The 207,629-nt window shown below is 66.8% G+C and carries 185 protein-coding genes, 1 tRNA gene, 1 pseudogene and 4 riboswitches (1 of these 191 running past the window's edge); of the genes and pseudogenes, 113 read left to right on the plus strand and 74 right to left on the minus strand.

Annotated features, from left to right (window positions below; all coding sequences use genetic code 11):
• The 5 genes in view from AC1DH3_RS08890 to AC1DH3_RS08910 are tightly spaced (at most 49 nt apart) and all read left to right on the plus strand, a layout consistent with a single transcriptional unit that may run on beyond the window.
• On the plus strand, positions 1-670 hold the 3' portion of the coding sequence (locus AC1DH3_RS08890; RefSeq protein ID WP_476909091.1) for a flagellar biosynthetic protein FliR. It extends 89 nt beyond the left edge of the window; 670 of the gene's 759 nt are visible here — the last part of the coding sequence; its start codon lies beyond the left edge, outside the window; the stop codon is at positions 668-670.
• Entirely contained in the window at positions 670-1,752 is a 1,083-nt protein-coding gene (locus tag AC1DH3_RS08895; RefSeq protein ID WP_476909092.1) for an EscU/YscU/HrcU family type III secretion system export apparatus switch protein, read from the plus strand. Before AC1DH3_RS08890 ends, AC1DH3_RS08895 begins: the two co-directional genes overlap by 1 nt.
• 49 nt (positions 1,753-1,801) lie before the next feature.
• Positions 1,802-3,850: a flagellar biosynthesis protein FlhA gene (locus AC1DH3_RS08900; RefSeq protein ID WP_476909093.1), complete on the plus strand. Its 2,049-nt coding sequence runs from the start codon at positions 1,802-1,804 to the stop codon at positions 3,848-3,850.
• A complete protein-coding gene (locus AC1DH3_RS08905) occupies positions 3,828-4,970 on the plus strand; it encodes a hypothetical protein (RefSeq protein WP_476909094.1) in 1,143 nt (380 codons plus the stop codon). Before AC1DH3_RS08900 ends, AC1DH3_RS08905 begins: the two co-directional genes overlap by 23 nt.
• A gap of 9 nt (positions 4,971-4,979) precedes the next feature.
• Positions 4,980-5,234 (plus strand): carbon storage regulator, encoded by a 255-nt coding sequence (locus AC1DH3_RS08910; protein ID WP_441418238.1) that lies wholly within the window; start codon positions 4,980-4,982, stop codon positions 5,232-5,234.
• A 6-nt stretch (positions 5,235-5,240) separates the two neighbouring features.
• On the opposite strand, the gene flgN is transcribed toward AC1DH3_RS08910, so the two are convergent.
• Positions 5,241-5,777, minus strand: coding sequence for a flagellar export chaperone FlgN (flgN, locus tag AC1DH3_RS08915; protein ID WP_476909095.1), 537 nt, complete (start codon positions 5,775-5,777; stop codon positions 5,241-5,243).
• Positions 5,778-5,981: 204 nt separating this feature from the next.
• Here flgN and AC1DH3_RS08920 point away from each other — a divergent pair, with 204 nt between their 5' ends.
• On the plus strand, positions 5,982-6,800 hold the full coding sequence (locus AC1DH3_RS08920; RefSeq protein ID WP_441418240.1) for a sigma-70 family RNA polymerase sigma factor: 819 nt from the start codon (positions 5,982-5,984) through the stop codon (positions 6,798-6,800).
• Positions 6,801-6,933: 133 nt separating this feature from the next.
• A complete protein-coding gene (locus AC1DH3_RS08925) occupies positions 6,934-7,416 on the plus strand; it encodes a Dps family protein (RefSeq protein ID WP_441418241.1) in 483 nt (160 codons plus the stop codon).
• Positions 7,417-7,540: 124 nt separating this feature from the next.
• On the opposite strand, the gene AC1DH3_RS08930 is transcribed toward AC1DH3_RS08925, so the two are convergent.
• Positions 7,541-9,109, minus strand: coding sequence for an MFS transporter (locus AC1DH3_RS08930; protein ID WP_476909096.1), 1,569 nt, complete (start codon positions 9,107-9,109; stop codon positions 7,541-7,543).
• Between the two features lie 68 nt (positions 9,110-9,177).
• On the opposite strand from AC1DH3_RS08930, the gene AC1DH3_RS08935 reads away from it, so the two are divergent.
• Positions 9,178-9,717 carry a TetR/AcrR family transcriptional regulator gene (locus tag AC1DH3_RS08935; protein ID WP_441418243.1) on the plus strand — a complete coding sequence of 180 codons (540 nt, stop codon included), beginning with the start codon at positions 9,178-9,180 and terminating at the stop codon, positions 9,715-9,717.
• A 25-nt stretch (positions 9,718-9,742) separates the two neighbouring features.
• Here the strand turns inward: AC1DH3_RS08935 and AC1DH3_RS08940 are convergent, their stop codons facing one another.
• Positions 9,743-10,621: an aldo/keto reductase gene (locus AC1DH3_RS08940; RefSeq protein ID WP_476909097.1), complete on the minus strand. Its 879-nt coding sequence runs from the start codon at positions 10,619-10,621 to the stop codon at positions 9,743-9,745.
• A gap of 169 nt (positions 10,622-10,790) precedes the next feature.
• Positions 10,791-10,889, plus strand: a riboswitch (glycine riboswitch).
• Position 10,890: 1 nt separating this feature from the next.
• Positions 10,891-11,006, plus strand: a riboswitch (glycine riboswitch).
• Positions 11,007-11,045: 39 nt separating this feature from the next.
• Here AC1DH3_RS08940 and gcvP point away from each other — a divergent pair.
• The 5 genes from gcvP to AC1DH3_RS08965 all read left to right on the plus strand — a co-directional run bounded on the left by gcvP (position 11,046) and on the right by AC1DH3_RS08965 (position 19,008).
• Positions 11,046-13,967 (plus strand): aminomethyl-transferring glycine dehydrogenase, encoded by a 2,922-nt coding sequence (gcvP, locus tag AC1DH3_RS08945; RefSeq protein ID WP_476909098.1) that lies wholly within the window; start codon positions 11,046-11,048, stop codon positions 13,965-13,967.
• Positions 13,968-13,979: 12 nt separating this feature from the next.
• Positions 13,980-15,113 (plus strand): glycine cleavage system aminomethyltransferase GcvT, encoded by a 1,134-nt coding sequence (gene gcvT, locus AC1DH3_RS08950; protein WP_476909099.1) that lies wholly within the window; start codon positions 13,980-13,982, stop codon positions 15,111-15,113.
• Positions 15,114-15,562: 449 nt separating this feature from the next.
• On the plus strand, positions 15,563-15,958 hold the full coding sequence (gcvH, locus tag AC1DH3_RS08955) for a glycine cleavage system protein GcvH (protein WP_476909100.1): 396 nt from the start codon (positions 15,563-15,565) through the stop codon (positions 15,956-15,958).
• Positions 15,955-17,289: a serine hydroxymethyltransferase gene (gene glyA / locus AC1DH3_RS08960; protein WP_476909101.1), complete on the plus strand. Its 1,335-nt coding sequence runs from the start codon at positions 15,955-15,957 to the stop codon at positions 17,287-17,289. The genes gcvH and glyA overlap by 4 nt, the downstream gene beginning before the upstream one ends.
• 306 nt (positions 17,290-17,595) lie before the next feature.
• Positions 17,596-19,008: an L-serine ammonia-lyase gene (locus AC1DH3_RS08965; protein ID WP_476909102.1), complete on the plus strand. Its 1,413-nt coding sequence runs from the start codon at positions 17,596-17,598 to the stop codon at positions 19,006-19,008.
• Positions 19,009-19,032: 24 nt separating this feature from the next.
• Here the strand turns inward: AC1DH3_RS08965 and AC1DH3_RS08970 are convergent, their stop codons facing one another.
• Positions 19,033-19,587, minus strand: coding sequence for a TspO/MBR family protein (locus AC1DH3_RS08970; protein ID WP_441418250.1), 555 nt, complete (start codon positions 19,585-19,587; stop codon positions 19,033-19,035).
• A 136-nt stretch (positions 19,588-19,723) separates the two neighbouring features.
• Between AC1DH3_RS08970 and AC1DH3_RS08975 the strand changes: the two genes are divergently transcribed.
• Together AC1DH3_RS08975 and AC1DH3_RS08980 are read left to right on the plus strand one after the other, a co-directional pair.
• Positions 19,724-20,797, plus strand: coding sequence for a lipid II:glycine glycyltransferase FemX (locus AC1DH3_RS08975; RefSeq protein ID WP_441418251.1), 1,074 nt, complete (start codon positions 19,724-19,726; stop codon positions 20,795-20,797).
• Between the two features lie 31 nt (positions 20,798-20,828).
• Positions 20,829-22,325: a threonine/serine exporter family protein gene (locus AC1DH3_RS08980; RefSeq protein ID WP_441418252.1), complete on the plus strand. Its 1,497-nt coding sequence runs from the start codon at positions 20,829-20,831 to the stop codon at positions 22,323-22,325.
• A gap of 166 nt (positions 22,326-22,491) precedes the next feature.
• Here AC1DH3_RS08980 and AC1DH3_RS08985 read toward each other — a convergent pair whose 3' ends face one another.
• Together AC1DH3_RS08985 and AC1DH3_RS08990 are read right to left on the minus strand one after the other, a co-directional pair.
• On the minus strand, positions 22,492-23,331 hold the full coding sequence (locus AC1DH3_RS08985; RefSeq protein ID WP_476909103.1) for a siderophore-interacting protein: 840 nt from the start codon (positions 23,329-23,331) through the stop codon (positions 22,492-22,494).
• A gap of 26 nt (positions 23,332-23,357) precedes the next feature.
• Complete coding sequence (locus AC1DH3_RS08990; protein WP_476909198.1) at positions 23,358-24,062, minus strand: uracil-DNA glycosylase; 705 nt, start codon at positions 24,060-24,062, stop codon at positions 23,358-23,360.
• 184 nt (positions 24,063-24,246) lie between these two features.
• Here AC1DH3_RS08990 and AC1DH3_RS08995 point away from each other — a divergent pair, with 184 nt between their 5' ends.
• From AC1DH3_RS08995 to AC1DH3_RS09020, 6 genes are all read left to right on the plus strand, one after another.
• On the plus strand, positions 24,247-24,570 hold the full coding sequence (locus AC1DH3_RS08995; protein ID WP_441418254.1) for a DUF3263 domain-containing protein: 324 nt from the start codon (positions 24,247-24,249) through the stop codon (positions 24,568-24,570).
• 91 nt (positions 24,571-24,661) lie between these two features.
• The gene (locus tag AC1DH3_RS09000; protein WP_441418255.1) at positions 24,662-25,309 is read left to right on the plus strand and encodes a LytR C-terminal domain-containing protein; all 648 of its coding nucleotides are present in this window, start codon (positions 24,662-24,664) and stop codon (positions 25,307-25,309) included.
• Positions 25,310-25,482: 173 nt separating this feature from the next.
• On the plus strand, positions 25,483-25,686 hold the full coding sequence (locus AC1DH3_RS09005) for a cold-shock protein (protein ID WP_175322015.1): 204 nt from the start codon (positions 25,483-25,485) through the stop codon (positions 25,684-25,686).
• An 86-nt stretch (positions 25,687-25,772) separates the two neighbouring features.
• Complete coding sequence (locus AC1DH3_RS09010; protein ID WP_476909199.1) at positions 25,773-26,999, plus strand: ABC transporter substrate-binding protein; 1,227 nt, start codon at positions 25,773-25,775, stop codon at positions 26,997-26,999.
• A 297-nt stretch (positions 27,000-27,296) separates the two neighbouring features.
• Complete coding sequence (groL, locus tag AC1DH3_RS09015; protein WP_175322016.1) at positions 27,297-28,934, plus strand: chaperonin GroEL; 1,638 nt, start codon at positions 27,297-27,299, stop codon at positions 28,932-28,934.
• Between the two features lie 256 nt (positions 28,935-29,190).
• Positions 29,191-30,231 (plus strand): RNase H family protein, encoded by a 1,041-nt coding sequence (locus tag AC1DH3_RS09020; protein WP_441418256.1) that lies wholly within the window; start codon positions 29,191-29,193, stop codon positions 30,229-30,231.
• Positions 30,232-30,264: 33 nt separating this feature from the next.
• Here AC1DH3_RS09020 and AC1DH3_RS09025 read toward each other — a convergent pair whose 3' ends face one another.
• The 6 genes from AC1DH3_RS09025 to AC1DH3_RS09050 all read right to left on the minus strand — a co-directional run bounded on the left by AC1DH3_RS09025 (position 30,265) and on the right by AC1DH3_RS09050 (position 37,429).
• Entirely contained in the window at positions 30,265-30,552 is a 288-nt protein-coding gene (locus AC1DH3_RS09025; RefSeq protein ID WP_441418257.1) for a WXG100 family type VII secretion target, read from the minus strand.
• Between the two features lie 130 nt (positions 30,553-30,682).
• Positions 30,683-32,257, minus strand: coding sequence for a sensor histidine kinase (locus AC1DH3_RS09030; RefSeq protein ID WP_476909104.1), 1,575 nt, complete (start codon positions 32,255-32,257; stop codon positions 30,683-30,685).
• Positions 32,258-32,259: 2 nt separating this feature from the next.
• Positions 32,260-32,970 carry a response regulator transcription factor gene (locus tag AC1DH3_RS09035; RefSeq protein WP_175322020.1) on the minus strand — a complete coding sequence of 237 codons (711 nt, stop codon included), beginning with the start codon at positions 32,968-32,970 and terminating at the stop codon, positions 32,260-32,262.
• A gap of 67 nt (positions 32,971-33,037) precedes the next feature.
• Positions 33,038-34,684, minus strand: coding sequence for a DNA repair helicase XPB (locus tag AC1DH3_RS09040; RefSeq protein ID WP_175322021.1), 1,647 nt, complete (start codon positions 34,682-34,684; stop codon positions 33,038-33,040).
• Positions 34,681-37,185, minus strand: coding sequence for a helicase-associated domain-containing protein (locus tag AC1DH3_RS09045; protein ID WP_476909105.1), 2,505 nt, complete (start codon positions 37,183-37,185; stop codon positions 34,681-34,683). The genes AC1DH3_RS09040 and AC1DH3_RS09045 overlap by 4 nt, the downstream gene beginning before the upstream one ends.
• A 10-nt stretch (positions 37,186-37,195) precedes the next feature.
• Positions 37,196-37,429, minus strand: a complete 234-nt coding sequence (locus AC1DH3_RS09050; RefSeq protein ID WP_441418260.1) for a hypothetical protein — start codon at positions 37,427-37,429, stop codon at positions 37,196-37,198.
• A 177-nt stretch (positions 37,430-37,606) separates the two neighbouring features.
• Here AC1DH3_RS09050 and AC1DH3_RS09055 point away from each other — a divergent pair, with 177 nt between their 5' ends.
• Genes AC1DH3_RS09055 through AC1DH3_RS09065 form a run of 3 tightly spaced genes read left to right on the plus strand, consistent with a single transcriptional unit; the run spans position 37,607 to position 39,970 of the window.
• A complete protein-coding gene (locus tag AC1DH3_RS09055; RefSeq protein ID WP_175322024.1) occupies positions 37,607-37,990 on the plus strand; it encodes a cold shock domain-containing protein in 384 nt (127 codons plus the stop codon).
• A 9-nt stretch (positions 37,991-37,999) separates the two neighbouring features.
• Entirely contained in the window at positions 38,000-38,563 is a 564-nt protein-coding gene (locus AC1DH3_RS09060) for a DUF3027 domain-containing protein (protein WP_476893149.1), read from the plus strand.
• A gap of 42 nt (positions 38,564-38,605) precedes the next feature.
• On the plus strand, positions 38,606-39,970 hold the full coding sequence (locus AC1DH3_RS09065) for an MFS transporter (RefSeq protein WP_476909106.1): 1,365 nt from the start codon (positions 38,606-38,608) through the stop codon (positions 39,968-39,970).
• Positions 39,971-39,997: 27 nt separating this feature from the next.
• On the opposite strand, the gene serC is transcribed toward AC1DH3_RS09065, so the two are convergent.
• Positions 39,998-41,128 carry a phosphoserine transaminase gene (gene serC, locus AC1DH3_RS09070; RefSeq protein ID WP_476909107.1) on the minus strand — a complete coding sequence of 377 codons (1,131 nt, stop codon included), beginning with the start codon at positions 41,126-41,128 and terminating at the stop codon, positions 39,998-40,000.
• A gap of 315 nt (positions 41,129-41,443) precedes the next feature.
• Here serC and AC1DH3_RS09075 point away from each other — a divergent pair, with 315 nt between their 5' ends.
• The 9 genes from AC1DH3_RS09075 to AC1DH3_RS09115 all read left to right on the plus strand — a co-directional run bounded on the left by AC1DH3_RS09075 (position 41,444) and on the right by AC1DH3_RS09115 (position 52,073).
• Complete coding sequence (locus tag AC1DH3_RS09075) at positions 41,444-42,136, plus strand: iron-dependent transcriptional repressor DtxR (protein WP_476909108.1); 693 nt, start codon at positions 41,444-41,446, stop codon at positions 42,134-42,136.
• A 142-nt stretch (positions 42,137-42,278) separates the two neighbouring features.
• Positions 42,279-42,498: riboswitch (cyclic di-AMP (ydaO/yuaA leader) on the plus strand.
• Between the two features lie 4 nt (positions 42,499-42,502).
• Positions 42,503-43,321, plus strand: coding sequence for a M23 family metallopeptidase (locus tag AC1DH3_RS09080; RefSeq protein WP_441418264.1), 819 nt, complete (start codon positions 42,503-42,505; stop codon positions 43,319-43,321).
• A 146-nt stretch (positions 43,322-43,467) separates the two neighbouring features.
• Positions 43,468-43,626, plus strand: a riboswitch (cyclic di-AMP (ydaO/yuaA leader).
• 263 nt (positions 43,627-43,889) lie between these two features.
• Complete coding sequence (locus tag AC1DH3_RS09085; RefSeq protein ID WP_441418265.1) at positions 43,890-44,654, plus strand: NlpC/P60 family protein; 765 nt, start codon at positions 43,890-43,892, stop codon at positions 44,652-44,654.
• A gap of 243 nt (positions 44,655-44,897) precedes the next feature.
• Positions 44,898-45,398, plus strand: coding sequence for an HNH endonuclease (locus tag AC1DH3_RS09090; protein WP_441418266.1), 501 nt, complete (start codon positions 44,898-44,900; stop codon positions 45,396-45,398).
• A 90-nt stretch (positions 45,399-45,488) separates the two neighbouring features.
• On the plus strand, positions 45,489-46,199 hold the full coding sequence (mobA, locus tag AC1DH3_RS09095; protein ID WP_476909109.1) for a molybdenum cofactor guanylyltransferase: 711 nt from the start codon (positions 45,489-45,491) through the stop codon (positions 46,197-46,199).
• Complete coding sequence (locus AC1DH3_RS09100) at positions 46,183-46,470, plus strand: DUF6457 domain-containing protein (protein WP_349627252.1); 288 nt, start codon at positions 46,183-46,185, stop codon at positions 46,468-46,470. Before mobA ends, AC1DH3_RS09100 begins: the two co-directional genes overlap by 17 nt.
• The gene (locus tag AC1DH3_RS09105) at positions 46,467-47,972 is read left to right on the plus strand and encodes a molybdopterin-binding protein (protein ID WP_476909110.1); all 1,506 of its coding nucleotides are present in this window, start codon (positions 46,467-46,469) and stop codon (positions 47,970-47,972) included. Before AC1DH3_RS09100 ends, AC1DH3_RS09105 begins: the two co-directional genes overlap by 4 nt.
• Before the next feature lie 87 nt (positions 47,973-48,059).
• Entirely contained in the window at positions 48,060-48,944 is an 885-nt protein-coding gene (gene fdhD, locus AC1DH3_RS09110) for a formate dehydrogenase accessory sulfurtransferase FdhD (protein ID WP_476909111.1), read from the plus strand.
• A gap of 105 nt (positions 48,945-49,049) precedes the next feature.
• The gene (locus AC1DH3_RS09115; protein WP_476909112.1) at positions 49,050-52,073 is read left to right on the plus strand and encodes an alpha-mannosidase; all 3,024 of its coding nucleotides are present in this window, start codon (positions 49,050-49,052) and stop codon (positions 52,071-52,073) included.
• Positions 52,074-52,291: 218 nt separating this feature from the next.
• Here AC1DH3_RS09115 and AC1DH3_RS09120 read toward each other — a convergent pair whose 3' ends face one another.
• The 5 genes from AC1DH3_RS09120 to AC1DH3_RS09140 form a co-directional block, all read right to left on the minus strand.
• On the minus strand, positions 52,292-53,017 hold the full coding sequence (locus AC1DH3_RS09120; RefSeq protein ID WP_476893144.1) for a hypothetical protein: 726 nt from the start codon (positions 53,015-53,017) through the stop codon (positions 52,292-52,294).
• Between the two features lie 61 nt (positions 53,018-53,078).
• On the minus strand, positions 53,079-53,864 hold the full coding sequence (locus AC1DH3_RS09125; RefSeq protein WP_476909113.1) for a hypothetical protein: 786 nt from the start codon (positions 53,862-53,864) through the stop codon (positions 53,079-53,081).
• On the minus strand, positions 53,861-54,601 hold the full coding sequence (locus AC1DH3_RS09130) for a hypothetical protein (RefSeq protein ID WP_476909114.1): 741 nt from the start codon (positions 54,599-54,601) through the stop codon (positions 53,861-53,863). The genes AC1DH3_RS09125 and AC1DH3_RS09130 overlap by 4 nt, the downstream gene beginning before the upstream one ends.
• Positions 54,598-55,332, minus strand: coding sequence for a hypothetical protein (locus AC1DH3_RS09135; RefSeq protein WP_476893141.1), 735 nt, complete (start codon positions 55,330-55,332; stop codon positions 54,598-54,600). Before AC1DH3_RS09135 ends, AC1DH3_RS09130 begins: the two co-directional genes overlap by 4 nt.
• A gap of 86 nt (positions 55,333-55,418) precedes the next feature.
• Positions 55,419-56,198 (minus strand): hypothetical protein, encoded by a 780-nt coding sequence (locus tag AC1DH3_RS09140; protein ID WP_476909115.1) that lies wholly within the window; start codon positions 56,196-56,198, stop codon positions 55,419-55,421.
• Positions 56,199-56,458: 260 nt separating this feature from the next.
• Between AC1DH3_RS09140 and AC1DH3_RS09145 the strand changes: the two genes are divergently transcribed.
• Both AC1DH3_RS09145 and AC1DH3_RS09150 read left to right on the plus strand, forming a co-directional pair.
• Complete coding sequence (locus tag AC1DH3_RS09145; protein ID WP_476909116.1) at positions 56,459-58,129, plus strand: ABC-F family ATP-binding cassette domain-containing protein; 1,671 nt, start codon at positions 56,459-56,461, stop codon at positions 58,127-58,129.
• Entirely contained in the window at positions 58,126-60,039 is a 1,914-nt protein-coding gene (locus AC1DH3_RS09150) for an ABC transporter ATP-binding protein (protein ID WP_441418277.1), read from the plus strand. The genes AC1DH3_RS09145 and AC1DH3_RS09150 overlap by 4 nt, the downstream gene beginning before the upstream one ends.
• Here the strand turns inward: AC1DH3_RS09150 and AC1DH3_RS09155 are convergent.
• From AC1DH3_RS09155 to AC1DH3_RS09165, 3 genes and pseudogenes are all read right to left on the minus strand, one after another.
• On the minus strand, positions 60,036-60,467 hold the full coding sequence (locus AC1DH3_RS09155) for an NUDIX hydrolase (protein WP_476909200.1): 432 nt from the start codon (positions 60,465-60,467) through the stop codon (positions 60,036-60,038). The two genes, AC1DH3_RS09150 and AC1DH3_RS09155, sit on opposite strands and share 4 nt — an antisense overlap.
• 18 nt (positions 60,468-60,485) lie before the next feature.
• Positions 60,486-60,959: pseudogene (locus AC1DH3_RS09160) on the minus strand (DUF6314 family protein); the annotation flags it as partial.
• Between the two features lies 1 nt (position 60,960).
• Positions 60,961-61,033 (minus strand) — tRNA-Arg (locus AC1DH3_RS09165).
• A gap of 85 nt (positions 61,034-61,118) precedes the next feature.
• On the opposite strand from AC1DH3_RS09165, the gene AC1DH3_RS09170 reads away from it, so the two are divergent.
• The 6 genes from AC1DH3_RS09170 to AC1DH3_RS09195 all read left to right on the plus strand — a co-directional run bounded on the left by AC1DH3_RS09170 (position 61,119) and on the right by AC1DH3_RS09195 (position 67,172).
• Positions 61,119-61,913 (plus strand): DUF998 domain-containing protein, encoded by a 795-nt coding sequence (locus tag AC1DH3_RS09170; protein ID WP_476909117.1) that lies wholly within the window; start codon positions 61,119-61,121, stop codon positions 61,911-61,913.
• 41 nt (positions 61,914-61,954) lie between these two features.
• Positions 61,955-62,839, plus strand: coding sequence for a hypothetical protein (locus AC1DH3_RS09175; RefSeq protein ID WP_476909118.1), 885 nt, complete (start codon positions 61,955-61,957; stop codon positions 62,837-62,839).
• A gap of 151 nt (positions 62,840-62,990) precedes the next feature.
• A complete protein-coding gene (locus AC1DH3_RS09180) occupies positions 62,991-64,370 on the plus strand; it encodes a PGAP1-like alpha/beta domain-containing protein (protein ID WP_476909119.1) in 1,380 nt (459 codons plus the stop codon).
• A gap of 40 nt (positions 64,371-64,410) precedes the next feature.
• Positions 64,411-64,824 carry a hypothetical protein gene (locus tag AC1DH3_RS09185; protein ID WP_476909120.1) on the plus strand — a complete coding sequence of 138 codons (414 nt, stop codon included), beginning with the start codon at positions 64,411-64,413 and terminating at the stop codon, positions 64,822-64,824.
• A gap of 289 nt (positions 64,825-65,113) precedes the next feature.
• Positions 65,114-65,647 carry a DUF7793 family protein gene (locus AC1DH3_RS09190; RefSeq protein ID WP_476909121.1) on the plus strand — a complete coding sequence of 178 codons (534 nt, stop codon included), beginning with the start codon at positions 65,114-65,116 and terminating at the stop codon, positions 65,645-65,647.
• Complete coding sequence (locus AC1DH3_RS09195) at positions 65,637-67,172, plus strand: putative bifunctional diguanylate cyclase/phosphodiesterase (protein ID WP_476909122.1); 1,536 nt, start codon at positions 65,637-65,639, stop codon at positions 67,170-67,172. The genes AC1DH3_RS09190 and AC1DH3_RS09195 overlap by 11 nt, the downstream gene beginning before the upstream one ends.
• 149 nt (positions 67,173-67,321) lie before the next feature.
• On the opposite strand, the gene AC1DH3_RS09200 is transcribed toward AC1DH3_RS09195, so the two are convergent.
• On the minus strand, positions 67,322-67,471 hold the full coding sequence (locus AC1DH3_RS09200) for a hypothetical protein (RefSeq protein WP_476909123.1): 150 nt from the start codon (positions 67,469-67,471) through the stop codon (positions 67,322-67,324).
• 201 nt (positions 67,472-67,672) lie between these two features.
• On the opposite strand from AC1DH3_RS09200, the gene AC1DH3_RS09205 reads away from it, so the two are divergent.
• Positions 67,673-68,746: a hypothetical protein gene (locus tag AC1DH3_RS09205; RefSeq protein ID WP_476909124.1), complete on the plus strand. Its 1,074-nt coding sequence runs from the start codon at positions 67,673-67,675 to the stop codon at positions 68,744-68,746.
• A gap of 258 nt (positions 68,747-69,004) precedes the next feature.
• Here the strand turns inward: AC1DH3_RS09205 and AC1DH3_RS09210 are convergent, their stop codons facing one another.
• Positions 69,005-69,658 (minus strand): hypothetical protein, encoded by a 654-nt coding sequence (locus tag AC1DH3_RS09210; RefSeq protein WP_476909125.1) that lies wholly within the window; start codon positions 69,656-69,658, stop codon positions 69,005-69,007.
• Positions 69,659-69,766: 108 nt separating this feature from the next.
• Between AC1DH3_RS09210 and AC1DH3_RS09215 the strand changes: the two genes are divergently transcribed.
• The 10 genes from AC1DH3_RS09215 (at position 69,767) to AC1DH3_RS09260 (ending at position 82,476) form a co-directional block, all read left to right on the plus strand.
• Positions 69,767-70,639 (plus strand): inositol monophosphatase family protein, encoded by an 873-nt coding sequence (locus AC1DH3_RS09215; RefSeq protein WP_476893129.1) that lies wholly within the window; start codon positions 69,767-69,769, stop codon positions 70,637-70,639.
• A gap of 506 nt (positions 70,640-71,145) precedes the next feature.
• Positions 71,146-73,668, plus strand: coding sequence for a DNA helicase PcrA (gene pcrA / locus AC1DH3_RS09220; protein ID WP_476909126.1), 2,523 nt, complete (start codon positions 71,146-71,148; stop codon positions 73,666-73,668).
• A 55-nt stretch (positions 73,669-73,723) separates the two neighbouring features.
• Entirely contained in the window at positions 73,724-74,431 is a 708-nt protein-coding gene (locus AC1DH3_RS09225; RefSeq protein ID WP_476909127.1) for a hypothetical protein, read from the plus strand.
• Between the two features lie 225 nt (positions 74,432-74,656).
• On the plus strand, positions 74,657-75,826 hold the full coding sequence (sucC, locus tag AC1DH3_RS09230; RefSeq protein ID WP_175322051.1) for an ADP-forming succinate--CoA ligase subunit beta: 1,170 nt from the start codon (positions 74,657-74,659) through the stop codon (positions 75,824-75,826).
• A gap of 12 nt (positions 75,827-75,838) precedes the next feature.
• A complete protein-coding gene (gene sucD / locus AC1DH3_RS09235) occupies positions 75,839-76,741 on the plus strand; it encodes a succinate--CoA ligase subunit alpha (RefSeq protein WP_441418289.1) in 903 nt (300 codons plus the stop codon).
• A gap of 179 nt (positions 76,742-76,920) precedes the next feature.
• On the plus strand, positions 76,921-77,649 hold the full coding sequence (locus AC1DH3_RS09240) for a FadR/GntR family transcriptional regulator (RefSeq protein WP_441418290.1): 729 nt from the start codon (positions 76,921-76,923) through the stop codon (positions 77,647-77,649).
• Between the two features lie 259 nt (positions 77,650-77,908).
• Positions 77,909-79,258: an MFS transporter gene (locus AC1DH3_RS09245; protein WP_476909128.1), complete on the plus strand. Its 1,350-nt coding sequence runs from the start codon at positions 77,909-77,911 to the stop codon at positions 79,256-79,258.
• Positions 79,259-79,267: 9 nt separating this feature from the next.
• Complete coding sequence (locus AC1DH3_RS09250; protein WP_441418292.1) at positions 79,268-80,041, plus strand: SDR family NAD(P)-dependent oxidoreductase; 774 nt, start codon at positions 79,268-79,270, stop codon at positions 80,039-80,041.
• A 63-nt stretch (positions 80,042-80,104) separates the two neighbouring features.
• Positions 80,105-81,607, plus strand: coding sequence for a four-carbon acid sugar kinase family protein (locus AC1DH3_RS09255; RefSeq protein WP_476909129.1), 1,503 nt, complete (start codon positions 80,105-80,107; stop codon positions 81,605-81,607).
• Positions 81,604-82,476, plus strand: coding sequence for an NAD(P)-dependent oxidoreductase (locus AC1DH3_RS09260; protein WP_476909130.1), 873 nt, complete (start codon positions 81,604-81,606; stop codon positions 82,474-82,476). Before AC1DH3_RS09255 ends, AC1DH3_RS09260 begins: the two co-directional genes overlap by 4 nt.
• Before the next feature lie 29 nt (positions 82,477-82,505).
• Here AC1DH3_RS09260 and AC1DH3_RS09265 read toward each other — a convergent pair whose 3' ends face one another.
• Positions 82,506-83,261 (minus strand): ZIP family metal transporter, encoded by a 756-nt coding sequence (locus AC1DH3_RS09265; protein ID WP_441418295.1) that lies wholly within the window; start codon positions 83,259-83,261, stop codon positions 82,506-82,508.
• Positions 83,262-83,501: 240 nt separating this feature from the next.
• Here AC1DH3_RS09265 and AC1DH3_RS09270 point away from each other — a divergent pair, with 240 nt between their 5' ends.
• From AC1DH3_RS09270 to AC1DH3_RS09305, 8 genes are all read left to right on the plus strand, one after another.
• Positions 83,502-84,206 (plus strand): GntR family transcriptional regulator, encoded by a 705-nt coding sequence (locus AC1DH3_RS09270; protein ID WP_441418296.1) that lies wholly within the window; start codon positions 83,502-83,504, stop codon positions 84,204-84,206.
• A gap of 158 nt (positions 84,207-84,364) precedes the next feature.
• Positions 84,365-85,363 (plus strand): sugar phosphate isomerase/epimerase family protein, encoded by a 999-nt coding sequence (locus AC1DH3_RS09275; protein WP_441418297.1) that lies wholly within the window; start codon positions 84,365-84,367, stop codon positions 85,361-85,363.
• A 62-nt stretch (positions 85,364-85,425) separates the two neighbouring features.
• Entirely contained in the window at positions 85,426-87,147 is a 1,722-nt protein-coding gene (gene dhaL, locus AC1DH3_RS09280; protein ID WP_441418298.1) for a dihydroxyacetone kinase subunit DhaL, read from the plus strand.
• 12 nt (positions 87,148-87,159) lie between these two features.
• Positions 87,160-87,678, plus strand: a complete 519-nt coding sequence (locus AC1DH3_RS09285) for a ribose-5-phosphate isomerase (RefSeq protein WP_476893120.1) — start codon at positions 87,160-87,162, stop codon at positions 87,676-87,678.
• Entirely contained in the window at positions 87,675-88,628 is a 954-nt protein-coding gene (locus tag AC1DH3_RS09290; RefSeq protein ID WP_441418299.1) for a 3-hydroxyacyl-CoA dehydrogenase family protein, read from the plus strand. The genes AC1DH3_RS09285 and AC1DH3_RS09290 overlap by 4 nt, the downstream gene beginning before the upstream one ends.
• A gap of 35 nt (positions 88,629-88,663) precedes the next feature.
• A complete protein-coding gene (locus AC1DH3_RS09295) occupies positions 88,664-89,431 on the plus strand; it encodes an SDR family NAD(P)-dependent oxidoreductase (RefSeq protein WP_441418300.1) in 768 nt (255 codons plus the stop codon).
• Between the two features lie 87 nt (positions 89,432-89,518).
• Positions 89,519-90,865, plus strand: a complete 1,347-nt coding sequence (locus AC1DH3_RS09300; protein ID WP_476909131.1) for an MFS transporter — start codon at positions 89,519-89,521, stop codon at positions 90,863-90,865.
• A 38-nt stretch (positions 90,866-90,903) separates the two neighbouring features.
• Positions 90,904-91,704 carry a triose-phosphate isomerase family protein gene (locus tag AC1DH3_RS09305; RefSeq protein ID WP_441418302.1) on the plus strand — a complete coding sequence of 267 codons (801 nt, stop codon included), beginning with the start codon at positions 90,904-90,906 and terminating at the stop codon, positions 91,702-91,704.
• On the opposite strand, the gene AC1DH3_RS09310 is transcribed toward AC1DH3_RS09305, so the two are convergent.
• The 3 genes from AC1DH3_RS09310 to AC1DH3_RS09320 form a co-directional block, all read right to left on the minus strand.
• The gene (locus AC1DH3_RS09310; RefSeq protein ID WP_476909132.1) at positions 91,662-92,144 is read right to left on the minus strand and encodes an SRPBCC family protein; all 483 of its coding nucleotides are present in this window, start codon (positions 92,142-92,144) and stop codon (positions 91,662-91,664) included. The genes AC1DH3_RS09305 and AC1DH3_RS09310 overlap by 43 nt on opposite strands.
• The gene (locus tag AC1DH3_RS09315; protein WP_441418304.1) at positions 92,141-92,497 is read right to left on the minus strand and encodes an ArsR/SmtB family transcription factor; all 357 of its coding nucleotides are present in this window, start codon (positions 92,495-92,497) and stop codon (positions 92,141-92,143) included. Before AC1DH3_RS09315 ends, AC1DH3_RS09310 begins: the two co-directional genes overlap by 4 nt.
• Before the next feature lie 116 nt (positions 92,498-92,613).
• The gene (locus tag AC1DH3_RS09320) at positions 92,614-93,063 is read right to left on the minus strand and encodes a MarR family winged helix-turn-helix transcriptional regulator (RefSeq protein WP_476909133.1); all 450 of its coding nucleotides are present in this window, start codon (positions 93,061-93,063) and stop codon (positions 92,614-92,616) included.
• 173 nt (positions 93,064-93,236) lie between these two features.
• On the opposite strand from AC1DH3_RS09320, the gene AC1DH3_RS09325 reads away from it, so the two are divergent.
• The gene (locus AC1DH3_RS09325) at positions 93,237-94,499 is read left to right on the plus strand and encodes an MFS transporter (RefSeq protein WP_476909134.1); all 1,263 of its coding nucleotides are present in this window, start codon (positions 93,237-93,239) and stop codon (positions 94,497-94,499) included.
• On the opposite strand, the gene AC1DH3_RS09330 is transcribed toward AC1DH3_RS09325, so the two are convergent.
• Complete coding sequence (locus tag AC1DH3_RS09330; protein ID WP_441418307.1) at positions 94,496-95,281, minus strand: gamma-glutamyl-gamma-aminobutyrate hydrolase family protein; 786 nt, start codon at positions 95,279-95,281, stop codon at positions 94,496-94,498. The genes AC1DH3_RS09325 and AC1DH3_RS09330 overlap by 4 nt on opposite strands.
• A 53-nt stretch (positions 95,282-95,334) precedes the next feature.
• On the opposite strand from AC1DH3_RS09330, the gene AC1DH3_RS09335 reads away from it, so the two are divergent.
• The gene (locus tag AC1DH3_RS09335; protein ID WP_476893114.1) at positions 95,335-95,829 is read left to right on the plus strand and encodes an SRPBCC family protein; all 495 of its coding nucleotides are present in this window, start codon (positions 95,335-95,337) and stop codon (positions 95,827-95,829) included.
• Positions 95,830-95,838: 9 nt separating this feature from the next.
• Positions 95,839-96,972 carry an LOG family protein gene (locus AC1DH3_RS09340; protein ID WP_476909135.1) on the plus strand — a complete coding sequence of 378 codons (1,134 nt, stop codon included), beginning with the start codon at positions 95,839-95,841 and terminating at the stop codon, positions 96,970-96,972.
• Between the two features lie 38 nt (positions 96,973-97,010).
• Here the strand turns inward: AC1DH3_RS09340 and AC1DH3_RS09345 are convergent, their stop codons facing one another.
• A complete protein-coding gene (locus tag AC1DH3_RS09345; RefSeq protein ID WP_476909136.1) occupies positions 97,011-97,946 on the minus strand; it encodes a matrixin family metalloprotease in 936 nt (311 codons plus the stop codon).
• A complete protein-coding gene (locus tag AC1DH3_RS09350) occupies positions 97,946-99,121 on the minus strand; it encodes a VIT1/CCC1 transporter family protein (RefSeq protein WP_476909137.1) in 1,176 nt (391 codons plus the stop codon). Before AC1DH3_RS09350 ends, AC1DH3_RS09345 begins: the two co-directional genes overlap by 1 nt.
• Positions 99,122-99,422: 301 nt before the next feature.
• On the opposite strand from AC1DH3_RS09350, the gene AC1DH3_RS09355 reads away from it, so the two are divergent.
• Positions 99,423-99,656 carry a hypothetical protein gene (locus AC1DH3_RS09355; protein ID WP_441418312.1) on the plus strand — a complete coding sequence of 78 codons (234 nt, stop codon included), beginning with the start codon at positions 99,423-99,425 and terminating at the stop codon, positions 99,654-99,656.
• Positions 99,657-99,803: 147 nt separating this feature from the next.
• Here AC1DH3_RS09355 and AC1DH3_RS09360 read toward each other — a convergent pair whose 3' ends face one another.
• A complete protein-coding gene (locus tag AC1DH3_RS09360) occupies positions 99,804-101,330 on the minus strand; it encodes a sodium:solute symporter family protein (protein ID WP_441418313.1) in 1,527 nt (508 codons plus the stop codon).
• Positions 101,331-101,609: 279 nt separating this feature from the next.
• On the opposite strand from AC1DH3_RS09360, the gene AC1DH3_RS09365 reads away from it, so the two are divergent.
• The gene (locus AC1DH3_RS09365; protein WP_441418314.1) at positions 101,610-102,185 is read left to right on the plus strand and encodes a helix-turn-helix domain-containing protein; all 576 of its coding nucleotides are present in this window, start codon (positions 101,610-101,612) and stop codon (positions 102,183-102,185) included.
• Positions 102,186-102,372: 187 nt separating this feature from the next.
• On the opposite strand, the gene AC1DH3_RS09370 is transcribed toward AC1DH3_RS09365, so the two are convergent.
• Entirely contained in the window at positions 102,373-103,200 is an 828-nt protein-coding gene (locus AC1DH3_RS09370; RefSeq protein ID WP_476909138.1) for a DUF559 domain-containing protein, read from the minus strand.
• 340 nt (positions 103,201-103,540) lie between these two features.
• On the opposite strand from AC1DH3_RS09370, the gene speB reads away from it, so the two are divergent.
• The 10 genes from speB (at position 103,541) to AC1DH3_RS09420 (ending at position 117,680) form a co-directional block, all read left to right on the plus strand.
• A complete protein-coding gene (gene speB, locus AC1DH3_RS09375; RefSeq protein ID WP_476909139.1) occupies positions 103,541-104,629 on the plus strand; it encodes an agmatinase in 1,089 nt (362 codons plus the stop codon).
• Positions 104,626-106,293 carry a thiamine pyrophosphate-binding protein gene (locus AC1DH3_RS09380; protein WP_476909140.1) on the plus strand — a complete coding sequence of 556 codons (1,668 nt, stop codon included), beginning with the start codon at positions 104,626-104,628 and terminating at the stop codon, positions 106,291-106,293. Before speB ends, AC1DH3_RS09380 begins: the two co-directional genes overlap by 4 nt.
• A gap of 158 nt (positions 106,294-106,451) precedes the next feature.
• The gene (locus AC1DH3_RS09385; protein WP_441418317.1) at positions 106,452-106,937 is read left to right on the plus strand and encodes a MarR family winged helix-turn-helix transcriptional regulator; all 486 of its coding nucleotides are present in this window, start codon (positions 106,452-106,454) and stop codon (positions 106,935-106,937) included.
• Positions 106,938-107,034: 97 nt separating this feature from the next.
• Positions 107,035-109,113 carry an MDR family MFS transporter gene (locus AC1DH3_RS09390; RefSeq protein WP_476909201.1) on the plus strand — a complete coding sequence of 693 codons (2,079 nt, stop codon included), beginning with the start codon at positions 107,035-107,037 and terminating at the stop codon, positions 109,111-109,113.
• Positions 109,114-109,377: 264 nt separating this feature from the next.
• Positions 109,378-111,111, plus strand: a complete 1,734-nt coding sequence (locus AC1DH3_RS09395; protein WP_441418319.1) for an ABC transporter ATP-binding protein — start codon at positions 109,378-109,380, stop codon at positions 111,109-111,111.
• On the plus strand, positions 111,108-113,174 hold the full coding sequence (locus AC1DH3_RS09400) for an ABC transporter ATP-binding protein (RefSeq protein ID WP_441418320.1): 2,067 nt from the start codon (positions 111,108-111,110) through the stop codon (positions 113,172-113,174). The genes AC1DH3_RS09395 and AC1DH3_RS09400 overlap by 4 nt, the downstream gene beginning before the upstream one ends.
• Positions 113,175-113,242: 68 nt before the next feature.
• Complete coding sequence (locus AC1DH3_RS09405; protein ID WP_441418398.1) at positions 113,243-113,677, plus strand: acyl-CoA thioesterase; 435 nt, start codon at positions 113,243-113,245, stop codon at positions 113,675-113,677.
• 164 nt (positions 113,678-113,841) lie between these two features.
• Complete coding sequence (locus AC1DH3_RS09410; RefSeq protein WP_441418321.1) at positions 113,842-114,096, plus strand: hypothetical protein; 255 nt, start codon at positions 113,842-113,844, stop codon at positions 114,094-114,096.
• A 124-nt stretch (positions 114,097-114,220) separates the two neighbouring features.
• The gene (locus AC1DH3_RS09415; RefSeq protein WP_476909141.1) at positions 114,221-116,449 is read left to right on the plus strand and encodes an McrB family protein; all 2,229 of its coding nucleotides are present in this window, start codon (positions 114,221-114,223) and stop codon (positions 116,447-116,449) included.
• A complete protein-coding gene (locus AC1DH3_RS09420) occupies positions 116,436-117,680 on the plus strand; it encodes a 5-methylcytosine restriction system specificity protein McrC (protein ID WP_476909142.1) in 1,245 nt (414 codons plus the stop codon). Before AC1DH3_RS09415 ends, AC1DH3_RS09420 begins: the two co-directional genes overlap by 14 nt.
• 12 nt (positions 117,681-117,692) lie before the next feature.
• Here AC1DH3_RS09420 and AC1DH3_RS09425 read toward each other — a convergent pair whose 3' ends face one another.
• Positions 117,693-117,950 carry a hypothetical protein gene (locus AC1DH3_RS09425; protein ID WP_441418324.1) on the minus strand — a complete coding sequence of 86 codons (258 nt, stop codon included), beginning with the start codon at positions 117,948-117,950 and terminating at the stop codon, positions 117,693-117,695.
• 119 nt (positions 117,951-118,069) lie between these two features.
• Here AC1DH3_RS09425 and AC1DH3_RS09430 point away from each other — a divergent pair, with 119 nt between their 5' ends.
• Positions 118,070-118,732: a TetR/AcrR family transcriptional regulator gene (locus AC1DH3_RS09430; RefSeq protein WP_441418325.1), complete on the plus strand. Its 663-nt coding sequence runs from the start codon at positions 118,070-118,072 to the stop codon at positions 118,730-118,732.
• 7 nt (positions 118,733-118,739) lie between these two features.
• Here AC1DH3_RS09430 and AC1DH3_RS09435 read toward each other — a convergent pair whose 3' ends face one another.
• Both AC1DH3_RS09435 and AC1DH3_RS09440 read right to left on the minus strand, forming a co-directional pair.
• Complete coding sequence (locus AC1DH3_RS09435) at positions 118,740-119,162, minus strand: very short patch repair endonuclease (protein WP_441418326.1); 423 nt, start codon at positions 119,160-119,162, stop codon at positions 118,740-118,742.
• Between the two features lie 40 nt (positions 119,163-119,202).
• Entirely contained in the window at positions 119,203-119,637 is a 435-nt protein-coding gene (locus AC1DH3_RS09440) for a pyridoxamine 5'-phosphate oxidase family protein (RefSeq protein ID WP_476909143.1), read from the minus strand.
• Between the two features lie 254 nt (positions 119,638-119,891).
• On the opposite strand from AC1DH3_RS09440, the gene AC1DH3_RS09445 reads away from it, so the two are divergent.
• The 4 genes from AC1DH3_RS09445 (at position 119,892) to AC1DH3_RS09460 (ending at position 123,594) form a co-directional block, all read left to right on the plus strand.
• Positions 119,892-120,533 (plus strand): DUF4190 domain-containing protein, encoded by a 642-nt coding sequence (locus AC1DH3_RS09445; RefSeq protein WP_476909144.1) that lies wholly within the window; start codon positions 119,892-119,894, stop codon positions 120,531-120,533.
• 295 nt (positions 120,534-120,828) lie between these two features.
• Positions 120,829-121,491, plus strand: coding sequence for a DUF6318 family protein (locus tag AC1DH3_RS09450; protein ID WP_476909145.1), 663 nt, complete (start codon positions 120,829-120,831; stop codon positions 121,489-121,491).
• A 33-nt stretch (positions 121,492-121,524) separates the two neighbouring features.
• Positions 121,525-122,433 carry a PKD domain-containing protein gene (locus tag AC1DH3_RS09455; protein ID WP_476909146.1) on the plus strand — a complete coding sequence of 303 codons (909 nt, stop codon included), beginning with the start codon at positions 121,525-121,527 and terminating at the stop codon, positions 122,431-122,433.
• Positions 122,434-122,523: 90 nt separating this feature from the next.
• Positions 122,524-123,594: an alkene reductase gene (locus AC1DH3_RS09460; RefSeq protein ID WP_476909147.1), complete on the plus strand. Its 1,071-nt coding sequence runs from the start codon at positions 122,524-122,526 to the stop codon at positions 123,592-123,594.
• A gap of 198 nt (positions 123,595-123,792) precedes the next feature.
• On the opposite strand, the gene AC1DH3_RS09465 is transcribed toward AC1DH3_RS09460, so the two are convergent.
• The gene (locus AC1DH3_RS09465) at positions 123,793-127,467 is read right to left on the minus strand and encodes a TM0106 family RecB-like putative nuclease (RefSeq protein WP_476909148.1); all 3,675 of its coding nucleotides are present in this window, start codon (positions 127,465-127,467) and stop codon (positions 123,793-123,795) included.
• Between the two features lie 154 nt (positions 127,468-127,621).
• Here AC1DH3_RS09465 and AC1DH3_RS09470 point away from each other — a divergent pair, with 154 nt between their 5' ends.
• The 6 genes from AC1DH3_RS09470 (at position 127,622) to AC1DH3_RS09495 (ending at position 135,783) form a co-directional block, all read left to right on the plus strand.
• A complete protein-coding gene (locus AC1DH3_RS09470; RefSeq protein WP_476909149.1) occupies positions 127,622-128,266 on the plus strand; it encodes an SOUL family heme-binding protein in 645 nt (214 codons plus the stop codon).
• A gap of 23 nt (positions 128,267-128,289) precedes the next feature.
• Positions 128,290-130,701: a Tex family protein gene (locus tag AC1DH3_RS09475; protein WP_476909150.1), complete on the plus strand. Its 2,412-nt coding sequence runs from the start codon at positions 128,290-128,292 to the stop codon at positions 130,699-130,701.
• Between the two features lie 157 nt (positions 130,702-130,858).
• A complete protein-coding gene (locus AC1DH3_RS09480; protein ID WP_441418335.1) occupies positions 130,859-132,253 on the plus strand; it encodes an OFA family MFS transporter in 1,395 nt (464 codons plus the stop codon).
• 1 nt (position 132,254) lies between these two features.
• The gene (locus AC1DH3_RS09485) at positions 132,255-132,398 is read left to right on the plus strand and encodes an MFS transporter small subunit (protein WP_441418336.1); all 144 of its coding nucleotides are present in this window, start codon (positions 132,255-132,257) and stop codon (positions 132,396-132,398) included.
• Positions 132,399-132,401: 3 nt separating this feature from the next.
• Positions 132,402-134,234: a gamma-glutamyltransferase family protein gene (locus AC1DH3_RS09490; protein WP_476909151.1), complete on the plus strand. Its 1,833-nt coding sequence runs from the start codon at positions 132,402-132,404 to the stop codon at positions 134,232-134,234.
• A gap of 70 nt (positions 134,235-134,304) precedes the next feature.
• Positions 134,305-135,783 carry a glycosyltransferase family 39 protein gene (locus tag AC1DH3_RS09495; RefSeq protein WP_476893093.1) on the plus strand — a complete coding sequence of 493 codons (1,479 nt, stop codon included), beginning with the start codon at positions 134,305-134,307 and terminating at the stop codon, positions 135,781-135,783.
• 290 nt (positions 135,784-136,073) lie between these two features.
• Here AC1DH3_RS09495 and AC1DH3_RS09500 read toward each other — a convergent pair whose 3' ends face one another.
• The 6 genes from AC1DH3_RS09500 to AC1DH3_RS09525 all read right to left on the minus strand — a co-directional run bounded on the left by AC1DH3_RS09500 (position 136,074) and on the right by AC1DH3_RS09525 (position 141,599).
• On the minus strand, positions 136,074-137,528 hold the full coding sequence (locus tag AC1DH3_RS09500; protein WP_441418339.1) for an HNH endonuclease signature motif containing protein: 1,455 nt from the start codon (positions 137,526-137,528) through the stop codon (positions 136,074-136,076).
• Positions 137,529-137,617: 89 nt separating this feature from the next.
• Positions 137,618-138,343 carry a YqjF family protein gene (locus AC1DH3_RS09505; protein WP_441418340.1) on the minus strand — a complete coding sequence of 242 codons (726 nt, stop codon included), beginning with the start codon at positions 138,341-138,343 and terminating at the stop codon, positions 137,618-137,620.
• Positions 138,344-138,357: 14 nt separating this feature from the next.
• The gene (locus tag AC1DH3_RS09510) at positions 138,358-139,137 is read right to left on the minus strand and encodes an isocitrate lyase/PEP mutase family protein (RefSeq protein ID WP_476909152.1); all 780 of its coding nucleotides are present in this window, start codon (positions 139,135-139,137) and stop codon (positions 138,358-138,360) included.
• 62 nt (positions 139,138-139,199) lie between these two features.
• Complete coding sequence (locus tag AC1DH3_RS09515; protein ID WP_441418342.1) at positions 139,200-139,589, minus strand: DUF1622 domain-containing protein; 390 nt, start codon at positions 139,587-139,589, stop codon at positions 139,200-139,202.
• Between the two features lie 56 nt (positions 139,590-139,645).
• Positions 139,646-140,536, minus strand: a complete 891-nt coding sequence (locus AC1DH3_RS09520; RefSeq protein WP_441418343.1) for an SDR family oxidoreductase — start codon at positions 140,534-140,536, stop codon at positions 139,646-139,648.
• 160 nt (positions 140,537-140,696) lie between these two features.
• Entirely contained in the window at positions 140,697-141,599 is a 903-nt protein-coding gene (locus tag AC1DH3_RS09525; protein ID WP_441418344.1) for an MSMEG_6728 family protein, read from the minus strand.
• Positions 141,600-141,744: 145 nt separating this feature from the next.
• Between AC1DH3_RS09525 and AC1DH3_RS09530 the strand changes: the two genes are divergently transcribed.
• On the plus strand, positions 141,745-142,317 hold the full coding sequence (locus tag AC1DH3_RS09530) for a hypothetical protein (protein WP_441418345.1): 573 nt from the start codon (positions 141,745-141,747) through the stop codon (positions 142,315-142,317).
• A 14-nt stretch (positions 142,318-142,331) separates the two neighbouring features.
• On the opposite strand, the gene uvrA is transcribed toward AC1DH3_RS09530, so the two are convergent.
• Positions 142,332-144,878, minus strand: coding sequence for an excinuclease ABC subunit UvrA (gene uvrA, locus AC1DH3_RS09535; RefSeq protein WP_441418346.1), 2,547 nt, complete (start codon positions 144,876-144,878; stop codon positions 142,332-142,334).
• Between the two features lie 48 nt (positions 144,879-144,926).
• On the opposite strand from uvrA, the gene AC1DH3_RS09540 reads away from it, so the two are divergent.
• Entirely contained in the window at positions 144,927-145,991 is a 1,065-nt protein-coding gene (locus AC1DH3_RS09540; RefSeq protein WP_441418347.1) for an adenosine deaminase, read from the plus strand.
• 79 nt (positions 145,992-146,070) lie between these two features.
• Here AC1DH3_RS09540 and AC1DH3_RS09545 read toward each other — a convergent pair whose 3' ends face one another.
• On the minus strand, positions 146,071-147,045 hold the full coding sequence (locus AC1DH3_RS09545) for an aldo/keto reductase (RefSeq protein ID WP_441418348.1): 975 nt from the start codon (positions 147,043-147,045) through the stop codon (positions 146,071-146,073).
• A 74-nt stretch (positions 147,046-147,119) separates the two neighbouring features.
• A complete protein-coding gene (locus tag AC1DH3_RS09550) occupies positions 147,120-147,560 on the minus strand; it encodes a DUF2177 family protein (protein WP_441418349.1) in 441 nt (146 codons plus the stop codon).
• Between the two features lie 157 nt (positions 147,561-147,717).
• Here AC1DH3_RS09550 and AC1DH3_RS09555 point away from each other — a divergent pair, with 157 nt between their 5' ends.
• A complete protein-coding gene (locus AC1DH3_RS09555) occupies positions 147,718-148,584 on the plus strand; it encodes a DUF1295 domain-containing protein (RefSeq protein ID WP_476909153.1) in 867 nt (288 codons plus the stop codon).
• Positions 148,585-148,707: 123 nt separating this feature from the next.
• Complete coding sequence (locus tag AC1DH3_RS09560; protein ID WP_441418351.1) at positions 148,708-149,580, plus strand: pullulanase X25 domain-containing protein; 873 nt, start codon at positions 148,708-148,710, stop codon at positions 149,578-149,580.
• 419 nt (positions 149,581-149,999) lie between these two features.
• Here the strand turns inward: AC1DH3_RS09560 and AC1DH3_RS09565 are convergent, their stop codons facing one another.
• Positions 150,000-151,235 (minus strand): mechanosensitive ion channel family protein, encoded by a 1,236-nt coding sequence (locus AC1DH3_RS09565; protein ID WP_476909154.1) that lies wholly within the window; start codon positions 151,233-151,235, stop codon positions 150,000-150,002.
• A 255-nt stretch (positions 151,236-151,490) separates the two neighbouring features.
• Between AC1DH3_RS09565 and AC1DH3_RS09570 the strand changes: the two genes are divergently transcribed.
• Genes AC1DH3_RS09570 through AC1DH3_RS09580 form a run of 3 tightly spaced genes read left to right on the plus strand, consistent with a single transcriptional unit; the run spans position 151,491 to position 152,896 of the window.
• A complete protein-coding gene (locus AC1DH3_RS09570; RefSeq protein WP_476909155.1) occupies positions 151,491-151,691 on the plus strand; it encodes a hypothetical protein in 201 nt (66 codons plus the stop codon).
• Positions 151,692-151,716: 25 nt separating this feature from the next.
• Positions 151,717-152,166, plus strand: coding sequence for a hypothetical protein (locus AC1DH3_RS09575; protein WP_476909156.1), 450 nt, complete (start codon positions 151,717-151,719; stop codon positions 152,164-152,166).
• Between the two features lie 7 nt (positions 152,167-152,173).
• On the plus strand, positions 152,174-152,896 hold the full coding sequence (locus AC1DH3_RS09580) for a hypothetical protein (protein ID WP_476909157.1): 723 nt from the start codon (positions 152,174-152,176) through the stop codon (positions 152,894-152,896).
• Positions 152,897-152,942: 46 nt separating this feature from the next.
• Here AC1DH3_RS09580 and AC1DH3_RS09585 read toward each other — a convergent pair whose 3' ends face one another.
• Positions 152,943-153,209 carry a YegP family protein gene (locus AC1DH3_RS09585; protein WP_441418356.1) on the minus strand — a complete coding sequence of 89 codons (267 nt, stop codon included), beginning with the start codon at positions 153,207-153,209 and terminating at the stop codon, positions 152,943-152,945.
• 156 nt (positions 153,210-153,365) lie between these two features.
• On the opposite strand from AC1DH3_RS09585, the gene AC1DH3_RS09590 reads away from it, so the two are divergent.
• Complete coding sequence (locus AC1DH3_RS09590; protein ID WP_441418357.1) at positions 153,366-153,683, plus strand: acylphosphatase; 318 nt, start codon at positions 153,366-153,368, stop codon at positions 153,681-153,683.
• Positions 153,684-153,710: 27 nt separating this feature from the next.
• On the opposite strand, the gene AC1DH3_RS09595 is transcribed toward AC1DH3_RS09590, so the two are convergent.
• The gene (locus AC1DH3_RS09595) at positions 153,711-155,423 is read right to left on the minus strand and encodes a RecQ family ATP-dependent DNA helicase (RefSeq protein WP_476909158.1); all 1,713 of its coding nucleotides are present in this window, start codon (positions 155,421-155,423) and stop codon (positions 153,711-153,713) included.
• Positions 155,424-155,579: 156 nt separating this feature from the next.
• Here AC1DH3_RS09595 and AC1DH3_RS09600 point away from each other — a divergent pair, with 156 nt between their 5' ends.
• The 8 genes from AC1DH3_RS09600 to AC1DH3_RS09635 all read left to right on the plus strand — a co-directional run bounded on the left by AC1DH3_RS09600 (position 155,580) and on the right by AC1DH3_RS09635 (position 164,152).
• Positions 155,580-155,915 (plus strand): cupin domain-containing protein, encoded by a 336-nt coding sequence (locus tag AC1DH3_RS09600; RefSeq protein ID WP_441418359.1) that lies wholly within the window; start codon positions 155,580-155,582, stop codon positions 155,913-155,915.
• Between the two features lie 42 nt (positions 155,916-155,957).
• Positions 155,958-157,229 carry an alpha-hydroxy acid oxidase gene (locus AC1DH3_RS09605; RefSeq protein WP_476909159.1) on the plus strand — a complete coding sequence of 424 codons (1,272 nt, stop codon included), beginning with the start codon at positions 155,958-155,960 and terminating at the stop codon, positions 157,227-157,229.
• A gap of 81 nt (positions 157,230-157,310) precedes the next feature.
• A complete protein-coding gene (locus tag AC1DH3_RS09610) occupies positions 157,311-158,213 on the plus strand; it encodes an ABC transporter substrate-binding protein (RefSeq protein ID WP_476893083.1) in 903 nt (300 codons plus the stop codon).
• Positions 158,214-158,219: 6 nt separating this feature from the next.
• A complete protein-coding gene (locus AC1DH3_RS09615) occupies positions 158,220-159,308 on the plus strand; it encodes an amino acid ABC transporter permease (RefSeq protein WP_476893082.1) in 1,089 nt (362 codons plus the stop codon).
• On the plus strand, positions 159,305-160,072 hold the full coding sequence (locus AC1DH3_RS09620; RefSeq protein ID WP_476909160.1) for an amino acid ABC transporter ATP-binding protein: 768 nt from the start codon (positions 159,305-159,307) through the stop codon (positions 160,070-160,072). Before AC1DH3_RS09615 ends, AC1DH3_RS09620 begins: the two co-directional genes overlap by 4 nt.
• A gap of 196 nt (positions 160,073-160,268) precedes the next feature.
• Positions 160,269-160,589: a GYD domain-containing protein gene (locus AC1DH3_RS09625; protein WP_476893080.1), complete on the plus strand. Its 321-nt coding sequence runs from the start codon at positions 160,269-160,271 to the stop codon at positions 160,587-160,589.
• A 99-nt stretch (positions 160,590-160,688) separates the two neighbouring features.
• Entirely contained in the window at positions 160,689-162,053 is a 1,365-nt protein-coding gene (locus AC1DH3_RS09630; RefSeq protein WP_441418365.1) for an MFS transporter, read from the plus strand.
• 206 nt (positions 162,054-162,259) lie between these two features.
• Positions 162,260-164,152 (plus strand): FAD-binding monooxygenase, encoded by a 1,893-nt coding sequence (locus AC1DH3_RS09635; protein WP_476909161.1) that lies wholly within the window; start codon positions 162,260-162,262, stop codon positions 164,150-164,152.
• Positions 164,153-164,267: 115 nt separating this feature from the next.
• Here the strand turns inward: AC1DH3_RS09635 and AC1DH3_RS09640 are convergent, their stop codons facing one another.
• The 3 genes from AC1DH3_RS09640 to AC1DH3_RS09650 form a co-directional block, all read right to left on the minus strand.
• On the minus strand, positions 164,268-164,684 hold the full coding sequence (locus AC1DH3_RS09640; RefSeq protein WP_476909162.1) for a hypothetical protein: 417 nt from the start codon (positions 164,682-164,684) through the stop codon (positions 164,268-164,270).
• 234 nt (positions 164,685-164,918) lie between these two features.
• Entirely contained in the window at positions 164,919-165,869 is a 951-nt protein-coding gene (locus tag AC1DH3_RS09645) for an Ltp family lipoprotein (RefSeq protein WP_476909163.1), read from the minus strand.
• A 503-nt stretch (positions 165,870-166,372) separates the two neighbouring features.
• Positions 166,373-166,954: a histidine phosphatase family protein gene (locus AC1DH3_RS09650; RefSeq protein ID WP_476909164.1), complete on the minus strand. Its 582-nt coding sequence runs from the start codon at positions 166,952-166,954 to the stop codon at positions 166,373-166,375.
• 327 nt (positions 166,955-167,281) lie between these two features.
• Here AC1DH3_RS09650 and AC1DH3_RS09655 point away from each other — a divergent pair, with 327 nt between their 5' ends.
• The gene (locus tag AC1DH3_RS09655) at positions 167,282-167,701 is read left to right on the plus strand and encodes an ester cyclase (RefSeq protein ID WP_476909165.1); all 420 of its coding nucleotides are present in this window, start codon (positions 167,282-167,284) and stop codon (positions 167,699-167,701) included.
• Positions 167,702-167,865: 164 nt separating this feature from the next.
• Here the strand turns inward: AC1DH3_RS09655 and AC1DH3_RS09660 are convergent, their stop codons facing one another.
• The 3 genes from AC1DH3_RS09660 to AC1DH3_RS09670 all read right to left on the minus strand — a co-directional run bounded on the left by AC1DH3_RS09660 (position 167,866) and on the right by AC1DH3_RS09670 (position 170,386).
• Complete coding sequence (locus tag AC1DH3_RS09660) at positions 167,866-168,948, minus strand: glycerophosphodiester phosphodiesterase family protein (protein WP_476909166.1); 1,083 nt, start codon at positions 168,946-168,948, stop codon at positions 167,866-167,868.
• Positions 168,949-169,094: 146 nt separating this feature from the next.
• Entirely contained in the window at positions 169,095-169,568 is a 474-nt protein-coding gene (locus tag AC1DH3_RS09665) for a hypothetical protein (protein ID WP_476909167.1), read from the minus strand.
• Positions 169,569-169,627: 59 nt separating this feature from the next.
• Positions 169,628-170,386 (minus strand): DinB family protein, encoded by a 759-nt coding sequence (locus AC1DH3_RS09670; RefSeq protein WP_476909168.1) that lies wholly within the window; start codon positions 170,384-170,386, stop codon positions 169,628-169,630.
• A 312-nt stretch (positions 170,387-170,698) separates the two neighbouring features.
• Between AC1DH3_RS09670 and AC1DH3_RS09675 the strand changes: the two genes are divergently transcribed.
• Positions 170,699-171,079, plus strand: a complete 381-nt coding sequence (locus AC1DH3_RS09675) for a VOC family protein (protein WP_476909202.1) — start codon at positions 170,699-170,701, stop codon at positions 171,077-171,079.
• Positions 171,080-171,253: 174 nt separating this feature from the next.
• On the opposite strand, the gene AC1DH3_RS09680 is transcribed toward AC1DH3_RS09675, so the two are convergent.
• The 16 genes from AC1DH3_RS09680 to AC1DH3_RS09755 all read right to left on the minus strand — a co-directional run bounded on the left by AC1DH3_RS09680 (position 171,254) and on the right by AC1DH3_RS09755 (position 188,400).
• Entirely contained in the window at positions 171,254-172,147 is an 894-nt protein-coding gene (locus AC1DH3_RS09680) for a potassium channel family protein (RefSeq protein WP_476909169.1), read from the minus strand.
• A gap of 16 nt (positions 172,148-172,163) precedes the next feature.
• Complete coding sequence (locus tag AC1DH3_RS09685; protein ID WP_476909170.1) at positions 172,164-172,844, minus strand: dTMP kinase; 681 nt, start codon at positions 172,842-172,844, stop codon at positions 172,164-172,166.
• A 246-nt stretch (positions 172,845-173,090) separates the two neighbouring features.
• A complete protein-coding gene (locus AC1DH3_RS09690) occupies positions 173,091-174,707 on the minus strand; it encodes an alpha-amylase family glycosyl hydrolase (RefSeq protein ID WP_476909171.1) in 1,617 nt (538 codons plus the stop codon).
• 120 nt (positions 174,708-174,827) lie between these two features.
• The gene (locus AC1DH3_RS09695) at positions 174,828-175,484 is read right to left on the minus strand and encodes a TM2 domain-containing protein (RefSeq protein ID WP_476909172.1); all 657 of its coding nucleotides are present in this window, start codon (positions 175,482-175,484) and stop codon (positions 174,828-174,830) included.
• Between the two features lie 501 nt (positions 175,485-175,985).
• The gene (locus AC1DH3_RS09700; RefSeq protein ID WP_476909173.1) at positions 175,986-177,383 is read right to left on the minus strand and encodes an excalibur calcium-binding domain-containing protein; all 1,398 of its coding nucleotides are present in this window, start codon (positions 177,381-177,383) and stop codon (positions 175,986-175,988) included.
• Positions 177,384-177,452: 69 nt separating this feature from the next.
• A complete protein-coding gene (locus AC1DH3_RS09705) occupies positions 177,453-178,370 on the minus strand; it encodes an HAD family hydrolase (protein ID WP_476909174.1) in 918 nt (305 codons plus the stop codon).
• Positions 178,367-180,979 (minus strand): phosphoribosyltransferase domain-containing protein, encoded by a 2,613-nt coding sequence (locus AC1DH3_RS09710; RefSeq protein ID WP_476909175.1) that lies wholly within the window; start codon positions 180,977-180,979, stop codon positions 178,367-178,369. The genes AC1DH3_RS09705 and AC1DH3_RS09710 overlap by 4 nt, the downstream gene beginning before the upstream one ends.
• Positions 180,976-182,157, minus strand: coding sequence for an HpcH/HpaI aldolase/citrate lyase family protein (locus AC1DH3_RS09715; RefSeq protein ID WP_476909176.1), 1,182 nt, complete (start codon positions 182,155-182,157; stop codon positions 180,976-180,978). The genes AC1DH3_RS09710 and AC1DH3_RS09715 overlap by 4 nt, the downstream gene beginning before the upstream one ends.
• Before the next feature lie 37 nt (positions 182,158-182,194).
• Positions 182,195-182,752 (minus strand): hypothetical protein, encoded by a 558-nt coding sequence (locus tag AC1DH3_RS09720; RefSeq protein ID WP_476909177.1) that lies wholly within the window; start codon positions 182,750-182,752, stop codon positions 182,195-182,197.
• Between the two features lie 269 nt (positions 182,753-183,021).
• Positions 183,022-183,564, minus strand: coding sequence for a TerD family protein (locus AC1DH3_RS09725; protein ID WP_476909203.1), 543 nt, complete (start codon positions 183,562-183,564; stop codon positions 183,022-183,024).
• Positions 183,565-183,572: 8 nt separating this feature from the next.
• Entirely contained in the window at positions 183,573-184,091 is a 519-nt protein-coding gene (locus AC1DH3_RS09730; RefSeq protein WP_476909178.1) for a hypothetical protein, read from the minus strand.
• Positions 184,092-184,125: 34 nt separating this feature from the next.
• Positions 184,126-185,322 (minus strand): toxic anion resistance protein, encoded by a 1,197-nt coding sequence (locus AC1DH3_RS09735; protein WP_476909179.1) that lies wholly within the window; start codon positions 185,320-185,322, stop codon positions 184,126-184,128.
• Between the two features lie 31 nt (positions 185,323-185,353).
• Complete coding sequence (locus AC1DH3_RS09740) at positions 185,354-185,935, minus strand: TerD family protein (RefSeq protein ID WP_476909180.1); 582 nt, start codon at positions 185,933-185,935, stop codon at positions 185,354-185,356.
• Between the two features lie 66 nt (positions 185,936-186,001).
• Positions 186,002-186,583 carry a TerD family protein gene (locus AC1DH3_RS09745; RefSeq protein ID WP_476909181.1) on the minus strand — a complete coding sequence of 194 codons (582 nt, stop codon included), beginning with the start codon at positions 186,581-186,583 and terminating at the stop codon, positions 186,002-186,004.
• Between the two features lie 63 nt (positions 186,584-186,646).
• Positions 186,647-187,237 (minus strand): TerD family protein, encoded by a 591-nt coding sequence (locus AC1DH3_RS09750; protein WP_476909182.1) that lies wholly within the window; start codon positions 187,235-187,237, stop codon positions 186,647-186,649.
• Positions 187,238-187,293: 56 nt separating this feature from the next.
• Positions 187,294-188,400, minus strand: a complete 1,107-nt coding sequence (locus AC1DH3_RS09755; RefSeq protein ID WP_476909183.1) for a DUF475 domain-containing protein — start codon at positions 188,398-188,400, stop codon at positions 187,294-187,296.
• An 840-nt stretch (positions 188,401-189,240) separates the two neighbouring features.
• On the opposite strand from AC1DH3_RS09755, the gene AC1DH3_RS09760 reads away from it, so the two are divergent.
• The gene (locus AC1DH3_RS09760) at positions 189,241-190,038 is read left to right on the plus strand and encodes a VWA domain-containing protein (protein ID WP_476909184.1); all 798 of its coding nucleotides are present in this window, start codon (positions 189,241-189,243) and stop codon (positions 190,036-190,038) included.
• 390 nt (positions 190,039-190,428) lie between these two features.
• Here AC1DH3_RS09760 and AC1DH3_RS09765 read toward each other — a convergent pair whose 3' ends face one another.
• Both AC1DH3_RS09765 and AC1DH3_RS09770 read right to left on the minus strand, forming a co-directional pair.
• Positions 190,429-192,009, minus strand: a complete 1,581-nt coding sequence (locus AC1DH3_RS09765; RefSeq protein WP_476909185.1) for an ADP-ribosylglycohydrolase family protein — start codon at positions 192,007-192,009, stop codon at positions 190,429-190,431.
• The gene (locus AC1DH3_RS09770; protein WP_476909186.1) at positions 192,006-192,965 is read right to left on the minus strand and encodes an ARPP-1 family domain-containing protein; all 960 of its coding nucleotides are present in this window, start codon (positions 192,963-192,965) and stop codon (positions 192,006-192,008) included. The genes AC1DH3_RS09765 and AC1DH3_RS09770 overlap by 4 nt, the downstream gene beginning before the upstream one ends.
• 94 nt (positions 192,966-193,059) lie before the next feature.
• Between AC1DH3_RS09770 and AC1DH3_RS09775 the strand changes: the two genes are divergently transcribed.
• From AC1DH3_RS09775 to AC1DH3_RS09785, 3 genes are all read left to right on the plus strand, one after another.
• Positions 193,060-193,731: an NUDIX hydrolase gene (locus tag AC1DH3_RS09775; protein WP_476909187.1), complete on the plus strand. Its 672-nt coding sequence runs from the start codon at positions 193,060-193,062 to the stop codon at positions 193,729-193,731.
• A 303-nt stretch (positions 193,732-194,034) separates the two neighbouring features.
• The gene (locus AC1DH3_RS09780) at positions 194,035-195,024 is read left to right on the plus strand and encodes a hypothetical protein (protein ID WP_476909188.1); all 990 of its coding nucleotides are present in this window, start codon (positions 194,035-194,037) and stop codon (positions 195,022-195,024) included.
• 57 nt (positions 195,025-195,081) lie between these two features.
• Positions 195,082-196,209 carry an HNH endonuclease gene (locus AC1DH3_RS09785; RefSeq protein ID WP_476909189.1) on the plus strand — a complete coding sequence of 376 codons (1,128 nt, stop codon included), beginning with the start codon at positions 195,082-195,084 and terminating at the stop codon, positions 196,207-196,209.
• 36 nt (positions 196,210-196,245) lie between these two features.
• Here the strand turns inward: AC1DH3_RS09785 and AC1DH3_RS09790 are convergent, their stop codons facing one another.
• Positions 196,246-197,043 carry a hypothetical protein gene (locus AC1DH3_RS09790; RefSeq protein ID WP_476909190.1) on the minus strand — a complete coding sequence of 266 codons (798 nt, stop codon included), beginning with the start codon at positions 197,041-197,043 and terminating at the stop codon, positions 196,246-196,248.
• Between the two features lie 505 nt (positions 197,044-197,548).
• Here AC1DH3_RS09790 and AC1DH3_RS09795 point away from each other — a divergent pair.
• Positions 197,549-199,462, plus strand: a complete 1,914-nt coding sequence (locus AC1DH3_RS09795; RefSeq protein ID WP_476909191.1) for a hypothetical protein — start codon at positions 197,549-197,551, stop codon at positions 199,460-199,462.
• Here AC1DH3_RS09795 and AC1DH3_RS09800 read toward each other — a convergent pair.
• Positions 199,459-201,840, minus strand: a complete 2,382-nt coding sequence (locus AC1DH3_RS09800; RefSeq protein WP_476909192.1) for a HelD family protein — start codon at positions 201,838-201,840, stop codon at positions 199,459-199,461. The two genes, AC1DH3_RS09795 and AC1DH3_RS09800, sit on opposite strands and share 4 nt — an antisense overlap.
• A gap of 698 nt (positions 201,841-202,538) precedes the next feature.
• Between AC1DH3_RS09800 and AC1DH3_RS09805 the strand changes: the two genes are divergently transcribed.
• Genes AC1DH3_RS09805 through brxC form a run of 4 tightly spaced genes read left to right on the plus strand, consistent with a single transcriptional unit; the run spans position 202,539 to position 207,481 of the window.
• Positions 202,539-202,730 carry a helix-turn-helix domain-containing protein gene (locus AC1DH3_RS09805; RefSeq protein ID WP_476909193.1) on the plus strand — a complete coding sequence of 64 codons (192 nt, stop codon included), beginning with the start codon at positions 202,539-202,541 and terminating at the stop codon, positions 202,728-202,730.
• Positions 202,727-203,347: a DUF1819 family protein gene (locus tag AC1DH3_RS09810; RefSeq protein WP_476909194.1), complete on the plus strand. Its 621-nt coding sequence runs from the start codon at positions 202,727-202,729 to the stop codon at positions 203,345-203,347. Before AC1DH3_RS09805 ends, AC1DH3_RS09810 begins: the two co-directional genes overlap by 4 nt.
• Positions 203,340-203,951, plus strand: a complete 612-nt coding sequence (locus AC1DH3_RS09815) for a DUF1788 domain-containing protein (RefSeq protein ID WP_476909195.1) — start codon at positions 203,340-203,342, stop codon at positions 203,949-203,951. Before AC1DH3_RS09810 ends, AC1DH3_RS09815 begins: the two co-directional genes overlap by 8 nt.
• 8 nt (positions 203,952-203,959) lie before the next feature.
• Positions 203,960-207,481 carry a BREX system P-loop protein BrxC gene (gene brxC, locus AC1DH3_RS09820; protein WP_476909196.1) on the plus strand — a complete coding sequence of 1,174 codons (3,522 nt, stop codon included), beginning with the start codon at positions 203,960-203,962 and terminating at the stop codon, positions 207,479-207,481.
• Positions 207,482-207,629 lie beyond the last annotated feature (148 nt).

Raw genomic sequence — 207,629 nt, forward strand, 5'->3', positions numbered from 1 at the left:
CGCGCACCAGGCCTTCCCCGGGCGGATCAAAGCCATGCTGGGCGTCGGCCTGGGCCTGGCCGTCTCGCAGCGGCTCTCCGCCGGCTACGTCGCCCGCGACACGGCAGGCTTCCTCACCGGAGTGGTCCTGGAACTCGTCACCGGCCTGGTCCTGGGCTTCCTGGTCATGCTGGTCTTCGCGGCGGTCCAGTCCGCCGGCAGCCTGATCGACCTCTTCAGCGGCTTCCAGATGGCCCAGGCCTTCGACCCGCAGATGATGGTCAACGGCGCCCAATTCACCCGGCTGCTGCAGATGGCGGCGCTCGCCCTGCTGTTCTCCTCGGACGGCTACCAGCTCGTCATCGGCGGCCTGACCGGAAGCTTCGCCGCCCTGCCGCTGGCCGGCGGCCTTGACCTGGCCCAGCCGGTCCAGGCCATGACCTCCGCCGTCACCGGCATGTTCCTCGCCGCCGTCCAGATCGCCGGCCCGCTGCTGGTGGTGCTGTTCCTCGCCGACGTCGGGCTCGGCCTGCTGACCCGGGTGGCCCCGGCACTGAATGCCTTCTCGCTGGGCTTCCCGCTCAAGATCATGCTGACCCTCTCGTTGGCAGGATTCCTCTTCCTCGCCCTGCCCAGGATCGTCTCCACCCTCGCCGGGCAGGCCGCCAAGACTGTGCTGGGGGTGGGCTGATGGCGGATTCACAGGAAAAAACCGAACAAGCCACCGACAAACGCATGCGGGAGGTCCGCTCCAAGGGCCAGCTCTCGCGCTCCCAGGACCTCACCGCCTGGCTGGCGGTCGGCGCCGCCGCCGTCATGATCCCCGCGACCGTGCAGCGCGGGGCCAACGCGGCCACGGACCAGCTCTTCAGCGTCCGGGGCGTCATGGCGCAGCCGGATCCGGCAAGGGCCGTGAAGGCCCTCGAGGACGGCCTCGGCGCGCTCGCCGGAATCCTCGGACCGTTGCTAATCGTCGTGCTCCTTGTCGTCCTGGTGGGTTCGGCGCTGCAGGGCGGCATCCACCTGAAGAAGTTCCGCCTGGACTTCGAGAACTTCAAACTGCTCAGCGGGCTGAAGCGCATCTTCGGCACCCAGGCGCTGTGGGGCGGGGTCAAGGCGCTGCTGAAAGCCAGCGTCGTCGGCCTCGTGCTCTACTCCGTCGTTCAGGGGCTCATCCCGGTGCTGCTCACCGCCGGCGGCCTTCCGGTGTCCGGCGTCGTGGCGGCGGCCGGGAGCGGCATCTCCTCCCTGGTCCAGTTCGCCGTCTTCGCCGGCATCGCGCTCGCGGTCGTGGACTTCTTCGTGGTGATGCGCCGGAACCGGAAGAAGACCCGGATGTCCAAGAAGGAAGTCCAGGACGAGAACAAGAGCAGCGAAGGCGATCCGCTGATCCGCTCCCAGCGCCGGGCCCGGCAGCTGTCCATGAGCCGGAACCGCATGATCGCGGCAATCGGGGACGCCGACGTCGTCCTCGTCAACCCCACGCACGTCGCCGTCGCGCTGAAGTACGAGCCCGGAAAGTCGGCCCCGCGGGTGGTGGCCAAGGGTGCCGGCCACGTCGCGTCGCGGATCAGGCAGGAGGCCGAGGCGAAGAACGTGCCCATGGTCCAGGACATCCCGCTCGCCCGGGCGCTGCACGGCGCCTGCGAACTGGGGCAGGAGATCCCGGTGGATTTCTACCACGCCGTGGCCGGGGTGCTGGCCTTCGTCATGTCGCTCAAGGCCCGCGGCGCCGGAGCCGGGCTGCACCGGATGGCCGGAGCCGCGCTATGAGCATCTTCGCGAACATTTTTGGAACCAGCGTCTGTGAAAGGACCGCATCATGAACAACAGGCTCGCCCGGCTGGCGGTGCCGATCGGCATCGTGGGCATCGTGCTGCTGCTGGTGGTTCCCGTGCCCGCCCCGCTGCTGGACTTCCTCATCGTGTGCAACATCCTGCTGGCGCTGCTGGTGCTGCTGACCAGCATGTTCGTGAAGAAGCCGCTGGACTTCTCCGTGTTCCCCTCGCTGCTGCTCGTGGCCACGCTGTTCCGGCTGGGCCTCAACGTTGCCTCCACCCGGCTGGTCCTCGGCAACGGTTACGCCGGCCAGGTCATTGAGGCCTTCGGCAAGGTGACCGTGGGCGGCTCCATGATCATCGGCGCCGTCGTGTTCCTGATTCTGGTGGTTATCCAGTTCGTCGTGGTCACGAAGGGCGCTGAGCGCGTCGCCGAAGTCGGGGCGCGGTTCACCCTGGACGCCATGCCGGGCAAGCAGATGGCGATCGACGCCGACCTCAACGCCGGCCTGATTACCGACACCCAGGCCCGGGAGCGGCGCGCCGAGGTCTCGGCAGAGGCCGACTTCTACGGCGCGATGGACGGCGCCTCGAAGTTCGTCAAGGGTGACGCCATCGCCGGCATCATCATCATCATCATCAACTTCATTGGCGGCATCGCCATCGGCATGCTGCAGCGCGGCATGGAGATCGGCGACGCCCTCAACACCTACGGCCTGCTGACCATGGGTGACGGACTTGTCACCCAGATCCCGGCGCTGCTGATGGCTGTCTCCACCGGCATGATCGTGACGCGGTCCAACGCGGAGGCGGACATGGGCCGGACGGCCTCCACGCAGCTGCTGCAGTCGCCCAACGCCCTGATGATCGCGGGCGTGGCCGCCCTCGCCATGGCCCTCATCCCCGGCATGCCGCCCATTCCGTTCATCCTGGTCGGCGCCGGCATGATCCTGGCTTCGCGCCGCACCGCCGCCGGCCAGCAGCAGGCGGAAAGGGCCCGCGACGCCGAGGCCGCCGCGCTGAACTCCCCGCAGCTGGACCCCAACGAGAAGCTGCTGGAGGACATGCGCGTCCACCCCGTGGAGATCCTGCTGGCCCCCGACCTTGTCGACATGGTCTCCGGCGCCTCCGACGACCTGTTGGCCCGGGTCCGATCGCTGCGGCACAAGATCGCAATGGAACTGGGCCTGGTCATCCCGCCGGTCCGCACCCGGGACAGTGTGGATCTCCCGCCGGCCACCTACGCCATTCGGATCGCCGGGGTGGAGGCCGGCCGCGGCACCGCCCCGGGCGGCCAGATGCTGGCCCTCGGCGACTCACTGGACTCGCTCCCGGGCGTCGCCATGATTGAGCCGGTCTTCGGGCTCGCCGGGAAGTGGATTCCTGCCGAGATGCGGCACAACGCCGAGATGACCGGGGCCACCGTGATCGACCGCGTCTCGGTGCTGGTCACGCACCTGTCCTCCATCGTCACGGGCAATGCTGCCCGGCTGCTCTCCCGCGAGGATGTCCGGGTGCTGACCGAGGGCGTCCGCAAGCAGAGCCCCTCCGCCGTGGACGAACTGACTCCCGCGCTGCTCTCGCTCGCCGAGCTGCAGCGGGTGCTCCAAGGCCTGCTCGACGAGCAGGTCCCCATCAACGACCTGGCCCGCATCTACGAGGCGCTTACCCTCCGGGCCAAGGTTTCCACCGACCCGGAGTCGCTGGTGGAGGCGGCCCGCCAGGCACTCGGTCCGGCGCTGACCGCCAAGTTCATGGAGGGCCCGGTGCTCAACGTGATCATGATCGACCCGCTCCTGGAACAGTCCATGCTGGAGGATATGCGGCCGGCCGAGGGCGGCAGCCAGATCGTGATGGGACAGGACCGGCTCGACGCAGTGCTCCGCTCGGTGCGCAACGCGGTGGACTCCGCGGCCGCCGCCAACCGGCAGGCCGTCCTGGTCTGCGCCCCGGCGCTGCGTCCGGCCATCCACCGGCTTATCGGAGCCCAGCCCGGGTCCGTCCCGGTGCTGTCGTACCGCGAAGTCACTTCCGCCAATGTCCGGATCGAAACTGTAGGAGTCGTGCGCCATGCCGAACCGCTATCGGCTTAAGGGAGCCTCGCTGGAGGAAATCCGCAGCAAGGCCGAGGCCCAGTACGGCCCGTCGGCCCGCATCGTTTCCGCCGAGCGCGTGATCAGTCCCGGCATCGCCGGGCTGTTCGCGGCGAACCGCTACGAGGCCATCGTCGAGGTCCAGCCCAAGCACGACGTCGTCACCGGCGAGGTCGTGCCGGATGCGGACATCCTGTCCGAGGGTGAGATCGTGGAGCGGGTCGCCGCCACATCGGCAGACGCCCCGCGGGACACCGTCCGGGAAGCGCCACGGCGGACGGAGACGCCGCCCGGCACGCGGATCGCCGCGGCCCCCGCCCACCAGCTGCAGGGCGACGCGATCGCCGCCCTGCTGGCCGAAGCCGACGCCGCCGAACTGACCCTGCACCGGACCGGCACCCCAGGGGTCTCGACCGAGTCGCCGGACTTCGCCGAACTGCTGGACCAGCTCGGATCCGGGCTGCGGCCGACGTCGGCCGGAGCGGGACAGCCCGACCCGGACCGGGCGGCACGCCCGGGGAACGGCGCGGGGGAGCGCACCGCACCGGCCCACGACCGCGTGCCGCCGTCGCCGTCCGTGCGAAATGCCGCGCCGGCGCGCGAGCCGGTCCCGGTCCCGCTGAGCGGCACCGGGGACCTGGTGGTGCTGGTCGGCCTCGGCGACGACGCGATGGACACCGCCCTGGCCATGTCCATCGCCGCTGGCGGCGCGGACGTGCGCACCGCCGGAGAATTGAGCGCTTACGGCCACCTGCACCTGGACGGACGCCAGAGCGCGACGGCGGCCCGCGCCCACGCCGTGGAGACCGAGCAGACGGTGCTGGCCGCCTTCGGGCTCGGCAAGGCCCGCAATACCCTGGCGCGGCTGCAGGCGATCTCGGCGCTTTCCCCGGACCAGCTCTGGGTTGTGGTCGACGCCGGGCGCAAGCACGAGGACACCGCCCGCTGGGTGAGCCTGCTGCGGGCCCGGCTCGAGGTGGCCGCGGTGGCCGTGGTGGGCGCAGCGGACACCGGGACGCCCGAAAGCGTGGACGCCCTCGGCCTGCCAGTGGGCTGGATCGATGGCCGGCCGGCGACCCGGCCGGCGCCGTGGGCCGCAGCGTCCGGCCGCGAAGGGTAGATTGAGAGAATGCTGGTACTAACACGCAAGCCGGGCGAACAGATCATGATCGGCGACGGCATCGTCATCACTGTTCTGGAAGGGCGCGGCGACGGCGTCCGGATCGGCATCGAGGCGCCCCGCGGCGTTCCGATCCAGCGGCGGGAAGTAATCGAGGCCATTGCTGCGGCGAACCTGGCGGCAGCTGAAGCAGGCGCCGAATCCGGTCCCGGCACCGAGGACGCGCTGCGCGGCCTGCTGCCCCCGGCGGCCGCCCGCGACTAAAGGCCGTCAGTGCGAGTTCGCGTCGTCGCCTAGGTACTGGGCCATGAGCGGCTGGGTCGCGCGGCGCGTAATGGCAAGGGCACGCTCAATGTTTCCGGCAACCGTCAGCTGTTCGAGGATTCCGGCAGGATCGTTCGGGCCCGTGGGCCGTTGCAGGCTTCGAAGCAGCTCCTCGTTGGCGCGGGCGGCCTCGCCAAGCCGGCCCATCAAGCCGCGCAGTCCGTCCAGGTGCTCCTGCAGGACGGTGGGCCAGGACCCCTGCGGCGCGGCGGCAATCAGTTCAACCAGCGTTGCCTGCGCCGGCAGGCCCCATTCGGCCGCCACCGCCGCGGACTCGACATTGCGGGCCAGCGCTTCGAAGCGCAGCCGGTCCAGGACGGCTTCCACCTCGGAAGCGGTGAAGGTCAGCCAGTGGGTGTTGCCGGCGGCCACGTGCAGGCGCTGGGTTTCCAACCTGAACAGGAGCAGTTCCAACTGCCGCCGTTCCTGCCACAGCGCCGCCGAAAGATCCCCTGCACCCATGGGCCCCATTTCCCCTGCCATCACGGCCAAATTACGGCTTTCCGCATTTTCCGCCAAGCTTTTCCCTGAGGGTACACGCAGATGCCGGATCAGGTGATAGGTTTCGTTCTGGGTGCTGCGCCCGAGCTTCGAACACCGCCTCCCATGGGGGGAGCGCTGGACCGTTTGTGGGTGCGGCTCTCAGGGTTTTAAAGCTCCTGATCCGTCTCATGGGGGGACACACTATTGAATCGCGTGGAACGCAACGAGATGGTCACCCAGCACCTTCCGCTGGTCGGCTATCTCGTCTCAGATTTGTGCTCGAAGGCGTCCCACCTCTCGCGCGATGACCTGGCGTCGGCTGGCGCCGTGGCCTTGATTACCTCGGCCGATTCCTTCGACCCTGACCTTGGCGTGCCCTTCGGCGCCTTCGCGCGCCGCCGCATCCTTGGCGCGTTCGCCGATGAGATGCGCGCCAGCGACTGGGCCACGCGCTCGGCACGCCGCCGGATCAAAGAGACCATGTCCGTCCAGGAAACCTTGGCGGCGGCTCTCGGACGCACGCCCTCGGTTGACGAGATCGCCTCCGCGCTCGGCGTCCAGCAAAGCGTCGTGGAAGCCGCCCTCGCGGACGCGTCGCGCACCCTCACACCGCTCGACGACGCCGTCGTTGACACCCTCGCCGCGGAGACCCTGTCCCCGGAAAGCTCGGTGCTCGCGGACGAACGGCTACAGTACCTCCGTGCCGCCGTGAAGTCGCTGCCGGAACGGATGCGCTACGTCGTCGAGGAGATCTACTTCGGCGACCGGACGGTCAAGGACCTGGCAGCCGAACTGGGCTCCACGCACGCCGCCGTGTCGCAGCAGCGCGCCGAAGCGATCCGCCTCATGCGTGATGGCCTCACCGCCCACTACGCGGACGACCCGGACCAGGGTTTCGAACCGCAGTCCCGGATCACGCCGCGCCGCCGGAACGACTACCTCGCCCAGCTTTCCGAAGCCACCGCCGGGGGGATCACCCGGGCCATCTTCCCGCAGGGACCGATGCTGAACCAGGCCGTCTGAGCCGGTCCCGGGAGGCTTACTAAGCTTACTTAGTAAGCTGATCGTGAAATTGCGCCGCGACCATCGCGTGCCGTCTGCTCGGTGGGGTAGCGTCTGAGGCATAACGCCAAGCCGTTCCTATCAAGGAGGATGCATGAAAGCAACGCCCACCCTGACGAGCAACCTGCAGGCCGTTCTCGTGGACCTGATCGAACTCCATGTGCAGGGCAAGCAGGCGCACTGGAACATTGTGGGGACGAACTTCCGCGACCTTCACCTGCAGCTTGACGAGATCATCGAGGCCGCCCGCGGCTTTGCCGACGACCTGGCCGAGCGTATGCGCGCCCTCCACGCCCTGCCGGACGGCCGCAGCTCCACCGTTTCCAAAACCACCGCACTCGCAGAATTCCCGACCGGCCTGATCAACACCAAGGACGCGATCGACAAGATCGTCGCCGCCCTTGAGGCTGCCGTCGGTACGATGCGCAAGGTGCACGATGAGGTGGACGAGGAAGACCCCACGACCGCCGACCTGCTGCACGCGTTCATTGCCAAGCTCGAGCAGTACGCCTGGATGGTCAACGCCGAAACCATGCGTGCCACCGCCAGCGTCACCACGCCGGACACCAAGAAGTAGCCGCTTCCTTCTACGCGCTTACTTCCACGCGTCCGACGCCGGGTTCCGTCCCGGCGTCGGACGCTTGCCATTTAACGCCTTGCCGGCCGCTGCCATCTGAACAGAGGTGCCCTGCACCTGACGCCTAGTTCGCCGTCGGTACCTTGCGCAGCACGACGGCGGCGAGGGCCGCGGCGCCGGCCATCAGCACCAGCGCGATGGCGGCCGTGATGTGAACGCCGGAGTCGAATGCGGCCCGGGCGGCAGCCATCACGGCCTCGGCCAGCGGAGCCGGGAGGGTATGCGCCAGTTCGGCGGCCCCGGCGAGGGTCTCGCCGGCCTGGGCCGCGGTTTCCGCCGGTGCCATCCCGGCGACGCCGGCGGGCAGCTGCAGGTTGCGCTGGTAGGAGGCGGTCAGGATGGAACCGAGGATGGCGGTGCCGAGCAGGGAGCCCACCTCGTAGCCGGTTTCCGAGATGGCGGACGCTGCGCCCGATTTCGCCGCCGGCGCCGCCCCAAGGATCAGGTCGTTGGAGATGGTCTCGGCCGCGCCGACCCCCAGGCACAGCACCAGCAGGGCGGCCAGCAGCACGCCGGGCCCGGCGCCGTGGTCTCCGAAGGCCACGAGGCCATAACCCGCAGCGCTAAGGAGCAGGCCGCCCGCCACCACGAACCCCGGACGGACCTTGCGGACCAGCGGGACCACGAGCAGCCCGGCGACGACGGTGGCGACGAGCGCCGGGATCATCGCCATGCCGGATTCTGACGGCGACTGCCCCTCGAGCAGCTGCAAATGCTGGGCGAGGAACAAGATGAAACCGTTGTACGAAAACAGGGCCAGGACGTTGGCGGTGATCGCGGTGCTGAAGACCGGGTTGGCGAAGAGGCTGAGGTCCAGCAGCGGAGCAGAGGATGCCGAGGCCGCCAGCCGGCGCTGCCGCCGGACGAAGGCGTACCCCATCAGCAGCCCGATCCCGAGGGCCGCGAGCGGCTCCGGCGCCACGCCGTCGGTCGCCAGGATCTTGATGCCGTAGACCGCCGGACCCATGGCCAGCAGGGACAAGACGATGCTGGGCGCGTCCACCCTGCCCGGGTTGGGGTCCCGCGATTCCGGAATCAGTGCGGGGCCCAGGACCAGCAGGGGCAGGATGATCGGCACGGCGACCAGCAGGACCGCACCCCACCAGAGGTGCTCCACCAGCCAGCCGCCGAAGATCGGGCCCAGCGCGGCGCCGCCGGAGAAGCCCGCGGCCCAGATCGCCACCGCGAGCCGCCGCCGGTTGGGCTCCGGGAAGATATTGCGGATCAGGGACAGCGTGGACGGCATCAGCATGGCGCCGAAGAAGCCCAGGCCGGCCCGTCCCGCGATCAGCCATTCCGCGCTGGGCGCGAAAGCCGTCACCGCGGATACCAGGGCGAAGCCGGTGCTGCCGATGAACAGCAGCCGGCGCCGGCCGATCCTGTCACCGAGGCTGCCCATCGCCACGAGCAGGCCGGCCAGCACCAGCGGATACGCATCGACGATCCACAGCAGCTGCACCCCGGTGGCGTCCAGGCTGCGGGCGATCGCCGGCAGGGCAAAGGTCAGCGCGGTGTTGTCCACGGCTACGAGCAGGACCGGGAACATCAGCAGCGACAAGGCCAGCCAGTCGCGCCAAGGCGCGCGCGGGGCCTGTTCGGTGCGGGTGGCTGCGGACAGGGATGCGGTGCTCATGACGGTTAACTGTACCGTCCAGACGGTACAGTTAAGAAATTCGCGTCACGGCAGGCATGATGGGAGCCATGGCCAGAAAACCCGTAGCCCGTGAAGCCGTCCTCGACGCCTTCGAATCCCTCCTCATTGCGGAGGGGGAGCGCGCCGCGACACTGGACGCGGTCGCCCGGCGGGCCGGCGTCTCCAAAGGCGGACTGCTGTACCACTTCCCAAACAAGGAGGCCATGATCTCGGTGCTGCTTGAGCGCCTGGACCGGCTCCTCGCCGCGGACCTGGCGGCCATGGCCGCGGCACCGGAAGGAGCGGCGGCGTACTTCATCAGATCCTCCGTATGGGCCGATACCCCGCTGGACCGGGTCTTCGTGGCCGCCACCCGGTTGGCCGAGGTGGCCCACGCCGAGACCCTGCGGCGGATGGCCGGGGTCCAGGCGAGCTGGCTGGCGCTCCTTGCCGCTGATGTGGGCCCCGCCATGGCCAAGCCCGTGCTGTACATGGGGGACGGGCTGTACTTCAACGCCATGCTGGCGCGGGGACCCGGCGAGGCGCCGGCCGAGGTGGCCGGCGACGTCGAGAGCCTGCTGGCCGCCGTCGAACGCCTGCGCAGCTAAGGGCGGCTTTAGGCTTGCCGGGCCGTCAGGTCGAGGCCGGCCAGCCGGAGCCCACAGCGTGCCAGGCGCGGTCGATGCCTTCCAGCGTAGAAGCCGGAAGAGGGCCCCGTCCGGCGGCGGTGATATTAGCGCGCAGGTTGGCCAGCTTGGCCGTGCCGGCAATTGCGGTGTCCACGCCGGGCGCGTACACCGTGAAGCGCAGGGCGAACTCGGCCCAGTCCAGGTCTCCTGGGTCGAGCTCCAGGGCCCGCAGCCGTTCCCAATAGAGCTCCGCGTAGTTCCCGGTGGGTCGTTCAGCGAAGCGCCACGGCGCGTTCGCGATCGGGCGCTTGGCGATGACTCCCGGGCCGAGCCGGGGACGGAGAACGTTTCGGAGATTCCACTGGTCGGCTATGTTGACGCTGGTTTCGATGGCACCGAACCGGCCGGAGTCCACAGCGAATGCGAGCGGCGCGTTGTCTCCGCTGTAGCCGGCGACACCGATCTTGCCGGCGGCGACTGCCTGGTCCAGGGTGTCCTGCAGATCGCCACGCCGCAGGATTTCAAGCGGGCATGAGTGCAGATAGAAGACGTCGAGCCGTTCCGACCGGGTCAAGCGCAGGGACTGTTCGATACTCTCCAGCACGCTGCCCGGCGACCAGTCCCGTCGGCCGTTGATCTTGGGCCCACCCTTCGTGGACAATACGAACTCGTCCCGGCGTCCGCCGAGGTGCCGGCCGATGCGCTCTTCGCTCAGCCCGTAACTGGCGGCGGTATCGATCAGCGTGACGCCGAGATCCAATGCCCCGTTGAGCACCTCGGCGGCTTCGGCCTCGGTGACATCACTTTCACCGATCTGGCCGGCGCCGAGCCCCACGATGGAGACTTCCAAACCAGTGTTCCCGAAGGGCCTTCGCTCCAGCATGAATTGTCTCCTTGAGTAGTAATTTGCCCAGTGGCCGCATGCGCCGCCGCCTCTTGGCCACCGCTCTACCGTAACGCTGAAGCGGCCCGGGTACCGGAGTTTGCGGACGTGCCTCCGGCATAGGACAATGGGAGTTGTGACTGCGGTCACGAGCAATTGAATATGCCTTTGATCTGCGGCGGGAGAGTTCTGCAAGTAGGTACAAGCAGGCGCCGTAGGAGCAAACCCTCCCCAGGAATCTCTCAGGCCCATGTACCGCCGCGGCAAGGCAACTCTGGAAAGCAGCAAGTGCGTCACGCGGCGCGCTGTGCTCACCGACGGTGCAAGCGGAGCCTCGCGAAAGCGGCTGCGCGGAAACTCTCAGGTCCAATACAGAGCGGGGAGGAACCCGAATCAATGTGGCGTACCCTGCGCCGCCTTAGTTATGGAGTTCCTTGTGACTGTTACCTCAGCCTCCACGTCCTTCGTTGACCGGCATATCGGCGCCCGGCGCCAGTCCGACGTCGACGCCATGCTGAAGGCTGTCGGCTACGACACCGTCGACGCCTTGGTGGATACCGCCGTCCCGAAGGACATCCGGCAGGACTCCGACCTGGCGCTCGCCGCGGCGCTGAGCGAAGTGGAAGTGCTCGCCGAACTGCGCAAGCTGGCATCGAAGAACAAGACCGCAGTGCAGATGATTGGCCAGGGCTATTACGACACCGTCACCCCGGCCGTGATCCGCCGCAACATCCTCGAGGCACCGGCCTGGTACACCGCGTACACGCCGTACCAGCCCGAAATCTCCCAGGGCCGGCTCGAGGCGCTGTTGAACTTCCAGACCATGGTCCAGGACCTCGTCGGGCTCCCGATCGCCAACGCCTCGCTGCTGGACGAAGCCACGGCCGTCGCCGAGGCCGTGCTGATGATGCGACGGGCCAACAAGAACAAGACGGCCCACGACGGCAAGACCGTCCTCGACGCCGACTGCCTCCCGCAGACCATCGCCATCGTCAAGGGCCGCGCCGAGGCCCTCGGCTTCGAGGTCGAGGTCGCGGACCTGTCCAAGGGCCTGCCCGAGGGCGTCATCAACGGCGTCGTGCTGCAGCAGCCCGGTGCCTCCGGACGCGTGTTCGACCACTCGGACGTCATCGCGGACGCCAAGGAACGCGGCGCGCTCGTCACCGTGGCCGCGGACCTGCTGTCCCTGACCCTGATCACCTCCCCGGGCGAACAGGGCGCGGACATCGCGGTCGGCTCCGCCCAGCGCTTCGGCGTGCCGCTGTTCTTCGGCGGCCCGCACGCCGCGTACATGGCCGTCCAGAAGGGCCTGGAGCGCTCCATGCCCGGCCGCCTCGTGGGCGTCTCCAAGGACAACGCCGGCGTCCCCGCCTACCGGCTGGCGCTGCAGACCCGCGAACAGCACATCCGCCGTGAGAAGGCCACCTCCAACATCTGCACCGCCCAGGCGCTGCTGGCCATCGTGGCCTCCTTCTACGCCGTTTACCACGGCCCGGACGGGCTGAAGGCCATTGCCGAGACCACCCACGGCCACGCCCGGACCATTGCCGCCTCGCTGAAAGCTGCGGGACTGGACGTGCTGCACACCTCGTTCTTCGACACCGTGACCGTCTCCGTGCCGGGCAAGGCCGCGGAATTCATCGCCGCCGCCGACGCCAAGGGCATCAACCTGCGCGCCGTCGACGCCGACACGGTCGGCATCTCCGCCGATGAGGCCACGACGGCGGCGATCGTCGCCGACGTCGTCGCCGCTTTCGGCGCCAGCGTCGCGGATAGTGCCGCAGGCACGGACACTGCGTTTGCCCTGGACTCCGCCGTCGAGCGCACCTCCGACTACCTCCAGCACCCGGTCTTCAACACGCACCGCTCCGAAACCCAGCTGCTGCGCTACATCCGCCGCCTCTCGGACCGGGACCTGGCCCTGGACCGCACCATGATCCCGCTGGGTTCCTGCACCATGAAGCTGAACGCTACGGCCGAAATGGAAGCCATCTCCTGGCCGGAGTTCGCCTCCATCCACCCCTTCGCGCCCGAATCCCAGACCGCCGGCTGGCGCGAACTGATCGAGGACCTCGAAGCCCAGCTGACCGAGATCACCGGCTACGACCAGGTCTCCATCCAGCCGAACGCCGGCTCCCAGGGTGAGCTCGCCGGACTGCTCGCCATTCGCGGCTACCACCTCTCCCGCGGCGACGACCAGCGCAACATCTGCCTCATTCCGGCCTCCGCGCACGGCACGAACGCCGCCTCCGCAGTGCTGGCCGGCATGAAGGTCGTCGTCGTGGCCACCGCCTCCGACGGCACGATCGACCACGCTGACCTGCAGGCCAAGATCGAGCTGCACAAGGACGCCCTCTCGGCGATCATGATCACCTACCCGTCCACGCACGGGGTGTACGACGCCGACGTCCGCGAGGTCTGCGATGCCATCCACGCCGCCGGCGGCCAGGTCTACATTGACGGCGCCAACCTCAACGCACTCGTCGGACTGGCCCAGCCGGGCCAGTTCGGCGGAGACGTCTCGCACCTGAACCTGCACAAGACCTTCTGCATCCCGCACGGCGGCGGCGGACCCGGCGTCGGACCTGTCGCGGCGAAGGCCCACCTGGCCCCGTTCATGCCCGGCAACGCGGCTGATCCGGCCAACGGCGCCGAGGGCACGCCGATCTCCGCCTCCCGCTACGGCTCGGCCGGCGTGCTGCCGATTTCCTGGGCCTACGTGAAGCTGATGGGCGGACAGGGCCTGACCGAGGCCACCAAGTCGGCCCTGCTCGCGGCCAACTACATTGCGGCCCGCCTCAACGATTACTTCCCGGTGCTCTACACCGGCGAGGGCGGCCTGGTGGCCCACGAATGCATCCTGGACCTGCGCGAACTCACGGCCAAGACCGGTGTGACCGCCGAGGACGTCGCCAAGCGCCTCATCGACTACGGTTTCCACGCGCCCACCCTGGCGTTCCCGGTGGCGGGGACCTTGATGGTGGAGCCCACCGAGTCCGAGGACCTCGGCGAGATCGACCGGTTCATCACGGCCATGATCGCCATCCGCGCCGAGATTGACCAGGTGGCCCACGGAGACTTCACCGTGGAGCACAGCCCGCTGCGCAACGCCCCGCACACCGCGGCCGCCGTCATCAGCACCAACTGGGAGCGAAGCTACCCGCGCGAACAGGCCGTCTTCCCGGTGCACACGCTAAAGCAGGACAAGTACTTCCCGCCGGTCGGCCGGATCGATGGGGCCGCGGGCGACCGCAACCTGATCTGCTCATGCCCTCCCCTCGAAGCCTTCGAGGAAGACACAGCAGCCCACTCCGACGACTCCGCCAACTCCGCCTCTAACAACTAGGGACAGCCAACGATGACTGAGAACTACACGGCACTTTACGAAGAGCACAAAAAACTCGGCGCCTCCTTCACGGACTTCGGCGGCTGGCAGATGCCGCTGAAGTACAGCTCCGAACTCGCCGAACACCACGCCGTCCGCAAGTCCGCCGGCCTGTTCGACCTCTCCCACATGGGCGAGGTCTGGGTCACCGGCCCCGACGCCGCCGCCTTCCTGGACTACGCCCTCGTGGGCAAGATTTCCGCCATGGCGGTCGGCAAGGCCAAGTACTCGCTGATCTGCAACGAGGACGGCGGCATCATCGACGACCTCATCACCTACCGCCGCGGTGACGAGAAATTCCTTGTCGTCCCCAACGCCGGCAACGCCAAAGTCGTCGCCGCGGCCCTGGCCGAGCGGGCTGGAAAGTTCGACGTCACGGTCCGGGACGCCTCCGCCGAGACCTCGCTGATCGCGGTCCAGGGCCCCAAAGCGGAAGCCATCCTGCTCCGCCTGGTCCCCGCCGCCCAGCACGAGCTCGTCACCGGCCTGAAGTACTACGCCGCCGTCGACGTCCCGTTCATGGTCAGCGGCGCCAGCCAGGACCTGCTGCTGGCACGCACCGGTTACACCGGTGAGGACGGCTTCGAAATCTTCGTCGCCAACGACGACGCCGCCGCCCTCTGGCAGGCGCTCATCGCCATCGCCGAGGACGGCGAGCTGACGCCCGCCGGCCTGGCCTCCCGCGACTCGCTCCGGCTCGAGGCCGGCATGCCGCTGTACGGCAACGAACTCTCCCTCGAGGGCGACCCGTTCGCCGCCGGGCTCGGCCCCGTCGTCGCGCTGTCCAAGGACGGCGACTTCGTCGGCAAGGCTGCCCTGGCCGCCAAGAAGGAGGCCGGCGCAGGCTCCACCGCCGGGCGCAAACTCGTCGGGCTCAAGGGCCTCGGACGCCGGGCCGGCCGCGGCCACTACCCGGTCCTGAAGGACGGCAACACGGTCGGCGAAGTCACCTCCGGCCAGCCCAGCCCCACTCTGGGCTACCCGGTCGCCATGGCCTACGTCGACGTCGAGTTCACCGAACCCGGCACCGCACTGGACATCGACCTGCGCGGCAAAACCGAGCCGTTCGAAGTTGTCGCACTGCCGTTCTACAAGCGCCAAAAGTAGCCCGTGCCGTGCCGTCCCGGGGCCGTGGCTGGCTCCGGGACCGGCCGTCTGGGTTTTCACGCGTGCTCGCTCGTTTTCCCGCCGTCTCCCTAACCTCGCAAGCTCGGTCAGGGAACCCGGACGGCGATCACTCGCTTAGACGCACGCTTTCGAAAACCCAGCCCGGCCGGCCCCTCGCGGTCAGCTCACCTCCCGTTCCAGTCACCTTGGGAGACGCCTTTGAACGCCAAAGGTGCTGGGGAATGTACCGCCTAGATATCGACGGCCACTGTTTCTTTCCGGGAAACTGTTGGCCCCGAAAACTGAACTGAATAGCGGCGGGTGAGGGGAATCCGGAAGCGTGCGCCTAAGCGAGGAACGAGCGAGCACGCGGAGGAATCGGCTCATCCGCCACCCAACCCAGCCACACTCAACGTGGCCCACGACTTTTCAACGCAAAGGAAAAACACATGGCAAAAGTTGCCCCTGAACTGCAGTACTCCGACGAGCACGAGTGGGTTGCGCGGGACTCCGGCAACGCCGGATCAAACATTGTCTCCATCGGCATCTCCGCGGTCGCCACGGACGCCCTGGGCGACATCGTCTACGTTGACCTGCCCGAGGTCGGCTCCGCGGTGACCGCGGGGGAGACCTGCGGCGAGGTCGAGTCGACCAAGTCCGTCTCGGACCTGTACGCCCCCGTCACGGGCGAGGTCACCGAAATCAACCCCGCCGTCGTCGACGACCCGGCCCTGATCAACAGCGACCCGTACGGCGCCGGCTGGCTCTTCAAGGTCGCCGCCGAATCGGACGGCCCGCTGCTCTCCGCGCAGGATTACGCGTCCAAGAACGGCGGCGAACTGTGAGCGCCGCCGCGGCCGCAGGTACAAACGCCGCGGTATTCGAGCAGGTCGTTTCGCCGAGCCTGGACGCTGAACTGTCTGCGCTGGATCCGGAGATCGCCGCGAAGATCGACGCCGAGCTCAGCCGCCAGCGCGACGGCCTGGAAATGATCGCCTCGGAAAACCACACCGCCAAGGCCGTCATGCAGGCGCAGGGCTCGGTGCTGACCAACAAGTACGCCGAGGGCTACCCGGGCAAGCGCTACTACGGCGGCTGCGAACACGTCGACGTCGTCGAGCAGCTCGCGATCGACCGGGTCAAGGCCCTGTTCGGCGCCGAGTACGCCAACGTCCAGCCGCACTCCGGCGCGCAGGCCAACGCCTCGGTCATGCACGCCCTGATCCGTCCGGGCGACACCATCATGGGCCTGAACCTGGCGCACGGCGGACACCTGACCCACGGCATGAAGATCAACTTCTCCGGCCGGCTGTACAACGTCATCCCGTACCAGGTCCGGGAGGATGACCACCGGATCGACATGGCCGAGGTGGAGCGCCTGGCCCAGGAGCACAAGCCGGCCCTGATCGTCGCCGGCTGGTCCGCCTACGCCCGCCAGCTCGACTTCGCGGAATTCCGCCGGATCGCCGACTCCGTGGGGGCCTACCTGATGGTGGACATGGCCCACTTCGCCGGGCTCGTCGCGGCCGGGCTGCACCCGTCGCCGGTGCCGCACGCGCACGTGACCACCTCCACGACGCACAAGACCCTGGCCGGTCCGCGTGGCGGCATCATCCTCTCCAACGACGCCGACATCGCCAAGAAGATCAACTCGGCAGTGTTCCCGGGCCAGCAGGGCGGCCCGCTGGAGCACGTCATCGCCGGCAAGGCCGTGGCGTTCAAGATCGCCGCCTCGCCCGAGTTCAAGGAACGCCAGGAACGTGTGCTGGCCGGCGCCCGGATCCTCGCCGAGCGCCTGGTCCAGCCGGACGTCACCGCCAAGGGGATCAACGTGATCTCCGGCGGCACCGACGTGCACCTGGTCCTGGTGGACCTGCGCAACTGCGAGCTCAACGGGCAGGAGGCCGAGGACCGCCTCGCGGAAATCGACATCACCGTCAACCGCAACGCCGTTCCGTTCGACCCGCGCCCGCCGATGGTTACCTCGGGGCTGCGGATCGGCACCCCGGCGCTGGCCACCCGCGGCTTCGGCGAGGCCGCCTTTACCGAAGTTGCGGACATCATCGCCGAGGCGCTGACCGCCGACGCCGGCGCGGACCTGTCCGGTCTGCGCTCCCGCGTCGAGGCCCTCGCCGCCGCCCACCCGCTCTACCCCTCGGTTGCTAATCTAGGTTGACCGCTGCGGCTGGCTCCGGGGCCGATCTCTTTCGGGTTGGCTCCGGGCCCGGCGGACCGGACTTTTCACGCGTGCTCGCTCGTCCCTCGCTTAGACGCACGCTTTCGAAAAGCCCGGCTCCGCCGGCCCCTCGTGGGCACCTCGCCCCCGCATTGACGTCTCAACCACATAGTGCCGCTCACGGTGACGGCCCCCGGGGAGGGGGCCGAGCATCCGGCAGCATGCGTCAAAGCGACGAAGGAGCAGCATGCAGAGGATGTCCGTCCCCCTCCCCGCCCGACCGCAGTGCCTAGTTAGGATTCAGTAATGGCTGTTGGCGTCTTTGATCTTTTTTCGATTGGGATCGGGCCTTCGAGTTCGCATACCGTGGGGCCGATGCGGGCTGCTGCGGTGTTTGCCGAGGAGCTCAAGGCCTCGGGGGATCTGGACCGCGTGGCGTCGCTCCGGGTTGACCTGTACGGCTCCCTCGCCGCCACCGGCCATGGCCACGGCACCATGACCGCCATCCTGCTCGGACTCGAGGGCTTCCACCCGGAGAAGATCCTCCCCGAGGAAGTCGAGGACCGGCTGGCCGCCATTGCCCAGACGGGCACCCTGCACCTGGCCGGATCCGTCGCGTTGCCCTACGGCGTGAAGGACATGGTGCTGCGCCCGCTCACCATCCTGCCCCGGCACACCAACGGCATGACGTTCACGGTGTCCGACGCCGACGGCGCCGTCGTGCACATCGCCACCTTCTTCTCCGTCGGCGGCGGCTTCATCGTCCGCGAGGGTGAGGAGGACGCGGCGCTGAAGGAACTCGACGAGTCCAAGAAGGAACTCCCGCTGCCGTTCCGCACGGCCGCTGAACTGCTGGGCCGCTGCCAGTCCAAGGGGCTCTCGATCGGCGAAATCATGTTCGTCAATGAGCGCGCCTCCCGTACCGAAGAGGAGATCCGCGAAGGCCTCCTGCACATCTACTCCGTGATGGAAGGCTGCGTCGAGGTCAGCCTTAAGCGCGAGGGCCTGCTTCCCGGCGGGCTCAAGGTCCGCCGTCGGGCCCCCGACTGGCACGAACGGCTGATGAAGGAAAACCATGGCCAGGACCCCGACTACCGGGACCCCAAGTACTGGCAGGAGTGGGTGAACCTGATCGCGCTCGCGGTGAACGAGGAGAACGCCTCCGGCGGCCGGGTTGTCACCGCGCCCACCAACGGCGCCGCGGGTATCATTCCGGCCGTGCTTTACTACGCGCTGCACTTCGCCCCCGGCATGGATAAAGCCACCCAGGCCGACCGCGACGACGTCGTGGTTAAGTTCCTGCTGACCGCCGGTGCCATCGGGGTGCTCTACAAGGAACAGGCCTCGATCTCCGGCGCCGAGGTGGGCTGCCAGGGCGAGGTGGGTTCGGCGTCGTCAATGGCGGCCGCCGGCCTGGCCGAGGTGATGGGCGGAACGCCCCAGCAGGTGGAGAACGCCGCCGAGATCGCGATGGAGCACAACCTCGGCCTGACCTGCGACCCGATCGGCGGGCTGGTGCAGATCCCGTGCATCGAGCGCAACGCCATCGCCGCAGCCAAGGCGATCAACGCCGCCAAGATGGCCCTCTGGGGCGACGGCTCACACCGCGTGTCGCTCGACGAGGTCATCGTGACCATGCGCGAGACCGGCAAGGACATGAGCTCCAAGTACAAGGAAACCGCCATGGGCGGCCTCGCCGTCAACGTGGTGGAGTGCTGATTTCCCAGTCGTTCCTGATTGTCCTCAGTTGTTCAGTGCCGCCCACAGATTCAGTGACGCGGCGAACACGATCCAGGACAGGTAGGGGAGCAGCAGCAGCCCGGCGGTGCGGCTGATCGGGCCGAAGCGCAGCACGGTGGCGGCCACCGCGACCGCCAGCGCCACGATGATGACGAAGCCGATCCAAAGCGCGGGGGAACCCATGGCGGGGTACAGGCCAAAGAACACCGGGGTCCACAGCAGGTTCAGCACCAGCTGCACGGCGTAGGCGGTGAGGGCGGGCCTGGCGCCTTCCGCCCGGCTGCGCCAGACCAGCCATGCCGCTACGGCCATCGCGATGTACAGAATCGTCCAGACGGGCCCGAAGAGCCAGTTCGGCGGAGACCACGGGGCCTTGTCCGCGGCCGCGTACCATCCGTCGACGTTGCTGGCGCTGGCCAGTCCGCCGAGTGCCGCCACGAGGGCAGAAGCGCCGAGCAGTACCAGCAGGGCCACCGCCTCGACGCCGGGCCGGCGCGTCCCGGCCCCGCCCGGACGGAACTGCCGGCGGACGGCTGACGGTTCCGGCTGCGCATCCATACCTTCAGCGTAAACCCGGTGCGACGGGCGGCACAGGGCCGCAGCGCCCTGAGAGCCGCCGGCCTCCCGATAGACTTGATGCTGCATGCCAGCCATGCCGCCGAAGCTCGTTCCGCAAAGATTGGATACCGCACCCTTGCGAGAATTCACTGCCCGCTTTGCCTCCGCCGAAGAGGTTGCCAACTGGGACGCCCACGTCACCGCGAACCCCAACGGCGGGAATTTGCTTCAATCCGAGGCCTTCGCCGAGGTCAAGCAGCACTTCGGCTGGAAGCCCCTCCACCTGGTCTATGAGACGGCCGACTACACCAGCTACAACCTGGTCCTGGAGAAGTCCTTCCCCCTCCTCGGCAAGCTCTGGTACCTCATCAAGGGCCCGGATGTGGCCTCGGTGGAGGACATCCCCGGCATCGCGGCCGCCAACGCCGACTTCGTCAAGCGCGCCCGGCTGGGGGTATTCGCCATCAAGATCGAGCCCGACATCGTCCTGTCGGAGGACGCGCGGCGCGTCATCGAAGGCGCGGGCCTGGTCAAGACCCACAACCTCCAGCCCAACGACTCCACCGCGCTGCTGGACATCTCGCCGCAGGAAAACCAGCTGCTGCGGAACCTGCACTCCCGCGGCCGCAACGCCGTCCGGCGGGCCATCCGCGAGGAGGTCGAGGTCCACAACGTGGAGCCGACCGAAGAGAACTTCCGGGCGATGTACGCGCTGATGACGAACACCGTGGAGGCCAAGTCCCAGGTCCGGGTCCGCGAGTACGAGTACTACCGCCAGTTCTGGACCAACTTCGTGGACCGCGGCCAGGGCCGGCTGCTCTTCGTCTATGAAAACGGCGTGCCCTCGGTGGGGGCGTTCGTGATCAACTACGGACGGAAGGGCACCTACAAGGACGGCGGTTCCCTGCAGAAGCGCAGCCAGTACGGCGACTCGCACCTGGTCCAGTGGACGGCCATCAACCAGCTCAAGGAACTCGGCTGCACCGAATACGACTTCTGCGGCACGCCGCCCAGCGACAAGCTGAAGGACACCTCCAATCCCTTCCACGGCCTCGGCCTGTTCAAGACCAGCTTCAGCAAGACCGTCACGGACTTCGTCGGCTGCTACGACCAGGTCCTGAGCCCGCTGAAGTACAAGGCCTGGATGGCCGCCGGGGAGCGCGTCGCCCGCCAGCTGTACACGCGGCGCACGGGCCAGCAGTTCTACTAGACCGCCCGCAAGGTGAAATGAGGAGGCCGGAATGACCAAACCACCCGACGGCCGCCGCGGGCCGCAGACGGACGGCCTGCCCCGGACCGAGCCGATGTCGCCCCTGCAGGTGCGCCAGAACGCCGCCGCCAAACGCATGCTCCGCAGGCTGGTCCAAGGTGAGAACCCGCCCACGGCACCGCTGAGCATCGTCGACCGGCTGGCCGGCAGCCCGTACGCCAACCCGATGATCCAGGTCGGAGGCGTGGACACCTCCGCCCGCAAGACCATCGACTTTGCCCTCAAGCTGGCCGAATCGATGTTCCGCTACGGCGCCGGTGCCCTCGAAGTGGAAACCAGCATCATCGCCATTACCGCCGCGCTGGGGCTGAAGAACATCGAGGTGGACATCACCAACCAGTCGGTGGCCATCAACTATGCCCCGAAGGACCAGACACCCATTACGCTGCTGCGCGTGGTGCGGTCCTGGACCAACAACTACGCCGGCCTCGCCCAGGTCCACCAGTTGGTCACGGACATCGTGGCCGGCGGAGTGGGCCGCGAGGAAGCGGTGCGCCGGCTCGAAGAGATCACGCACAGCTCGAAGCCATTCCCGCGCTGGATGGTCACCGTGGCCTTCGGCGTCTTCTCCGCGGTGTTCGTCGGCGTGCTGGGCGGCGGGGTGGCCGCGTCCGGCATCGCCTTCCTGTCCAACCTGCTGATCAGCCTGCTGGCGCGGCAACTGGGCCGCTGGCGCACCCCGGACTTCTTCATCACGGCGTCCTGTTCCTTCGTCGTCACGCTGATCGCCCTGCTGCTCTGGCGCTTCGGCAGCCCGCTGGGAATCCAGATCGCCCCCGCCATCGTGGTGGTCGGCGGAATCCTCCTGCTGCTGCCCACCGGTCGGCTCGTCTCCTCGGTGCAGGACGCCATCAACGGCTTCCCGGTGACCGCGGCCGGCCGGTTCCTGTCCACCATGCTGACCTTCGGCGCGCTGGTCTCCGGGATCGCCGTCGGCTTTGTGGTGGGGGCGATGACCGGGATGCAGTCCATTGACGTCACCGAAACATTCCCGCCGAAGTATCCTCTGTGGGTGCTGGTGCCGCTGGTGGCCATCGCGGTCGTCGCGATCGGCGTCACCGAGCAGACCTCGCTGAAGCTGTTGCTGCCGACGGCGGCCGTCGGCGTCGTGGGTCATCTGGTGCTGATCGGGGGAACAGCCATCGGGATCGGTCCCCGGTTCGCCCCGGCCCTCGCCGCCGTGGTCATCGGCCTCCTGGCCCGCGTGGTCGCACTCCGGATGGGGGCCCCGCAGCTGGTCGTGGCGGTGCCCGCGGCGCTCATCCTGCTGCCGGGCCTGACTATATTCCGTTCCATGTATGTATTGACGATTGAAGAGTCCGAGATCCTGATGGGAGCCGGCGGGATGCTCAACGCCGGGGCAATCGTGCTCGGCGTCGCGGCCGGCATTGTGCTCGGCGACACCCTCGCCCGGCCGCTGACCCGGAGCCTGGCCAGCAACGAGCGGCGCCGCGCCCGCCGCCGCTAACGACGGCGGAGATGGCTCGTCTGGCGACGAGCTGGGGCGCCGGGTTTCCCCACCTTCGCCGGGCTCCGACGGCGTGTCAGCCGGCCGCGCCGGCCTGTCCCGGCGTCGTGGCGGCAAAAGCGGGGAGACTCCGCGGCGCCCGCCCGCGTCAGCCGGGGATGGCTGGCTAGATCTTGCCGATCGGCAGCTTCTTTTCGGCCTGGAAGTCGTCCTCCACCCGGCCACTGGCCCAATACCCGGAGAGCGAGACCTGGCCACGTTCGAGGCCACGGTCGGCAAAGAACACCGGGCGCAGGCCCTTCATGTAGCCGCGCTCCCCGTGCGCGAAGACCTGCACTCGGCCCTCCGGCCACGGCGCGCCGCGTACGGCGTCCACCAGCAGGGTCCCGTTTCCGGCCGGAGTCCCGCGGCGCAGCAGCCAGCGCAGTTCCACCCCGGCCGGGGCGTCGATCGCCAGGACGTCGGCGTCGCTGTCCACCTCCAGGAAGGCCAGACCGCGGGCATCCCGGGGGAGTGACTCGATCGCGGCGCTGATCGCCGGCAGGGCGGACTCGTCGCCCGCGAAGAGGTACCAGTCCGCCGCCGGGTCAGGGTTGTAGCCCCCGCCCGGCCCGGTGAAGACAAGGCTGTCCCCGGCCTGTGCGGAGGCGGCCCACGGCCCGGCCAGGCCCTCATCGCCGTGGATGACGAAGTCGATCGCCAGCTCGCCCGCCGCCTCGTCGACCCAACGGACGGTGTAGGTCCGGGTGTGCGGCCACTCTTCCCGCGGCTGGGACTCCCGGATGGCCCAGAGATCCAGCGGCTGCGGATAGTCGACCCCCGGCTGCGGAAACGCGATCTTGACGTACCGGTCCACGTAACCGTTGTTGACGAAGGCAGCGAAACCCGGGCCGCCGGCGACGATCCGGACCATGTGCGGCGAGAGCTGCTCGCGGCGCAGGACCGTGAGGTTGGTCTGCGGCCGGGAGTTCCGGTTGGCGGTGGTGGTGGCGGGGACGGAAGTCATGGACCTAAGCCTAGCCAAGAACCGGGTCAGGGCAGCGGCGGCAGTTCCCAGTCCACGGTGCCGTCACCCTGGGCGGTGAGCAGGTCATTGGCGCGGCTGAAGGGGCGGGAGCCGAAGAACCCGCGCGAGGCCGAGAGCGGGCTGGGGTGGGCGCTGGCGATCACGGCGGCCGAGCCCAGCAGCGGCCGCACGCCCTCCGCGTCCTTGCCCCAGAGGACCACCACGAGCGGCGCGGGGCTGCCGTCGTCTCGGCGCCGCTGCGCGACGGCCCTGATGGCGGCCGCCGTGACGGCCTCCCAGCCCTTGTTCCGGTGCGAACCGGCTGCTCCGGCCCGGACGCTGAGGACTCGGTTGAGCAGCAGCACCCCCTGCTCCGCCCACCGGCTGAGATCACCGTGGACGCGGGGCGGCAGCCCGAGGTCGGCGTCGAGCTCCTTGTAGATATTGGCGAGACTGCGCGGGATCGGCCGGGTGCCGCCATCCACCGCGAAGGACAGCCCGACGGCGTGACCCGGTGTGGGGTAGGGGTCCTGGCCCACAAGCAGAACCCGCACGCCGGAGAGCGGCTGCCGGAAGGCCCGGAGGATGTTCGACGGCGCCGGCAGCACCTCATGGCCGTCGGCCGTCTCGGCGGCGAGGAACGCGAGGACCGACCGCAGCTGTCCCTCGACCGGTGCCAGCGCCGCGGCCCAGTCCGGCGCCACCAGCCCGTCCAAGGGGAGGTGCGCCATCGCCGCGAGGTCCACCGCCTCTGCGGCGGGGTCAAGTTCGAAGAGCGCGTCGGGATTAGATGAATCAGGCACGGCTTCATTCTCGCAGGAGCCCGGGGAGCCGGCCGGGCCGGCTAAATGACAAGCCTGTTATTCGGCCGTAACATGTGGGGGAGACCTATCGGAACGAGCCAGGGAGTGTGCAGTGGCCGAAGCAGCACCCGAGTACCTGTCGGCGGATGACGCCGACGCCGTGCTCGCGGCAGTCTCCGAAGACTCGCCGTTGAGCAGCCGGGAGCAGCAGATGCTTGCCTTGGAGCGGCAGTGGTGGAAGTACGCCGGCGCCAAGGAACAAGCCATCCGGGAACTCTTTGACCTCTCCGCCACGCACTACTACCAGATCCTCAACGCCCTGATCGACACCGAGGCGGCGCTGGCCCACGATCCCATGCTGGTCAAGAGATTGCGTAGACTACGTACGTCACGACAACGTGCCCGCACTGCACGCCGTTTGGGCTCGGACGCTTAAGAGCACGTGAAGTCCGGCCGGAAGCGCGGAATTTCGCGCGGATTCCGGCGTCGGGCCATCAGCCAGAAATCAGCAAGGACGTCGTTTTACCATGACCAAGTACGCACGGGATGAATTTGATCGGGTCCCGGAGGCCTCCACGCGCCAGGGTGTCCACCGGACGGTCGCCGCTCCCGGTGCCCGCCGGCTGGGCCCCGTCCTCGCCACCGGCGCCGCGGCCCTGGTAGTCGGCCTCGTCGCCTTCCTTCTGCTGCCCAAACTGGGCTTTGGTCCCGCCGGTGGCTCGGCCATGACCGCGGACCAGGCCAGCAACAACGCCGCGGCGTCGCAGGCACCCACAACTTCCGCCGGCTCGAAGCCGTCCCCCAGCAGCCAGCCGACCGGGAGCCTCGCCCCCGCGGGCTCCAAGCCCTCCGCTTCTGCAACGCCGAGCGCCGCCGCGGACCAGTCCGGGGACCAGAAGCTTGACAAAACCCAGCCCGTGGCGATCTACAACGGCACCACGACGCCGGGCTTGGCCGGTCGCGTCGGCTCCAGGATCTCCGCCGCCGGATGGGTCCAGGGCCCGCTCGGCAACTGGGGCGGCGCCCCCCAGCAGACCTCGGTCGTCTTCTACAACGGCCCGGCGCAGAAGGCCAACGCCGCAGAGTTGGGTTCCCTCCTCGGGATTGGCACCCTGGTGGATTCGGCGGAATTCCAGATGCCGCTGGTCATCGTCCTCGGCCCCGGTTTCAATTAGCCCCAGGGTGGCCGCCGGCTTCGGTTACGCCTGAATAACTATTCCCGGCCGGGCCGGGACCCTGCCCGGGCACCGGTGGAAGGCTGTGGGTAGAGTGTCTGCGGACTTCATTTCGCATAACGCGGCGCACATTGGGGTGGGCCGTTCGCAAGCTAGCTGAAAGTGTGGAGAACATGGCACTGGGGACCGTCAAGTGGTTCAACGCCGAAAAGGGCTACGGGTTCATCACCGTCGACAGCTCCGGGGCCGACGTCTTCGTGCACTGGTCCGCGATCGCGGGCGAGGGCTACCGTGCTTTGGCTGAAGGCCAGCGGGTGGAACTGGAAGTTGGCGAGGGCGAAAAGGGCCCGCAGGCCGAAAGCGTCCGGCCCGCCTAGTGGCAGTCTCCGCTGCGGCAGCTGCCCCGAAGAGCGATGGCCGCCGGCGCAAGCTCCGGCGGTTCAGCCGTGCAGCGGCCGCCGGCGTGGCCGCAGCCGTGGCGCTGGCCGCCTGCGCCGGTCCCACCGGCAATGCCCGGGTGGATGCCGCGGAGGCGAGCGGCGACGGAACGCTGCGGATCGGCCTGATCCTGGACAACACCGGCCGGCAGGACTTCCTCAATCCGCCCCAACTGGCGGCGGCGAAGCTGGCGGTCAAGGAAATCAACGCGGCGGGCGGCCACAAGGGCAAACCCGTGGAACTGCTGCCCGAGTCCATCGGTACGGACACCGCGGCCCAGGCCAAGGACCTGGTGGCGGCCAAGGCCGACGTCGTGATCGGGCCCACCGACTCCAGCCGCGCAGCCGGCGCCATCGACGTCCTCTCCCGCGCCAAAGTCGCGCTCATTTCGCCGGCCAACACCGCGCCGGGACTCAGCTCATACAAGAGCGGCGGCTACTACTTCCGGACCGCGGCCGCCGACATCGCGCAGGCCTCGGTCCTGGTCAAGCTCGCCCAGGACGGCGGCGCCAAGACCCTTGCCGTGGTGCACGAGGAAGGCGACTACGGCAAGGACGTCTCCGTGGCCGTCTCGGCGGCCGCGAAGGCCGCGGGCCTGGGCACCTCCGTCGACGCTGAATTCAAGGCCGGTCAGGCGCAACAGGCGGCCGCGGCGGCCAAGGCTGCCTCGCCGGACGCCGTCGTGCTGGTGGCCCGGGACGGTGCCCAGGGCGCCATCGCCGAGCTCAACAACGCGGGACTGTCCGGAAAGAAGCTCATCCTCAGCGACGGGGCCGTAAACCAGTACGGCAACGGCCTTGGCTCCAAGGCGCTGGACGGGGCCCGCGGGGTCCTGCCGGGCACGTTCCCCTCCGCGCACTTCCAGGCAGAACTCGTGGCCGTCGACCCGGGCCTGAAGGACATGGCGTTTGCCGCCGAGACGTACGACGCCGTCAACCTCGCCGCCCTCGCCGCCGCCGCGGCGGAGGACGACGCTGGGACCTCCATCGCCTCGAAGCTGGTCGCAGTGTCCGGCGGAACGGCTGCCGGTACCGGGGCCCCGTCCGGGGAAGCCGCGGCCTGCAAGTCCTACCAGGAATGCGTGGCCGCGCTCCGCGCCGGCAAGCGCCCCGACTACGACGGCGCCTCCGGCCCGATCAACTTCGACAGCAACGGCGACGTCACCGCCGCCGCCTACATGGTCTACAGCTATGGCCCGGACAACAACGCCGAGATGACCGGCAGCGAAACCGCCCGCAGCGCCGGCTCCTGATCGCTCCTAGCGAAGAGCGCCCGGCGGGGCGCACCCTGACCTCACCACTGCTTGCACTCTCCCCGGGGGAGTGCTAATTATGGAGTTAGCACTCCCGCGTATTGACTGCTAACTCGACGCCCCGGTTCGGCCGGTCGCGTGGAGGCGGCGGACGTACCGGGAGCGAGAGAAATACCTGGCTGGGGTGAGATCCCCGGCCCGGCGGCGTACAGAGGCTGCCGGGTTGGAATCGTCCGTCGCGGGCACCGCAGCGCAAGGTTCATTCTTAACGACTGTCCCGAAAGGACTACTGCCGTTATGGCCAAGATCATTGCATTTGATGAAGAGGCACGCCGCGGTCTTGAGCGGGGCCTGAACATCCTCGCCGACGCCGTCAAGGTCACCCTCGGCCCGCGTGGACGCAACGTCGTCCTCGAAAAGAAGTGGGGCGCCCCCACGATCACCAACGATGGTGTCTCCATCGCCAAGGAGATCGAGCTGGACGACCCTTACGAGAAGATCGGCGCCGAGCTGGTCAAGGAAGTTGCCAAGAAGACCGACGACGTCGCCGGTGACGGTACCACCACGGCAACCGTGCTGGCCCAGGCCCTCGTCAAGGAAGGCCTGCGCAACGTCGCGGCCGGCGCTGACCCGCTGTCCCTCAAGCGCGGCATCGAGAAGGCTGTTGAAGCGGTCACCCGCGAGCTCCTGGCTTCTGCCAAGGAAATCGAAACCAAGGAAGAGATCGCCGCCACCGCGTCCATCTCCGCCGGTGACAACGAAATTGGCGCCCTGATTGCCGAAGCCCTGGACAAGGTCGGCAAGGAAGGCGTCATCACCGTCGAGGAGTCGAACACCTTCGGCCTCGAGCTGGAGCTCACCGAGGGCATGCGTTTCGACAAGGGCTACATCTCGGCCTACTTCGTCACCGACGCCGAGCGTCAGGAAACGGTCCTCGAGGATCCGTACATCCTGATCGTCAACTCCAAGATCTCCAACGTCAAGGAACTGGTTGCAGTCCTCGAAAAGGTCATGCAGTCCAACAAGCCGCTGCTGATCATCGCCGAGGACATCGAGGGCGAGGCCCTGGCCACCCTGATCGTGAACAAGATCCGCGGCACCTTCAAGTCCGTCGCCGTCAAGGCTCCGGGCTTCGGTGACCGCCGTAAGGCACAGCTGGCCGACATCGCCATCCTCACCGGCGGCCAGGTCATCTCCGAGGAAGTTGGCCTCAAGCTTGAGACCGCCGGCCTCGAACTGCTGGGCAAGGCACGCAAGGTTGTTGTCACCAAGGACGAGACCACCATCGTCGAAGGTGCCGGCGACGCCGACCAGATCGCCGGCCGTGTGTCCCAGATCCGCGCCGAGATCGAGAACTCCGATTCCGACTACGACCGCGAGAAGCTGCAGGAACGCCTGGCCAAGCTGGCCGGCGGCGTTGCAGTCATCAAGGCCGGTGCCGCAACCGAGGTTGAGCTCAAGGAACGCAAGCACCGCATCGAGGACGCTGTCCGCAACGCCAAGGCTGCTGTCGAAGAGGGCATCGTCGCCGGCGGTGGCGTGGCCCTGATCCAGGCCGGCGCCAAGGCGTTCGCCAACCTGCAGCTCGAAGGTGACGAGGCAACCGGCGCGAACATCGTGCGCGTAGCCATCGACGCCCCGCTGAAGCAGATCGCCTTCAACGCCGGCCTCGAGCCCGGCGTTGTGGTGGACAAGGTCCGCGGCCTGCCCGCGGGCCACGGCCTGAACGCAGCAACCGGCGAGTACGTCGACCTGCTCGCTGCCGGCATCAACGACCCGGTCAAGGTCACCCGCTCGGCCCTGCAGAACGCGGCTTCCATCGCCGGCCTGTTCCTCACCACCGAGGCCGTTGTGGCCGACAAGCCGGAGAAGAACTCCCCGGCCATGGGCGGCGGCGACGACATGGGCGGCATGGGCGGCATGGGTGGTTTCTAACCACCCGGCTACCAAGCCCTGAACGCCTGAACTGACGGTTCTCCGTCAGCGACGGCACGTTCGACGACGGCGGTCCCACCACTGGTGGGGCCGCCGTCGGCGTTAAACCCTCCCGCCCCGGGGCACCGCCCCTCAGATGGTGCGGTGGTTGGCCGGGTGCTCTCGGTTGGTGGGGTGCTCTTACCCGGTGCCGGCGCCGATGCCAGTGCCGGTGGTGCGGGAGCGTCGGGCGGCGGAGGTCTGGCAGGATGGTGCAGTGACGATTACAGCAGCGGCCGACGGTTCGGCTTTAGGAAATCCCGGCCCGGCCGGATGGGCCTGGTACGTGAACGACGACTGCTGGCGTGCCGGCGGGTGGCCGCACGGGACCAACAACCAGGGGGAGCTGATGGCCGTCCTGGACCTCTTCCGGGCCACGGCGCACCTTCCGGGCGAGGACCTGCACATTCTGTGCGACAGCCAATACGTCATCAACTCGGTGACCAAGTGGATGCCCGGCTGGAAGCGTAAAGGCTGGCGGAAGTCCGACGGCAAGCCGGTGCTCAACGTTGAGCTGCTCAAGGAGATCGATCAGGCGCTCACCGGACGCAAGTACACCTTCGAATGGGTCCGCGGACACGCCGGCCACGACCTCAACGAGGCCGCGGATGACCGCGCCAGGGCCGCCGCCACCGCCTACCAGCAGGGCGTCGCGGCCCGTCAGGGCCCCGGCTTCGTCCGTGCCGGAGACGTTGCCGCCGCCGGCGTGCAGACCGCCCCCGCCGCGCAGCAGGCTTCGGCCGCGCCGGCCCCGGCCTCAGCCCCGGCGCAGTCCCGGCAGGCATCGTCCGCTCACGCCGGAACGCGGGAACTGATCGCTGAGCCGACGCTGTTCGGCGAATCCAGCCTTTTCGCTGAGCCGGATCTCTTCAGCGAACTGGAGGAGGAATCCCGCGTTGCGGCGGCCGGCCCGGAGCAGAGCCCGGAGGCAATCGTCGAGGCGCTGGAGCGAGAGCTGCTGCTCCCCGAGACGCGCTCGGATCTGGGGCGCACAGGAGTGCTGCTGCACCCGGACTTTACCGAGATCGGCAGTTCCGGACGGCTCTGGACCCGCGACGAGACGATGATGGCCCTCGAGGATGATCCCGGTGTGCCCGCCGAGCTGGAGCTTCTGGCCGCGGACCGCCTCAGTGAGGCCGCCGTGCTGCTCACCTACCGCAGCCACACCCGCACGGGGACGGCGTTGCGCAGCTCCCTGTGGGTCCTGGACGGCGCGCAATGGCGGCTCCGCTTCCACCAGGGCACTCCCGAGGCCTAGGAGGCACACAGGGCCGCGGGCAGGCCCTCGCGGCTAGCTGAACCGCTGGGCGTTGCTCAGCTCGGCCTGGGCGTAGCTGGCCGCGGCGGATTTGAGCGCGAGATTGATCGAAGCCAGGGAGGCCTCGACCTTGCCCTGGGTCAGGGTCCATTCTGCGAGCAGGGCCTGGAAATTGGTGGCGGCCGACCCGCGCCAGCTCGCCTGCAGTTCGTCCAGCCCGTGCCTCATGGCCTGCACGTCGGCGCTGATTCTTTCCACCGTGGCCTGGACGTTGGCGGACTTGAGCTGGAGCAGTTCGGTATCGACGGAAATGATGCTCACGGGAGGGCCTTTCACGGGTGCCGGGGATGAGGATGTCCGGATTTTCCGGACACTGTCAGCCTAGGAAGGCGCTGCGGCCTGCCCCAGCGGAGAAGCTCCCTATGTGGAAAACCCGACCAGCGTAAAAGGGTTACCCGCGCGCCGCGCCGCCCGACCCCAGGCCAGGCTCCACGCCCGCATCAGCGCCGGACCCAGCGCCGGACTCAGCGCCGGACTCAGCGTCCGGCTCAGCGCCTTTCAGCTCCGCTTCTGCTGTCTCGGCCTCCGGCGGCTCCGCTTCGGCCAGGAACGGGAGGCTGACCACCAGGGTGGCGCCGCCGCCCTCGGTCGGCTGGACACGGACCGAGCCCGAGTGCGAGCCGACGATGGCCGCCACGATTGCCAGTCCGAGGCCGCTGCCGCCGGTCTCCCTGGTCCGGGAAGTGTCCGCACGGTAAAAGCGTTCAAAGATCCGGGCCGCTTCGTCCTCCGAGACACCCGGCCCGTGGTCACGGACTTCGATCACGGAGCGGCGCGTCCCGTCGGCGTCGGACCGCACCCCCACGGCGAGCTCGATCGGGGTGCCATCCGGGGTGTAGCGCAGGGCGTTGCCCACGAGGTTGCCGACCACCTGGCGGAGCTTCGCCTCGTCGCCCATCACCGGGGCCGACGCCCCCGCGCCGCCGTCGAGGCCCCGGAGCGAGATCACCCGGCTGCGGTCGCTGGCCTGGGTGTCAACCACGGCGTCATGGGCCAGCAGCAGCAGGTCCACCGGCTTCTGCTGCAGCGGGCGCTGTTCGTCGATCCGGGCCAGCAGCAGCAGGTCTTCCACCATCGCACCCATCCGCTTGGCCTCGCTCTCGATCCGGCCCATCGCGGTGGCGACGTCCTCGGGCGTGGCCAGGGCGCCGTGCCGGTACAGCTCCGAGAAGCCGCGGATTGTGACCAGCGGGGTGCGCAGTTCGTGGGACGCGTCGGCGGCGAAGCGGCGCATCCTCTCCTCGGAGGCCATCCTGGCGGCAAAGGCCGACTCGATATGCGCCAGCATGGCGTTGAGGGACCGGCTGAGCCGGCCGACCTCGGTGTCGGGGTTCTCGACTTCCACGCGCCGCGAGAGGTCGCCCGCGGCGATGGCGGCCGCGGTCTTTTCCACCCGCGCCAGCGGCCGGAAGGACCGGGTGACGGTCCAGGTGGCAATGAAGAAGGCCAGCACCAGGGTCAGCAGCCCGACGCCGACCACCACGAGCGCGGCGTGCTCCATCACCGAATCCACCGGATACAGCGGCAGTCCGATCACGACGACGGCGGCGCGCTGGTTGCCGTCCAGCACGTTGACGGCCACCACCCGCCAGTTCCGCCCGTCGGTGCCGCGGACCTGGAACGGAACCTCGCCGCGGTCGTGGGCCTCCTGCGGCGCGATGCTGCTGATGGCCGGCCGTGAGCCCTTGCTGCCGCCGAACACGTAGGCGGACTGGCCCGGGCTGAAAAGCATCAGCGAATAGTCGGTGGGGACGTTCGGGTTCTGGTCCTGCAGCTGGCTGAAGGATTGCTGCTGCCGGGCCGATCCCACGGCGGCCTTGAGCTTGTCATCGACCTGGCCCTGCAGGTAGCTGTGCAGCAGGGCAAGCGTGCCCGCGCCCGTGGCGGTGAGGGCCACGAGCATCAGGGCCATCATGATGGCGACCAGCTGCGACCGCAGCGATGCCGCCTTCCATCGGTGCAGCAAGGTCAGCGCTTCTCAGCCGTCCGGAGCACGTAGCCGACGCCCCGCTTCGTCTGGATCAGGGCCGGCGCTGCGGGGTCGATGTCCACCTTGCGCCGGAGGTAGGAGATGTAGGACTCCACGATCGAGGCGTCGCCGTTGAAGTCGTACTCCCAGACGTGGTCCAGGATCTGGGCCTTGGAGAGCACCCGGTTCGGGTTGAGCATGAGGTAGCGGAGCAGCTTGAACTCGGTGGGGGACAACTCGATCACCGTGCCGCCGCGGCGCACCTCGTGGGCGTCGTCGTCGAGCTCAAGATCGTCGACCCGGATGACGGCGTCGTCGTCCTGCAGCGGCTGGGTGCGGCGCAGCACGGCGCGGATGCGGGCCACCACCTCGTCGAGGCTGAACGGTTTGGTGACGTAGTCGTCGCCGCCGACGGTAAGGCCGGTGACCTTGTCCTCGGTGTCGTCCTTGGCGGTCAGGAACAGCACCGGGAAATGCTTGCCCGCGGCGCGCAGCCGGCGGGTGACGGTGAACCCGTCCATGTCCGGCAGCATCACGTCGAGGACGGCGAGGTCCGGGGAGTGGAGCTCCGCGGCGGCGAGGGCATCGCGGCCGGTACCTGCGGAGACGACTTCGAACCCGGCGAAGCGCAGCGAGGTAGAAAGCAGCTCGCGGATGTTGGGTTCATCATCGACGACGAGCAGCTTGGCTTCGGGACCGTTCTTTTTCATGGTTCCCATGATGCTCCCAGACTCTGTGAGTTTTCTGAAAGGCGGATGTGTGTTGAATGGGCGTCTGCTAGTTGCCTGCGCCGACGTCCTTGGCGTCCATGATCCGGTAGGCGTAGCCCTGCTCGGCCAGGAAGCGCTGGCGTTTCGCGGCAAAGTCCTGGTCCAGGGTGTCCCTGGCCACGAGCGAGTAGAACCGCGCGGCCCGGCCGTCCTGCTTGGGACGTAGCAGGCGTCCCAGCCGCTGCGCCTCCTCCTGGCGTGAGCCGAAGGAACCGGAAACCTGGATCGCCACCGAGGCCTCCGGCAAGTCGATGGAGAAGTTGGCGACCTTGGACACCACAAGGGTCTGGACCTCCCCGGCGCGGAACGCGTCGAAGAGCCGCTGGCGCTCCTTGACCGAGGTGTCGCCCTTGATCACCGGCGCCTGCAGGCGCTCGCCGATCTCGTCCAGCTGGTCGATGTACTGCCCGATCACGAGCAGCTGCTCGCCGGCGTGTTCCGCCACAAGCCGCTCCACGATCCCGGTCTTGGTCTCGGACGTCGCGCAGAGCCGGTACTTGTCGGCGTCCTCGGCCATGGCATAGGCCACCCGTTCGTCCCGGGGGAGGTCGACCCGGACTTCAACGCAGTCCGCAGGGGCGATGTAGCCCTGCGCCTCGATGTCCTTCCACGGGGCGTCGTAGCGCTTGGGTCCGATCAGGCTGAACACCTCTCCCTCGCGGCCGTCCTCGCGGACCAGGGTGGCGGTCAACCCGAGGCGGCGGCGCGCCTGCAGGTCCGCGGTCATCCGGAAGATCGGCGCCGGGAGCAGGTGGACCTCGTCGTAGATGATGAGGCCCCAGTCGTTGCCGTCGACCAGTTCCAGGTGCGGGTACAGCCCGCCGCGCTTGGTGGTGAGCACTTGGTACGTGGCGATCGTGACGGGGCGGACTTCCTTGACGGAACCGGAGTATTCGCCGATCTCCTCCTCGGTGAGCGAGGTCCGCTTGAGGAGCTCGTCCTTCCACTGCCGCGCGGACACCGTGTTGGTCACCAGGATCAGCGTGGTGGTGGAACTCGTGGCCATCGCGGCGGCACCCACCAGGGTCTTGCCGGCCCCGCAGGGAAGCACGACGACGCCGCTGCCGCCGGCCCAGAAGTTCTCCGTGGCCAGTTGCTGGTACGGGCGGAGCTTCCAGCCGGTTTCGTTGAGCATGATGGGGTGCGGCGTGCCGTCCACGTAGCCGGCGAAGTCCTCCGCAGGCCAGCCGATCTTCAGCAGCAGCTGCTTGAGCTGGCCGCGCTGGGAGGAGTGCACCACCACGGTCTCGGCATCGATCCGCGGCCCCAACAACGGAGCGATCTTCTTGGCGCGGCTGACTTCTTCGAGGACCGGATAGTCGGAGGTGCGCATCACGAGGCCGTGCTGCGGATCCTTCTCCAGCCGCAGCCGGCCGTAACGGGACATGGTCTCTTCGATGTCGATCAGCAGGGAGTGCGGCACCGGGAACCGGGAGTACTTGAGCAGCGTATCCAAGACCTGTTCGGCGTCCAGCCCGGCGGCCCGGGCGTTCCAAAGTCCCAGCGGCGTGAGGCGGTAGCTGTGGACATGCTCGGGGGCGCGCTCCAGCTCGGCGAACGCCGCGATTGCATGGCGCGCCTCGGTGGCCTGTTCGTGGTCCACTTCCAGCAGGATGGTCTTGTCACTCTGGACGATCAGCGGTCCGTCATTCACTGGAGCAATTCCTCTGTGGCTTCAACATCAATGATCCGGTGGATGGACAGGACACGTTCGGTTTCCTTGGCCGGATCGAACACGCGCACACGCCCGCCATTCACTGCTACCGGAACAACGGTTTCGCGGGTGGCATTCCCCAGGCTGTCCACGATGTTCATCACCACCCGCTGCTTGAGCCGGATGGCCTTCTGCAGGGTCTCCAGGCCCAGTTGCGTCGCGGCCTCGCCGCCGCCCGCCCCGGCCCCGCGGCTTCCGGGGGCGGCGGCATCGGAGAAGGAGGAAGGCGAACCGCCGTCGCGCAGCACCGCGAGCTGGGCGTCGACGTCGGCGTCCGCCGGAGCGGTGCGCGGGGCGGTGTAGACGGGCCGGACGCTGCCTGGCGCCGCGGTGCTGCGGCGCAGCCGGACGGTGGCCGAACCGGTTTCCTCCACCGCGGGGGACAGGCCCAGCCCGCGCAGCAGCTGGGCGGCTTCCCGGGGTGCGGCGTGCGAGACCAGCACGGTCGGGGCGATCCGGACCAGGCCCAGCCCGGACGCCGCGGGGGTGTTGAGCAGCTCCAGCAGGGCTGTTTCATCCTCGCTCTGGATGAAGCTGGCGGCCGGGCCCACCCGGAGCCGGGCGTGGCGCGCGGCGGTGTCCTCGATGAGGTACTGCAGCGGCTGGGGCACGGCGGTGGCCGAGTGCTCGCGCAGGAAGTCCATCAGTGCCCCGGCGTCCTGCCCGGCGTCCAGGGCTCGCCGGACGGACGCCACCGAAAAGCGGTAGATGGTGGCCGGCCCCTGGCCCTCCGCGTCGGCCATGGTCAGGAGTTTCTCACTCAGTTCCGGGTCCAGGTAGCCGGGGGCGACGGCGGTCAGGTCCGCCTGGAGCAGCACGTGGTTCAGCGCCGCCGGCAGGTGCTCGCCGAGGATGGCCAGGGCTTCGTCGGGCTGTTCGACGGCGATCGCCGCCCCGATCTGGCTGAGGGCGCCCGAGCCGACCAAGCCCAGCATTTCGGCTTCGGCGAGGACGCCCTGGATGAGCGAACTGAAGCGCCGCGCCATCCGCGGCTGCGACCAGTCGGCCCGTTCCAACACGGCGGCGGCGTCCAGCACCGGCGCCTCCCCGTCGGCCGCGGCCGCCTCCTGGGTGAGTTCGTTGAGGATTTCCAGGATCCGTTTCCGGACCACGGGGGCGTCCGGCCGCTGCGCCTCCGCGGAGAGGGCATTGATGGCGCTGCCGGCGGGGCCGCGGTGCGCCTGCGCGGTGGCGACGCCGCTGACCGGCTGCCCGACCAGCGACGGGACCCGTTCGCTGGCAAGCCAGGCGTTGACCAGCCACAGCCACTGCTCCTGCCGGGGCAGCGTCAGCCATTCCAGCTGCGGTGCCTGGATCCAGGCGGAGCTGTCCACGTCCAGGCGGAGCAGCCCGGAGAGGGCGCACAGCTCGGCGAGGACGCCGGCCTCATGCAGCCCGATTCGGAGGGCGTCGGCGAGGCGCTTCATTTCCCGGATGCCCACGCCGCCGCTGCGCAACGTGGCGAGCGGCTGCTCGCGCACGGCGTACAGCAGTTCGCCGGTCAGCCGCAGGGTTTCGGCGATGGCGCCGAGCGCGGCATTGCGGCGCAGCGAAGCGCTGGTCTGTCCCAGTCTCGGCACCGGCGGGCTGAGCGCGAAGTGCTCAATGACGAAGCCGCCGCGGAGCGAGACGCCCACGCTGTGCGGGAGCTCCACGTGGGCGGCGTCCAGCGGCACCAGCAGCCCGCGGGCCAGCAGCCAGTCGACGGGCCCGACGTCGGAGCCCTCGTTCAGCACGGACGCGCGGCGCTGCGCCTGGGGCACCGCGCCCATGGCCCAGTTTCCGAAGCGGGCGAGGAGCGCGGTCGTGCGCTCCGGTGCGGTGGCCAGGATCGCTTGCAGGGCCTCCGGCGACGCGGTCCAGTGCTGCAGCGACAGCGCCGCCTCCATCGGGGTGCTGGCGGGGGCGATGTCGGCGCCGGTGTGGTGGAGCTCGCCGACCAGCTGCACCACACGCTGCGCGAAGGCGGGCTGGAGCCGGACGAGCTCCGTGTAGCTGCGTCCCAGCCCCGCCGGGTAGATGCCGATGACGTCCTTGAGGCTGCCGACCGGGAGGTAATGGCGCTGCCGGGCCGTGGCCTGGCTCGCGCCGTGCGGGGGGTCGGCCCGGTGCACAAGCGCCAGTTCCTGCAGGGAGTGCAGCAGCCGGTCCAGCGCGGCGACGGAAGAGCCGTTGATCAGGCGCTTGAGCGTCGCGGCGGACGCGCTGTGTCCGGTGTCCGTGTTGGTGCACAGGTGCAGGGTTTCGAGCACCTGCATTTGCGGACGGTTCAGCCGTTCCAGCGCCCGTTGCACACTGACCCGGCCGCTGGCCCGGGCGGCGAGGGCGGAGAAATCCGGCACCGGGGGGGAAATCAGGTCCGGCCGCGCGGAGAACAGGGCCCGCAACGAGTCGTCGCTGCGGGACTGCAGTTCCTTGCTGAGCGCGCGGATAAGGGACATCAGTCCAACGCTACCTTCCGCCGTGCCCGGGTGTCCGGCGCCGGGCAGCGACGGCGTCGACCACCAGGGCGAGCATGAGCAGGAACGCCACGGGCAGCCCGTAGAGCGCGGTCGACGTGACCCAGGCCGGCGCCACCGTGTTGTTGAAGGCCATGACCATGACGGCTCCGACGGCGGCCAGCGAGAGCGCGGCAACGGTGGCCGCAAGAATCAAGAGGGGCCGCCGGAAGCGCTGTGGTGTCATGGAGGCAACGCTAACAGCCCGGCTTCGCCCGCGCCTCAAGCCGTCAAAGTGGCCAAGGCAGGATAACCTTGGAGGAACAGACCAACACGGTCCGGGCAGTCACACCCTGAACCCGCATATCCATGCGGATGCGGTGACCGCCGGCCGCGTCCCCGCAGAACGAAGAAGGTTGATTACGTGCCTACCGGCAAGGTCAAGTGGTATGACAAGGAAAAGGGCTTCGGATTCCTCGCAGGCGAAGACGGCCAGGAGGTCTTCCTGCCCAAGTCGGCGCTGCCCGAGGGCGTAACCGAGCTCAAAGCCGGAACCCGGGTGGAATTCGGCGTCGCCGACGGCCGCAAGGGAGCCCAGGCCCTGGGCCTGCGGGTGCTGGACAAGACCCCGTCGATCGCCAAGGCCAAGCGACCCAGCGCCAAGGACCTCGCACCGCTGGTGCAGGATCTGGTCAGCGTGCTGGACAACCTCTCGGGAACGCTGTCCGCGGGCAAGTACCCGGAAGGCAACAAGGCCAAGGCGATCGCCGTCGCGCTTCGTAAGGTCGCCGACGAGCTGGACGCGTAAGGCTCTGCGATGACAACGGAACCTGAACAGAACGCCGCCGCGGCGGCCGGTGCGGCCGCCAAGGCCGCCGGCGCCAAAGCAGGATCCAAGCCGCGCTACGGCGTGCCCGTGTGGCGCGTCGGCAAGCCCGACGCCTTCCTGGCCGCGTCCGTCGATGTGGCCCGTGCCGCCGTGGAAGGCATCGCGCCGGCAGAGCAGATCGGCCGGCACCTGGGCGCGAAGAGCGAAGGCGACCGCCTGGTCACGCACCTCTTCGAGTCCAAGCTGCCCGGCTACGGCGGTTGGCAGTGGTACGCGGTGCTGACCCGCAATTCGCGCTCCAAGACCGTGACGGTGGATGAGCTGGGCCTGCTGCCCTCCGAGGATTCCATCCTGGCCCCGGAGTGGGTTCCGTGGGCCGAACGCGTGCGCCCGGAAGATGCACAGCAGGACGAGGCCGCCGAAGCTCCCGCCGCCGCGGCCGCGTCGGATGAGACCGCCGACGACGGTGCCGCGGAGGCGCAGGCAGAGCCTGCCGAAGCAGGAGCCGACGCTGGAGCGGTCCAGGACGAGTCCGCCGTCGAGGTCGACTAACGGTTTGGGGCCGTTCGGGAGCGTGCAGCGGAAGGTCGGGACATGAGGTCCACCTTCAAATCGCTGCACATCCTGAACTACCGGATCTGGTTCATCGGCGCCCTGATCTCCAATATCGGGACCTGGATGCAGCGCACCGCGCAGGACTGGCTGGTCTTTGACCATCTGAGTGCCCAGGACGCCGGCGCCATGGGCATCACGATGGCCCTGCAGCTGGGACCACAGCTCTTCCTCGCCCCCGTCGCCGGGCTGGTCGCCGACCGCTTCAACCGCAAGCAGCTGCTGGTCCTGACACAGTCCTCCATGGCCGTGTTGAGCGCAGCGCTCGGTGCCCTGGTGCTGTCCGGGGCCGCGCAGCTCTGGCACGTCTACATATTCGCCCTGCTGCTGGGCGTGGTCTCCGCCCTGGACGCCCCGGTGCGCCAGACCTTTGTCTCCGAACTGGTGCGCGACGACTACCTGCCCAACGCCGTGGCCCTCAACAGCGCCTCGTTCAACGTGGCCCGGATGATCGGCCCGGCCGTCGCCGGCCTGCTCACCGTGGCCATCGGGCCCGGCTGGGTCTTCCTGGTCAACACCGTCACGTTCCTGGCGCTGCTCCTGAGCCTGGCCAAAATCCCCGCCGCCTCGCTGCGCCAGCTGCCCCGCGCGCCGGCCGGGAAGGGCCGGATCCGCGAGGGCCTGCGCTACGTGCGTTTCCGGCCGGACATTGTGGTCGTGCTGGTGGCGGTGTTCATCGTGGGAACCCTGGGGCTGAACTTCGTCCTCTTTATCGCTGCCATGGTCGGCACCGAATTCGGCCTCGATGCCGGCGCCTTCGGCCTGATGAACTCGATCATGGCGATCGGTTCGGTCGCCGGAGCGCTGCTCTCGGCCGGGCGGGGCCGGCCGCGGATGCGCGTGATCTTCGGCGCGGCCGGCGCCTTCGGCCTGACCTCCGGCCTCGCCGCGCTGGCGCCGGACTACTTCTGGTTCGGCGTCGCGCTGGTGCCGGTCGGCCTGTTCGCGATCACCATGATGACCAGCGCCAACGGTTACGTCCAGACCACCACGGACCCGGTGATGCGCGGCCGCGTGATGGCCTTGTATATGGCGATCTTCATGGGCGGCACCCCGATCGGCGCACCGCTGGTCGGCTGGGTGGCGAACGTCGCCGGCGCGCGCTGGTCCATGGGGGTGGCGGCGGCCTCCGGGCTGATCGCGGCACTGATCGGCATACTCTGGATTGTCCGCGCCAAGCAGCTGCGGATCGCCTTCAACCGGCGTGCGCGGGGCCTGCGGTATTTCCGGGTCGTCCCCGGCAGTTCTGTGACCGGCGGCTCTGTCACCGGCGGCTCTATGACCGGCGGCTCGGCGACCAGCGGCGCCGCCCGGGAGGAAGACCCGGACGACGCCGTCGACCGCTGAAGCGTCCCGGAAGGGACGGCGCGGTGGCTACTTCTTGAGCTCGCCGACGACGAAGTCGATGCACTCGAGCAGTGCGGAGACGTCGTCGGGTTCGATCGCCACGAAGGTGGCGATGCGCAGCTGGTTCCGTCCCAGCTTGCGGTACGGCTCGGTATCCACGATCCCGTTGGCGCGCAGGACCTTGGCGATGGCGGAGGCGTCGATCGAGTCGTCGAAGTCGATGGTGGCAATCACGTTGGACCGGTCCTCGGCCCTGGCTACGAACGGCGTGGCGTAGGCGGAGGCCTCGGCCCAGCCGTAGATGCGTCCGGCCGAGTCGGCGGTGCGGGCGGCGGCGAAGTCGAGGCCGCCGTTGGCGTTGAGCCACTGCACCTGCGCGTCCAGGGTCACGAGGGTGGCCAGCGCCGGAGTGTTGTAGGTCTGGTTCAGCCGCGAGTTGTCGATCGCGGTCTGGAGGTCCAGGAAGTCCGGGATCCAGCGGCCGCCGGCCTTGATCCGGGCCGCGCGCTCCAAAGCCGCCGGGGAGAACAGTCCAAGCCAGAGGCCGCCGTCGGAGGCGAAGTTCTTCTGCGGGGCAAAGTAGTAGACGTCGGCCTCGGCGACGTCCACGTCCAGGCCGCCGGCCGCGGAGGTGGCATCCACCAGCACGAGGGAGCCTGCATCGGCGCCGGCCACTCGCTTGACCGGCGCGGCGACACCGGTGGAGGTCTCATTCTGCGGCCACGCGTAGGCATCGACGCCGGCCTCGGCCCGCGCCTCGGGTCGGGTGCCGGGCTCGGATTTGATGATCGAGGACTCGGCCAGGAACGGTGCCTTGTTGGTGGCCGCGGCAAACTTCGAGCCGAATTCGCCGAAAGACAGGTGCTGCGCCTTGTTTTCCACGAGGCCGAAGCTGGCAATGTCCCAGAACGCCGTGGACCCGCCGACGCCGAGGATGACCTCGTAGCCCTCCGGGGCGCGGAAGAAGTCGCTCAGTCCGCTCCGGACCGATCCCACGAGGTTCTTGACCGGGGCCTGGCGGTGCGAGGTCCCCAGCAGCGTCGCCGCCGCCGCAGACAGGGCCTCCATCTGCTCCGGCCGGACCTTCGACGGGCCGGCGCCAAACCGGCCGTCCTTGGGCAGGAGGTTGGCGGGGATGGTGATGCTGGTGTCGCTCACAGGGGCTCCAATTTTCGGCTGGGTGCGTGGCGTGGCTTGGACGGGCTCTGCCGGGCGTGACCGGGACCCGCTATTTATTCTGCCCGACGGCCCCACGCGGGCGGGAATAAAGCCCGTCATAGTCCGGTCATTGAGACGGCGGCGCGGCGCCGGGCGGGGCGTAGTCCACAGGTCCGCGCGGCAGCCCACAGATTATCCGGACTAATTCAAAATAGGCTAGGCTGTGCGGTGACGTACGGCGGATCTCGCCAGGGCGCAACCCGCACGCTGTACGGTGGGAATGACGCAAGGACGGCGCTCGAGGAGCTGAGCTGAATGACGGATCTGATCGATACCACCGAGATGTATCTCCGGACCATCCTGGAACTTGAAGAAGAGAACATCATCGCCCTCCGCGCCCGCATCGCCGAGCGGCTCCGTCACTCCGGCCCCACCGTTTCCCAGACCGTCGGCCGCATGGAGCGCGACGGCCTCGTGGTTGTCTCCGGCGACCGGCACCTTGAACTGACCGAAACGGGCCGGAAGCGCGCCATCGAGGTCATGCGTAAGCACCGCCTGGCCGAACGGCTGCTTGCCGACGTGATCGGGCTCGACTGGGCCTACGTCCATGAGGAAGCGTGCCGCTGGGAGCACGTGATGAGCGAACGGGTCGAGCGCCGCATTTTCGAAATGCTGGACCACCCGACCGTGTCCCCCTACGGGAACCCGATTCCCGGACTCGCCGAACTGGGCGGGCTTCCGATGCCGGACCGCGGCGCCGTGGTCAACCTGCTTGACGCCATGGCCGGCTACGGCGCCGACTCGCGGATCACCGTGAGCCGGCTGGCCGAGCCGATCCAGGTCGAGCCGGAGCTGCTGGTCCAGCTGGACGAGGGCGGAATCCGTCCGGGCGCCAGGGTGTCGCTGGAGCGGGTGGGGGAGTACATCTCGGTCCGGGTCCCCGACATTGAAGGCGCCCTCGAGCTGCCTCCCGAGGTCGCCGCCCATGTGTTCGTTACGCTCGGGTAACCTGGCGTCAAAATCCTTCCGCCGGACAGCCGGTAAGTTGTGCACAGGCGAGATAACGGAATTATTACCGCCTGCCTTAATCGCCTATAGTTGATGACTAGCACCGATACTAAAGCGTTATCTGATCCGGAGCCGAGCTCTGCCAGCGGATCAGCCGGCGATTCACCTTCTGGCAGAGGCGGGGGAACCACAACCGGCTGTTGATTCAACAGCCTTGGGGTGAAGTCCGCTAGCGGCAAGCAATTCAAACTGGGACCTCCGTGGATGCCCCTGCGTCTGGATGCTTGCACCGGCGGACCGGGTCTTTGATCTCTCTGACCCGAATCCGACAGCTAACTTCGCAGGCTATCCAGAGAGGAACCGTTCTTGACCACCCAGACCGTCAGGGGCCGCCGTCGTGCGACCGGTCCCGCTCCGGAGCCACGCCCGGCCGCCGTCGTCCTCGACGAGCGCCCGCGTGACGCGCACCGCGAAGCGCGCCGCGGCCGGCGCAGCGCGTTCCGTCAGGTAACAGACTTCGCCGCTGTCAGCGGCGTGGGGCAGAAGGCAGGCATTGCCCTGGCCGCCACGGGTTTGGTCCTCACCGTTACAGTTCCGGCCACCGGCCCCGTGATGGCCACCGATGCGGCCAGGTCCGGTTCGGTTTCCGCGGCGGCCCAGCCCGAGGTCAAGGCCCCGGCCGCCGAAATCAACTTCAACCGCACGGCCGTCACCACCAAGGGTGACCCGGACAGCAAGCTCAAGCAGTTGCTGAGCGCGCAGTCCGTCGGCAGCATCACCCGGGCAGCCTCCGCGGGCAGCCTCGGGGCGCCGCTGGATTCCATGGTCACGGCCTCGCCGTTCGGCTACCGGGTCAGTCCCATCACGGGAGCCGTCGGGGAATTCCACCGGGGCCAGGACTACGCGGCCCAGTGCGGCACTCCTGTACATGCCGCCGCGAGCGGCACCGTAACCTTTTCCGGCTGGCACCCCTACGGGGGCGGCAACCGGGTCGTGATCGACCATGGCAACGGCCTGGAGACCACGTACAACCACTTGTCGTCCTCCGACGTCCACGTGGGCCAGCAGGTCTCACGTGGCGATGTGGTGGCGATGAGCGGGACCACCGGCGCCTCCACCGGCTGCCACCTCCACTTCGAGGTGATGGTCAACGGGGAAGTTGTTGACCCGCTCGGCTGGCTTTAGCCAAGCCGAGGGACCACTCGCATTTCTGTGACACGCCGTGATCTGAATGTGACATTGAGTCCCAACTGCTGTACCGTATGAAGCACGCCAACTTCTCCGAAGTTGGCGCTCTTGAGTGGATTGCCTAACTCTGCCACCGCTCAAGGTCCGTTCGCATGACATCGTCTGGCAGGGGCGGGGGAACCAATTTTGGTCTTCGCAAGAAGACCTTGGGGTTAAGTCGCAAAGCTTCCCAGGAAGCAGCGCGGCCGGGTGACTCCCATCCGAATCCGACAGCTCACCTCGTAGGCATTGGGAGAGGCTACTTTCGTGTCTTCACGCCACAATGCTGCGCGTTCTCGCGCTGGCGAGGCTCAGTTGAGCCCGCTGAATTCCATGCTCCGTGCCGCCCTTGCCGGCGCCCGGACTGGATCACACAACGCAGTTCCCGCTTTTGGCGCGTCTTCGCAGTACACCCTTCGCTAAGAAACCCGTTTCGGGGCGATCCGGCGTACCCCCAAGATGCCGGAGCGTCCTCAGTCCCGCCTGCAAGCAGCGCGGACCCAAGGATCACGAAAGAGAGAACTGAATGACTACTCGTGCAACCATTGCACGCCACCGCGCGGAGGTCACCAAGACCAACTCGCTGGCTGTCATTGCTAAGGCCGTCGGCGACAACGCCGGTGGTATGGGTCGCCAGGCCGCGGTTATCGCTGCAGCCTCCGGCCTGGTCCTGACCAGCGGTATCGCAGCCAACGCTGCCGAGACCAACGTTCAGCGTGAATCGACTTCCGCTTCGGCCATGGAAGTACAGTCCAACGCACCGGCCACGATCTCCGCGGCCTCCAGCATCGCGATCTCCTACGAGAAGCCTGCTGTCACCACCGCGCCGGCTCCCGTTGTCGAGGCGGCCAAGCCCGTCGTCAACGTCCAGGAAGCGGACACCGCCGTCACCGGTACCGGAACTGGTACCGGCACCGCGGTCACCGCATCGCTGGCCACCAAGGCTCCGGCCGCCGTCAGCGGCATGGGCGCTTCGATCGCCGCTGCTGCCTACGCACAGATCGGTGTCTCCCAGGATTGCACCATGCTGGCCACCAACGCGTTGGCCGCAGTGGGCGTCCACTACCACGGCTGGCCGGCGGGTTACCTGTCCCTGGGCCGCACCGTGAGCGCCGCCGAGGCCCAGCCGGGCGACCTCGCCTACTACCAGAACGGCGGCATGGGCATGGCCCACATCGCCGTTTACGTCGGCAACGGCATGGCCGTCCATGGCGGCTGGAACGGCGGCACCACCGCGCTGTACAGCGTCAACGTGGGCTCCGGCCCGGTCTTCATCCGCGTCGGCGGCTAGGACTTAGGCGCGTCTAACGCCTGAAGCTTTGTGAAGGACCCCTGCCCTCGCGGCAGGGGTCCTTTGCAGTTTGCGGCTCGCTCGCGCCCGCCCGCCGACGCGCGGCCGGGAAGCCCGGCAAAGAAAAATTCGGCAATCCGGGCCTTCGGTGTTTACTCTTGTGGTGTCGATCCATAGCCCGACCATGCACAGGGCAGCCGGCCCTCGTGCCCCTGGCGGGTGCGGCCGTGAAGAGGTATGCGGATGCGCACTCTCGTTCTGAATGCTGGATATGAACCGCTGGCGGTAGTCACCTTCCGCCGGGCGCTGGTGCTTGTACTGACCGGGAAGGCCAGCGTGGTGGCCGAGGGGGATGACCCCGTGGTGGGTCCGCAGGATATCCTCGGCCGACCGACGGTGATCCTGCTTAACCGGTACATCAGGCCGCGCTACAACACCCTGACGGCCGTGAGCCGCAGGGGAGTGCTCCGCAGGGACAACCACCGTTGCGCCTACTGCGGCAAGGCTGCCCACACCATCGACCATGTCCACCCCAAGTCGCGGGGCGGGGCGGATTCCTGGGAGAACCTGGTGGCGGCCTGCCTGCGCTGCAACAACGCCAAGGGAGACCACACGCCCGCCGAAATGGGCTGGAAGCTGGGCTTCGTTCCCGGGCCGCCGAAGGGCACGATCTGGCAGATCAAGGAACTGGAGAAGCCGACGCCCGCCTGGGATCCGTTCCTGCTCCCCGAAAAGGCGCACTAGGCAGGCGCACCGGGCAGGCGCACTGAGCAGGCGCACCGGCGTCGCGGGCTGACCCGGCCGCGGTGAAGCCGATGCGGCTAGGCTGGGCTGGTGGAATTCGACGCTGTTGTACTCGCCGGGGGCCGGTCCGCCAGGCTTGGCGGCGTACCCAAGGCCCTGCTGACGGTCGACGGCGGCACCCTGCTAAGTCGGTCACTGCAGGCTGCCCGGGGCGCCCGCCGGACCGTCGTCGTCGGCCCCGACCCCGGCGACTTCCCACCAGATGTGCTCGGCTGCCGCGAGGACCCGCCGTTTGGCGGACCCGCCGCCGCGATCGCCGCCGGCCTTTCCGCCCTGGCCGCCGTTGGGCGCGGGGAGCCCGCCGCGGCCGGCGCGGCCTCGCTGACCCTCGTGCTGGCCTGCGACATGCCCCGCGTGGCCGACGCCGTCCGCGCCTTGCTCGACGCACTGGCTGATGTCCTCGCCAATGCCCCGGGTGACGCCGCGGCCAGCCCCGTCGACGGGTTCGTGGCCGTTTCGGCGGACGGCCGCCTGCAACCCCTCGTGGGACTTTATGGCACGGCCGCGCTAGAACACGCCGTCGCCGACGCGGCGCGGCGGAACGCCCTCGAGGGGGGCTCGGTCTTCTCCCTCCTTGCTAGTCTTGAGCTGCGGCAGGTTCCGGTTCCGGAGGGTTCCACCGATGATGTGGACACTTGGGACGACGCCTCCGCCATGGGGGTGTCCACGCCCGGTCCGGGCCCGTCCGGGGCGCTGGGGCCCAACTCAACTTTGGAGGCAAACGGTGAAGAGCCAGGATGAAACGCTTGAAGACTGGTGCCGTGCGCTGCTCCAGGCCCTTGAGCTCGAAGATGTCGAGATCGACATCAACGAAGTGCTGGGGCTGGCCGGTGTGGCCGCCCACTCCGTCGTCCGGCCGGCCGCGCCGCTGACCACCTTCATCGCCGGCTTCGCCGCCGGCCTGGCGTCCGGATCCGGCCAGGCGCCGGACAGCGTGTCAATGCAGGCCGCCATGGGCGTGGCCCGGAAGCTCGCCAAGGAGTACGCCGCCGCCGAGGCTTCTGGGGCATGACCCCGGAGCCCCCTGACGGCAGCAGCGGCGTCGAGGACGACGATTCCGTGTCCGAACCGTCCGCCGCGCCACCGGATGCCGACGCCTCCGTCGACAATAACGCCCACGACGACGATGACGCCGACGACGGCGCCGCGGCCGTCGGGGAGGCGCCGCACCGGCATCTCGCCCACAGCTGGCAGGAAGCCCGGCAACTGGCCTTCGACTGCGCCGTGCCCATCCCGTCCTCGCCCATTCCGCTCCGGCACGCCTTGGGCCGGACGCTGGCCGAGGACCTGACAGCACTGCATGACATGCCCCACTACGCCTCCTCCGCGATGGACGGCTGGGCGGTCAACGGCAGCGGCCCGTGGATCCTGGCCGAGCCGGGCCAGCGGCTGGCCCCGCACCAGGCGAGCCCGATCAACACCGGAGGACTGATCCCGCCGGGTGCGAAAGCCGTGCTCCGCAGCGAGAGCGGCGTCATCGCCCCGGACGAGGACGGGCTGCCGGTCCTGAAACTGGGCGGTGGCGCCAAGCCCGGGGAACCCCGCAACGGCGAACACATCCGCAAGGCCGCGGAGGAAGCCGCCGCCGGAGAGGTGCTGATAAAGGCCGGCGCCGTGCTCAACCCCGCGCACCTGGCCCTGGCCGCCCTCGCCGGTCACGACGCCCTGCCGGTCCTCGGCAAGGCGATGGTGCGGCTGGTGCTCACCGGCGCCGAAGTCGTCAGCACCGGCGTCCCAGCGCCAGGGGAGGTGCGGGACACGTTCGGGCCGCAGCTCGGCGCCGTCGTGGAAATGCTCGGCGGAATCTGCGCGGGCGAGGTCAAGATCGGGGACAGCGACGCCGAATGGCTCGCCGCGCTCGAAGACACCGAAGACACCGGCGCAGCTCACGATCCGGTGGGCGGCGCGGAGCCGGCCGGCGAGACACTCCCGGCCGACGTCGTGATCACCACAGGCGGCACCGGCCGCTCCGGCACTGACCATCTCAGGCGCACGGTCGCGGAATTGGGCGGCAGGCTGCTGATTGATGGCATCGCCATGCGCCCGGGCCACCCCGCGGTGCTGGCCGAACTGCCGGACGGGCGCTTCGTCATCGGGCTCCCCGGGAACCCGCTCGCCGCCATGATGGCGCTGTCCACGCTTGGCGCCCCGCTGCTGGCCGCGCTGGGCCACGGGACGCCGCCGCCGGTGACCGAGGTGCCGTGCGGGACCATGATCGAGCCCGACCCCGGCCGGACCAGGCTGATGCCGTTCCGTATGCTGTACGGGATGGCATCGCCGGCGCAGCACACCGGCCCGGGCATGATGCGGGGACTGGCGGCGGCCGACGGCATCCTGGTGGTCCCGCCGCACGGCGTCCAGCTGGGGGAGCCGGTCCCGGCGTTTGCCCTCCCGTGGGGAGCCGCGCTTCCGGAGCCCGCCCCCGCGAAGGCTGCCGCCAAACCGGCCACCAAGCGCACCGCCAGGAAGCCGGCACCGGAGGGTCCGGTTGACTGGAGCGGTCTGCTTGGCTGACGCCCGGACAGAGTTCATGATGGATTCAGGGGCGAGCCGCCGCAGCTGGCGGCCGAACCCGCACTTAACGCTGATGAGGAGTATCCTATGGGCCGCGTGACACAGCGCCGCAAGGTGCACAAATTTGTCCTGGACGGCTCGCCGCAGGCGCTAGAGTTCCCGGTCCGGCACCGGGAAGACGTGTTGGCGGTCGAGGAGCCGCTTGAGATCCGGCTGGGCAATCTGTCCTTTTCCGTCACGATGCGGACCCCGGGCAACGACTTCGACCTTGTTGCCGGGTTCCTGGTCTCGGAGGGCGTCATCTGGACGCCGGATCAACTCGTCTCGCTGCGTTTCTGCGCCGGCGAGGACGAGGACGGCGTTCAGACCTTCAACGTCGTCGAAGCGCAGCTGCGCCCCGACGTCGTCCGGCCGGACACGGGGCGAAACTTCTTCACCTCCAGCTCCTGCGGGATCTGCGGCACCGACTCGATCGACGCCGTGCGCAAGTCCTCGCACTTCAGCCCGGCAGCGGACCCGCTGACCGTGCCGGTGGAGACCCTCGCCTCGCTGCCGGACCGGCTGAGGGAGGCCCAGGCCGTTTTCGACGTCACCGGCGGCGTGCATGCGGCGGGACTCTTCCGGATTGCCGACGACGGCTCGGCCGAGCTGCTCTGCCTGCGCGAGGATGTGGGCCGGCACAACGCAGTGGACAAGGTGGTGGGCTGGGCGCTGCGCGAAGGCCTGCTGCCCTTGAGCGGGACCGTGCTCCAGGTTTCCGGCCGGGCATCCTTCGAACTGGTGCAGAAAGCCTCGCTGGCCGGGATCCCGGTGCTGGCCGCCGTCAGCGCGCCCTCCAGCCTGGCCGTCGAACTCGCCGAGGACAGCGGGATGACCCTGGCCGGGTTCAGCCGTGGCACCACCTTGAACGTCTACGCCGGCCACGAACGCGTGTCCATGCGGCAGTCATCGGCCAGCGGCGCCCCCGCTTAACAACGTTGGCTTAACCGAGGCGGCCGACGTAGATTTTATCCATCGACTGGACACAGGGGTCGACCACGACTTGGCAACACCGGCACCAGCGCGAAGAGGATCACATTGCACGACGACCGCCGTCTCACGGAAGTCCGGCTGGACCGCTTTCTGCGCGAACGCATCATCCCCGCCGTGTACCCGCGCCGGGTCCCGCTCACGCTGAGCAGCTGGGACGTTGCGGGGGAACCGGTCCCGGTACAGGATGCGCTGCGGCAGACGTTCGTCCCGCAGGATCAAGGGGCGGCGTGGGGACAGCCATGGAGCACCAAGTGGCTGCGCCTCCAGGGCGAGGTCCCCGACTCCTGGGGCAGCCGCGCGGACACCGCCGTCGAAATCCTGGTGGACCTCGGCTTCAGCGGTGACCTGCCCGGGTTCCAGTGCGAGGGTACGGCCTGGCGGGCCGACGGATCGGTAATCAAGGCGATCTCCCCGCGGAACCAGTACATCCCCCTCAAGCTGCTGGGCAGCGGCATGTCCGTGGACTTCTACGTCGAAGCCGCTGCGAACCCCGACCTCTCGCAGGGCTGGACCTTCGCAGCTACCCCTTACGGCGATAAGGCGACCGCCGGCACCGAGCCGCAGTACCGGCTGGGTCCGATCGTCATCGCCGAGCTCAACCAGGCCGTCTGGGAACTGCACCAGGACATTGCCACGCTTAGCGGGCTGATGCACGAACTCCCCATGGAGCTGCCCCGACGGCACGAGATCCTCCGTGCGCTGGAACGGATGCTGGACGTCATGGACCCGGACGATGTCCCCGGCACCGCTGCCGACGGCCGTGCCGCGCTCGCCGAAGTCCTCGCCCGGCCGGCCTACGCCTCGGCCCACCAACTCGTCGCCACCGGCCACGCTCACATCGACTCTGCCTGGCTGTGGCCGGTCCGGGAAACCATCCGGAAGTGTGCGCGGACCTTCTCCAACGTCGTGGCGCTGATGGACGAGGACCCTAGCTTCGTCTTTTCCTGCTCGTCGGCGCAGCAGCTGGCCTGGATCAAGGAGTACTACCCGGAGCTGTTCGGGCGCATCCGGGAAAAGGTCAAAACCGGCCAGTTCGTCCCGGTGGGGGGCATGTGGGTCGAATCGGACAGCAACATGCCGGGAGGCGAAGCCATGGCGCGCCAGTTCCTGGAGGGCAAGAGCTTCTTCCTGGCCGAGTTCGGCGTCGAATGCCAGGAAGCGTGGCTGCCGGACACCTTCGGCTACTCCGCCGCGCTGCCGCAGATCGTCAAGGCCGCCGGCAGCCGCTGGTTCCTGACCCAGAAGATTTCTTGGAACCAGGTCAACCGGATGCCGCACCACACCTTCCACTGGGAAGGGATCGATGGCACCCGGCTCTTCACGCACTTCCCGCCCGTGGACACCTACAGCTCCGAAATCAGCGCCCGGGAGCTGGCACACGCCGAACGCAACTACCGGGACCACGGCCGCGGCACCATGTCCCTGCTCCCGTTCGGCTACGGCGACGGCGGCGGCGGACCCACCCGGGAGATGCTGGCGGCGGCGCAGCGCAACGCGGACCTGGAAGGTTCGCCGAAGGTGCGGCTGGGCTCGGCCGCGGAGTTCTTCGCCGGCGCCGAGGAGGAATACCAGGGCCTCCCGGTCTGGGTGGGCGAGATGTACCTGGAACTCCACCGCGGCACGTATACCAGCCAGGCCAACACTAAACGGGGCAATCGGCGCAGCGAGCACCTCCTCCGGGAGGCGGAACTCTGGTGCGCCACCGCCGCGGTCCGAGCCGGCGCCGCGTACCCGGCGGCGGAGCTCAAGCGGCTCTGGCGGCTGGTGCTGCTGCAGCAGTTCCATGACATCCTTCCCGGCAGCTCGATCGCCTGGGTGCACCAGGACGCGGAGCGGAACTACGACGCCGTCGCCCGCGAGCTGGAGGCGATCACCGCCGCCGCCGCCGTGGCCGTGTTGGGAGAGGGCGAGCAGGAGTTCCTGCTCAACGCGGCCCCGCACCCCCGCCGCGGTGTCCCGGCGCTCGCCGCCGCCACGCCCGTCAACGCGGCCGCACCCGTGCAGTCCACGGATGCCGACGGCGGCTACGTGCTGGACAACGGGATCATCCGCGCGGTGGTGAACGCAGACGGACTCCTGGTCTCGCTGCGGGACCACGCCAGCGGCCGTGAAGCAATCGCGCCGGGGGAGTTCGGCAATCTCCTCGAACTGCACCGGGACACCCCAAACGAATGGGACGCCTGGGACATCGACGCGTTCTACCGCCGCAACGTCACCCCGCTGACCGAGGCCCGCTCCGTGACGCTGGAACGCGACGGCGGGGCCGCCGTCGTCGTGGTGGAGCGGCTCGCCGGAACCTCCGCCGTGACCCAGCGGATCCGGCTGGAACCGGGTGCGCCGTCGCTGGCGATCTCCACCGCGGTGGACTGGCAGGAACGTGAGAAGCTGCTTAAGCTCGGCTTCGCCCTCGACGTCCGGGCCGATCGCTCGGCCTCGGAGACGCAGTTCGGCCATGTGTTCCGGCCCACCCACCTCAACACCTCGTGGGAGGCCGCCAAGTTCGAGATCTGCGCACACCGGTGGATCCACGTGGCCGAGCCCGGGTACGGCGTCGCGGTCTCGAACGCCGCCAGCTACGGTCACGACGTCACCCGCAAGATCCGCGCGGACGACGGCGGGACGACCACCACCGTCCGGGTTTCGCTGTTGCGGGCACCCAAGTTTCCGGATCCGGACGCGGACCGCGGCCGGCACGAACTGACGGTCACCGTGCGGCCCGGCGCCAGCATCGCCGACGCCGTCGAGGAGGGGTACCGCACCAACCTCGCCCCGCGCGTGGTCAGGGGAGCCCGCGGCGCGGAGCCGCTGTTCACGGTCTCCAATCCCGCCCTCGTGATCGAGGCGGTCAAACTGGCGGAGGACGGCTCCGGCGATGTGATCGTCCGCCTTTACGAGTCACTGGGGGAGCGCTCCGCCGGCACGGTCTTGGCCCAATTCGCCGCCACGGGGGTGCGGACCGTGGACCTCCTGGAACGTCCCGCGGACGCACCGGGCGTAACGATTCAGGACGGTTCCGCGGAGCTGGTCCTGCGGCCGTTCCAATTGCTGACCCTGAGATTCCAGCGCTGAGCCTTCTTTGCCCGGGTCGAGCGGCCAGCCGAAGCTTGATTCCCGTTAAACAGGCTGAGTGGGAGCGGTCCTTGCGGACCGCTACCACTCATCCCCCCAATGGCGCTTGGACGCCCCGCCAGGTTCCGTAAGACTGAATCCCCATTCACGGATGCTGGCCGGCGTTTTCACACATTCATGATTATCTCACGGTCTAATGATTTTGTGAATCCCCTGGCTCACGACTGAGGAAACGTTGCCGGAGTGTTACGTGGCGGGCGGCCGCTTTGCCCGGAGAACCAGAAGGCGAGGAGTCCCAGGACGTATCCCAGCACCGCCAGGTAGTTCACGAACAGCCGGGGCAAATCCCATGACTCCGGGGCGAAGGACACGGGCACGCTCGCGACGGCCGCCACGGCTCCCACCATGGTCAAGGCGGCGCCGGTCCGCACCAGCCGTGGCAGGGCCGCCTTGATGGCTGCCCGCAGGGAAGGGAGCAGGAGCAGCGAAACAAACGCGGGGTAGCTGCGGCCGGCTGCCGCGTAGAGCGGGGCGAGAACGGCGTTCCGCCCGCTGCCTGTCATGTCTTGAAGACCGGCTGAAGAACCCCGGGTGTCCATCAGGAAGAACGTCACTCCGACGGCCAGGCACGCGGCTGCCAGCGCCCAGCGTCCCGCGCGGCCGGTGATCAGCTCCTTCGCGCGGGCTGCGCCCAGCCCCGCGGCCAGGCGCAGCCCGACCAGGAAGACCATTCCGAACACAATGAAGCGCAGAACCAGGTTGGTGAGGTTCAAGCTCCCCAGTGCACCATCGATCGCCGCGTAGGGTCCGGGGATGCTGAGCAGACTGCAGAGGGTGGCGAGGAACAGGATCCCGAACACAGCCCTGTTGCGACCGCGCAGGGCATCCGGCAGACGCAGTAACAGAACCAGGCCGCAAATAATCAGCGTTCCCCATTCAAGCATGTCCACCTCCTACTCACTCCGGCTTGGGCTCCCGGCGCCGCGGGCCCTTGAACTCTCTCACCTAGTCGCGTCCAATCTCACCCGGAGTCTTCGTTGATGACCCTTGGAGTCGCGGGGCTTTTCCCGCCGCCCTCTCCGGCCGCTGCCGGGTTGCCGCGACCCGCGCCAGCCAGATGACGGTCAGACCAATGCTGAGGCCAAGCGCGGCGGTGAAGTTGATCTTCGCCTGGACCCCGGATGAGCCTGGCGCAAAGAGCGGAAACAGGGCCGCAGCAATCAGTGCTGCGTACCCGAAGGACAAGAGCCCGGCACCGATCCGGATCGCGGCCGGCAAACGCCCCCTGACGGCACGCAGCGTAGCAGGCACCAGGCAGGCTGCCACGAAGGCGGGGTAGACCCTCCCGGCTGTCGCGTACAGTCCGATTAGCTGGGCGTTTTCCGCGCTCCGCAGGGGCAGCCCGTTGAGGCCGGTGGAGGAGCCGGTAGTGTCCGCCAGCAGGAACAGAACCGCAGTGGCAACTGCGATGGCGCCGAGCACGGCCAGCCCCAACGGCCCTGAGACGCGGCGGAGGCCGTTCCCGTCACCGAAGGCCTTCGCGGTGCGGTAGCCGGCCAAGGCCACCGCCCCGTATACGAGAAACCTCAAGATGAGGTTTGCGTAGTTGGCGCTCCCAAGCCACGCGTCGACGGCCAGGTACGGGCCATCGATGCTCAGCAGGATCGCGCCGGCCGAGAGGAGGAAGACGCCAACAATTGACCGGTTGCGGCCCTTGATGGCGTCGGGGACGCGGGCTAGGGCGACGGCGCCGCAGATCGCCAAGGCCGACCACTGCAGGACCGCGGTCATCTATCTGCTCCGGGGGTCCGGCTTCGCGGCGGACGCTTGGCCGCCAGACGCCCCACCCAGATCAGAACGAGCCCGAGCACAAGGCACAGAATGCCGGTGTAATTGATGACAAACTCCCAGCTGGACAGCCCGGCCGGAATGATCGGGAATGCCAGTGTCAATGCGATGGCCACGGACCCGATGCCCAGGGCAACGGCGCTGCCGCGGATAATCAGCGGGAGCCTGCCGATGGCCGTCCTGGCCAGCGCGGGCAGCAGGGCCAGCAGGACGAAGGCCGGATAGAGCCTTCCGGCGGCGCCGTAGTACTCGGCCAGCACGGCATTGCGGCTGCTTCTGGCCGCCACCCCGGCAAGTCCCGCGGAGGACCCGGCCGTGTCCATCATCAAGAACAGGATGGTGACGGCGGCGCACGACAGTAGCGCCATACCAATCCCCAAAGGACCCGTCAGGAAGCGCCGGGCATCGTCGGCACTGGAGCCTTTCGCGAGCTGGAGGCCTAGGAAGAACACCGCGGCGAACCCAATGAAACGCAGCACCAGATTCGCTATGTTGAAACCGCCCAGCACCTGGTCAATTGCTTGGTACGGTCCCTCGATGCTCAGCAGGATGGTCAACATGATCAGGACAAGGACGTAGAAGACGGGCCGGTTTTCACCCCGCCGGGCACTGGGGATCCGGGCAAGCACCACCAGGGTGCACACTGCGAAGGTGCTCCATTGCAGGGCGCCGACGTTCATCCGAGGTTCTCCCAGATCTTTTCGGCTTGCGCCTGCTCCTGCTCCTGGCGGCGGAGTGTCTTGCCCAGGGCTTGGAGCCGCTCACCGGCCAAGGCAACCAGCTCGCCGTCGGACAGTGCATCCAGCGCGGACTGCCGGGCATCCGCGGGCCAGCCGGCTTCGGCCTCGGTGATGAGCCCCGTCGCGACGAGGCCGCCCGTCAAGCCCACGCCCCCGGCGCGCGAGGTTGCCACCGCAAGTTCCGGCGAGAGCCGGTTCGCGGTCAGCTGGGCTGAATAGTTCTGCGGGGCGACGCCGGTAGCGGCGGAAACGCGGTGGCGGAGTTCGCCGTCGTCGATGGCGTCCACCCAGTTTCGCACCGAGGTGGCGTGCGGAGCCGGGCTGAGCACGCGGAGCGTCCCAGTGCCGTTCTCGTGGTCCTGAGCGGAACGGGTAATGACGGCCCGCAGCAGGTCCATGGTGGCGACCTGGCTGACGAGCTCCGCCGGGGTGGGCGGCTGGGCAAGCCGGGTCAGGTCCGCGTACGTGCTGAAGTCGGCGAGCGATTCAGCGGGGTTCAGGCCGAGGGCCCGGCTGATGCTCACCACGGTGGTTTCGGCGACCTTGCCGCGCACCAGTTGCTGTGCCAAAGTGGTGCGCTTGACGCCGGAGATCCTGCAAATGTCCGCGGTGCTCATTGCCGGGGCAACGCCATGGAGCCAGAGTTGAAACGCTTTGGCGGGTAGTGCCATCTATGACTTTCTGCAGGGTCTTGCGCGGACTTAGCTGCTGGGCCGCTACACCGCCGGAGAAGCGCGGTGCCGCAACCCTCACATCATCATAATTCTTCAGCCGCGATCTTTTCTTGACCTTGCCCGCGGTGCGCGTCGGCCAAGGACGGGCAGTTTCGCGGGCCGCGTCGCGCGGCCACCCTTCCCAGCCAGATCAGGGACAGGCCCACCATCAGCCCGAGCACCCCAACCAAGCTGATGATGTATTGGATGAAGGCCAGGCGCTGGGGCAGGAAGTCGCTGATGGGCAGAAGGATCATGGCGGCGGATCCGGCCGTCAGGAGTGCCGCTCCGCCACGAACGAGCCCCGGCAGGCGGGATCGAAGGGCCTTGATGGTCGCCGGCAGAAGGCAGGCCGCCACGTATGCCGGGTAGAGCCGGCCGGCCGTCGTATAGAGGGCGATCAGCTGGCGGTTAGGGCCGCTCTGGTCCGGCAGCGTGGCCAGTCCCACTGAGGTGCCGGCGGTATTCGCCATCAGGAACGGCACTGCGGTGGCGAGGCAGATGGTTGCCAGCGCCGCCAGGCCCACGGGGCCGAGGAGCAGGCGGAGGCTGTGGGTGTTCTCAAAGCCCTTAACAATCTTGTACCCGGCCAGCAGGACGGTTCCATAAACCACATAGCGCAGCGCCAGGTTGGCGTAGTTGTAGGAACCCAGGAAACCGTCGATCAGCGTGTAGCTCCACTGGATGCTCAGCACCATGCCCACCGTGACAAGCAGGAAAATGCCGAAGAGCGAGCGGTTTTCTCCGCGCAGCGCCGCTGGCAGGCGGAGGAAGGTGATCAGGGCACAGACAGCCAGGACGAACCATTGCAGGGCACTGATCATGGGCGTTTCCTTTTCCAGCGCGTCCGCACGTGCTTCCGTTGTGCGTCTTCACTCACGAGGGTCCGAGACGCTGGCAATTTTGCCGTGGGACCCAATTCAACTATGCTAGATGCTCGAACCCGCTGGTCCGTACACCCCCCAAGTCCGGACCAGCGGGTTCTTCTATGCCCGGCGGGATGTCGGCGGATCTGCTACGAATTTCCGGCCCCTGACGGCTGCCTGCGGCCGTCCGTTTTGGGCCTCAGTGAGAGAATGGACTAATGACTGCAACCCTTGTTGCCAAGGACCTTTCCGGTGGTCACGACCACCGGACTCTCTTCTCCAAACTCTCCCTCACCGTCGCGCCGGGCGACGTCGTCGGCGTCGTGGGCGCCAACGGTGCCGGCAAGTCCACGCTGCTGCGGCTGCTCGCCGGCGTCGACCAGCCGCAGGAGGGAACGGTGAGCCTTGCCCCGGCCGACGCGTTCGTCGGGTGGCTGCCGCAGGAGCATGAACGGATCGACGGCGAAACCGTGGCCGGCTACATCGCCCGGCGCACCGGTTGCGGCCAGGCGACGGCGGACATGGAGTCCACCGCGGAGGCGCTGGGAACCGGCGCCCCGGGTTCCGAGGACGCGTACTCGGTGGCGTTCGACCGCTGGATGGCGTCCGGCGCCGCGGACCTGGAAGAGCGGATTCCGCCGGTACTGGCGGACCTGGGCCTCGAGGTGGGACCCGACGCCGCGATGACCGGGCTCTCCGGCGGGCAGGCCGCCCGGGTGGCGCTCGCGGCCCTCCTGTTGAGCCGCTTTGACATCGTGCTCCTCGATGAGCCCACCAACGACCTCGACCTGGGCGGCCTGGCCAAGCTGGAGGCCTTCGTCCAGGGACTGCGCGGCGGCGTCGTCCTGGTCTCGCACGACCGGGAGTTCCTGGCCCGCTGCGTGACCACGATCGTGGAATTGGACCTGGCGCAGAACTCCGTCGCGGTTTACGACGGCGGCTACGAGGCCTACCTGGAGGAGCGCGCCGTGGCCCGCCGGCACGCCCGGGAACGCTATGAAGAGTTCGCCTCCACCAAGGCAGACCTGGTCTCCCGCGCCCGCACGCAGCGTGAATGGAGCTCCCAGGGCGTCCGCAACGCGATGAAGAAGAGCCCGGACAATGACAAGATCCGCCGGGCAGCGAGCACCGAGTCCTCGGAAAAGCAGGGGCAGAAGGTCCGCCAGATGGAATCACGGATCGCCCGGCTCGAGGAAGTCGAGGAACCGCGCAAGGAATGGCAGCTGCAGTTCAGCATCGGGGCGGCGCCGCGCTCCAGCGCCGTCGTCGCGACCCTGCGGGACGCCGTCGTACACCAGGGGGACTTCACCCTGGGGCCGGTGAACCTGCAGCTCAACGCCGGCGAGCGGATCGGCATCACCGGGCCCAACGGGGCGGGCAAGTCCACCCTGCTGCGCCTGCTGCTCGGCGTGCAGCGGCCCGACGCCGGCGACGCCTCCATGGGCGCCTCGGTGGCGGTCGGGGAAATCGACCAGGCCCGCGGGCTGCTGGCGGGGCACCTCAAGCTTGCCGACGCCGTTGAAGCCGTGCTGACCGACCAGACCCCGGCGGAGGTGCGCACCCTGCTGGCCAAGTTCGGGCTCAAGGCCGACCACACTGCCCGGCCCGTTGACTCGCTCTCACCGGGCGAACGGACCCGGGCCGCGCTGGCGCTCCTGCAGGCCCGCGGAGTGAACCTGCTGGTCCTCGACGAGCCGACCAACCACCTGGACCTTCCCGCGATCGAGCAGCTGGAGGAAGCCCTCGACAGCTACGACGGCGCCCTGCTGCTCGTCACACACGACCGCCGACTGCTGGAAAACGTGCGCCTTGACGTGCGCTGGAACGTCGTCGACGGCGTCGTCACCGAACTGCTGGGCGCGAGCGCCCCGAAAGGTACCAACCGATGAGCATGGACCGGGTTGCCTGGAGCTCCCTTTACAACATCACCCGCGCCTCGAGCGGCTCCAAGCCGTTCTCCAAGGAACTGCTCAAGCGCGTGTTCGGCTTTGCCCGGCCGCACCGGGGCCGGCTGATCGCCTTCGTGCTGCTGTCCATCGTGATGGCGGTCCTCGCGGTCGCCACGCCGGTGCTCGCCGGCCAGGTGGTGGACGCGATCATCGCGAAGGCGGACGCCGGCACCGTGATCTGGCTGGCCGTGCTGATCGCGATCGTGGCGGTCGCCGAGGCCGGGATCGGGCTGGTGACGCGCTGGCTGTCCTCGACCATCGGTGAAGGCGTGATCGTGGACCTGCGCACCAAGGTCTTCGACCACGTGCAGAAGATGCCGATCGCGTTCTTCACCCGGACCCGCACCGGGGCGCTGGTCAGCCGGCTCAACAACGACGTGATCGGCGCGCAGTCGGCCTTCGCCGGCACGCTCTCCGGTGTTGTCAGCAACGTGGTGGCGCTGGCCCTCACCCTCGTGGTGATGCTGAACAAGTCCTGGCTCGTTACCGTGCTGGCCATGATCCTGCTGCCAATCTTCCTCATCCCGGCCCGCCGGATGGGCTCCAAGCTGGCCGAGCTGCGCCGCGAGGCGGCCGAGCACAACGCCGCCATGGGCACGCAGATGACGGAACGCTTCTCCGCCCCCGGCGCCACCCTGGTGAAGCTCTTCGGCAGGCCCGACGAGGAATCCCACGAATTCGCGCTTCGCGCCGGCCGGGTGCGGGACATCGGCGTCCGCACCGCCATGCTCCAGTTCACCTTCGTCACGGCCCTGACCCTGGTTTCGGCCCTTGCCCTCGCGCTGGTCTACGGCCTGGGCGGCTGGCTGGCCCTTGGCGGGCAGCTCGCCGCGGGCGACGTCGTCGTGCTGGCACTGCTGCTCACCCGCCTGTACGCGCCGCTCACCGCGCTGTCCAACGCCCGGGTGGAAATCATGAGCGCCCTGGTCAGCTTCGAGCGGGTCTTCGAGATCCTGGACCTCAAGCCGCTCATCCAGCAGAAGCCGGACGCGGTGGAATCGCCGCGCGGCCCGCTCTCGGTGGAGTTCGACGACGTCCGCTTCTCCTACCCCTCGGCGGACAAGGTCTCGCTGGCCTCGCTCGAGGACGTCTCCACGCTGGACACCCGCGGCGGCGAGGAAGTGCTGCACGGGATCAGCTTCCGGGTGGAACCGGGCCAGACCGTGGCGCTGGTGGGTTCCTCGGGCGCCGGCAAGTCCACCATCGCGCAGTTGCTCTCACGGCTCTACGACGTCGATTCGGGCGCCGTCCGCTTCGGCGGTGCGGGGTCCGGCGCCGGCGTGGACGTCCGCGACCTCACCTTCGATTCGATGCGCGAAACCCTGGGCATGGTCACGCAGGACGGGCACCTCTTCCACGAGAGCATCGCCTCCAACCTGCGCCTGGCCCGCCCGGGCGCCAGCGAAGAGCTGATGTGGGACGTGCTGCGCCAGGCCCGGCTTGAGGACATGATCCGCTCGCTGCCGGACGGGCTGGACACCGTGGTGGGGGAGCGCGGCTACCGACTCTCGGGAGGCGAACGGCAGCGGCTCACCATCGCCCGCCTGCTCATCGCCCAGCCGCGGGTCGTGATCCTGGACGAGGCCACGGCCGCGCTGGACTCGACGAACGAGGCCGCGGTGCAGGAAGCGCTGGGCGCGGCGCTCGAAGGCCGCACCGCCGTGGTGATCGCGCACCGGCTTTCCACGATCCGCGCCGCCGATGCCATCCTGGTGGTCGAGGACGGCACGATCGTGGAACGCGGGACGCACAACGAACTCCTCGCCGCGGAGGGGCGCTACGCAGAGCTCTACCGGACCCAGTTCGCCGAGGCCACCGCGGTGGCCGCTGAGGCGGTGCCGGAACTCTAGCTCTTCCGGGGCGCCTTCGCGGCGAGGGCCGGCAGAACATGGTCCGTAAGCAGCGGAGCCAGGTCGTCCGGCAGACCGGCGGCCAGGTCCAGCCAGCGGATTTCGGCGATCTCCGCCGACGGGTGCGCGGTCCAGCTGCCTGCAGCATTAACTAACGTGGGCGCGGTGAACACCGTGGCCTCGATCTGCGTGGCGGCCTCGTTGGCGGCCTCGGCCAGCCAACGTCCGAAGGGTTCGAGGTCCTCGGGCGCCACTATGATGCCGACTTCCTCCTCGAGTTCCCGGGACGCCGCCTGTGCCGCGGATTCACCGGCTTCGGGTTTGCCGCCCGGATGCATGAACTTGTCAGTGCCGCGCTTGCGGACGGTGAGGAGGCGTCCGGCGTCGTCAAAGACGCAGACGGCGGACACCACGATGCGGGGATTCACGGCCGCTCGGTGCAGCACGGATTCGAGCAGCAGATCCTTGGCTGGACCCGTGACATCCCAGCGGTAGCGGAAGTCATCCGGACCGAGCTTGGTGTACCCGACCCGGTACGTGTCGGGATCGCACCAATGCTGGTCCCGGTTGTCCTGCCCGCCGAAGCCGATGCGGTGGAAAGGGTGGCCGTCGGGGAAGAACATGTCCATCGTCGCTGGTGTTGCCGAGGGCTTGAGCAGATACTCGCGGCTTGCCGGGCCGGTAAAGGGTGCACCGCCGGCCGGGTTCCACTGCACGGTGCCTTCTTCGCGGAAGCGGAGGCCGCCGTCGTCGGTTTCGGTGAAACGGACGACGCCGTTAAAGGTGCCGCGGCTGCCGGTGGCCCGGTCCAGCATGGTGCGGTCCACGCTCCAGTTGCCCAGCAGGTAGGCGCGCAGTTCAAAGCGCGGCTCAGCGGGCTGGTCAGGTTCCGGGCCGGCGCCCGGCGTCTGGGAGTCCAAGTGCCCTCGATTGGAATCGAACCAACGACACCGGCTTTAGGAGAGCCGTGCTCTATCCACTGAGCTACGAGGGCGGGCGAACAGGCGGGCGGCCTTCGGCCGGCCCGTCGGGACACGGATACAAGCATACAAGGTGGGGGCGCGTACTACGCTCTTGGCATGACAGCCTCTGCCCCGACGGTTTTCCGGGAGCTCATCTACATCCCCGACGTGGCCTCCGCCCGGTTTTATCTCGGCGCGCTCGCGAAATTGAGCGTGCTGCAGTATTTCGTCGCCGAGGCGGCGGTGATAGGCGCCTGGGCGGGCCGGGAGCCGTACAGCCGGCGCACCGGCTACATCAGCGATCTCGGCGCCCTTGGCTGCGGCGAATTCTCCGGCCGCGACGTCTGCTCGCCGGCGCACCTGCTGATGAATGCCTCGTTCGTGGTGCAGGGGATCGGCATGATGGTCGGGGCGCTGCTGCTCAGCTCGGCCGTGATCGGTGTTGCCGCCCGGGCCGGAACCAGGCTCGCCGTGGCCCCGGGCCGGCGGTCGCCGTCGGCCGCGGCGTTTGGCGCCCGTTCGCTCAGCATCACCGCGGGCGCCGGAACCGTGATCGTGGGACTGGTGCCGGAAGACGCCGGCTCCGGCTGGCACGTGGCCGGAGCGCTCATGTACTTCGCCGCGGGAGGTCTGGCCCTCCTGCTGGTCGGCTGGCTCTGGCGCAAACAGACACCGCTGGGCTGGTTCATCCTTGCCTGCGGCGCGGTCGCCCTGGCCGCGCTCATCGCCGGCGGAGCGACCGGGATGCGGGTTCCGGAACCCGGCACGCTGGAACGGCTGATGGGGTATCCCATCACGATTGGCACGGCGGCACTGGGACTGGTCGTCGCGCAGCGCGTCCGGCAGGAGCTCGTTGTGCGGAAGCGTGCGCGCGTGCAGGGGAGTTCTCCCCATCCCGCCGGTCGCGCCTAGCCAGTAGGGTGAGCGCACGGTCTGAACTATTTGGGGGAATCGTGCTGCAAAGTATTGGGGATCCTGATCTCAACATTTTTGAGATCAGCGGGCTGGCCTGGGCGGTCGCCGTTGACAGGGCGCTGAGGGCACTTGCCGCCGAACCGGAGATCGACTTTGCCGCCTACCAGCAGTCCTCAACCGCCCTGGCGCTGGGCTCGCTGGAGCCGGCGGACACTCGGCGACTCGACGCGGAACTTCGCGAGGCAGGCATTGTCGGCCCGGACGGCACGATGCCGGAGCAATGGCTGCTGGCGGTGCTGATTGCCGTAAGTGCCCCGATCCGGGTCACTGTCGTGGCCCGAACCGGGGAGCACTCCGCGCACACCCACCTGGGCCTGGCTGGCGGGCACGGAATCGCCGTCTCCTACCGGCGGCGGATCCGGACCACGGACGCGGGCACGGCCGTGACCGGGATCCAGGACGTCGTCGAGGTGGCCCTGTTCGAGGAGCGGCACGCCTGGTCCGCCGTGCGACGGATTCTTCCGGGCTTCACGGAGCTCCAGGCCGGCCCAGGCAGCGCCCGCGGCCTGGACGTCACCCGAGGCCTGGACGGCACCCGCACGCCGGTCAGCCCGCAGCAGCTTCAGGCCGTTGGCAGCGCCGAGCTGCAGCAGGACGTGAAGGACGCCGTCCTGGCCCCGCGCTGCACCGTGCACCTGGACGTGGTGGCGGCTCCGCCCGGGACCGCGCCTGCCTTCCGCGCCGCGGATCTCTGGCACCTGTCGGAAAAGCTCTATTCGGTGCGGACCAGCGGCGACGACGGCGGCCGTTCCCTCGTGATGGTGGATGTTCCGCCGGGGGATGTGGCCAGGGAACTGTTCTGGCGGCTGCTCGGAGCGCGCGAGTTCCTCGCCGGTTCCGCGGGTCAGGCGGCGCAACGATGAGCCTGCACGGAATGGATGTGGAGTCCGGACGCCGGCTCAGCGAAGAACTGGACCGGGCCGGCGAGCGGCTGCTGGCGCTGAGCGCCAGCCTGACCCCCGCCATTGCCGCCGCCCCCTGGGCCGGCCAAGACGGCCAGCGGTTCAAGGATGAATGGGCCGGGCACCGGCAGCGGCTGACCGGGGCGGGAAACGCGCTCAAGGCGGCGTCGGGCGCAGTGCGGCGCAACGTCGAAGAGCAGCTCGAAGCCAGCAACCACGGCGCCGGGCCGGCGGCCTTTCCGGCGGCCTTTCCGGCGACGGGTCCGGCGGCGGGTCCGGCGATGCGGGCGGTGCCGGCGGCGGCTCCCTTTTCCACCGACTGGGACTCGACCGGCTGGCGGGCGGCGTTGCCGACACGGCAGGGGATCTCTGGAACCAGGGCGGCAAGGTCCTCAGCACGGTGGGAGCCGCGAGCGACTTCGGCTGGAACTGGCTCCAGGACGGCGCGCCCCTGCCGGTCAGGAACCTGATGGATGCCCAGTCCAACGTGCTGGACCAAGTCGGCCACTATGGAGACATGGGAATGCGGTGGCTGAGCACCGGCGAGCCCCCTTCGCTCACCGAACTCGCATCGAACGGCGTCCTGCTCAGGGCCGGAGTCCTCTCCCTGGCCGCCACCGCGCTGAGCGTGGGTACCTACAACCCGCATCTGCTCGACGATGGTCGGCCGGTGGCTGGCGAGCCGCTCCCGGTTCCGGTCGGAGAACCGGCCGGGACGGACAAGGACGGCCGATTCAACACCCCGGTGCCCTCGACCATCAGTGCGATCCTGCAGACCACCAATGCCGCCTACGGTGACGAAGGCAAACCTGCGACACCCGACGCTGCGGTCCGCATCACCACGATCCACAAGCCCGGGGAACCGGACGCCTACATCGTGAGCATCCCCGGAACCACCCGTTGGTACCCAGACGGCGCTGCCAACGCCACCGACCTGACGGGCAACCTGGAGCTGGCCGGCGGCAACTTGTCCACGGCGTCCCAGGCGGTCCGCCTGGCCATGGAAAACGCAGGTATCCCGGACGGGGCGCCCGTGATGCTGTCCGGCCATTCGCAGGGCGGCATGATTGCCGCCGCCCTGGCGTCGGACAATTCGTTCACCAACCGGTTCAATGTGACGAACGTCGTGACATTTGGCTCCCCGGTGGACTCTGCGCCGATACCGGCCCGCATCGACGTTCTTGCATTGCAGCACGCGGGTGATCCAGTCCCCAAAGTCGACCTCGGGGACCTCACGGTGGGACAGGACGGAAGTGTTTCGGCCAGCCAGGACAACGGCGCGGTCAAGGTCACACTGCCCAACCCCGCCGTGGCGCCCGGCGTTGCCGGGATCGGCTACCACGACGGCGGCGAGTACGTGACGTCCACCGGCAGCCTTGAGCACCAGGGACCGATCGCCGACTACGCTCAAAGGGAGTCGACCCAGCAGTTCCTGACCACGGACCCCGGCCAGGTCAGCTCCACCGTTTCGAGCATCTCGCGCAAGCAATGAGCGTGAGCAGCCCGACGCCGAACCATAGCGGAAGTTATCGATGAAGAAGCTATTCCACCCCATTGCAGGAGCACTGATCATGGGCATTCTCGCGGCAACACTGGCGGCCTGCGGCCTGGGCGGACCCTCCGAGCCGGATCAGCTGGAGGCCGCCCTGCAGAAAGCCGGAAAGTCCGTCCCGGGCGTGACCGCCGTCCAGGCCGACGCCAACCTCAACACCTCCGGCAAATTCATCACGGTGAAACTGGTCGGTGAAAGTGCGGACAAGGCAGCGCTCACCCAGACGTTGGAACAGGCCATGCCGGCCCTGCTGGACAGCCTCAAGGACGTGGAAGGCGGCACCCTCGGGGTTAGCATTTTTTCGCCCGACGACGCCGTCCATGCCGGCCCCGCCGATCTCGGATACAGCGGCTCAAGCTCGCTGTCGAGTATTCGCGAATACTTCGCCCGGTAATTACGGAATTGCCGCGCCCGCGCAACTGTGGGGCTTTCGGCGATTCTGTGTCGCTGGGGTGTCTTATGTCTCATATATACGGCTACTTGCACTATCATGAGGGCATTCGCCGGAATGTTCCGGTGCCTCGTGCGGGAGAACGGGTCCAGCGCACGCCGAATTGCCGACTTTGTAGTCTGTGGGGGCACATGTCTGATCAGCTGGTTGCGCCGCGCCTGGCAGCGACTTCTTTCGGCGACCCCACCAGTGTCCCTTCGCGGCTGGCCTCTGTCCGTCGGATTGCCATCCGATGACAGTCGAAGCCCCCGTTGCCCCGGACGGGCAAATCCCCGAGGAACCGCCGGCAGTCATTGACGCACCCGACGCCGGGACGCCGTCCTCGTCCGGGTCCCGGACAGAGCTCGGCCTGGCGGACTTGGGGCTGGCCGAGCCGGTCATTCCCGCGACGGAAGCCTCCGCGGAGCCCGTCATCGGCGTCCGGCTGCTCGAGGACGGCATCATTGAAGTCGCGCTCCCGCCGAACCAAGAGATCGAGGGTCCGGAAGCGCGGGTGGCCGGTGAAACAGTCCGGATGCTCGCCGGCGGCGAGAGGGTTCCGGTGCTGCTGGTCATCTCCGGCGTCGTCGGCGTCAGCGTGGAAGCGCGCCAGGTCTACGCCGGTTCCATCGCGGCGTCGGCGTTCGCACTGGTGGGCGAGAGCCCCGTGGACCGTGTCATTGCGCATTACCTGCTGCGCTCAAGAACCGAAACGATCCCGGCGGAGTTCTTCCTTTCGCGGATAGAAGCCCTCAAGTGGTTAAGGCCTTATACGAGTGAAAAGTGATGTTCCAGACCCCCGGCTCCATGCGCTCGTGGAGGGCATTGTCCGGATTGCCAGCGGAGACCTAAGTACCCGGATCCCTCATTCCGGTGCGCGCGACGACGTCGCCGCCGTCATCGCGGGCATCAACCTGATGGCCGATGACCTGCAGACCATTTACCAGGAGCTCGAGGAGCGGGTCGAGAGCCGGACCGCCATGTTGCGCCAGGCCCAGGTTGAGCTCGAGCGGATGGCGCTGACCGATCCGTTGACCCAGCTGGCCAACCGGACGGCGCTGAACTCGGTGCTCAGCCACGCGCTGGCGGAGACGTCCCGCGGCGAGATGCCGCCTGCCCTGCTGATTCTTGACCTTGATTCCTTCAAGGGCATCAATGACACGCTAGGACACAGCGCGGGGGACGATGTCCTGCGCGTGATTGCCCGGCGTCTCCAGGACGCGGTCCGGGTCACCGATACCGTGGCGAGGCTGGGCGGGGACGAATTCGCCGTCATGCTGCCTAAATCCAACCTCGTACGGGCCCGGCGGGTAGCCAACCGGATCCTGAAAGCGCTCAGTGAGAGCCTGGAGATCGGCGACCTGCGGGTCACCTGCGGCACCAGCATTGGCGTCCGCGTCGCCGAACCGGGCCAGTCCGCCGATGACCTGGTGATGGAAGCCGACACAGCCATGTACGCCGCGAAGGCGCAGCCGCACAGCGGGATCAAGGTCTTCGAACCGGCGCTGTTGTACGCCCGCAGGCTGCAGAGCCTGATGGTCACGGAGATGCGCGAGGCGATCCTTGAGGATCAGCTGACGCTGCATTACCAGCCGGTGGTGGAGCTCGCCACCGGGCGGATCGAGGGCGTCGAGGCGCTGGTCCGCTGGAACCACCCGGAGCGCGGGCTCCTGATGCCGGACCAGTTCATTCCGCTGGCGGAGGAGACTGGGATGATCGTGGAGCTGGGGCACTGGGTGCTGCGCAACGCGGTCCGGCAGCTCCGGGACTGGCAGGACCGGCTGGCGCTGGACAGCGAGTTCTCCGTCCGGGTCAACATCTCCACCACCGAGCTGCAGAACCTCGAGCTCATCGAACACGTCCAGGACATCCTCCGCGAGACGGGTGTGGATGCCGCGAACCTCATCATCGAACTGACCGAGTCCATGGCCGTGACCGGCGGCGACGTGGACAAGTACTCCCTGAGCGGGTTGCGGCAGCTGGGGGTACAGCTCGAAATCGACGACTTCGGCACCGGCTACTCCTCCATCAGCTACCTGCGCAAGCTGCCCGTGAATGTGGTCAAGATCGACAAGAGCCTGATCGACGGGCTCGGGACGGATGCGGAACAGGGCGGCTTTGTCGAAGCTGTGCTGCATCTGATCCATGCGTGCGGGCTCAAGGCCGTGGCGGAGGGGATTGAGACGGCCGAGCAGGCCGAGGAGTTGGTGCGGCTGGGTTGCGCCAGCGGCCAGGGCTACTACTTCGGGCGCCCGGCGCCCGCCGAGGCCGTTGAGGCGCTCATCAGCCAGGACAGCTCGGTTTCGCAGTAGCCACGCAGCGGCGCGGGCGTGCCGGAGTGGCGCGGGCTTGCCGAAGTGGCGAACGACGGCGGCTGGACGGCTGGCTTGTTGACTGGCATGACAAAGGGCGGAAGTTGGAGGTGAATCCGACTCCCGCCCTTTGCGGTTTGCTGACTTGTCTACTTGCGGATGGTGTCCGGCCAGTAGCCAACTGCCACTACGGAGCCCTGTCCCGAGTTGCTGCCGCTGGCTGAGACAGCGGCAGTGGCGGACAGGCCTGCAGCCGCCAAAGCGCCAGCGACGAGGAGTGTAGCAAGGGTTTTCTTCATGTAGGACTCCTGTTACGTGAGAGGCTGATGTGACTCATGTGGTACAGCTTCAGTATATGCGGTAAGAACACGCCAAGGGATAACGATTTCTCCGATTTAGTGAAACCTTGTGATATTCGCGCGTAACTCTTGCGCTTTTACAACGGCGGTGGCTCGCGTGTGCTGTCCGGCTTCGGCTCTCCCGGAACCGATAATTGACCCATGCGACAACAATCAGTCTCGCCGGCGTACGCCGCGGCCGAGCTCCGAGCGCGGGAGCATCGGGGCAACCATGATTTCTCCGAGGCAGCAAAGAGCGCGGGTGTCGCCGCCGACATCGCGTTGAGTGAAGGCGATATTGAATCATGGCGGGCGATGACCTATTTCAGGGCAGAGAGCTACCTGTCGGACGCCAACTTCGAAGCATGCGCTGAGGCTGCCTCGACAATCGTGATGGAGTCCCATACGATCTCCTCGCAGCTGCGGGCGCAGGTCCACGTTCTTGTCGCCAAAGCGCACCAGGGTTCTGGCCTGCTGGAGTCAGCGGCCGCCGAAGCACGGGCGGCTGTTGAACTAACGATCGACGAAGCTGACATCGATTTCAACGTCAAGGCACGGCAGGCCCTAATAGCTGCCCTCGCAGACTCCGGCAAGCTGGAAGAGGCGTGGTCCGAAAGTAAGGGTCTCGCCGCTGTCATCTCCGATGAAGTGGATGAACAACTCGCGGGCAAGGCCTACTGGGTGATTGGCAACGTGGCGTTTCTTTGCGACAACGTAGAGGAGGGCTTGCGCTACCACGAGCTTGCCGCCGCAACTTTTTCGCCGTCCCGGGACCTGGATGTCTGGGCGAAATTCAACAAGGCGTCCGCTGCGATGCGCCTCGCTGCAAATGTCGCCGACCCCGATACTCTGCGGTGCATCGAGCGGGCCGAGTTAGCCACTGACGTCATCGGCGGTAGCGATAACGATTTGCTGCTGTTGCGCCGCAACCGCGCTCATTGGAGTTACCTGGCTGGTGATGCAAAGTCCGCAGTCGACATTCTCGAAGAAATCTGCGAAACCGGGTCAACCACACCGCAAAATACGGGAGATGCCTGCCTTCTTCTTGGGCGGGCATACCTCGCGACGGGCGACAGGATGGCAGCGCGGCGCGCGCTCGCAGAGGCGGCCGCCCACTTCGCAAGTGCCGGGGCTCCTGACCGTGCCCAGCAGACCCGTGACTTCCTCAAAGCCGAGCTGGGCCGGGCCTCGTTGTGGTCATGGCTGCTCCGAGTCACGGGTTTCGACCGCAGCTAAGCCCGCTTCTGGATATGCCCCTCCCTGGCGTCGTGCAGTGGACATATAGGGAATATGCTCGTCGGTCGCGGCGAAGAGTGGGCATGTCCCGAGGTCCCAACGCTCTTGGTCCGGCGGGCAGGGTAAGCATGCCCCTCGCCGGCGTCGTGCAGTGGGCATATAGGGAATATACTCGTCGGTCGCGGCCGAGAGTGGGCATGTCCATCGGGGGCCGCGGAGCGGGAAGGCCGTGGATACCCGGCCAAGGATCCAGAAAGGCTAGGCCTGAGCGGAACCCGAAGCACGAGCCCGCGCGAAGGAGTTCTTCCGGCCCAGGAACACTGCCGCGGCGCCGACCACAAGGCTCAGCACAAGAAGTACCCAGCCAGCAACGGTGAGTCCCGACGCCAAAGCAACCTGGCCGCCGTCGAGCGTGTCAGCGGCCATCATGGCGTCAATTGCCGCGTTTCCCCACAGCCGCACACCCGCGAACAGCAGCGGCACTGCCCACAGCGCCCAACGGAGCGGTTTCCGAGCCACGTTCGTGCCGATCAGCAGCAACCAGGTGAATCCGAAGATCAGCGGAAACAGTGTCCCTGCCGTCTTGTGCACATAGTTGAGCTGTCCGCGGGCGTCCCCGTCCATGGCCGAGCGCAGCTGCTCCACAAAGCCCCGGTCAAAGCCGCCGAGCAGCGAGTCGGGCATCGGTAGGCCGCCGCTGAGCTGGGTGAGCTGGTTCAGGGTCAGCAGGTGGACGTACCAGAACAGGAACAGGCTCGCCACGACGCCCGCAATCAGGATCAGGCTGCTATTGCTCTGGGCCTTCTGTGGGGTCCGGGTGGTGCTGGGATTGATCACCGCGGGCAGATGGTGCTGGGGGACGGCCGCGCTCGCGCCGTGCTTCTTGATCCGCTGGGCGGGTGTCTTGGCCATGGCTCCATTATCGCCCCTCGCCGGCGCCACACCGGCCGGTCGCAGGCAGGGCTACCGTCAACCCGGTCTGCCTGTTCAGCACCTCCGGGCGCCCGATAGGCTGAACGCGTGAGCGAATCAGGCAGCAACGAACTTGTCAGGCACCGGCTCGGCCGGCACAGCACCGCGGAACTCAGCCCCGAACTGGACGACTACCAGCTCGCCGAGGCCTTGGTGCGGGAGGCCGGCAATCTGGCGCTGCTGATGCGGCAGGCAGGACTGGAGGGGCAGCGGAAAACGTCCGTCTCCGACGTCGTGACCGCCGCGGACCACGCCGCGGAAGCCTACGTGCTCGAACAGCTGCAGCGCTGCCGGCCCGACGACGGCGTCCTCGGCGAAGAAGGTGCCTCCGAGCGGGGCAGCAGCGGCCGGACCTGGGTGGTCGACCCGGTCGACGGAACCTACAACTTCCTGCACGGCTCAAGCTACTGGTGCTCCGCGATCGCGCTCAAGGATTCCTCCGGCCCACTGCTCGGCGCCATCTTCCAGCCGGAGGAAGACAAGCTCTGGCTCGGCGGCACCGCCCGGAAGGCAACCCTCAACGGTGAGGCGCTGACGAGTTTTCGGCCCCGCGACGCAGGTGGCATGGGCCGCGCGGAGACGCCGCTCGCCGAGCTTGGCGCCGCCACCTACATCCATCCCACCTGGCTGGCCGACCCGATGTGCGCCATGCCGTGGCACGCCGCGGCAACCTCGGCGGCGGCGCTGCGGATGTTCGGTTCGGGTTCGTGCGACCTCGGCCGGGTGGCCGACGGCGAACTGGACTGCTGGTTCCAGCACAGCTCCCCGGAGTGGGACTGGCTGCCGGGCCAGGCGATCGTGCTGGCCGCCGGCGGCGCCACCGACGTCGTGCGCGTCAACGGACTTGAGTGGTTCGTGGCCGGAGGCACGACGGCGGTGCGGCAGCTGCGGGCGGCGCTCGAGTCAGGCTCCGTCGGGTAGGGCGCACCGGCGCACGCTCGGCCGGAAGGGACGTGCCCACTCCCGATAACACACGATGGACATGCTCAATCGGGACGTCGGTGAGGAATGGACATGCTCATTCCTCGCGTTCAGGCATGGACACAATGGGCATATGTCCACTGCTGGGCGCAGGCAGGGGGCATGTCCCTCGGTGGACCAGGCGACGGGGACCGTGCCGGCGGCGGCGGAGGGGCATGCCCATTCCTGACGGCGCCGGCGGGGCCTGCTCGATCCTGACACCTGCGGCAGAGGGACATGCTCAATCGGGACGTCGGTGAGGACTGGACATGCTCAATCGGGACGTCGGTGAGGAATGGACATGCTCATACCGGGACGTAGGTGAGGAATGGACATGCTCATTCCTCAGCTTCACGCAGGGACACAATGGGCATATGTCCATTACTGGGCGCAGGCGAGGGGCATGCCCGGCGCAGGAGGAGCCGCGGACGGTGCCGTCAGTGGCACCGCCTAGACTTGTTAACACCATGGATATGTTGTTTGACCCCTACGCCGACGGACCCTTCCAAGCTGCCTCGCATCCGGCCGCGCCGGCCAAAGCGTCCGGAAACCCGGGGACCGGAACCGGAATGCCGGACCTGAGGTCACCCGCTTTCGGGGCCCACGGCGGAAGCGGCGCTGGTAACGGTGAGGACTCGGACCGCCCCCAGCTGCCGAACGCGGAAGAGCTGCTGCAGGGACTGAACCCGCAGCAGGAGGAAGCAGTCAAACACGCGGGGAGCGCGCTGCTGATCGTCGCCGGCGCAGGTTCCGGCAAGACCCGTGTGCTCAGCAACCGCATCGCCTACCTGATCGCCACCCGGCGGGCGCACCACGGGGAGATCCTGGCCATCACCTTCACCAACAAGGCAGCCGCGGAGATGCGCGAGCGGATCGAGCTCCTGGTCGGCGGCCGGGCCAAGACCATGTGGATCTCCACCTTCCACTCCTCCTGCGTCCGGATCCTGCGGCGCGAAGCGGCCAACGTCGGCCTGAACTCCAACTTCTCCATCTACGACTCCGCAGATTCGCTCCGCCTGATTACGCTCGTGGCCAAGAACCTGGACCTGGATCCCAAGCGCTTCGCGCCCAAGGCCATCCAGCACAAGATCTCCGCGCTCAAGAACGAGCTGATCGACGCGGACAGCTACGCCTCCAGCGCGAGCTACAGCGACCCCTTCGAACAGGCCGTCGCCGAAGTCTTCAAGGGCTACACGCAGCGCCTGCGCCAGGCCAACGCGATGGACTTCGATGACCTGATCGCCGAAACCGTCTACATGTTCCGGGCCTTCCCGGCGCTCGCCGACTCTTACCGGCGCCGCTTCCGGCACGTGCTCGTGGACGAGTACCAGGACACCAACCACGCCCAGTACGCCCTGGTGCGCGAGATCGTCGGCGAGGGCCCCGGCGCGGCCGAACTCACGGTCGTCGGCGACTCGGACCAGTCCATCTACGCCTTCCGCGGCGCGGACATCCGCAACATCGTGGAGTTCGAGAAGGACTACCCGGACGCCCGGACTATCAAGCTCGAACAGAACTACCGCTCCACCCAGACCATCCTCAGCGCCGCCAACTCGGTCATCTCCCGGAACCCCAACCGGCCGGAGAAACGGCTCTGGACGGCCGAGGGCGACGGCGAAAAGATCGTCGGCTACGTGGGCGAGAACGAGCACGACGAGGCCCAGTTCATCGCCAAGGAAATCGACCGGCTGCAGGACGAGGGCAACCTCCGCCCCGGCGACGTCGCGATCTTCTACCGCACCAACGCCCAGTCCCGGTCCATCGAAGACGTCCTGGTGCGCGTTGGGCTGCCCTACAAGGTGGTCGGCGGCACCCGCTTCTACGAGCGAAAGGAAATCAAGGACGCCCTCGCCTACTTGCGCGTTTTGGTAAACCCCGACGACGACGTCAACCTGCGCCGCATCCTCAACGAGCCCAAGCGCGGCATCGGCGACCGGGCCGAGGGCGCCGTGGCATCGCTGGCGCAGCGCGACCGGACCTCCTTCATGGCCGCCGCCCGCCGCGCCGAGGAAGCACCCGGCATGGCCACCCGCTCCGTGAACGCCGTGCTGGGCTTCGTGAAGCTCCTCGACGACCTGGCCGAGGTGGCCTCCGGCTCCGGTGCCGCCGCTGCCCTGGAAGCCGTCCTTGAGCAGACCGGCTACCTCGCCACCCTTCGCTCCAGCACCGACCCGCAGGACGAATCCCGGGTGGAGAACCTCGCCGAGCTCGTCGCCGTCGTCCGCGAATACGAGCGCGACAACCCGGAAGGGTCCCTCGGCGCCTTCCTGGAGCAGGTCTCCCTCGTGGCCGACGCCGACCAGATCCCGGACGCCCCCGGGGCGGACATTGACGCCGCGGTCGCCGAAGCCAAGCGGCTCGGCGTCGTCACCCTGATGACCTTGCACACCGCCAAGGGCCTTGAGTTCCCGGTGGTGTTCCTGACCGGCATGGAACACGGACTGTTCCCGCACCAGCGCTCCGCCACCGACCCCAAGGAACTGGCCGAGGAACGCCGGCTCGCCTACGTGGGCCTGACCCGGGCCCGGAAACGGCTCTACCTGACCCGCTCCGAGGTCCGCAGCATGTGGGGACAGAGCCAGTACAACCCCGCCAGCCAGTTTATCGAGGAAATCCCGGCCGAGCTGGTCGAGTGGAAGCGGGAAGGCTCCACCCGCCAGGCCAGCAGCTGGGGGAGCGGCGGATCGATCGGTTCCAGCCGCTACGGCGGGTCCTTCTGGGGCGCCGGCACCGCCCGGGGCTCCGGCGCGGACTCCGCCGCAGGCTTCAACGCGGACGTGCCCGCGGCCATCGCCAAGAACCGGGTGCAGCCGCAGAAAGAGATCGTCGCCGTCAGCGTGGGGGACAAGGTCAACCACACCAGCTTCGGCAACGGCACCGTACTGGCCGTCGAGGGCGCGGGGGACAAGACCGTCGCGAAGGTGAAGTTCGGCGTCGGCGAGAAGCGGCTCCTGCTGCGGTACGCCCCGCTCACCAAGATCGACGCGTGACCGGGGCTCTCAGCCGCCCCGCGGATCCACCGGTAACCGCGCGCCGACAGGCATAATGGAGCGCATGCGACGGACATCTTTGGGGATCCTGGCCGCCTTCCTGGCACTGGCGGCCACGGCGTGCACCGTCACGCAGAAGGACCCGGACTACGTCCCGCCGGCCCCGCTGCCCGCCCTGGAGCAGCTCAAGCAGGCACCCCTGACGGACCCGGCGACATTGGGAGCCGGCCAGGACTCCCTGAGCTTCGTCACCGCGGACCGCAACATCGTTTGTTCACTGACCTCGGCCCGGGGCGAGCACGTCAACCTGCCCTATGAACAGAACGGCTTCGGCGGCAGCGGGAACGGCAAGTTCGCGACCGTGCCGGTGGCCCACTGTGAGCTCGGCGCCTACCCGAAGCCGTCCGCCAAGGACATCCGCGACGACTGCGCCGGCACCGGACTCGGCTACCTGGGCGGCACGGCCCTGCTGACCCCGGCCAAGGCGGTTTACGGGGAGTGCCGCTCCGGCGTCACACAGCAGGAAACCGAATTCGGCCCCAAAGGCACCCGCAACGGTCCGATCTCGCAGCTTCCCGTCCTCGAGGATGGGAAGAACGTCGAGCGCAACGGCCTCCGCTGCTCCGCCTACAACGGCGGTGTAGCCTGCGGAAACGTCTCCGCCGGCGTCGCCTTCTTCGTTGCGCGCGACCGTTACGAGCTGATCTTGCCGGCCCCCAAGGCGGCCTCCGCGGCGCCGTCGGAGGCCCCAAAAACCCCGTAATCTAGCGGTTTTTCTACGCTCAATAGAATAGTGTCCTTACTCACATAACAGGTAGTCTGGGTCGGGCTGGTCCAAACGAAGGACTAGAGTTCGAAAGAGGAGCATTGCGCCGTGTGGCTCGTTTCCAAGCTTGTCGCAGGGTGCGTTTATTCCGCAGCCCGGTAACCGCGAGTACGTGGGGTCCGGCTGTACAGAAACTACTTCGACGTAGAAGGACACTAAACCGTGGACCTGTTTGAATATCAGGCGCGCGATATGTTCGAGGCGCACGGTGTACCCGTGCTTGCTGGCATCGTGGCGCACACCCCTGAAGAAGCAAAGGCAGCTGCCGAGAAGATCGGCGGCGTAACTGTCGTCAAGGCACAGGTTAAGGTCGGTGGCCGCGGCAAGGCCGGCGGCGTTAAGGTCGCCAAGACTGCCGATGAGGCACTCGAGCACGCCACCAACATCCTCGGGATGGACATCAAGGGCCACACCGTCAACAAGGTGATGATCGCCCAGGGTGCCGACATCGCCGAGGAATACTACTTCTCCGTCCTGCTGGACCGGGCCAACCGCAACTACCTGGCCATGTGCTCGGTTGAAGGCGGCATGGAAATCGAGCAGCTCGCCGTCGAGCGCCCGGAAGCCCTGGCCAAGATCGCGATCGACCCGGCCGTCGGCATCGACCAGGCCAAGGCCGACGAGATCGTCGCCGCCGCGGGCTTCGCCGAGGAACTGCGCGGCAAGGTCGCCGCCGTGATCCTCAAGCTCTGGGACGTGTTCAAGAAGGAAGACGCCACCCTCGTGGAGGTCAACCCGCTGGTCAAGACCGGCGCTGGCGACATCGTTGCCCTGGACGGCAAGGTCACCCTCGACGAGAACGCCGACTTCCGCCACCCGAAGCACTCCGCCCTTGAAGACAAGGACGCTGCGGACCCGCTCGAGGCCAAGGCCAAGGCGCAGGACCTCAACTACGTCAAGCTCGACGGCGAGGTGGGCATCATCGGTAACGGTGCCGGCCTGGTCATGTCCACGCTCGACGTCGTCGCCTACGCCGGCGAGAACCACGGCAACGTCAAGCCCGCCAACTTCCTGGACATTGGCGGTGGAGCTTCCGCCGAGGTCATGGCTGCGGGCCTCGACGTCATCCTGGGTGACGAGCAGGTCAAGTCCGTCTTCGTCAACGTCTTCGGCGGAATCACCGCCTGTGACGCTGTCGCCAAGGGCATCGTCGGCGCACTGGCCGAGCTGGGCCACTCCGCGAACAAGCCGCTGGTCGTCCGCCTCGACGGCAACAACGTCGAGGAAGGCCGCCGCATCCTGGCCGAGGCCAACCACCCGCTGGTTACCCTGGCCGCAACCATGGACGAGGGCGCCGACAAGGCTGCCGAGCTCGCCAACGCAGCTAAGTAAAGGGACACGACTATGTCTATTTATCTGAACAAGGACTCCAAGGTCATCGTCCAGGGCATCACCGGCGGCGAAGGCACCAAGCACACCGCCCTGATGCTCAAGGCCGGCACCAAGATTGTCGGCGGCGTCAACGCCCGCAAGGCCGGCACCACGGTCCTGCACGGCGATAACGAGATCACCGTCTTCGGCACCGTCAAGGAAGCCATGGCCGAGACCGGCGCCGACGTCTCCATCGTCTTCGTGCCGCCGGCGTTCACCAAGGACGCTGTCGTCGAAGCCATCGAGGCCGGCATCGGCCTGGTCGTCGTCATCACCGAAGGCGTGCCGGTCCAGGACTCCGCCGAATTCTGGGCGCTGGCCCAGTCCAAGGTCGACGCCGACGGCAAGCAGGTCACCCGAATCATCGGACCGAACTGCCCCGGCATCATCACCCCGGGCGAGGCCCTGGTCGGCATCACCCCGGCCAACATCACGGGCAAGGGCCCCATCGGCCTGGTCTCCAAGTCGGGCACCCTGACCTACCAGATGATGTACGAACTGCGTGACCTGGGCTTCTCCACCGCCATCGGCATCGGCGGCGACCCGGTCATCGGCACCACCCACATCGACGCCCTCGAAGCTTTCGAAGCTGACCCGGAAACCAAGGCGATCGTCATGATCGGCGAAATCGGCGGCGACGCCGAAGAGCGTGCAGCCGACTACATCAAGGCCCACGTCACCAAGCCGGTCGTCGGCTACGTGGCCGGCTTCACCGCCCCGGAAGGCAAGACCATGGGCCACGCCGGCGCCATCGTGTCCGGCTCCGCGGGCACCGCCCAGGCCAAGAAGGAAGCCCTCGAGGCTGCCGGCGTCAAGGTCGGCAAGACGCCGTCCGAGACCGCCAAGCTGCTGCGCGAAGTTTACGCGGCACTCTAGGCACCAGCACCAAGGCAACGCGGGGTCACTTGCGGCCCATTCCACTCGGTGGGATGGGCGCGAAGTGACCCCGCGTTTCTTCGTTGAGGCACGACGGCGGCGAGGACCGCCGCCGTCCGTCTAGTAGTGTTTAGGAAAGGCAAAGTGCGCGCTTGGGTGCGCGCAGGCAGGGGATCACGATGGCAGAAACGCGACGGACGCTGGTCGACGTCGTCGTGGACAAAGTCCTCGAGTACATCCTCAGCGGCCAGATCAAGGCCGACGACGCCCTCCCGCCGGAAGCCGACATCGCCAAGGAGTCAGGGGTCAGCCGCCTGACCGCCCGCGAAGCGATGAAGGTCCTCAAGGCGCAGGACGTTGTCTACGTGAAGCGGGGCCTGGGCACCTTCGTGAATCCGCCCGAGCGCTGGACCGGCCTGGACGCGATCATGCGGGCAGCGTCAAGGGGGGTGGCTTCGGACCAGGTGGCACTGCGCCTGCTTGAGGTCCGCCGGATGGTCGAGACCGGCGCCGCCGAACTCGCGGCCTCACGCCACAGCCAGGCCGACCTCGCCGCCATGACGGAAAGCGTCGAGCTGATGGAGGCCGCGCACCACTCGGGCGACGTCGACGCGCTGACCCTGGCGGATATCTCCTTCCACGACACCGTGCTGCGGGCCTCCGGCAACCCGTTCGTGCCCGCCCTGCTCGGCCAGCTTTCGACGCTGCTGTACGCCATGCGGCGGGAGACCTCGGCGTTCCCGGATGTGCAGCGGCACGCGATCCACCACCACAAACTGGTCCTGGCCGCCATTGCCGCCGGCGAGCCCGGCGCCGCGCGCTCCGCGATGGACGCCCACATCACCCAGACCTTCGAGGACTACGAACGCTACCTCGCGGTCTCCAGCCGCGGCGCCGCCGCCAGCTGACCCGCGCGGACTCGAGCTGACCCGCGCGGACTCGAGCTGACCCGCGGCGCGAGCTGACCCGCGGGCGCTGCGCCGGTTTCGATCCCGCCCGGCTGTTTTACCAATCCTGTTGACGCTGTCCTTTCGTGTGATTAGAATCTCATACAGATATCAGACATCTGATATCTACTATCGACAAACGATCGCCGCCAGCCAAAGGAGTCTTCATGCGCGCGCACGTCCCTTCCCAGGGCACCCTGATCACCGGTGGAGGCCCGCGATGACCTCCCTGACTGCAGCTCCGGCCCTGAGTGAACTGGGCCAGACCACCCTCCGCAAGGTCCGCCGGCGGCTCATGCCGCTGATTGTCCTGCTGTACTTCGTTGCCTATCTGGACCGCAACAACGTCGGCTTCGCCAAACTTGGCATGCAGGGCGACATCGGCCTCACCGAAGCCGCCTACGGTCTCGGCGCCGGCATCTTCTTCCTCGGCTACGCCCTGCTGGAAATCCCCAGCAACGGCGGCATGTACCGCTACGGCGCCCGCAAGTGGATCGCCCGCATCCTGATCAGCTGGGGCATCTTCGCCACCGCCATGTTCCTGGTCAACGGCGAGACCACCTTCTACATCATCCGCTTCCTGCTGGGTGCGGCCGAAGCCGGATTCTTCCCGGCCATCCTGTTCTACCTGACCCTCTGGTTCCCCGCCGCGCAGCGCGTGACCGTCCTGGGCATCTTCATCCTGGCCCAGCCGATCTCCAACGCCCTCGGCGCGCCGGTGTCCGGCATGCTTCTGGGCCTGGAAGGCGTTGCCGGGCTGCACGGCTGGCAGTGGCTGTACATCATTGAAGGCATCCCGGCGATCGTGCTGGGCCTCATCACGCCCTTCGTCATGACCGACCGCCCGGAGCACGCCAAGTGGCTCAAGCCCGAAGAGCGCGACTGGCTCGCCACCACCATGAGCAAGGAACTGGCCGACAAGCAGAAGTCCGGCAACCACAACTTCCTCGCCGGCCTCAAGGACCCCCGCACCCTGGCCTACTCGGCCCTGTACTTCGGCCTGGTCTGTGGCATCTACGGCCTGGGCCTCTGGATGCCGACCATCGTGAAGGCGCTGGGCAAGTTCGACACCGTCCAGGTGGGCTTCATCGTCTTCATCCCGTATGCCATCGCCGCGGTGTTCGTCTACTTCTGGAGCAAGCGCTCGGACCGCACCGGCAACCGGGTCTGGCACGCCAGCGTCAGCATGGTGATTGCCGCCGTCGGCCTGCTCGGCGCCGGCTACCTGCTCCCGGTCAACGCGGTCCTCGCCATGGTCTTCCTGACCCTCGCGGCGATGGGCATCTACTCGGCGATCGCCCCCTTCCTGGCTATGCCGTCCGCGGCGCTGACCGGTGCCGCAGCAGCGGCCGGCCTCGCCATGGTGAACTCGCTCGGCAACCTGGGCGGCTTCGTCGCCCCGTACATTGTCGGCATCCTCAAGGACGCCACGGGCAACAGCCAGAGCGGCCTGACCTTCCTGGCGGCCTGCCTCGCGATCACCGCCGTCGCCACTTATCTCTACGCCCGCAAGCGTCCGGAAGGTGTCTCCGCCCCCCGGGCGACCGCCCCCGCCGCAGCCAGCCATTAGGAACCACTCATGACACAGAGCACTTTCCCCGCCGAACGCACCGTCGTCCTGACCGGCGCCGCCTCCGCCCGCGGCATCGGCCGCGCCACGGCCGACCGGCTGGCCCGCGACGGCTGGTCGATCGCGATCCTGGACATCAACGCCGAGGACGCCAAAGCCGCCGCAGCCGAGATCGGCTCCAACCGGGCCGTCAAGGCGATCGGCGTCGGCGCCGACGTCTCGGACGAGGCCTCGGTGGACCGGGCCATCACCGAGGTCGAGGAGTCGCTTCCGCCCATCGTCGGCCTGGCCAACCTCGCCGGCATCAGCTCGCCGACGCCGTTCATGGAGACTTCCGTCGCCGAATGGGACAAGGTCTTCGCGATCAACATGCGCGGCACCTTCATCGTTTCGCAGCGGGTCCTCAAGGGCATGATCGAACGCCGGCTCGGCCGGATCGTCAGCGTTTCCTCGATCTCCGCGCAACGCGGCGGCGGAACGTTCTCCAAAGTGGCCTACAGCGCCTCGAAGGCCGGAATCCTCGGCTTCACCCGGGCACTGGCCCGCGAAGTCGGAGAGTTCGGCATCACCGTCAACGCGGTGGCCCCGGGCCCGATCGACACCGACATCATGGGCGGCACGCTGAGCGAGGAGCGCAAAGCCGCCATGTCCGAGGGCATCATGATGGGCCGGGTCGGCACCCGCGACGAAGTCGCGGCGCTCATGGCCTTCCTCCTGAGCGAGGACGCCGGCTACATCACGGCCGCCACCTACGACATCAATGGCGGCCTGCAGGTCTCCTGACCTCCCGGCGCCTCTGGAAGTGCCGTGCGGTTCCGGCCGCACKGCACCCGGAAGGATCACAGCATGACCCACGAAACCTACCCCGCCGGCCATCCCACTGCACACCCAAGCGCCCCGGCCGGGCCCGCACCCGCCCCTGAACCCTTGCGCCTGGCCGATGCCCGGCAGCGGATCCGCGACTCCCGCGCCGCAACCGGACGGCGGACCGCAGTGCTCGACGACGACCCGACCGGTTCGCAGTCCGTGCACGGCGTCTCCGTCGTCACCGTGCTCGAGGCAGACGAGTACGCCGCGGCCCTTGCACGGCCGGAGTCGACCTGCTTCATTCTGACCAACACCCGCAGCCTCGACGAGGCCGACGCGGTCGCCCTGAACCAGGCGGCCGGCCGGGCCCTGTTCGAGCTCGAGGAGCGGCTCGGCGCGCCCCTGGACCTGGTCAGTCGGAGCGACTCAACCCTCCGCGGCCATGTCATGGCCGAAATCCGCACCCTTGACGCCGTCCGGCGCGAGGTGACCGGGCGCGGGTTCGACGGCGTTCTGCTGGCGCCGTCCTACTTCGAAGCCGGACGCTTCACCGCCGGGGATGTGCACTGGGCCATGGTGGGCGGGGAACCCGTCCCGGCCGGGGAAACCGAGTTCGCCAAGGACGCGACCTTCGGATACCGGTCCTCCGACCTGAAGGATTTCGTCGCGGAGAAAAGCGGCGGCACCGTCGCGCCGGAGCAGGTGCTCAGCATCAGCCTCGAGGACATCCGCCACGGGGGAGAGGACCGGGTCGCGGAGATCCTGCGCTCGGCCAGCGATCTGCAGCTCATCATCGTCAACGCCACCGAGTTCGCGGACCTGGAAATCGTCGTCCTGGGCCTGCAGCAGGTCCAGCGCGAAGGCAAAGTGTTCCTGCACCGCACCGGTCCGTCCTTTGTCCGCGCGCTCGCAGGGCTCGATCCCAAGCCGACCCTGCAGGCGCAGGACATCTGGCCTGACGGCCGCCCGGCCGGCCATGGGCTCGCCGTCGTCGGTTCCCATGTGGGCCAGACGGCACGCCAGGTCGCTGCGGCGCAGGCCCGGGGCGGCGTGACCGAGGTCGAACTGTCCGTCGCCGAGCTCGTCAATCCGGCGGCGCGCGGTGCGCACATTGCAGACACCGCGGCCCGGGTGGTCAGCGCCCTCGCCGACTCCGACGTCCTGCTCTACACCTCGCGGTCGCTGCTCAAGGGCGCCGACGCTGCCGCCAGCCTGGAGATCGCCCGCAGCGTATCCGCGGCCCTGATCGAGGTGGTCCAGGCCGCCCTTCCCGCCCAGCCCGCCTGGGTGATCGCCAAGGGCGGCATCACCTCGCACGACGTCGCCGTGCGGGGCCTCGGAATCAGGCGGGCCACCGTGCTCGGCCAGCTGTTCCCGGGCATGGTCTCGGTGCTCCGGCCCGACGACGCCGCCCCGGGCGTGCAGGGAATGCCGTACGTCGTTTTTGCGGGCAACGTCGGCGACGAGAACGCGCTCGCCGACACCATTGAACTCTTCCGCGGCGCCACGTCCGCGGCACCAGGAAAGGAAGTAACCCCATGACCAAGGTCGGATGGATCGGGCTGGGCGCGATGGGCGGACCGATGGCGGTCGTCCTTGCCGAAGCCGGACACGAGGTCGCCGCCTTTGACGTTGCCGAAGGCCGGGCGCAGTCGCTGGCAGTTCCCGGCCTGACACCGGCGGCCACGGCCAAGGAGGCGGTGGCCGAGGCCGACGTCGTCGCCCTGATGGTCGCGACGCCGGCCCAGGCCGACGCGGTGCTCTTCGGCGTGGACGACCTCGCTGCGGCCCTGCGCCCGGGCACCGTGGTCCTCCTGATGGCCACCGTCGGTCCAGCCGCGGTGGTGTCGCTGGCTGAGCGGCTGGCGGCGTTCGACGTCGAACTGGTGGACGCCCCGGTTTCCGGCGGTACCAAGCGCGCCGCCACCGGCGAGCTGCTGATGATGGTCAGCGGCTCCGAACGGGCCCTGGCGGTGCTGCGGCCGCTGCTGGACGCGATGGCAAGCTCTGCCCCCGTGGTGGGTGCGAACGTTGGCGACGGTCAGAAGGTGAAGCTCGTCAACCAGCTGCTGTGCGGCGTCCACATCGCCGTGGCCGGGGAGGCCCTGGCCTTCGCCGAGGCCCTGGGCCTGGACCCGAAGCAGACCTGGGAGGTGCTGCGTTCGGGCGCCGCGGCATCGTTCATGTTCGATGACCGGGGCTCCCGGATGGTGGACCCGGACAACACCGAGGTCCGCAGCGCCCTGGACATCTTCGTCAAGGACATGGGGCTTGTGGTCGAGGCGGCGCGGGAAAGCACCTACCCGGCTCCGCTCGCCGCCGCGGCCGAGCAGCTCTACCTCAGCGGCCGGCGTAAGGGGCTCGGCCGGCGGGACGACTCTTCAGTGATCGAGGTGCTGCGCGGGCACTAACGTTGACTGCCGGCGGGCCGGGGGAGTGTTCAGCCCCCGGCCTGGCTGATGGTGAAGGCCGCCAGGAAGCCCACAGCTGCAATGAGGCCCGTCAGGACATGGTGTTCCTCGAAAGCCTCCGGGATCATGGTGTCGGCAAGCATGGCCAGAATCGCGCCGGCGGCGATTGCGGTGATGAAGGCGACCATCTCCGCCGGAGCGTTTTGCAGGCTGGCATAGCCGATCAGCGACGCCAGTCCGGAGATGAGGGCAATGCCTCCCCACACGCCAAAGACGTACCCGGCGCTGCGGCCGGATTTTTTCATCCCCGCTGTGCTGGATAGCCCTTCGGGGACGTTGGAGATGAACACAGCTGCGAGCACGGCCGTGCTGACCGATCCTCCTGAGACGAGACCGAGCCCCAGGACGACGGATTCGGGAATCCCGTCCAGTAAGGCTCCGATGGCGATCGCGGTGCCGCTGCCCGGCTTGTCCTTTTCAGAGGGTTGCTTTCCGCCGGAGCGTTTCCTGTGTTTGGCTCCTCGCCGGGCCAGCAGCGCGTTCGCCCCAACGTAGACCAGTGCTCCGGCAAGGAATCCCGCCACGGTCGGCCAGAGACCGCCGCCCTTTTCGGCTTCATCGACGAGGTCAAACGACAGGGCGGAGATGAGGACTCCGGCCCCAAAAGACATGATGGAGGAGACGACTTTGGGGGCGATCGTCCACTTCCAGGCAATGGCCGAACCCAGAACCAGCGCTGCGCCCGCCACAGTTCCCCATAGCAGGGCCTGCACCCATGTGGGCATCTTGTTCCACCTTCCATTCTTTCCATCACGATGACGCCATGGCCTGCACGGCGCAGCGACCCGGCGCGCCGCAAGGCGACCCAGTCACCACTGAGCGCTGCCGCACCCCGATCATGACAATATAAGCATGCTTTCTAAGTTGCGCCGTCGCCGGTCCCGGCGACGGTATAGCCGGGGGAGCGATCCCGGAAAGGCTTACGGCCGGCGTCCCGCGGGGCGGGGCGGCTATAGGATTCCAGTATGGCAATCAAGGATCCGGCCGCACGCGGCGTCAGCAGGCAGGTCCTCGCCGACCACGTCTACGAAGCGCTTCTCATCGCCTTGATGGACGGCCGGCTCGAAGCCGGCACCCCGGTCAGCATCGACGGGATGGCCCGGGAACTGGACGTCTCGCCGACGCCCGTGCGCGAGGCGCTGGCCCGGCTGGAAGCCACCGGCATGGTGCGCCGGACCGCCCTGCGCGGCTACCGGGTGGCGCCGCTCTTCACCGCGGACGAACTGGCGGACCTGATGGACGCGCGCCTGGTGATCGAACCGGCCAACGCCTTCATGGCCTGCAGCCATGCCGACGCCGACCTCACCGCCCAGCTGGCGCAGGCCATCGACGACCTCAAAGCCGCGCCCCGGGGGCCGTCCTTTTCCGAGTTCCGCGCCTACTGGGAGGCCGACGAACGGTTCCACCGGCTCATCGCGGAGCACGCGGACAACCAGTTCCTGCTCTCCGCGTACAACGCGCTCGGCGGACAGGTGCAGCGCTTCCGCTTCTTCGGCGGCCTCGGCGTCACCGACGCCGACTTTGCGATCGCGGAGCACACCGAGATCCTGCGGGCCTTTGAGGCCGGCGACGCCGACCTGGCGCGGAAGAAGATGATCGCGCACATCGAAGGGGTCAAGCAGCGTTCCCAGCACGACAGCGAAGTACACGACAGCGAAGTGCGCAGCTAGGCCAAACCCGCCGGCTACGCCGGGCGACGGCACCCTCCGCTGCCCGCTGCCCGGCCCCGGCCTCCGGTTCGGCCCGCGTCCCGATCCACAAAAACCCTTGACAAGCTTTCCTATCGGGTGAATCCTATAGGAAATGTGATTCAAGATTTGGAGTGACAATGTCGTACACCGCCGAAAACTGGCCTATCACCGCGGCCCTGCTGCAGTTCCCGGGCATCCGGCCCGACGGAACCTCCGTCCAGGATGCCCCCGCCGCCGAGTGGCAGCGCGTGTTCGAGGAGGTCGCGGACGCGGGCTTCGCCAACGCCGACCTGACCGACAGCTGGGTGCGTCCGGGGGACCTGAGCCCGGCCCGGCTGGATGAACTCACGGCCGCCGCCCGGCACGCCGGAATCGGCCTCCCGGCCATCTCGGCCATCCGCCGCAGTGTGATCGACGAGGCCAACTGGGAAGACAACCTGGCCTACACCCACCGCACCCTCGACGCCGCCGCGCAGCTCGGCTGCGAGGTCGTGTCGATCGGCCTGCACCAGGCCCTGACTCCCGCCCAGCGCGAACAGCTCTGGTTCTGGACCGTCCAGGGCCACCAGGACCCGGTGGGGGACAAGGAAACCTGGCAGAAGGCTGTCACCCGGATCCGCGAAGTCGGCCGGCACGCGGCCGAGCTCGGGCTCCTGGTCTCCCTGGAGATGTATGAGGACACCTACCTCGGAACCGCCGACTCGTCGGTGCAACTGGTCCAGGACATCGGCCTGTCCAATGTCGGGCTCAACCCGGACATCGGCAACCTGATCCGCCTGCACCGGCCGATCGAGGACTGGCGGGAAATGGTCCACAAGACGCTGCCGTACGCCAACTACTGGCACGTCAAGAACTACGTCCGCGACGAAAACCGGGCGAAAGACCAGTACGTCGCCATGCCCGCACCGATGGAATCCGGTCTGATCAGCTACCGCGAGGCCTTCCACTTCGCCATCTCCGTCGGCTTCCAGGGCATCATCTGCACCGAGCACTACGGCGGGGACGGCCTCAGCGTCACCGCCGCCAACCAGGACTACCTGCGCCGCCAGGTCCTGCCCAAACGCGACGGGTACGCGCTCGGCACTTCCCTGGTGGCCCAGGGCCGGCAGCTCCCGGCGGCCGTCCCCGCACTCTAAACCGGCGGGGCCCCCGGTCCTGCCGTGTGTTCCATCCGCTCCAACCGGTTCAACGAGGAATCATGACCAAGATATTTGACGATCCCGCAAGCTTCGCGGACGACGCCCTGGACGGCTTTGCCGCCGTCCACCGCCGGTACGTGGCACGGGTGGATGGCGGTGTTGTCCGCTCCACCGAGACGCCGGCCGGCCAGGTCGCGCTCGTGATCGGCGGGGGATCCGGGCACTACCCGGCCTTCGCCGGCCTCGTCGGCGCCGGACTGGCCGCGGGCAGCGCCTGCGGAAACATGTTCGCCTCGCCATCCGCGGGCCAGGTCTACCGCGTGGTCAAGGCCGCGGAGTCCGGAGGCGGTGTGCTCCTGAGCTACGGCAACTACGCCGGGGACGTGCTGCACTTCGGCCAGGCACAGGACAAGCTGAACGCCGAGGGCATCGAGACCCGCACCGTGCTGGTGACCGACGACATTGCCAGCGCCCCGCTCGAGGAGATCGCCAAACGCCGCGGTATTGCCGGGGACCTGACGGTCTTCAAGGTTGCCGGGGCCGCCGCCGAGGCCGGGCTGGACCTGGACGAGGTGGAACGGCTGGCAGTCAAGGCCAACCACCACACGCGCTCGCTGGGCGTCGCCTTCGCCGGCTGCACCCTTCCGGGCGCCGCGGAACCGCTGTTCACGGTGCCAGAGGGCATGATGTCCGTGGGCCTCGGCATCCACGGCGAACCCGGGATCTCCGAACAGCCGTTGCCGACGGCCAGCGAACTGGCAGCACTGCTGGTGGACGGACTGCTCAAGGACAAGCCGGAAACCGCGGGCCGCCGCGTGGTGCCGATCCTCAACGGCCTCGGCACGGTCAAATACGACGAGCTGTTCCTCCTGTTCGGGAAGATCGAGGCCCTGTTGACCGCCGCGGGACTTGAGATCGTTGAACCGGAATGCGGCGAGCTCGTCACCAGCCTGGACATGTCCGGACTTTCGTTGACGCTGTTCTGGCTGGACGCGGAGCTGGAAAAGTTCTGGTCCGCACCGGCCGACACCCCAGCCTTCCGCAAGGGCAACCTGGCTCCGCGCCGGGCCCGGACCCTCTCCGCGCAGGCCGACGCCGCAGCAGCGCCCGCGCTGGCTGCCACGGCGGCGTCGACCTCGCTGGCCGCCACCGCCGTCGGCGTGCTCAAGGTGGCCCAGTCGGTCGTCGTCGAACACGAGGAAGCCCTCGGCAAACTCGACGCGATCGCCGGCGACGGCGACCACGGCATCGGCATGCGCCGCGGTGTGGACGCCGCCGTCGCCGCGGCCGAACAGTCGCACGCGGCCGGCGCCGGACTGGAGGAACTCCTCACGGCGGCCGGCGAGCAGTGGGCCGAACGCGCCGGGGGCACCTCCGGAGCGCTCTGGGGGGCCGCGGTCACCGCCGTCGGCCGGGCCCTCGGCAGCAAGGACGCCTATACTCCGGCGGACGCGGCCGCCGCCGTCGACGCCCTCCGGGACGCCATCATTACCCTCGGCAAAGCCGAAGCGGGAGACAAGACGATGGTGGACGCGCTGCTTCCCTTCGCTGACGTTTTCAACCGGGCAATCGACGACGGCGACGGCGTGGCCCGCAGCCTGCGGACCGCGGCCGACGCGGCCGCCCAGGCCGCCGAAGCCACGGCGTCGCTCAGCCCCAAGAAGGGCCGGGCCAGGCCGTTGGCCGAGAAGAGCCTGGGCCACCCCGACCCCGGGGCCGTGTCATTTGGCCTGATCGCCGGCCGGGTGGCCGACTACGCAGCCTCCATCGAACGCAGCTGAAGGAGAAATCCCTTGTCACACGAGACACAGAGTCACAGCACCACCGACCCCCAGCCCGGCTGGCGGATTGTCGTCGGCAACGACGAGGCCGGCGTCGAATACAAGAACGCCCTGCGCGAACTGCTCGAGGCGGACCCCCGGGTCGCGTCCGTGGAGGACGTCGGCGTCGGACCGGACGACAGCACCGCCTACCCGCACCTGGCCGTCGCCGCGGCCCGCAAGGTCGCCGCTGGCGAGGCCGACCGGGCCCTGCTGATCTGCGGCACCGGACTGGGCGTGGCCATCTCGGCCAACAAAGTCCCCGGCATCCGTGCCGTCACCGCGCACGACAGCTACTCCGTGGAACGCTCCGTGCTGTCCAACAACGCCCAGGTGCTGACCATGGGCCAGCGCGTCATCGGCCTGGAACTGGCGAAGAAACTCGTCGGCGAATGGCTGGGCCACCGCTTCGACGACACCTCCGCATCCGCGGCCAAGGTGGACGCAATCCACTCCTATGAAGGAGCCCCGGAAGGAATTGAAACCACATGACCCCTCGTAACATCGCCGTCGTCGGTTCCGGCTACATGGGCGGCGGAATCGCGCAGGTGCTGGCCCTCGCGGGAGCCCGCGTTGCACTCGCCGACGTCTCCGCCGAGATCGCCCAGAGCAACTACGAGCGGCTGCTCAAGGAATCCGACGAGTTCGTCGCAGCCGGCCTGTTCCCGGCCGGCTCCACCGAACGGCTGAAGGAAAACCTCTGGGCCGCGAAGGACATCGAAGAGGCCGTCGCGGACGCCGAATACATCGAAGAAGCCGTACCCGAGGTCCTGGAGATCAAGCACGGCACCCTGGGCCGGATCAGTGCCGCCGCCCGGCCGGACGCCATCATCGGCTCCAACACCTCCACCATCTCCATCGCGAAGCTCGCCGAAGTCGTGGTGAACCCGGAGCGCTTCCTGGGCGTCCACTTCTCCAACCCGGCGCCGTTCATCCCGGGCGTGGAAGTCATCCCGCACGCGGGTACCTCCGAGGCCGCCGTGGAAGCCGCCCGCGCGATCGTGGCGGAGACCGGCAAGGAAACCGCGACCGTCAAGGATGTCACCGGCTTCGTGCTCAACCGGCTGCAGTACGCCCTCTTCCACGAGGCCGCGCAGGTTGTGGAGGAAGGCATCGCCACGGCCGAGGATGTGGACACCATGGTCCGCACCACCTTCGGCTTCCGGCTGCCGTTCTTCGGGCCGTTCGCGATCGCGGACATGGCCGGGCTCGACGTGTACGCCTTCTGCTACAAGTCACTGCAGACCGGCTTCCCCGAGCGGTTTGCCACGCCGCAGATCCTTCAGGAAAAAGTCGACGCCGGCCAGCTCGGAACCAAGACCGGCTCCGGCTTCCTCAACGTCCCCGCCGACCGGACCGCCGCCCTGGTGGCCTACCGGAACAAGGCCTACGTCGCCATGCAGAAGCTCATCGAGGAACTGGGCCCCGCGCCCCTCGCCTGACAACCCCCTCACCCTAACCTCCCAAGGAAACCTCCATGACCTCATTCCCCACAGACCGCACCGTGATCGTGACCGGAGCCGTCTCCGAGCGCGGCATCGGCCGGGCCACGGCGGACTACCTCGCCGAACGCGGCTGGAACATCGGCGTGATCGACCTGGACGACGCCGCCAGCAAGGCCCTGGCCAAGGAACTGGCCGAAAAGCACGGCGTGCAAGCCCACGGCGCCGGCGCCAATATCGGCGACGAGGCCTCGGTCCGCGCCGCGATCGACGAGATCGAGGCCGAACTGCCGCAGCTCGTAGCGCTGGCCAACGTCGCCGGGGTGAGCTCTCCGGTGCCCTACCTGGAACTCGACGCCGCCGAGTGGGACCGGGTGCTCAACATCAACATGAACGGCGTGCACTACGCCACCCGCCGGGCGGCCGAATCGATGGTAAAGCACCGGCTCGGCAGGATCGTCAACATCTCCTCCGTCTCCGCCCAGCGCGGCGGCGGAACCTTCAGCAAGACCCCGTACTCCGTGGCGAAGGCCGGCGTCATCGGTCTAACCCGTGCCACCGCCCGCGAACTGGGCGAGTACGACATCACCGTCAACGCCATCTCACCCGGTCCGATCGATACCGACATCATGGGCGGGACGCTCAGCGAGGAACGCAAGGATGAGCTCGTCAAGGACCTGGTGGTGAACCGCGTGGGCAGCACCCGCGACATTGCGGCCGCGATCCACTTCCTGATCGGCGAGGACGCAGGCTACATCTCCGGGCAGACGCTCAACGTCGACGGCGGCCTGTACATGCACTGACGGCTCCCGACCGCGGGAGCCAGCAGAAACCGCGGGCCGCCGGCCCGCGGGGGAACCACCCCACCTCATCACTCGAAGGAGAGTGCTGTGTCCGTAACCACCGCTACATCCAAGGAGCTTCTGGCCCGTCCGGTCCTGAAGTCCGCGATCTCCAAGGCGGCCCGCCGGCTCATGCCGATGCTGGTCATTCTGTACGTCGTTTCGTTCCTGGACCGGACCAATGTCGGCTTCGCCGAGGCCGCCCTGGGTGCGGACAAGGGCGTGTCCGCTGCGGCCTTCGCCCTTGGTGCCGGCATCTTCTTCATCGGCTACGCGATCTTCGAGATTCCCAGCAACCTGCTGCTCAAGAAGGTGGGCGCCAAGATCTGGCTGGCCCGGATCGCGATCACCTGGGGCATTGTCTCGGCCTGCTTCGCCTTCGTGCAGGGCGAGACCTCGTTTGTGATCCTGCGCTTCCTGCTCGGTGTCACCGAGGCCGGGCTCTTCCCGGGCGTGATCATGTACCTCGCCGAATGGTTCCCTAACAAGGTGCGCGTGCAGATGTTCGCCATCTTCTACCTGGCCCAGCCGTTCTCCCAGATGATCGGCAATCCGCTCTCCGGCTGGCTGATCAACATCGGTGACCAGGTTCCGGGACTGCGCGGCTGGCAGGTCATGTTCTTTGTCGAGGGCCTGCTCGCCGTCCTGGCCGGCATCGCGGCCTTCTTCTTCCTGATCAACGGTCCGGCCAAGGCTAAGTTCCTCAGCAGTGAGGAGAAATTCGCGCTCAAGGAAGTCATGGCGCTGGAGGACAACATCAAGGACGAGCACGGCCCCCGCGGCATCCTCGCCGCCATGCGCAACGGCCGGGTCTGGTACTTCACCGCGATCTACTTCTGCCTGCAGATCGCGGTCTACGGCGTGACGTTCTTCCTGCCGCAGCAGGTCTCGTCCCTGACCGGGCAGAAGGTGGGCCTCGCCGTCGGCCTGCTGATCGCCGTGCCCTGGTTCTTCGGCATCTTCTCCTGCTACTTCATCGGCAAGGCCGCCAACACGGTGGCCAAACGGCGCAAGTTCGGCACCGCGCTGTTCATCTCGACCGGCCTGTGCATCTTCGGCTCGGCCTGGGCCGGAACCAACCACCAGCCGGTGCTGGGCATGATCTTCATTACCCTGGCGGTCTGCAGCTTCCTCGCGGTCGGCCCGGTGGTGTGGTCCTACCCGACGGCGTTCCTCGCCGGCTCCGCCGCGGCGGCGGGCATCGGCCTGATCAACTCGCTGGGCAACCTGGGCGGCTTCGTCGCCCCGATCCTGCGGACGGCGGTGAACGAGGCCACGCATTCGCCCACGGGTTCGATGGGCGTCTACGCCCTGGGTGTGCTGCCCTTCGTGGCGGCGGCGATGATGTTCGCCACCCGGCGGTTCAGCAACAAGGCGGACGAGCTGCTGGACTAGATCCGGTCCGGCCGCCCAGCCCCAGCTAAAGGAGACCCATGAGCCGCACCTCCGGCACCAGCGCCGCCGTCGACCCCCTGTACATCGGTGTCAGCACCAAGATGTACCTGGGTTATCAGGAAAGCCTGCGCTGGCTCTCGGAGGTGCGCGCCGTGGTGGACGCCCGGCCCGCCCTGGCCGCGGGCCGGGACGTCCGGGTGTTCGTCATCCCGTCCTTCCCGGTCCTGGCCGAGGCCGGGAAAATCCTGGCCGGCTCGCCGGCGCTCCTTGGCGCACAGAACTGCGCCTGGGGGGACGGGGCGCTGACCGGGGAGGTCAGCCCGGGCATGCTGGCCGAACTCGGCGTCTCGCTGGTGGAGCTCGGCCATGCGGAGCGCCGGGCACTGTTCGGCGAGAACGACGACGTCGTGGCCCGCAAGGTCCGGGCAGCCGTCGACGCCGGGCTCACGCCGCTGCTCTGCATCGGCGAGCCCGGCACGTTGGGCCCCGAGGAGGCCGCGGCCTTCTGTTTGCGCCAGGTCCGGGCCGCGACCGGGGGCGACGAGTCGCTGACGCCCCGTCTGGTCCTGGCCTACGAACCGGTCTGGGCGATCGGGGCGGACCAGCCCGCCGCGCCCACGTACGTCAACGCGGTGGTGCAGCTGATCCGCCAAGGGCTCGGCGCGCCGTGTCCCATCATTTACGGCGGCAGCGCCGGACCCGGGCTGCTGCCGCAGCTGGCGTCCGCCGACGGGTTATTCCTGGGCCGCTTTGCGCACGACGCCTCGAACCTCGGCCGGGTGCTGGACGAAGCGCTTCAGACCTTCGCGCCGGCCAGCAGCTCTTCGAGCCGCTCGTAGCCCTCGGTCAGGCCACCTTCCATCCCGGACTGCGCCATGCCGTCACGGGCTTCCATGCTGGGGTAGACGGCATGCGCACTCAGCCGGGTGCGGCCGCCGCCGAGGTCCCGGAAGGTGAGGAACTCGATGCTCACCACGTCCGGGTAGCCGCCGTATTCGAAGGTCTGGACCGCGAAGTCGTTCTCCCGGACGGTGTGGAAGACGCCGCTGAACCGGTGCGCGACGCCGTCGAGCCCCGTGTGCGTGTAACGGTAGCTGCCGCCGGTGCGGAAGTCGTAGTGGTCCACGTCCATGGTGATCCGCCGGGGGCCGAGCCACTGGGCGACGAGTTCCGGTTCCTTGTGGGCCCGGAAGACGTCCGCCACGGGAAAGTCGAACTCCCGCTCGAAGTCGATGAAGGGCAGTCCTTCCGGAACCGTGAGTTTCAGGGCGTTGCTCATGATGAGTCCTTTGCCTGGGTGCCGCGCGCGGCGGCCTGGGATCGGAGCACGGCGTCGAGGCTGCGGAACTGCTCCTCGCGGACCAGCCGGTACTGGTCGATCCAGGCGGTGAGCGCCTCCAGCCGTGCGGGGTTCAGGTGGACGGGCCGGCGCTGGGCGTCCCGCGTGCGCGTGACGAGCCCCGCCTGCTCGAGGACCTGGATGTGCTTCGAGACCGCCTGCTTGGTGATCGCGAAGGGTTCCGCCAATTCGTTGACCGTGGCCGGGCCCCGGCTGAGCCGGGCGATGATGCGGCGGCGGACGGGATCGGCAAGCGCCAGGAAGGCGGTGTCGAGGTGTTCGTCGTCGGCCATGTGGTCAAGCTCCGTTATTCAACTGCCGGTTATTCAACTGCCATTATTCAATGCATACGTTGATCAACCTGCTGGTTGTTTAAGGCTAGCCCTGACCCTGCGGGCTGGCAAGAGGTTCAGACTGCCGCGTGCAACCGGGGGAGCGCGTCCACCAGCGGGGCGAGCTCTGGAACCTCCTGCGCTTGGGCCAGGGCGCGCTCCAGCGTGTGGTCGTGGACGGGCCGCGCCTGCTCCAGTAGCTCGATGCCGCTGGGCGTGAGCTCGGTGTAGATCCCGCGGCGGTCGTCCGCGCACAGGATCCGGGTGAGCAGGCTGCGCTCCTCGAGGCGGTTGACCAGCCGGGTGGTGGCGCTGGGGCTCAGGGCCGTGGCCCGGGCAAGCTGCTGCATCCGCATGTGCCAGCCGTCCTGCCGGCTCAGCGCGTCCAGCACCGTGTACTCCACTACCGAGAGCTGCGCCTCGCTCTGCAGCGAGCGCTCCAGCTCCGCTTCGATCAGCCCGTGCAGCGCCGCGAGGGTCCGCCAGCCTTGCGCCCGGACCTCGACGGCGTCGTCTTTGATGCCCATCTGTTGTGCTCCCTTTCAGCTCGGGCAGCCGCGCTCCGAACGGCGAAGTGCGGACAGCCCACAAAAGTAGTTGCTTGCGCGCTATACTTGCGTGTGCAGCAATAAATAACGCGTCTGCAACTACTAGCTTACGCTTCGCACATCCCCCCGTACAGTTTTGAAGGAGCTCAGCCATGCCTATCGGCCTGATAGCACTCGCCCTCGGCGGGTTCGGAATCGGACTCACCGAGTTCGTCATCATGGGCCTGCTGCCTCAAGTGGCCGCAGACTTCCGCGTCACCGAGGCCACCGCCGGATGGCTGATCTCCGGCTACGCGCTCGCCGTCGTGGTGGGAGCGCTGCTCCTGACCGCCGCAGTGTCGCGCTTCGAACGCAAACCTGTCCTTGCTGTGCTCATGGTGCTGTTCATCGCGGGCAATCTCGTCTCCGCGGTCGCGCCGGACTACGCCCTGATGATGGTCGGCCGGATCATTGCCGCACTGGCCCACGGCGCGTTCTTCGGGATCGGCGCGGTAGTGGCCGCCAGCATGGTCGCCCCGAACAAGAAAGCCGGCGCCATTGCCATCATGTTCACCGGGCTGACGGCGGCCAACGTCCTGGGCGTGCCGTTTGGCACCATGCTCGGCCAGGCCGCCGGCTGGCGGTCCACGTTCTGGGCCATCACCGGGATCGGCGTACTGGCCCTCGTGGGAATCCTTGCCCTGGTGCCGAAGACCGGGGCGGGTGAAGCTGCCGCTGGCGGACTGCGGGGCGAGCTCCGGGCCTTCCGGTCCGGCCAGGTCTGGCTGTCCATCTTCGTGACCATTCTCGGCTACGGCGGCATGTTCGGCGCCTTCACCTACATCGCGTTCACCCTCACCGAGGTCACCGGCTTCTCGGCGGCCACCGTGCCGTGGCTGCTGATCATCTTCGGCGTGGGCCTCTTCATCGGCAACACCGTCGGCGGCAAGGCAGCGGACCGGAACGTGGACCGCACCCTGCTCGTGGTGCTGGCCGCCCTCGTCCTGGTGCTCGTCGTCTTCGCCCTCACCTCGGCCAACCAGCCGATGACCATCGCCTCCATGGTGCTGCTGGGCGGCTTCGGCTTCGCCACCGTGCCCGGGCTGCAGATGCGCGTCATGAAGTACGCCGACAGTGCGCCCACCCTGGCCTCCGGCGCCAACATCGGCGCGTTCAACGTCGGCAATGCCCTGGGCGCGTGGATGGGCGGCGTGACCATCACGGCCGGCCTCGGCTACACCTCGCCGATCTGGGCGGGCGCCGGAATCACCCTGCTGGGCCTGGTGGTGATGGCGTTCGCCGCCGTTGCTGCCAAGAAGGGCGACGGCAAGGGTTCCGCCAAGCACGACGCCGGACGCCTCGCGGCGGCCGTGGCCGGGCCGGCTGCCAGCGAGACTAAGGACGCGCGGGAAGACGCCGCGCTGCAGCGGCTCTAACCAGCGGCCGCCGCACGGCTCCGGCAGAGCTCCACGAAGGCGCGGAACGGGGCCTGCCGCTCCTCGGCGGGAAGCTCAAGGGCCTCCGGATGCCACTGCACCGAGGCCACCCAGCGCTCCGGATCTTCCAGGGCCTCCACTGTCCCGTCGTCGGCCACCGCGGTCACGACGAGTCCCTCGGCCACGCGGGCCACGGCCTGGTGGTGGCCGGAGGCAATCTTGACCGTGACTGCGGCTGCAGCGCCGGACCCCGCGGCGGGTCCGGTGTTGCCGTACAACCCGGCCACCTTCGAGCCTCCGGCGATCCCGACCTCGTGCCAGGCCCACGGGCCCGAGCCATGGACGGGATCCGGCTCGCGGTGCGACACGGTGCCCGGGTCCATGTCCTGGATGAGGGTTCCGCCGTAGAGCACATTCAGGAGTTGGTGCCCGCGGCAGATGCCCAGCACCGGCAGTCCGACGTCGATGCACTGCCGGGCCACCGCGAGATCCAGCTCGTCCTGCTCCTGGTTGACGTCGTAGCAGGTTCCGCTGTCCTCCTCCCCGTAGAGCCGGGGGTCCAGGTCGCCGCCGCCCGGAAGTACGACGCCGTCGAGCCCGCCAAGTCCCCCGGCGCTGGTCAGCGGCACGGGCTCGCCGCCGCCCTCGCGCACCAGCTCAACAATGTAGTCAAATAGTCCGTTGGCCTCGCCCACCCTGGGATCGGGGTCCAGGGAGCTGCTGAGCCGGACCGGAAGGCCGATGCGGGGGCGGCCGCCGGAGGGCCGTGCTGGAATCTGCATGACTCATTTTGCACCACCGGTTCCGCATCGCAACGCAGGGCTAGGATTGCCGGATGACCAACAGATATCTCGTGTCCCGCAGCCGCTTCATCGCGGCCGCTCCGGAAGCCATCTTCGAAGTGCTTGCCACACCCGCACTGCACAGCGTCATCGACGGCTCGGGCACAGTGAAGGGTGCCCAGCCGCGCGGTCCCGAACGGCTGGCGCTCGGCGCGAAGTTCGGCATGGAAATGAATATCAAGATGGACTACAAGATCCTCAACACGGTCTGTGAGTTCGAGGAGGGCCGGCGGATCGCGTGGCGGCACTTCGGCGGCCACGTCTGGCGCTACCTGCTGAATCCGGTCGCCGACGCCGCCGGAAATCCCGGCACCCTGGTCACCGAGCAGTGGGACGCGCGGGAAGTGCGGGCCAGGATCCTCCTCCGCTTGGCCGGCTACCCCCGCCGCCACCCGGCCAGCATCGAGCAGACCCTCGCCAAGCTCGACGCCTACATGACCTCGGAAGCCGCAGCCGGTTCCGGACCCGCCCCGGACCAGCTTCACTAGGGCCGCCGGATGAGCGCCGCCCGCAGCCTGCATCCGAGTCCGCGCACCCTTGAGGTCGAAAGCGCCGGCAGTTTCGACCGGCTGGTGGCGGCAGGCGCGCGGTCCATGCACGGCTGGCACGTCCAGTCGCTGGACCTGCGTGGCCGCCGGGAGCCGCTGGAGTCCCTCGACGCGCAGGGTGCCATCTTCCTGGGCTGCACCTTCGATGAGGGCGTGGAAGATTCACTGCGCGGCCGCGGCGCCCTGATCTTTCCCAAGCTGGAAAAGGTCCCGTTCAACCCCTACCGCGGCCGGCTCTACACGCCGCAGGAGCTCTACGCGGGCATAGCGCAGGCCCGCTACGAGGACACCCTGGACGCCAGGGTCTACCAGTGGAGCATCCGCCCGGGCCAGCGGCACCGCCTGGACGCGACGCTCGCCGCGGCCCTCCATGACCACTCGATCGGTGATGCGCTCGAAGAGCTGACCCGGTCGGAGCTGTGCCTTGGCCGAACCATGGTGGGCGTCATGGGTGGCCATGCCGCGAGCCGCGGCTCGGCCGGCTTCACCGAGGCAGCGCTGCTGGGCCGCCTGCTGGCGCGGAACGGAAGGGTGGTCGCCACCGGCGGCGGCCCGGGCACCATGGAAGCGGCTAACCTGGGCGCCTACCTCAGCGCGGCGGACGAAACGGATTTCCAGCGGGCGCTGACTGAGCTCGCCGTCGTGCCCGGCTTCCGGCCCTCGGTGTCGGCATGGGCGCGGGCAGCGGCTGCCGTCGTCGAACGCCATCCGGACGGCACGCCGTCGCTGGGGATTCCCACCTGGTTCTACGGCCACGAGCCGCCCAACTTCTTCGCCACGCACATCGCCAAGTACTTCGCCAACGCGATCCGCGAGGCCGTCCTGCTCGAGCTGTGCAACGGCGGGATCATCTTCCTGCCGGGATCCGGCGGCACCGTGCAGGAGATCTTCCAGGACGCCTGCGAAAACTACTACGGCGCCCCGGAGACCATCACGCCCATGGTGCTGGTGGGCGAGGAGCACTGGCTGCGCAGGTTCCCGGCCTGGCCCCTGCTGCAGAGCCTGGCCGCGGGCCGGCGGATGGAAAACCGGATCTTCCTGGTGGACACGGTCGACGAAGCCCTCGCGGTGCTGGAACGCTAGGAGCCCGCGGCGCTCAAGGGGCCGGCGTGCCCAGGGGCCTAGAGGTCCTTGCGGCAGGGGGCGTGGCCAAGCTCGTAGAGGCCGTTCAGGTCCCCGGCGGCCAGCCCGTCCGGCGCGCCGATCTCGGGGTACATCAGCTGCGTGGGGTCGTCCACATGTTCCAGGCCCATCACGTGGCCCAGCTCATGCAGGATCACCGCCGTGGCATACGCCGAGCTGTCCCCGCGGTCCAGGTCCTGCGTGATCTGCGGCGCGTCCAGTTCCAGGCTGCCGGTGACGAAGCTCTTGGGGCCGTCACCGAAGCTGAAGTGGGTGCTGCCGCCGGTGCCGATCACGGCACCCTTGAGTTGCGGCGCCTGCTCCGGGGTGGTCCAGGCGATCAGCAGGGGAGCCCAGCGCTCGCCGTATCTCGCCTTCTGGTACGGCGCGCGGGACTGGGACGGGGCCTCCGTGGTGGGGCCGTCGTTGACGAACTTGATTCCGGTCGCCTCGGAGATGGTCCTGATCGCGTTTTCCACCAGCGGCCCGGCGCCCCTGGGGGCCAGGGCGGAGTTGACCACATAGTGCAGGGGCCGGCAGGGGGAGTAGCCCACCGGGCCGCCGTCGGCGTTGGTGGCCAGGAACTTATAGGACTTGCTGGCGGACGGCGGCGTCTGCGGCTGTCCCAGGGGCTGGTCCTGCTCCTCGTAACCGGGCGGTGGAACAGCCATTTGCGATTCATCTTCGGGGATTCCGGCTTTCCTGCCCGCCGGACTGGCCGTCGGGTGGCTCGCCGGGGCGCTGGCCGGCTTGGCGTCGGCTCCGCCGTTGAACTCGAAGAGCCCGACAAAACGCGGGTCGCCGTACACCAGCCCGGCCGACAGGAAGGCCGCTCCGGCGATCAGGATGACAGCCGCAAGGTTCCGGACCACCCTGACGGCACTGCGGGCGCGGCTGTGCCGCGGGGAGCGGTCCCGGAACCCGGGATCGTCCACTAGGCGACCACCGCGCCGAACACCATGCCCAGAAGATAAGTAACAGCGGCCGCACCGATGCCGATGGCGAGCTGGCGGAATGCGCGGCTGGCAGGGGAGGTGCCGGAGAGCAGGCCGACCACACCGCCGGTCAGCAGGAGCGCGATCCCCACCAGGACGGCGGAGACCACGAGGGCGGCGATCCCGGTCATGCCCAACAGGAACGGGATGATCGGCACGATCGCGCCGGAGGCGAAGAAGCAGAAGCTCGACGCCGCGGCACTCCAGGCTGTGCCCACGGCCTCGTGCTGGTCCTCCGTCTCGGGAAGTTCCGGCCGCAATGAAAGACTCGGATCGCAGTCGCAGTCCAGCAGCCCCATGCGCTCGGAGACGCGGTGCTCGGCCGCCTCCCGGGACATGCCGCGGGCCAGGTAGACGAGCAGGAGTTCGTTGTGTTCGATGTCCAGCGACGGCGCAGCCGCGAGCGTGACCTGGGTGGGGCGGGTGGCGGCCAGCAACTCACGCTGGGAACGCACGGAGATGAACTCGCCGGCTCCCATCGACAGGGCCCCGGCCAGCAGGCCGGCCACACCGCTGAGCAGGACCACGGAGCTGCCCACGCCGGAGGCGGCCATGCCCATGACGAGGGAGAGGTTGCTGACCAGCCCGTCGTTGGCGCCGAACACCGCGGCGCGGAAGCTCCCGGCGAGGCGGTTGCGGCCGCGTGTGGCCAGCCCGCGGACTACTTCCTCGTGAATCTGCTCGTCGGCAACCATGGCCGGCGTGGCGTTGGGGTCGTTCGCATACGGGGAGCGGCTCTCGGCGCGCTGCGCCAGGGCCAGGACAAACACGGAGCCGAAATGCCGGGCCAGGAAACCGAGGAACTGGCTGCGGAGCGAGGCGGGGCGCGGCCGGCCGGCATGTTCGCCGAGGAGCTGCAGCCAGTGCGCCTCGTGGCGTCCCTCGGCTTCGGCCAGGGCGAGCAGGATGTCGCGTTCCTCGCCGCTGCGGTTCTGTGCGAGGTCGCGGTAGACGGATGCCTCGGCGCGTTCGTCGGCGAGGTACTGCCGCCAGCGCTTGATGTCCGCCGAGGTGGCGGCGGGACTTGCCGTGAGGCTTGCCGTCGGGCGCGGCGGGGATCCCGCGGAGGGGCTGTGGGCAGAATGGTTTGGGTCAGATGGGGCGTGCTGAGACACGTAAACTCCTGGGCTTGATGGGGCATGGTTCGGCCCCATTGCGACTCCAGCGTACCCCGTAATTCCGCGGATTTTCGGCTGGCAATCCTCAGTGGAAAGTTTCGGTACGCCGTAAAGTAAGCACCCTTACTGCCCGGCGGCGTCCGGGCAGGACGGCCCTTGACCCCCACCGCCGGCGGTGTTCGAATAAAGATCAGGGCGGGTTCTTCGGCAGGCCCGTCCGGCCGTTTCCGGGCGTGAGCCTGAGGGCCCGGGCGGCTTGAAGACCACTGCCGCAGCCCGAGCGCACGGAGGTCGCACCATGGACAACACCGGACCACAGGCCGCCCAGCCGGCCAGGGACTCCGTCGAGTCTGATCCTGCCTACGACTTTGCCGAGGATGCCCCGGTCGGCGATGCGGAGACCGTGGACGAGGAGCTGCTCGAAGAAGCAGACCGGAACGTCCCGCTCGATGCGGAGGATTTCCTCGGAGACGACCAGCCGATAGTGCCTGCCGATACGGACGAGTTCCGTGAAGCCGAGGAAGAAGAGTAGACGGCCCGCGTCAGACCGGCTGTTTCAGCAACAATCCGGACAGTACGACGGCGGTGCCTCCCCGGGTGGGAGGCACCGCCGTCGTTGTTGTGGGAGCCGGTGCTGCCTGGCCCGCTTTCCCGGGCCGGGCATGTGCTCAGGCGTGGACTAGTGGCTCAGCGCCGGGACCTTTTCCTGTTCCTCCGTGGCGTCGCCGGCAACACGGTCGTGCCAGTTCTTCATCACCGCGGGATCCGTCGGCCTGGTCAGCAGTGAGACCGCGACGTAGACCACCGCGGAGGCCAGCAGGCCGTAGTAGATCGGTTCGTTGGCGTAGATGCCGTCCAGCGGGACCTCGGCATTGATCTCCAGCACGATCATGGTGCCGAGGGTCAGGACCGACCCGACGGCCATCGAGGCAGCCGCAGCCACCCCGGTGCCGCGCTTCCACACCAGGCCGCCAAGGATCGCGACCAGCAGGCCGCCCACGAGGATGTCGTAGGCGATGGTGAGCGCCGCGACGACGTCCTTGGTGATGATGGCGATCACGATCGCGACGACGCCCAGGCCCAGCACCCACAAGCGGTTGGCCCTGACGTCGTGCTCCGGGTTGTCCGTGTCGTCGGTATTGATGGTCTTGCCGAACCAGCCGGCGACGAAGGGCAGGACGTCGGCGCGGGCCACGGTTGCGGCGGCGATCAGGGCGCCGGAGGCGGTGGACATCATGGCGGCAACGGCCGCGGCGAGCACCAGGCCGCCGATGCCGATCGGCAGCAGGTTGGTCGCGACCTCGGCGTAGACCACGTCCTTGCCGAGCGCTTTGACGTCGATGTCGGGCAGGGCGACCCGGGCGCCCAGGCCGATCAGGGCGCCGGCGGCACCGTAGAGGATGCAGTAGACGCCGGCCGTCGCGCCGCCCCAGCGCGCGACCGTGGGGGTCTTGGCGGTGAACACGCGCTGCCAGATGTCCTGGCCGATCAGCAGGCCGAGGGTGTAAACGACGAAGTAGGTGATGATCGTCTGGACGCCGATGCCGTCAATCTGGAAGAAGCTGGCATCCACGCGGCTGCGGATGCCGTCGAGGCCGCCGGCGGCGTTGAGTGTGAACGGCAGCATCAGCAGGAAAATACCGACCGTCTTGATCACGAACTGCACCTGGTCGGCCAGGGTAATGGACCACATGCCGCCGATGGTCGAGTAGACCAGGACGATGGCGCCGCCGATGGCGATGGCCAGCGCCCGGTCCCAGCCGAAGAGGACGACGAAGATTGTGGCGTACGCGCCTGTGGAGGTGGCGCAGAGCATCAGCGTGTAGGCGAGCATGACGATCCCCGAGGTCTGGGTGGCCCGGCTGCCGTAGCGCAGGGTCAACATCTGGGAGACCGTGTAGATCTTGAGCTTCTGGATGGTGCTGGCGAAGAGCAGGCTGAGCAGCAGCACCCCGGCGCCGATCGCGACCACGAGCCACATGCCGGAGATACCGAACTTGTAGCCGAGGCCCACGCCGCCGACTGTCGAGGCGCCGCCAAGGACGACGGCGGCCATGGTGCCGGTGTACAGGAAAGGCCCGAGCCGGCGACCTGCCACCAGAAAGTCGCTGTTGTTCCTTGTGCGGGACTTGCCCCACCAGCCGAAGGCCAGCATGGCGATGAGGTACACCACCACGATGGCGATGTTGACGAAACTTGCGTCCATAAGGGGGCTCCTTGGAGCTGTTCGGAAGCAGCGCAGGGCGTCCGGGCCGCAACCTTGCGGCCGGCGTCCGTTACTGCTTGACGGTAGATTGCGGGAGGGCAGCCGGTGAGACTCCCTCCATTGCCCAATAGGCAACAGTTGTTGCCAAACAGTAAGTTGTGACGGGGGTAACAGTCAAGGTCTTTCCGCGGCGTGTCCTTCCGGGCATCCCGGTGCCGGTCTGCGGCTAGGATTGGCTCCAATGATGGGGCCGCGCGGCCGGCCGTGAAAGGTTCCCTTATGAAGGCTCTACCCGTAGAACCGAGCAACGTTCCCGTTGCCATCGGTTCCAGGATCCGTGCCGCCCGGCAGTCTCAACGGCTCACCATCGAACAGGTCGCTGATGCCACCGGCCTGACCAAAGGCTTCCTCAGCAGGGTCGAGCGTGATCTCACCTCGCCTTCCGTGAGTTCGCTGGTGACGCTGTGCCAGGTCCTCTCCATCTCGATCGGCGAGCTGTTTGCCGCGCCGGAAACCCACCTCACCAAGCAGGGCGAGGGCCCCCGGATCTCGCTCGGCGGCGAAGGGATCGTGGAACGCCTGCTCACCGCCCGCTCCGAGCGCCGGGTGCAGATCATCCAGGCCGTGATCGAGCCCCGCGGGCGCGGCGAATCCGAGTTGTACGCCGTGGACTGCGACGTCGATGTGCTCCATGTGGTCAAGGGCAGCATCCGGCTCATCCTGACCAACGAGGAGTTCGAGCTGGGAACCGGAGACACCGTGACCTTCCCCGGCCGCGAGCCGCACACCTGGATCAACCCCAGCGACGAGCCCGTTGAGGTGCTCTGGGTGCTGGTTCCGGCCGCGAGCCGGTAGGTTCTCCAGGCCCGGCCGGACCCGCCAGGCGGCCGCGCTGCCCGGGCCGGCTGCGTTCCTGCCCGGTTGTTGGCTCCCCGGCTAGTGCCTGGCCGAGGCGAGCCCCGGAGTTCCGCGGGTCGACGCTGCAGCGCGGGAGTCCGACGTCGAAGAACTGGGCTGGAACGTCAGCGGGCAGGCTGGAACGTCAGCGGGCAGACTGCGGGCCCCGGCCCAGCACGGCCCGGATCTCGGCCAGGACACGTTGCGGCTCGAACCAGATGTGTTCGGGCATGTACCGGAGCACGGCAAACCCGTGCAGGGTCGATGCGTTGTTCCGGCCCAGGTCGCGGCGGAGCGCGTCGCGGTTGGAATGGAACGCGAAGCCGTCCACCTCCACGATGAGGAATCCGTCGAGCAGGAAGTCCACCCGGCCAATTCCGGGCAGGTAGTTCTGGGCGTCGTAGCCGATTCCGTTGGTTTTGAAGAGGTGCTGGGCGTCGACCTCGACAATGGATTCGGCCCGCAGGTCCAGGAGATGCAGTGCAGTGCGCACCGGTCCGGATCTTTTGCCCGGGAGCTCGCCCTTCAGCAACTCCAGCGGCACACCATGCAGCCGTAGCGCCGAGGTCGCCATCGCCGTCGACGCCGGGGGAGCGAGGCAGCTCATGGCGTGCAGGACCACGTCCTCGACCGCCGCCAGCGGTAGTGTCGCATGACCCTCGAACCTGACGGTCCTGTGTCTGATGAAGCCGGATCCGTGGCCGTGGTTGCAGGCGAGGTGGTGCCGGTCCGGCGGTTCACGCAACCAGAGGCCGTAGTGCCCGGCGGCGCTGGCGCAGCTGACCCGGGCATTGTGCCGGAGTGCGGCTACGAACTCGGGAGCGCATCCGGGAAGGACAAATACGCCCCGCCGCAGCTGGCGCACGCCGTCGTCAGGCAGCCGGGCAACGTCCGTTCGGGAAAAGCCGGCAGCCAGGAGTTGGCCGGTCCGGGCGACGCCGCCCACCCGGCCGAGGTAGTCGAGGAGGTCCATCAGGCCAGTACAGGGGCGTGACCGGTCCGGCGACACCCGGCAACCGGGCTATCTGGACAAACCCCGAGGGCGCCCTGGCCCGCCCGGACCCGTCGGCGGCCGCGTTCCCGCCCAGTTCTCCAGGCCCGGCCGGCCCCGGTGGCCGTGGAAAGCCCGGAAAGCCGAGGACCGGCCGCGGCGGCGCACGCTGCGCGACCCAAGAACTGGGAGGGAGCGCTCGCTGCCGGTCCGAGCGCGAGCTCAGTCGCCATCGTTGGTAAACAACTGATGCGCAGCAGACAACTCCGAGTGTATGATGGCAGTCACACCCGTCGGACAACCCTCGAAGGAGACTCCTCCCTTGGAAGAGCTGCGCATCGAGGCCAATGGCAACCTTGGCCCCATCGATTCCTCCCGCATCCCGCGCTACGCCGGCGCCGCCACTTTTGCCCGCCTGCCGCGGCTGGACCAGGTGGCCAAGGCTGACGTCACGGTGGTCGGCGTTCCTTTTGACTCCGGTGTCTCCTACCGCCCCGGCGCGCGCTTCGGCGCCAACCACGTCCGTGAAGCCAGCCGGCTGCTGCGGCCGTACAACCCGGCCTGGGACGTCAGCCCCTTCGAGAACATCCAGGTCGCCGACGCCGGGGACATGGCCGTCAACCCGTTCAACATCAACGAGGCCATCGAAACCATCCAGCAGAACGCGCTGGACCTGACCGCTTCTGGCGGCAAGCTGCTGACGCTGGGCGGAGACCACACCATCGCGCTGCCCCTGCTTCGCGCCGCCGCCGAACGCGCCGGACAGCCCGTCGCCATGCTTCACTTCGACGCGCACCTGGACACCTGGGACACCTACTTCGGCGCCGAATACACCCACGGCACCCCCTTCCGCCGCGCCGTCGAGGAAGGCATCCTGGATACCGAGGCAATCAGCCACATCGGCACCCGCGGCCCGCTCTACGGCAAGAAGGACCTCGACGACGACCACCGCTTCGGCTTCGGCATTGTCACCTCCGCCGATGTCTACTACCAGGGCGTGCTGGAAACCGTCGCCAAGGTCCGCGACCGGATCGGCAACCGCCCGCTCTACATCTCCGTCGACATCGACGTCCTCGACCCCGCCCACGCGCCCGGCACCGGAACCCCGGAAGCCGGCGGCATCACCAGCCGCGAACTGCTGGAGATCATCCGCGGCTTCCGCGGCATGAACCTGGTGGGGGCCGACGTCGTCGAGGTCGCCCCGGCGTACGACCACGCCGAGATCACCGGCGTCGCCGCCAGCCATGTCGCCTACGAACTCGTCACCCTGATGGCCGACAGCGCCGTCGACGGCGACCGGACCGGCGCGCCCAACGGCTACGCCGCGCAGGCCCTCGGCCACGAGTCCCGCCGTCCGGCCGGCTTCGCCGCTCCGGCAGCCCAGCCGGTCGAAACCGGGGCCTCCCAGTGACCGGCGTGCGCAACGGCGGCGACCTCGTCGTTGAAACCCTCGAGGCGCTCGGCGCCAAGACCGTCTTCGGCATCCCCGGCCAGCACGCCCTCGGTCTCTTCGACGCGATGGGCCGCGGAAACTTGCACTTCGTCTCCTCGCGGGTGGAGAACAACTCGGCCTTCGCCGCCGACGGCTACTCCCGAGCCACCGGCGAGGTCGGTGTCCTGTTCCTCTCCACCGGCCCCGGGGCCCTGACCTCCCTGGCCGGCCTGCAGGAGGCCTACGCCACCGGGGTGCCGATGGTGGTCGTGGCGAGCCAGATTCCGCTCGACGGCCTCGGGGCGCGGCGCAAGGGCATGCTGCACCAGCTCGATGACCAGAAAGCCTCGGCCGCCAACGTCACCAAGAGCCAGCGGCTGATCCAGCACGCCTCCGGCATCCCCTCGGCCATCCAGGACGCCTGGACCGAGGCCATCTCCTCACCGCAGGGCCCGGTGTGGATCGAAATCCCGCAGAATGTCCTGCTGGACCCGATCATGGTGCCCCCGGTGGAGGATGCACTCGCCGAAGCCGCGGATAACCCGCCCCGCGTGGAGCTGGTTCGTGAAGCCGCGAAATGGCTTGCGGAGGCGAAGCGTCCGGCCATCATCGCCGGCGGCGGCACCCGCCGCGGCCACGCGGAGAAGTCGCTGCTGTCCCTCGCGGAGAAGCTGCACGCGCCGGTGATCTGCACTCCCGGCGGCAACGGCGCGTTCCCCTGGAACCATGAACTCTCGCTCCAGTCCTGGATCGAGGACCAGTACATGACGGAGCTGCTCGAGGACGCCGACGTGCTGATCGTCATCGGCTCCTCGCTCGGCGAGGTCACCTCCAATTACTTCACCTTCGAACCCCGCGGCCGGATCATCCAGATCGACGCCGAGCCGCGGGTGCTCGAGTCCAACCGTCCGGGCCTGGGCATCCGTGCCGACGCCGGCCAGGCTCTCGCAGCCCTCGACGAGGCCCTGGCAGCCGCACCGGCCGACGCCCGCCCCGACTGGCACGGCAGTTCGGCTGAGAGCATGGTCAAAGAGACCCTGGCCAAGGTAAAGGCCCGGCTGGAATCGCAGGACCTCGCCAAGGAACTGAAGTTCATGGCCGACATCCGCCAAGCCGTTCCTGCGCAGATGCAGACGTTCTGGGACATGACGATCTCCGCCTACTGGGCCTGGAGCTGCTGGGACGCCCGCGAGGGCCAGTTCCACTCCGCCCAGGGCGCCGGCGGCCTCGGCTTTGGCTTCCCGGCGGCAATCGGCGGCGCCGTGGGGCTGGAGACCACCGGTAAACCGGGCGGTTCGGCCCGGGTGCTCGCGGTGTCCGGCGACGGCTCGGCGATGTACTCGATCTCCGAGCTGGCCACCGCCAAGCAGCACAACGTTCCGGTCACCTGGCTGATCGTCGACGACGGCGGCTACGGCATCCTGCGCGAGTACATGGTGGGCGCCTTCGGCAAAGCCACTGCCACCGAGCTGGCCCGCCCCGACTTCGTGAAACTGGCTGAGGCCTTCGGCGTCCCGGCGGTCCGGGTGGCCCCCGAGGACGTCGGTGACGCGCTGAAGGCGGGCTTCGCGGCGGACGGGCCGAACGTCGTCGTCGTCGAAACCCTGCTCAAGATGTTCGCCCCCACGCACCTGGACGTCTAAACCCCCATCCCAACGAACGAACACAACAGGGCCCGAATCCTCACGGATCCGGGGCCCTTTTGTGTATGGGTGCGCTCCCCGTCGAGGCTTCTTAGTTTCCCAAAGCAATCAATTTATTGTATTGTTGCTTCAGGCAAGTAAGTAAGGGGCTTCCAAACATGTCAGTTGCATCGACCACTGCAGCCAAGCTGGTCCACCAAATCTTCGATCTCCAGCGCGCCGTCCGGTGCGTCGCCGCGGCGAACCTTCGCGGCGACGATACCGGCGTCGCGCTGCAGGGCGTCCTGCGCTTTGTGGGGGAGGGCGAAACCCGAGCCACGCAGCTCGCGGAGCGGCTGGGCGTCAGCGCCCCCGTGCTCAGCCGGCACCTCGCCGAACTGCTCGAGCAGGGCTACGTGGTCCGGCGGCCGGATCCCGAGGACGGCCGGGCGCAGCTCATCGCGCTCTCGTCGGCCGGGACCGAGAAACTGCGCTCCATCGAGGCGCAGCGCGCCGCCACGCTGCAGGGCTTCCTGCAGGACTGGAGCGAGGACGACGTCGAAGAGACCTCGCGCACCTTGAAGAAACTAGCTGAATCCCTCAGGAGTTCAGCCCGGGCAAAGACGGCCGGATCCGCCGACACGACCAACTTTGTTGAGGAGTAAATCTATGGCCAGCCACGCTGCCGCCGCCGGGCCGTACCCGGCCACCACCGCGCAAGCGGCCCCCGCACCGCAACCGCACCACGAACCGCAGGCGGCCATGAGCCACCGGCAGATCATGGAAGCGCTGACCGGCCTGCTGGCGGCGTTCTTCACTGCCATCCTGAGCAGCACCATCGTTGCGAACGCGCTGCCGACCATCATGTCCGAACTCAAGGGCACCCAGACGGACTTCGCCTGGGTCATCACGGCCGCATTGCTGGCCAACGCGGCCACCACCCCGATCTGGGGCAAGCTCGCGGACCTCTTCAACAAAAAGGTCCTCGTCCAGCTCAGCATCGTGATCTTCGTGGCCGGCTCCGTCATGGCGGGCCTGTCCGAGACCATCCCGCTGCTGCTGACCGCCCGCGTCATCCAGGGCATCGCGATGGGCGGCCTCACCGCCCTGGCGCAGGCCATCATCGGCTCGATGATCCCGCCGCGCGACCGCGGCAAGTACTCCGGCTACATGGGCGGCGTCATGGCCGTCGGCACGGCGGGCGGCCCGCTGCTCGGCGGCTTCATCGTCGACAGCCCGCTCGGCTGGCGCTGGACCTTTTTCGTCTGTGTCCCGCTCGCCGTCGTCGCCCTGATCCTGCTGCAGGTCACACTGAAGATCCAGCACGTCAAGCGCCCCGCCAAGATCGACTGGCTCGGCTCCATCCTGCTGACCTCCGGCGTCAGCCTGCTGCTGATCTGGGTCTCCTTCGCCGGCAACCCGGACTACTACGACTGGTGGTCCTGGCAGACGGTCGCCATGGTGGGCGGCGGCATTGTGCTCCTGGGCCTGCTGGTGCTGGTGGAATCCAAGGTGGCCCAGCCAATCATCCCGCTTAAGATTATCTCCGAGCGCACCACCGCCCTGGCAATCCTCGCCTCCGTGGCCGTCGGTGTCGGCATGTTCGGCTCCTCGACGTTCCTGGGCCAGTACTTCCAGGTGGCCCGCGGTGCCACCCCCACCGAAGCCGGCCTGCTCACGCTGCCCATGATCGCGGGCAACCTGATCGGCTCCGTGCTCTCCGGCCAGCTGATCAGCCGCACCGGCAAGTGGAAGCGCTACCTGGTCGCGGGCGCCGTCGCGCTGATCGGCGGCCTCGGCCTGGCCGGCAGCATGGACCACACAACCGAGCTCTGGCTGACCGGGATCTACACGGCCATCCTCGGCGTCGGGCTGGGCTTGCTGATGCAAAACCTCGTCCTTGCCGTCCAGAACACGGTCCAGGCCAAGGACATCGGCACGGCCAGCGCCTCGGTAGCCTTCTTCCGGTCCGTCGGCGGCGCCATCGGGGTCTCGGTCCTCGGCGCCGTGCTGGGCAACCGGGTCAAGGATCTGGCCGTGGAAGGCCTCGCTGCCGCCCGGATCAAGGTCCCGGCAGGATCCACAGGGGCCAGCATGGACCTCAAGGACATGCCCGCACCGATCCGCGACATCATGCGGGCCGCCTACGGTGACGCGATCGCAGAGGTCTTCCTGATCTCCGCCATCATCGGTCTCGTGGCGCTGGTGGCCATCCTGTTCATCAAGGAAAAGCCGCTCCGCCGCACCGTCGACATCCGACCGGAAGCTTCGGCCTCCGCCGCCGTTACCGGTTCCGGAACCGCCGCCGACGTCGAAGCTGCCGCCGGGGTGGCTGCCCGCGCCGCCGCCGCTTCCGGCCCCGCAGCGGGGCCCGCCGCGGCTCCCACGCCAGGGCACGACTCCGCCGAGACCGGCATCGTCGACCTGGACCGCGAGTTCATCGAGGTCCTGAGCCGGCAGCGCGCCACCGGGTCCCGGTTCCCGGACGCCGCGCGGCTGGGTGCGGACAACCGCCAGAACAGTGACGGCGAAGCCAGGGCCGAGCGTGAAGGCGCCCGGCTCCGGGCCCGGACCATGGTGGCCGAGGCGCGCGCCGACGACGCCGACGTCGTGCCACTGCTCCTCCAGACCCAGCGGTTGCTGGCCGAACAGCAGGTGCAGCTGGCGGATGCCCTGCGTGCCGTCCACGAGCAGGCGGCGGAACAGCGCGCGATCGCGGCCGAACAAGCCCGGGTGGCGGAGCAACTCACCACCCTGCGGCGCCAGCTCGCCAAGGAACGCAAGCTCCAGCGCGCGGCGGCCGACTACATCGCCACGCAGGGCCGGCACCGCGGCGAGTAAACGACCCCACGAATGCGGTCCCGCGTCTGCCCTCCGGGGGAGCCGCGGGGCCGCTTTTGGACGGCTCGGCGCCCTGGCGGTGGCCGCCGCAGCGGGTTAAGTACAACGATTGGCTGACATCCGCAGCTGGAGGTACCACCCCGGCACGGGATTTCGTAGAGTGGGACAGCTAAGGCTGTCGGTCCCGGCTGCTATAACTTTCCTTGTTCGTCTGCTGTTCTTCCTCTTCTGCGCTTCATGAACCATTCTTAAGGACCCGTGGGCATGCTTGTCACCCTCATACGGCGCTATTCCAAGCCGTATTTGCCGTTTATTGCGGCCGTCGTCATCTTCCAGTTGGCCTCCACTATCGCGGCCCTGTACCTGCCCAGCCTCAACGCCCAAATCATCGACGAGGGAGTCTCCCGCGGCGACACGGACTACATCTGGCGCACCGGCGGTCTCATGCTCGGCGTCGCCCTGGTCCAGGTGGTCACCGCGATTGCCGGTGTGTACTTCGGTTCCAAGGCCGCGATGGCGTTCGGCCGGGACCTGCGCCGGGGCGTTTTCCGCAAGGTCAGCAGCTTCTCCGCCAGGGACGTCAACGTCTTCGGCGCCCCAACGCTGATCACCCGCGGCACCAACGACGTCCAGCAGGTCCAGATGCTCATGCTGATGGGGCTGAACTTCATGGTGGCCACGCCCATCATGTGCATCGGCGGCATCGTCATGGCCCTCCGCGAGGACCTCAACCTGTCCTGGCTGGTCTGGGTCTCGGTGCCGCTGCTGGTGGTCGTGGTCGGCTACCTCGTGGTCCGCCTGATGCCGCTGTTCCGTTCCATGCAGGCCAAGATCGACCGGCTCAACGGCATCCTGCGCGAGCAGATCATCGGCATCCGCGTGGTCCGTGCGTTCGTCCGCGAGCCGCACGAAGCGCAGCGTTTTGGCGCCGCCAACAAGGAACTCACCGACGTCTCGCTCAAGATCGGTGCCTTGTTCGTGCTGATGTTCCCTGCGATCGGGATGATCCTGCACGTTTCCACCGCCGCCGTGCTCTGGTTTGGCGGCCAGCGGGTGGACGCCGGGGAGATGCAGGTGGGCTCGCTGACGGCGTTCCTGCAGTACCTGCTGCAGATCCTGATGGCCGTCATGATGGGCACGTTCATGGCGATGATGATCCCGCGCGCCTCCGTCTGCGCGGACCGCATCGGCGAGGTGCTCGACGTCGAACCTTCCATCCACGAACCGCTCGCCCCTGTGGCGCCCGCTGCCAAGGCTGGCCGGGTGGAGTTCCGGAACGTCTCCTTCGCCTACCCCGGTGCCGAGGCACCGGTGCTCAGTGACATCAGCTTCACCGCCGAACCGGGCCAGACCGTCGCGATCATCGGGTCCACCGGCGCAGGCAAGACCACCCTGCTGGCGCTGCTGCCGAGGCTCTTCGACGCCGCCTCCGGCGAGGTGCTGCTCGACGGCGTCCCGGTCACCCAACTGGACCGCGCCGAAATCACCGGGCGCGTCGCGATGGTGCCCCAGCGGCCCTACCTGTTCTCCGGCACCATCGAGCACAACCTGCGCTTCGGCAAGTCCGAAGCGACCGACGAGGAACTTTGGGACGCCCTCACGGTGGCCCAGGCCGCAGACTTCGTCCGTGAAAAGAAAAACGGACTCGGCGCCCGGATTTCCCAGGGCGGCACCAACGTCTCCGGCGGCCAGCGGCAGCGTCTCTGCATCGCCCGCGCACTCGTCACCGAACCCAAGGTCTTCCTGTTCGACGACTCCTTCTCCGCCTTGGATGTCGCCACCGACGCCCGGCTGCGGAAGGCGCTCAAGGCCAAGACGGCCGACGCGACGGTGATCATCGTGGGCCAGCGCGTCTCCACCATCGCGGACGCGGACCAGATCCTCGTCCTGGACAACGGCCGGATCGTGGACCGCGGAACCCACGAGGAGCTCCTCGCCAGCTCCAGCACCTACCAGGAAATCGTCGAATCCCAGCTGACCGCGGAGGCCATCGCATGAGCACCAACGAAAAGCTCAGCCACGGCTCCGCCGGCAAGGCTCCCCACGAGGCGCCCGTGGAGGCCCCCGCCGAAGCTCCCGAGGAGGACTTCTACGAGGAGGAATTCACCCCCGGCGAAGCCGACGGCGGCATGTTCGGCGCCGTGCCGGCGAAGAAGGCCCAACACTTCTGGCCCTCGGCGAAGCGGCTGATGGGCCTGCTGAAACCCGAGCGGGCCGGCATCGCCGCGGTCCTCGCGATGGTGACAGTCGCCGTCGTCCTCAACGTGATTGCCCCGCGCATCCTGGGCCAGGCGATGGACGTGATCTTCGGGGGAGTGGTCGGCAAGCAGTTGCCGGCCGGCGCCACCAAGGACCAGTTCATCGCCGGACTGCGCTCCCAGGGCCAGGACAACTTCGCGGACATGCTGGCCCGGATGGACGTTGTGCCCGGCGTGGGCATCGACTTCCAGAAGCTCGCCTTCCTCATCAGCATCGTGCTGGTGATGTACTTCGTCGCGAACATTTTCCTGTGGCTGCAGGGCTACGTCCTGAACGTGCTGGTCATGCGGGTGGTCCGCCGGCTGCGCGACGACACCGAGAAGAAGCTCAATAAGCTGCCGCTGGGCTACTTTGACACCCGCCAGCGCGGCGACATCCTTTCCCGCGTCACCAACGACGTCGACAATATCCAGCAGGCCCTGCAGCAGGCGTTCGCGCAGCTGGTGAACTCGGCACTGACCGTGATCGGCATCGTGATCATGATGTTCATCGTGTCCTGGCAGCTGGCCCTGATCGCGCTCATCGCCCTCCCGCTCTCGGGGGTGGCCGCCGGCATCATCGGCGCCCGCAGCCAGAAGCTCTTCGCCGCGCAGTGGAAGAACACTGGCGAGCTCAACGGCCAGATCGAGGAATCCTTCTCCGGCCACGACCTGGTCCGCGTCTTCGGCCGCGACGCCGACATGCTGGCCCGCTTCGACGAACGGAACGAGGAACTCTACAAGGCCAGCTTCGGCGCCCAGTTCGTGTCCGGCATGATCATGCCGGTGATGCAGTTCGTCTCCTACCTCAGCTACGTGGGGATCGCCGTCGTCGGCGGGCTGCGGGTGGCCTCGGGCGGGATGAGCCTGGGCGACGCCACGGCGTTCATACAGTACTCGCGCGAGTTCACCCAGCCGCTGGGGCAGATGGCCGGCATGGCCAACATGCTGCAGTCCGGCGTGGCCTCCGCCGAGCGGGTCTTCGAATTCCTCGACGCCGACGAACAGGACGCCGAGACCGCCCTCGAGCACCTCCCGGCCAAAACCGACGGGCACGTCGAGTTCAAGCACGTCACCTTCAGCTACACCCCGGACAAGCCGCTGATCGAGGACCTGTCCTTCACCGCCGAGCCCGGGCACACCGTGGCCATCGTCGGCCCGACCGGGGCGGGCAAGACCACCCTGGTGAATCTCGTGATGCGCTTCTACGAGCTCAACGCAGGCAGCATCACGCTCGACGGCGTCGACGTCACCCGGCTCAGCCGCGCCGAACTGCGCTCCAAGGTGGGCATGGTCCTGCAGGACGCGTGGCTGTTCGGCGGCACGATTTACGAGAACATCCGCTACGGCAAGTTGGACGCCACCGAGGACCAGATCATGGCCGCGGCGAAGGCGACCTTCGTGGACCGCTTCGTGCGGGCGCTGCCGGAGGGCTACAACACCGTCATCGACGAGGAAGGCAACAACGTCAGCGCCGGGGAGAAGCAGCTGATCACCATTGCGCGGGCCTTCGTGGCCAACCCCTCGCTGCTGATCCTGGACGAGGCCACCAGCTCGGTTGATACCCGCACCGAGGTTCTGGTCCAGAAGGCCATGGCCGCGCTGCGCACCGAGCGGACCAGCTTCGTGATCGCCCACCGCCTCTCCACCATCCGGGACGCGGACACCATCCTGGTGATGGAAGCCGGACGCATCGTCGAACAGGGCAGGCACGCGGAACTGCTCGAACTGCGCGGTGCTTACTACCGCCTGTACATGTCCCAGTTCGCCGGCGAAGACGCTGAGGCGTCTCTCGAGGAAGAGCCGACGGCGGTGCACAGCTGAGCGCCGGGACCGGGGCCGGGAGCATGCCCGGAACCAGCGAACCCCGGCGCCTCGAGGTGCAGGTGCCGATGCGCTGGGGCGATATGGACGCCTACGGCCACATCAACAACGTGCAGATCGTCCGGATCCTGGAGGAGGCCCGCATCGCCGCCTTCGGGCCGCCGCGGGGAGCGGGCCTGCCCGGCATGGAACCCCAGGTGTCGCTCTTCAACGACATCCCGGAGGGCACGCTGGCGCTGGTCGTGGAGCATAAGATCCGCTACGTCCGGACGCTGGAATACCGCAACGTTCCCGCCGTGGTGCAGTTGTGGGTCGGCGCGGTCAAAGGGGCCAGCTTCGACATCCACTACCTGGTCCAGGACCCCGTCACCGGCGAAGACTGCGTCAAGGCGAGCAGCCACCTCGCGTTCGTGGACGAAGCCACCGGGCGGGTGCTTCGGCTGACCCCCGAGCAGAAGGCAAAGCTCGCGCCTTTCGCGGCGGCCCGCCACGAACCCAACTGACTGGCAGTAGTTGTCGTTTTGAGCCCGCTAAACGACAACTAATGCGAGCTAGTTGGGCCGGCGGCCCGCCAGACCCACTAGCCCCTACCTCGCTGCCGGGATCGGTCCTAGACTGAACAGGCCCGCGGGAAGCCGGCAGGATGCAAACCTTAGGAGCACGGATCATGGCCAAGCGAAGCAAGATGAAGGCGCGGAAGAAGACCTGGAAAGAGCTCTCGCCGATGGCGAAGTTCGGCACCATCACAGCGGCCGTCGTCCAGCTCTCCCTCCTGATTGCCGCCCAGCGCGACATCTCGCGCCGTCCGGCGGAGGAGATCCGCGGCAGCAAAGCGTTGTGGCGGGCAGCCACTCTCATCAACTTCGTCGGCCCGGGCAGCTATTTCACCTTCGGCGTCAGGCGCCGCCCGGCCGTCAAGTAATACCCCGGCCGCCCTCCGCGGGCGCTCTGCGGGCTCCGCCAGAACCGCGGAACAAAGCTACTCGCCGGTAGTTCTGATCTGCGGCGTGATGCGGGCGTTCAGCTTAAGCCTGTAAATTGAAGGCATGACCCCCAACAAAAAGCCCGCCATGCACCGCGCCCTCGGCATCTCCAAAGAGATCGAAGACGCGGCGTGGTTTGTACTGGGCCCGGGGCTGCTCGGCAAGGCGTCGCCGCTGGACGGCCGGACTAGGACGTGGTCGGTTGCGGCGGCCTCGGAGTTGCTGGAGCGGCTGGAACGGGGCATCCCGGACCCCAAGGCGCCGATGATGACCAACCTCCGCGAAAACCTTGAGGGCGCCACCCGCGGGGCGAAGCAGCTGGCCGTCGAGCTATTGTTCCTGCAGTCGCTGCCGCTGGCGCACGAGGTCAAGTCACTCAAGGTCAAGCGGGCCCGCGTCGCAGAGGCGGCGTCCTGGCTGGAGCCTCCGCTGGCGCTCCCGGACGAACTCTATGCGGGCATGACGGACCACGGGGTGATCCGGGACCGCACCGCGGAGTTCAACTGGACGATTTGGGACCACCTGAAGTGGCTCTGCCGCTTCGTTCGGCACGTCGCCCAGCGACCGGCCGGCGTCGTCCAAGCCGCGATCAAGGACCCGCTGGCCTTCCACGAACTCACGATTGGCACCCCGGAAGACCAGCCCGCGATCCGGCGCAGCATCGAATTCCTGGTCTGGCCCGGCTACTTCGAGCCCGTCGTTGCCGACGTCGAACGCCAGGAGATCCGGGATGCCTTCGCCTCCCTGGTTGGCGGTGCCAGGGGTGACTCCGACGAGGAAATCTCCGCGGACATCCACCGCATCAGGCTGCACCTCGACGAGCAGGCCGGGCAGCGGATCGACTGGTACTCGCGGCAGCTGGTCAGCCAGTGGCGGAAGGTGGCCGATCCCGGCCGCCGCGCGTGGCTGCTGCGCAGCCACCACGACAACGCCGAGCTGCTGGCCGCCTGGCAGGACGACGAAGCGGTGACCCTCGACGTCGAACACCTCCGTCTGTTGGACCCGGGCGTGACCGCCGGCCTGGTCCAACACGCCGTGGACGAGGACTACAAGCACCTCAGCTACGTGGAACGTGAGGACACCAAGACCGCCGTCTTCGCCTTCCTGACCGTGATGAAACCGGGCGACTTCACGCTGTACCAGAACTCGGGGACCGTCCGAGTCGGCGTGGTGCTGGGCGAACCCGAACACCATGATGACAACCGCCGGCTACGCCGGAAGGTCCGCTGGTTCGACGAGGTCCACTCGATGGCCGAATTGCCCCGCCACGTGCAGCGCCAGCTGGCCAGCTCGGGGCTCATCGTGGACGTCACCCGGGTGATCCAGGCGCTCGAGACCTTGCTCCCGGCCGAAGCCGAGGCAGAGGCCGACGACGGCGCCGAGCCGGACGCCGTCGTCGAGCCGTGCGAGGGCTTCCGGCCGCTGACGGCCGAATTCGCCGCGTCCCTGCACATGGACCTCGAACCGCTGCAGGAAATCGCCGAACTGCTGGAGGAAAACCGCCAGTTGGTGCTCTACGGCCCGCCCGGCACCGGCAAAACCTACCTGGCCAAGCACCTCGCCGCCGAACTGGCCGGGGACACCGGCGACGAGCGGGTCAAACTCGTCCAGTTCCACCCCTCCTACGCGTACGAGGACTTCTTCGAGGGCTACCGGCCGGACAAGACCGACGAGGGCCAGGTGTCCTTTAAGCTGGTGGCCGGACCGCTCCGCAGGCTGGCCGAGGAGGCCGCCAAACCCGGCAACGAGGGCAAGCCGTACTTCCTGATCATCGATGAGATGAACCGGGCCAACCTGGCGAAGGTCTTCGGCGAGCTGTACTTCCTGCTGGAGTACCGCGACGACCGGATCTACCTGCAATACAGCCCCACGGAGCCGTTCTCGCTGCCGGACAACCTGTACATCATCGGCACCATGAACACCGCGGACCGCTCCATCGCGATGATGGACGCCGCCATCCGCCGCCGGTTCTCCTTCATCGAACTGCATCCCAAGACCGAACCGGTGAAGGGCTCGCTGCTGCGCTTCCTGCAGGCCCGGGGCCTGGACACGACGCCGGCGCTGCTGCTCGACGAACTGAACAACGCCATCGACGAGTGGGACCGGGACCTGATGATCGGGCCGTCCTACTTCATGAAAAAGGCCGCCCAGACACCCACCGGGCTGCGCCGGATCTGGAAGTACGAGCTGATGCCGCTGCTGGAGGAGCACTACCACGGCCAGCTCAACCGGGCGCAGCTGGAGGAACGGTTCGGACTGGAGCAACTGTTGAGCCGCCTTGCTCGCGTCTAGCCTCGCCCCTGCCGGCACCGTCCGCCACATCGTCCTGGATGAGCTGTCCGGGGGAGTGGTGGAACGGATCGATGCGGGCAGCGCCGCGTACATCAACGGCAGCGGACTGGCCAAGGCTTCTCCGCTGGGCATGGGCCTGTTCCGGATCGAACCTGTCGGCAAGGTGGGCTCCGTGCGCACCCCTTCAGTGCAGCTGGAAGTCCGGCCCAAGGAGCGGCTGGGCCTCGGCCGGCTGCTGTTCCTGCTCGGCTATACGGAAAACCAGGGCTTTCGGGATGACGCCGTGGCCGCGGTCGAGGACACCGATCTCTGGAGCGCCCTCGCCGAGTCGCTGGCCCAGCTCGCCGACCGGGCCCTCAGCCGCGGGGTGCTGCAGGGCTACCTGAACGTCGACGAGTCGCTCCGCACCGTTAAGGGCCGGATCAGGATGTCCGACCAGATCTCCCGCCGCCCCGGCATGCTGGTGCCGCTCGAGGTCTCCTACGACGAGTTCACCGAGGACATCCCGGAAAACCGCATCCTGCGCGCGGCCCTCGAACGGATGTCGCAGGTGCCGGGGGTGCGGGCCGATGTGCTGAGCCGGCTGCGGCGGTTGAAGGGAAAGCTCGACGCCGTGACGCGCCTGCAGTCCGGCGCCCCGCTGCCGTCGTGGCGGGCCAGCCGGATGAACACCCGCTACCACGCGGCCCTGCGGCTCGCGGAGGTCATCCTGCGCAACGCCTCGGCCGAAGCCGGGGACGGAAAGCAGCACTCGGCGTCGTTCGTGGTGGACATGTCCAAAGTCTTCGAGGACTTTGTCGGCATCGCGCTGCGCGAGGCCATGGCCGCGTACCCGGGGGAGATGCGGCTGCGCTACAACTCGATGTTGAACGAGGCGGTGCGGGACTCCGACCGGATCATGGTGCAACCGGGCGCGGTGCATCTGCTGGGCGGCCGGCCCGTGATGGTGTACGACGCGAAGTACAAGGCGGCGTCCGACATCGGCGCCTCACTGTCCGCTGACCACTACCGGATGCTCGCGTATTGCACGTCGCTGCGGGTGCCGACGGCGTGGCTGGTTTACGCCGGCGCGGGGGAGATCAAGCTGCGGCGGATCCTCAACACGGATATCGATGTGGTGGAATTTCCGCTGGATCTGTCGCTGCCGCCGTCGGAAATCCTGGCGTCAGTGGCTGACCTGGCGCAGCAGTCGTGGGGCGAAGTGGTCCGTCAGGCGACGATCAGCCGCTGACGGGATGCCCATCTACGCGGTGTCGTCCTGCAGGGTCGTGGAGACTGACAGCAGGTGGTTCAGGAGCGCTTTTTCCGGCTCCCCGGGATTGTTCGCGACGTGCCAGCGGAGCTGTTCCCGGACCAAGGCCTCGTCCGGCTTGGTCTCTTCAAGAATCGCCTCGATGATGGCGGAAACCTGACGGCGCAGGGGCTCCAGATCCTCATGTGTTTCGGGGCTCCGGGCGGCGTGCCGCGTGCGGGTCTCGGTAGACAACAACAAGTGTGGCATGGTGCTCTCCTGCGGAGTTTGTAGTATCCCCACGTACTGACCAATAGAGTCCTAGTCCCCGAGTTTTGATCTTAGCTCAGGGAGACCAGTCTGTCTCGCGTAGCGGTACTATATTTTTGATGTCTGTTTCAACCAATTCCCAGGCTCCCTCTCCACAGCCCCATGGCGCGGGCAGTGGTGGCGTTCCTGCGTCCGGCGGTGGGACCAACGCCGGTGGTGCTGAGATTACCGGGATCCGGGAGCGTATTTTGGATGTCGCGTACGAATTATTTTCGCGTCGCGGCGTGCGGGACGTGGGCATTAACGAACTCATCGGCCGCTCCGGAGTGGCGAAAGCCAGCTTCTACCGGCACTTCGGCTCCAAGGACGAGCTGGTGCTGGCTTTCCTGGAACGCCGCGACCGGCAGTGGACCGTAGCCACCATCATTTCCGAGGCCCGACGCCGGGGGCGCACCCCCGTGGAGCAGCTGCTGGCCATCTTCGATGTGTTTGCCGATTGGTTCGCGCGGGACGACTTCGAGGCCTGTTCCTTCGTGAACATCCTGCTGGAGATGGGCCCGTCGCATCCATTGGGCAGGGCGAGCATCGATTACCTCGACAAGATCCGGGGCCATGTGCAGCAGCTCGCCGAGGAGGCGGCCCTGGCGGATCCTGACGGCTTCGCCCGGTCCTGGTACATCCTGATGAAGGGCTCGATCGTCGCCGCGGCCGGAGGAGACCGCGCAGCCGCCGGCCGGTCGCGGGAGATGGCCGAGTGGCTGATTGCGCACCACCAGTCTTAGCGCAGACTTAGCGGCCGAGGAAACTGTCCAGTTGCTGCTCGAGGGCCGAGAGGTCTTTGAGCTCGCACTCCCAGACGGTGAGAACGTCCCAGCCCGAACTCTCGAGCAGGCGGCGCTGTTCGGCGTCGCGGGCCCGCGTGCGGGCGCGCTTGGTTTCCCAGAAATCCGCGTTGGATTTGGGTGCATGCTGGCCGACCCTGCAGTCATGGAAATGCCAGAAGCAGCCGTTGATGAAGATGACTTTATGGCGGCTGGCGAACACCAGGTCGGGGTTTCCGGGGAGCCTGCCGCCACGGGCGGTGCCGTGCAAGCGGTAGCGGTAGCCTTTCGCGTGCAGCATCCGGCGGACCAGCAGTTCGGGCTTGGTGTTCTTCCCCCTGATGCGGGACATGTTCCAGCTGCGCCGCTCCGGGGTCAGACTGTCCGCCATGGCTTAAGTCTAGGCGGCGGCTGTCTGCCGCGAATTTGGCCTAGATTTCCCGTTCGGGGTGTTCGCCGAACTGGAAGTGCCGGCCGCTGACCGACGTCGGAGCGATTTCAACGTAGAAGTCTTTCAGCGTCGGCACCCACGGTTTAAGGCCCAGCGCCTCGGCCACGGCGATGTCCGCCGACTGCTCCAGGACCCGTGCCGTGCCGCGAACGACCACCGACCATGCCTCTTCGGAGAGGATGCCGTCGGTTTCAAACAGCACCTTGGAATTGATGGTCAGTTCGGCCAGCTTGTTGCCGGGCGCCGTGCGCAGGTAAAGCTTCCGGTTGTCGACGGCGTAATTCACCGGGAAAATATCCGGTTCGCCGGCCACGGTGACGACGAGCCTGCCGTGTTTAGTTCCTTCGATGAGTTTCCAGGTCTCATCCTCGGACAGGTTCAAGATGGGGCTGTTGTCTGCGTGTTCGAACATCATGGGCTCATTGTTCTGTCCCGTGTAGAAAAACGCCAGAGGCAATCGGAATTGATTGCTTAGTCGGTCGTGACGTTGCGGTCGCTATATTGTCCGACCCCCTCCCTATCGTTCATCTTGTTCGGATTGCATCACATCCAGCGGCGGCCCATCAGGGTGTTTTTCCGCTGGACGAGATGCCCCTCCGCGCCATGGGGGCGCTTGGGCCCGGACACTTCGCACCGCCAGGCGCCGCCTGGCCATGAGTATGGGGAATCATGAGTACTTTCAATACATACGGCACCGCGCCCGCGGATGCGCCCACGTCCACCGTTCCGACCATGGGCGGCGCTCCTGTTGCCCCGCGGGGCAACGGCTGGGGCATCACCGCGCTGGTGCTCGGCATTGTTGCTGTCGTCTTTTCGTTCGTCCCGGTGATGGGCGTCGTCGCCTTTGTCCTGGGTCCACTGGCCGTCCTGTTCGGGATCATCGGTGCTACCCGCAAGTTCGCCAAGAAGGGTGCCGCGATTGCGGGCATCGTTCTTGGCATTCTGAGCATTGTGATCGCTGCTATCTGGATGGCCGTGGTGTCCGCTGCTGTTTCCTCGGCCGATCAGGCGCTGAACTCGGAGCACAAGGTCCAGTACGTGGTGACCACGAACGGCAAAGCCTCGGTCAGCTACTGGACCAGCGGCGGGACATCCAACGTTGATGTCAGCACTGGCTGGAAGAAGGAGCAGACCGTAAAGAATTCGGATCTGCTCTCCTTGGTTGTCAGCGGGGATTTTTCGAATGCCGCGGCAAAGGTTGGCTGCGAAATTCTGTTTGACGGCAAGTCGATCTCGAAGAACTCCGGAACCGGCCAGGGCGCCATGGCAAGCTGCAGCGGCTCGGGCCTCGGGGCCGACAAAAAGAAGTAGGAAGCTGAGCCGGGCCTGAAATCCGGCCCACGGCGGGGGCGTTGCAGGAACTTCTGCAACGCCCTGTTTGCGTTGGCAATTGGGGGCGCGTTTGGGGTGTCTTTGTAGTGCGTTTGGGGGTGTCTTTGGGGGTGTGGAGTGAGGCTTTTGGGGCGCCTGCGTCCCTAGGGGCGCGTGGTTCAGAAGTGAGGCGGGGGGCCTGTGGATAACCCTTACGGCGAGAGTGTGGTGTCAGTTACCCTTAGGCATTGTTTGGATTCAGGCGTCTTGATTTCTATCGGGGGATTAGCTGAACATGACATCTCGCACTCCAACCTTCAGCCGCAGGCTCACCGCCGCGGCCGCCCTGCTCACCGGTATTGCCCTGATGGGAACGGCCTGCACCGCCGGCCAGGCGCCGCCGAGTGCGGCACCGAGCGATGCGTCGACCAGCATGTCCACGTCCCGGACTCCCAGCGCCACCGCGACGCCCATCGCCACTGCCAGTTATAAGCCGGCCGACGCCAAGGGGAGGGCCCAGAACGTCCCGGTTCCGGTGCTGCCGGAGGCCGCGAAGGCGAAGACGAAGGAGGGCGCAATTTCGTTCGCCAAACACTGGTTTAGCCTGCTGAGCTACGGATATGAGACGGGAGATCTGCGGCCTCTGAACGTCGTCACTTCAGATGATTGTCAACCGTGCGCAACGGCCAAAAAGGTCATTAATGCTTGGAACACGGAGGGAAGGTGGCTTGTGGGCGGCGTGGTGACCACTCAGTCGGTCACCACCGAATTCGTCCAAGGTCCCGGCCAGACGTATCAAGTTGCTGTGCAGGCGCATCAGACACCCCTCGCGTACATGCGAAAAGACGGCAGCGTCGCTCGCCGCGGCTCTCAGCCGGACGACACCGGAAATCTCCTGTTCGTCGCATTCGCCAATGGGGCGTGGAAACTCGTTGACATCGGCAGAATCGTTGGGTGAAACGTGGGGGCGGCGATTGCATATAGGAAGTGGGTGACAGCAGCAGCACTGTCAGGGCTCATGACTTTGTTCGGGGGTGCCGTTGCCGTGCAAGCGGACCCGGACATCTTCGGTGACTGGCGACCCGACGGGGTTCATCTTGATGGGTGGAGCTGGGACGAGGCAGCCCGAAAGTTTGTGCATCAGGAGCCAGGCACCATCTCAAGCGACCCCTTCCAGTACAAATACGAACTCCAATGCCATCTTGGCGGTGGCGACTTCGACGCCGAGTGCCTGGCGACCGTGATGGAGTGCAAGAACGGTCCCGGTGGTAAAGACGGGATTCCCGTCACTTGGTTCAAGGCTCCTGCAGGGGTCCCCAACCCAGTCTGGAGCTACCATTCCGGGCCAACGTGCCTGTTTGATGCGCGACCCGAGGACTTGTTGCCCCGCATCGCCGCCATGATCCAAGCCGAATTCCGGAAACTTCCGATCGCCGCGGGCCGAGTAACCGCGCAACCCAGTCCGCACACGCTTCGGGGCGCTGAGACGAACTTCTTTGCTGAGGCAGCAGAACAGCAGTTCGACATCAAGATCCTGGCCCAGGCCGTCCATGTCGACGCCAAGCCCGTCCAATACACCTGGAACTACGGTGACGGTACTTCGCTGGGCCCGCAGAGCTCGGCCGGCGGACCACTGCCGCAGGACCGTTGGGGCGAAAAGACGACCACCAGCCACATCTACACCCAGACCGGGGACTTCTCCGTGACGCTGACCACGTATTTTCAAGGGACCTACTCCGTCAACGGCGGCCCACCGCTGCCGATCCCGGGCGAAGGACAGTTCAGCTCCCCGCCACAGACCGTTAGCGTCTGGCGGTCCATCACCCGCAACTATGCCGACGATTGTCTCCAAAATCCGGAAGGCCAGGGTTGCCCCGGCTCACCACCGGCCTCGCGGTAATTCAGGCGTGATCTGAGTCTCAACAGGAATAGTTGCAGACGCTATGAAGTTTCCGCCAGTGGACCCAATCCACTCCGAAAGGAACTGCGCATGCTGTTTTCCCCCTTGACCATCGGCCAGCTTGAACTACCGAACCGGCTCGTGATGGCGCCGCTCACCCGCGTCCGTTCGGGCAAGGAAGGCATTCCCGGGCCGCTGGTGGTCGAGCACTACCGGCAGCGAGCCTCGTTGGGGCTGATCGTCAGCGAAGGCACCTACCCCAGCCCGGCCGGACGGGGATTCCCGGGACAGCCCGGCTTGGTCACCGAGGAGCAGCTCAAGGGCTGGGCCGACGTCACCGCCGCCGTGCACGCCGAGGGCGGCAGGATCTTCGCCCAGGTAATGCACGCGGGCCGCGTCACGCACGAGGACACCACTGGCGGCCATGAGGTCGTCGCCCCGAGCGCGATCGCCATTGACGGCGAGACCCGCACCTACGAGGGCAAGCAGGCTTTCCCGGTGCCGCGCGCGCTGGCTACTGATGAACTGTCCGGCATCCGTGAAGAGTTCGTTCAGGCGTCCCGCAATGCGATCGACGCAGGGTTCGACGGCGTCGAGCTTCACTCCGCGAATGGCTACCTGCTGCACGAATTCCTGACGCCGGCCGCGAACCAGCGCGAGGACAACTACGGCGGCTCACCCGAAAATCGTGCCCGCTTCGTCATCGAAGTCGTCCAGGCCGTTGTGGACGCCGTCGGCGCCGACCGCGTAGGTATCCGCATCTCGCCGGAGCACAACGTCCAGGGCGCCCTGGAACTGGACGCCGCCGACGTCCGCGCAACCTACGGCTACCTCGTGGACGCCCTGGCCCCGCTGAAGCTGGCCTACCTCAGCGTCCTTCACAAGGAGCCCACGAGCGAACTGGTCCAGGAACTGCGCACGCGCTTCAATGGAACCTTCCTGCTGAACACCGGCTTTGGCGTCATCACGACTGCCGAAGTAGCCAAGTCCCTGGTCTCGGACGGCCACGCTGATGCTGTGGTCGTTGGACGACCGGCCATCGCCAACCCCGACCTGGTGCGCCGCTGGCGCGAGGGGCTCCCGGTGAACGAGCCCAACCAGGCCACCTTCTACTCCGACGGCGCCGAGGGTTACACCGATTACCCGGCTTACCAAAACTAGGAGCGGGGCGCCGGCGTAATCATTCACCGGACATGCCCAGTGCACGCCGTGAACAGTGGACAGAAGCCGATTCTGTCCACTGTTGGCGTTTAAGGATGGGCATGTCCCCCGGAGCGGCTCGGAGGCGAGGGGCATGTACCGTGGCGCACCCAGAGGACGGGCATGTCCAATGGTGGGTGTGAAGGATCGGCATGTCCCCTAGGGGGCGGGGGACACGGACCGCTGGCAGAGGCCGATGAAGCCGCCCAGCTGCTCCAGGCCTTCCGGATGGGTGGGCAGGTAGTTTGTCAGCTCCGGAGCACGCACGACGACGGCGCGCCACTGCCCGCGTGACACAGCCACGTTGATCCGGTTCCGGGAGAGCAGGAACTCCATGCCCCGAGGCGCCTCGGCCACCGCCGAACACGCCATGGACACGATCACCACCGCGGCTTCCTGGCCCTGGAACTTGTCCACGGTTCCGACCCGTACGCCTGACAGTCCGGCCCGGTCCAGGGCTTCGCGAACAAGGTTCACCTGGGCGTTGTAGGCAGCCACCACAAGGATGTCCGAGGCCTCAAGAGGGCGCGACCCCTCCGGAGTGTGCCACGCCAGACCCAGATGGCGCCGCACCTGCCGGACGACTTCGGCGGCTTCCTCCGGGGACGACGTCGTGTTGCCGCTGTGCGGCACCATCACCGTTTCGATCCCGGCGGGAACTCCATCCAGTCGCCGGAGGTCAGCGGACGGCGCAGACCGCAGCCGGCCCTCGTAGGACAGCTCGGAGACCGCCAGGCACAGCTCGGAGTTCATCCGCCACGAGTCGGCCAGGAAGTAGCCAAGCTCCGGCGGCAAGGTGGCGTGACCCGCGGAGATCCAGCCCAGCGCCGACTCGTCGACCGGCTCGGGATGCTTGCCTTGGCTGACCTGCGGGAGCTGCTGCGGGTCGCCCAGCAGGAGCAGCCGGCTGCTGGACTGGGCGACCGCGAGCGTGTTGGCCAGCGAGAACTGGCCGGCTTCGTCGATCACCAGCAAATCGAGTGAGCCGGCCGGGACGGTGGCGCCGGTCATGGTCCACGCCGTGCCGCCGACCAGGGCACCGCCGGCCGCGCTCAGCAGCGCCGCAACGTCCTTGGCGGTACGCGCCTGCCACGGCAAGGGATTGTCGTGCTTCACGTCCTTCGCGACCAGGGCGGGGCTGACCCCCGCTTTGGTGATGGCGGTCGTCAGCAGGTTCTCCACCACGGCGTGGGACTGGCCGACGACGCCGACCTTCCAGCCTCGGGCGACGAGCCGGGCGATGACGTGGGAACCCACATGGGTCTTGCCGGTTCCCGGGGGACCCTGGACCGCCAGGTAGGAGTGGTCGAGTCCCAAGACCGCCGTGGTGATCGCATCGATGAAGCGGTCCGGACCGTCGCCCGGCTGCGGCAATGACGCGCCGCCGGACAGCCTTGGCGGCAGATGCCGGACGAGGTCAAGGGCAGGGTGCCGGGGGATGGAACCGGACTGCAAGCCATCGGCTACCAGGTCGGCGAGTGACTCCAACGCCTGCTCCAGGCTCTTGGTGGCCAGCGGCTGGTCCTCGGTCAGCGCGATGGGCACCTCGCTGTGGGGCGATACGTTGCGGTGCAGCCGGTCCCGAATGACGACGGTGTCCTTGCCGTCCTCGTGCCCAAGTTCCAGAACCTCCGTGCCGAACCAGCCGCTTCGACCGGCACCGTTCTTACCCGTGCCCTCCAGCCCCGCGGGAAGCGGAAGCCCGTACATCCGGAACCATTTGCTGCCTTCGCGCAAATCCGAGCCGGGGCTCACAGTGCCGGTCAGCCGGACCCGCCGCTCCGGAAGCTTCCGGCCTTCTTGCTGCCAGTCGTTGAGGATCACGGCGGAATCGACAAGGAAGACGTTCCGGTCCCGCTCGTGCGTGTCCGGGCCTTGCTCGCACCGGTCGAAATGCGCCCACCAGAAGGACTTGCGCTCCCGGCGGTGATAGCTCACAGCCGCAGCCAGCATGGCGACGGCCTTGCGATCCTCCTCGGACAGGCCGCTCCCGGGCTCGGCAAGGGCCAGCAACGCCAGCTCGGCCGGGCCAAGCGCGGCAGCAGCGGCCGGGGAGTCGACGTCGTCCCCGGCGCCCGCCGGTACGGAACCGGCGCCGCCCGACCCGGACCCGGTGTCCCCGCCCGGCCCGGAGCCGGTGCCGCCTGGCTCAATCCCGCCCGGCTCGATCCCACGTTCCTTGGCCCGCTGCAGCAGCCAATTCCGCAGCTCCAGCGTCGAGAGGCAGTCGTATTCGTTGTAGTCGGAGATGCCGGCGAGGATCCTCGCGGCGTCCTCGGCCCTGGCCTCATCCACCTTGCCAGCCTCGCGCGCCTCGCAGTAGTGGGCGTAGGCGACAACGGAGGCGCCGGCGTCCTTTACGTCGCCCGTGCGGAGGTTCGTGCCCATGTAGAGCGGCTCGAGCTTCTTGATGCTGTACGAGTTTTCCGAGATGCGGATGCTGTTCCGGACCGTCTGGTAGAGGTCCACCAGCAGGCCTTCGCGGAGCCACTCATCCACAATGTCTTCGCCGGCCACATGCAGCACGGAGAGCTTGCGGAGTGCCGTCTTCTCATAAGGGGCGTAGTGGTAGACGTGCATATCGGGGTAGTCCCGTCGACGCTGTTCCACGTAGTCCAGGAAGTCGAGGAACGCCTGCTTCTCCGCCGCCCGGCTGTGCGCCCAGAACGGCCGGAACACGCCCGGAACGCTTGGCCCGGAGGGCGCCTCGATGACGCCGAAAAGGTACTCGAGTCCCCACACCCCGGTGGCGCTGTCCTGCCACAGTGGATCGCCCTCGAAGTCGAAGAAAATGTCGCCCGGACTGGGCGGCGGAAGCTCAGCCAGGGTGTTCTGCGGGAGCACGGCGTAGCGCAGCGTGTGTTCCTCGCCGTCCTTGCGGTACTGCACTTCCCCGTCGGCCGGTCCAACGCCGCTCTGCATCCGGGCCTGTTCCTGCAGCCGCAGGAGCGTGGGCGTCGGCTTGGCGAGCGGAGTTTGGGCCAGTTCCGTGACGGTGTGAATGCCCAGCTCGTGGAGGTTCTTGCGCTGCACCGAGTTCATCCGGGCCACCAGGAGCAGATCGTCGGTGGCCTTGACCTGTTCCTGGCAGTAGTCGCACCGGCCGCAGGCGGTGACATCCTCCGCGCCCCAGCGGACAGCGTCTGGCTGTGCGATGTGCACGGCCGTCAGGCCGAGGAAACGTTCACGGCGTTCCCGGAAGACCGGCAGGATCTCGGCGAGTTTGTGGTGGCTCCGGACGTAGTCGTAGCCGCCGTCGGCCAATTGCACCGTGGCGCCAAGGACAAGGGTGACCGCGGGATCCACGGGGATGCCCTCCTTGAGCAGCTGGTCGCCGTAGGCGGCGAGCTGCAGCAGGGCGGTCACTTTGGCGTGGCGGGCCAGTTTCGTGTCGAACACGGCGTAGCCGCCGTCGGCCTGCCGGACCAGGAAGTCGGAGCGGCCGTGGAACTGGCCGTCAAAGAACGCGGCCTGGAAGACGACGTCGGCGCCCGCCCGCAGCGCCTCGATGGACTCGTGGTGCTTGGCCGCCAAGGTGGCGCGGTCCATGGCAGTGGCGGGAACGACGTCGTACACGCCGCGCCCGCGGGTGGGGTCCCAGGTGCCGAACTCGTCCATGAACCCGTCCAGGACCTTGCGCTCGTGAACGTCGCCCAGCATGGCCGCGTGCTGGAGCATTTCATCGGTGCCGAAGTCAGCCTTCGGGGCACGGCCCAGCTTTTCGTCGAGCTTCCGGAGCAGCTGGTACTCGCAGCCGACGGCCACCACAAGGTCGCTCGCGGAGTAGACCAGATCCGGTGCCGCGCCCGGTACTTCCGGTTCAAGAAAAAACACTGCGCCCCGCTTTGCTTGGCTCTGGCCGACTGACTCTTTTTGACCGACCGGCCGGCTCCCGACGCCGTCGATCTCTCTTCTGCCAAGCTACCAAAGCCCTCTGACACTCAAACACTGGCCGTCGTCGTGGGAGCGGCGTAAGGTCAGCAAGACCATGACCGAACAACAACCCTTCGAGCTGGTCCGCAGCTACCCCCACTTCGAGTTGCGCCGCTATCCCGCGCACGTCGTCGCCGAGATCCGGGTCAACGCGAGCTTTGACCGCGCAGGAAATGCGGCCTTCCGCCACCTGTTCAACTACATCAGTGGCAGCAACAGCGCGTCGCAGAAGCTGGCGATGACCGCCCCGGTGATCCAGGGGACCGGTGGCCCGGGAGTCGGAGGCCAGGGGAGCTCGGGCCACGGCCCCTCGCAGAAACTGGCGATGACCACTCCGGTGCTCCAAAGCGGCCCGTTGCCCGGGAAGGATGCGCCGGCCGACTTCGTGGTCGCCTTTGTCCTCCCCGCGGGCATGAGCGCAGAAACCGCTCCGGTCCCGACCGACCCCGAGGTCAGGATCCGGGCCGTTCCCGGCTCGCTGGCCGCGGCGCTGCGCTTCTCCGGCAGCGGCTCGGAAACCGCGTTCGCGCGGCGCAACGACGGGCTGCAGTCGGCGCTGATCGTGGCCGGGCTGACGCCGGTGGGGCCGCCGAGGTTCGCCCGCTTTGACCCGCCGTTCAAGCCGTGGTTCCTGCGCCACAACGAGGTCGTGCAGGACGTGCAGGAGACCCCCGACGCTGCGGGAACGCCCGGCTCCTGACCCGCGTAAGGCAAAATGGCTGGGTGAGCCAACTCCCGCAGCACCCAGCCGTGACCACCCCGATTGAAACCCAGATTGCCGCCGAGCTCGGCGTGAAACCCTGGCAGGTGAAAGCGGCCGTGGAGCTGCTCGACGCCGGGTCCACGGTGCCGTTCATCGCCCGGTACCGCAAGGAAGCCACCGGCACCCTGGATGACACCCAGCTCCGCGGGCTTGAAGAGCGGCTGCGCTACCTGCGCGAGCTGGAGGACCGGCGTCGGACCATTCTGGAAGCAATCGCCGCCCAAGGGTCGCTCACCCCGGAGTTGCAGGCCGCCGTCGTCGCCGCCGACACCAAGTCGCGGCTGGAGGACATCTACCTTCCCTTCAAGTCGAAGCGGCGCACCAAGGCCCAGATCGCCCGCGAGGCCGGCCTGGAACCGCTCGCGGACTCGTTGCTGAAGCGGCCGGAGCTGGACCCGGAACGCGAAGCCGCCCGGTACCTGAACGAAGAACATGCCATCGGTGACGCCACCGCTGCGCTGGCCGGAGCCCGGTCCATCCTTGTCGAGCGCGTCGCGCAGGACGCTGACCTGGCCGCCACCCTGCGGGAGCGGCTCTGGAGCCAGGGCCGGATGGTGTCGCGGGTCAAGAAGGGCATGGAGACCGAGGGGCAGAAGTTCAAGGACTACTTCGAGTTCTCCCAGGCTCCCTCCGGGATGCCCTCGCACCGGGTCCTCGCGCTGCTGCGCGGTGAAAAGGACGGCGTGCTGGAACTGGATCTCAGCGAGGCGGAACCGGACGACGACGCCGCCCTGGCCGCCGCCCGCGGCCGGTACGAAGCCGCTGTGGCCAAGTTCCTTGGGGTCGCCGACCGAGGCCGGCCCGCCGATGCCTGGCTGCTGCAGACGGCGCAGCAGGCGTGGCGCTCGCGGGTGCTCAGCCGCCTGAGCGGCGACCTGCGCAGCCGGATGTTCGCCGCGGCCGAGGACGAGGCCGTCCGGGTGTTTGCCGCCAACCTCCGGGACGTGCTGCTCGCCGCACCCGCCGGCAACCGCGCCACCCTGGGACTGGACCCGGGGCTGCGCACCGGCGTGAAAGTCGCCGTGGTGGACGGGACCGGCAAGGTGGTTGCGACGGACACTGTCTACCCGCACGCCCCGGCACGGAAGTGGGATGAGGCGCTGCGCACGCTCCTGGCGCTGGCCCGGAAACACGGTGTTGAACTCGTGGCGATCGGCAACGGCACCGCCTCGCGGGAGACGGACAAGCTCGCGGCGGAGCTGATCAAACAGCTCGGTGCCGAAGCCGGCGGCGCGCCGCAGAAACTCGTCGTGTCCGAGGCCGGGGCGTCTGTGTACTCGGCGTCGGCGCTCGCCGCGGCCGAACTGCCCGGCATGGACGTGTCGCTGCGCGGCGCGGTGTCGATCGCCCGGCGGCTGCAGGATCCGCTCGCGGAACTGGTCAAGATCGAGCCGAAGTCGATCGGCGTCGGGCAGTACCAGCACGACGTCACGGCGTCGAAGCTGGACCGCAGCCTCGACGCCGTCGTCGAGGACTGCGTCAACGCCGTCGGGGTGGACGTCAACACCGCCTCACCCGCGTTGCTGAGCCGGGTGGCCGGCGTCGGACCGCTGCTGAGCGAGAACATCGTGGCGTACCGGAACGAGCACGGTCCGTTCAACAAGCGCAGCGAGCTGAAGAAGGTGCCCCGGCTGGGCGCGAAGGCTTTTGAACAGTGCGCCGGCTTCCTGCGGATCAGCGGGGGAGCGGAGCCGCTGGACGCCTCCAGCGTGCATCCGGAGGCGTACCCGCTGGCCCGGAAGATCAAGGCCGCGGCCGGCGCCGGTCAGGGCGCCGGTCAGGGCGGCGGCCTGGCTGCGCTCAACCCCCAGGACTTCGTGGACGGCTCGTTCGGGCTGCCGACCGTGCGGGACATCATGGCCGAGCTGGAAAAACCAGGCCGGGACCCGCGGCCCGCGTTTGCGGCGGCGACGTTCCGGGAAGGGATCGAGAAGATCTCGGACCTCAAGCCCGGCATGGTGCTGGAAGGCACAGTCACCAATGTGGCCGCGTTCGGCGCGTTCGTGGACGTCGGAGTGCACCAGGACGGGCTGGTCCACGTCTCCGCGCTGGCCAACCGGTTCGTCGCCGACCCGCGCGAGGTGGTCAAGTCCGGCCAAGTGGTACGGGTCAAGGTGCTGGAGGCCGACCCGGACCGGAAACGCATCTCACTGACGCTCCGGCTCGACGACGAACCCGCGGCAGGTTCGCAGGACCGGGGCCGTCGGGGCCAGGCGAAGCCACCGCAGCCCAGGTCCGCCGCCACGCCGACCCCGGCTAGGCAGGGCTCACCCACGCCTGGCCCCAAAGTGGCCCCGGCGGCGGCCCCGGCGTCGGCGCCCGCCAACACCGCGATGGCCGAGGCGCTCCGGAGAGCGGGCCTCGGCAAGTAACCTGACCGTTCATCGCGGAATCCCTACCGCTCGGCGCACAACTGATACGTTTGCTGATGAATTGCACCATGATTGCCGGAGGCAACTGCCCGCATTTGGGCCTTTCGCCTCTAGAGCGCCGAGACATCGGCGTCTTTCGACACGCAAGGGAGCAACTATGGGCTGGCTGGACCGCGAACGAACTATTGCCCCGCCGGGGTTCAACCGGTGGCTTGTGCCGCCCGCGGCGCTCGCCGTCCACCTGTGCATCGGCCAGGCGTACGCGACGAGCGTTTACAAGACGGCGCTGGTCAAACACTTCGGCGCCAGCCTGACCGAGATCGGTGTGATCTTCTCCATCGCGATCGTGATGCTCGGCCTGTCCGCCGCGATCATGGGCACCTGGGTGGATAAGAACGGCCCGCGCAAGGCGATGTTCACGTCCGCCTTGTTCTGGGCCAGCGGCTTCGTGATCGGCTCGCTGGGCATCTTCACGCACCAGCTCTGGCTCGTCTACCTCGGCTACGGTGTGGTCGGCGGCATCGGCCTGGGTATCGGCTACATTTCGCCGGTGTCCACCCTGATCAAGTGGTTCCCGGACCGCCCGGGACTCGCCACCGGCATGGCCATCATGGGCTTCGGCGGCGGCGCGCTGATCGCCAGCCCCGTCTCCACCGCGCTGCTGAAGATGTACGACCCCAACTCCGGCGCCAAGGGCTGGATTGCCAGCGGTGACTCGGTCGGCAAGCTCTTCCTGACCCTCGCCGTCGTCTACCTCGCCTACATGCTCTTCGGCGCTTTCACCATCAAGGTGCCAGCCGACGGCTGGAAGCCCGTCGGCTTCGACCCGGCCAAGGTCAAGGCGTCAAAGCTGGTCACGACGGACAACGTCTCGGCGAAGAACGCGGTCAAGACCCGGCAGTTCTGGCTCGTCTGGATCGCACTGTTCTGCAACGTCACCGCCGGCATCGGCATCCTGGAGCAGGCTGCCCCGATGATCCAGGACTTCTTCCGGAAGTCCGACGGCGTCTCCCTGGTCAGTGCCGGCGTCGCCGCCGGCTTCGTGGGATTGCTCTCCATCGGCAACATGGCCGGGCGCTTTGCCTGGTCCGCGACCTCGGATGTGACCGGCCGGAAGCGCATCTACATGGTGTACCTCGGCGTCGGCGCGCTGCTCTACACGGTGCTGGCCCTCGCCGGTTCCTCGACCACGGTCCTCTACGTGGCGCTCGCCTTTGTCATCATCTCCTTCTACGGCGGAGGCTTCTCGACGGCTCCGGCCTATCTGCGGGATCTCTTCGGCACATTCCAGGTCGGCGCCATCCACGGCCGGCTGCTGACCGCGTGGTCGGCTGCCGGCGTCGCCGGACCGCTGATCGTCAACGCTTTCCTGGACGCCCAGGGCAAGCCCGGCCAGCTGAATGCCGCGTCCTACCAGCCCGCGCTGCTGACCATGGTGGCGCTGCTGGTGATCGGCTTTGTGGCCAACCTGCTGGTCAAGCCGGTCGACGCACGATTCCACGAACCCCGCCCGGACCGCGACCGGTCTGCAGAACCCGCCATGGAGGCCTGAGATGAGCACAGCACATACCCCCGGTACACAGACGGCGGTCACAGCGTCCACCGGCAAAATCGCGGTGGCATGGGCCCTCGTCGGCGTGCCACTGGCCTACGGGGTCTACGAGACCCTGACCCGCGTGGCGGCGCTGTTCGGCTGATCCATGACCTTCACCGCGGCTGAGCAGTTCACCACCCGCCCCACCTTGCAGGGCACCTTTGGGATGAGTGCATCCACCCATTGGATCGCGACGGCGGCAGCGCAGGCGGTGCTCGAACGCGGCGGAAACGCGTTCGACGCCGCCGCGGCCGGCGCCTTCGTGCTGCACGTTGTCGAGCCGCACCTCAACGGCCCGGGCGGGGACATGACGGGTGTCTTCGTGACGGCGGCCGAACCCGGCAGGCCAGTGGTGTTGATGGGGCAGGGGCCGGCGCCGGCTGCGGCCACGGTGGAGTACTACCGCGCCGAAGGGCTGGACCTGGTGCCGGGCTCGGGGGCGCTGGCCGCCGCGGTGCCCGCCGCCGTCGACGCCTGGCTCCTGTTGTTGCGCGACCACGGTACCTGGGAACTGGACGCGGTCCTGGCGTTTGCGATCGGCTATGCGCGCGACGGGCACCCGGTGCTCGGCCGCGTCGGCACCACGATTGCCGCGGTGGCGGAGCTGTTCCAGGAGCATTGGCCCAGCTCGGCCGAGCTGTGGATGCCCGGCGGCCGGATTCCGGCCGAGGGCGACGTCATCCGCAACACTGCCTACGCCCGGACGCTGGAGCGGCTCATCGAAGCAGGCTCGGCGTTGGGGTCCGACGGGTCCCGGGAGGCGCGGATCGATGCTGCCCGCCGGGAATGGCGCGAGGGCTTCGTAGCCCGGGCGATGGTCGAATCCGTGCAGGCCCCGCACCGGCACTCCTCTGGGACCGACCACCGGGGCGTCCTGGCGGTGTCCGACCTGGCCGGCTTCGAAGCAGGCTATGAGTCGGCGGCCACCATCGATTTCCGGGGCCACACGATCGCGAAGACCGGGCCGTGGGGTCAGGGTCCGGCGCTGCTGCAGACCTTGGCCATCCTCGCCGGGTTCGAGGACCAGTATCTCGATCCGTCGACCGAGCTCGGGGCGCACACAATCCTGGAGGCCCAGAAGCTGGCGCTGGCCGACCGCGAGGCGTACTACGGCGACACGGACGTACCGCTGGAGTACCTGCTGTCCGAGGAGTACAGCGCGGGCCGCCGCGATTTGATCACGGAGCGGGCGTCACACGAATTCCGGCCCGGGAAGGTCCCGGGGCGCGAGCCTTATCTGCCGCAGCTGCGCACCGAATACACGCCGCCAGCTTTGGTCCGGAACGGTGTGGGGTCCGGACCGGCGGGACTGGGCGTCGGCGAGCCAACCGTAGCGCCGAGCGGGGAAACCCGCGGCGACACCTGCCACATCGACGTCGTGGACCGCTGGGGAAACATGGTCTCGGCCACCCCGTCCGGCGGCTGGCTGCAGTCCTCGCCCGCGATTCCAGAGCTGGGTTTCTGCCTCGGCACCCGCCTGCAGATGACCTGGTTGGAGCCGGGCACACCTTCCACCCTCACTCCGGGCCAGCGGCCCCGCACCACCCTGACCCCGACCCTGGTCCTCCGGGAGGGGCATGCCGTGACCGCGCTGGGTTCGCCGGGCGGTGACCAGCAGGACCAGTGGCAGCTGCCGTACTTGCTGCGAACGATCGTGGGCGGCTACTCGCCGCAGCAAGCCATCGACGCACCGACGTTCCATACGACGTCGATGCCTGGATCGTTCTGGCCGCGCACCTGGGAGCCCGGCGGCGCAGTGGTCGAGGACCGGCTGGGCGAGGACGTCATCGCGGGGCTCCAACGCCGCGGGCACGTGGTGACCGTGGCCGGCGGCTGGACCCTCGGCCGGCTGTCCGCCGTCGTGCGGGACCCCGCAACGGGGGTGCTGCAGGCCGCGGCCAACCCCCGCGGCGCCCAAGGGTACGCGGCGGGGCGGTAGCGCATAGGGAGGCTTGGACGCCCCACGCGGGGCAGCCAATGCACCTGCGCATCCATGCTTAGATTGTCCGGTGAGTAGAACCAGCCGCGTCCCCTTAATCGTGGGTTTGCTTACCTTTTTCTATTCAATGGTCGGAGTGTCCGTCCCGAGCTTTTGGACTGACGAGGCAGCCACCGTCAGCGCGGTCAACCGGGACTTTCCCGAGCTCTGGACCATGCTCGGGAAAGTGGATGCGGTTCACGGCGCCTACTACGGCCTGATGTATGGCTGGACTCGAATTTTCGGACTGTCCGAATTGTCGCTGCGCACGCCCAGCCTGATCGCGGTGGCAGTGGCGGCTGGACTGCTGACGGCACTCTGCCGCAGGCTCGGGGGTACCGCCTACGGAGTGAGCGCCGCGGTCATCTTCGTCATCCTCCCGCGGGTCCAATACGTGGCCACGGACGCTCGCTCGTATGCCATGACCGTTTTGGGTGCTGTGCTGGCAACCTACCTGCTGGTGCTCATCCGCGAATCCCCGACCAAACTGCGGTGGCTCTGGTACGGACTTACCGGCCTGCTCACCGTTAGTTTGTCGTTTTACGCCGTGCTTTTGGTCGCGGCGCACGGGATTACCCTGCTGGTCGACGGGCGCCTGCGCAGACAATGGCGTGGCATGGCGGTGGCCTCGCTAGGGTGGCTTGTCCCGGCAGCCCTGATCGCCGCCGTCGCCTCGCGCCAACAGTTTCAGATAGCTTGGGTACAGCCCATCGGGGCGTCCACACCTTACGAGGTCGCCTTTATCCAGTTCTTCAGCGACGCCTATTCCGTTTCGGAGAACTTCGTCACCAGCCCCAAACCGACGCCGGGCGAGGACTTTTCGATGTACGGCCTGGCGGCGGTCGTCTGGGTTGCGGCACTGATCGGCACAATCCTGGCCCGAAAGCATTTCGCAGTGAAGCTGGCCTTGCCATGGCTTGTGCTGCCGCTGGCACTGGTGATTCTAGGATCAGCGATCGCCGGGCGCGGCTATTACCTGCCGCGGTATGTCTCGTTCGAACTGGCCGCCCTGCCAATGCTGGCTGCCGCTCCGCTGCTGGCCAGGCCGCTCGGGCGGCCGGTCCATCGACGTTGGCTGGTTGCGGTGTTGGCCGCCGCCCTGGTGATCTCGGTGCCGTCGTATGTCGGCCAGCGGACGGAATATGGGCGCATTGAAAGTGATGACTTCCGTTTCATTGCTGAAACTATCCAGAGGAACGCCGCCCCGAATGACGCGTTCGTAATAAGCAACGACCGGGACATGGCGTTCCAGGGCTACCGGGCCGATTTTGAGCGCCTTAACGATCCCACAATGGCTCTTCCGGCCGCCCAATGGGGGCGCATTTTTGACCGGCGCTATGACGTCAAGACGGCCAGGAATCGAATTCTTAAATACGACACAGTTTGGGTTGTGGAAGTGTCCAGCAAGACCGGCGCGCGCAAGGCAATGGAAGCTATTGGCTACGCGCCGAAGCGGCAGTTTGCGGGGCTGACGACGTCCGTCACCGAGTTCAAGCGCACTCGTCCCTAGGTCAATGTAGGCACACGGCGGCTGCGACGGCGAGCCGCCAGAAACGTTCCTGCGGTCGCGGCAGCCGGTACGGCGAGGAATGCCGCGGCCCTCGATGCGCCACTGGCCGCACCTCCAACCGCAAGGTAGCCGGTGAGCCCAATCCACCAAAAAAGGGCCGCCGCAAACCCCGCTATGGCGAGCAAATCGCGGACGACAAGAGTACGCTCCTTCGGAAACTAACGGACATTCTGAGCCCAGAGCCTGGTCAGTTCGAATGATCGAGTCGCCTGTATGTCGATACCCCGCGGTCACGATCTGAAGTAGTGGTTTCTTCGGGGTGTTTGGTGGGGGTCGAGGTGGGGCGGTGGGATAAACCAGGGGATGCCGTGGCGGGGTTGGATGGTCCATTGTTCTTTGTGGATCAGGTGGTGATGGTGGGAGCAGAGGAGTGTTCCGTTGTCTGCGGAGGTGGTGCCGCCTTGTGACCAGTAGGTGATGTGGTGGGCTTCGCACCAGGGGGCGGGGATGGTGCAGGAGGGGAAGGCGCAGCCTTGGTCGCGGGCGGTGATGGCTTTGCGGAGGTGGGGCGGGAAGAGCCGGGTGGTACGGCCGATGTCCAGGAGGCGGCCTTGGGAGCCGAGGAGGACGGGGATGATGTCGGCGTCGCAGGCGATGGTGCGGATGGTCGCGGCGGTGACGGGTCCGGTGAACGCCAGTGTCCCGGTGCCGGTGTCGGTCTCTGCGCGCTGGTGGAGGCGGTCGAGGAGGTCGCGGTAGTCGATGGTGGCCATGATCTGGGGCCGGAGTCCGCCCGCGGCGGGCAGCCCGCCGGAGCTTAGGGCGACTTTGCAGGCGCCGACGAGTCCGTCGAGGAGTTTCTGCGGCCGGGACCGCCGGTCCATGCTGCCCGGTCCTGTCCCGTCGGGTTCTTCGCCGTTGAGTGCTGCGGTGCCGGTTGCGGTGTTGCCGTCGATTGCCGCGCCCGGGGTGGTGCGGGGGTTGGTGGCGGTGTTCATCACGGTCAGCAGGTGTTCGTATTGTGCGGTGGTCGCGAAGATCTCCAGGTGTTGGAGGCCGTGGCGGGGTTTGCGGAGGAACGCGCCCTGTAACTGGCGGAGGACGTCTTCGGCGGGTTCGGCGCCGTCCTGGTCGATTGCGTCCATCCAGCGCCGGGCGATCCGGGCCAGGAAATCCGGGTCATGTTCCGCGGCGGTGCGGGTCAGGGCGTGTTCCATCCGGGCACTCGTGTCCGGGTCGCAGAGCGGCCGGGCGCGTTCTAGGGCCTGGCTGATGATGGTCGCGGACCGGGACGGGACGGTACCGGCGGCCACGGCGGCGGCGAGTTCCTCGTGCAGGGCCGCCAGAGGCTGGCCGGTGATCCCGGCGCGGGGCAGCAGGGCGCCGGCGAGGGTGAGGCGGCGGTGGGCCTCGACGGCGGTGATCTGCAGCCGGTCCCGGAGGAAGTCCCCGGTCCTGCGGTACCCGTCACCGGCGGCCGGGAGCGCATCGGGGCTCTCTTTGCGGGTGCGGTCCACGGCCCCCGCGGCAACGACCTGCAAATACTCCAACGCCCGGGAAACTTCCTCGACCCGGCCAGCGAACTCCGCCGCCTCAGCGAATCCCAGCAGCGCCGCGTCCCCGGCCGCCGTCGCGCACAACCGTCGGAGCAGCACCAGGACCTCGTCAACAACAGGACCAGCGCTGCGCCCCTCACCGCCCGGCCAACTGGCCGGACGAACGATGAGGGCTGCACCGATTCCCATAACCCCATTCAACTGCCGACCACCGACATTATTAGCCCGCCGCGGAACGCGCACCGAACTGGTAGGCCGCAACTCGACTCGGGCCCGCCCTAATCCAAAACCCGCGGCCGTCCGAACTGCGTCCGAACGCCCGGCGAGAACAACACCGAGTCGGGCGGCCCCGACACAGCGATGCCGGCCGCTGCGACGAGTTGGTCCTCCAACACCGTCACCCGAGCCGGGTACAGCGGCCACGGCGTGTGCGTATTCGGAACGTAGAACGTCTTGCCGCGGAAGCGGGTATGTAAACCAAACCGGGCCGTGAGGTGGACGGACAGCGGATCGGTTGCTCCGGCGTCGGACTCCGGGACTACCGCGAAATCGCTGCGTGCCCCGCCCCGAAACCTGCGCACCGAATACCCGGTCGACGGGTCCGCCAGGTTCGTTGCCCTGAACCGGTCCCGGGACCACACATAGGGAATTCCCGCCACTCGGGCAGCCAGCACCACCGCCAGGCGGGACGCGTCCAGGCTCAGGAAAACCACGCCCCGCGTGCCGTCCGCTTCCCGGGAGTAGAGCCGCACGTTGATCTCGTTGAAGCTGCCGAAGTACGGAATGCCGGGCCCGTGGCCCAAGCCGGCGCCCTGCATGCGGAAACCGATGAGTCCCACCCAAGCCGATCCGTCGAACAGGTCCGGAACAACGCCGGGCGGCATGAATTTCGCGGCAACCGCCTCGGGGATGCGCCAGTGCAGGAACACGGCGTCCGTCCACCGCTGGTCCATGATGACCGGTCGCGGCAGCTCCGGCGCCGCAGGCCAGGGATCGTTTGCCATCGGTTCGCGGCCCGTTAGTTCAGGGCCCGGGTACCGCCCGGAAGTTCTCCGCCGGACAGCAGTTCCGCCGCGGTATCCGCCAGGGCGGTCAGCGCCACGCGCTGGGTCCACGGACCGTATGAGATGCGGGCGACGCCGAGTTCCTGAAGCTTGGCCGGGGCCAGTGAGCCGGGGACGTTGATGACTGACACCTTGTTCCACCCGATGCCGTCCACCAGCGCCTTGACGGTGGCTTCGTCCAGCAGCCGGGGTACAAACACGGTCGTGGCGCCGGCGTCCAGGAAGGCCCGGCCGCGCTCAACCGCGTCCGCGAGCACTGCGCCGGGGTCCCGGTCCTTGCCCTTCAGAAACGCGTCCGTGCGGGCGTTGAGGACAAAGTCGATGCCCTCGGCCTCGGCCGCCCGCACCACGGAACTCATCTGGGTCACCGCGTCCGCGAGCGGCCGCATCTGGTCCTCGATGTTGGCACCAACAATGCCGACGCCGATCGCCTTGCGGGCGGCCTCGCCCGGGTTGCCGTAGCCCGACTCAAGGTCGGCGCTGACCGGCAGGGAGGTCGCCGCGGCAATGCGGCCGACGGCGGCGATCATCTCGTCCAGTGGGATCTTCTCGCCGTCTTCATAACCCAGCGAAGCAGCAATGGAGTGGCTGGCCGTTGCCAGGGCAGTGGTGCCGGGGACGTCGGCGACGACCTTCGCGGTGATCACATCCCAGACGTTGATGACCTGCAGGATCCCGGGCGCGCGGTGGAGACTCAGCAATTCGGTGGCTTTGGCGGCAAATGAATTCGTCATTTCGCGAGCCTAGCCGGAGCCAGCGAGCGCCGAGAAGGGCTTTCCGCTCTCGGGAGAACCGGTCAGCCGCCCGTCGACGGCGCCTGGGCGACCGCCGGCTGCTTCTGCCAGGGCCAGCGTCCGGTGATTTCAAGTTCGAGGGAGAAGCTCAGGAACGTCCGGATCAGCACGATGATGGCCAACACGCCCACGCTCTCGAAGGTGGGGGTGACGGCGACGGTCCGGATGATGTCGGCCGCCACCAGCAGCTCGAGGCCGAGCAGGATGGAACGGCCCAGCAGTTGCCGGTAGGAACGGTAGACCGAGAGCGGTTCGGAGCCGGACGGCAGCTGCCGTGGCTGGAACCCCCGCAGAGCCATCGGGATCGACACCAGCGCGCCGATGACCATGATGGCCACGCCGGCGAAATCCATGAACCGGCCGACCGTCTCGATGATGTGCTGAAAATCCATGCTGCCCCTCGGAAAAGTCGGGAGTGAACTCTAGTGCCCTGCGAGCAAACGCCGCGTCAGGGGTGCCGCTCGCCGACGCCGGCCAGGATGGCACGGTAGCCCTCGCGGAAGCTCGGATACTCGAACTCGAAGCCCGTACCGCGCAGCAGCGCGTTGCTGACGCGCTTGTTCCCGCCACGCGACGGCTCGCCGCCGCCTGCTCCGGCAGCCCCCGACGCCGGTTCGGTAGGCCCTGGCTCCGGGAGCCCCAGCTCGCGGGCCAGGAACCGCAGCACCTCGCCAAGTTCGGCCGGCTCGTTGTCCACGCCCAGGTACACGGGCGCCGGCTCGGCGGCCATGGTGCACAGGTGCACGATGGCGGCAGCGGCGTCGTCGCGGTGGATCCGGTTGGTGAAGCGGGACTCGGCCGGGACCGTGGCGTTTCCGCTGCGCACCTGGTCGATCAGTCGGGTCCGGCCGGGTCCGTAGATCCCGCCGAGCCGCAGGACCACCGGCGTAACCCCGGTGCCGCGCAGGCGGGTATAGAGCAGGTCCTCGGCTTCGCGGATGATGCGGCCGGAGAACCCGCCGGGGGTCGGCGTCGTCGTTTCGTCCACCCAGCCGCCGTCGGCGTCGCCGTACACCGCGGTGGAGGACACGAACAGCACCCGGCGGACCGGCTCACCGGAAGCGGCCACGGCGTCGAGCACACGGGCCAGGCCGTCCACATAGGCCGCCCGGTAGGCTTCCTCGGTGGGGGAATCCGCCGCAATCGCGACGACGACGGCGGTGGTGTCCGCCGGGACCGGCGGCAGTTCGCCGGAAGTCAGGTCAACCGCGGCGCCCTCTATCGCCGTCGGCAGCTTCCCCGGGGAGCGCCGCCAGCCCACCACGCGGTGGCCGGCCGCGGCAAAGCGCAGGCCGGCTTCGGTACCCAGATCGCCGCAACCGGCCAGCAGTACAGTCATACGGGCCAGTCTGCCAGTAAATGCGGGCAGCGCGGTGAGCGACGGAGCCGCCCCTCGCGGGTTTCGTTCGGGCTCGACGTTCGGAAGCGCCGACGGCGGACCGAACCCGCGAGCAGGAGAGTCGCCCGGAGCCGCTAACCGCGCGCCCCGAACTACCGCGCTACCGTGCCGGGATCGGGAAGAACGCCCGGGGATCCTGCAGCAGCGCCGGGTAGTCGAAGTCCCGGCGGGCCAGGACCTCGTTGACCTGGAAGTTGCGTGCAAACACGCCGTCCACCGTGATCGGACGCCCCTGGACCTCGCCGACGGCGAAGGAGCGGCCGCCCTCGAGCGGGATCGCCACGACGGATTTCCCTGGCAGCGTGGTGAACGCCTCTTCCTGGGCCTGGCGCTTGCGGGTGGGCTTCTTCACCAGTGGCTTGGCGGGGCGCTTGCGGGCGTTCTTGTCCGGCCGGCGCGACCCGTTGTCCGCGTAGACGAACTCGTACTCGTCGTCCCCGGCGTTTGCTGCCTTGCCGCGAACCGGCGGCAGGCTGATCGTGTCCAGCTGCTTTGGATCGGTATCGCCCAGCGGCAGGCGGAGGACCCACATGCGGTCTCCTGCGGGATCTTCCGGCAGCAACTCGTGCTTGGGTTCAGGCCACACGTACTCCAGATCCGGATCCGTGCCGGGGAACACCGCAGTGTAGAACCGCTGGTCCTTGGCGAGCAGCCGGGAGCGGTGGCTGGCGTGGAAGTCCGGGTTCCCCAGCCAGTACGGCATCGGGATCTTGGCGGCGTAGTCCGGGTGCGCGGCTTGCGGAGCGAACTCCATGATCTTCTCCCGGGTGGTGTCTTCGCCGCCGCGGGCGGTCCATTCGTCCACCATGGCCAGGCCGTACATCGTCAAAGCGGGGACGTGGCCCATCCACATCCGGACGGCCGGGTGGGACTGCCAGCCGTACTCGGGAATCACCAGCGCGCGCAGCATCTGCAGCGCCTCAACGCGCTGCTTGCCGAGCCGCGCGGGGTCAAGGGCCGCGGCGCTCTGCTGGAAATCGGGGAAGGGGAGGAAAGTCTGCATCTCTCCAGTTTGAGGCCACGGGCCCGCAACGCCAATTGCTGGGCGCCGCGGGTGAGCGTGTTCACATCGCGGATACCTACAGACAGCTCCCAGCCTCGGGATTTATCATTTAGCCCAACCACCCCAGCCGCACGGAAGACCCGCCATGACCCTTGAAGCAGCGGCGCCCTTTGCGCCCAAGTACGGACAAATGCTCGGCCCGGAAGCCAACGGAATCCTGGTCCTCGAAGAATTCACCCTGGACCCTGCCGCGGCCCGCAAGGAGCAGAGCGGTTTCCGCGCGGCCCTGGCCTCGGTGGCCCTGACCATGCGCCGCCTGCTCGCGTTCCGCCTTTTCATCGCCCTCGTCGCAATCGCCAACCTGCCGCTCTTCCTGCTCTCCAGCGGCTGGGAAATCTACGCCATCTCGCTGACCCTCGTGGTGGCCGTGCACGCGGCCGTGTCATGGCTGAACCGGCACGAGCCGCGGCTGCGGCAGCGCCGGCTGCTCGAGCTCCACCTGCACCGGGAGCGCAGCGACAACTACCGCAAGGTCCGCGACGCGGTGAAGTATGTGATCGACACCCCGGCCCGGATGAACGAACAGCTCTACCTGGAACTGCTCGCCGCCAAGCGCGTCGCGTTGCACCTTGCGCAGGGCACCGTGGCCCTGCTGGACACCAGCGACGACGCCGCGTGGAAGGTCCGCATCATCCGCGAACTCCCCAAGACTGCCTGACGCCCGTTCCGGCTCTAGCCCTTCAGGACCGCCCCGAGGTACGGGGCGGTCCTGCTTGTTTTGGAGCGCGCGACGACGGCGGGTTCCCCGGCGGCGATGATCTTGCCGCCGGCGTCGCCGCCGGCCGGTCCCAGATCGATCACCCAGTCCGCGGCGGCCACGACGTCCATCTCGTGCTCCACCACCACGACGGTGTTGCCGGCGTCCACCAGCCGGTGCAGCTGGGCCATCAGGAGTTCGACGTCGGCCGGGTGCAGTCCCGTGGTGGGCTCATCCAGCAGATAGAGCGAGTGACCGCGCTGGGCACGCTGCAGCTCGGTGGCGAGCTTGATGCGCTGGGCCTCGCCGCCGGAAAGCTCGGTGGCGGGCTGGCCTAGCCGGAGGTAGCCCAGCCCGACTTCGCGCAGGGTCTGCAGGGCGCGCGCGGCGGCGGGGACCTCGGTGAGGAAATCGGCCGCCGCGTTGACCGTCATGCCCAGCACTTCCGCCACGTTCTTGCCGCGGTAAGTTACTTCCAGAGTCTCCGGGTTGTAGCGCGAGCCATGGCATTCCGGGCAGGGGCCGTAGCTGCCGGGCAGGAACAGCAGCTCGACGGCCACAAAGCCCTCGCCCTGGCAGGTTTCACAGCGTCCGCCGGCCACATTGAAGGAGAAACGTCCGGCGCCGAAACCACGGGCTTTGGCCTCGTCCGTGGCCGCGAACTCCTTGCGGACGGCGTCGAACAGCCCGGTGTAGGTGGCCAGGTTGGAGCGCGGGGTCCGTCCGATCGGCTTCTGGTCCACCTTCACCAGCCGGTCGATCTGCTCCAGCCCGGACACGGGACCCACGCTCAGCGGGGCGCTGGGCTCCCCGGCGTCGTCGGCTGCTTCCTCTGTGGTGACGGCGTCAGAGTCCGGGTGCAGCCAGGAATTGGCCACCTCGGCGAGGACCTGGCTGACCAGGGTCGACTTGCCGGAGCCGGAGACGCCGGTGACGGCGGTCAGGACACCGAGCGGGAAGCTGGCATCGAGCTCCTGCAGGTTGTGGCGGCTGATGTCGCGCAACTCCAGCCAGCCGGCCGCCTCCCGACGGGCCCGCGGGCCGCCGTCGTCCGCCTTGCCGGCAGCATCCGGGAACAGGTAGGGCCGGGTGACGGAGGCTTCCACTTCGGCGAGGCCGGCCACCGGGCCGCTGTAGAGCACCTCGCCGCCGCCTTCGCCGGCGCGCGGGCCCACGTCCACCAGCCAGTCGGCCCGGCGCACCACGTCCATGTTGTGCTCGACGACGAACACCGAGTTGCCGGAGGACTTGAGCTGGTCCAGCACCGCGAGCAGGGGCTCAGCGTCGGCCGGGTGCAGGCCCGCGGAGGGCTCATCGAGCACGTAGATCACGCCGAACAGCCCGGAGCGCAGCTGGGTGGCGATCCGCAGCCGCTGCATCTCGCCGGGGGAGAGGGTGGGGGTGGAACGGCCCAGCGCGAGGTAGCCCAGGCCCAGGTCCAGCAGCACGGTGACGCGCTGGAGCAGGTCGCGGGTGATGGCAACAGCCACCTCGTTGGACTCGCCCGAGGACTGCTTCCGCGACGCCGTGCCCGCGGACGTGAGCTCGGTGGTGGGGCGGATAATCGCGGCCAGCTCGGTCATCGGCACCGCGTTGAGCTCGGCGATGGTCTTGCCCGCGAACGTCACGGCAAGCGCCTCGGGACGCAGCCCGCTGCCGCCGCAGCGCGGGCACGGGCCGGTTTCCATGAAGCGCAGCACCTTCTCGCGCATGGTGCTGCTCTTGGAGTCCGCGAGCGTGTGCAGGACGTAGCTGCGGGCGCTCCAGAAGCGGCCCTTGTACGGCTTGGCCACCCGGTCGCGCTGCGGCGTCACCTCCACCACGGGCTGTTCCTCGGTGAAGAGGATCCAGTCGCGGTCCTTCTTGGGCAGCTTCCGCCAGGGGGTATCGACGTCGTAACCCAGGTGGGTGAGGATGTCGCGCAGGTTCTTGCCCTGCCAGGCGCCGGGCCACGCGGCGATGGCGCCGTCGCGGATGCTCAGCGAGGTGTCCGGGACCAGCGAGGATTCGCTGACCGTGTGCGCGATGCCGAGGCCGTGGCATTCGGGGCAGGCGCCGGCCGCGGTATTGGGGGAGAACGCGTCCGAGTCCAGCGATGCGGCGCCGTCGGGGTAGCTGCCGGCGCGGGAGAAGAGCATCCGCAGCGAGTTGGACAGCGTGGTGACCGTGCCCACGGTGGAACGGGAGCTGGGGGTGCCGCGGCGCTGCTGGAGCGCGACGGCGGGCGGCAGCCCGGTGATCAGCTCAACCTTGGGGTTGTGGCCTTGCTGGATCAGCCGCCGGGCGTAGGGCGCCACAGATTCGAAGTAGCGGCGCTGGGCCTCGGCGTAGATGGTGCCGAAGGCCAGGGAGGACTTCCCGGAGCCGGAGACGCCGGTGAAGGCGACAATCGCGTCGCGGGGCACGTCCACGTCCACGTTGCGCAGGTTGTTTTCCTGGGCGCCGCGGACCCGGACGAAACCATCCGTGGGGCGGTCCGGCGCCAGGCCGGCAAGATCGGAAGCCTGCTGATTATTCTGCATCTGTTCGACTCTATCCGTCCTTGCTTCCGGCAGGCATATCCTTACCGAATGGAAACTAACAATGGCGGCGTCGACGCGGCCCAGGCTGAGGGCGTCCCCGAGTTCGCGGAGGTCCCGGCAGGAGTCCATGCCGCGCTGCCCGTGGCCGAGCTGCACCTGCATATCGAGGGCACGTTGGAGCCGGAACTGATCTTCGCGCTCGCGGAACGAAACGGGATCGCGCTGCCCTACGCGGACCTGGACGAGCTGCGCGCGCGGTACGAGTTCACGGACCTGCAGTCGTTCCTGGATCTCTACTATGCCAACATGGCCGTGCTGCAGACCGAGCAGGACTTCGCCGATATGACCCGCGCGTACCTGGCGCGCGCCGCCACAGCCGGGGTGCGGCACGCCGAGATCATGCTGGATCCGCAGGCGCACCTGTCCCGCGGCGTGTCGCTGGCGACGTGCGTGAACGGCGTGGCCTCCGTGCTGGCCACCTCCGCGCAGGAGTTCGGCGTCTCCACCCTGCTCATCGCCGCGTTCCTGCGCGACCTCTCCGAAGAGTCGGCGCTGGAGGTGCTGGAGCAACTGCTGGCGATGGACGCGCCGATCGCCGGCATCGGGCTGGACTCGGCGGAGGTGGGCAACCCGCCGTCGAAGTTCGAACGGCTCTTTGCCCGCGCCAAGGAGGCCGGACTGCACCGCATCGCGCACGCCGGCGAGGAGGGCCCGCCGTCGTACATCATCGAGGTGCTGGACGTGCTGGGCGTGGAACGGATCGACCACGGCATCCGCTGCATGGAGGACCCAGAGCTGGTGGAACGCCTGGTCAACGAACTCATGCCGCTGACCGTCTGCCCGCTCTCCAACGTCCGGCTCCGCGCGGTCGACACCCTGGCCGAGCACCCGCTGCCGGGCATGCTCGCGGCCGGGCTCAACGTCAGTGTGAACTCGGACGACCCGGCCTACTTCGGCGGGTACGTGGATGAGAACTTTGCCCAGCTCAAGTCCGTGATCGGGCTCTCCGAGTTCGACTGCGTGCGGCTCGCCGCCAACTCCATCCGGTCCTCCTTCGCGAGCGAGGAACGCAAAACCGAGCTGCTGGCCGAACTGGCAGCCTCGGGACGCTAAAGCCCTTGACGCAACGCGGGATCACTTACGGCCCATGCCACCCCTGGGGATGGGCCGTAAGTGACCCCGCGTTGTGGTCTCAGACGTCGATGCTGTCCATGTGCGGGTAGCGCGCGCCAGCGGCGACGCCGGCCGGAGCCAGCTCATCGAGCCGGGCGAGGTCGTTCTCGGAGAGTTCGACGTCGACGGCGCCCAGGTTCTCCCGCAGCCGTTCGCGCTTCTTCGTCCCGGGGATCGGCACGATGTGCTCGCCCTGCGCCAGCAGCCACGCGAGGGCCAGCTGCGCCGGGGTGCAGCCCTTCTCCGTGGCGAGTTCCGTCACCCGGTCCACAAGCTCGAGGTTGCGGGTGAAGTTCTCGCCCTGGAAACGCGGCGAGTGGCGGCGGAAATCGTCCTCAGCGAAGTCTTCCTCGCTGCGCAGTTGGCCGGTGAGGAAGCCGCGGCCCAGCGGGCTGTAGGGGACGAAGCCGATGCCGAGTTCGGCGAGGACCGGGAAGATCTTGGTCTCCGGCTCGCGCTCCCACAAAGAGTATTCGGTCTGCAGCGCGGTAATCGGGTGCACGGCGTGGGCGCGGCGGACGGTGTCGGCGCTGGCTTCGGAGAGGCCCAGGTGCTTGACCTTGCCGGCCTGGACCAGCTCGGCCATGGCGCCGACGGTTTCCTCGATCGGCACGGTCTTGTCCACCCGGTGCTGGTAGTACAGGTCGATGTGGTCGACACCGAGGCGCTGCAGGCTCGCGTCGCACGCGGCCCGGACGTACTCGGGCGTGCCGTTGATGCGGACCCACGAACCGTCCTCGCGGCGTTCGTTGCCGAACTTGGTGGCGAGGACGACGTCGTCGCGGCGTCCGGCGATCGCGCTGCCTACCAGCTTTTCATTGGTGAACGGGCCGTACATGTCCGCGGTGTCCAGCAGCGTTCCGCCCGCGTCGAGGAAGGCATGGATGGTGGCGACGGACTCCTTTTCGTCGCCTTGGCCGTAAAACTCGCTCATGCCCATGCAGCCGAGCCCAAGGGCGGAGACGGTGAGTGAGCCGAGGGTGCGTGATTCCATGGAGATCTCCTGAACCAGAGGGGAGTGCCGCAGATCAGCCCCGAGCGAGCGGGGGCGGCGGCGATCAACCCACTCTAGCCAGCTTGTTTGCCGTGGGCAACGGGTTTGCCCAGCCGCAGCAGCAGGGCAGTGAGAGCGGTGACGGCCGCACACACCGCGGCTCCCCAAACGATGTCGGTCAATGCCACCACGGCGGGGAAGTCCTTGAGGATCGCGAACGCGGTCAGGGCCCAGGTTGCGTAGGTGAAGAAACCGAACAGCGCCGCCCCGGCCGCCCGGCTCCGCAGTGTGGCATTGGGATCGTTGGGGCGGATGCCGTAGTGCACTATGCCCACGACGTAGACGACGTAGAACAGCACCGCGCCCAGGACGTTGAAGCTGGCGGGGAGCAGGTGCCCGATCTGGCTGCGGTATTGGTTGTTCGCCACGGTGCTGATCCAGAGGGCGTCGATGCCGGCAAAGATGACGGCGGCAACTGCGTAAGCGAGCAGCCACTTCTTGGTGGGACCGGTCATGGTGGCTCCTCTTGTCGGCAAGGTGCTGGCGTTCCCCGAAGTATAGGCGGCGGCCAGTCAGGGCTGCGATTCTCCAGTATTGAACAATACTGATGGTGGCGGGGTTCCCCGCCCCGGAGCGCCAGCGCTTGGCGACGCCTGTGAAAGGAACATCCTGATGAAAGACTCGGACCGCAAAGCCCTCGCCAGCATTCCCGGGGTTGTCGTGATTGGGGCGCTGCTGGCGGTTGCCGGCAGCCAGGGCGGCGCCGTGGCCGGCGGGATTCCCGTTTTCGCGCTGGCCGGCGGGGCCGCTTTCCTGATCCAGTGGCTGGCGTTCATTCCGGCGTTCCTGGCGCAGACGGAAAAGTTTTTCGACCTGACCGGGTCGCTGAGCTACATCGCCGTCACGCTGCTGCTCGTCCTGCTCACTCCGGGCATCGACGCGCGGGGATTGTTGCTCGCGGGTTTGGTGCTTGTCTGGGCGGTCCGGCTGGGTACGTTCCTGTTCCGTCGGATCAGCCGGGCCGGCAAGGATGACCGTTTTGACGACATCAAGCCCTCCTTTGTCCGCTTCCTCAGTGTCTGGACCATGCAGGGCATTTGGGTGGCGTTCACCGCCGCTGCCGCGTGGGTGGCCATGACATCCGCGAACCGGGTAGCGCTGGATGGCTTCGCCGTAGCCGGCCTCCTGGTGTGGGTGGCGGGCTTCGGCTGCGAGGTTTTGGCGGACTCCCAGAAGTCCCGGTTCAGTGCGGACCCCGCCAACAAGGGCAAGTTCATCTCGACAGGTTTGTGGGCGAAGTCCCGGCACCCGAACTACTTTGGCGAAATCCTGCTCTGGGTCGGCGTCGCGATCATTGCCTTGCCCACACTGCAAGGTTGGCAGTGGGTTGCCCTCATCTCACCGGTGTTCGTGGCTCTGTTGATCACCAAGGTCAGCGGCGTACCGCATCTCGAAAAGAAAGCCGACACCAAGTGGGGCGGCCAGGCCGACTACGAGGCGTACAAGAAGAACACCCCGGTGCTGATCCCCCGGATCTAGCCGCACAGCGGCACTCCGGTCCGTCATAGTGGGTCACGACACCCAGAGTTAACCCGGTCCGGTCGCGGAACCTGCCGAACCTTGGCAAAATGCAGGTGGATCAATTGCTTCTAAAGGAGACCCATGGGCGCGAACGCTGCGGAAAACACGAACCTTCGGCTTAAGGCTGTGCTGGACGTCCTGGCCGAGGGGGTCTGGTCAGGCGAAAAACTGAACGCCGGCGTCGTGCTGGGCGAGGCCATCGCCCGGGTGCCGCTCAATGACCATGAGCGCGAACTGCTCAGCGGCGGCATTCCCCGCGGCCACAAGGCCCTCACCACCGCGACGGCCAAGCTGGTCAAGGCCGGCTGGCTGGTCAAGGGCCGCTCCGGCTGGACCATCACCGAGGACGGCCAGCGCGCTACGGTCGCCTTCGCCGACCCCGCCGCCTTCACGGCAGCGCTCGACGCCGGTACTCCGGTCCCGGCCGACACCCCGCTGCCGTCCGCCCCGGCCGGGAAAGCCGCCGGCAAGCCGGCGCCCAAGACAGCCCCGAAGGCCGTCCAGGTGGCGGAAAAGGTCGCCGAAAAGGTGGCCGACACAGCTGCCAAGCTGGTCGAAGAGGCCGTGGCTCCGGTGGCGAAGGCCGTCCGGAAGCGTAAGGCGGCGTCCGAGGCGTCCGCCGAAGCCGCCCCTGCAGCAGGCGTGGTGGCCATCGAGCAACCAGAGGCGGTTGCCGTTGCCGGCGATTTCACCGTCCTGCTGGGTGCGCCTGCCAACTGGGCCCCGCAGTACGACGAGGTCCAGATGCAGCTGGACGAGGTGGACCAACTCTGGAAGCTCGCCGCGGAACTGCCGGCCGGCTCCTACAGCTTCAAGATCGCGATCAACCGGTCCTGGGACGAGAACTACGGCGCCTTCGGCCACTTCGACGGCGCCAACCACGAGGTGCACCACCGCGGCGGCCTGCTGGTCATCCAGTACGACCACCGGACCCACGACATCGTCATCGACTAGGCGCCCGGCGAGGAGTCAGTCCCGACCCTCTACAAACAACGCGGGGTCACTTACGGCCCATCCTGGCTATCAGGATGGGCCGTAAGTGACCCCGCGTTGCTATAAACCGCGGTTCAGAACCTTGTGGGGTCGGGCCGCGGCGGCACAGGCGACGGCGGCGGGACCGGCCCAGGATCCGGGATCGGCAGCGGGCCCGGCGTCGGCGTGGGTCCCGGCGTCGGACTTGGCCCGGGCGCCGGCATGGGGGCTGGCGGGGTCGGCCCCGGATCCGGCGGGAACGGATCGCCGGGCTGCGGCTCGGGCGACGTCGGCCCCGGTTCCGGCGGGAACGGGGACGGCTCGGGCGCTGGGGGAATGGTCATGGCTCCGATTATCGACCTGCACCAGCCGCGAGGGAAGACTGGCCCGGCAGGGCGGGCCTAGTTCTGCGCCGCGATCGACTTGTCGCGGTCCTCGAACACATCCTCGCCCGGGCCGGAGAACGCACGGGAACGCTGCACGGCCTCGATGGAACCGGTGAACAGCTGTGAATCGTGCGGATCGGAGGGCAGCCGCGAGGCGGTGTCGTCCGCCGCGGAGAGCTTGCCCGGACGGCGGGGCGCGGGCGGCGTCGAGGCTCCGGCGGCCGGCATGGACTCGAGCCGGACGTGCGGCAGCGCCGTCGGGTGTTCCTGCTGCAGGAAGAGCACCAGCTCTTCGCGGATCAGGCAGCGCAGGTCAAAGAGCGAGGCGCTGTCCCCGGCGCTGACCAGGATGCGAACCCGGACAAAGCCCGCCGTCGCGTCGGTGATCTGCAGGATGCCCACGCGCTTGTCCCAGAGTTCGGTCGAGGCGAGGACCTTCTTTAGCTCCGCCCGCATGGCCTCCACGGGGGCACGCCAGTCGAGGTCGAACTCCACGGTGCCCATGACCTCGGACTGGCGCCGCGTCCAGTTCTCGAACGGGGTGGTGGTGAAGTACGTGGAGGGCAGGATCAGCCGGCGGTCGTCCCAGATGTGGACCACCACGTAGGTCAGGGTGATCTCCTCGATCCGACCCCACTCCTTCTGGACCACCACGACGTCGTCCACCCGGATCGCGTCCGTGAAGGCGAGCTGGATGCCGGCGAAGACGTTGACCAGTGAGGTCTGCGCCGCGAGACCGGCCACAATCGAGATCACGCCGGCAGAGGCCAGCAGCCCCGCGCCGAGGGCCTGGATCGCGGGGAAGGTCAGCATGATGCTGCCCAGCGCCACGACCGCGATCAGCGCGACGCCGATCCGGCGGGCCAGGATCACCTGGGTGCGGAGCCGCCGGGCACGCCGGTTGTCCGCCACGTCCACCCGGTACCGCGTGAGGACCATGGTTTCGATGATGAGCAGCACGGCGATCGCCAGCCAGGCGACGGAGCCGATCAGCGCGATCGCCAGGGCGTGGTCCACGTTGCGGCGCCAGTCGGCGTCGTCGGTGGTCACAGCCAGCGCGATCCGCACCCCGATCAGGCAGAGCGCGAAGCGCAGCGGCAGCCGTGCCATCCGGGAGGTTTCCCGGAGGGCCTCCTGCTTGCGGTTGAGCCGGAGGATGACACGGCGCACCAGCCAGGAGGCGGTCAGCCCGGCGGCCACGGCCAGGGCCACGGCGAGGAAGGGCATGGCAGAGCTCAGAAAGTCTTGCATCCTTCAAGGTCTAGCAAGCTTCGCTGATCAACTGAAATCGGTGGAATGTCAACGTGGGTCTGGTCACCCCAACGCTCCCGCGCCGCATCCGTGCCCCACCGGAGACAATTCGGGACCTAAGCCCCTAGGATCCGCGGGGCAAAGCCCCAGAATAGTGCCACCACTTGCATCTCTGGGGGAGGGTGACATGAGCCATAGGATCTCATTCGGCACATTAGGTTCCGCCGCGTTCTGCGCGGCGGTTTTGTTGTCTGGGTGCGGGTCGCCGGCGGCGGGGCCAGCCAGCAGTGCGCCGGCCAGCATGTCGCCAGGCACGACGTCGGCCTCCGCTACCGCGAGCGCCTCGCCGACGGCGGAATCACCGTCTCCCTCGAGCAGTTCCGCACCCAGCTCCACGACGACGGCCCCGGCGGGCTGGAAGTCGTACACGACGCCGGACGGGACTCTGACGTTTGACTACCCGGCGACCTGGTCGGTCAAAGTGACCGGCAGTGCTGCCGCGCTGGTGAGTGACTACGGCAAAACCATGGCGACGCTGCGGACCCAGGCGGGACCGGCACCGGCGTGCAGCACCAAGTCGCAGTTCATGGCCTACGACTCCGCGCCGATCCCGGCCCTCACCCAGTCCGGAGTGACCCCAAGGTTCGCCTATGAGGCACGGGTCGATTCCGCCGCGGCCGATCCAAGTAAGGCGCAGACGTACGCGTACGGCATCACCTCCGCGCCGAAGCCCGCCGGAACCGAGGCCTGCCCGTTCGCGCAGTCCTTTACCTGGCCGCCGAACACGGCGTCCTTTGGCGGCATCTATGACCCGTTCGACACCACGCCCGGCAAGCCCATGCATGTGGACACGCCGGAGGTATACAAGGACACCGCCGAGTACAAGATCATCCGGCAAGCCCTGCTCTCCCTGCGACCGGCGGGGAAGTAGTCCGCCGGTGGCACGTGCTCGGCAAATGGCGGGCGCCGCGCTTGCGCTGGCCGTACTGCTCGCCGGCTGCGCAGCCCCGGTAACACCGACGGAGAGCACGGCACCCACCACTAGGACGGTGCCCGGCTTACCGACTGCAGCAACGGCAACGCCGCCGGAGACAACGCCGTCGGACTGGCAGACCTTCACAACCTCGGACGGCCTGTCCTTCGACTACCCGCCCGGCTGGACCGCCCGGGATCCCGGCGGTGACCTCGGTGGAGCCTTCGTGGATGTCTCCAACGCGGCTGGGAAACCGATGGCCCAGCTGCGCACCAACATCGTCACCGGCGCGGAGTGCACCGTGCAGTACCCGTACCAGGTCTACGATTCACAACCGCTCCAGGCCCTGGTGGAAGCGGGCAGCGCGGACCGGGGCGTTCCACGCTATGTCTTCGAATCCCGCGGTGACGGCACCGGACCGGGCCCGAGCCCGAACACCACGGCCGCCTACGGGATCACCATGATGCCGGAGGAAACCGGGCCGCTCGCTTGCCCCATGTTCCATCTCTTCCTGTGGCCGCCGAGCGGGGCGTTGTTCGGCGGCACCTACAACCCGGCGAACAACCTCACCCCCGGCCCGTCCTCGTTGCCGTATCTGGAGAAGGCGAAGCGCTACGCCGGCACGGAGGAATACCAATCAATCCGGAAGATGATTACGTCCCTGCGGCCGGCGAAGGCGACGGGGTAGCCGCACCCAGGCGCGGCGCCCAGGCGCGGCGCCCGCATCCCAAAATTTACACGGCGGGGAAGTGCCGTCGCTGGCGGCTGTGGGGGCGGGCCGCCGTGCTGCTCTTGGTCCAGGTGGTGCCGCCCCAGGGAGTTGAATGGGTCTCCCGGATCAGTCCGGTGCCGGCGCACTCGCGGACTGCCATGATGCCGTCCGCCGCGGAACGCTTGTCCTCGAAGGCTTTTGAGACAGCGAGCACTGTGCCGTCCGCCCCCAGCAGCCGGAACCGGACGTTCGATTCTGCGTCGGTGAAGATTTCGAATTGTCCTGCCATTGTCTTTTCCTTTCAGGCGTTCCGGCAGGCGTCGCGGGGTGTCCGCTGAGTGCGCTGTGCCGGAGGTCTTCTTCCACCCTCCTTGGCCCGGGACAGGGCTGAAAGGGGCAAAGGTCCCGGATATGGGCGGCACCGGACCGGGACTACATTGGAGGCATGGCTGATTTTGCTGGTGGATCCGGGGCTGCGGACGCGGGTGCCGCCGTGCGTCTGACGGCCCGGGTGCAGGGCATGGTGCAGGCGGTCGGCTTCCGGTACTGGACAGTGCGCAAGGCCGAGGAACTCGCCCTGCGCGGCACCGTGCGGAACAACGACGACGGCACGGTCGGCGTCGTCGTCGAGGGCCCGCAGGCGGTGGTGCTGCAGTTCCGGGCCTGGCTGCGCTCGCCGGAGGCGCCGGGGCGGGTGGACCACGTGGACGAGCGGATCTCTCCGGCCACCGGAGCCTTCAGCAACTTCCGGGTGCTCTACTGAGCGCGGGTCACACCCATGGTGCGGGCATCACGGCAGCGGCCTCAGCAACCCGCTCGCCAGCACCGCTTGCCGGGACAGGGTCTTGTAGCCCTCCCGCTCAAACAGCACCGTGATCAGCCCGTCGTCGTGGCCCATCACCAGGCCCGGACCCCAGAGGGCATGCTCCACGGCCGCGTTCAGCGGGAACTCTTCCGCGCCGGCCATGGACGAACCGGCCGTGGCAGCGCCGTCGCCGTGCGTCCTTCCTGCCGAACCGTCGCCGCAGTTGTCACAGTTCCCGCACGGGGCGGGGAAGTCCTCGCCGAAGTAGCCCAGCAGGAACTGGCGCCGGCAGCGGTGCGTCTCCGCGTAGCCGCGCATCATGGCGATGCGGGACTTGTCGACTCGTTCGCGCGCCGCGGCGAGGTCGACGGCGCGTTCCACCAGCGCCGCGGGATCGGCGCCCGGCGCCAGGCCCACCCCGTCGGACGCCATTGTCACCCCGCCGGTGTCCTGCAGCTGGTTCAGCAGCCCAGTGAGCCGGCGCGGCGGGAACCCCGCGGCCGCCGCGAGGACCTGCGGCGGCACCGGGCCTTCGGCGTCGCGCAGGACGTCGAGGACGGCCAACAGGGCCTCCTGGTCCGGACGGTGGGTGGCGAAGTAGCGGCGCAGGCCCAGGTCCTCGGAACGGTAGTGCAGCGCCGCGACGGCGGGCCGGCCGTCCCGTCCGGCGCGGCCGAACTGCTGGTAGTAACTGTCCAGCGACTCGGGAATGTCCGCGTGCAGCACGAACCGGACGTCCGGCTTGTCGATCCCCATCCCGAACGCGGTCGTCGCCACCACCACGTCGAGGTCCCCGGCCAGGAACTGCCGGTGCACCTCGTCCCGTTCCGCCGCGCTCCGGCCCGCGTGGTAGGCCGCGGCGCGCAGGCCCTTCTGCGCCAGCTTCGCGGCGTACTTCTCGGTGTCCTTGCGCTTGGCCGCGTAGACCAGGCCAGGGCCCTGAAGCTCGCGGACCAACTCTGCCGCCTGCCGCACCACGGCACGGCGCTTCTCCTTGTCCTCGTGGTGCCGGATGACGTCCAGGCTGATGTTGGGCCGGTCGAAGCCGCGGACCAGCACCAGCGGATCCGTCATCCGCAGGCGGTCCAGGATCTCCTCCCGGACCGGGGGAGCGGCGGTGGCAGTGAGGGCCGCCGTCGTCGGGTTGCCCAGGCGCTCGCGGACCTCGCCCAGGCCGAGGTAGTTGGGCCGGAAATCGTGACCCCAGGTGGACACGCAGTGGGCCTCGTCCACCACGAACAGGGCAATGTTCAGGCCCGCGAGCCGCTCCACCGTGCTGGCCTTCGCCAGCTGCTCCGGGGCGAGGAAGAGGAACGCGGCCTCGCCGTGCTCCACGGCCTGCCAGGCGCTCTCCTGCTCCGCGGCGCTGTGCGAGGAATTAACGGCGACGGCGTAGTCCGGGCCAAGCACGGCCGCCAGGCCGTCCAGCTGGTCCTCCTGGAGGGAGATCAGCGGGGAGACGACGACGGTGGGCCGCTTGAGCTGCCGGTGAAGGAGCAGCGCCGGGACCTGGTAGATGGCCGACTTCCCGTACCCGGTGGGCATCACCGCGAGGACATCCCGGCCGACGGCGAGCGCGTGCATGCCTTCGAGCTGTCCCTCTCGGAGCTGGGGGAGACCGAAACTGGCGGCGGCGAGCGTGCGGAGGGCGCCGTCGTCGAGTGCTTCGCGGACCGGGCCGGCGGTGGCCTCACTCATTCGACGCTCCCTTGCGACGGTGCGGACTTTGGCGGCCCGCAACGCAGGCCGTTGGGTTCAGGGTAGGCGCAGCCGGGAGATAGAAGAAACGCTTCGGCTGACGGTCGGGACAAATGGCCCTCGGCAGGGACCTCAGCGGTGGGTAGGGTGACCCGCATGCAGAAGATATCGATCGAGGCCCTTGCCCGCCAGCAGGTTACGGCGGCGCTCGCGGCGCCCAGCGGCCGGGCCGCAGACACCGCTTACGGCGGCCACGAGAAGGTGCTCAGGCAGACCGTGATGGCGTTCAAGGCCGGGACGCAGCTGAGCGAGCACCAGAACCCGGGGGAGGCGACCGTCTACGTGATCCGCGGCTGCGTCCGGCTGCAGGCCGGCGAGGAATCCTGGCAGGGGAAGGCCGGCGACCTGCTGATTGTGCCCGACGGGCTGCACAGCCTGATGGCGGAAGAGGACTCGGCGATCCTGATGACGGTGGCGAAGACCAAGGGCTGAGTACGGACCAGAACGCGCACCCACCCAGTTGAAAGGCCCTCCTTGAAAGTCAGCGAAGCCAGGCAGCTCATCCAGGTCAAGGCGCCCATCTTGTCGCGCCGGCGCCGGGTGCTGGCCAACGCCTTCAACGTTGAGGAGTACCGGAAGGCGGCACGGAAAGTGCTGCCCACCGGGATCTTCGACTACCTCGACGGCGGGTCCGAGGACGAAGTGACGCTGCGCCGCAACCGTGCCGTCTTCGATGCCTGGGCCTTGATGCCCAGCTGGGGCCCGGTATCCGGACCCGACACGACCACCACCCTGCTGGGGAACGAAAGCGCCCTGCCGCTCACCCTGACCCCGACCGGAGCCACCCGGCTGTTCCATCCCGAGGGCGAAGCGGCCGTCGCCGCGGCTGCAGACCGGGCCGGTATTCCGTACGGGCTGGCAGGGCTAAGCACCGTGGCGATGGAAACGATCGCGGCGCGCCAGCCGAACCTTGACCGCTGGTTCAACTTCGGCCTCACCTCCGATGCCCGGGCGCTCAAAGACAAACTGGCACGCTGCGAAGCCGCTGGCTTCACCACGCTCATTGTCGGCGTCGACACCCGCGCGCTGGGATCCCGGGAGCGGGATCTGCACAACGGCTTCACCGCGCCTCCCGCGCTGACGCTGTCAACCATCGCAGACATCGCCCGGCGTCCTGCCTGGTGGATCAACTTCCTGAAGTCGGACGGCATCAGTTTCCCCAACCTGGACCCCCGCAGCGCGGCGGCAACCTCCATGATTACGCCCGCCATGTGGCAGGACATCCTGGGCCACTCGGACGCTACCAGCGGATGGAATGAGCTGGAGGCTTTGCGGCAGGCGTGGAGCGGCAAAATCGTCCTGAAGGGCTGCGTCAACCCTGCCGACGTCGCCAAAGCCTCGCGCATTGAGCTGGACGCCGTGCAACTGAGCAACCACGGCGGACGCCAGCTCGACCACATGCTCAGCCCCATGGACGTCCTGCAGGAATCGCGGCAGCGCGTGGGCGGTTCGATCGAGATCTACGTGGACTCCGGCATCCGGCGGGGCAGCGACATCCTCAAGGCACTCGCGCTGGGCGCCGACGCCTGCTCGATCGGCCGGGCCTACCTTTACGGGCTGGTCGCCGCGGGGTCGCCCGGCGTCGGACGGATCATCGAGATCCTCGCGGACGAACTCCGGCGTACGATGACGTTAGTAGGCGTTTCCAGCATTCCCGAGTTGAAAGCCCGGGGTGGAGAAATTCTCCAGGACATTCGTCATTCCGGGGAAATCCTTGAATCGACGGCGTCAGGCGACACGAAGTGATTCACTCTGATCCAGCAGGCACCCAGAGTTCTCCCGCAGCGCCGCGGGAGGCCAATGAATCCCTGAACAGCTAAGGAAACCATGCGTACTCGATACCTTTTTCCCGTTCTCACGATCGCAACCGCGCTCTCCCTCTCAGGCTGTGTCAACAACAGCGAACCCGCCGCCTCCGGCGGAGCGAATGCAAGCTCCGACGCCGTCGACGTGAAAAAGAACGACGCCATTGCTGCGGCCCTGCCGGAGAAAATCAAGAACGCCGGCGTGCTCAATGTCGGCATGGCCAACAATTACCCGCCCAACGAGTTCAAGGACGATAACGGGGCACCCGCAGGCTGGTCCGTGGATCTCACTAACGCGCTGGGAAAAGTGATGGGTTTGAAGGTCAATTTCGACATTGGCACCTTCGATAACATCCTCCCGGCCGTCCGGGCAGGGAAGGACGACATGGGGATGTCCTCCTTTACCGACACCGTGGAACGCGAAAAGCAGGTGGATTTTGTGAACTACTATTCCGCCGGCATTCAGTGGGCCGCGCCCAAGGGCAAGACCGTGGATCCGAAGAACGCCTGCGGGCTCAAGGTCGCCGTCCAGGCCACCACCTACGAGGACACGCACGAGGTGCCGGCCAAGTCGAAGGCCTGCACGGATGCCGGGAAGCCGGCCATCACCATCTTCCGCTACGACGCCCAGGACCAGGCCACGAACGCCCTGGTGGTGGGGCAGGTCGACGCGATGAGCGCCGATTCGCCCGTGACGCTGTACGCGATTTCCAAGACCAAGGACAAGCTGCAGACCGCCGGCGACGCGTTCGAGGTGGCACCGTACGGGATCCCGGTGGCGAAGGGCAGCGCTTTCACCCCGGTCCTGCAGAAGGCGCTCCAGTCGCTGATCGACGACGGTTCGTACACCAAGATCCTGGCCAAGTGGGGAGTGGAAGCCGGCGGCATCAAGACGGCAGAACTCAACGTGGCCGCCAAAGGGTGACACCCCATGAGCGAGCGGGAACCCGACCGGATGATTGAGCCGGACCCGGCCAAGCCGCTGCCCGCGGGCGCGGCGCCGGCCGGCGGGGCGCAGCCTGCCGGTAACGCGCAGCGCGCCGGCGTGGGCAGCGGGACGGACGACGCCCCGGCGGAGGCCATCGTCGCGATCCCGCTGCGCCACCCCTGGCGGAACGTGATCGCCGTGCTCCTGCTGTTGGGCCTTGCGGTGTTCGTGCTCGACGCCGCCCAACGCCCTGATTACGGCTGGGCGGATGTGGGCAAGTATATTTTCGACCGCCGGATCAGCCAGGCCGCCTGGGTGACATTGTGGCTGACCATTTACGCGATGATCGGTGCGATCGTCATCGGGCTCCTGCTGGCCATCATGCGGCTCTCCCCGAACCCCGTGCTGAAGAGCATCGCGTGGCTCTACATCTGGATCTTCCGGGGAACTCCGGTCTACGTCCAGCTGGTTTTCTGGGGCATCGTGTCGCTGATTTATCCGGTGTTCACCCTGGGGATTCCGTTCATGACGCCGTGGGTCACCATCCCGAACGAGGTCTTCACGAACCTGTTCATCACCGCCGTGATCGGCCTGGGCCTGAACGAGGCCTCCTACATGTCTGAGATCGTGCGGGCCGGCCTGCTGTCCGTGGACGAGGGCCAGGCCGAGGCCTCGACGGCGTTGGCCATGTCCTGGGGGCAGACGATGCGGTACGTCGTGGTCCCGCAGGCCATGAAAATCATCATTCCGCCCACGGGGAACGAAGTTATCTCGATGCTCAAGACCACCTCCCTGGTGGCCGCGATCCCGTTGAGCATTGACCTTTACGGCGTCTCCCGCGGCATCTCCGCGGTGACGTTCACTCCGGTGCCGCTGCTGATCGTCGCGTCCCTCTGGTACCTGCTCTTTACTTCGGTGCTGATGGTCGGCCAGCACTTCATCGAAAAGCGGTTCTCGCGCGGAACCGGCCGGATGAAGACCAGCAAGGGACCCGCGGAGCCCGGGCCGGCGGCGACGGCGGGACCTGGCGTGCAGGGCGCCCCCGGGGCGCCCGGCGCCCCGACCGGTAACGACTTTGGAGGAAAAGGATGACCGGCGCTCCCATGGTCCTTGCGGAAAAGGTTTCCAAGAACTTCGGCACCAACAGGGTGCTGCGCGGGATCAGCCTGGAAGTGGACCGCGGCGAGGTGCTCTGCATCGTGGGCCCCAGCGGCTCAGGCAAGTCGACCTTCCTGCGCTGCATCAACCACCTGGAGCGCGTCGACGGCGGCAGGCTGTCGGTGGAAGGCCAGCTGGTTGGCTACCGTCAAAAGGGCGACAAGCTCTACGAGCTCAAGCTAAGTGAAGCAGCGCACCAACGGCAGGACATCGGAATGGTCTTCCAGAGGTTCAACCTGTTCCCGCATCTCACCGCGTTGGAGAACATCACCCTTGCACCCATGCGGGTGAAAAAACAGTCCAAGGCAGCGGCCACCGCCAGGGCTATGGAACTGCTGGAGCGTGTGGGGCTGGAGGACAAGGGGGATGCCTATCCCGCGCACCTGTCGGGTGGCCAACAGCAGCGCGTGGCGATCGCCCGTGCCTTGGCCATGGACCCGAAACTGATGCTCTTCGACGAACCGACCAGCGCCCTGGACCCGGAGTTGGTGGGCGAAGTCCTGGACGTGATGAAGGGGCTGGCCAAGAGCGGCATGACCATGATCGTGGTGACCCACGAGATGGGGTTCGCCCGGGAGGTTGCGGACACCCTGGTCTTCATGGATGAGGGTGTGGTGGTGGAAGCCGGACCTCCCCGGCAGCTCCTCAGCAACCCGCAGCATGACCGGACCAAGGCGTTCCTTTCCAAGGTTCTCTGACGCGCCACCCGGAGCCGACCCCTGGGTGGTGGGATGCCGCCGTCGGACTTTCCGGAACCCGTTGTCAGTGTGCCGGAGCGGGCCTACGCTGTGCCTCGACGGCCCCACTCCGGGACCGGCTCCAGGACCCTCCCTCGCCGGGGTGCCCGCACACCCCGGATGCCTGCGTCCTGGACTTCACGGGACAGGAACTGCCATGACCAAGTATCTGTTTGAAGCCAATTACCTGGGCGAAGGAATCAAAGGACTGATGCGCGAGGGCGGCAGCAAACGCCGCGACGCCCTGATGGACGCCCTCAAATCCGTGGGCGGATCGCTCGAGTGCTTTTATTACGCCTTCGGGGACACCGACGTCCTGGGTGTCCTTGAGGCCCCGAGCGACGCCGATGCCGCAGCCCTCTCGCTGATGATCAATGCCACCGGCAACGTCAACGTTCGGCTGAAGCCGCTCATGACGGTGGAAGACATCGACGAAGCGGTCAAGAAGACGCCCACCTACCGGGCGCCGGGTCAGTAGGGGCGCTAGCCGTCAAAGCCTGCGTTCTGTGACGGCCCAACTGGTCCGCGACGGCGGGCGGGTTCGGTGCCGGCCGCCGTCGTAGGACAGACTGTTGCCGTGAGCAACTCTCCCCGCACCGGCATCGCCATCGCAGGGCTCAGCCTCGGCACGGCGCTGAACCCGCTGAACTCCTCGATGATCGCGGTCGCGCTGGTGGTCTTGCGCGCGGATTTCGCGCTCGACGTCGCCACGGTCACCTGGGTGGTCACCTCTTTCTACCTGACCTCGGCGGCCGGCCAGCCGCTGATGGGACGGCTCGCGGACCGCTTCGGCCCGCGCCGGCTGTTCCTGCTGGGCATGGCCCTGGTGGCCGTGACCTGCGCGTTGGCCCCCTTCGCGCCGAACTTCGCGCTGCTCTGCGTGGCGCGGGCGTTCATGGCGCTCGGCACCGCCACGGCGTATCCCAGCGCCGTCGTGATGGTCGCGGCGCTGGCCCGGCAGGCAAATGTCAGATCCACCCGGCCGCTGGGCCGGATCCAGATGGCGAACACCTCGGCGGCCGCCGTCGGACCGGTGGTGGGCGGACTGCTGGTGAGCCTGGTGGGCTGGCAGGCGCTGTTCCTGATCAACGTGCCCCTGGCGCTGGCGGCGATCCTGGTGGTCCGCCGGTTCGCCCCGGCGGACGTTGAGCGGGAACGCGGCAAGGTATCGGAGCTGCTCCGCGACTCGGACCTGCCGGGCATCGGCGCGTTCATCGGCGCCCTGGTGCTGGTGATGATGGCGCTGCTCAATGTGCTGCCCGCCTACCGCTGGTGGCTGCTGGGCGGCGGGCTGCTGCTCGCCGTGCTGTTCACCGTGCGGGAGCTGCGCTTCAGCCCGCCCTTCCTTGACCTGCGGCTGCTGGGGACCAACCGGCCGCTGCTGCTGGTGTACCTGGGCTTCGCGTTGTTCAACGGCGTCTACTACTTTGCCTTCTTCGGCCTCCCGCAGCTGCTGCAGACCGCCGGCGGTTACGACCCGGGAATCGTGGGTCTGCTGATGCTGCCGCTCGCCGCCATCTCGGTGGTCGGAACACCGTTCGCGGTCCGTGCCATCGACAGCTTCGGCGTGCGGCGGGTGCTGATCGCCGGGGTCGTGTTGCTGATCGCCGCGTCCGGAACCATGTGGCTGCTGACCGCGTCCCTGGCCGCTCCGCTGGTGCTGGCGATGACGGCGCTGCTGGGGGTCCCGTATTGCGTGGTCAGTATCGCGTCCAGCCAGGGCATGTACCTCTCCACCCGGTTGGAGGAGCGTGGTGTGGCGGCGGGGATCTACCAGACGTGCCGCTACCTCGGCGCCATCACCGCGACAGTGCTGATCGGCATTTTTTACGGCACCGGAGTCAGCCAGGCGAACTGGGGGCTGATGGTGTTTGTCATGCTCGGCCTCGGCGCGGTGGTCTTCGTCGTGTCGCTGCTCTGGCGGGAGCGCCGGCCGGCCTAGCGCGGTCCGGCCGGCACTGCCGACGGAGCCCTTGACGCCCCCGCACCACGGGGGCTATGTGTGAGCGGAGCCACAAAATATTTGCCTGCGCGCCTTCGGGGCGCCTATAGTCAACTCAGCGGTTCGATAATAGAACATTGAGTTCTATTATCGAACAATCGATTTTGACGGCAGCAGCCAGCCCTACAACGACGTAAGGAAATCCCGTGCACTTCCACCACCACGGTTATGTATCCGGGGACCCGCGGGTCCAGCCCGCCGCCGGCGTCGGGGTCGACCGCCCGGCAGAGCTTCCCGACGTCGTCGACGTGCTGATTGTGGGCACCGGGCCCGCGGGCATGGTCGCCGCCGCGCAGCTCTCCCAGTTCTCCGACATCACGACGCGGATCGTGGAGCGCCGGCCGGGCCGGCTCGCCATCGGCCAGGCCGACGGCATCCAGGCCCGGAGCGTCGAAACGTTCCAGGCCTTCGGCTTCGCCGAGCGGATCATTACCGAGGCGTACCGGATCACGGAGATGGCGTTCTGGAAGCCGGACCCCGCGGACCCGTCCCGCATTGTCCGCGCCGCCCGCACCCTGGATGACCCGGCCGGGATCAGCGAGTTCCCGCACCTGATCGTCAACCAGGCCCGCGTCCTGGACTACTTCGCCGAAGTCATGGCCAACGCCCCCACCCGGATGAAACCGGACTACGGCTACGAATTCGTGGGGCTGGAAGTCGGCGAGGGGGAGTACCCCGTCACCGTGACGCTCGCGCACACTTCCGGACCGGAGGCGGGCCGGGAGCGCACCGTGCGGGCCAAGTACGTGGTGGGCGCGGACGGCGCCCGGAGCAAGGTGCGGGATTCGATCGGCTGCACCATGGCGGGGGACAAGGCCAACCACGCCTGGGGCGTGATGGACGTGCTAGCCAACACCGACTTCCCGGACATCCGCACCAAATGCGCCATCACCTCGGGCGCCGGCGGCAGCATCCTGCTGATTCCGCGCGAGGGCGGCCACCTCTTCCGGATGTACGTGGATCTGGGCGTGGTCCCGGAGGGCGACGCCGGCGCGGTGCGCAGCACCAGCATCGAGCAGATCATCGCCAAGGCGAACGCCATCATCCACCCCTACACCCTGGACGTGCGCAACGTCGCCTGGCACAGCGTCTACGAGGTGGGCCACCGCCTCACCGACCGGTTCGACGACGTCGTCCCGGAGGAGCGCGGCACCCGCACGCCGCGCGTGTTCATCACCGGCGACGCCTGCCACACCCACAGCGCCAAGGCCGGCCAGGGCATGAATGTCTCCATGCAGGACGGCTTCAACATCGGCTGGAAGCTGGGGCATGTGCTGGAAGGCCGCAGCCCGGAGAGCCTGCTGGCCACCTACTCAGCCGAACGCCAGGTGGTCGCGAAGAACCTCATCGACTTCGACAAGGAATGGTCGACCCTGATGGCGAAGAAACCGGAGGAATTCGACAGCCCGTCCCAGCTGGAGGATTTCTACGTCAGCACCGCGGAGTTCCCGGCCGGCTTCATGACCCAGTACACCCCGTCGATGCTGATCGGCGAGGCTACGCACCAGGAGCTGGCCACCGGCTTCCCGATCGGCAAGCGCTTCAAGTCCGCGCCCGTGGTGCGGGTCTGCGACACCAATCCGCTGCACCTGGGCCACCAGGCCACGGCGGACGGCCGGTGGCGGATCTACGTCTTCGCGGACCAGGCTGTGGCGGGGGCGGCGTCGCCCACCACGGACCTGGCCGCCTGGCTGGCCGAGGCGCCGGATTCGCCGCTCGCCGCCACCCCCGCGGGTTTGGACCGCGACGCCTGGTTCGACGTGAAGGTCATCTACCAGCAGGAGCACACGGAGGTGGATATCACCGCCGTGCCGGCAGTCTTCAAGCCTGCCGTGGGGCCGTTCCAGCTCAACTACCTCGAGAAGGTCTACGCCGCGGATCCGCGGGCGGACATCTTTGAGCAGCGCGGCCTGGACCGCGGCGGCGTCGTGGTGGTGGTGCGGCCGGACCAGTACGTGGCCACCGTCCTGCCCCTGACCGCGACGGCGGAGCTCGCCGCGTTCTTCGCGGGGCCAGTGGGGGAGCGTTCGTCGGTCTGAGGCGGGGCTGGCGCTGTCTTGCGGTTCTTGTGAGCCGGAAATCCGTCATCGGGACTCCGTGCAGTGACAGGCGGGTGCAGACGGTTGAATTTGGCCATCCGCACCCGCCGAGAGGCTATTTGGTTACGTGAACGACAACAGCTTTAGTAAGGGGTTGCTTGGCGCCCGGGTTGTCGATTCCGGTCACTGTCCAGTTGCTCAGCCAGAGGACTGTCTTGCCTGTATCAGCGTTGAAGATGACGTTCTCGAATCCCAAAGCAGTTAGGTCGTCGTCCAGGGCCTGAGCATTCATGCCCGCAACTGCGGCCGGAATAACGGCCGTCTTGGGCGGAGCGGGAGCGGCAGGTTTGGCTGCCACGGGCGCTGCAGCAACTGGAGCGGCGGCTTCGGCTGTCACCGTTACAGTTGCGGTGGCCGTTTCCGTCACGGTGACGGTCTCTGTGACCGTCGGAGCAGCTTGGGGCGTGGTCCCTCCCGCGCACCCTGTTAGCGCGAGACAAAGCAAACCCGTCAGGGCCAGTTCTTTTTTCATTATTCCCATTTTCTTTTTCTGGAGCTCCCAGCCACTAACGGGCGGGTCGATACATTCGTTAATGCGGCGTTCATGGACCGGTGCGCCCGAGGCTGTTCCCGTCCTCGGGTCACAATCCCGTACGCACCCCTTCGACTATTAGTGCCGCGGTCGGCTGGAGGCCGAGACGCCTCGTAGTTCCATCTGCGTTGGCTGCGACCTCAGGGCCAACGCAGATGGAACTGAAGCGCGTTCTTAGAGGCCCGTTTTGCTTACGCCGTACTCGGCTTGCGCCGGGGTGTAGCCCTCGAAGATCAGTTGGTCGACCAGACCGGGACGCGAGAAGGACGTCATGTCAAGGTAGTCCTTGGCCTTCTTGGCCGCCTGCTCGTTCCAGTTGACCGTCATGTGATCCACAGCCCAGGTCGCGTCCGCGGGCGAATACTTCTCGAATACCAACTGGTCGATCAGGCCCGAGCGCGAGAAAGCGGCGAATTCGAGGTAGTCGCCAGCCTTGTTGCGGGCGTTCTGCTGGCTCATCGTCCCTGCGTTGGCCAGAGCCTTGGCAGCAGCGTCGGCTTCGGCCTTTGCCTTTTTGGCGGCCGCAGCGGCTTCGGCTTTGGCGTCGGCCTTGGCTTTGGCGTCGGCATCAGCCTTGGCCTTGGCGTCAGCATCGGCTTTCGCTTTGGCTTCCTTCGCGGCAGCGTCGGCTTCGGCCTTGGCGGCCTTTGCGGCAGCCTCCGCTTCGGCCTTCGCGACGGCGGGATCCACGGTTGCCGTCTCGGACGGGAGGGCGGCAGCGGTGGCACCGGCCGAGTCGTTCACGGCGGAAGCGGGCGTCGCGGAGGTCGTGGCAGCTCCGGCGCGGCTGGCGTTGATGATGATGCTCAGGAGGAGGAATGCGCCAGTGACGATCAAGGCAATTTTCTTGTGCTTTTCGTAACCCTCGAGCGGAAGCCCCTGCTTATCGCGGGTCTTGTTCGCCAGTACGAGTATGAGGTCTATCAGTGCCCAGATGCCCAGACCGCCGAAGGTGACGAGCTTGAGGATGCCGGTTCCGATCTTGCCCAGATAGAACCGGTCTACGCCGAGAACGCCGAGGAGGAGGGAAAGCAACCAAGTCACGAGGAATGATTTGCTGCTCTGTTGGGCCTGCCCATAGGCAGGGGCCTGCGGGTAGGGGGCGAAATTCGGGGATTGGCTCATGAGAGTCCTTTCATAGGACACCTGACCGACGTGCAATATGAAGCGTGCGGAGTGGGTGCAGTGATGGATGCGCATAGGGGGAGCCCGGGCGGAAACGCAGTCCGCAAAGGCGGCACGGCTCCCCAACCGACAGTCACAAGCATGTTCGCTTCCCCCACGAGCGTCGCGGGTTCAGATACCCGCAAATCGGATGTTACACGCAATCCGCGACATTGAAGCCGATAAGTTTGGAAAAATGACTTTCGAGACGATTCGGGTCAATTCCAGCACGCAACATTTGTAAGCCAGCTGCGTTCTGAGAAGGAGAGCGTCCTGAAAGGGGAGTTTTCGGTCACTCCGTTTCGAGCTGATGAAATCAGTCTCGACGAGGACTGAATGCGGGGCGGTTGCGCTCAAAGAAGCACTAACCGTCTTACCACCGGGAGCCGGTACGCATCGGGGCAGCGTTCCAGTTGTGGGAATCAATCGAGCGAGTCGAACGGCATAATTCGCCCCGCCGGTGGTCAGCTGACGGTTGCGGCCAACCGCTCGCCGTTGAAGTATTCAAGCTCCCAGCCGTCGACGGCGTGGTGGTGGGCCAGGTTGAGTACGGCGTTGTCGACCCGCGGCAGCGGGCGGCCGGCTATGCGGCTCAAGCTGACCCTGAGCAGCGACCCGTGCGCCACAACCAGGACACGGCCGCCGCGGAACTCCTCCGCGAGGGCTTCCAGCGCGCCCAGTCCGCGGTCGGCGGCGTCGTCCTCGGTTTCGGCGCCGCGGAAACCGCCGGGGATGCGCAGGGCGTCCAGCTCCGGGCCGTCCTGCAGCCCCTCAGCCGGGCCGAAGGAGCGCTCGGTGAGCTCGGGAACGTGGCGGCCCACGCTGAGGCCGAGCCCGGCGGCGATCAGGTCTGCGGTCTCGGCCGCACGGCCCAGCGGCGAGGACACGATCGCGTCCCACTCGTCGCCGGACAAGGCTGCGGCAGCCTCCCGCGCCTGGCCGCGGCCGACGTCGTTCAGCGGAATGTCAGTGGAGCCCTGAAGCCGGCGCTCGGCATTCCAGTCGGTCTGGCCGTGACGGATGAGCGCAAAAGTTGTGAGGGGCATGGTTCCATTGTGCCGGTGGTGGGGGCCGGACCCGGAATCGCCCCTTCACAACGACGGCTGGTGGGCGGCCTATTCCCTTGCCGTAGCTGGGTGTCGGACCCAGCCAAAAAGCTGTGGCCGGAGCATCTTGACACTTTCAAAGCCCGGGCATACCTTCAGCCTTAACGAGGCGATTCGCCCCTTCTCCACTACTTAGGCACAGGTTTTTCCGGTGCCGCATGCCCGGGCGCTCCCGGAACGGAGCCTCGGCTGCGTCGGCTGAGCGGGCCGCGCCTGGCCACATGCCTGGGGGATCCAATTCGGTCTCTCGCCTACTAGGAGCAGGAAATGTCGGAGGGTATTGGACTGATAGAGCGGTTTTACAAGGACGTCGTGGAGAGCGGAAATCTTGCCCTCATTGATGAGCTGGCGACGGACAGTTATGTCGATCACGAGGAAGGCCTTCCCGGGCAGCCGTCCGGCAAGGACGGCGTGAAATTCTTCGTGAACACCATGCGGTCCGCCTTCCCGGACATCAAGGTCAAGGCGATTGAGCCCTCAATGTCCGCCGGCAACATGGAAGCATGCCACGTGATCCTGACCGGGACCCACCGCGGCGAGATGGCCGGCATCCCGGCCACGGGCAAGAGCGTCGAGTTCGACTGCACGGACATCATCCGGGTCGAGGACGGCAAGGTGGCCGAGCACTGGGGCACCACCGACAACCTGGCCCTCATGCAGCAGATCGGCGCGGTGGCCGTTGGCTGAGCGGCACCCACGCACGACGGCACCACCGACGACGGCGGCCGGACCGGCCGTCGTCGGGATCAGAACCGTTGGGAACAGAACGGTTGGGATCAGAACCGTCGCAACAGAAAGGCTGCCCACGTTTTCCTTGGGAATCGTGGGCAGCCTTTCGTGTCGGCGGTGTCTCAGGCCGCGGGCGCGTACGCCTTCGGGAGTTTCAGGCCGCGCTCGTCCATCACGGTGCGCAGCCGGGTGGGGTAGTCGGTGATGAGGCCGTCCACGCCGAGGTCCATCAGCCGGTTCATGTCCGCGGTGGTGTTGACAGTCCAGGGGATCACCGGCAGGCCGAGGTTGTGGGCGTCGGCGATCATTCCCGGGGTGACGGAGCGGAAGGTAGGGGAGATGGCGTCGTAGCCTTGGGCGGCCGCGGCTTTGGCGAGGGATCCGCCGTAGCTGTCGATGTCGATGCCGCCGAGGTTGGCGCTGGCGCCGGGCCGGCCGACCTCGAGCCACGCGTCTCCGCTGGAGAGGGCGACGAGCGGCAGCTCCGGGGCGAGCTGTTTGGTCAGGTTCAGCGAGGACCAGTCGAACGACTGCACAGTGGAGCGGTCCGCCATGCCGGAGGCCTGGATCTCGGCGACCACGGCCTTGGTCAGGGCCACCATGCCCGGGCCGCCGGCCTTGCCGTCCTCGACCTTGGTCTCGATGTTGAAGCGGACCTTGCCAGCCTCGGCGTCGCGCGCCAGCTGGAAGACGTCCGTGAGCTCGGCGATCCGGTTGCCCTCGATCACGTCCTGTTCGGGAAAGCCTTTCAGCTGGGTGAAACCGCAGTCCAGCGTCTTGATCTGCGCGAGCGACAGGTCCGCCACCCGGTCCCCGACATACGGGAAGGCGGGATCACCCGGGGCGGCCGGCGCGGCGTCCTGGCACTTGTCGGCCTGGATGGTGTCGTCGTGCCAGACGATGATCTTGCCGTCGGTGGTCAGGTGGGTGTCCAGTTCCAGGGTGCTTACGCCCAGCTTCAGTGCGTTGGCGAAGGCGGCCAGGGATTCCTCGGTCCACTCGCCGCGGCCTCCGCGGTGCGCCTGGAGGTCGAAGGAGCCGTTGCGCTCGTTGGTCCTGACCTCAGAGGTTGCGGTTCCCGCAGCGTTCGACGCAGCGTTCGACGACGGCGCGGAGCCGGCGTCGTCGTTGGGAGCGGCGACGGCGGGGCTGGCCAGCGACGCAATAAGCGCGGCGGCGGCCGCGGCAGTCAGGACTGTGCGCATGGTGATGGTTCCTTCCGGGGTACGGATACCGGCGTTGAGCCGAAGACCCGTCCACGCTAGGGAACGCAGGTGGACCGCCGTGTTCCGGAAGCTGGACTCCGGGTGAACTGTGCGCGCCGGCTGCCGAAGGCCCGGTTCTCGGGTGGCTAGACGCCGGTGGCTCCCGTGTCGGTTCCGCTCAGGGTCTCGATGTAATCCAGCGTTTTGGGGCTGACGTGCCGCACCGCTGCGAGGGCCTCACGGAGAACGGTTCTCCTGGCCGGGTCAGACAGGGCGTCCCGGAGTTCCATCACCGTGTGGATGCCCTGGCCCTCGAACACGCAGGTGATTTCCTCCATCTGGGCCAGGCGGCCCGGAGAGGGCCAGTCGATCACGTCCGAGAGCTTCCCGGTATCGAGTCGCTGGCGGAATCCGCTGGTCGTGGCGGCGTCCGGCCAGGCCGCAACGAGGGCGTCGACCCTTGGTTTGACGGTCTCGTGGTAGTTCTGCCGACGCTGCAACGTGGCGTCGACAATGATGGCCCCGATGTGGTCCCAGCCGCGGCCGACGTCGGTCGAGGCGTCTGTGCCGGGTGAGGCGGCTGGCGCCGGAAGGTTGGCGGGATCATTGTCCATAGTCATAAGTGAATACTTCCACGTGCCGGTGAAGAGTGCGTTCGCGTCAGCCGGGACAACGGTTTCTAGGTGGCGGCCCCCGCCTCGATCGCGTCCAAGTCCCGGACGGCGTAGCGGTGGTGCTCCCATTCCTCGTTGAGGATGGTGTGCAGGCAGGAGCGGACGGTCACCGGTTGGTCGGGGGCCCACGGATTGCGGCGGCCCGCGGCCAGGTCTGCCGAGGTGACTGTGGCGAGGTAGTCCCGCACCATGGTTACCTTCTCTGCCCGGACCTCAATCACTTCGTTGTAGGACGGTGTGACGTTTGAGAAGACGGCGAGATCGTACCCGTCGGTCTCATACTCGGCGTTGGGTTGGCCGATGGGGTGGTACGGCTGTTCCAGCTCGAGGATTCCCCGGCCCAGCCACGTGTCCGTGGCCATCACCAGGTGGCGCAGGGTCTGGGCGAAGGACCACTCGCCGTCGACCGAGATATCGACTGTGCCGGCCGGCATCGAAGCAACCCGCTCCAGCGTCGCCTGCCAGGTCCGCTCCATGGTGGCCCAGGCTTGCCGGAGCCCGTCCGGGTCCTGGGCGCGCCTCCCGGCCCGGCCGGGGAATCGGCGGTTGAGTTCCGCCTCCACGAAGGGGACGACGTCGACGCCGTTGACGTACAGGGTGTTCCCGGCCTCGAGCAGCCACGGGGCGTCGATGTCCGCCCCGGCCGCGTCGACCGCGCGCATCACCGCGCCGGACAGGTCGGAACGGACGAACCGGGCGCCGCGCAGGTTCACGTCGGTGAAGTGTGCGCCCTGGAGGTTATCTGTCTGGGTGAAAGCTGCCATGCGAGCACTCTGCCACGGCTGCGTCGGTCGCGCAGCACCTGGGCGGAGTTCCGTGGCGACAACCGGCACTCCGGGGATGCTTTGGGTTTACCGGTAGCCCATTTTCCGCAGGACCGGATCGGTCCATAATGGCCACATAAGCTTCGGGGACCCCTCGCGCCGGCGATGATGTAGCGCGGCATCGGAGAGTCCCAGGTGGCTGCCCCGGCTAGGCGCGAGGGGCGGTCACGGCTCCGGACCATGATCCCGGGGACCGAAACCGGGGGGAGCTACGCCATCACTGCGGTCATCGACGCACTGAAGGGATTCATCATGTTCAAGGATTCAAACATCATGGCTGTCCTCCCCGCGAAGGACATCAACAGGGCGAAGGAGTTCTACCGGGACAAGCTGGGCATCGAACCCGCCGAATCCATGGAAGAGGGCAGCGTGATGTACAGCTGCGGCCAGGGAACCCGCTTCCTCGTGTACCAGACAGAGAATGCAGGGACGGCCAAGAACACCCAGATGGGCTGGGAAACGGACAACCTCGAACGCGAGATGGAGGAACTGCGAGGTCGCGGCGTCGTCTTCGAAGAGTACGACTTTCCCGGCCTGAAAACGGAAAACGGCGTTGCCACGGCGTCCTGGGGGAAAGGCGCATGGTTCCTGGACAGCGAGGGCAACATCCTCAACATCGCCCAGCGCTCGTAGGCAGGAGTCCGGCACCGGTCAACGACTCATAACACCCCCACCCCCGGCAACGGAGCCGGAGGGAACCGGACCGCGCCCTCAAGGCGGGAGCCGGTTTCGAGCCTGACGTCGCCCCTGGACAGGGCACCGAGCGCGCCCACAACAGCAGCGTTCGCAGCGGCGGCTGCCCGCACGCTAGTTACTGTCGGGTTTCCTGCCCCGAAGGTGGCGGTGGTGCAGCTCGTAGCTGTCGAACACGTCAGAAGAGGTGGTTCCCGAATGGCCGAACTTGCCGCGAAGAACGTCGGCGAGTCCATCCAGCGCGGCGTGGAGCATCCGTCCGGCGAACTGGAGTTCAGGGTTGTCGCTGCGTTGGGCCTGGGATGCCAGTTCCTGGGCGTAGGCGACTGTGGCCGGCAAGGAGCCGCGCTGCTCGGCTTCACGGAAATAGTAGGTTTCATGGAACGCAAGCAGATCGATGCTCACAAGAGCCACGTTTCCGGCCATTGACTCCAACAACGCGGCGGCATGCGTGGGTTCCACGGACAGTACACCCGCAGGACCTGCAGCCTCCCTGAACAAGTTCAGCTCGTGGGCAAGGGCCCTGCGGCGGTTATGGGCTGGGTACATCTGCAGGATCCAGGTGACTGTTGCTGTCAGCAAACCGAAACCTGTGACGGCCTGAAGTGCCACAACCAGCCTGAGCAGCGGATGCGCTGCCACGATGTCGCCGAACCCCACGGTGGAAAGAGTGACCAGGGAGATGTAGAGGGCTTCGGCGAAGTCGGCCCGCAGGGGGACCCCGGCTCCGTAAACAAAACCGTCCGTCAGGTGCGGCAAGTAGAGCAGGGCCCAGCCGATGGCCGCGAGGCCCGCCCAGGCGCCAATGACAGCCGCCATGGCCAACGGCGCTGCGATGAAGGAGCCCCGGCCCCGCAGCTTTCTTGACGCCAGCCAAAACCCCCGCATGATCGCCCGGCCCACAGGACCGGAACCGTGGGGATAAAGCAGCGTTCGAAAGACGTCAACGAGCATCAGCAGAACCAGCCCGGCCCCTAAGACTGTCCAGAGCGTGTCCTCAAAGTCCATGCCTCATCTTATGGGCCTATCGCGACGGCGTGACGGGCCGGTCGGGTGGACCGGGGCCCAGGGAGCGGGTGAGCTCCTGCCAAACCGTCTCCGCGATCTGCCCGGAAGACTGCCCGGCGTCGATGATGACAAAGGAGGGGAAATCGTCGAGCTCCCTATAGCCCTTGTCGAAGGCCGCCAGGCTCTCCAGGTCCTCGGTGTCCGTGCCCCGCTTGACGATTCTGCTCAAGGCAAGGTCAGCCGGCACGGCGAAGTAGAACACAGCGTCCGGGGCGGGAAGCAACCGCAGCAGCCAGGGCAGGAAACGTCCCGGGCCCAGCCCCTTCACCCGCTTCAATGCCAGCTGGCAGTACAGGTACCGGTCCATGATCACGATGCCGGAAAAGTATCTGGCCCGTAGATGGGAAAGCAGGACGTTTGCGCAGCGGATGGACGTTTCGGCAGCGTCTAACAATCCGGCGGGAACGGTCAGGCCGAGACGGCTGGACCATGCGGTCATTTTGCTCCGCCCGCAGGGATTCTTCGCTACGGTCGCGCGCCGTCCGGAGCCCACCAGCCGTTGGGCAAGCAGTCGCGCCGCCGTGGATTTGCCTGCGCCGTCGATGCCGGCAAGCACAACCACCACGGCAGGGCGGGTCCCGGACAGCCGCCGCGACGGGGACGCTTCGGTGGAGGTGGCGGCCAGGGGAACGTTCATGGGGACCTGCTTCCAGTCAGTTATTGAACCAACTGGAGGTCTCTCCCGGCCGAAGTGATCGGCCCTGCCCGCCGGAGTGTACTGGGACACCCGTATTGACGACGGACCGGATCTGGGGATACTCCCCTCCGTACGTAATTAGTGAAGCACGGTACACCCGCTGAGGGAAAGAGAGCGTGCCGCCCCCGGCCCGGCCTCGGGGGAGGGCCGGGGCAGTACGACGGTTGCGTCAGCCCCTCGGCGCCATTAGCGAGTCAGTATCCAGGCAGCGTTGTTCGGCCGCAGCCAGCCGTCCTGCTCCAGCGGCGCCGCGCTGAGCAGCACCGTGCCCGCCGGCAGGCGCACCGGTTCCGTTCCCATCGCGACGGCGACCAGGAAGTGCTCGTTGCGCTCGCAGACCAGCAGGTTCCCTGGCTCCACGTGCCAGGTGCCGCCGTCGTTTGCGGTGAAGACCTCGTTCTTCCACAGCTTCCGGCGCAGCGCTAACGCCGCTTTGGTCAGGTTCAGGACCGACCCGGCGTCCTGCTCCTGCGGTTCGACGGCGTGCTTGCCCCAGCCTGCGGGGAGCGGCAACCAGGGCTCGGAGGGTGGTCCTTCAGCGGTGCCGAGTGCGAAGCCGTGGTGCAGCGCTGGATCCTCGGTCCAGGGCAGCGGCACGCGGGCCCCGTCGCGGCAGACGCCGCCGCGGGCCCACATCGGATCCACCCGGGCCCCCATCGGAACGTCGACCTCGGGCAACCCGAGCTCCTGGCCCTGGTACAGGTACGCAGGACCGGGCAGGCCCAGCAGGGCCACCAGCGCGGCGCGGGCCCGCATCGCGCCGACCTCGCCGCCGCCGAAGCGGGTCATGGAACGGACAATGTCGTGGTTTTCCAGCGCCCAGGTGGGGGTCGCGCCGTGTTCCCGGCGGGCAGCCTCAAGCTCCTTCCCGACGGCCGCCCACGCCTCCGGGTCCCAGCCGAGCTTCACAAACGCGAACGCAAACGCCTGCTGCATCTCGTCCGGCCGGGTGTAGCGGGCGGCCCGGCCCGGTTCCAGGTTCACCTCGCCCACCAGCAGGCGGTGCGGCTCGTACTTCTCGGCCAGGGTGCGCCAGCGGCGGTAGACCTCGTGGACTTCCTCCTGGTCCGAGACCTGCGGGTTGGACCGCAGCCCGTCCACCACGCCGCCCGTGGAGGGCGAGTCCGGCAGTCCGTCGGCCTTGAACAGGGCATGCGCGACGTCGATCCGGAGGCCGTCCACGCCCTTGTCGAACCAGAAGCGCAGCACGCCGTCGAAGTAATCGCCGACGGCGGGATTGCGCCAGTTCCAGTCCGGCTGGCCGGCGGAGAAGAGGTGAAGGTACCAGTCGCGGTCTGTCGCGGACGAAGGATTGGCGCGGCTCCAGGCTCGTCCGCCGAAGACGCTCTGCCAGTTGTTCGGGGGAGTGTCGGCGTCGGAGCCGGCCACCAAGTGGAACATCTCTCGCTCCGGCGAGCCCGGCGCGGCCGCAAGGGCAGCCTGGAACAGCGGGTGCTCGGAGGAACAATGGTTCGGAACGACGTCGAGCAGGATCTTCAGGCCGAGCGCGTGGGCCTGCTCAAGGAGCGCCTCGAACTGTTCCATGGCGCCGAACAGCGGGTCCACGCCGCAGTAGTCGGACACGTCGTAGCCCTGGTCCACCTGCGGGGAAGGCTGAAACGGGGTCATCCAGATGCCGTCGACGCCGAGCGAGGCGATGTACGGAAGTCGGTCGGCCAGCCCGGCGAGGTCGCCCACGCCGTCGCCGTCACCGTCCGCGAACGAACGCGGATAGACCTGGTAGATGACGGCGGACTGCCACCAGGCTGTGGGAACCAGCGTCGTTTCCTCAGCGGCAGTCATCGGCTGACCGATGGCTTGCTGCAGCCCGGAGTTCGGCCTACAACGATTCGTCGCTGGAAGATTCGCACCATACTGACCACCGTTAGGGCTCCGATCACACCGCCTGTACCCTCAGTAACCCTACTTGGTTACGTGAACCACCACGGCTTTGCCAACAGGCTGCGTTGCGCCTGGGTTATCAATTCCGGTAACCGTCCAGTTGGTTAGCAAGAGGACTGTCTTGCCCGTGGTGGAGTTGTAGATGACGTTTTCAAATCCCAAAGCGGCCAGATCCTCGTCGAGGGCCTGAGCGTTCATGCCCTTAACTGCAGTCGGAATTTCGGCCGTCTGGGGTTTGACAGGTGTAGCAGGTGCAGTCGCCACGGGCGCGGCAGCGATTGGAGCCGCTGGCGTGGACGTCATCGGGGCCGTCGCGGACGTCGAGGCCGCTCCGGCGCGGCTGGCATTGATGACGATGCTAAGGAGCAGGAAGGCGCCCGTGACGATCAACGCAACCTTCTTGTGCCTGTCGTAGCCTTCCAAGGGAAGCCCCTGCTTATCGCGGATCTTGTTCGCCAGCACGAGGACGAGGTCTATCAGGGCCCAGATCCCTAGACCGCCGAAGGTGACCAGCTTGGCGACGCCGGATCCGATCTTGCCCAGATAGAAGCGGTCTACGCCGAGAACTCCGAGAAGGAGGGAAAGCAGCCATGTTACGAGAAACGACTTGTCGCTCTGCTGCACCTTCTCATAGCTGAGAGCCGGCGGATAAGGGGCGAGGTTGGGGGATTGGCTCATGAGAGTCCTTTCATAGGACACCTGACCGACGTGCGGAGTGAAGCGGGCGGGGTGGGTGCGGTGATGAACGGTGGGAGTGGTCCTGGCGTGCGGATCGCGGACGCGATGCATCGTGCTGGCAGCTAGTCACATGCAGATTCGCTTCCCCAATAGCGCCGCGGGCGTAGATACCCGCAAAGCGCATGTTACACGCAATATGTGAGGCCAAATCAATCAGGCCGAAAAATGACTCCCGTGTCGTATTTTGGGGAAATTACTGCGTCATCAGTAATCGGCTGGGTGGTACTCAGAGGGGCAGTGATCCTAAATAAGGATTCTCTGTAGTCGTGTTGGAGCTACTCGGTTCGTAACATCAGAATGCAGACCCGGTTCCACTCAAAGCGAGTAACACTATTGCCCTCGGTCGCCGGTTTACGGTTCAAGCGCGGCCTTCATATGGCAGGACTCATCGGATCGAGCATTAGTGTTTCGTACGCAGAAGCGGTCCTGTCAATTTCCTTACTACTCGCACGCGACGCCGTCGCCGTCCCGGTCGAGCTTGCTGCTGTAACCTGGCTGGCCCAGGTAGATTGGCGCGGCCCCGGCTGCCCTTACAGCGGTGCAGTTGGCGTAATACACTGCCGCGGGTGCGGGTGCGGGTGCGGGCGGTACGTACGGAGCAGGTGCAGGAGCGACGTACCGGGGCGCCGGAAGAGGTTTCACCGGCGCCGGAACAACCACAGCGGCTTTTGCCTTGGGTTTAGGCGTCGTTGAAGCCTTGGCGGCTGCCACCACGGCGACTTTCTTCTCACTGGTCGGAACCAACTGGTCGGTGCAGTCCTCCAGCACGCGGGCCATGGCGTCGTGCTCGGTCTGCGTCACCCACAGCTTGTAAGTCGCCTTAACCGAAATTTGTCGTGCCACGTAACTGCAGTGGAAAGTCTCGTTCGGCGGCAGCCATGCCGCTGCGTCGCTGTCACCCTTCTGGACGTCGGTCGGCCCGTCTGTTGCCTGAAGGTTCAGTGGGTCGTTGGCAAAGGCCATCCGCTGAACGTCCGTGAGTTTCTGCGCGCCCTTCAGCCAAGCATCGCCCAAGGCGACGACGTGGTCGATCTGAACGGATTTGCTCGTTTCGGGACCACGTTGGAAGTGGATTGTCATGGCCGTGTAGGGGTCGGCCAGGTCTCCGCTCTCAACCTTGCAGGTCGAACCTGCGGTGAGAGCTACGTCAGTCAGGTCTCGCTTGAGGATGTCGTTCCGGGTGTCGCACCCGTTCCGGTCTACATCTGCCCAGGCCGGACCGTAGGATGCGCGGGCGCCGTATCCGAGCGACGCCTCCGTTTCCTTGACGGGAAGAGTGGCGAGGAGATCGAGTGCCTTGGTGGCGTACGCAGGTTGGCTCTTCGGCGCCTTGTAGCTGACGCCTTTGGCGAGTTCGGTAACCGTGTCGGGGTCGAGTGGTTCGCTCGTGTCCGTCGGCGTTGGAGTGGGGGTGGGAACGGCGGAGGGAGTGGCGGAGGGCGACGGGGACGCGCTGGCGGCGCGGTTTGCTTCCTCTGCTGCTCGTTTTTCGTTCTCCGATGCCGCCTGGGCAGCAATGCTTTCTGCGGACCGGTGCGGCAGCGTGATTCCGCCGACCACGAAGAGCACCAGAGAGCCAGCCAGAACGATACCGCCAACTTTTCGGCTGCCAGGCAACCTTGCCCACGAGCGGCGGCCTGTGACCACGACGTAAAGACCCGTCAGCGCAGCCAATATGGCGAGCAATACCATTGCTCCGCCCACTCCGCTGCTGCCAGCGCCCAGCGCTATGGCACCCAAAGCCAGAGCTCCGACAATGAATGTTGAGATTTTCGGCTTCCGCGGCTGCATCGCGTAGTACGAATCCGGCTTACCCTTTAGGCGTCGGTAACTCTTCATTTGTATTCCCCATGTATTTCAGCCCACCAGCGACGTCGCTGGGGGCCAGACCTATGACGCAATTCATCGTCATAGGGAGTATAAGGTCTCTCCTTGATTTCCCAGCACGCGCATGGCACGTGATGCTTCGCCGCTTGCGAAGATGCTGGTCGAATTTCCCGTTCCAGTCAGGACGCCGTGAAAAAACCGCGCGATCTCTTCGCCCGCCAGCAGGCCGGACGCCGATGTGACGGTCAGGTTTGGCCGGGAGAATCCGTCGCTTTCGAGTTCGCCATGCGCTGGGCGGATGGCGACGTCTGCCAACTCGAGGAACCCGGCATCCAGCCGGGAGTCACCGGCAGCAACGAGCAGTCCGGCGCCGGTTCTGCGCCGGACTTCAGCCACGGCGGCTTCCTTGGTTATCGGGGCAGGGACGCAGTAAAGCTTTCGCCCCTGCAAAGACGTTGTCCAACCGCGGGCATCGCACCAAGCGCCGAGCTCGTCCAGGTAATCGGCGGGCAGCGCCTCCCGGTCAACGATCGAGTAGGCAAAGTAGTCCTCGGCGGTCCGGACCCTTAGGACTGCAGGGTCTGCCGCTCCTCCTGTGAGATGGCCCAGCACGACGTCCAGCGGCGCGCAATCCGACCCCAAAGATCGCTGGATATGGCGCGACCAGTCGGCGTCCGGCTCGCCTTCGTGCAGTAGGACGGCCCCGTTGGTGGTCACGGCGTACCCCTGCCCCGCTCCTGGCAGCTGCACCCGGGAGAACTGGGCCTGGGTGCGGGTGGTGACGGGCACGAAGACGCTCTGCTCCACGACCCCCTCCAGCAGCCCTTCCGCAGCCCGGGTCATGAAGGAGAGCGGGGCTGCGTCGTAAACCTCGGCGACCACCATGCGTGGCGCCAGATGGTCGCTACCCACGAGCGCCATCGAATTCGCCGAATAGATCAACGTGCGGTCCAGGTCGCTGGCCACCATCACCGTTGCGGCGCTTGAAAGGCCGCTCATACGTCGACCACCGCCTTGCCATCTGCGCCGGTCGCTCCCGGTGTGTGGACCGGGTGGATTAGTCCGACGCAGTTGTAAGCCAGGCCCGGAACTTCCAGCACCTCGACTCCGCGCTGTTCGGCCAAGTGCAGCACGTGGGCGAGCTCGGGCACAGCCTCCGGACGCACCAGTACCTTCCATGGCACGCGCCGGAGCAGCACCCTGGTGGTTTCGCCGACACCCGGTTTGACCAAGTTCACGTTGTTGATGCCGTAGCTGCGGCTGATGTCCTCGACGGCGGCCCACCCGGACCAGTCTGCTTCCGGCAACGCTGAAATATCCGACGGCGCGTGGGCTGCGGTTTGCAGGACGTCGTCGCGGACATCGGCAAACCGGGCCGTGACGGCGGTTAGGAAGTCGTGGGAGACGTCGCTGCCGGAGAGCTCCGAGTAGAACTTGGCCCCGTGGAAATCGCCGGGCCCGATCAGTGCCTTGTTGAACACCGTGCGTGAGACGAGGCCGGAGACGGTCGAGTTCAGGCAGGCCGAGGGGACTAGATAGTCCTCCCGGGTGCCGAAGATCCGGACGCAATGACCTGGATCGGCGAGGACGGCAAGGTCTGATCGGAACTCCGCCCGGTCAGTCCTCCCGAAAAGATCGACGGCGGCGGCGAGTTCGCGCGCGATCGCTCCCTTGCCGGTCCAGCCGTCCACGAACATGATGTCCTCCGGGCGGTGCCGGGAGGCGAGATAGCCGAGAGCAGTTTGGTCGATACCGAGACCACGCACGATGCTGATGGCATAGTGCGGCAGCTCCAAGCCGTGGACTTCCCACGCCCAACGCTTCATCAGGATGCCGACGGGGGTCCCGGCGCGGGCAAGTGACACCAGAACTGGCGCGTTGCCGCGCAGCTTGAGGACTTGCTCGGTGAGCGTTCCGACGGCGTGGGCGATCCGGACGGCGGTACTCTCCAGCGCGGACTGGAACAGTGCGCCGTATTCGGGCGAGGGTTCGAACTCTTGCGGCAACGATTCGGCGTAGCTTGCCTTGCCGGACTGGATCGCTGCTTCACGCTCTTCCTTCGGAGCTTCCAGCTGCGCAGAACTCAGATCCTTCAACAGCCACCGCACATCCTCGGCCGGATAGGAGCCAAAAGCGGGGCCGACCAGTGGCGTCGGGAATGGCGCCTGGACCGGCAGGAGGACGAGCCTGACATCGACTGCGGCACCTGCAACGGCCTCGGCAATCTTGCCGGGCCCCAATAGTCCGGCAACCCCGGCACCGGGCTCCGCCATGATGAGCACCGTATCGAAGCGTCCCTGGGGGTGCGTGAAGTTGTACGCAAACCGCGGCCCGGCCCCGTCCGCGGAGTCGTCGGCGCTGCCAAACGCAATCGCGGAACGGACCGCATATCCCGGTTCGTCCAGCGCGGCGATCGGTGAGCGGGTGCTGGTGGAATAGCGGATGTCTGCTTCGGGGCACAGGTCCTGGAGCCTGGTGGCCACCGCCAACGGCAGCGCCATAAATTCCTCGGTGGCCAGGACCAGCACCCGGCGGCCGGCACCGGCGCTGCTGCCCAGGGCGGCGGCGAGGCTGTCCGAGATGCGGGCAGCCTGCTCCGGATCCGGACGGCCGGCAATGCCGAAGCGGGCGCTGCGGATTGGCGGAACGACGCCGTTGAGGTCCAGCAGTTGAACCTGGCCCGGGGTGGGGGCTGCTTTGGGCGGGAGTGGGAGAGTGCCGATCAGCTTCGCCGCGTCGGCGGCGAGAGTCTCCGGCAACTCGATGTTTCCCTGTGCCAGCGCCACTGCGCTGATTCGGGTGCCGAGCTCGCGTGCCAGCTCACCGAGGCGGTCCCGGTCTGCCGGGGTGCGCAGGTCCACCAGTGAAGCCACGACGTAGTGGCGGTGCGGAGCGGTGCCGTGCAACTCGCGGATGGTATTGATGATTGTGGCGCCGGTGCTGAGCTCGTCGTCCACCAGGACCACGGTCTCGGCCTGATTCAGGGCTGCACGGCTGGTTGGCAGCAACTGATGGGAGGTTGCATGCGAGTGTGCTTCCTCGAAGGCCCCGTACGGCTCGATCCCGCAGCTGCTCTGTCGGGTGGAATGGATGTAATACGTGCCCAGTTGTGCGCCTACCAGCTGGCCCAGACCGGTGGCAGTTTCCGCGTAACCGATGGTCACGACGTCGGGCGCTTCCACTTGTTGTCCGGCGACCAGGTTGCACAGGGCTGCCACGGCGGCCATCCGGTTGGACCGTTTATCGCGGGCGGGCGCAGTCCCGGCGTCCGTCGGTGCTGCGGGACCCAGCAGGCGGCCCAGCCTGTCGGCGGCGTCGTCGATGACGGCAGTCAGCGATCCGGTGTCGGCTGGGAGCAGGAGTTCGCGTCGGACCAGGAGTCCCAGCAGCCGGCCCGCTGACGTTACGATCCCGGGTTCGGTGGGGACGTGCTTGGCGAGAACCCGGGAGACCAGCAGGTGGGCCCGTTTCGGATTACGCCGCAGCGCTAATCCGACCAGTGCCTTTACGGGCAGCACGCTGGTGCCTGGGTCTGAGGTCACGTCGACGCCGAGGGCGTCGGTTACGTAACTGCCGCTCCAAGGGGCATCCGTGGAGAGTTGCGTCACCGCATGCTCGCTTCCAGTAGTTCGACAAAGTTGACTCCGGGTCTCGCAACCCCGAAGGCTCTGGCCCGCAGCAGTGTGCGCTCCGCCCAGGCGCGGTGAGGCTTCAGCTCGTTCATCTTGTTTCCGTAGGACGACGCCTTCACCCCGCCCCCGGCGTCCCCGGCGATGTCCATGGCGTCGAGGTATTCCTCGTGACTTACGACGCACATGGCGTGTACCACCGGAACGTGGGTCGGGTGGATGACCGTCTTTCCCAGCAGCCCGTTGGCCAGGTCCAATTCGATTTCCCGGATCAGGCCGTCCAGATTGTCCATGAGGATGCGCTGACGGAGCTCGACCTCGTTGGCGGCCTCGAACGGCGTGGACCGCAGTTGCGGCCGCAGAACCCGTTCGGTGTTGACGAAGTGTTCCCAGACCGGGCCGGAGATGACCCAGCCGTCATTCGGGCGGCCGAAGATGTTTACGATGTCGCCAATGATGTTCGCGACGACCTTGACGTTGTAGATGGTTAGATCGCGGGAGCGCCGCAAACCAAAGGCACTGGACATGTCGGTGGCACCGATTCGAACGCAGAGCACCAGATTCCGGAACTCTTCGACCAGGGCGAGGTTATCCGTCAGAACCCGGACGCGTGACTCCAAGTGGGTTGTCGACAGGTCCTCTATGATCGGCATCGCCATCAGGCGCTGTTGTTTCGGTCCGCCGGTGCGTCCGGTCTCGTCGTTCAAGAGCTGCAGCGCCGCGAGGAAGGCCCGCCCGCGTCCTGTTTCGTTCTCAAACTTGGGCAGGACGAAACCGTAAACTACCCCGAGGGCGGCCCCGGCGCGTCGGCCGATATCGAGCAGCTGTTTAGGAGTGCGGCATCGGATAAAGATCAGCGGGAGCTCATCCGGGTCGTCCAGTGCCAACTCGGCCAAGGCAACGAGCAGGTTCTCCTCTGCGGCGGGGACGTCCTGGTCAGGGACGGCGTCCTCGAGGCAGATGACGATGCTGAGGCACCCGGCCGCGGCCTGTTTCCGGATTCCGTGCGCCAGCGAGCTTCTCGTGGCTGGCGAGTAGAGGGTGGCCCCCAGAGCGACGGCCAGAAGGCCGGGGCTGGAGGTGCGGTGGAGCTGCTCAGGGCGCTTGTGAAAGAGCCGATCCTTTACGGATTCGGCCAAGGCATGGAAGTGCTGCATCGTCCCCCAGTGGTTTGCAGTGGTGCGCGCTTGAAAATCAGCGGCTCAGGACCCGTTGGTCCAGCGGGATAGTCATGGTGAAGCCGAACATCGCCCAGATGGCTGCGTCCGGGGCGTCCGCGGGCACGAACTCTGCGCGGAGCTCAAGGACCGAGTCAATCCGCGCGACATACAAAACGCTCCGCAAGCCCGTTTCGCTTCGCGCGGCGACGGCGGCGGCGGCGCCGTCAAAGACCCCGACCGTCAGCGGCATCTCTCCGGCGACGAACAACGCGCGGCGCAACAGTCGGACGTGCCGCAGGGACACGATGCCGGCGCCGTCCTGGACCCCGACGAGGGGCCGGTTTCCGGGAGTAACGACGGCGGCCCCGGCGCTCACCCCGTCCGAGTGGTGAGCGCCAGCGGAGAGCTGTTCATCCTCCCAGGCTGCCGAACGAACCCCCGCAATTAAGAGGGAGCCGATCGCGGACTGGCGCGGGTTGAGTCGAACAACCGGGTTCTCTGCGTCCAGTTCCCGGAGGCTGCCGAAACCAGGTGCCGGGAACAGCAGTTCCGACGCACTCGGGGCAGACCGGGGACGGGTTGTTGCGGCCACGTTGGTGCGCCCTGGCCGTGCGGCCGCTGGGTCGGCGAGCGTCAGTCCGGCGGACGATGCAACGCCCGCGACGACCGTGGGTCCGCCGGACGAGGCCGTGGAGGGGCCGGCACCGAGCGTTAGCCCGGTCGATGGCATCGGGCGGGCGCCGGAAACCGGGGCAGTATTCCGCACAGGCGGCTGCGTGGGCTCAGGCTCGGCAACGGCCTTCCTGCGTCGGCTGAGGTATCCGATGTCGGTCCGTACCGCGGTTCTGTTCAACGCCATAGTTAGAGCTTCAACTTGAAGTCGGCGGCGACGGCTGCGAGCCCATTCTCATAACCTTGGCCGAGGGCACGGAACTTCCAGCCTCCCGAGTGGCGGTAGAGCTCACCCAAGATCATGGCGTTGATCTTGTCGAGGTTCCCCCGGGGCACCGTGAAACGAAGAAGCTCCCGGTTAGAGTCGGTCGCGACCCGCAGATAAGCGTTCTTGACGGGCCCGAAGGTGCCAGGCCCGCGAACATCCGGATCCACGTAGAGCAGGACCGCGATCTTACTGACGGACTCCGGCACGCGGTTCAGGTCGACGTCGACCTGTTCCTGATCTTCGGACCCTGCGAAGGAAATACTGCCATCGGGGCTTGCGATCTGGTTGAAAAAGACGAGGTGGTCATCCGAAAGGGCCCGGCCGTCCTTGCCGCACATGATCACCATGGGCACTAGCTCGGCTTGCGGACCACGGCTCGGGATAACGTCCCAGCCGATCCCCAGTAGTACCTTTTCCAGCCCAGGGTTCTCAGCTGTGAGGGCGGCGTTGCTGCCCGCAACCATTGAAGCCACTAGTGTCCTTCCAAGTGAAGACCATCGATATCAAATTTGTCCCGGAGGAATTGGCCGTGGACTGCCAACTCCGTGATGGCACCCGTGCGGACCTGGTTGTCCAGGTTCCGGACGGTGGAATGGAGCACTTCAAGCTGCTCCAGCAATACCGTCGTGTCAGTGGAACCGTCGGTCCGTGATGCAGCGCCCAGCCTCAGGTAGGCATGTAGCGGCGACGGCAGGTAGTCAGTGATGACGGCGTCCAGTAGGACGCGCTGTTCGGTCGACGCCCCAGACCGGGCTATGTAGCCGATGAGGGCGCGCAAGATGTCCACAATCTGGAGCACCTGAGACACCACGAGCGGGGGCAGCCTGGCCCCGTTGGTCAATACAGTCCGACGTAGCTCTTCGAGCGCGGCTCCGGTGATTGTCAGTTCGTCTCCGGCCGAGTCGTTTGCCGTAGGAGCGGCGCCTGGAGCGGCGGCGGAGCGGGGTGCCGCTCCGCCGCCGAACAACGAGCCCAAGAAATTTGCGACCATAGCCTGTAAGCCTATTGCTTAGGACTGACGGCCACTAATTCCCCTCCTGCTGCCGCACCCTGTCCAGGTACGGTCGGGCCCGCTCCAGCCCGGTTTCGAGGGCATGCACGGTGCCTTCCATGCTCTTGTTTGCTTGGGACCGGAAGGTGTCGATGGCATCCATCGTCTGGAAGACGTTGTCGAAGGCACGTTGCAACGTCTCCACGCTGACCCCGGAACTCGCCGCCTGCTGGTGGATCCGCGCGGTCTGATCCTTGAGCATTTCGCTTGTCTTGAGGATCATGTTGTTCGTCGTTGTATTGATGGCGTCGATCTGGTCCAGCACCATCTTCTGGTTCGCCAGGGCTTGGGCGACGATGACGGCCGTCCGCAACGCGGAAATGGTCGTCGTGCGGGCACGTTCCACGCCCTTGATCAGTTCGGTGTTGTTCTTGCGGATCATGTCGATGGCGAGATATCCCTGGACCGAGACTGCCAGCTGGGTCAGGATGTCCTGGTGGCGCTGGCGGATCGGATACAGCACGTCGGAATCGAGTTTGCCCGCCTCTTCGATCTGGCCCTGCATCTTCATCTCGTCGATCTTGCTTGCCGTGGCTGTGTCCAGGGCCTTGGCAAATACCGCGTACTCGCTGAGTCCCTGCATGGTTTCCCACAGCTGGGTCTTTTCCTGTGCAAGGGAGGCGTTGTCCTTTAGCAGCGCATCCTGTCCCGCCATCAGGGACTTGATGATCTTGTCCAGCTGGGTCTGCGCGCTCTCGTACTTCTGGAAGTACTTGGCCAGCTTGTTGCCGCCCGGGATGACTCCAAGGATCTTCCGGCCTACGCTCAAATCGGCGTTGTTCGGAGTCAGGTCTTCCACGGTGGAGCGGAGCTCACCGAGCGTCGAGGCAACCTGCACCTGGGCGCTGCTGCCGGACTTCTTCGCACCGGCCAGCGAGGTGGACGACCGCTCCAGGAGCCGGCTCGAGGTGCTGGCGGATGCCACGAGCTGCTGGCCGCCGAGCCGGTTGATGCCATCGATCTTGCTGGAGTATTCGGGGCTGAACGGGCTCAGGGCCGACACTTCAGTGATGAAGGCACGCGCCTGGGCATTGATTTCCTGCTGGCGCTCGGCCGGGACCGGCACCATCCCCGGTGCATCGTCTTCCTTGACGATGCTCGGAGCCTCCGGTGCGTTCAGTACGAGCGGGTTCGCGGCCGACGTCTCAGGCGGCGTGAGTTGCATGCTCATTGTTGCGTCTCTCTTTCTGTGTTCTCGGGGCTTAGCCGAGGTGAACGCCGAAGTCCGCGGCGATGCCGGCGAGGCCCGTGGCGTATCCCTGGCCCACGGCTTTGAACTTCCACTCGCCGTTGTGGCGGTAGAGCTCTGAGAAAATCATGCAGGTCTCCGGCGCGGCATCTTCGCTCAGGTCATAGCGGACCACTTCGGCGTCGCTTTCCTGATTAACCACGCGGCAGTAGGCAGAGCGCACCTGGCCGAAGTTCTGCCGGCGGGTGTCTGCCTGGTCAATCGAAACGACAAAGACGATCCGCTCAACGTCAGCACCGACGGCTGAGAGCTCGACGGCGATCACTTCGTCGTCGCCGTCGCCCTCGCCGGAGCGGTTATCGCCCTTGTGGACCACCGAGCCGTCGGCGGCCGCCGGCTGGTTGTAGAAGATGAAGTCCGCGGAGCTGCGGACCTTGCCGTCGGCGCCCAGCAGGAGTGCCGAGGCGTCCAGGTCAAAGGCATCACCCGTGGTAGTGCGGGGATCCCAGCCCAGCCCCACGAGAACCTTGCTCAGTCCCGGATCGGTTTTCGTGAGCGAGAGGTTGCTGCCTTTGGTAAGCGTCAGTCCAGCCATGGGTTGTTCTCCTTAATCAATGAGCTAAATGGTGGTCCGAGGGCCCGGCGGCGCCGGGCCTCGGACCTAATCCAGGACGATGCCGAAGTCCGTGGCCACGCCGCGGAGGCCTGAGGCGTATCCCTGCCCCACAGCACGGAACTTCCACTCGCTGCCGTTCCGATAGATCTCGGCGAAAATCATGCACGTTTCCGCTGCAGCGTCTTCGGTGAGGTCGTAGCGGACGACCTCATTGTCTGTCTCCTGGTTCACGACGCGGCAGAAGGCATCGCGCACCTGGCCGAAGTTCTGGCGGCGCGCTTCGGCCTGGTCGATGGAAACAACGATGACGATCTTCGCGATGTCTGCGGCGACGGCGTCGAGGTCGATCAGGATTTGCTCATCGTCGCCTTCGCCCTCACCCGTGCGGTTGTCGCCTTGGTGCACGATCGAGCCGTCCTTGGAGGACAACTGGTTGTAGAAGATGAAGTCGTCGTTGGAACGCACCTTGCCGTCGGCGCGGACCAGGAGCGCCGAGGCGTCGAGGTCGAACTGCTCGCCGGCAGTGCTTCGCGGATCCCATCCCAGACCGATCATGGCCTTGCGGAGCCCGGGATCGGCTTTGGTCAACGAGAGGTTACTGCCCTTGCTAAGAGTGAGGCTAGACAAGAGGTACTCCTTAAAATTCGGTGTGTACGTTGAGTTGCGCTGGGGAGCGCTGTTTCGATCAGGCTAAAGGGCCGCGGCAGCGGCGCCGCGGACGTCGCCGGGCGTACGTCCATTGGCCGGCGTGCCAATGGCTTGGAAGTTCCAGATGTTCCCGTTTCGCGAAAGCTTGGACATCACCATCGCGGTGTACCGTCCCGATTCGGTGAGGTCGTAGCGGGCGACCTCGGGGCTGCCTGCCGCGGAGTCATCGATAACGCGGCAGAACGCGTTCTGGACCATGTCGAAGGTCTGCTGGCTGTAGCTGGTGATGACGAACACGATGTGCGCGACGGCCGGTGACACGTTCGGCAGGTTGACCATGAGGGTTTCGTCGTCGCCCTCGCCTTCGCCCGTCAGGTTGTCTCCGGTGTGTCGGATGGAGCCGTCTTTGCTGGTGAGCTGGTTGAAGAACACCGTGTCGAGGTGCTGGCTCTGGGCGTCAAACAGGATGGCCGATGCGTCAAGGTCGATCTCCACTGTCTTGGTCCCGCCGAAGAATCCCTTTTTCGCGGGGACCGCGGAGTCCCAGCCGAGGCCAAGACGGACGTTCGTCATTGAATCGCCGTTCTGCTTCGTCAGTGACAAGGACTGGCCCTTTTGCAAACTCAAACCCATTGAATTACTCGCTTTCCTAGTGGTGACTGTACTTTTCGGCTGTGGTGCCCGGGGCTCTAGTTGTTCGCGGGCTCGAGGGATTGGGCCTGCTCGGCGGCGAGGGCCCTCTTGTTGCGTCGCACCGAGCCGATAAATGCGGCCCCGATAAATACGACGCCGATGAGACCCGTAACGATTTCGTTGACGGGCACGACGATCGTGACTAGCAGGATGACTGCCAGGGCACCGATGGCCCAGTGTGCGCCGTGGTCCAGGTACTCGAATTCGTCCAGCGTTCCCTGGCGAACCAGGAAGACAGTGAGGGAGCGGACGAACATGGCGCCAATGAACCCCAGTCCGAGGGCAATGATGATGGGGTCGGAGGTGATGGCGAAGGCTCCGATGACACCGTCGAAGGAGAAGGAGGCGTCGATGACTTCCAGGTAGAGGAAGAGCATCAGGGCGGCCTTGCCGGCCACCTGGGCTGCACCGGAGGGGCCTGAGTGGACGACGAGATCGGCGTCCGCCGCGTCGACGTCGCCGTCTTCGTCGACGTCGAACAGATTGCCAAGGCCGTTCACCAGGAAGTACGTGATCATGCCGAGCAGGCCGGCGAGCAGGACGATGCCCTGCTTCTCACCGGAGACAGCGCCGGCGATGGCCAGCGCCACCATGCCGATGATCAAGGATGCGCCTTCGAGCTTGCCCAGCCGGGCGAGCGGGATCTCGAGGAACTTGATCCACTTGATATCGCGGTGGGCCAGGATGAAGTCCAGGAACAGCATCAGTAGGAACATTCCGCCGAAGGCCGCAATCTGCGGGTGGGCTTCGTGGAGCAGGTATCCGTAAGTGCCCGGGGTGTGCGGATCGCCCTTCTCCATGGCGAGGCTGACGGCTTCGACCGGGTTCAGGTTGGCGGTGACGCCCACGATCAGCAGTGGGAAGAGGATTCGCATCCCGAAGACGGCGATGATGATGCCCACGCTGAGGAACATTTTCTGCCAGAACGGGTTCATCCGCTCAAGGATTCGTGCGTTGACGACGGCGTTGTCGAAGCTGAGGCTGATTTCAAGGATGCCCAGTATGAGGCAAAGGATCAGTGCTTGGGGTCCGCCGTAGAGAAAGGCGACCACCAACGCGATGGCGGTGACGGCAAATGACCACCCGAATGTCTTGAGGAACACGCTGGAACAACTCCTGGAACGAAGGGTCCTAGCCGGGCAACGCCGGCAGGACGGCAGAAAACGTCCCGGAAGTTATCCCCCAAGACTTCGTGGCAACAGCATATAACCACGCACAGACTCTTTGTCCTGAGACGGGAGGGCGTTGCCTGATTGTGATGGTGCGTGTCCCAGCCGGCTTCGTGCCCGCCGGCACAGATGGATTTCGACGCCGCCCGGGTGCCTGCGCGGTTATCCAAAGTATGCCGGGCGGTGCCTGCAGAGGTGATGAGTCGGCGCCCGAAGCAAAAATTTTCAAGTCGAGTGCGCCACCAGAAGGTTGCCCGTACGCTATCTTGTCGAAAGAGCACTGCAGAGTGGGACCGTGAAAGAACTTGTGGGGGACAAGATGACCGAATTCAGCGTGGCGGTGCAGGAAGTTGCCGCCATGAATTCGACGGAAAGCACGAAATTCAGCCCTGATCAATGGGGCGATTTGCGTTGCTGGACTAGTCGTTACGATTGGCACTCTCGCCTCCGCATCGAAATCAGGAGGCTCCTACTTTGTATTCTGGGGTGCGATCGTTTTCGGTCTCTATGGGCGTGTCCGAGCCCTTATCCGTTATGCGCGCGCGGCGGATGAGGCGGCGTCCCTTGTCGCCGTGCATAGCCGACTAAACGGTCACTAACCAGAGGCCGTCGCGGTGCATCGTGTGCAGAGCAGCGCGCCAGCTGCTTGACGGGATGGCACTGCTCCGGCTCGGCTGCTCGCAGTTCGACGTCATCGATGGACAACGCCCCCGGAGAGGGGCCGACCGCGTCATCCGCAATTTAGGCAATACTCACCAACAAAAGGACTCGAACATGGCACTTTCCCTCGACAAGATCAGCGAGCAGGCCCCCGGTCTGCTTTCATTGGCCAAAACGGCAGTGCAGGCTGTCGATCACTCGGGCCTGAATGGGCAGAAGGCCAAGGTCGCCCTCGCCCTGGACTTCTCGGGCTCCATGGGCAGGGTCTACCGCTCGGGGGCCATGCAGCGCTTGGTAGAAAAGTCGCTGGCCTTGGCAACCCAGTTCGACGACGACGGAGCTATCGACTTCTTTGTCTTCGATTCCACGGCGGCATATTTGGGCGAGATCAGTATCGATGACTTCGCTGGGTCTGTGGATCGTCTAACCAAGGGCCGGAGCATGGGCAGCACGAATTACGCAGACGCGTTCCTGACGATTCGAAACCACTTTGGTTTCGCGCCGACAGGGGGCGCTGTGTCGGTTCCCCGGCAAAAGAGGGGCTTTTTCGGATTTGGAAAGGCACATCCCGCTGCAATCGCCCCGGCGGTAGAGGCGTCGAAGACGCCCGCAGATATTCCTGTGTACGTCTTGTTCTTGACTGACGGCGCCCCGGACAACCAGTCGAAGGCGGTCCGTGCTTTGACTGAAGTCTCGACGGCCCCCATCTTCTGGAAGTTCCTCTCCATCGGCCGGGAGTCGATGGTCTTCTTGGAGAAGCTGGATACGCTCACGGATCGATTTATGGACAACGCCAACTACGAGCCCATTGGCGATGTCGACGCCATCAGCGACGCGGACCTGTTCAAGAAGATGCTGACGGAATTCCCGGACTGGCTCAAGGAAGCCCGCGCAAAGAACCTCATCCAGTAGCACTTCCAACGGTTGGCCAGATGGCTTGATTAAACCGATGGAGAGGCAAAAGGGCCGTTGACGTTTCCGTGGGAAATGTCAACGGCCCCTCCTATTACTGATTCTGTTGCGGGCGCCCAGACTGTGTTTCTCGGCTTACTTGTGTGCGCCGCCGGTGTGCCCGCATCGTCCGCATTTCCGTGGCTTGATTGGACTTAGCTTTGCCATAAGGCGGAGGCCGGACGTGGCCGCCACGAATGTTGCTGCGCCGTGCCCCGTCTTTGAGAGAAGCGATGCGTTACAGCGCGTGCAGTCAGGACATTTCTTGGCCAAAGTTGTTTTCCTAAGGTCGATGTGAGTGTTTAGCAGAGCCTAGCGCCGCAGGGTCGTTTGACCGGGCATCGGCCGCTTTCAATTTCCCCGTGAGTGCAAAACGGGCTTTGGCCCCGGCGCGTCTAGTTCCTCAACTCTGATCAACGGAGTTGTATGAATTACGCAGCTTAGCGTAGTTTGATCATTCCTCAGCAACCCCAAGAACAACCTATTGGGACTAGCCCCGGGCAGCACCCGCCGCACATCCTCAAGCGCCTCCAACGGGGTGATCCCCGCGACCTTGGCCCCATACAGCGCCGCCACGTTCGGTGTCCGGGATTCGGCCCGGACGCAGTGCAGCAACACCGTCTTGCCTTCGGCGCGGAACCGCTCGACGGCGGCCGCTGCGTCGCGCAGTACGAACGCGGCGTGCGCGTTGTCCTCCTCGGCAGGGGAGTCGACCACCCAGAACGTGGCGTGATACTCCGCCGGCACGCCGGTCAGATCACAAGTCCCCAGCCGGCACAGCGACACCACTGCGTCGATCCCCAACTCGGCCACCCGTGAAAGGGAGCCGACGCCGCCCAGCCAGACGCCGTCGTCGTGCGGGTGCTGGACCAAGGCGTCGGTGCGGCCCCACATGCTGTAGTCCTGGTGCCCGGCGCGGGGCCAGGCTGCGGGCCGGCGGCCCTCGCCCCGTCCCAGCTCCATGCCGAGCATCATGAGATCGCGCGCCCGGAGACCGGGCCAGCCATGCAGGCGCCGCCGCCATTCGAACGGCACCGCCGTGTAGCCGAAGGCGGCCCCCAACAGTCCGCCCGCGATGGCGGCGACGGTGTCGGTGTCCCGGCCGCCGCGCACCGCTTCCTCCAGCGCCGCCCGCAGGTGGGCCGGGCCCGAGGCGGTCAGGCCCGCGAAGTGGATGGCGCTCCAGGCGCCCTGGAACGCCTCGACCACCCAGCCGTTGCGGGTGAAGTCCCGCGGACGGGACCGCTCGGCCACCTCGATCCGCTCCAGCCACACTGCGGCCCGCTCGGCGGACAGCAGCGGCAGACCGGCCCGCACATTGAGCCGCCCGGTCAGCACTGCCCCCCGGATGGCCACACACCAGAGCCCGCAGGCCTCCTGCGCATCGGGGTCGGCATGGGTCAGCGCGCTGAGAGTCCCCGCCGCCGCCATCAACGACGCCGGATCCCGGTCCAGGTACGCCAGAGCCAGCGGCGCGGTGCGCATCAGCGAGCCGTTGCCGGCGCTGCGGCCGGTGCGGGCATGGAAGTCCGCGGCGGCGGCACTGAAATCGGCAGCATCGACGTCGCGTCTGCCCGCAGCGATAGCGAGCCGGCGGGCGGCGGCGATCACGGCGCTGGTCTGCGCGCCGACATCCTTGGCCTCGGTGGCCCAGGCCGTCCAGGCCCGGACGATCATGGTGAGAGCCGCGGGGGAGGAGCCCCCGCCGTCGGACGCTGCCTCCAGCAACGCCTGGGCGATCGGGACGGCCATGGAGGTGTCGTCGGTCCATTCGGCCGGCGCGAACCCGAACGGTCCGCCGCCCTTCATGGTGACCTCGGCGCCGTCCGGCAACGGCGCGCCGAACTCGTAGCCGGCACCGAGGGCATCGCCGGCGGCCAGGGCGACGAGGACTCCGGCCGCGCGGTCATTCTGCAAGGGGGTCAGTTTCATGCCAGCTCCATCAGGGGGTGGTGGGTGTTCCAGCCGGTCAGGTGGGCCAGCTGGGGGCGGCGGGTGGGAAGTTCGACGGCGATGCCCGCGGCGGACACCGGGCCGGCGGAGCGGGAGACGTTGCGGCTCCGGAGTGCGCCGTGGCTGCGGACCTCGACCGCCGCGGCGCCGCCGTCGAAAGCGCCGAAGTCCATGGACTGGACGTGGGCGGCGAAGTCGCGGGCCCGCTGGCCCGGCATCGGACCGGAGGCCAGCACCTGGGGTGAGAGGAGCTCGAGGTCCAGCAGCGCGGAGTCGATCAGCTGGCGGTAGTGCCGGCGGAACAGCGTGCCGGTGCCGAAGACTTCGAGGAGCAGCGGCTGCGTGCCCAGACCGATCACGACGCCGCGCTGGCCCTCCAGCGGTGCGGGGGCGTCGGCGGCGTCGAAGCGGTTGTGCGCGTTGTCCTTGAACAGGTCCATGTGGTCCAGCAGGGAGCTGGTCACCGAGGCGCCGCGGGCCGCGTCGAAGCGGCTGACCCGCTCCCAGATCCGCCCCTGCTGGTCGCCGCCGCGGCGGCCGTCGACACCGTTGGCCAGCTCGGACCAGACGTTCAGCGGTGCGCGCCGTGCCTGCCGGCGGTGGCTGGTCTGGCCGGCTTCCCAGCGGCCGGCCTCGACGCAGAACGTGTCGATGTCGCGGGTTTCGCCGGGGCCCAGGACGACGTCGCGGGCGCAGGTCCGGTGCTGCTGGCCGCCCTCGAGCAGCTCACCTTCCAGCAGCAGGGCCGGGTGCGGGCCGTTGTTGGTGACGGTGAGCCGGGCGACCTGGGGGCCGCTGGCGAGCTCGGTCACGGCGACGTCGGCGTGTGTGCCGGTGCTGATGCCGAGGCTGCCGGCGCCCGGTGTCCAGACGGGGAAGATGCTGAGCGGGCCGAGCCGGCTGCCGGCGCCGACGTGGAGCTGTGGGACTTGCATGGGGAACCTCCGGTTGATTTAGATCATTTCTGCGCTAATTGACTCCAGTATGAACGGCTTGCATCTTTAGCGCAAGACTGCGATAAATGATGGTGTGAAGGATTCCCAGAACGGCCCCGGAACGTCCCTGCTCGACTACCCGCGCCCCTCGGTGGCGGTGGACACGGCGGTGCTGACGGTGGCGGACGGTTCCGTCTGCGTGCTGCTGGTGCGGCGTGCGGAGGATCACCAACACGGAAAGTGGGCGCTTCCCGGCACCTTCCTGCGGGAGCGGGAGACTTTGGCTGACGCGGTGCTGCGCTGCCTGCGGGAGAAGGCCGGGATCTCCGGACGCGTGCCGCGCCAGCTCCAGGTCTTCGACGACCCGGCGCGCGACGACCGCGGCTGGGTGCTGTCCGTGGCGCACGTGGACGTGGTGCCCCTCGCGGCCCTGGAGGAGGCCGTAGCGTCCGACGGCGTCCGGCTGGCCTCCGTGACAGGGGAACCGGAGCTGATCGCCGGGCTGCCCTACGGCCACGCAGACATTGTGGCTAAGGCGGTGGACTGGCTGCGGGCCGCCTACGCGGAAGCGCCGGACCCGGGGGAGCTGCTGGCCGAGCCCTTCACGCTGAAGGAGCTGCGCGAGCTGCATGAGACGGTAGCGGGCTCGGCCCTGATGCGCGACACGTTCCGGCGGTTCATGGAGCCGAAGCTGCAGGGGACGGGGCAGATGTCCGATGGGACCCGGGGGAGGCCGTCGCGGTTGTGGGTGCGGGGTGCAGATTAGCGCGCCTCCCGTGAGGTGCGCAGACGCTACGTAAGCTCATTAAATCGGTAGCACCACGAACAATAGGGAATGATGTCGAGTCGAGAAATTGAGACTGAGATTGCCGTGAAGATTGCGCTCTTGGAGCCAAAGGACATTGCCCGGCTCCGGGGGATCGCAGAGCTCGCTTCCGTTGCGTCAGTAAAGTCGGTCGACGGACGTCCTAGTGTCTTTACAAAAGTTCTCCGCGGTAGGTTGTCGCATTTCTTGTATGACGTGTTGGGTCTGAAGTCCTCCAGTGATTTTCCGCCAGGGCCCGGAATCATGCCCAATCGCGAGCCGGACAAGCCTGCCGCCAACGTTGCATCGGCTAGTCAGTGCCTGCTGGGCATCACAACTAGTTCGTTATTAGCCGAACCTGCCAACATGAGGCCGGCCGACCTTAACCTAGTGAAGCTTCTCTTGGGACGGTTGTGTGAGCTTGTCGATTCGGTGCACGAAGTGCGGGAACTGAGTGACTTCGGATGGCAATCGAACGACTTTAATTCGGGTTGGCATAGTGGCCTCGGCAACTCTGAATACGATCTCTCGTTGGTTTTGAACGCTCTGAGATCTCCAGAAAAAGATTGGCTGCCGCCGAAAGATCCGGCGGGTTCGGGCCGTATGCCGGATTTCATAACATACTGGTTTTCACTGTGCGCGATCGTGCTGGGCCACTTGGCTTGGTCGAATCCGACCCTGGGCGTAGCCCGCTGGGTAAACTCCGGAATGCCTGGAGATGGTGGCATACTCTCCGGGCTGAAACGACTTTACGGAGCTGATGTGGCGGCACTGATACTCAACAGGAATGTGCCCGAGGCTGCGAATATGGTGGTAACGAGTGTCCTCGATCGCCGACGCACGGGTGATGAGGCTTACGACCCGTCGCAAATTTTGCTCCGCAGTTCAGCGATTACTGAAGCTGTTGGTAGTCGTCGTAGGTGGTCAGCAATGTCGTCCGGTGGTTCAGATTCACTGCACCTTAACGAGCATTTGCGGAGGCTACTGCTGGGACCTGGTCCGCAGCCGATTCGGCTCGCAGGGGGCCACGATGCTAACTCCGTGCCGCGTGCCCACCTTCTCCTGCCAGACGCTTACGGATGGTACGAGTCGTTGCATTTATGTGGGGATGGTCTCCCCGACCGTTCTGATGGGCGCTCTTGGCGCGTGGATGTGACGTCAGCCCCGCTTGGATACATCGGTGAATTTCGAAAATCCCGCGAAACGGGGCGTTGGTTTGCTGGCAAACACTCGTCACATATGTTGGGAAACTGAGACCCGACATAAGTCGCTGCTACGCCCTCATCTGCGCATCCCGGCTATCCTGGCGACATGAAACGTGACTTTCCTGAAGCTCCCGTGAGCGCAGGGCCCCACCTGAGCACAACGGAAGTTGCAGTCATGATTGGCCGTCATCAGAGCACTGCGGCCGACTATGTGCAGCGGGGAGTATTTCCAAACGTCTACGTAGACACGGGCAGCGGTGCTCGCGGCGCATTCAAGGTGCCCAAGTCTGACGTTCTCCGTTATTTGGATGCTCCTTCCCACTCGCTGGATTCCCGCCTCCGACGGGCAGCGCAGGCTTGGTTAGCAGTCCGCACCAATGATGGTCAGGATTCCATCGGCTATCTCGATCTGGAAGATTTTGAATTCGAAGGTGCCAGGCTGCCGTTGAAAAGTAGGCAGCGGGGGATCTGGAAGCCTCGCCAGCTGGATGCAGCACTGTCGATTTCTACAACTTTTCGACGCCCCGGGCAGGAAAGGCCCTACGAGGACGAAGTCGGGTCGGACGGAATGCTGCGCTACAAGTGGCAGGGGGATGATGCCGACGCTTCCGACAACCGGGCGTTGCGCACGGCCATGGACGCGGGACTCCCGCTGATCTGGTTTTTCGGAGTCGCGCCTGGTTTGTTTCAGCCGGTATTCCCGGTGTTCTTGGTGGACGAGGAGGTGGACAAGCAGCAGTTTGTCGTGGACATTGACCCACAGCGGGCATTTCTGGGGGGCGACGCGAATCTGGACTCTCCGATGGAGGTCGACGCCATAAAACGCTATGGGACTCGGATTGCCCGCACCCGGCTTCACCAGCGCCTATTTCGGTCAACGGTCATCAACGCATATGGAACGCGCTGCGCTATCTGTAACCTCAGGCATAAGGTACTGCTGGATGCCGCCCACATCATCCCGGACGCGCAGGACGACGGTGTTCCGACGGTGGTCAATGGCATGGCAATGTGCAAAATTCATCATGCGGCGTTTGATTCGCGAATCTTAGGAGTCCGGCCCGACCTCGTAGTAGAAATACGGACCGACATTCTGGCCGAGGTTGACGGTCCGATGCTGAAGTATGGTCTCCAAGAGCGGCACAGGCAACCGCTCATGAGTGTCCCATCGAAGCGTGCTGAGCGTCCCAGCAGATCGCTCCTAGAAGCTGCTTATGCGCGATTCAGGGAGGCATAGGGTGCCTGGCGGGCTTGGCTCAAATCAGGAAGTCAATTATGGCTGTGCGACCCGGTAGCGCAGTAGTTTCCGAATGAGCGGCCGTATCTGGTCGATGGCGGCAACGTCAACCCAGCTGCGTGGACCCTTCGCCGGAGCTCCAATTATCTGCAACATGGCGAGGACATTCGCACTCGTAACATGAAATCTGTCTGCGATTTCGTGGACACGAAGTTGTTGCTGAGTCAGGTGGCCGAGTTCGCCGATGACGCGTTCTATATGCGATGGATTGGCACGCGTCTTTCGCACGACACGAAACGACATCCAACCGCCTGATTCCACGGAGGAGCGTTCTAGCTGAAGCTGCCCGCGGCCTGCTGAACTGGCCAGCGCATCTCCTTCCACGATTCCGAGGATAACGTGGGGCTCCCCCTCCATAGCTCGCCAACCTGAAATTGACTCCCTGTAGTTGCCGCCAGCAAACATGTTGAAGACCTCAATTCCCGCAATTGGGTAGTCACGGGCGATCATCACCCTGGGTATGTTCCAGGACCTGAACAGAGGAGAGGTATTGAGCTGGCAGACGACAAGGCTGCGCTGTGCTATGTCGAATATGAGCGACGGAATTTCATCAATCTCGAAATAGGTGCCGGGCTTCCTTTGTCGCTCAGCCGCTTTGCGTGCGGAGATCGCATTGGTGAAGATGGCGGAGCTGGTTTTGTACTGATTGATCGTCGTGCTGTTCCAAGCGTTACGTTTGGCGGTGAGGAGGTGGACCTCCGACCTGCGGACGTGAGTTACAGGGCAGTCCAAGACATGGAGGTCTCGGGGGAGCAACAAGGGCTTAATCAGCATGGATTCTGCCTTCGACAGTGGAGAATCGGGTACAGCGGTCGAGTGTCGAGCTCAAGACTGCGAGGCCAAGGCTGTCTCTCTGCCGTCGGGAGCCACTCTTAGGAGCTTCAGAAGGTCGTTCGCTTCATCGCGACGCAGTCCGCGCAAGACCGTTACTTCGCGTCCGACGAGCTGGGAGACTGTCCTTAGTTTGTCCTCATCGCTGAAGATCCCCATCTTGCGCAAAACATCCGTCAGAGCTCCGAGCTGGATGTTGGTGGCCGGTGCATTTTCCGGAGACGAGCCTGAATAAGTCCCAGAATCCCAGTGTCCGTATGCATCTTCTGGCACGTCCGGCCCCCAAAATAGTCCATCATCGGAAATTGAATACTAGATTGTTGCACGGGTTCAGGCTACGCGGAGCAACCTATCTATTCCGCGGTCAGCAATAGGGCGTGGGAGGACTACTGCCGTCGATGGCGACAAGTATGATTTCACTTCATCTATGCCCGAAAGGGGAACCTGCGTGCTGAGCTATCGGACTCTGCTAACTATCAATCCGCAACCTGAAGATAATGTGGTCCAAGGCGTTATCGACAAGACTGTGGAGTGGTTGCGCGACAAGAATCTCGACGTTGAAGCACTCGTACCCAACAGCGAAGTGACGGTCTCAGCAAACGCGCGAGTTAAATGGATTGCTCCGGAGTCGGCAGAATTTGTGGGGACTCAGCGGCTGATCCTCACGGAAGAGAGTCCGGCCGGCAACTGGGTCTCCACGCTCACCGTGAGGCAGCCTTCGGACGGACGACCGTGGTTCTGGATGGATGTCGAAGGGCCGAATTGGGCGGGCGCGCCGAGGCTCGTCAGCTCGCTCATCGAACATTACTCGTGCTCTGATCGTGGCGTTAGGCTCACGAAGCGTCCGGTGATAATTCGTCCACAGCAGGTGGATGAGCTGATCCGGCTGCTAGGGCGCCCCGGACGTCGAACCCTCTCCTTCATCGCTGGCAGCAGCGCGGGATTACCGATGAAGGCCTGGAAAGAGTTCGTCGGAGATCTCCTTAAGCAGACCATCGGCCAGGCATCCGGCTACGTGCTGGACCCTGTCGCCACAACGGTCTTCAACCAACGTGTGGGAGAGAGTTTCGGTGTCCGGCCCGGCATGCTCAGAACCTATCTTCCAGAGCTTGACATCCTTGATCCGCAGGACGCGGCCCGCCATAGATTTCTGACCTCCGAGTCCATTGCGACGCAGAATGTCGGCCGACTTCGCAAGACGTTGAGCTACAGGGCCCGCGAAGTTACCCAAGCAGCACTGTTGGACGACGGGGTTCGTCTCCTAGACCGCCGTTTGGAAGAAGCAGAGCTCCTCATGGAACTCTCGCCCTCGTCTACGGTGAAGGCCGCTGCGACGGCTCCAGAAATCGTGGCGCCAAAATCCTCGCCGTCGCCCAACGATGGCACAGTCACCAGCCACTCTGAATCGCAGTCGGCGCAGGACCAGCAGACCGCAGTTCCGTCTGAACTGGAGCGACCTGCAGAGCCTCTGGTACCCGAAGCCACGGTTGGGGAACAAGCCGAAATATACCTTGCCCTCAGGGCACTTGTGGAGGAATTTACGGGAAGCGCGCCATCGGCGGTTTCCGTCGAGGTAGTCCGTGGACTTTTGGAAGCCGGACGTGATGCCGAAAAGATGAATACACGGCTCCTCGCCAAAATTGACCAGTCATCGGCGGCATTGGATGCCGCGATGGTTGAACAAGACAGGCTGCGCCACCTCATAGACGACCTTGAGCTCGACGCGTGGGAAACCTGGGAATTGCTGGAGGCGCAGACGGCTACCGCCCGCGGAGCTCAAGACGCCGAGTTGAAGCTTCGGGCAATGCTAGCCAGCTCCGGCGCTGACGTCGACTGGACCGAACTGGAAGACGCTGCAGCGGTTGAGCTGGCCATTCCCGAGAACTTCAACAGCCTGGTCGAATCCTTTACGGAACTTCCCTTCGTGGTGTACACGGGAAACAAGGACACGACGGCTGCCCTCGACAATCACGACGCGGTGGGCCAGTGGTGCGTGATGACTTGGAGCATCTTGGCGGCTTTGAACGACTATGCGCGACTTAAGGCGGAAGGCATGGACGTTGGAGGAGTGCATACATATCTGGAGTGCCCGCCACCCGGGGGACGCACATATCCTCCCGGGCGTCACGCACGTGATGAAAGCGAAACCGTGAAGCAAAATCCAAGCTTTTCGGGTCCGCGAACTCTACCCGTGCCAGTAGAGGTTGAAGCGAGTGGAAAAGCATTTATGGGCGCCCACTTCAGGATCGCAAAACACGGCATGGTGTCACCACGATTGCACTACATCGACGCCACAGCCACGTGCGGAAAGATCGTCGTCGGCTATATTGGGCCCCACCTGCCAAATACCCAGACAAACTAGGCGGCTGGACCTTCCTCCTCCATCTTGTCCCAGAGAAGGTCCACGACTCGATGCTGCACACTCGGGCTCATCTCGCGAAGGACGTCGAAAAAGTCCGTGGCTATGCCTTGCGCGATGCGCTCGAGCATGGGTTTTAGTTCCCCCCCGGAGATGGGGCGCGAGACATCCGGCGCGTCGTCTAAGCCGCTGACATGTAGGGTATCGTCCGCGGGGGTGCTATCTTCTACTTCGTCAGAGGCGGTACTGCCGCCGTCGTTGATGGTTTCCATTGCCTGGATGGGCGGGTCGCCTTCGTCCCCGTCTTGCTGTTTGATGTCCGCTTCTTCGACAACGACGTCCGAGTCTTGAGTAACACTATTTGGAATGAATTCCTCGAGCATTGCAGGAATTCGGTTGGATCGAAGGACTACGTCAAGGTGGTGGACAGTGCGTGTGAGGGCGATATACAAGAGCTTGGCGCCCTGCGCCATGTCGAGGATGGCTTTCGGCTCTACGACCACGACAGCATCGAATTCCAGGCCTTTTGATTCCTCCGGCGAGACAAGGTTGATCCCCTGCGACAGGCCGCCGTCGGCTGATTCGCTGAACTTCATGCCGGCCGTCCGGAAGGCACCTTGAACCGAGCTCATTTGAGTTGGAGGAACAATCACGCCTACGAAGAGACCTCGTGAACTATGCGCCTTAACCGCCGCAACAACCGAGTCCATCAATTCGGTCTCCGCGGCGACGTGCCACCGAGGCTCTTCTTCAACCGTCCTAGGAAACGCAGTGGGCGCGGTCAATCCGGGCGCCGCGGTCTCGAGGACCTTGGCGGCTACAGCCAAGGCCGGCGCCGGTACCCGATAGCCTACGGTCAGCTCAGCTTCCGTGAAACTGTGTTCCTCGCCAAGCGTGGTCAGGACCTGATTCCAGTCTTTCCGGGCGTATGCCGAGGTTGCCTGCGCAATATCACCAACAACAGTCATCGAGCCATTCTGGCTTCGGCGGCGAATCGCACGGAGCTGCATATATGACAGGTCCTGGGCTTCGTCGACGACTATGTGACCGTATCGGTAGGACGTGCCGTTAATAGCAGCGGACGCACAATCAATAACGCCGAGGTCTGCCATTGTCCACGGTTCCTCGCTCATCCTCCCAGCGGGGCGTCGGAAAAGGAGCTCCGCTTCCGCCTTGGTGGCACCCGCGCGAACTAGCCTGTCCTTGGACCCGTAGAGGTCCCTGACAAACTGATGTGGGGATCGGGGCATGACTCTGTCCACTTGCTCTTCGAACGACACTTGGTCGATGAGAGACAGGGGATTAAGACGGCCGGCGAAATTCCTCGACAAGATTAGTGTTTGTAGTGCAGCCTTGAACTGAGCCCGGCGCCGACTGTATGTGTCGGCAGGCAAATTGACCAGCGCGTCTCTGACTTCGGAACTTGTGATCTGCAGCGTTCTGGTCTTGGAGTCCGTGCGTTTCACAGCGAGTCCACTTACAGGGATGCGCTCACGGTCGTTGAGCCCCCTGGTGACTATGGATTCCATCTTGGCCGAGCCCTTCTTGCGAGCGATCTCGCTGCTCTCTTGACCTCTTGGGGTCAAGTCGCCCGCCAACAGTTGCCCGAGAGATTGCTGCACCACGTCAACGTCGCCGAGGGTCGGCAGGACGCGCCTGATGTACTTGGTGAAAGTCGGGTTGGGGCCGACGACCAGGACGTCCTTGGGCTGCAGTTCCTCGGCGAAGGTGAACAGGATCCATGAAACGCGATGAAGAGCCACCGCGGTCTTACCAGTTCCCGGGCCGCCTTGGATAACCAGCAGCTGATCTTTGGGCGCGCGGATGATCCTATTTTGGTCGGCGGTGATAGTGCGAACGATGTCGGCCATGAACTCACCCCGGTCGCGAGCAAGATCCTCCAGGAGAGGGTCCAGACCTACGAAAGTCTCCGCCGCGAGGTCATCCGAGAGCTCTTGAAATATCTGGTCGGTGAACGAGTCAATCCGGTTATACGTGGTGGTAAAGACCCTTTTACGGGCTACCCCGTGGGGTTCTTCGGGAGTCGCCTCGTAAAAGGTATTTCCGATTTCTGACTGCCAGGGACAGACCAACAGCTCGTAGTCGTGGTCGCGAATGGCAACACTGCCGAGATAGATGGTGTCGCCGTCGTCCAGGTCCATGCGCGCCGTGGCAACTGCTTCGGATGGCTCTAGACGCTTGCGATTCTGCAGCGCCGCGCGCTGAGCGGATCGCTCGTGGGTGTTTCCGCTAACAACGGCTTTCGCGGCATCCTCGAGATACTTGTCATAAACCAACTTCGTTCCGTCGAAGACGTCCTGCTCGAGGGCCTTCTCAGCCTCAAACGCGTTCCTGTCGGTGTCCTGCAACTGCGCGGTCATGCTTCCCCCTGTGACTAATCGAACAAATTAAAGCAGACTCCTCCGACATTCCCGGGTTGAACACGTCCGGAGATCAGACAGGGTTGTAGGTTGAACCAAAGGAACCGGCGACATCAGGAGGAAGCGTGGCGAAATCTGCGCGGCCGAAGGGCACGAAGGGGCAATGTGCGGTCTGCCGTAAGTTGCTGGCGCAAGTATCGCCTGGCGGACTCGGGACCAAACACGCTGATCGAAACGGCGATTTTTGCGGCGGGGTCGGGCGACCAGTTGTGTCTGTCAGCAAGACGGGGTCGAAACGTGCGGGAATGTCACATGGCTCCAGCCCAACGAACACGAAGGGCAGCGCCGTAATCGCGGCTCGTCGGGTCGAGTCTCCTGGAGGGTCCGTGGAAAAGCGTGCGAAAGAGCGACCTGCCGTTCTGCCGATCCCGAAAGTAGGCAGTAACGGGAAACTTTCAAATGCCGCGAACAGGAGCGAGGACCGTTGGTCACTGCTCAGCGATTCCCCTCGCGAAGATCTTGAGACAGACCGGGCTTGGCGGCGCGTGAGACTCGGGACATCACAAGGGACGGGAAAGCGTCGTTGACTCGTCGGATCCGGAGAGACACCGAGGCCTCGGTAAGGGCCCAACTGCCATGGAACCCGACGTCGTCCGATAAGATCGGGCCTATGCCGCAAACACCCAAGTCATGTCACCATGGCTGAGCCCTGGTCATCGGTGGATGATGTGGCGGAGCACCTAGGCGTCAGCAAGGACACCGTGTACGCCTGGCTCGCAAAGCGGGATATGCCGGCCCATCGCGTCGGAAGGCTATGGAAGTTCAAGCTCAGCGACGTTGATACGTGGGTTATTGCCGGCGGCGCGGCCGAAGGTGGACCGTCGGATTGAGCGACGAGACACGTTACAAGCTGTCCTTCACCACTGGCGGACTCTTGGCGAGCGAGTGCCGCGTCCTCGCTGCGGAGTATCTGCGCCTCGGTGACTGGCGAGAGGCCAGAGCGTCGGTGAGAGCGAACAACCTCATCCAGAAGCGCACCGCGTCCGCCGTCGCGCGCATCAGCCGCGAAGCGATGGACCGTGCCAGCATGCTGACTGACGCCGAGCTGGAGATCGTGGTCGGCGGTAATGCCCCCGAACGCCAGCAGCTCGTTTGGCTGGCGATCTGCCTCCAGTACCCCTTCGTCGCTGATTTCGCAGAAGAAGAAGTCAGGGAAAGATACCTATCCATGAGCAACGAGCTGGGTCCCGGAGCTCTGGATACGTTCTTCGTCAAGAAGTCGTTCTGGCACGGTGAGCTGGAGGAACTGAAGCCTTCCACGAAGAACAAACTTCGCCAGAACTTATTCCGAATGCTCCGCGAAGCGCAGATAGTGTCAGAAGCAAGCCATATCCTTCCTCAAGTGATAGGAGAACGCGTAGCGGATGCCTTACGCAAGCGCGGCCCGGGATCGTTTCTGGTCTTCCCCGTCACGGACTTCGAGATTGAAAGTTTGATGCATGCATAAGAAGGTCTCAGATATGCCCCTCGCTAAGCGCGAAGAGCACCTCCTCAAGGCGCTCACGAGCCGGCGCTTCCTTGACAACAAGGTCCCCGGGAACGAAGTTCCATTCTTTATCTGTCCCTTCGCGCCAGCTGAGGCTCTCGCGATGGAGAAGGTTCAGAAACGACTTCAGAGCCGTCTTAAAGTCGACGGCATCGAAGTCCTGGAGATCAATCTCTACGACCTCACAATCGAGGTCCTCCAAGAGCGAGAGCTATGGGACAGCGTTCTGGAGGCGGAACCCCAGCACTCCAAGGACGAATTTCGAGAGTTGTTCCAGCAGATCTTCGATCCAGCGCACGAGCTCGCTCCGCGCGTAAGGGAGAAACTCAAAGCGCCGCACGACATCTTCTTCCTCACCGGGATTGGCGAAGTGTTTCCTTACATCCGGTCGCACACGGTGCTCAACAATCTCTTAAGCATCTCGAAAGACAAACCGATGCTGATGTTCTTCCCGGGGGAGTATCGCCAGTCAGCGTCGCAGGGGTCCTCGCTGGTGCTCTTCGGGCAGCTCACCGATGACCAGTACTACCGCGCGTTCAACATCTTCGACTATCACGTTAACTAGGGGGAACCATGAAGCTTCATGACATCTTTGCGAAAGATGTTTCGCGAACGATTGAGGGCGTCGTCAAAGCCGACGACGAGTCCCAGATTGGCACAGAAGTTAGTGAGTACGTGCTCACTAACGAGGCCAGCCAGCGGATGGAATCCCTCCTGGACGCCTACAACAACTACGCCGGCGCGAACGGCGCCTGGGTTTCGGGATTCTTCGGATCCGGTAAGTCCCACATGCTTAAGATGCTGGCTCACCTACTCGGCGACGTCGACGGGCAAAAGGTCTCGAGGGACCAGGTAGTCGAGAGTTTCATCCAGAAGACCGCCGGCAATGGCATTCTCCGTGCGGCGATAGAAAAGTCCCGGCAGATCCCGGCGAAGAGCATTCTCTTCAACATCGACCAGAAGGCGACCTTGCAGAGCAAGGACCAGCCGGACGCGCTGCTTAGCGTCTTCGTGAAAGTCTTCAATGAGTCCTGCGGCTTCTACGGGCAGCTGGGTCACGTGGCAAAGTTCGAGAGGGACCTCGTCAAAGAGGGCATTTTCGGCAGTTTCAAGGGCGTCTACCAAGAGATTTCGTCCAAAACGTGGGAAGAGGGGCGCACCCTCGGCATCCTCCAAGAAGGCAACATCGCCAAGGCGCACGCGCGTGTAACGGGCCAGGACGAAACAGCGCCCACGCAGATACTATCTAAGTACCGTTCCGAGTACAGCGTCTCCATCGAAGACTTTGCGAACGACGTTAGGGAGTGGCTGGATAGCCAGGACGGAGACTACCGGCTCAACTTCTTCGTCGACGAGGTCGGGCAGTTCATTGCGGACAACACGAAGCTCATGCTGAATCTCCAGACTGTCGCGGAGACGCTCGCCACTAGATGCAATGGCCGGGCATGGGTACTGGTCACTTCGCAAGAGGACGTCGACGCGGTTATTGGCGACAGGACCAGCAAGCAGGGCAACGACTTTTCCAAAATCCAGGCGCGCTTCAAGAATCGGGTCAAGCTCACAAGCGCGGATGTGGAAGAAGTCATCCAGAAGCGCTTGCTGGAGAAGACCGCTACCGGATCAATCCAGCTAGGCGAAATCTACGCGGCAGAAGCCAACAACTTTAAGACGCTATTCGATTTTGCAGACGGTTCGCGGAAGTACCGCATCTTCCAGGACGAAGAACATTTCACGTCCAGCTACCCATTCATTACATACCAGTACACGCTGTTCCAGGATGCACTCAAGGGGCTGTCTGCCCACAACGCGTTCGAGGGAAACAATCTGGCCGTCGGAGCCCGGTCAATGCTTGGGGTCTTCCAGGACGTCATCCAGCAGCTCCAAGACACCCCGGTCGGCGAACTCGCGACATTTGACCGGATGTTCGAGGGAATTCGACATTCCCTAAAATCGCAGCTCCAGGGCGCCATCATTACTGCTGAGGATCACGTCAGTCAGCAGAACCAGTTTGCGGTTCAGGTTCTCAAGGCGCTCTTCCTGGTGAAGTACGTACCGGATTTCAAAGCAACGCCGCGAAATCTCACTATTCTGATGTACAACCGGTTCGGTCTGAATATGGTCGATTTTTCCACCAAGGTGAAGGACGCACTGAACCTGTTGGAGCAGCAAACGTACGTCCAGCTCAATGGCTCCACGTACGAGTACCTGACGAGCGACGAGAAGGACATTGAGCAGGAGATTAAGTCGGTTGAGCTGGACTCAAACAAGTTCGGATCCGATTTCGCGGCGTTCCTCACCGGCGACATCCTGAAGTCATCGAAGGTGCGTTACGTCTCCAACGGCCAGGATTTCCCGTTCGGGGTACGACTTGACGACAGCCCCTATGGCCAGCAGAAGGAGCTGACGCTTCACTTCATCAGCCCGGAATACGAGTACGCTGATTCGCTCGAGACCCTGAAGGCCCACAGTTCCGGCAAGGATGAGCTTCGCGTAGTCATCGCCGACGACGGCAGGCTCATGGCAGATGTGCGGCTGTATCTCCGGACTGAGAAGTACCTCAAATTGAAAAGCTCAAGCCAACAATCCGACGCTGTGCGGCACATTCTGGAAGTCAAGGGGCGGCAGCTCGCGGAGAGGCGAAAGGAAGTGGTCGGCCGACTTCGGAACCTGGTTGCGAAAGCGACAATGGTGGCCAACGCCTCGGAGATCGCCGTGACTTCAGAAGACCCTGCCGCGCGGATTGACTTGGCATTCCAGGATCTCATTGCCCGGACATACCCGATGCTCTCGATGCTGGGCAGCGCGAAATTCACCGAAGACCAGATTCAGAAGAACCTCAGAGTCCTCGACGGCGCACTCGAGAGCGACGCTGCCCAAATGGTGTCGGCAGGCGAACAAGAAATCCTTAACTGGGTCACGCTGCAGAATGCCCAAGCTGCCAAAGTCACAGTAAAATCGATCGACGAACACTTCGTGCAGAAGCCGTACGGGTGGTCGACCGTTGCAATTCAGGTGCAGCTTGCAAAGTTGATCGGCCTCGGCAAGGTTGCTGTGAGCCGTGACGGCGTGAAGTTGGCCCGCACAGAGGCGGGATCAGATCTGAAGAACACTGCCCGTTTCCCCGTCCTGGTTCTGACCGTTCCTGTTGCTTACCGGTCAGCGGACGTCCGCGCCCTGGCGGATTTCTATAAGGATTTCTTTCTCGAGCCGCAGCCGACTGCTGACCCCGTGGAATTGGCCGCGGCCACCAAAGCCCGTTTGCAGTCCCTGCACGACAAACTTACGTCGGACCGCGCCAAGTTCAACTACCCGTTCATGGGATCCCTCTCGAACGCCACGGAGGCGCTGGCCAAGGTGTGCGGACAGTCTGACGATTGGTACCTCACATCGTTCCGGACTCACGTGGACGAGCTGCAAGACTTCAAGTCCGATCTCATTGACCCTATCGAAAGCTTCCTCAACGGACAGCAGAAGAAAATTTACGACGACGCCGCCGCCTTGCTAAGGGGCGAGCAGTCAAACCTGACGCAAATTGACTCGGAGCTGCCCGAGGCCATCGAGAAGCTCTTGGATGATCCGACGATTTTCCGCGGTGGAAAGATACCTGCCCTAAACACCCAACTCCAGCAACTCCGTGAGGTGCTGGAAGGGGCCGTAAATGCAGCACGATCAGATGCCAAGGAAGCAGTCGGAAAGGCTGCTTCGGCGATTACCGGCGGTGATCACTTCCTGAAGGCAACGGACGACGCTCAGGCCGCAGTGCGTACACGCGTTCAAAAGTTCGACGCCGGCATCGCGGCGGAGAAGCAGATCGTCACATTGAAAGGCAAAGCGAGCGCTTTCCAGGATGACGTGAAGCCCGCGTTGTTCCAAATACTGGCTCAAAACCCAAAGGAGCGGCCCACGGGATCGCCAACCGATCCGAACGGCGATCCCGAGCCCAAAAAGACCGTCAAGATCGTGCCCTTCGGCTCCCTTGAGTTGGACACGGACATCCAGCTCATCGAGACGACGGCTGATATCGAGGATTTTGTGGATGCTGTTCGCCGAGCCCTGACGGCCGAAATCTCTAATGGAACCAAGGTGACGCCGTAATGGATTTGTCGTTGTTGCGTGGGTTTGCTGCGGGTGTTCGGGTTGAGTTGGTGGGTGTGGTTGGTGCTCGGTTGGCTGGGGTGTTGTTGCCTGGGTCGGTGGAGCGGGTGGAGTTTCCTGAGGCGGTGCGGCGTCTTGAGAGTGTGGT

It is taken from the genome of Arthrobacter sp. 05L428, from assembly GCF_056397665.1.

Bases quoted from the DNA above. Each gene is read 5' to 3' on its own strand.
- AC1DH3_RS09075 (WP_476909108.1), top strand. From the start codon at position 41,444: ATGACGGATCTGATCGATACCACCGAGATGTATCTCCGGACCATCCTG.
- AC1DH3_RS09140 (WP_476909115.1), bottom strand. From the start codon at position 56,198: ATGATCAGTGCCCTGCAATGGTTCGTCCTGGCTGTCTGTGCCCTGATC.
- AC1DH3_RS09445 (WP_476909144.1), top strand. From the start codon at position 119,892: ATGAGTACTTTCAATACATACGGCACCGCGCCCGCGGATGCGCCCACG.
- AC1DH3_RS09670 (WP_476909168.1), bottom strand. From the start codon at position 170,386: ATGGCAGCTTTCACCCAGACAGATAACCTCCAGGGCGCACACTTCACC.
- AC1DH3_RS09260 (WP_476909130.1), top strand. From the start codon at position 81,604: ATGACCAAGGTCGGATGGATCGGGCTGGGCGCGATGGGCGGACCGATG.
- AC1DH3_RS09295 (WP_441418300.1), top strand. From the start codon at position 88,664: ATGACCTCATTCCCCACAGACCGCACCGTGATCGTGACCGGAGCCGTC.
- AC1DH3_RS09410 (WP_441418321.1), top strand. From the start codon at position 113,842: ATGGCCAAGCGAAGCAAGATGAAGGCGCGGAAGAAGACCTGGAAAGAG.
- AC1DH3_RS09125 (WP_476909113.1), bottom strand. From the start codon at position 53,864: ATGACCGCGGTCCTGCAGTGGTCGGCCTTGGCGATCTGCGGCGCCGTC.
- AC1DH3_RS08905 (WP_476909094.1), top strand. From the start codon at position 3,828: ATGCCGAACCGCTATCGGCTTAAGGGAGCCTCGCTGGAGGAAATCCGC.
- AC1DH3_RS09415 (WP_476909141.1), top strand. From the start codon at position 114,221: ATGACCCCCAACAAAAAGCCCGCCATGCACCGCGCCCTCGGCATCTCC.
- AC1DH3_RS09785 (WP_476909189.1), top strand. From the start codon at position 195,082: ATGAAACGTGACTTTCCTGAAGCTCCCGTGAGCGCAGGGCCCCACCTG.
- flgN (WP_476909095.1), bottom strand. From the start codon at position 5,777: ATGGCAGGGGAAATGGGGCCCATGGGTGCAGGGGATCTTTCGGCGGCG.
- AC1DH3_RS09520 (WP_441418343.1), bottom strand. From the start codon at position 140,536: ATGACTGTACTGCTGGCCGGTTGCGGCGATCTGGGTACCGAAGCCGGC.
- AC1DH3_RS09390 (WP_476909201.1), top strand. From the start codon at position 107,035: ATGAGCCACCGGCAGATCATGGAAGCGCTGACCGGCCTGCTGGCGGCG.
- AC1DH3_RS09145 (WP_476909116.1), top strand. From the start codon at position 56,459: ATGACTGCAACCCTTGTTGCCAAGGACCTTTCCGGTGGTCACGACCAC.
- AC1DH3_RS09525 (WP_441418344.1), bottom strand. From the start codon at position 141,599: ATGCAGACTTTCCTCCCCTTCCCCGATTTCCAGCAGAGCGCCGCGGCC.
- AC1DH3_RS09225 (WP_476909127.1), top strand. From the start codon at position 73,724: ATGGAGCGCATGCGACGGACATCTTTGGGGATCCTGGCCGCCTTCCTG.
- AC1DH3_RS09190 (WP_476909121.1), top strand. From the start codon at position 65,114: ATGACAGTCGAAGCCCCCGTTGCCCCGGACGGGCAAATCCCCGAGGAA.
- AC1DH3_RS09440 (WP_476909143.1), bottom strand. From the start codon at position 119,637: ATGATGTTCGAACACGCAGACAACAGCCCCATCTTGAACCTGTCCGAG.
- AC1DH3_RS09185 (WP_476909120.1), top strand. From the start codon at position 64,411: ATGAAGAAGCTATTCCACCCCATTGCAGGAGCACTGATCATGGGCATT.
- uvrA (WP_441418346.1), bottom strand. From the start codon at position 144,878: ATGCAGAATAATCAGCAGGCTTCCGATCTTGCCGGCCTGGCGCCGGAC.
- AC1DH3_RS09450 (WP_476909145.1), top strand. From the start codon at position 120,829: ATGACATCTCGCACTCCAACCTTCAGCCGCAGGCTCACCGCCGCGGCC.
- AC1DH3_RS09790 (WP_476909190.1), bottom strand. From the start codon at position 197,043: ATGCTGATTAAGCCCTTGTTGCTCCCCCGAGACCTCCATGTCTTGGAC.
- AC1DH3_RS09705 (WP_476909174.1), bottom strand. From the start codon at position 178,370: ATGAGCGGCCTTTCAAGCGCCGCAACGGTGATGGTGGCCAGCGACCTG.
- AC1DH3_RS09805 (WP_476909193.1), top strand. From the start codon at position 202,539: ATGGCTGAGCCCTGGTCATCGGTGGATGATGTGGCGGAGCACCTAGGC.
- AC1DH3_RS09550 (WP_441418349.1), bottom strand. From the start codon at position 147,560: ATGACCGGTCCCACCAAGAAGTGGCTGCTCGCTTACGCAGTTGCCGCC.
- AC1DH3_RS09730 (WP_476909178.1), bottom strand. From the start codon at position 184,091: ATGGTCGCAAATTTCTTGGGCTCGTTGTTCGGCGGCGGAGCGGCACCC.
- AC1DH3_RS09355 (WP_441418312.1), top strand. From the start codon at position 99,423: ATGGACAACACCGGACCACAGGCCGCCCAGCCGGCCAGGGACTCCGTC.
- AC1DH3_RS09490 (WP_476909151.1), top strand. From the start codon at position 132,402: ATGACCTTCACCGCGGCTGAGCAGTTCACCACCCGCCCCACCTTGCAG.
- AC1DH3_RS08910 (WP_441418238.1), top strand. From the start codon at position 4,980: ATGCTGGTACTAACACGCAAGCCGGGCGAACAGATCATGATCGGCGAC.
- AC1DH3_RS09180 (WP_476909119.1), top strand. From the start codon at position 62,991: ATGGGCCGGGCACCGGCAGCGGCTGACCGGGGCGGGAAACGCGCTCAA.
- AC1DH3_RS09250 (WP_441418292.1), top strand. From the start codon at position 79,268: ATGACACAGAGCACTTTCCCCGCCGAACGCACCGTCGTCCTGACCGGC.
- AC1DH3_RS09610 (WP_476893083.1), top strand. From the start codon at position 157,311: ATGCGTACTCGATACCTTTTTCCCGTTCTCACGATCGCAACCGCGCTC.
- AC1DH3_RS09665 (WP_476909167.1), bottom strand. From the start codon at position 169,568: ATGACTATGGACAATGATCCCGCCAACCTTCCGGCGCCAGCCGCCTCA.
- AC1DH3_RS09425 (WP_441418324.1), bottom strand. From the start codon at position 117,950: ATGCCACACTTGTTGTTGTCTACCGAGACCCGCACGCGGCACGCCGCC.
- AC1DH3_RS09485 (WP_441418336.1), top strand. From the start codon at position 132,255: ATGAGCACAGCACATACCCCCGGTACACAGACGGCGGTCACAGCGTCC.
- AC1DH3_RS09595 (WP_476909158.1), bottom strand. From the start codon at position 155,423: ATGAGTGAGGCCACCGCCGGCCCGGTCCGCGAAGCACTCGACGACGGC.
- AC1DH3_RS09600 (WP_441418359.1), top strand. From the start codon at position 155,580: ATGCAGAAGATATCGATCGAGGCCCTTGCCCGCCAGCAGGTTACGGCG.
- AC1DH3_RS09150 (WP_441418277.1), top strand. From the start codon at position 58,126: ATGAGCATGGACCGGGTTGCCTGGAGCTCCCTTTACAACATCACCCGC.
- AC1DH3_RS09205 (WP_476909124.1), top strand. From the start codon at position 67,673: ATGCGACAACAATCAGTCTCGCCGGCGTACGCCGCGGCCGAGCTCCGA.
- AC1DH3_RS09210 (WP_476909125.1), bottom strand. From the start codon at position 69,658: ATGGCCAAGACACCCGCCCAGCGGATCAAGAAGCACGGCGCGAGCGCG.
- AC1DH3_RS09480 (WP_441418335.1), top strand. From the start codon at position 130,859: ATGGGCTGGCTGGACCGCGAACGAACTATTGCCCCGCCGGGGTTCAAC.
- AC1DH3_RS09370 (WP_476909138.1), bottom strand. From the start codon at position 103,200: ATGGACCTCCTCGACTACCTCGGCCGGGTGGGCGGCGTCGCCCGGACC.
- AC1DH3_RS08970 (WP_441418250.1), bottom strand. From the start codon at position 19,587: ATGGATGCGCAGCCGGAACCGTCAGCCGTCCGCCGGCAGTTCCGTCCG.
- AC1DH3_RS09760 (WP_476909184.1), top strand. From the start codon at position 189,241: ATGGCACTTTCCCTCGACAAGATCAGCGAGCAGGCCCCCGGTCTGCTT.
- AC1DH3_RS09815 (WP_476909195.1), top strand. From the start codon at position 203,340: ATGCATAAGAAGGTCTCAGATATGCCCCTCGCTAAGCGCGAAGAGCAC.
- AC1DH3_RS09105 (WP_476909110.1), top strand. From the start codon at position 46,467: ATGACCCCGGAGCCCCCTGACGGCAGCAGCGGCGTCGAGGACGACGAT.
- AC1DH3_RS08935 (WP_441418243.1), top strand. From the start codon at position 9,178: ATGGCCAGAAAACCCGTAGCCCGTGAAGCCGTCCTCGACGCCTTCGAA.
- AC1DH3_RS09430 (WP_441418325.1), top strand. From the start codon at position 118,070: ATGTCTGTTTCAACCAATTCCCAGGCTCCCTCTCCACAGCCCCATGGC.
- AC1DH3_RS09650 (WP_476909164.1), bottom strand. From the start codon at position 166,954: ATGCCCCTCACAACTTTTGCGCTCATCCGTCACGGCCAGACCGACTGG.
- AC1DH3_RS09335 (WP_476893114.1), top strand. From the start codon at position 95,335: ATGACCAACAGATATCTCGTGTCCCGCAGCCGCTTCATCGCGGCCGCT.
- AC1DH3_RS09090 (WP_441418266.1), top strand. From the start codon at position 44,898: ATGCGCACTCTCGTTCTGAATGCTGGATATGAACCGCTGGCGGTAGTC.
- AC1DH3_RS09615 (WP_476893082.1), top strand. From the start codon at position 158,220: ATGAGCGAGCGGGAACCCGACCGGATGATTGAGCCGGACCCGGCCAAG.
- AC1DH3_RS09255 (WP_476909129.1), top strand. From the start codon at position 80,105: ATGACCCACGAAACCTACCCCGCCGGCCATCCCACTGCACACCCAAGC.
- AC1DH3_RS09270 (WP_441418296.1), top strand. From the start codon at position 83,502: ATGGCAATCAAGGATCCGGCCGCACGCGGCGTCAGCAGGCAGGTCCTC.
- gcvP (WP_476909098.1), top strand. From the start codon at position 11,046: ATGGAGTTCCTTGTGACTGTTACCTCAGCCTCCACGTCCTTCGTTGAC.
- AC1DH3_RS09435 (WP_441418326.1), bottom strand. From the start codon at position 119,162: ATGGCGGACAGTCTGACCCCGGAGCGGCGCAGCTGGAACATGTCCCGC.
- AC1DH3_RS09050 (WP_441418260.1), bottom strand. From the start codon at position 37,429: ATGACACCACAGCGCTTCCGGCGGCCCCTCTTGATTCTTGCGGCCACC.
- fdhD (WP_476909111.1), top strand. From the start codon at position 48,060: ATGGGCCGCGTGACACAGCGCCGCAAGGTGCACAAATTTGTCCTGGAC.
- AC1DH3_RS09400 (WP_441418320.1), top strand. From the start codon at position 111,108: ATGAGCACCAACGAAAAGCTCAGCCACGGCTCCGCCGGCAAGGCTCCC.
- AC1DH3_RS09130 (WP_476909114.1), bottom strand. From the start codon at position 54,601: ATGAACGTCGGCGCCCTGCAATGGAGCACCTTCGCAGTGTGCACCCTG.
- AC1DH3_RS09365 (WP_441418314.1), top strand. From the start codon at position 101,610: ATGAAGGCTCTACCCGTAGAACCGAGCAACGTTCCCGTTGCCATCGGT.
- AC1DH3_RS08895 (WP_476909092.1), top strand. From the start codon at position 670: ATGGCGGATTCACAGGAAAAAACCGAACAAGCCACCGACAAACGCATG.
- AC1DH3_RS09360 (WP_441418313.1), bottom strand. From the start codon at position 101,330: ATGGACGCAAGTTTCGTCAACATCGCCATCGTGGTGGTGTACCTCATC.
- AC1DH3_RS09640 (WP_476909162.1), bottom strand. From the start codon at position 164,684: ATGAAAAAAGAACTGGCCCTGACGGGTTTGCTTTGTCTCGCGCTAACA.
- AC1DH3_RS09060 (WP_476893149.1), top strand. From the start codon at position 38,000: ATGACAACGGAACCTGAACAGAACGCCGCCGCGGCGGCCGGTGCGGCC.
- AC1DH3_RS09510 (WP_476909152.1), bottom strand. From the start codon at position 139,137: ATGACGAATTCATTTGCCGCCAAAGCCACCGAATTGCTGAGTCTCCAC.
- AC1DH3_RS09675 (WP_476909202.1), top strand. From the start codon at position 170,699: ATGTTCAAGGATTCAAACATCATGGCTGTCCTCCCCGCGAAGGACATC.
- AC1DH3_RS09240 (WP_441418290.1), top strand. From the start codon at position 76,921: ATGGCAGAAACGCGACGGACGCTGGTCGACGTCGTCGTGGACAAAGTC.
- AC1DH3_RS09515 (WP_441418342.1), bottom strand. From the start codon at position 139,589: ATGGATTTTCAGCACATCATCGAGACGGTCGGCCGGTTCATGGATTTC.
- brxC (WP_476909196.1), top strand. From the start codon at position 203,960: ATGAAGCTTCATGACATCTTTGCGAAAGATGTTTCGCGAACGATTGAG.
- AC1DH3_RS09625 (WP_476893080.1), top strand. From the start codon at position 160,269: ATGACCAAGTATCTGTTTGAAGCCAATTACCTGGGCGAAGGAATCAAA.
- AC1DH3_RS09170 (WP_476909117.1), top strand. From the start codon at position 61,119: ATGACAGCCTCTGCCCCGACGGTTTTCCGGGAGCTCATCTACATCCCC.
- AC1DH3_RS09045 (WP_476909105.1), bottom strand. From the start codon at position 37,185: ATGTCCCTTATCCGCGCGCTCAGCAAGGAACTGCAGTCCCGCAGCGAC.
- AC1DH3_RS09780 (WP_476909188.1), top strand. From the start codon at position 194,035: ATGCCCAATCGCGAGCCGGACAAGCCTGCCGCCAACGTTGCATCGGCT.
- AC1DH3_RS09505 (WP_441418340.1), bottom strand. From the start codon at position 138,343: ATGGCAAACGATCCCTGGCCTGCGGCGCCGGAGCTGCCGCGACCGGTC.
- AC1DH3_RS09750 (WP_476909182.1), bottom strand. From the start codon at position 187,237: ATGGGTTTGAGTTTGCAAAAGGGCCAGTCCTTGTCACTGACGAAGCAG.
- dhaL (WP_441418298.1), top strand. From the start codon at position 85,426: ATGACCAAGATATTTGACGATCCCGCAAGCTTCGCGGACGACGCCCTG.
- AC1DH3_RS09405 (WP_441418398.1), top strand. From the start codon at position 113,243: ATGCGCTGGGGCGATATGGACGCCTACGGCCACATCAACAACGTGCAG.
- AC1DH3_RS09320 (WP_476909133.1), bottom strand. From the start codon at position 93,063: ATGGGCATCAAAGACGACGCCGTCGAGGTCCGGGCGCAAGGCTGGCGG.
- AC1DH3_RS09660 (WP_476909166.1), bottom strand. From the start codon at position 168,948: ATGCGCACAGTCCTGACTGCCGCGGCCGCCGCCGCGCTTATTGCGTCG.
- AC1DH3_RS09695 (WP_476909172.1), bottom strand. From the start codon at position 175,484: ATGAGCCAATCCCCCAACCTCGCCCCTTATCCGCCGGCTCTCAGCTAT.
- AC1DH3_RS09655 (WP_476909165.1), top strand. From the start codon at position 167,282: ATGTCGGAGGGTATTGGACTGATAGAGCGGTTTTACAAGGACGTCGTG.
- AC1DH3_RS09555 (WP_476909153.1), top strand. From the start codon at position 147,718: ATGAAAGACTCGGACCGCAAAGCCCTCGCCAGCATTCCCGGGGTTGTC.
- AC1DH3_RS09330 (WP_441418307.1), bottom strand. From the start codon at position 95,281: ATGCAGATTCCAGCACGGCCCTCCGGCGGCCGCCCCCGCATCGGCCTT.
- AC1DH3_RS08985 (WP_476909103.1), bottom strand. From the start codon at position 23,331: ATGACTTCCGTCCCCGCCACCACCACCGCCAACCGGAACTCCCGGCCG.
- AC1DH3_RS09500 (WP_441418339.1), bottom strand. From the start codon at position 137,528: ATGGGAATCGGTGCAGCCCTCATCGTTCGTCCGGCCAGTTGGCCGGGC.
- AC1DH3_RS08930 (WP_476909096.1), bottom strand. From the start codon at position 9,109: ATGAGCACCGCATCCCTGTCCGCAGCCACCCGCACCGAACAGGCCCCG.
- AC1DH3_RS09800 (WP_476909192.1), bottom strand. From the start codon at position 201,840: ATGACCGCGCAGTTGCAGGACACCGACAGGAACGCGTTTGAGGCTGAG.
- AC1DH3_RS09325 (WP_476909134.1), top strand. From the start codon at position 93,237: ATGCCTATCGGCCTGATAGCACTCGCCCTCGGCGGGTTCGGAATCGGA.
- AC1DH3_RS09120 (WP_476893144.1), bottom strand. From the start codon at position 53,017: ATGCTTGAATGGGGAACGCTGATTATTTGCGGCCTGGTTCTGTTACTG.
- AC1DH3_RS09645 (WP_476909163.1), bottom strand. From the start codon at position 165,869: ATGAGCCAATCCCCGAATTTCGCCCCCTACCCGCAGGCCCCTGCCTAT.
- AC1DH3_RS09530 (WP_441418345.1), top strand. From the start codon at position 141,745: ATGACCCTTGAAGCAGCGGCGCCCTTTGCGCCCAAGTACGGACAAATG.
- AC1DH3_RS09740 (WP_476909180.1), bottom strand. From the start codon at position 185,935: ATGGCTGGACTGACGCTTACCAAAGGCAGCAACCTCTCGCTCACGAAA.
- AC1DH3_RS09385 (WP_441418317.1), top strand. From the start codon at position 106,452: ATGTCAGTTGCATCGACCACTGCAGCCAAGCTGGTCCACCAAATCTTC.
- AC1DH3_RS09065 (WP_476909106.1), top strand. From the start codon at position 38,606: ATGAGGTCCACCTTCAAATCGCTGCACATCCTGAACTACCGGATCTGG.
- AC1DH3_RS09680 (WP_476909169.1), bottom strand. From the start codon at position 172,147: ATGGACTTTGAGGACACGCTCTGGACAGTCTTAGGGGCCGGGCTGGTT.
- AC1DH3_RS09085 (WP_441418265.1), top strand. From the start codon at position 43,890: ATGACTACTCGTGCAACCATTGCACGCCACCGCGCGGAGGTCACCAAG.
- AC1DH3_RS09395 (WP_441418319.1), top strand. From the start codon at position 109,378: ATGCTTGTCACCCTCATACGGCGCTATTCCAAGCCGTATTTGCCGTTT.
- AC1DH3_RS09460 (WP_476909147.1), top strand. From the start codon at position 122,524: ATGCTGTTTTCCCCCTTGACCATCGGCCAGCTTGAACTACCGAACCGG.
- AC1DH3_RS08980 (WP_441418252.1), top strand. From the start codon at position 20,829: ATGACCAAACCACCCGACGGCCGCCGCGGGCCGCAGACGGACGGCCTG.
- AC1DH3_RS09770 (WP_476909186.1), bottom strand. From the start codon at position 192,965: ATGCAAGTCCCACAGCTCCACGTCGGCGCCGGCAGCCGGCTCGGCCCG.
- groL (WP_175322016.1), top strand. From the start codon at position 27,297: ATGGCCAAGATCATTGCATTTGATGAAGAGGCACGCCGCGGTCTTGAG.
- sucD (WP_441418289.1), top strand. From the start codon at position 75,839: ATGTCTATTTATCTGAACAAGGACTCCAAGGTCATCGTCCAGGGCATC.
- pcrA (WP_476909126.1), top strand. From the start codon at position 71,146: ATGGATATGTTGTTTGACCCCTACGCCGACGGACCCTTCCAAGCTGCC.
- AC1DH3_RS09590 (WP_441418357.1), top strand. From the start codon at position 153,366: ATGGCTGATTTTGCTGGTGGATCCGGGGCTGCGGACGCGGGTGCCGCC.
- AC1DH3_RS08990 (WP_476909198.1), bottom strand. From the start codon at position 24,062: ATGGCGCACCTCCCCTTGGACGGGCTGGTGGCGCCGGACTGGGCCGCG.
- gcvH (WP_476909100.1), top strand. From the start codon at position 15,563: ATGGCAAAAGTTGCCCCTGAACTGCAGTACTCCGACGAGCACGAGTGG.
- AC1DH3_RS09035 (WP_175322020.1), bottom strand. From the start codon at position 32,970: ATGAAAAAGAACGGTCCCGAAGCCAAGCTGCTCGTCGTCGATGATGAA.
- AC1DH3_RS09685 (WP_476909170.1), bottom strand. From the start codon at position 172,844: ATGAACGTTCCCCTGGCCGCCACCTCCACCGAAGCGTCCCCGTCGCGG.
- AC1DH3_RS09765 (WP_476909185.1), bottom strand. From the start codon at position 192,009: ATGAAACTGACCCCCTTGCAGAATGACCGCGCGGCCGGAGTCCTCGTC.
- AC1DH3_RS09585 (WP_441418356.1), bottom strand. From the start codon at position 153,209: ATGGCAGGACAATTCGAAATCTTCACCGACGCAGAATCGAACGTCCGG.
- AC1DH3_RS09715 (WP_476909176.1), bottom strand. From the start codon at position 182,157: ATGCAGCACTTCCATGCCTTGGCCGAATCCGTAAAGGATCGGCTCTTT.
- AC1DH3_RS08965 (WP_476909102.1), top strand. From the start codon at position 17,596: ATGGCTGTTGGCGTCTTTGATCTTTTTTCGATTGGGATCGGGCCTTCG.
- AC1DH3_RS08925 (WP_441418241.1), top strand. From the start codon at position 6,934: ATGAAAGCAACGCCCACCCTGACGAGCAACCTGCAGGCCGTTCTCGTG.
- AC1DH3_RS09135 (WP_476893141.1), bottom strand. From the start codon at position 55,332: ATGGCACTACCCGCCAAAGCGTTTCAACTCTGGCTCCATGGCGTTGCC.
- AC1DH3_RS09290 (WP_441418299.1), top strand. From the start codon at position 87,675: ATGACCCCTCGTAACATCGCCGTCGTCGGTTCCGGCTACATGGGCGGC.
- AC1DH3_RS09000 (WP_441418255.1), top strand. From the start codon at position 24,662: ATGACCAAGTACGCACGGGATGAATTTGATCGGGTCCCGGAGGCCTCC.
- AC1DH3_RS09545 (WP_441418348.1), bottom strand. From the start codon at position 147,045: ATGGAATCACGCACCCTCGGCTCACTCACCGTCTCCGCCCTTGGGCTC.
- AC1DH3_RS09275 (WP_441418297.1), top strand. From the start codon at position 84,365: ATGTCGTACACCGCCGAAAACTGGCCTATCACCGCGGCCCTGCTGCAG.
- AC1DH3_RS09560 (WP_441418351.1), top strand. From the start codon at position 148,708: ATGGGCGCGAACGCTGCGGAAAACACGAACCTTCGGCTTAAGGCTGTG.
- gcvT (WP_476909099.1), top strand. From the start codon at position 13,980: ATGACTGAGAACTACACGGCACTTTACGAAGAGCACAAAAAACTCGGC.
- AC1DH3_RS09565 (WP_476909154.1), bottom strand. From the start codon at position 151,235: ATGCAAGACTTTCTGAGCTCTGCCATGCCCTTCCTCGCCGTGGCCCTG.
- AC1DH3_RS09540 (WP_441418347.1), top strand. From the start codon at position 144,927: ATGGAAACTAACAATGGCGGCGTCGACGCGGCCCAGGCTGAGGGCGTC.
- AC1DH3_RS08940 (WP_476909097.1), bottom strand. From the start codon at position 10,621: ATGCTGGAGCGAAGGCCCTTCGGGAACACTGGTTTGGAAGTCTCCATC.
- AC1DH3_RS09305 (WP_441418302.1), top strand. From the start codon at position 90,904: ATGAGCCGCACCTCCGGCACCAGCGCCGCCGTCGACCCCCTGTACATC.
- AC1DH3_RS09700 (WP_476909173.1), bottom strand. From the start codon at position 177,383: ATGAAGAGTTACCGACGCCTAAAGGGTAAGCCGGATTCGTACTACGCG.
- AC1DH3_RS09315 (WP_441418304.1), bottom strand. From the start codon at position 92,497: ATGGCCGACGACGAACACCTCGACACCGCCTTCCTGGCGCTTGCCGAT.
- AC1DH3_RS09200 (WP_476909123.1), bottom strand. From the start codon at position 67,471: ATGAAGAAAACCCTTGCTACACTCCTCGTCGCTGGCGCTTTGGCGGCT.
- AC1DH3_RS09725 (WP_476909203.1), bottom strand. From the start codon at position 183,564: ATGGTTGCGGGCAGCAACGCCGCCCTCACAGCTGAGAACCCTGGGCTG.
- AC1DH3_RS08900 (WP_476909093.1), top strand. From the start codon at position 1,802: ATGAACAACAGGCTCGCCCGGCTGGCGGTGCCGATCGGCATCGTGGGC.
- AC1DH3_RS09265 (WP_441418295.1), bottom strand. From the start codon at position 83,261: ATGCCCACATGGGTGCAGGCCCTGCTATGGGGAACTGTGGCGGGCGCA.
- AC1DH3_RS09470 (WP_476909149.1), top strand. From the start codon at position 127,622: ATGACCGAACAACAACCCTTCGAGCTGGTCCGCAGCTACCCCCACTTC.
- AC1DH3_RS09310 (WP_476909132.1), bottom strand. From the start codon at position 92,144: ATGAGCAACGCCCTGAAACTCACGGTTCCGGAAGGACTGCCCTTCATC.
- AC1DH3_RS09340 (WP_476909135.1), top strand. From the start codon at position 95,839: ATGAGCGCCGCCCGCAGCCTGCATCCGAGTCCGCGCACCCTTGAGGTC.
- AC1DH3_RS09005 (WP_175322015.1), top strand. From the start codon at position 25,483: ATGGCACTGGGGACCGTCAAGTGGTTCAACGCCGAAAAGGGCTACGGG.
- AC1DH3_RS09620 (WP_476909160.1), top strand. From the start codon at position 159,305: ATGACCGGCGCTCCCATGGTCCTTGCGGAAAAGGTTTCCAAGAACTTC.
- AC1DH3_RS09245 (WP_476909128.1), top strand. From the start codon at position 77,909: ATGACCTCCCTGACTGCAGCTCCGGCCCTGAGTGAACTGGGCCAGACC.
- AC1DH3_RS09690 (WP_476909171.1), bottom strand. From the start codon at position 174,707: ATGACTGCCGCTGAGGAAACGACGCTGGTTCCCACAGCCTGGTGGCAG.
- AC1DH3_RS09735 (WP_476909179.1), bottom strand. From the start codon at position 185,322: ATGAGCATGCAACTCACGCCGCCTGAGACGTCGGCCGCGAACCCGCTC.